Raw genomic sequence first — 230,686 nt, 5'->3', positions numbered from 1 at the left:
TGATGGATGACTCCATTTTAGCAGATAAAATTGCTAAATATGCTATTACTAATGATCACATCTACGACATTAGTGGTGACAAAATACGTGCTAATACAATTGCAGCATCACGTCTAGCCATTGGAGATATGACCAACTTAACACAAATTCAGGCGGATGGAGATGCAGGTGGTTACCAAGTTGTAAGCTGGCGTGTGGGAGATAGACATTTGAACTTTATCCGGTCAGAAGGGCAATATGGACAGATACGTTTATCGAGATCAATAAAAAATGATTTTAGAGTGGGAGATAAGTACCGACTTAACATGATGTCTCGACTAGACAATGGTGCAGAATGGGTCAGACTCTACGTCCGAGCATACTACACTGATGATAGTTGGAACAATTTAGGAGAGGCGCAAGTAAAAGAATTTAAGGATGATTTAACATCAAATGTAGGTTGTGTAATTGAGATTATGAATGAGATTGACTTTAGTAAGACTTTGAGTCATGTTGATGTGCTTTTACAAAAAAATAAAGACCCTGCTGATGGTTGGTATCAAATTAGGGACATACAACTTAGTAGAATGTATGCAGGAGAATTAATTGTAGATGGATCAATCACGACAAACAAAATTGCCGCAAACAGCGTCACTGCTAATCATTTTGAGGCGGATGCTTTGGTGGCAGGGATTGCAGCGATTGACAAAGCTGTAATCGGCGCGGCCCATATAAAACGAGAGATTGTGGACGAATCACACATTAAAGATTTGGCAGTAACCAAGGGTAAAATAGGTGAGTTAGCCGTTGATACTGTAAATATAGCAAAAGGGGCAGTGACTGACGCGAAAATATCAAATCTAGATGCAAGCAAAATCACGTCAGGTTTTATAGACGCTGCTAATATCGCAATAATGGCAAAGGGAAGTAAGGATAACGATAGGCAAGTTATAAAGATGGATAAGGATGGCTTGCATTCATATGATGACAAGGGTAAATTACGAATTTTACTTGGAGTCACTAACTATAAAGATGGAAGTCCTGCCGTAATTCGATTTTTTGACGAGAGACAGAGAAATATGGGATACATTGGTGCTAACGTAGAAAATACGCTGGCATTGACTAGCACTGGTCACATGCATGTAGAGTCGGGTGGGTCAGGTAAAAAAATGCAATTTTATAGTAATGAGTTCACCTTCCAACCGTGGAATGCAGGAACAAAGGATGTCAGTCATTGGGTTATGGGGAGAGATCGACGTGAGACAATTGACGGGATCGGAGGAAATACAACGCCAACTTTGCGCCCTGATAAAAGTGGACAAGCTCAAATTGGATTACAAAACTTTAGAATATGGGTTGTGAATACAAACTATGTTAGGTATCTAAAAAAATTGAACTTTTCATCCCAAGAAACGAAAGAAAACATACAAGTCGCGGATGTGGATGAGTACGCGAGTTTGTTTGACCATATACAGTTAAAAACATTTAACCGAAAAAGAGATGACATCGAAGCAACTTTGATGAAAAAAGAACTTGGTGTAATAGCAGAAGAAATGCCAACTGAATTGACTGAGGAAAACACATATGTCGATGATGGAATGGTTATGTATGCTACGGTTGCAAAAATAAAGTCACAGCAAACGCAAATTGATTATTTAAAAGAAGCACTTGCTGAAATCAAAAGGGAGATGGAGAAGTGACACAGGGAAATGGGCAACTAACAGAGGAAGAACAACTACGCATCGAATTAAACAAGAAAACGCGTATGACAGAGCAACTCGCTGCACGCGTAGGACAACAGGCATTAGAAATATCCGAGTTACAGACGCAGTGCGAGACGTATGCCACAGCTTTTCAGCAACTGCAAAAAGAGCTTGATGAGTTAAAAAATAAGGGAGGTGATACCTCTTGAAATAGCTAAGCAAACAAAAATCAGGTAGTCCACATGAGGAGGTGCAATGATTGACGGACTATAAAGATGATATTGTAGAGATCAAGCGAGACATTAAGGGTTTGCACAAAGATGTTGCAGAGTTAAAAAGCAAGACCACAGTGCATGATGAGCGTATTACAGCGCTCAATAAAACACTCGATGACATCCAAGAAAACACACTGTGGATTAAGCGGACTATTACTAAAAGCATTATTGGAGCGATCTGTACTGGCATTATCGGCGGTGCGATTGCTCTTTTTTATGCCAGTTTAAATTTGTAGTGGAGGTGATTGATATGATGATGGATGCAGGTAGCATTACGCGGTTTGTCGGCTTAATTGTTGCGTTGTTGGCTTATTTTGGCATTAACATGCCGACTGATTTAGTGGAGGGAATCACTAGTCTAGTGGTGGCAGTCCTAGCCGTTTATGTAGCATTTAAGAACAATTATTTAACGCGACATGGGCAGGAACAAAAAGAAGTATTAGAGAAACAAGGACTAACAAAAGGAGGGAAATAATATGGCAAAAGTAGCAATCTGTGCAGGACATGGCGGTAGTGGATCAACACCGGGTAAGCGGTCACCTGACAACGAGTATGAGTGGGATTTTAACAACAAGGTAGTTTGCGCCGCGGAGCATATGCTTAAAGAAAACGGCGTAGAGGTATTGCGCACGGATGACGCAAGCGGCAAAACAGACGTACCGTTACGGGCGCGTACAGATCGTGCCAATGCGTGGGGTGCAGATGTATATGTGTCGGTGCATCACAATGCATTTAACAGCAGATGGGGCGATCACGGCGGTGTTGAGACGTTTACGCAGACAGGGAGTTATCCAAATGCAGAGCGTCTAGCACGAGAGGTACACACACGGATTGTGCGGGCTATGGACTTGCGCGATCGCGGTTTAAAAAAGTCTAATTTGCATATCACTCGTGAGACGCGTATGCCCGCAATTTTGACCGAGGGTGGGTTTATGGACTCCGCATTGGATATTAGAGCGTTGCGAGATGACGCTAAATTAAAAGCGCAAGGTGAAGCAATTGCAGAAGGAATTTTAGCTTATTTTGGCAAGCCATCTACCAGACCAAACAAGTCTAATCCACAGCGAGTGAAAAAAGGTGGGGCAAGTAGCAATAGCATCGGAAAAGTAACGGTCAAGGCATCAAGCCTGTGGACTTATGACCGCCCAGACTGGGGTGCACGACATCAAACAGTTAGTCGTGGCGAGGTGTTTACTGTAACGCGTGAATTAACGGTAAACGGTAGTAAGATGTATCAACTACGTAGCGGTTTGTATATCACAGCTAATACGCAATATGTAGATTTTAGTCGCGCAGGTGGCGGCACAACAACACAAGCAACATCTACAGCACGCACGGCACGAGCAACGAAAGAGTATGTACAATTGCCATCTAATGCTAAGACGTGGCGAACGTATCGTTTAAGTGTAGCACCTATTGCTAAAAACAGTGATTGGTCGCTTACACCGAGTCGGTTTGGTGGACTGACATATGAGGTACTTGCTCGACCGCAAAAAGATGTTGTGACGATCAACACAAGTCGTGGTCGGCGTAATATTTATGTAGCGCCAAGTACGGGAGCGCGCATCACGCGTAAATAGCTTGAGAGTTTAAGAGGGAAATGTTATTGTGTAAGGTGTTTAAAATTTATTTAACAAAAGGAGAGATTTTCATGTTTAAGAAGACGTTTTTAAGTATGGTTGCAGTATTATTTGTATTTATGTCGGGGACAGCTTTTGCGAAAGAGGCAGGGTTACCAGTTATTGAAGGTCCCGATATTGTTTGTGTGCCGATTGGAGCAGATACAATTGAAATTTTAGAGAAGTACTACAAGGCTATTGATATAGATGGAACTGATATTACGGATGAAATGTACGTGTTTATTGATGAATTTGAGACAGACAAACCAGGGATGTATAAGGCAATCCTAGCTGTGGAGTATGGAGATGGCGAAGACGATATTGTACAACGCATGATTGATATTGTAGTAGGATGTCCAGAGTTACCAACACGAAACTGATATAGAGTATGCCCTATCGCCTTTTATGCGGTAGGGTATTATTTTTAAAAATAAGTTGTAGAGGGTATGGAATGAACAAAAGAACAGCAAAGTTACATCCAGTGACATTTAAACATATTGAAGAGGAAGTCAGACGGTTGAAAGACACAAAGAAAGAAATTTTAGATATAAAAGAAAAAATAGACGGCATTACTGATCGAGAGCAATCCACAGTGGTGATGACCAAGAGACTACGCAATTTGGAAGAAATCGTACAAGCGATTGAAAGTGCATATCAAGAACTACCGTGCGACTATCAAAATGTCATTAAAGATCGCTACTGGAGACGCAACAAACTAACGTGGGATGGCGTAGCTCAGAGGAACAATATGCATCGTAACACTGCTCAAAAGTATAAGAATGAGTTTATTAAATCTGTGGCAGAAAAGATTGGATGGCGCTAAATGTTTGTGCAAAGTGTGTGCGTTTCGATTGAATATTCTCTGTAATATTAAAAAAAGGAGGTGTTACTATGTCTAAGCAAGTTAGTGGTAAATTTGATCTTAACAGAACGGTGCACTATACGGTCTATCATTCTCGTTCAAATAACAGCGTGGAGATTTCTGGAAGAGTAGCTTACCGTACTTCAGATAAGGTACGTCATTCTTTTAACATTTATTTGCAGCGCTTGACTAATGGAAAATGGGAGACAGTAGGAACGAGGACAAATGTTCCTGGGGCAGGTTTGGGTGATCCCTATTATGGTGTTACATTCACAAATGTTCGAAAGTCTTCGGCTTCTATGCGTGTTCGTTTGAAAATTGTATCGGAAGGTAAAACGTATTATCAGAACACACGCACATTCCGACATCAATAAGAGTAACGAACCAAATCTAGGGCGGCTTTTGCCGTCCTCTAAACAAAAAAATGAATGAAAGGGGAAATAAGAAAAATGGCTTATGTAAAAACTGATGCAACATATTATGGTCCTAAAGCTACATCTATTGATCTGGAGGTTAATCTTGCGCCTTATAATCCAAAAAATGTTAAAAGTATTAGATTTGAACTTAAAAAACCAGGTGGTACAATAGTTCATCGAGAGACTAATTCCTATTCAAAAGTTACTGGAACATTTCATGCAAGTATAGCAATTACTAGGTTTCTGGTGAACCCAAAGTTGAAGGGGACATATTACGTAAAAGTCACCTTCTTTAATAGTTCAGGAAAAGTTATCACAAGTGTAGAATCTAAGAAAATTTATTTTACCTAAGGTAACGCGAAAAAGCATCTGGAACAAAGTTATTATTTGCCTGATTGATCTAATTATTTTTGATTTGAAAATTCCACTGTGTTATACTGATTTAGCAGGACTAAAAACAGAGGTGGGATCATCGTGAAAAAAGGTATGCTATTAGCTGTGGGATGTGTTGCCACTGTGGCGTTGAGTATTACTGTTGTAGTAAATGCAAACGCTGAGACAAAATCAACTGTGTTAGAACCAAAGTTAACAACGATGTTAGAACATGAATTTGATTCAACGCCTTCTGATGAGAGTGTTGAGGGTAAATACAAAAATGATGCCTATGCTTTTTCTTTGCAGCCAAAGTATGAGAAATACGAATTAGATGTCTTGTTTAAAGATGATCAAAAAGACCAAGCAGTAGAGCTATTAAGCAACGCAACGGAAAAATTGGGTGATTTGACTTCTGAGGGGACAGACTTTTCAGCAGCAAGTACAGCACAAAGTGATAATGATTGGAAATCCATTGTTTTAGACTTGGCTGAACTGAAGAATGTCGTTGAAGAGTCAAATCTTGTGAACGATTTAAATAATGCTGGAGCGCTAGTTTTACAGGTTGAGAGTCATTATGATGAGCCTTCTTTGCAGTTGCTATATAAGTTAATCAGTGATCTCAACGCCGCTGTAAATGGCGAGGATACGGAATACCATTTGACAATGACATTTGATGATAGCGAAAAGATTGTGGAACACGTGAAGTCGAAGATAAAATAAACGTGTTTTGCATAGATGTATGCAATCCACAGTATTGCTTGCATTACAATTATAAATGTAACGTATCAAACCGAATTTATGTGATTCGGTTTTTCTTTTTGCCTATAGAAACGTGTGCAAAGCTTGTGCATTCACGCAGCGATGCCAGGTTAAAATTAAATATAATCATATGAAGGAGGTAATGGAATGGGATGTGGATATGATCGTCTCAGAGATGGATCGGATGCATACTCTTTGGCTGCTTGCATTAAGTCTCAAGGAACGGCTGTGGTAATTACAGCGGAAGGAGAGCGACACGGGGGCGTTAATTTTGGCTTTACAACATATGTGTACCTTGTGGATGCAAACGGGGTAATTGCAAGACGTACGGGATCATTATTGGTAGAGCCAAGCGGTAATAACGTACGAAGAGAAAGTTATAAGATCACAAATGTCCGCAAACGTAGAATGCGTGGGGAAATAATGTTTATGGGAAATAGGGTGACTGGACGTCCGAGTCCAGGGAAATTTATAGTTGTGTACACACCCTGGCATAACCATTAATAAAATCGCAGGTTACTTTTAACATAGAGTAGCCTGCAATTTTTAGTTTGTGGAATTAGAGGGAGAATTTGGTTAGTCTATAAAGTTAGCTTCAATAAAGAGTTCCTCTTCTTCTTCTGTGTACAACCTTAAGGCTTTTCCGGTCTTTTTATCTGCAGAACTGCCTAACCATTCCCAAATGGTATTGTGTACCTCTACGGCATTTGAAAAGTCTCCTTCTCGCCATTGTTCAAGGGAATCAATGATGAAGGACAACCGTTTTTTAATACTGACGTTTAATTCATCCATCTCATCGTCGACCTTTTTTGCTTCTTGGTAAACTCGTTCGAGATGTTCAGGGGTAATCTCCACACTTCTGTGCTTGTCCTCTGAATGCACTTTCTGATGAGTCATCCAGTGTACCTCATTATATATATCTTGGTGTGAATATACTGCATCATCAGAGTGTGTACCAATAAATGGTTCGGTGTTTTCGGAAATGACGACTTCCGCTGTATTATTTTCTTTATATGAACTAGTAGTTTTTTGGTTAGGTTCGGTAGAGGATTGAATATTATTCTCCTCTGTTGTTTTATGGAATGAACTTTCTAGTAAAAAGTATCCCACAGCCCCAAACGTTAAAAATATGAGGGAAACAAAAGATATAATTTTGTATTTGCTCATTTTCGACCTCCTAGAGATGATAAGATCATTTTAAACGAAAGAGAAAGTCATTTCAATTCAAATCGAAAATAAGAGTATATATTTTATAGACATCATAGGCAAAATGTGTGCAAAGCTTGTGCATTTGAATGCTAAACTTAGTTTAAAGTGAAAGTATATTAATTTATAGAGGGGAGTTTTTATTATTATGCTAGACCTAAAGTTTCAAAATGTTGATGGTGAGTATCAGATTTGCTTTTCGGATGAAGAATTTTTTAAGGTAAAAGAAGAAGATTTAAATAAAATGATGTCGATTGTGTATTATAAAGATGGTAAAACTGTCTCTCTGCATGATACTAAAGAAGAACTATCAGAACATATTGATAAAATTTATGAAGAAGATTACGAAAAACAAGAGATCAAACACGCAGTTTCTTTCAATTTATCAGCGAATGACTTTGAAGAAGTCGAAAACTAATTTTTTGTATACAAGCTCACAGGTAGCTGTAAAGAAATAATCTGTGAGTTTTTTGAAATGATTTTAACCAATATTAATTTTGAGGAGGAAATAAAATGGATCGATTGGTGTTAGAAGTACAAAGCTGGCTCAATCAACATTATGCGCGATTTCATCGTGATAAATTTGGTGAAGAGATTCCTATGACTGGTAAAACAGGATGGACAACTGTTTACGCATTAACACGAGCGCTACAAATTGAACTAGGAATATCAAAACCAGTCAATAATTTTGGACCATCTACAGAGGCACGCTACAAAGCGTGGGGAGAAATGGAACTGGGGTCTGTGCCTGACACGGAAAAAGGAAGAATGATAACAAAGATCCTGCAAGGTGCCTGTTGGTGTAAGGGGTACAATCCAGGTGGGTTTGATGGGGATTTCACCGAGAAAACGAAGATAGCGGTACAACGCCTCCAAACAGATGCTAATTTGCCAATAGCAAATGGTAAAGTATATGCATATGTGTTTAAGGCATTTTTGACTATGGATGCTTACCGATTAACACCAGGAGGAGACTCAACAATACGCGAAATTCAGCGTCAATTGAATAACCGTTACTATCGTACATCGGGTGTCTCGCCGTGTGATGGTCATTACCAACGTCAAACCAATAAAGCACTTATATATGGATTGCAAACAGAAATGGGTATCCCAGCATCTCAACAAACTGGTACAGTTGGTCCTGCAACACGGGCTGGACTACCGACGTTACGCCAAGGCGATAGCGGACGTTTTGTGCAACTATTAAAATACGCTGTGACATTTAATAATGAAAATGCAGGCACGCTTAACACAACATATACTAGCCAATTAGCGAGTACAATTTCAGGCTTTCAGCGTTTTGTGATGCTCGATTCCACAGGTGTTGCTGATCGACGCACATGGTTATCCTTGTTGATTAGTACTGGTGATCCTACCCGTAAAGGTACGGCGTGTGACTGTATTACAGAGGTCACGAGGGCGAGAGCGCAAACGTTGGTTAACAATGGTTATACACACGTTGGGCGATACCTTTCGAATGTTCCTGGCGGTCTTAACAAGAAATTACAACCAGGAGAATTCAAAACAATCATAGATGCAGGTATGGCTGTTTATCCTATTTATCAGTTGAATGGTCGAAGCGCATCGAACTTTTCACATGATCAAGGTTTTAATGCTTATCAAGACGCGTATAACCACGCTATAGATTATGGTTTTCCTGAGGGGACAACGATCTACTTTGCTGTGGACTTTGACGTTCTCGGTCATGAGATTACGGGCAGCATCATCCCACACTTTCGTGGTATCAATCGGGCAAAAGAAGTCTTAAAAAATAGGTATAAGATTGGTATATACGGTCCGAGGAGTGCTTGTATCCAGGTCGGGGAGCAAGGACTAGCAACACATAGTTTTGTTGCAGGTATGTCTACAGGATTCAGTGGCAATTTGGGATCACCGTTACCACGTAACTGGTCTTTTGACCAAATCTCTACTATTAGCCTGGGTTCTGGTGCTGGACGTATCGAGATTGATAATAATATTAATTCTGGTCGGGATAAAGGTGCAAAGAGTATTGATAGGAATGCGCGTAAATATTATGCAATCGCTTCTCCGTGGGCTGATTTAGATGAGGTGTATACTCACGAAGAAAAAGAAATAGGTTTGTACAAAGAGTATTCCAAGTCGTATAAGATGCGTATAGGTCCTATTAAAGGCACATTGACCGGGAAATTATTCTTTCAAACTCCAGGTGATCAACATTGGGATTTAGATAAAGCAAATTCTACCCCAGGAAAAGTCTTTCAAGATGAGGTATATACTCAGATCAACAAAATGATCAAAGATGCGTTTCCAGATATGTCTGGTACTGAAAAGGCAGATAATTTAATTGGAGACATAACGGGTGGATTTTTCGGTGAAGTCATTGAGGCAAGAGCTAGTTTGTTAGATGCAAAAGAGGACGCAGTGAAACTGATTACTATTGAAGTTTTACGAAAAGTCGCAGATGGAGTGTATACGTTGGAAAGATTCGAAGTGGATGAAATAAACTTCGGTGATCTTATGAAACCTATACTTGAGACAGCTGTAGTTATAGTAGCTATAATTGCGTTATTAGTAGCGATAGTTGCTTTGGTAGCGTTATTATTGGGAGGTTTCTTTAAAGTCATCATTGGTGGTGCCGCCGCCGCTGTCGCTGCTTTGTTAGCAGTCATTTTCTCGGATAATGAGAGTGGTTAAACAGTAAAAAAAGATAAACTAATGTGTTCTTCTTTTAGTTGTGTTAAAATGAATTTACTTTAACACTTTAATAAGGAGGGGATCTAGTGGGGGAGTATATCCTTCTAGCGTTACTGGTTTTACTTATTTCCTTAATCGTAATTGTTATTGCAGCATTTTTACTAGTGGTTAAAGCACAGAAGTCTAACAAAAGAGCTGTTGAAACCAACGAACGTGCATTTAAGAATGCAGAAAACTTTCGAATCACCCAAACAAAATTGTTAGAGAAATCGTTGGATAACCAAGAAGTGCTAATCAACGAAATCAAATCTTTAAAAGAAGAGATAAAACAATTGAAGAACAACGAATAACCATGTGGAGTAGACCCTCGTTCTTGGGAATGGGGGTTCTTTTTGATTAAACCAATTATTCTTGATCGTGAGAAAGAGAGATTCCCTATTTACATATGAAAATCTACTTATCTCTTGGCACCGCTTTCAACGTGCGCTATAATACAAAAGTAGCGACGTGTTTACCTACCATATATGAAGATAAATCAATGCTTTAGGAGAGGGTGTCATGAGCGGCTATTCTTACAAAATTGAAATGCTTACTATGGACATTGCATCGCTACAAAGTGCGATTGAGCTTGCCAAGGATCAGCGCGCAGATTTACTCGACATCCGAAATGAATTGATGGATGAGAAGCGCGAACTAGAATCGCAAGAGTCTTTCATAAACGAGCCAGAAACCGACAATGAAAGCTCACATGGAACGCACGCGGAAGCACACGAAGATGAACGAGAAACAGCACGACAATTACACGAAAAAGCGGTTGAAAGAGTAGAAGAAATGATTCAAGCGGTTAATGATGAACGAGATGATTTAGCTTCACAAATACAGACGGATCGCGCAAAAGTGTATGACAGAGAAGATCGAATCAGTATGTTAAAACAAAAACAACGCGCTGCACAGGAGGCCGCAAGTAGGTGAGAGTAAATGGAAATTAAAATTAATGTCCAAGAAGTGCTTTATGCGCTCAAAGGTGTAGAACAGTCAGCGGGCGTGTTTGAAATTGAAGCCGTAGATATTCAAGCAGGCGAACTTGATACGATGACGGTTGTAGGCGAAGAAAATGAAGGACTGGATAACCTATTGTCCCAACATGTAAACGCTGTATATGAAATGGAACGCAAGTTGGGCGAAACAGTCAAAGAATATGAAGCGTTAGACCGCGACCTTGGCACAAAACTAAGATCAACATGAGACAACAAACAGGAGGCATAATGGATGAGGTTTCTTGATGTTGAAAGAGTCATGACGGATACGACTGTACTCATAAAAAAATACCAAAATTATCTGGACTTCTACGAGGGAATGGAACGAAAAATCACGTTTGTGGTCGACATGGAAGGATCCATTTCAGGGGAAGGCGCAGACGGACTCGTTGCGAATCATAGAGAATTACAGTTACCTGTCATTCAAGCAATTAGGGCGCACCTGCATCGTTTCATTGAAAAATTAGAGACATTTCAAAGGTATGTATTAGAATTTGAGTCAAATGAAAAAGGGCTTGTATCTTACGACTTCTGGGCGAATTTGGTACCGTATAATATTGATAAATATGAACAATGGATGGAAACAAGCGAAAAAAATATTCAAGCACTGGTAGCACGTGCAAGCGGCATGGTGAACCTTGGAAAATTTGATCTAACGAACGTGTACAACCAAGCGGAAACATCAAAGAAACATGCAGAGAGTGTGGCAGAAGGTTTAAATAAGCTTGATGCGGAAGGTTTTGAGCTATTTCAAGAAATCGTCGCCGGGAGAGCTGAGCTAGAAGCGATCATTAAACAGGCTGTCGAATGGTCAGGAGCAGGACCATTTTTGAAAGGTGTAAACCTTAATGATGTGCGCAATCACTTCAGCGAGTATGAGTTACATAAAGAAGCGCCTAAAGTGAGTTGGAGTGACGACACGTTACTTAACCTCACATCATCATCCGATCCAGACACGAGACGGATGGTATCAGTCTTGTATAACCTCGCAGCAATGGGTGTGAATCCAGCAGTGGTTGCAGCACTTGCAAAAGAACTTGATGCGCATGTCGGACGTCCAGTGTCGCAAGGAATCATCCAAACAGCAGTGACAAACGGTGTGTACCAACCAAGTCCCGGCGCAGAAATGCATGCGGCGTTTCCAATTGATTTTATGTACAATGGCGGACCACGAAGCGTGATGGAAGCGCAAGTCCCAGAATGGTATTATATAGGTGAGGCGATGCCGCTCACGGCGCAATCTATGTATTTGCGGCAGATTCGAGAGGCGATGAAGCTGAAAGATAATGGTGTAGATTTAAGTAACGCGTCTTCCGCGTATGAAGCATCCCACATGGTGAATCAACCAAAGGAGCAAACAAAATATCACTCAGATGATTGGGGCAAATCAACATCACAATTTGAATGGTCCTGGTCGCTTGATGATACGTCAATGGCGGCAGATTTTACCCCAGGCGTGAGCAATCTTAAGTCTGGAGTTGAAGCATTTACGGGATACGATCCAATCACAGGACGGAAATTAGAACCGTGGGAGCGTGGGCTTGCGCTGGCTGGAATTGTGGTTCCGGCTGTTAAAGGCGTTAAAGCTGTTTCCAAAGGTGCGAAGAATGCTGATAAGGTTGCGGATGTGTCTAAAGCAAGCGGACATGTAAAATATGGGGATCATTATACGCGTGTTGGTCGTAAAAAAGCGTTGAAGCCAAATGTGGAATATGTAAATAAAGTAGGGCATCAATATAAGACAGATACACGCGGAAGAATTGCGGAAGTAAATGCTGATTTATCGCTTGGAACCGCGAAGCGTAACCAATACGCACAAAGAAATGTAGGTGGAAAAGACCGTTTGCCTAATGATGATGGTGGACATTTGATTGCGTCGATCTTCAAGGGCTCTGGCGACTTGGATAATCTTGTGCCGATGAATGCGAATGTGAATCGTGGGGCGTATAAAAAGCTGGAAAATGATTGGAAACGCTCCTTGGATAAAGTGCCACCTGATAAAGTTCAAGTGAAGATTAAACCGGTATATAAGGGAGATTCACAGCGACCCGTAAGGTTTATTGTAAAACATAAAGCTGGAGATCGACCATGGAAAACAGATATCTTACCAAATAATTAAGGAGGATGAAAGAAATGGAGACACAAGTAGAATCATACTATCAGAAGTTAGCTGATTTGATTGTGGCTATGATTCCTGAAGAGTGGACAGAATTGAAGTTTTATGCTCAAGAAGATAGCGAAGGTGCTCAAAAATTCTTTTTTTACTATCGCTCACTCGGGACAGGAGAATGGGTATACAATATGGCTATCACGGAGAAGTTTCAATTCCCAGAAGAAGATTTTGATGAATTAATTTGCGAACTTTCCTTCTGCATTAGTGATTTTAAGACCGATTATCAAGAAGAATTTGGGGAAGTCTGGACAAGCTTTCAATTAACATTAACGGACAGCGGAAAATTCAAGTTGAACTTTAACTATGATGAAAATCCTCTAGGACCTGGTAAAACTCAAACTATCTGGGAGTATGAGCATCTGGACTTGGTACCAGAAGATGGGTCAGTCGATAAAGAATTCCTTGACGAATACCTCGAAGAAAAGGCACAAGGCAAGCGCTATCCATTCTTGGAGCCAGTGAAGGAAGAGCAATAATCCACAGTTGATCCCTGTCGTCATTGCATGTTGTTGACGAGGGGGATTTTAGTATGCGTGGAATAAACAATCAATGTTCATGGGTAGTCCACAGAGTTGTTGCATCGGTATCTGACTGTTCACCGAAAAAAACAAAAAACGCCGACAAAAGCCGACGCTATCAAAGTGGGGGTAACCACTATTACAAACATTATACCACACATTTGATAGCGTTTGCGAAAAATAGTTTCACTGTGCTATACTGAACAGGCAATAACATACGGATTTTTAAGGGTGACGGCACTTCCCATAGAAGGGAGGTGTTGCGTGATGACAACATTTGAAGCGCTGATGCTTATGTTTGTTTTTGGCGGTTTGATTGTGTCAATTACATCGCGAGACAAGAAATAACCACCCTTAAGCGCTGCTAACGTAGTAGGGTGGTTGTGTACCTCAAATTAAGCGGCTGTCCCTCTTAGGGAGTCCGGTTATTGCAGACCATGGGTGTTATGAGCACCTGTGGTCATTTTTAGTTTATGCATCTCTTGAGTTCAGTATACATGCAGTGTGTGGGATGCGTCAAGTGTATTTTCGGTGTGCAAAATGCGTATGTCTTGACAGCGCTTACTATATAATTTATCATCATAGTGTAAAAAAGTGTAGGTTTATGTGATATATACAAGCGAAAGGGGTAGTAAAATGGGATTCTTTGATTTAAAAGCTGATTGTGCAATTTGCAGCAAGCAAGTCGGGTTACTCAGGTTCCAAATTGCAAACAAAGAATGGGTATGTCCCGAGTGTTTTAAAAAATGCGGTTTTACAGCGATGACTCCTATTAAAAAAATGACCGCGTCACAGGTACAAGCCGTTTTGCAGGAAAAAGAGAAAAGTTCCAATGCGCTGAAAACCTTTGTTGCGACAAAGAAAATTGGTTCTTATTTAGAGATTGATGAAAATAAAAAGCAATGGCTTATTCCTGATGGTTTTTTTGGTGGCAAAAAAAAGCCTAAGATTTATAATTTCACTGATGTTATAGATTTTGAGCTGTTAGAAGATGGATCATCTATAACTAAAGGAGGGTTGGGAAGAGCAGTGGCTGGTGGGATTCTCTTTGGCGGCGTTGGAGCAGTAGTTGGCGGTGTTACAGGTAGTAAGAAAAGCAAGGCAACTTGTGATAGCCTGAAAATAAGGATTACATTAAACAGCATAGCGACCCCTACTACATACATTAACTTTATTAAAACACCAACCAAAAAAAGCAGCTTTGTATACAAGACAGATTTTACATTAGCACAGGAATGTTTATCAGTACTACAAGTAATGTGTAGCGAATCTTCAGGTCAGGATCATAGTTTACCGGATTCTAAATCAGGTACGAGTGAGGCTGATGAAATACTAAAATTCAAGCAGCTTCTTGATAATGGAGTGATTACACAAGAAGAATTCGAGATGAAGAAAAAACAGATACTTGGGTTGTAAGAAAAATGGTGGATGGAAAATAAAGGACTAATCCACAGTTGAGCTTGCCATGTGCAGGCTCTATTTTTTTGGAGTTGGTTAATTTTCGCATAGTAAATGTCCACTTATGACACAAATAAAACATAAAATTTTACTGGTTGTATTTAACCATGCATTTTGATAAAATATCATTATATAAGAACGTATGATCCTGTTTTTTCCTCCGTGACTTGTCTTGCATTTTTTTACTTATTGTATATGGCATGACTAAAATTGCAGTTGTAACGGTGTTTTATTCGACAAAAAGAGATACTCAGGATCATTGTTTGTCGATAAAAGGCGCACGAATGATCGTATCGCTCGCTTGGCGCACTTTGAATTTTGTGGTAAAATAGACGTATATGAATGGTCATTCAGATTTTATTTTTCGGAGATGATTTATGGTGTTTTGAATAGGGAAAAGGGGGAGAATATGGCAGAGGTTAAAGATATGAAGACAGTTGATCTAGGAGATTTATGTGATGAATGGTATCGCTCTATTTCAACAAAAAATTTCGAGAGGTCTGTATTGTTAGCTCAGGAAGCTCGAGAACTCCTAAAAATCGCACAGAGCGAGGATTTTGATCGTCGTTTCTTTGATCTTGTCAATGATCAGTATGACGGAATGATTAGACAAATTAATTGCTCGTTGGAACAAAGTGGTGTTTATGATGATGACCGGATTACATATTTCCGACGTTATCAACATGCCAAAAATTTGTTTGAACAAAAGCATTATAAAGATGCTTTGGAAATGTATGAAAGAGCAGAAGAAAAGCTGCATTGTATCGAGGAGGCTCATTTGGTCGGGGAGCATTATTTTCGTGTGGGGCAAGTTTTGTATCACATGTCGAAACATAGTAAAGCTCGGACTTATCTAGATAATGCTAAAGGTGTTTTCGAAGATATATCTCTCCTCAATAAAGTGTTTGATTGTTTACTTTTAATCGGTGGGATTGAGTCAGAACGTGGAGAAATAGATGTGGCCAATAGTATCTACGAAGATTTATTAATTAAGTCTGATGCTATCCCTCGATACAAAGGATACATTTATCAAGCAAAAGCTCAAAATTTTGTTAGGTCTCAAAATGAGATTTTAGCGAAAGAAATGTACGAAAAAGCTCTTAATGAAGATGTTTTTATGGGGTCTCCTTTTGCTCATACTGCTATGATCGAATTAGCGGATTTAAAATACGCATCCGAATCAGCTAGTATTGAAGCAGGAAAATTAAAAGATCACGGATGGGAATTAGCGGAAAAGTATAGTGATCGAGAGTATGAATTGAGGGCGCGTGTGTTAAGCTGTTTGCACGAAGAGCACAACGAAGAAGAGGTTAACCGATGCATAGATGAACTGATTGAGCGTGGTTTTAAATTTGCCGCAGCAGAGATAAGTAGCAGGGTTGCCGAGTTTTATGAGAAAAAAGGGCAAGAACAGTTTTCCATGAAGTACAGAGGGATGGCTGAGTCCTTGAAAGAAGGATCTGGGGAGGGGGATATTGCATGAAACGACTAAAATATGCATCGCAACTATTGTTTATGCTATCCGTCGTGGTGTTAACGTCAGATATTGCTATAGAGGTATTAAGCGGACGGGTTAATGTTCCTAGTTAATAAACATAAAAAAACGGGTTTCCTCTCATATAAATGAGAAACCCGTTTTTTTATGTTTTTGAGAATTTTTTCTTGATTTCTCTATACCGTTGTAATTCCGCAAGAATATGTTCTATCTCGTCTTCTGTCAATGCCTCTAATGACTCTGCATGCTTTGATAAAACTTTATGCACACGGTCTTTTGGATCATCGACTCTGCCGAGCAAATAGTCAACTGATACATCATATAAGTCAGCAATCTGCACGAGCATTTCAGGGCTGGGATTGGCTTTGTCGTATTCCCAGTTGGCATAAGTGGACAGAGCGTTTAGGTGGAGTTTCCTCATTGTCAGTGCTTTACTCCATCCTTTGTTTTCTCTCAGCATCTTTAGTTTTTTGGATAAAATCCCCATTTACATTGCCTCCGAGACGTAAATTATTATTACAATATCGCTTATGAATATATAATAACGTTTATAAATATATATTAACACATTTTACTGAAATACGGTAGAATTTTTTCGGAAATCGGTTGACATGCTTAAATTTAGCATGTATACTTACATTAGTTACTTAAATTTAGCATTTTTTGAGGTGGATGATATGAATAAGAAGTTACGAGAGGCGAGGTTAGAGAGAAGGTATAGTATAGTTGAAATGTCAGCGAAGTTAGGTTTTAAATCTCCTAGCGGATATGCTCACCTTGAATATGGATCATCAAGAATGACGGTGGATTACGCGAAAAAGATTGCGGAAATATTAGATGTCGATCCAGCGGAACTTTTTTTTAGCTAAAAGTTACTTAAAAATAGCATATAAATACTTTCCCGAGGTAGGTGGTGCTCTTTGGAAAAGGATGACGTGGGTAATACTTGGGTTGTGATTGGAAGTTTGGTGCTGTGTTTGATGATCGCAGTTCTTTGTAAAACTCCAGAAGATATATCAAGGGTATCTGAGGAAGAAATGCAGGAACGAAGTGAAATGGCAGATGCAATTAAAAAGGTAAGGGAGGCACGGAGAGATGAATAAGCTGCAAATGTATGAGATGAAAGAGCTTCGAGAAGAGAAGGAAAAATTTGAAGTGAACGACCAATCGCAACTGAACTGGGTATTTCGAAAGCTTGCAGTGCTAAATGATGAAAAAAATAACATCAAAGAGATTGCTGAACAAGAAAAAGAGCGCATCACCGCGTGGGAACAGGAAGAATTGGAGCCTATAAATGTTTCTATTGGGAATTTAGAATCTCTAGTGACTGAATATCATATGCGGACGTTGAAAGATGATCCGAGTGCGAAAACCTTGCGTACTCCACACGGTAAGTCCAAGAGCACAACACGCAAGGCGGCACCGGTCGCAAAGGATAAGGACAAGCTGTTGGAGCATGTTAAGGCGGCTGGGATGGATGAATACGTGAAAGTGAAAGAGGAAGTGAAGTGGTCTGATCTTAAAAAATCATTAAACGTGGTTGATATTGACGGGAAGCTAACAGCAATTGACGAAAACGGGCAAGAGGTTGCAGGTGTCATCATCGAGCCAGCAAAAACAACCTATAAAATTGATATGGGGTGAATCAGATGACCGCAAAAGAAAAAATGAATTGGGGCTATGCGATAGATGTGTTGCAAAAAGAACACGGTGCCATGGTTGACTTAGGAAAAGAGGAATATCACGTCTACTTCTCAAACTGTTGTCTCTCAATTTGGAACGAAGACGGGGAAACTAAAGTACATTTTGAGCCTATTGCAAAAAAGGCATGTGTGTATGTACGGCAAGATATTGAAGTTACCGGGTTGTTTGACGACAAGGAGTGATTTACTAATGAAGAAATACGGCGTTGATGTAGAAGTGACGATGAAGCTAAAGACACGTGTTGAAGTGGCAGGGAACTTTGAAAATGAAGATGATTCAATGCTAGACAAGTTGGCTTTACTACAAGTCGAAGGAATGTCACCAGACGAGATGCGTGCTGTATCAGAAGACTATGAGATTACGAATGTGATTGGAGTGGGTTGATGATGTTCAAAGTGCAAAAGGCACGACGGGAAAAACAAAAGGCGGTCATTGGTTTAATTGGTCCGTCTGGTAGTGGTAAGACTGTGGGAGCGCTCATGATTGCGCTAGGACTGATGAAAGAAGCGTATCCTGATGCAGACGAATCCACACTCTGGAGCAAAGTGGGTGTCGTTGATACAGAGCATAAGCGAAGCATGTTATACGCAAATGTTACATTTGGCAAAGAGGATGAGCGTGTTGGTGAGTTCCTTCATATAAATTTCGAACCTCCTTACACGACAGATCGTTACCAGCAAGCAGTACAAGCTCTCAAGGAGGCAGGGACGGAAGTCATCATCATTGATAGTCTATCCCACAATTGGCAGGGCGAAGGCGGGATCGTTGATCAGCATGCAAGTATGACAGGAAATTCATTTCAAAACTGGGGCAAATTATCGTCTGAAACCACTAAACTGGTTAAAACTTTGACACGCAACGATGTGCATATTATCGCAACGTTGCGCACTAAACAAGAATACGTGATGGAGACTACCCCACACGGTAAAGTGCAACCAGTTAAAGTGGGAACCAAACCGATGCAAAAGGATGAGATGGAGTACGAATTCATGCTGAATTTCGCTCTCGGTATGGACAATAAAGCAAAGGCTACAAAAGACAATACCATGTTATTTACACACGAAGAATTGCGGCTCACACCCTCTGTTGGGTCTAAGTTATATAAATGGCTAGAGTTAGGTGCTGACGTGCGAGCCGAGGAGGAATCAGAACGACAAGCGTTGCTACAAAAGATCAAAGTAATTGTTGAGAACGACGATGAACAACGGAAGAAACTTGATCAAATCGAATTCAAAATGAGCAAGAAGATCGATGAATTCGAGTTGAAATATATGAAAGCCGCTCACGAGCGGTTAACAAAAAACTAAAATTGGAGTGATTCTAAATGTTGAAAATGGATTATGACAAGTTGGATGTAGAGATTAAAAATGGCGAGTATGAGGTATTTGTACAAAATTATGAGCAAACGACAACCTCGACGGGTAAAAAAATGATCATTTTAGACTATGAGATTCGTGATGATGTTGACCAAGAATGCAAAGGGTTGAAAGTGCGTTTCGATAACTTTGTCGTATCAGACGAGACAGAATGGCGCTTTCTGCAAGTAGGTAAGGCGGCAAACCTTCCAAAAGATATGCAATTTGAGACGCATGAGGAATGGGCGAAAACAATGCTCAACAAGTGCTTGCGCATCCAAGTTGGAAAACGAGAGTATCAGGGAAGAGAGTATGCAACGGTTGAAAAATACATGAAGTCCGATGTTGCACCATTAGAAACAGAGGTTGTCAAAGTGAGTGACGAAGACCTGCCATTTTGAGACGAGGGGCCTACGGCTCCTCCCATACATAGCGAGAGAGGAGGGAAAGCGTGGCTCAATATAACTTTGAAAATATCCCACAGGAGTTGCGACAGTGCAAGCAATGGATATTGTGGCGTAAAGAGATGCGTGGCGACAGGATAAGTAAAGTGCCATATCAAGTAAATCGCAACAAAGCTGCAACCGATAAGCCCGAGCAATGGTCAAGCTTTGATGATGTTGTCATGGCCTATGATGCTGGTGGATTTGATGGGATAGGGTTTGTTTTTACCAAAAATGATGAGTTTGTTGGCGTTGACATAGACCATTGCATTAAGGATGGTACTTATTCTGATCTTGCAAAAGACGTTATGGATAGATTGAGCAGTTATACAGAGTTGTCTCCATCAGGCGAAGGGTTACACATCATTATTAAAGGAAAGTTACCGTTACGAGGTCACGGGACAGGTAAAAAGAATCCAGCACTAGGGTTGGAGATTTACCGACATGGGCGTTATTTCACAGTAACTGGAAACAAAGTAAATGGTGATGTAGTAGCAAATCGCACAGATGCGATGCGTGAGGTGTTTGGACTTTATATAGATAAAAAGCAACAACCTAAAAAAGTGCATTCTGGTAATCCACATCGAAGTTCGATTGCTGATTTAAGTGATAGAGAGCTTTTAGACCGTATGTTTGCTAGTCGCAAAGGCGAAGTCATTAGAGCGTTGTACAATGGTCACCACATAGATGACGACCATTCTGCAAGCGACATGGCATTTTGCAACCATTTGGCATTTTGGACAGACCGTGATGCAGTGAGAATGGACTCGATTTTTAGATCATCAGCATTGATGAGGGACAAATGGGACTCACAGCGTGGTGACTCCACGTATGGTGCACAACAAATAGATAAAGCAATTAGCGAATGCTCTGTTAGCGTTAGTGAGTACAACGATAGCAGCATTGCTACAGAAAAGAAATCTAGAAAAAAGGAAGAAAACATTCTAGCAGAAGTTGAAGCATCAGACTATCATTTAACAGAACTTGGAAACGCAGAAAGGATGAAGAGTCACATGGGAAAAGCGATCCGCTACTGCAAAGAACTTGGATGGTTGTTATGGGATGGCAAGACATGGTGTGTCGATGAGTGCGAAAAAATAGAGCTATTAGCAGCGGAAACGTTTCGAAAGCTATACGACGAAGGATTTAAGGAGTTAGACGAAGAGAAGCAAAAAGCAATATTGAAATGGGCAAAACGGTGTGAAAGCCGAAATGTCATGCTTAATAGTGTCAAAGATTTAAGACCAATGGTTGCGGTTGCTAAAAGGGAGCTTGATACACACATGATGTTATTTAACTGTCAAAACGGAGTCATTAACTTAGAGACTGGTGAGCTTGTACCACACGATAAGAAATATATGATCACACAAATCAGCCCTGTTGACTATGACAAAAATGCAGACTGTCCACGCTGGAAAGCCTTTTTAGAGGATGTAATTGTAGATGTAGATGGTAATACAGACCATGAAGTTATTAATTATTTGCAGAAGGTGCTGGGCTACTCATTAACCGGATCAACAAAAGAGCAAGCAATGTTTTTCTTGTATGGGACGGGTAAAAACGGTAAAAGCACTTTAATTGATACGGTACAAAAGATCATGGGTGATTATGGTAAGCAGTCCAACACTGATGCATTTATTAAGAAAAAATTTGATTCCGGTATTAATAATGATATTGCTCGTCTGGATGGTGCACGCTTTGTGGCCGCTGTGGAGAGTGAAGAGGGACAACAGTTGTCCGAGTCGCTCGTTAAGCAAATAACGGGTGGAGACAAAGTAACAGCGCGTTTCATGCGGCAAGAGTATTTTGAGTTTACCCCCGAGTTTAAAGTGTTTTTTGCGACAAATCACAAGCCGATCATTCGCAATGATGATGAGGGTATATGGCGTCGCATCCATCTGATCCCGTTTTTAGCGGCAATTCCTAAAGAAAAACAGGACAAAGATTTAGTTAATAAATTGGGTGAAGAATTGCCTGGCATTTTGAAGTGGATGGTTGAAGGCGCCTTGAAGTGGCATTCAGAGGGACTCGATAAACCAGAATCAATTGCCAAAGCAACAAAGGATTACAGAGATTCAATGGACATGCTGGGACCATTTTTGTCAGAGATGTGTGTTGTGCATCCTGGAGCCAAGGTGGAAGCGAAAAAGGGCTATAAAGAATATAAACAATGGTGCTATGAAAATGATGAAACAGAGGTCAGCAACCGTAAGTTTTACCGTTTGATGGAAAGTCGGGGCTTTAAAAAGAAACGGGGAGCTAAAAATAAAGTTTTCGTACATGGGGTTGGACTGAAAACGGAAAATATCAGCTTGGCTTATTCTCAGGAAAGCCTTTTAAAGGATAAAAAAGGGGTAGAAAAAGTAACCCTTGATTCAAAAAGTAACCCAGACATTGAACTTCTGTAACCCAGTAATGACAAAGGGTTTAGAGGATTTTAAGTACAGAGGGGTTACTAAGGTTACTTTTCTTATATGTTCCATCATATGAAATTCTTTTCTAATAAAAGAAAAGCATATTCCTTTCTTTTATTAGATTAGATTCTAATGGTGGGGAATAGGGGAAAAAGTAACTAAAGTAACCCAATTGGGTTCAAACCATTGGTATATCAACGTTTTTTGTGGGTTACTTTTTAAAGCATAAAGTAACCCTGGAAAGGAGAAAAAGCTATGCATCCATCAGAGATTATCAAGTGTCTTGAAAAACAAGGTGGCAATGTAAGTCTTGGCACACAAGGGATTGAACTAAATAATGCTAGCAAAATTGATGACTCAATGAAAGCAATGTTAAAAGAAAATAAAAGGCGGTTGACATTGTTTTTAAAAGGCGAGTACACGGATAAAAAAGCCAAGGTCGATTATATCAATGACAAGCTACTTGATTATATGGTGAAGCACGTGGTGACAAACACGGATGCAATTGATAACTTTTTGCGAAGTGACGAGGAAGCGGTTGAACTCATTATGCAACGCGCGCTCAAACTGTGGAATAACGGTTGGCGCAACTACGCTGAGTATCCAGCTAACTACGAAGACGATACGACCGACGACCTAGCCGATCAAATCTACACACGCGTCATGCAACACACCCAGAAGAAGCAGGAGGAGATGCGTGCATGTTAGCTTACAAGTTTACGAAGTCTGAAATTGACAAGATACTTGATACTCTCATCATCACTGTTGACACCCGAGAGCAAAAGAATCATCACATCCGCGACTACTTTGTTAAACGTGACATCAAGTATGCCAACCGAACAATGTCAACGGGCGATTACGGTTGCTATATCCCTGCAAACCCAGACATGGGCATCATGAGAGATTTACATATAGCAGGGTGCCTAGAGCGCAAAGCGACTGTGGACGAGTTGGTAGGTAATTTTTCCAAGGACAACCGCACACGCTTTGAAAATGAAATGATACGAGCCGCAAAATCACCATTTGTACTGTTGATTGAGGATGAGGACGGGTACAGAAAAATCCTTGAGGGCGATTACTGGAGTGATTATAACCCAAAGTCCTTGTTAGGCAGCTTGAAGAGCTTTGAGGCACGTTATAACTTTTCAACAGTGTTCGTGAATGCGAGATTTAGTGGCAATTATATTTATCATCACTTTTACTATTTGGCGAGGGAGTTGCTAAAAGCGTGATCGCGATAACGAGAAAATCCGCGTGGTATGAGGGTTGTACGACTTGAAGGAATATATATCCAAATCTTAATAGACTGGGAGTTGTGGAATTATGAGCAATGGCAAAGCAAAAGCAACAGGAATTAAGACTTTTATCATCAAAAAAAGCGGCGTGAAAGAAGTGGTGAAGGCTGACTGCTTCGAAACTGCACAGAAAGCAGTTGAGTCACTTTTCATGAACAATGATGGAGGAGACATTTATTTAGAAGGTGACGGACGTGTCGCATCAATCTGGTGGCACGATGATGACGACATTGCTGATTTTTATAACGATGGCATCGAGATTACTCTCATTAAAAAGTTTGCCGGAGGGGCTTATGGAGGTTGGGTGGAGCTGTGATGTATAGGCTCATGCGAGGATGTGCTTTTGCGGTACTAAACATGATGTTGTTTGTTGTGAGGTGTTATGACAGATTTTTATGTTTAAACTTTAGACGGTCAAAACGTTGCGAAAATTGTAAGGCCGTATGTTTGTACTTTTTTAACTACTGTCCGAGGTGTGGTCGGAAGATTAAAGATGGAGAGGGATTGGTTAAATGAGATACGACTACAGCAACGACAGCCACGTGGACAACAACACCCGCCCCAGCTACTACGGCGGCAAGATTGAAACATTTGACTACATGCAAGATAAGATGACCGCGGAAGCATATGAGGGATTTTTAGCAGGCAATGTGATTAAGTATATCAGCCGCTATCCTTATAAAAACGGTGTTGAGGATTTGCGTAAGTGCCGTGTGTATCTTGATAAATTGATTGAGCATAAAGGGGAGATCGGACAATGAAGAATGAAAGCACAAACGCACGAATTAAGCGCTTTGCAGAAACGGTAATTCAAAACAATAAAAAGCATGCCGAAGAACGCGGTGGGGGAAACGGCTACGAATATCACGATGGATACACAAACGGTCGAAACGACATGGCACGAACCATTTTAGAGATTATTGAGGAGGAAGAAAATGCGAAAAGCTGAAATCGTACTAAGAAAACTGTGGGAAGAAATGAATGATTTAGAATACGCATTGTGGGTTGAGATTGATGCACGGGAATATGTAGACGAAGATTGCGACACAGAAAACGTGAAAGCTATTGAACATCTGAAAGGTCAGCAGAAAATCGCAAAAATGGTACTCAAGATCATTGAGGAGGGCGAGCATGATTGACCTGTGGAGAGAAAAGGACTTTCACAAATACTGGAAGGTGGCAAAGAATGCCCTTGACCGAGCGACTTACTTTGAATTAAAAGTGGCTGGTTACTCAGACGAACTGATCCGAGGTATGTATTGTTTAAAGTCACGCGATATGACAATGTTGCGGTGTGCGTGGGGGTTTGATTCGGAGTATACGGGTGCATGGATGAGAAAGATGGAATGCGCTAGAGCGGAGGAAATGCGGACTATAACTAATAAAACGGGGTGATTGGATGATTGACTTGCAAAATATTGATAAGCGTAAGACACAACAAGCTGTGGAGTCACTCTTTGAGAAGTATCGTCTTTATAAGTACGTGGGATTTGATAAACGTTCGGCGCAGATAGTGCAGGTGTTGAGCGACATGCCACGGGGTGGTGGTACGAGTGATCAGACAGCGGAGGTTGCGGTGCATAATGCTTCAGAAGAACAACAACGGAAAAGCTTTTGCGAAGTGATTGAAACAACTGTGGAATATTTATCGGATGTTGAGCAGGATGTCATTAAGTCACGATACATGAATAAAGATTCTGATCACATGACTGACACAAAAGTTTACACAGAGGTATTAGATCCTCCTATAAGTGCTACCCACTATTACAAATTGCGATGGGCAGCGATTTATAAGGTTGCTTCAAGGTTGGGACTCTGTGTAAGCGCTGAACACAAACAAAATTGAGCTTGAATTGCGAATAGGGAGAATCTGACAAGTTGTATAGACATATTTCTTAAATGAGGAGGGGGAAGCATGAATAGCGCTGATTATACGTGTATCAAACTTGACGGTAATAATGGAAGTGTGATTAATTTAATGGTTCCCAATGAAGAACCGTCTCATGATAATATGCAAGAAATTTATCATACTATAGCTAAGGTCATGCTTGAGGAGTACGAGGAAAAGGAATTAAACCTTCATAAAGAACAGAGAGAAGCAAATTCGAAAAGAGCCGCTAACGTTGTGTAGGGCTCCTTTCTTTTGTTGTAATTTTACTATCATCAAGTAATAACTAGTTCTCCTGTGCTAATGGGCGCAAAGGCAACACTACGTAATGGTAAGCCCGTTTTGCTAGGTATTTCAACCAATGATGGGCTCGGTTTAAATGGGGTGAATATTATGCGGTTAATGGCGACAAAAAATATTTACTTTATTCCTTATGGGCAAGATGACCCAGAAAAAAAACCGAATTCACTCGTGGCGCATATGGATCAGCTTATTCCCGCAGTAGAAGCGGCTTTACATGGTAAGCAGTATCAGCCTGTTCTCATAGAAAACAAGTAAAATAGGCTAGGAACAGTTGCACATCCGTGCGAAATCCCGTAAAGTTTAGTAGAATAGAGAAGACAAAAGAAGTGTGCTGAACTTTAAGGGAGGAATCGGAGATCATGGAACAACAGAGGTATCATATGGCCGTTGTCGGTGCAACCGGTGCCGTGGGTGAACAAATTTTACACATATTAGAAGAACGTCAATTCCCGATTGCAACATTGAAATTACTATCATCGAAGCGATCTGCCGGAAAGCGTGTGTTGTTTAAAGGGCAGCCATATATCGTCGAAGAAGCAACACCAAATGCGTTTGACGGCGTTGACATTGCGATCTTTTCTGCTGGTGGGAGCGTATCAAAAGCGCTTGTGCCTGAAGCCGTCCAACGTGGCGTTGTTTGTGTTGACAATACGAGTGCATTTCGGATGACAGAAGGTGTGCCGCTCGTTGTGCCAGAAGTGAATGAAGCTGATTTGGCACAGCATCAAGGGATTATTGCCAACCCAAACTGTTCAACGATCCAAATGGTGGTCGCGTTAGAACCCATTCGCAAGCAATTAGGACTGAAAAAAATCATTGTGTCCACATATCAAGCCGTTTCCGGTGCAGGACTCGCAGCAGTTGAGGAAATGCGTGAACAAACACGGGCATTATTAAATAACGAGCAACCAGAAGCGGCAGTTTTACCTGTCGGCTCAGAAAAAAAGCATTACCCCATTGCGTTTAATGCGATTCCACAAATCGATGTATTCCAAGAGAACGGGTATACATTTGAGGAAATGAAAATGATTCAAGAGACGAAGAAAATTATGCATATGCCGAATTTAGAAGTGGCAGCAACGTGTGTACGTTTACCAATTGAGACAGGGCACTCAGAGTCCATTTATTTCGAGACGGAAACGGGCGGGGCAAGTGTACAGGAGATGAAAGAACTGCTTGCAAGCGCGCCGGGTGTGACTGTACAAGATGAACCAAGTGCACAAGTGTACCCGATGGCGACGACTTCTGTTGGGCAAAAAGATGTATTTGTTGGTCGTATTCGTCGCGATTTAGATAGAGACAATGGTTATCATGCTTGGGTTGTATCAGACAACTTAGTGAAAGGTGCGGCTTGGAATTCTGTGCAAATTGCCGAATCGCTCGCACGTCTTCAGCTTGTCCGGAAGACAGGTGCAGTCCAATGAAGTTAGTTGTACAAAAGTTCGGTGGCACATCAGTACAGACAGATTCGTCTCGCGGGCAAGCAGTCCGTCAAGTACAGAAGGCAATAGACAATGGTTATAAAGTGGTGGTCGTTGTTTCGGCAATGGGGCGAGAGGGGGATCCTTACGCCACAGACACGTTATGTTCTCTCGTAGATACAGCACATATTTCGGCGCGCGAACAAGACTTACTCATGTCATGTGGTGAAGTCATCTCTTCTGTCGTGTTCTCCTCATTGTTAAATCAGCATGGGATCGCATCAACTGCGATGACAGGAGCACGAGCAGGGTTTCGCACAGATGAGACATTTACAAATGCAAAAATTATTGAAATGAAATGCGAGCATGTACGTAAGTCTCTCACAAAATATGATGTTGTTGTTGTGACGGGCTTCCAAGGTCAGTCTAAGAGCGGAGAGACAACGACGCTTGGTCGCGGTGGGAGTGATACATCTGCGACGGCACTTGGCGCAGCGTTGCGAGCAGAATGGGTTGATATTTTTACAGACGTAGAAGGTGTCATGACAGCAGACCCACGTATTGTCGAAGATGCACGCGCACTTGCGACGATGTCTTATAATGAAATTTGTAATATGGCTTACCAAGGCGCGAAAGTCATTCATCCGCGTGCAGTCGAGATTGCGATGCAAGCGAAAGTGCCAATCCGTGTACGGGCGACGAACTCTGATCGTGAAGGGACGCTCATCACGACGATGACAGGCGAACGTGGGATGGATGTCAGTGAGCGTCCAATTACAGGAATTGCCCATGTTCCAAACGTCACACAATTGAAAGTTGCTGCCAAGGAAGGGCAATTTGACTTACAGGAGAATGTTTTCCAGTCGATGGCACGGGCGAAAATTAGTGTTGATTTTATAAATATTAGTCCGAGTGGGGTGACATACACCGTTAGTGATGATGTCGCAGACGAGGCGCTTGAGTTGCTTCACGGGCTCGGTTATCAAACATCGTGCCAACGTGGTTGTGCAAAAGTATCCGCAGTTGGCGCGGGTATGAGTGGTGTGCCTGGAATCACTGCCAAGATTGTGACCGCATTAAGCGCAGAGAATATTCCAATTCTGCAATCAGCAGACTCGCATACAACAATTTGGATGCTTGTGAAAAACGAAGACATGTCACGTGCCGTCAATGCACTTCATCGGATGTTCCAATTAAGTGAAACAAGCGTATAAAATAAATAGGACAAAAAACACCTGCCACGAAACGACAGTTTGTGGCAGGTCGTTGTACGAAAGGAGTTTTTGAGAATGAAACCAACAGGAATGTTTGGTCCAGTGTGGACAGCGATGGTGACACCTTTTCAGCCATCGGGGGAGATTGATTTTACTGCGTGTGGCGAATTGATTGATCATTTGTTAAAGACAGGAACAGATGTATTGGTTGTTGGCGGAACAACAGGGGAATCACCTGTATTATCTAACGAGGAAAAACTGGCGCTTTTTTCTTTTTGTGTCAAGCATGTTGGTGGAAAAGCGCCCGTCATTGCAGGTACCGGATCCAATGACACAAAAGGGACGATTGCGCTCACAAAAGCAGCTGAAAAAACCGGTGTGCAAGGGGCGATGCTTGTGACACCATACTATAACAAGCCTTCGCAAGCAGGTTTGCAGGCCCATTTCACTGCCGTAGCTGAAGCGACAACACTACCAATTATGCTCTACAATGTTCCTGGGAGAACAGGTGTGAATATGGCGGCAGAAACGACCATCGCGCTTTCAGCTGTTCCAAACATTGTCGCGGTGAAAGAGGCGAGTGGTGACCTTGCGCAAATTGAAAGCATTATAAAGCAAGTGCCTGACACATTTGCTGTGTATAGCGGTGATGACGGTTTAACATTGCCTGTGCTTGAGCTTGGTGGTGATGGCATTGTTTCTGTTGTTTCTCATGTGATCGGTGATGAGATGCAAGCTTTGGTTCGCGCTTTTCGCACGGGTAGGGATGAAGAAGCGCAACAATTACAAGACAACATTGTTCCAGTTGTAGAAGCATTGTTTGCCGCACCAAATCCAACATGTGTCAAATACGCGCTCAACAAACAAGGCGTCCATGTAGGAGAAGTGAAATTGCCTTTAGTCCCTGCGAATGAGCAGGAGCAAGCACTCGTGAATCAAGTTTTAGCTCATAGGTAACCATGCTTCGTTAAGGCGCAGTAAATCAGGCGATCCACAACTTTTGTGGGTGGCTTTTTTCTTTTCTAAAGATCCCCTCTTGTTTTCAACTAGAAAAATGGGGTATACTATAAGCACGTGATACGTACGGCAATGGGCAGCAGCGGCAAGCTGTCATTTTTTCATTCATAAGAGCAGTGTATCGGAACGAGATTGTGGAAGGCTGAAATGTTTCTTAGAATTTGAAATGAGCGTACGGGTGATAGGTGGCTTCTTTGAGGAGCCGAATCGCTCAGAAGTACGAAAGTCTGTATTACGATGGATATCGTTATCAACCAGTGATGGATGATCATAAAAAAGAAAATACAACCGTTTACTATGAAAGATGAGGAATCGTAGTTGTAATAGGAGGATGAATCGTTGTCTAAGCAACATACAGAGAAAGTACGTGTCTTTGCACTCGGCGGTGTCGGCGAGATCGGAAAGAACATGTACGTAGTTGAGGTAAATGAAGATATTATTGTCATTGATGCAGGGTTAATGTTCCCTGACGATGATATGTTAGGGGTTGACATCGTCATTCCTGACGTCACGTATTTGGTAGAAAATGCTGAACGTGTACGCGCCATTATTTTGACACATGGACATGAAGACCATATTGGCGGACTGTCGTACGTGTTAAAACAAGTAAATGTCCCAGTGTATGGGACGAAGCTAACCCTTGGCTTAGTCGAGGAGAAATTGAAAGAAGCAGGTATTCATCGCGATACGACATTGCGGCTAATTGATTCAAATTCGCAAATCAAAGTTGGCGAAACGTCTGTCTCATTTTTCCGTACAAGTCATAGTATTCCTGACTGTGTCGGTGTGTGTGTGGAAACAGCACTTGGACCTGTCGTACACACAGGTGACTTCAAATTTGACCAGACACCGGTTGATGGGAAGCATGCAGAAGTCGGAAAAATGGCGATGATCGGTGAGCGTGGGGTGCTTTGCTTATTATCAGACTCTACGAATGCTGAGCGTCCGGGAACGACAAAGTCTGAGGCAGAGGTCGGTCAAGGGATTCAAGACGTATTTGCTCGCACGACCGGTCGATTAATTGTTACAGCGTTCGCGTCGAACGTGCACCGCATGCAACAAGTGATCCAAGCAACGGTACAATCGAAACGGAAATTGGCTGTTGTCGGGCGTAGCATGGTGCGTGTATTAACGATTGCGGCTGATCTTGGTTATTTGGAAGTCCCAGAAGGTTTGCTCATTGAAATTGATGAGGTGAAACGCTACAAGCCAGAGCAAGTGGTGATTTTAACAACTGGAAGTCAAGGAGAACCGATGTCTGCATTAACGCGGATGGCGCGTGGTGCGCACCGTTCGATTACGTTAACGCATGAAGATACGGTCGTCATTGCTGCTTCAGCCATTCCAGGGAATGAAAAAAGTGTATCGGCAGTCATTGATCAATTGCATCGCCTTGGTGCAGATGTCGTTTATGGTAATCAATCGGTTCACGCATCAGGTCATGGCTCTCAAGAAGAATTAAAGCTCATGCTCAATTTAATGCGCCCTAAGTACTTTTTACCGATCCACGGTGAAATTCGTATGCAACATGCACACCGGTCGCTTGCAACGAGTGTTGGGATTGCTGAAAATGATGTTTACATCATTGAAAAAGGTGAGGTTGTTGAGTTTACGCAAAACGGCGCCCGTCTTGCTGGGAAAGTTCCGTCAGGTCATGTATTAATTGACGGGCTTGGTGTAGGTGATGTTGGCAATATCGTTTTACGTGATCGACGCTTATTATCAAAAGATGGGATTCTCGTCGTTGTGGTGACACTTAATAAGAAACAAGGAATCATTGTTTCAGGTCCGAATGTCATCTCACGTGGATTTGTGTATGTACGCGAATCTGAAGAGTTGTTAGAGCAGGCAAACCATTTGGTTACCTCTATTTTACAAAAATGTATGGCAGAGAAAAAACATGATTGGGCTGGTTTAAAGAGCAGCGTTCGGGATGGTTTAAGTCGGTTCTTATTTGAAAAGACGAAGCGCCGTCCAATGATTTTACCAATCATGATGGAAGTATAATGAATGCTCCGTGTTGATCACAAATGTGGTTGACACGGAGCTTTTTAAATGCGCGCGGATATTCTTTTTTTGGCGGATCATACTACATATAGATTGTCGGGATTGTGAGGAACAGAAGTCGACTGCACGAGGAGTCGGAATGATGACAGCGGAATTCCGGATGCTGGAATGGATGGAGTGTGTGAACATGGCGCAAAATGAACAGCCCGCAACAGAACCAAAAACAGAAAAACCTGAAGAGAAAAGTACGTTAGTCGATAAACTGCAACAATTAGGACAAACAAATGTCCCTGATATGGGTTCATCCAACATTCACTGCTTAACCATTATTGGACAAATTGAAGGGCATATGCAGTTGCCGCCACAAAATAAGACGAGTAAATATGAACACATTATCCCGCAACTTGTGGCAGTCGAGCAAAACAAGAAGATGGAAGGTCTTTTAATTATTTTAAATACAGTTGGTGGTGATGTGGAGGCCGGGTTGGCGTTGGCAGAAATGATCGCGTCTTTGTCTAAACCGACAGTCACACTCGTGCTTGGTGGTGGACATTCAATTGGTGTACCGATCGCGACAGCTGCAGATCATTCTTTTATCGCAAACACAGCGACGATGACGATTCATCCTGTCCGACTGACAGGAATGGTCATCGGTGTCCCGCAAACGTTTGAGTATTTGGATAAGATGCAAGAACGAGTGATTCAATTTGTGACGACACACTCGAATATTTCAGAAGAGAAGTTTAAAGAGTTAATGTTTTCAAAAGGGAATTTGACACGTGATATTGGCACAAATGTGATCGGGACAGATGCGGTTCAGTATGGATTAATTAATGAAGTCGGTGGGGTTGGACAAGCGTTGAAAAAATTGAATGCACTGATAGAAGAACAGCGGAGTGAACAGGAGGTGCATGAATGATTTTATATACACATGTACCACTAGAACATATTTTCCCAGAAGATGCCAGCGCATATCAGTCGCAAATGACGATCCCATGTCCGGAAGGTCATCTCATTGTTGAGCAAATCGATGGTGGTGACTGGCGCATTGTTCGGCTTTTATCGAGTGATCCAAATGCTTTTTTGAATCCAGCATATGAGCCGGGGATGGTTTTAAGGGCGGGGCCTAAGCTTGATTGAAGAAAGGTTGGCGAACCGCTATGGCTCGCCAATTTTCTCATTTTATCGGACTTCATTTGTTGCGAAGAAAGGCACAATCGCTTTGTCTGGGACAGCTTCAACGTTTTCATATTGGTACGTTGGCTGCCTAGTTTTATCAATTAATACGGCGCGTACGCCTTCGTAAAAGTCTGGACACGTTAAAAATTGTAGTGCGAGCTGAATGTCATTTGCATACGTCTCTTTTAACGTTGTGTGCACTGACTGTTGTAAATGTGCAAGGGTCACTTTTAATGAAAGTGGTGACAATTGACGAAGTGTGTTTGCTGTTTCCTTTGCAAAGTCGGTGTCGCTTGCTTCTAATGAGTGAATGATGCCTTCAATTGTCTCATGAGAGAAGTGTTGGTCGATTTCTGATTGCCATTTACTTAATTTGCTTTCAGTTGGCGCTGTTTCATGAATAGAAATGAGTTCATCCACATCGTTTTCTGGATTAGGCGTGTGAATCCAATCATAGGCAAGCAAGGTTTCTTTCAGTTTCGAGAGGACATCCGCTTTTACATAATGATCAGCCGCACCTAGAAGCATCGCGTCTTCTCCGCGGACGACGGCGGCAGTTAGCGCAGCGTAGCGTCCTGCATAGCCAGGTGACTGGTTGAGAAAGTGACACGCACCGACGTCAGGGAAGAAGCTAATGTTCATTTCTGGCATCGACCATTTTGTTTGATCGGTGACAATCCGGTGGCTCGCGCCGTAAGAGAGACCAACACCGCCGCCCATGACAATGCCATCTAGTAAAGCAATGATTGGTTTTTCAAATGTCGCGATAAGGAGGTCTAGTTCATACTCCAATGTGAAAAATTGTTTGGCAGCGGCAATGCCATTTTCATGTTCTCGCGCTTGATACAATGTTTTAATATCGCCACCAGCACAAAATGCTTTTTCGCCCGCACCTTCAAGGATGATGATATGAACATCAGGGTCATGGTGCCATGACTTTAATGTCGTCAACATGCTTTCGATCATATCATAAGAAAGTGCGTTTAATGCTTTCTCTCGTGCCAATGTTATGCGACCGACCCCAGTGTTTGTTTTTTCAATGATTACGTTGTTCGTCATCGGTTCACCTCATCTAAAATATAAAAGTAATCGTTTACATCTTTATTGTGCCGTATTGTGAGGGGGGATTGCAACTATCATGACTCATTCTTCCCATTTGATCAGACGAGGGTGGGTGTCAAGGATGCTGTGATATTGTTCAAGCACACCATATGTGCCATCTGGATCGTGTTGCAAATAGCGTTCATATTTTTTGATGCGATCGGCTTCTTTCGCCCAGCCAAAATGTTTCAGTCGCAACGATGATTTGTATATACGCGAGTCGACGATATTTTTAGGAAATCGCCCACAATGGAGTGGTGTTTCATGCCATGTATCATGTCTGCTCGGGTCATATTTGACTAAAAAAGGACGGTAAGTGAGGTGGGCACACCAAAACGGGTCTTCACGATAATGGGTGTCATCCCAAAAATCATACAGTCGAAAACAAATTGTGTCATAGTCATCGGTTTCAATAAGTGCGTGTATGTGGTTTTTGAAACGTGATTCAAACATTTCATCTGCATCGACGTTTAAAATCCAGCCGGGATCAGTTTTAATCGTTTCATGCCACTGTTGTTTCCGTAAGTTGATTTCATTTTCAAACGCCGAGACGTTGTTTTGGACGAGGTAGAGTGGGATACCTTGTAATACGTCTTGGCAAATTGCAACACTGTCATCATCACTTCCGTCATCAATGATGACAGCCGCGTCAATATATTGTTTATGTTCTTCTAGCACTCGTTGTAAATAACGCTCGGCTTCATTTTTCATGACCATTGAGAGGGTCAATTTCTGTTTTCGGTTGTTTGTCTGTATGGTGGGTGCTTGATGCGTTTGTTCAAAAACAGGCTGCGCTTCTTCTTTCAAACCACATGCTTTTTTAAAACGTGTCACACCCGCTAAGTCTGCTTCTCTATAAATGTGGTAAGCCGGGTAATGTGTATCTACAAACAACGGGAAACCAAGCACGACGGCGCGTACACAAAAATGACGATCTTCTCCGAGTAAGGAGAGGTTGTGAATATCGTTGAAATTGACACCGGCAGTGAGTGCTTTTTTACTTATTAAGGTGCAAGCGCCTAAGCCGCCGACTTCATATAGACCGGGTTTTTTCAGTTGTTTCAAAAAGGAGAGGTTTCGCTGCGACGCTTCGCTTGCGGACAGTTCTTCCCCTTCTTCACGACGGAATAAGTCGTATTGGTTGCACATCCATACTTGTGGGAGCGGGATGGATTCCGGCTGCCACTGTGTCCAATACACTTCACAGACGATGTCTTTTTCCGTTTGGACTAAGTGTTCAATGGTGTGAGGATGGATGAGGACGTCGGAGTCAATAAGGAATAAGTAGTCATAATCTTTTTCTATTGCGTATTGGATCATATCGTTTTTAAAGGTGGCAACTTTTTTTACTAAAGAGACGTCCCAACCGTGTGTCATGTCATCTTTATGGTAAGGCATCGTCTTTGGATAAGTTGAAGGACGGACAATACATCGTGCGGTTTTCTTTGCGAATGTTTGTAGTCGTGCACGCGATGTATGATCGTCATTGTCATCAAGAAACAAATAATCAATGCTTATTGTCTCTTGTTCGATGTGGGAAAGCATATCTAAAAAAGGACGTAAAATTTGTGGGGTTTGATTGACTGGACTTCCGATGAGCACACGCATTTGTTTTTTCATCCGTCGATCCTCCTCGTTGAGAGACGCGCTATATTTATCGTATGAGTCGATTTTTGGGAAGATGCGTGAATGTTTCCGTTTGTGCTGGGTGGCTAAATTGGCGCATAGATTAATGATAGATCGATAAGAGGTGATCATATGAAGCGACGATTAAAAGTGATGACCGTTTTCGGGACAAGACCAGAAGCGATTAAAATGGTACCAGTGATTGCTGCGTTGAAGGCGGATACCCAATCGTTTCATACAAAGGTGGTTGTCACTGGTCAACACCGGCACATGCTTGATCAAGTGTTGACAACGTTTCAATTAAAGCCGGATTGTGATTTTGCGGTGATGCAGCCGGGGCAAGACTTGTCCAGTTTGACAGCGCTCATTTTACAAGGAATGCAGCGTACTTTTCAAACAGAAAGACCAGATATTGTGCTCGTTCAAGGAGATACGACAACAACATTTGCAGCAAGTTTAGCGGCATTTTATGAGAAAATCGCTATCGGTCATATTGAAGCTGGCTTACGAACAGATAGGAAGTACGCCCCATTCCCAGAAGAGATGAATCGACAAATGACGAGTGTGCTTGCAGACATTCATTTTGCGCCGACGAAGAGAGCGGCAGCGCACTTAGTGGTTGGAAATAGACGGGATGACTCGATCGTCGTGACGGGAAACACAGCGATTGACACGCTGAAGTTGACGGTGAGAGGAGATTACACGCATCCATTATTGCAAAAAATAGGTGACAATCGATTTTTACTGTTAACGGTTCATCGGAGAGAAAACATCGGGGAGCCATTACAACGTATTTTTCGAGCGATGAAAGAGATTGTCATGATCGATCGACATGTACATGTCGTTTGTCCGCTCCACTTGAATCCACTTGTTCGCAAGCAAGCGGATGCGATGTTAGGAGGGCACGAGCGGATTCATTTAATCGAACCGTTGAGTGTACGTGATTTCCATAATTTCATGGCAAAAGCGTATGCGATCTTGACAGACTCAGGTGGTGTGCAAGAGGAGGCACCGTCACTTGGTGTGCCTGTGCTTGTTTTGCGTGATGTGACGGAAAGAGTAGAAGGGGTGGAAGTGGGCGCGTTGAAATTAGTTGGCACAGAGGAGGCGCGTATTGTCGAAATGGTGAGCGCGCTGCTGAATAAGCACGCAGTTTACGAAAAGATGCGTCAAGTGCGCCACCCCTACGGTGATGGCACAGCAGCGCACCGTATCGCTAAAGCGCTTTTACAGCGCTATGATTGGTGGATTTGAAAAGTATCTTGCAATACTTTTCGTTATCGTGTATAATAGGTTAAATATCATATAGAAAGTAAACTTCTTTTTTCTACTTCGCTTTGGAAGTAGATACCTTCCTTTGATTTAAATCCCCCCTAAATGATGAGTAAGATAAGATTGTAGGAAAAAGACTTTTTGTAACACAATTCACACTGGCACGGCTTCGGAGCCGTAAGGACGATTGAGAGGTAGGGCTTTCGTTGTTTTGTACGCAAGAACTTCCATGACGTTTGCTTTCGTCTCTTCGAAAAAACGGAACTTAGAAGAGTAAATATAAAATAAGCTGCTGGCACAATGCTGGCAGCTTTTTCACTTGCTTTTACAACGGAAGTCATGATATGATGGCAGTACATACACGAACATTGTGTCAATTTTTGTTGAAATGGTTGTGCGTATGTTCGGTGGGAGTAAATTGACAACTTCATACAAAATAACTTCGGGGCAGGGTGAAATTCCCTACCGGCGGTGATGAGGGAGTGTCCCTCTCAGTCCGTGACCCGTGCTTGCTTCAGGTAAGCCGGTGGATCTGGTGTAACTCCAGAGCCGACAGTGAGAGTCTGGATGAGAGAAGTTGTAAGCACGCGCGTTTATTTGGTGTGCTCTGTTTATGAAAAAATGTTTTTCTAAACGTTTATTTGTAGTGCCCTGGAAGGAAAGTTCTTTCAGGGTTTTATTGTGTTTTTAAGTTGTGGCGAGGGGGGATCGCAGTGTTTACAGGCATTATTGAAGAGATTGGCACGGTCAAGCAGTTACAACAGACAGGTCAAGCCCTTCGCTTAGTGATTGGTTGCCAAAAAGTATTAACAGATGTAAATCTAGGCGATAGCATCGCGGTGAATGGGGTTTGTTTAACGGTTACATCCTATGATTCATCTTCGTTTACAGCCGATGTGATGCCGGAGACGGTGCAAGCAACAACACTTTCACATCTCGTTCGCGGATCGGCGGTCAATTTAGAACGGGCAATGCTTGCGTCTAGTCGGTTTGGTGGGCATATCGTTTCTGGGCATGTCGATGGTGTTGGTCAAGTTGTCCGGCGCACGCCTGCTCATAATGCCGTTTACTTCGAGGTGAGCGCAGCACCAGCATTGATTCATTACATCGTCAAAAAAGGGTCGGTTGCAATGGACGGGACGAGTTTAACGGTGTTTGCCGTGTCAGAAACAACGTTTACCGTCTCGATTATCCCACATACATTAACGGAAACGATCATTGGTATGAAACAAGCGGGCGATCCCGTGAATATTGAATGTGATATGATCGGAAAATATGTAGAGAAGATGTTGCAACCAAAGGAAGGCAATCGTTCCACATCTCTTTCGCAGTTGCTTGAAGAGAACGGATTTTATGGAAGTTAATAAGGAGGCGAGCCGATGTTTGATACAATTGAAAAAGCACTCACAGTATTAAAAGCAGGTGGCATGATCATCGTTTGTGATGACGAAGACCGTGAAAATGAAGGTGACCTTTTAGCACTGGCTGAATATACGACAGCTGAAACGATCAATTTTATGGCGACGCACGCCCGGGGTTTAATTTGTGTACCATTGACGGAAGAGCGGGCGGCAGCGCTTGATCTCGGGCCGATGGTGACAAATAATACTGATCCACATGGGACCGCGTTTACGGTGAGCGTGGACCATGCAAGTTCGACGACAGGGATTTCTGCGCATGAGCGAGCAGTCACGGTACGTGCGCTTGTTGATACGCATGTACTCGGTGAAGATTTCAAAAGACCAGGACACATTTTTCCTTTAGTCGCAAAAGCAGGTGGTGTATTGCGTCGGGCTGGGCATACAGAAGCAGCGGTGGACTTAGCAAAACTAGTAGGTGCGAAGCCTGCTGGTGTCATCTGTGAAGTGATGAATGAGGACGGAACGATGGCGCGCGTGCCGGAATTACGCAAATTAGCGGATAAGCACGACTTACCAATGATCACAATTAAAGATTTGATTCATTATCGCCGGCAAAAAGAAACGTTCATTCAGCGCGAAGTCGATATTAGCTTGCCGACAGAATTTGGTGACTTCCGGGCGATTGGTTATACGAATGAATTGGACGGGAAAGAAAGTGTCGCGCTCGTCAAAGGACACATTGGGACTGGCGAACCGGTGCTGGTACGGGTGCATTCTGAATGCTTGACAGGTGATGTCTTTGGCTCGAAGCGCTGTGATTGTGGACCGCAACTCCATGCAGCGCTGGCGCAAATTGACGCGGCTGGGCGTGGCGTCTTGCTTTACATGCGCCAAGAAGGACGCGGGATTGGCTTGATGAATAAGCTTAAAGCCTACAAGCTGCAAGAAGAAGGCTATGATACCGTTGAAGCGAATGAGCGCTTAGGGTTCCCGCCTGACTTGCGCGATTACGGGATTGGGGCGCAAATTCTTCGTGATTTAGGTGTGAAAAAGATGCGCTTACTAACGAATAACCCGCGTAAAATTGCCGGCCTAGAAGGATACGAGTTAGAAGTCGTTGAGCGGGTGCCGTTACAATTTGCGCCGGTGAAGGAAAATGAGCACTATTTAAAAACAAAAACAGAAAAACTTGGGCATATGCTTCAGTTTTAAGAGGAGACGGGACAAATGGGAAACGTATATGAAGGACAGTTAGTCGCAACAGGATTGAAAGTAGGCATCGTCGTTGGACGTTTTAATGAATTTATTACGGGTAAACTATTAGGCGGTGCTGAAGACGCGTTGAACCGCCACGGGGCAGAAAGTGCGGATGTGGCATGGGTACCTGGCGCATTTGAAATTCCATTTGCGGCAAAAAAGATGGCCGAGAGCGGAAAATACGATGCGGTCATTACACTTGGAACAGTGATACGAGGCTCAACGCCGCACTTTGATTATGTTTGTAACGAAGTGGCCAAAGGTGTATCGTCGTTGTCGCTGACTTCAGGTATCCCGGTCATCTTCGGTGTACTTACGACCGATACGATCGAACAAGCTGTAGAGCGCGCAGGAACAAAAGCCGGCAACAAAGGTTGGGAAGCGGCAACAGCAGCAATTGAAATGGCTAACTTGGCAAAATCACTCGCTGAATAAGGGTATACGAAGAGGAGCGCAGTTCACATGGATGCATGTGGATGGCGCTTTTTTTTTGTGAAATTAATGATTGACAACGGCAGTAAAGCTTGATATTATTGCACAAAGGAAATAAAGTTTCCTTAAGGCAATAAAAGGGGATCTAAATAAGCCTAGGTTCTCTTCCTCCTGGTTAAAGGCCGTGCGCTTGCGTGCGGCTTTTTGCACGTAGTCTTCGGACGAAAATTTTAGCTCCTGACCACTCATTTCTGGTATGATATAATGACCGATAGTAAAGAGGAGAATGATGGTGATGGCATGGATACATACCAGGTGAAAGTGGACTCCTTTGAAGGGCCGCTTGATTTGTTGTTGCATTTAATATCGCAAGCGGAAGTTGACATTTATGACATTCCGGTGGCGCGCATTACTGATCAATACTTGCAGTATGTTCATGCGATGCAACGGTTGGAACTCGATGTCGCAAGTGAATATTTAGTGATGGCGGCGACACTGATCCATATGAAAAGCCAACTATTGTTGCCGAAACGAGAAGAAGTGTTGTTTGACGGGGAAGATTGGGTGGAAGAAGATCCGCGTGATGCATTGGTAGAGCAATTACTGGAATATCGTACGTTAAAAGAGGCGGCCAAATCATTGCAACAGACGGCGCAGGAACGAGACATTGTTTATACGCGCCCGCCGGAGTCGCTGGATGAATTTTTAAATGAAGAAGAGAAATGTGCCTTGCAAATTGGCGATGTCGGTGTCGCGGACATGGTCCGTGCATTTCAACAAATGTTGGCGCGACAGCGTGTGCGCGCACCGAAGTTAAAAGTAATTCAGCGTGAAGTCGTGTCGGTAGAAGCGCGTATGGAGGAGATTGCTACGCAGCTCAAGGCATGCTCGGGACGAACTGCCTTTGAAACATTGCTCGCATCAGGTGATCGCGCCGATATCGTCGTGACATTTTTGGCGTTGTTGGAGTTAATGAAAACACGGGTTGTTCGCTGTGTGCAAGAAAGGAATTTTACAGATATGGTGATTTACATAAGGGATGATACAGCTTATGCAGACTGATCTATTGGCGCAGGTGGAAGGGCTCTTATTTGTAAGCGGAGAGGAAGGGCTGTCCGTAAAAGAAATGGTAACGTTGCTTAACTGCCCGGAAGTGGAAATAGATGCCGCATTAACCGTACTTTCTGGAAGGATGGCACAAGACGATCGCGGGATCCGCCTCGCCCGTTTAGGGGACCGGTACCGTCTGACGACAAAAGCACAGCACGCACATCTTTATAAAGACTTGGCTGCTTCGCCTATTCGTAGCCAATTATCGCGGGCGGCATTAGAAGTGTTAGCGATGGTTGCTTACCATGAGCCAATTACTCGCGTTGAAATTGACGAAGTACGTGGGGTCAACTCGGAGAGAGTGATCACTTCACTTGTGACAAAGCAATTAATTGAGACATGCGGCCGTGCGGAAGGGCCAGGACGGGCATTATTGTACCGAACGACGCCGGCGTTTCTCGACCATTTCGGATTGGAAACGCGCGCTGATTTGCCACCGCTCGAGTCGTTTGCATTGTTTGAAGAGGAAGAAGATGACTCGCTATTTCATGAAGGGGAGCTTTTGGAAGAGGAGCGCTCATCATGAGTCGACGGTATCATTTAAGAGAGATTACGGGGGAGAGATTATGACTGTACGTGGGAAAAGTATCAACTTGTTTTTAATGGATGGTCATGCGAATGGGCGGGTGAAATGCACGCTTGCGAATTGGACTGGCGTCGTTTATAAAATTCCGCGCACTGAGCTTGAGAAGTGCAAAGAGCGTGAGCATCTTTCTCAAAGCGGCGTTTATTTTCTATTCGGCACGTCTGATCAAACAGAGGAAAATGTCGTTTACATCGGTCAAGCGGGTGTGCGAAAAAATGGTGACGGCATTCTCAGTCGCTTGCAGGAGCACAAACGCAATCCTGAAAAGGGATACTGGACAGAGGTAGTCGTGTTCACTACATCGAACAATTCCTTCGGCCCAACTGAAATCAGTTATCTTGAAAACCGCTTTTGTTCTATGGCAGTCAAGGCACAACGGTATGAAGTGAAAAATGGGAATGAACCTACTCCTGGTAACATTACCGAGGAGAAGGAAAGTGAACTTGAAGCATTCATTGACTATGCAAAAATTATCATGGGCACATTGGGGCATCAAGTGTTTGAGCCGATGATTGAGAGGGAAACGACTTCGGAACAGGAGCACCCAAAACAGAAAAAAGATGAATTGTTGCTGCGATTAAAAAGGAAGAGCAAAAAAAGTGGCCGCGTAATTGAAGCGATGTGTAAGCAGACGAGTGAGGGATTCGTTGTTTTAAAAGGGAGTTTGATTGAGACGATTGATTCTGAAAGTATTCCAGTGGGCATCAAGCAGCGTCGACAGCATGCTAAAATCAAAAGTGGGATACTGCAAGAGGATGTACTTTTCCGCAGCCCATCTTATGCGGCGGCATTTGTGATCGGTGGCCATACAAATGGATTGACCGACTGGAAGACAGAAGCCGGGAAAACGCTGAAAGACATTGAAAAGGATGGGCAGTGATAGGTCTCGTTACTATTGAGAGACGGATAATTTTTGCTGCTCGAGGAATGGTGGAGATTCTGTAAGGGGAACTTGTTTTTGTGTTGATAGCGTTTTCGCGGTGCGTTACAATGATGTTACAGATTGGACAGGGTATTCCACGCGTGACGAAGGGGGTCTTTCCATAGACGTGAACCAGAAGCAACTGGGTGAACTTGAAGCCAAGGGGCTAGAAATGATTAACACCCTGGGATCACTTAGGGAATCGGTAGCTGGGCATGCACTCGAATATGAATGTCATTCAGGATGCAGCTAAATTGGTTGACATTGAAAGAGTTGATTGAGTCCGATGCTGAATTTAACTCAATTTGATGGAGTACTTGGACGGCTTTTATAAAATAACCCTGCTCGCAAATGAGATAATAAGAGAAGACTTTGACAGAGGAGGTACGCCATGACAAAAATACTTGATGCAAAAGAAGCCATCAGCATTTTAGATGAAGTCATAAAAAGAAGAGAAGACGCAGACAAGACATTCCAAACGATGGAAACGCAAGTGCGGCGTGTGATCATGGTCGGCACATTTAGCGGTGATGGTCCAGAAGCAATTCGAAACCATTTTAAATACGTGCAACTACCAACAATACGTTCGTTCCGAGGTTTTTTCAATGTGTACACAAAAGCAGTCAAACAAATGAAAAAGAACATCTTGAGCTTTGAGTCTTCGGACGCACTCGTCCGGCGAGATTTTTGGTTGATGCAAGTGCCAAAGGGGTTACATCGGTTACAGATGTCAACGGACCAGTCGATTTCCAATGTCAATAAAGTAGCCGCATCAATCCAAGACATCATTAACATTGGAAGTTTGAACGGAACAGCGATGACAATGGATATTAAAGAAGCAACACGACATGCCCAACAAGTGCACCAGAAATTAAGCAGCCTTGACAAAACAAACACGGCACTCATGAAAGCAGTAGAAGCGCACCTGAACTCGCTCGGAAGCACTGTCAAGAAAGCAGAGAGATGGGCAAGCGCTGGTCCTGTCATGCCAAGGAACTACGTGACAGAAGCAAAAGCCCACTTTGAAGAGAATAAGCTCCATGAATTCGCGCCGAAGCCAGAAGGCACAAGCGGTACACGTGGAGAAGTGGGGGAAGATGGAAGAAGCTCTCTCTTAGATCAAGTAGCCAACTTATTTTTCATGGTAAGCAATGCTGCCGATTCATTAAAAGGATTCAAAGGGATGAATGACCGCCTAAATGCGACAATGACAACAGGCACTGTCAGTATGATGTTGGCTTCTAGACTAATGTACGATAAACAAGCAAATAAATTTATTGTAAAAACGGACGCGTCCAACCTCTCGCCAGCGGTACGACAGACGCTGAAGCGTATGGCAAAAAATTATCAAGCCCGCGCGCAAACAGATAGAGTGAGGAATGCGGCAAATGATTTTGTTGGTTCGATCGTGAACATGTTTACAGGGGTTGCTTCTCAAACATCAGGAACCGCGATCACAGCAATTAGTTCTGTTCTAAGATTATTTAGAGGTTCTGTATCAGACGTAAAAGCAAGTCGCCCGGTAGATGTAAGTAAGGCGTCTTCCTCATATGAAGCAGCCCATATTGTTGCCCAGGCAGAGGGAAGAACGAGAACGAAATACTTCCCAGGTAGGAAAGCAAGTGATATGTATGTACAAACATCAGAATTTGAATGGTCATGGTCTCTTGACGATACATCAATGGCGGCAGATTTTACCCCAGTCGTAGGAAATATCAAGTCTGGAATCGAAGCATTTACAGGCAGAGACCCAATTACGGGCAGAAAATTAGAACCGTGGGAGCGTAGTCTTGCGATGGCGGCGATTATTGGTGGTCCGGCTGTGAAAGTGGTTTCTAGAGGGTCTAAAATGGCAAAGGGTGGTTCTAAGGCGGCGGACAGTGTTAACAATATCAAGAAAGCAAGCTTTGGGAGTGAAGAGAAATTAATTAGCCATTTTAATAAACATGGCTCTGAATTTAAAGGAGCATATACGACATCTCATGAATATTTAGCTGGGGCACGGGACGTGATGAAACATGGTGATAAAGTACAGTATAATTATCGTGGTGAAATAAGAGAAGGCTATGTTAGGTTTATGGGGAGTACCACGCGAGGGAAATCTAAGTTTGAATTCGTAGGAACAAATCAATTTGGAGAAATCACTACTTATCATGTTGAAAGTGGTAAGACGTTTTGGCGAATGCTAAACGGGAAGAATATCCAGGAAATTAGTCCTGTGACGAAATAGGGGGAACATAAAATGGGCAATATGGCAACAGTAATCCATTTGAGTGAGGATATAGAGGAAGAAGTAATTATTCGAATTAATGGAGTGGAATTTGTGACATTTGTTTCATTTTCTCCATATGTAATTGAGGTAAATAAAAAGTATCCAGTAGAGGTGAGTTTTTTTATTGATGATACAAATGTCAAAGAAAGTAAGGCAAGTACTAAGGCTATGGTAAGATATGGAGAGTCATTTAGATATAAGATTAACGGATATTTAAATGAGGATGGCGTTCTTGACGTAGGTTTTCTGATTAAAGATGATGTTTTTGATGACTATCAGTACTTGTATGGGAAATATGTTTCTTTAGAAGTAGATCGAATTAACTCCTCATTTGAAGTTGTCCATAGCTAATAAGGAAGGGATAGTTTTTAGAGCTAGTATAGTAGTAACCCACAGCGATCCTGTCTAGACGGTTTATACCTAATGGGCACATTACAGGTTCTCCGAATCAAAGACCATAGAGTTAAGGAGGGGATTATCATGAATATCTCTTTAGATATTTTTGATCAGAATAATATACATTACGACTGGAAGACATTGTATGTGGGATTAAAGCTGGATCTAATAACAGCCAGTGATATCACTAACTATGCAGCTGAATTTTTGAGCAAACATCCAGAGGATACTAATCAAAATATTATCCAGCTTGCTTGGGGTGAGGAAAATCTTGATTATGAAAGTTTATTGGAAATCATAATGCAAGAGTCGTCTCTCAATGATTTAATCTTAAACACTGATTTAAGACAGTTTGAAAAAAGAAAATGGAGATTTGGAGTGTTATCTTGTTTGAAAATAAAACATCAAGATGATTCTGAGGAGTTATTGAACAAGATTGCAGAAGTGTACGCTGACTTCAATTACCCTGAAGACATGGATAACTTTATTAACTATTTGGTTCCTGAAGATGGCTTTAATCCAGCACAATGTTCAAAAGAAAAAAGTGTAGCTAGATTGATTAACTTATTTAATGACTTTCTACAAAAAGAACAGCAATTTCTACAAAAAGACACCCACTGCTAGATTTTTTTCCTGGATTAGTGAGTGCGAGTTATAGTTTACTGCCCCCTCTTATTTCTGATATGTAACCATGGGTGTGGCACTTTGACTCGCTGACAGAGTTTCTTATAAAGAAATACACTATAGTCGCCTAAGAGACGTTGGTTATGAGTAAAAGAAACTAGACTCATGTTAATCAAGAAGAGGGTTTGTCAAATTAAGTGCAACACTTCCTCCTGAAACACTTGGTGTGTAGTTTTCCATTTTAAACATTTTCTTGGTCTATGATTGATTAGCGACAGTGCAAATTCTAGTTCTTCACCAGAAACAGTAGCGAAATCCATTTTCTTAGGGAAAAACTTTCTTAATAGCCCATTCGCATTTTCATTACTGCCACTTTGCCACGAAGAGTAAGGATCAGCAAAGTACAGCTGAATATCTGTATCTTGTTCAATGGAGCTATAACAGGCAAATTCTTTCCCTCTGTCAACCGTTGCGGTTTGAAAAGCGCCAGCAGGCAACTGTTCGTTTAATGTTCGAATCGCTTTTTCCATGGATGAGGAGGTGCGATCCGACATTTTAAAGGCAATGTACCATCTGGTTTTACGTTCAACAAATGTAGCAAGACACGCTTTACTTTTCCCACGACTGGAAACAACACTATCCAGTTCCCAATGACCAAAAGTCTCCCGCTTTCTAATTTCTTTAGGTCGTTGTGAAATAGATGTTCCGATATTAAAGCGCCCTCTTTTTTCTTGTGGTTTTTGCCGTTTTCCCTTGTGGCGAAGAAAGGCAGGCTGATAGAACTTCTCTTCCGAGTTCCGTTTCAGTTCTCTAGAAATGGTAGAAGGTGAGCGGTTAAGTTTTTTAGCAATCGCACTAATAGACTGCCCCTGGTGTCATTACATGTTGATGGTATTTCTATCTTAGATGGATCCGGGGTAACTACACAAGCAAACGTCAGTCCTGAACGCTACTGATAACTGGTTAAACGGTTTGCAGCTAGTTGGGCTTACAACAGGTGGCGCCGGAGCGGTGACAAGAAGTGCGATGTCAGGATCGAGAAGGTCGGGCGGCGCAGTAAAAGATGTGAAGTCGGGCTCAAGCAGCAACGGTTCAGTGAACAGTGTGAAATCAGGGTCAGGAACGAAAAGTTCGGGATCAGTGAACAGCGTGAAATCAGGATCGAAAAGCGCTGGGACAGCGAATAATGTAACAGGAACGAAAAGCTCGGGATCAGTGAATAGCGCGAAATCAGGATCTCAAAGTTCTGGGGCAGTGAAAGACGTAAAGTCGGGTTCAGGAAGCGCTAGCTCCGGGACAGTAAAAGATGTGAAGGGAACAGGGAAACCGACTGATAAAGCTGTCAATGGGATTAGCGTGGCAGATCAGACCAAGCTTGATTCGTGGGATTTTAAGCCTCTAAGTGATGACCATTATTTAACTAATAAAAGCGTTTTTGATGACCCAAAATATTATAACCAAAAGAATGGTGGCGCTGAATGGCCTCAAAATGCTGGTGCGCAAGGTGCTATTACTAGATCAGAATTGCCGCCAGGAACGGTGATTGATCGCTACGGAGGTACAGATGGAACTTATTTCTCTCCTGTAGGAACACCGTATGAACAACGATCTTTAGCATTGCATAGCGATGGTGCTCCTTATCACAAATATAAATGGGATTTTATAGGTGTAGTACAGTATTTACAGAGCTAGTGAAGAAAGAACAGTCGTTTCCAGCGCCCTTGTCGTCACTTGCATTTGGCACAGGGCGTTTTCATACATAGAACGAGCAATAAATTAAGGAACCAGAATCAGTGGTTGAATTGCCAGCTGGTATGCATGATCAATATCATAAGGTGTTGTTCCCCCCTCCCGCCACCATGCAAAATCTGTCGAGAAAAACATTTTGACAGCGCTTTCATACGGTGTTACGCTTGACTCATGTTACACAATTGTGAACGATAAACATAAAAGTGTTATCTTGACGCACACGGATCATTGTGCACCTGCTTTTTAGGATGAAGAGGGAAAGAGGTGGTGGAATGAGCATAGCGAAAGGAACGGTGACAGATGAAGCGCGTCACCAAGCTTTTATTGACAGAATTGATGCTGGAGAAAAGATTGAGGCAGATGATTGGATGCCGGAAGAATACCGGACGACATTAATCAAATTAATTTCGATGCACGCGATTAGTGAGATTATGGGGGCACTGCCGGAAAAAGAGTGGGTGCCACGTGCGCCAACGTTACGGCGCAAACTAGGGATTATGGCCAAAGTGCAGGACGAGATGGGTCATGGACAATTGCTTTTACGTGTGGTCGAAGATTTAATGAAACGTGATGGCCGCGGGCGTGAAGATTTGATGAATGACTTATTTTCAGGAAGACTGAAGTTTCATAATGTCTTTCACATGCCGACAAAGACGTGGGCAGATGCTGGAATCATCGGTTGGTTAGTAGACGGGGCTGCGATTATTACGCAAACGAATATGCTCCACGCTTCATATGGTCCGTACGCACGTGCATTAAAGCGGATTTGTGCTGAGGAAGTTTTCCATGCCCAGCATGGCGAGTCAATTATGCTGGCGCTCGTAGAAGGGAGCAAGCGGCAGCGGGAAATGGTACAAGAAGCGCTCAACCGTTGGTGGGAGCCGCTCTTAATGTTTTTTGGCCCGGCGAGCAAAGCGACGACAGGTTCTTCAAAGCAAGATGTGACGATTAAATATAAGATCCGCACGAACACGAATGAAGAGTTACGGCAACGTTTTTTAACGAAATACATCCCGCGTGTGCAAGCGCTTGGGTTGACGCTGCCGGATCCAACATTGCGGTACGATGAAGCATCGAAAACATGGACATACAAAGAGCCTGACTGGGAGGAATTTAAGAAGATCACGCGAAATGAAGGGCCGCGCTCAAAAGCGCGTCTACAATTACGGCGAACAGCTTACGATGAACATGCCTGGGTGCGACAAGCGTTGCGATAACGAAAGGGGGCACATGAATGTCGGAGCAAGAAAGTTTTTATAAAGAGTACGAAGTGTTTAGTAAGCGGACAGAGACATCGGATTTGACTCATAAGTTCAGTCTCGTCGCCCCAAATGCAGAATTGGCACTTGCAATGGCACAAGAAAATTTCATGCGTCGTGAACCGGTTGCGGATATTTGGGTCGTTGAGCGGAAAAGAATTCGCTCAATGAATGAAACAGAAAAAGCAACGCTCAAGCGCCTTGACAACAAAGACTATCGCAACACGAAAGGGTATGGCTATTTAAAGCAAAAATGGCGCAAGTACGAGCAAAAAGTGTTGGATGAAAAAGAGATTATGTCGTGGTCGGGTGGTGATGCAACATGAGTCAAGTGGCACAAGATGCAATCATCACATTGGCATTGCAATTAGCGGACGATGATTTTCTGTTTGCTTATCGTGGGTCAGAATGGTTAGGCATTGCCCCCCATATTGAAGAAGATGTTGCCTCTGCTTCAATTAGTCAAAATAGTATGGGGCATGCAGCGATGTTTTACGAGCTTGCAAGCGAGCTTGGTGCCGGGACTGTCGATGAACTTGCCCATGGGCGCAAAGCAATTGAGCGGAAAAATAGTATTCTCGTTGAACGCGTCAATGGGCCGGGCAGTTACATGGGGCAACCGGCGTATGACTTCGCTTATGCGGTCGTTCGAAACTATTTTTATACAGAAGCGAAAAAAATTAAGATGGATTCTCTTGAAAACAGCGCGTGTGAAGCATTAAGAGAGATTGCCACAAAGGTGAATATGGAACTTCACTATCATATCTTTCACTGGAAGACGTGGTTTGTTGCGCTCATACAAGCAAACGATGAAGCGAAGGTGAGGATGACAACAGCAATTACGCGGGTGATGGAAGACTTCGGTGACTTGTTTTCATATGGTCATGATGCAGCAAAAATTGAAGCAGCACAGCTGATAGAAACAGAGGAAGTACTTGCCGCACGTTTTACAGACACGGTCGGTCAAGTGCTCGCGTCTGTCGGGTTAAATGAAGACATGCTCGCATATACATGCAAGCAGAATGGGCGCAACCACATTCATACAGACGACTTGACCGCGGCGCTTGCGACGTTATCTGAAGTGTATCGCACCGATGTCACGGCGGCGTGGTGACAAAGGGGGCGCGGGAATGAAAGAAAGTGATGTTTGGCAACAACTAGGACACGTCAAAGATCCGGAAATAGAGACGGTGAGCATTGTTGATCTCGGCATGGTTGAAGAGATCGTCATAGATGAAGCGAATGTCACGGTCACGATTTTGCCGACATTTCTTGGGTGCCCGGCGCTGTCTATCATTCAACAAAACATTGAAAATAGGTTGCGTGCGCTGCCGCACATTGGTGAGGTAAACGTGGCATTTGTTCGTCATCCACCGTGGACATCAGCACGGATTACAGATCGTGGACGGGAAGCCTTAAAAGCGTTTGGCATTGCGCCACCCCCGTCGATGCCGGCTGAAAATGGTGAGTGGCATGTCGCCTGTCCTTATTGTGATTCAACGTATGTCACGCTTGATAATTTGTTTGGACCGACAGCTTGTCGGAGCATTTTGTATTGCAAAACGTGTAAAAATCCGTTTGAAGCGATGAAACCAATCGCTACCTATCATCATAAAAAAAGGAGAGATTGACAATGGCAAAACTAGTCGCAATGTATAAGCATCCAGAGGATAAGGAAGCGTTCGACAAGCATTATTTTGAGGTTCATGCGCCGTTAACAGCGAAGATTCCTGGGTTAAAAGAAATGAAAGTGACGAAATTTACGGGTTCACCAATGGGGGGCGAGACGCCGTATTACCTTATGTGTGAAATGATTTATGACAGCATGGATGATATGAAAAAAGGGATGCGCTCTGAAGAAGGAAAAGCGTCTGGGAAAGATTTAATGGGCTTTGCCGGGAAACTTGTGACGTTAATGATTGGTGAAGAGGCGTAAGTGGCGCATGTACGATTATATTGACACATCGGTGACAGACGGGGTTGCGCGCATTGAGCTGAACCGTCCAAATCAATTTAACGCGCTGAATCGGGCGATGGTAAAAGAGATTGTCTCCGCACTCACAATGTACGACCGTGATGACGAGGTGCGTGTGCTCATGTTAACCGGGAAAGGACGCGCGTTTTCAGCGGGCGCCGACATTGATGAAATGGTGAGTGAGACGCCGGTCTCGCTTGAGTTGCTCAATCAATTTGCGGATTGGGATCAGTTCGCATCGTTAAAAAAACCATTGATCGGTGCGGTACACGGTTATGTGTTCGGTGGGGGCTTCGAACTTGCGCTCTGTTGTGACTTACTCATCGCTGCAGAGGGCACGACCTTCGCCTTTCCGGAAGTGAACCTAGGTGTCATGCCCGGGGCTGGCGGGACGCAACGGTTAACAAAGTTGATTGGACGCACAAGGGCACTCCGCTGGCTATTAACAGGTGAACGGATGGCAGTAGAGGAGGCAAAAGCGTGCGGCATTGTCATAGATGTCGTCCATCCTGAGGCGCTTGAATCAGAAGCACACAAGTACGCGACGACACTCGCAGCAAAGCCGCCGCTGTCTTTACGGATGATCAAAGACGCAGTCAATTATGCGGTCGATGTGCCACTGCGAGAGGGCATGGGCTATGAGCGCAAAAATTTTTATGCATTATTTGCTTCAGAGGACCAAACAGAAGGGATGTGCGCGTTTGTGGACAAGCGCACGCCGCAGTTTAAAGGGAAGTGAATGAAAAAGGAGGAATGTTGAAGTGGCGCACCAAACAGAAGTGACAGCGCAAGCAAAAGAAATGAAACGTGATTTTTACGGATTATTCATCAACGGTGAAATGGTAAGTAGTGAGCGGGGCGAGACAATGACGACTGTCAACCCTGCAACAGGGGAAGTGGTTGCCGAAGTGGCGAAAGCATCGACTGTCGATGTCGACCGTGCGATTGCCGCTGCACGTGACGCGTTTGAAAATGGCAAGTGGAAAAAGTATCCCGTCGGCCGGCGCGCGAAAGTGATGCATAAAATTGCTGATCTCATGCGCGAGCGGTTCGCGCAACTTGTTGAGCTAGAAATGTTAGATACCGGGAAAGCACTATCGGCAGCGCAAGGCCAAGTGCATCAGGCAATTGAAAACTTTGAGTTTTACGCGGGTGCGATCGTTGGCCACCGCGGGACGGTGAACAATGTCCCGGGACAATTCCACAATTACACGGAAAAAGAGCCAATCGGCGTTTGTGCGCAAATCATTCCGTGGAATTACCCACTTATGATGGCGTCGTGGAAAATTGCCCCGGCCATTGCGGCAGGTTGTTCCATTGTCGTGAAGCCGGCAAGTTTGACGCCTTTGACAGCGTTAATTTTAGGAGAAATATGCACAGAAGCTGGTGTGCCTGCAGGGGTCGTGAACATCGTCCCTGGTGCAGGGCGCGAAGTCGGCGAATATATGGTTGCCCATGAAGACGTCAATAAAGTTGCGTTTACCGGCTCAACCGAAGTCGGCAAGCACATTATGGAGATGGCGGCGAAAACATTGAAGCGTGTAACGCTTGAATTAGGCGGCAAATCGCCAAATCTTGTGTTTGAAGATGCCGACATGGAAGCTGCGGTGGATGGTTCATTGTTCGGTATTTTTTATAACACCGGTCAATCGTGTGAAGCGCGGTCACGTTTATACGTGCACGAAGACATTTATGAAGAGTTTATGGCTCGGTTTGTGGAAAAAGCGAAACAGTTAAAGCTCGGCGATCCATTTGATAAAGGGACCCATATCGGTGCGATCATTGACGAAGCACAATGTGAAACGATTGATGCATACGTTCAGTCAGCGATCAAACAAGGTGCGCAAGTGGTCACTGGTGGAAAACGCGCCGTGGTGCCAGGCTTTGAAGGTGGTTGCTGGTATGAGCCGACAATATTAACAGGGGTTTCGCAAGAGATGGATGTTGTGAAAGAAGAAATCTTTGGTCCTGTCGTTGTCGTGTCCACTTTTAAAGATGAAAAAGAAGCAATCAAGCTGGCAAATGACACTGCTTATGGCCTCGGTTCAGCGATTTGGTCGACAAACGACGCACGGACAAAGCGGGTCGCAGACGCGATTGAAGCTGGCATTGTCATGGTGAATTGCCCGTTCTCAGCGTTCCCAGGCACACCATTTGGTGGCTATAAACAGTCTGGATTTGGACGCGAACTTTGTATCGAGACCCTTGATTTGTATACGGAGACAAAAAGCATTTTATCTTACTACGGCAAGCGCCCACTGAATCCGTTTGGCATTTAAATGAAGAGGGGGACACCCCCCCTCTTTTGTCAACTGACTTTGCATGTAAGGAGCGAAAAGAGATGGAACATATTGTCGTTGTCGGTGCAGGTGTGATGGGCAGAGGGATTGCGTATGTCGCAGCAACGCACCACTTTTCTGTTACGTTAGTTGATATTAACGACGCAGCGTTAAAAAGTGCCGAAGAAGAGATGAAACAATTATTTGCGCAAGCGCTCACGCGTCAAAAGCTTACGGAAGAACAAGCTCGCACTGCCAAACAGCGCCTGACGTATGCGCATTCTTTACAGCAAGCAGTGGGGACAGCGGACTTGGTAATTGAAGCGGTGCCTGAGCGGGCGGCCATAAAGAAAGCAGTGTTTGAAACACTGTCGCAATATGCCCCGCCTACATGTTTGTTTGCGACAAATACGTCAACGATGAGTCCGACGGAGATCGCCGCTTACGGTGATCGGCCGGCGCAAACGATGGCGATGCATTTTTTCAATCCGGTTCATAAAATGCCCCTCGTGGAAATGGTGAAAGGACTAGAAACGAGCGAGGAAACGGTTCAGGCGATGACGCGTATCGCCCATGCAATGGGCAAGAAGACCGTGACGATTCAAGACTTCCCCGGGTTTGTGACGAGCCGAATGAGCGCACTTGTCGGCAATGAAGCCTTTCATATGTTGCAAGAAGGCATTGGCACGGCGGAAGAGATCGATCAAGCGATCAAACTGGGATTGCATTACCCGATGGGGCCATTTGAACTCGTTGATCTCGTTGGCTTAGATGTACGCTTAAATAATTTACGGTACTTGCATGAAAAGCTTGGTGAAAAATATCGCCCAGCGCCATTGCTAGAAAAATATGTGCAAGCAGGGCGACTCGGCCGGAAAACGGGGCGCGGTGTTTACGACTATACAACATCAAGTGAGGGCGTGACGAAATGAGAGAGGTCGTCATTGTCGATGCGGTGCGCACCCCAATTGGACGCTATAAAGGCGCATTAAAATACGTGCGCCCAGATGATCTCGCCGCACAAGTTATTGCAGCTTTGATGGAACGCAATGAGAGCGTGCCAGCAGATGAGGTGGAAGAAGTCATTCTTGGGAATGCCAATCAAGCCGGTGAAGACAATCGCAATGTCGCCCGAATGGCAGCACTACTGGCGGGGTTACCGGTGTCAGTCGGTGGGAGTACGATCAATCGTTTATGCGGTTCAGGGTTAGACGCGGTCATCTATGCAGCGCGTGCGCTTGCTTGCGGAGAAGCGGATGTGATGATTGCTGGCGGCGTGGAAAGCATGACGCGCGCGCCGTATGTACTTGGAAAAGCGGAGACGGCCTTTTCTCGTGGAGAAATGACATTGCAAGATACGACCATTGGCTGGCGATTTACGAATGAGCGCTTGGCAGCAATGTATGGTGCGGACTCGATGGCACAAACGGCTGAAAATGTCGCGAACCGTTATAAAATCTCGCGCGCGGAGCAAGACCAATTTGCTGCGCAAAGCCAAGCACGAACGAAACAAGCAATGGCCCAACAGACGTTTGCGCGAGAAATGGTGCCCGTAGTCGCAAAAGACCCGAAAGGAAATGTAGAGACAGTCACAGTCGATGAACACCCACGTCCAGAAACAACCGTTGAGACGTTGGCACGGCTGAAACCACTTTTCTCAGAGGGAACAATCACAGCTGGCAATGCTTCCGGCATTAATGATGGCGCAAGTGCACTACTGTTGATGACAGCAGACAAAGCGGCTGCCCTCGGGATGAAGCCAATTGCGCGATTTGTGGCTAGTGCCGTAGCTGGTGTCGCGCCTCGTTTCATGGGGATTGGACCGATTGAGGCAACACAAAAAGCACTCAAACGCGCCAATTTAACAATTGCGCAGTTGGATGTGGTCGAGTTAAATGAAGCTTTTGCCGCGCAAGCATTGGCATGCATTCGCTCACTCGGTTTGGATGAAGCGCGCGTGAACGTGAACGGTGGTGCGATTGCCCTTGGTCACCCACTCGGTGCAAGTGGGGCGCGAATTTTAACGACGTTGGTGCATGAACTTGAGCGAAGAGACGCGCAATATGGACTCGCAACGATGTGTATCGGTGTTGGGCAAGGCATTGCGGTAATTGTCGAACGGATGAAGTAACTAAGAAGAGAGAGGCGATAAATGGAAACGAACACGCGGGCGTTAATTTTTACGATTTACGGCGATTACATTCGTCATTACGGGAATCAAATTTGGATCGGTAGTCTTATTCGGTTGTTGCAACAATTTGGTCATCATGAGCAAGCGGTACGTGTCGCAATTTCACGGATGGTGAAACAAGGCTGGCTCAAGTCTAACAAAGACGGCACCAAAAGCTATTATTCATTGACCCCTCGTGGTGTGGCGCGCATTGATGAAGCAGCAAAGCGGATTTTCAAATTTGAGCAATATGAGTGGGATGGAAAATGGCGTTTGTTCATGCACCAAATCCCAACGAGCGCGCGACAAGTGCGCGAGACATTAAAACAAGAATTGCTTTGGAGTGGCTTCGGTCAGTTTGCGAGCGGCTGTTTTATTTCTCCGCATTGCTTAGATGAGCAAGTCGATGCACTCATTGAAAAATATGAGATTGCCCATGAGGTCGACTACTTTGAAGCGGTTTACAAAGGTACAAGGACGAATGAAGCGTTGGTAGCGCAAAGCTGGCCCTTGGCGACAATTAATGAAAAGTATATGCAATTTATGGACGGGTATGGTGTATTGTTTCGTCAACACGAGCAAGCGCTCGGTACCGGAAAGCTCGACGCCGCTGCTTGTTTCGTTGCCCGCACGAAGCTTGTCCATGAGTACCGCAAGTTTTTGTTCATTGATCCTGGGTTACCACAACAATTACGTCCCCCGAGGTGGCAAGGACATGAAGCAATGCAGCTATTTCGTCGGTACTATGAATTATTAGCGGTACCCGCGAGTCAATTTTTTGAAAGCATTTTTGCAGAGGACAATGATTTGGCGCGGAAAACAACGACGTATGATGCACGCGATCATCCGCTCATTGCCCGTGAAGCACGTGAATGGAGTGGAAAGGAGGAGAGGAAACAGTGAGGCAGCTTTGTAACATATTAAACATACAGTACCCACTCATCCAAGGAGGAATGGGAAACATTAGTCATCCAGCACTTGTCGCAGCCGTTTCCGAAGCGGGCGGACTCGGTACGATTGGTTGCGGTACACGGTCACCGGAAGAAGTAGCGAAGTTGATTGAAGAGACCCGCACCCGGACAGCACGCCCATTCGCAGTCAATATCGCTCTCAATATGAAACAAGATGTTCCCGCACTCATTGATCTTGTCATTCGTGCGCGAATCCCTGTTGTTTCGTTGTCTGCTGGAAACCCAGCATCGTATATGGCGCGGTTAAAAGCCGCTGGCATAAAGGTCATGTGTGTTGTTGCGACCGTCCGCCATGCACTGCGTGCTGAAGCAAGTGGCGCAGATGTGCTCGTCGCAGAAGGATTCGAGGCGGCAGGCATTAATTCGCCTAAGGAACTGACGACATTTACGTTAATTCCGCAAATCGCAAGCCGTGTCAACATTCCGGTTGTCGCTGCTGGGGGCATTGCTGATGGGCGCGGGCTTGCGGCCGCATTGTCACTTGGTGCGTCTGGTGTGCAAATGGGAACGAGGTTGATCGCGACAAAGGAAGCCCCGTATCATGATCGCTATAAACAACGCATTATCGAGGCGGGAGATGAAGAAACGATTGTGATTGGACGGCATTTCGGTCAAGTGCGTCGCGTGTTAAAAGGGACGTATAGTGAAAATATTCACCGTTTAGAATCCACCCTCTCTATAGAAGAGTATGTGGAAATGACATCAGAAGTGGCTCATGTAAAAGGAACCCTTGAAGGAGATGAGCAACGCGGCTTCATGAACAGTGGACAAGTGGCCGGTTTAATTTCCGAAATGCCGTCAGTTTCAGTGTTATTCACGACAATGATGAACGAGGCCATTGCGCAAATGAGTGAGGCAAAAGCAGTGCTCACTGAAATGTGTGATCAAAAAAGACACCCTCAATAAAAAAAGTTGCAGATTATTGGCGCGGAGTGTGTGATTATGTGGTAATATAGTTACATTTACTCGAATGGGGGAATGGATATGGGACGTCAACAATGGTCTTCGAAACTAGGTTTTATTTTAGCAGCTGCAGGCTCTGCAGTCGGGTTAGGTGCAATTTGGCAGTTCCCATATGTCACTGGGGTAAGTGGTGGTGGCGCTTTTTTTCTCATCTTTATTTTCTTTACTCTTTTAGTTGCATTACCGCTTCTCATTGGCGAGTTTGTGATCGGGCGGAGTACGCAAAAAAATGCGGTTGAGTCGTACCGGGAGATTGCGCCAAGCAAACCATGGTATTTGATTGGGAAACTTGGTATGGTCACATGTTTTCTTTTATTATCTTTTTACAGTGTTGTAGGTGGCTGGATTCTTATTTACATTTGGAAAACCGCAACGGGCGCACTTGTTCATCTCGGAACAGAAGAATATGGTCCGTTATTTGCTAAAACGATTGAAAACCCTGTTGTGATGGTTGGTGCACACTTATTGTTTATGGTCCTTGTCATGTTTGTCATCTCTCGCGGGGTGCAAAAAGGCATTGAACGGGCGAGTGTATGGCTCATGCCAGGATTATTTGTATTATTTTTAGTGATTGTCATTCGCTCGCTCACACTAGAGGGCGCGATGGAGGGCGTCGCATTTTTCTTACAACCTAATTTTTCTTCCATTACACCGGAAGTGATCCTTTTTGCGATGGGGCAATCGTTTTTTATGCTTAGTGTGGGAACATCGGTCATGGTCACCTATAGCTCGTACTTAGATAAAAAGGCAAACCTTGTTCAATCAGGCTTGTCCATTGTTGGAATGAATTTTTTCGTAGCGCTACTTGCGGGATTAGCGATATTTCCAGCCGTATTTTCGGTCGGTATGGATCCGGCACAAGGTGAGACTTTATTATTTGTAACCTTACCAGCTGTATTTGACCAGTTACCATTCGGAATGTTCTTTTTGTTGATTTTCTTGATCTTGTTTTTGTTTGCTGCGTTAACATCGGCGTTCTCTATGTTAGAAATTATTGTTGCTGTACGATCGAATGGAGATGATCGTAAGCGTAGCAAAGTCACATGGACTGTGGGTTTACTCATTTTTCTTGTTGGCGTACCATCGGCACTTTCCTTTGGCGTTTGGAAAGACGTCTTAATTTTTGACAAGAACATCTTTGGGGCGGTGGCTTTTCTAGTAAGCAATATTTTGTTGCCAATTGGTGTACTATTAATCGCCGTGTTTGTACCACTAAAAATGTCTCGTCAAGTTTTAATGGATGAGTTGATCAAAGGAAAGTATTTTGGCAAAAAGCTATTTATCTGTTGGTTGCTATTGCTTAAATATGTCGTGCCAATTGCAATCGTGCTTGTTTTTCTAAGTGTCATTGGTGTGTTCGACTTACTATTTTAATCGCAAAGGATGATGAAGATGGAATTGAGTCCGTCAATGGAAACCGCTTCGTGGGATGTGTTTGCCGAAATGTCAGAGCATGAACAAGTGGTGTTTTGCAATGATCGCGCAAGCGGGTTACGGGCAATCATCGCCATCCATAATACAACGTTAGGGCCTGCTTTAGGAGGGTGTCGGATGTATCCGTACCCTTCTACGGAAGCGGCGCTAGATGATGTGTTGCGCTTGTCGCGCGGGATGACGAAAAAATGTGCTGCTGTCGATGTCGATTTTGGTGGTGGGAAAGCGGTGATTATTGGTGACCCGAAAAAAGACAAGTCACCAGATTTGTTTCGTGCATTTGGTCAATTTGTTGAGTCATTACAAGGCCGCTTTTATACGGGGACGGATATGGGGACAACGCTTGATGACTTCGTTCATTGTTTGAAAGAAACACACTGCATTGCTGGAAAGCCGAAAGAGTACGGTGGGAACGGAGATACGTCTATTCCAACTGCGGCTGGTGTTTTAAATAGTTTGCGGGCGGTCAATCAGTTTATGTATGGCGATGATACGCTGGCTGGTTACACCTATGCGATACAAGGGCTTGGAAAAGTTGGTTTAAAAGTAGCTTATCAGTTGCTTGAAGCAGGATGCGATCTATATGTGTCGGATCCAGAAGAAGCTGCCATCACAGAAGTGAAAGCGTATTCACAGGCGCTAGGAAGAACGGTACATGTCGCCTATGGTGATGATATTTATACGGTTGGTGCGGATGTATTTGTCCCGTGTGCACGGGGTGGTATTTTAAACGACGATTCGATTGCAAAGTTAAAAGTACGTGCAGTCGTGGGAGCGGCCAACAATCAATTAGAGAAAGAACATCATAGCGTCATGCTTGACCAGCGCGGCATTATTTATGCGCCCGATTACATCGTCAATAGCGGCGGTTTAATTCAAGTGGCCGACGAATTGTATGGCGGCAATGCCGACCGTGTCATGATGAAAGTGGCAGACATTTACCATTCAGTATTAGAGGTTTTGCAAACAGCAAAGTCAGAAAAAGTGACGACGCATGTTGCTGCGGACCGGATATGTGAGCGACGGTTGCAAGAGAGAATGAGAAGAAACAGCTTTTTTAGTCCACGTGTGCGTCCCAAGTGGGATTTTTAAAAGGAGTGATAGAAGGATGACAGAGTTTCCGTTATATCAATGCATTGATAAAGAAGGAGAGTGGATTGCCGCACTGGAGCGCCCGTCAGAAAAGTTCACGATGGCATGTTACCGCAATATGGTGCGCATTCGCTCATTTGACCGGAAAGCGGTGATGTTACAACGACAAGGACGACTCGGCACGTATGCGATGTTTGAAGGACAAGAAGCAGCGCAAGTTGGCAGTGCACTTGCGTTAGAGGATACGGACTGGCTGTTTCCAACATACCGAGACCACGGCGCAATGCTGACGTTTGGTGCAGATATGATGCGAACATTTTTATATTGGAATGGCCGCCTGGAAGGGTGTGTACCGCCTGAGGAGAAACACATTTTCCCAGCTGCCGTGCCAATTGCTACACAACTCCCCCATGCAGCAGGTGTGGCGATGTCGTTAAAGCGGAAAAAAAGTAAGCAAGCAGTCATTGCATACTTTGGTGATGGCGCGACATCAGAAGGTGACTTCCATGAAGGATTAAACTTTGCCAGCGTTTTTCAAGTCCCTGCGGTGTTCTTTTGCCAAAATAATCAATTTGCTATTTCCGTTCCGATTGAAAAACAGATGAATTCTGAGACGATTGCGCAAAAATCTGTTGCTTATGGGATACCTGGAGTCCGGGTTGATGGTAACGATGTGTTTGCGGTGCACCATGCGGTGAGAGAAGCGCTTACGCGAGCACGGGCAGGAGACGGCCCGACGCTCATAGAAGCGGTCACCTGGCGGTTTGGCGCTCATACGACGGCGGATGACCCGACGCGTTATCGTGATCAAGAAAAGAGCGAGTTTTATAGAAAAAACAATGATCCGCTCGTGCGGTTAGAGCGGTATATGCGCAAGTCCGGCGTGTTGACAGACGAGAAGAAAACGGAGATTGAAAAATCATCAGCAACAGAAATTAATGAAGCCGTTGCGGCGATGGAAGGCACGCCACCAGCAAATGTCAATGATTTATTTGATCATGTGTTCGCGACACCGGTGTGGCCGATCACAGAACAAAAAGAGAAGTACATGGCTGAGTTGAAAGGAGCGAGTCGATGATTCAAACAGAAAAGGGGGTATCCTCACTCAATCTCGTGCAAGCGGTCACCGAGGCGCTCGCGTATAAACTAGAAACAGATGAGGATGTCATTTTACTAGGCGAAGATATTGGAAAAAATGGCGGTGTGTTTCGCGCGACAGAAGGTTTGCAAGCGACTTTTGGGGAAGACCGTGTCATTGACACGCCTCTCAGTGAATCGGGTATTATCGGCAGCGCAGTCGGCATGGCTGTAAGCGGCACAAAACCGGTCGCAGAAATGCAATTTCTCGGCTTTATTTACCCAGCTTTTGAGCAAATTATGAGCCATGTGACCCGGATTCGGATGCGGACGATGGGGCATTATCACGTGCCGATGGTTATTCGCGCACCATACGGGGCCGGCATTCGTGCACCGGAAATTCATTCTGACAGTACCGAAGCGTTATTTACGCATATGCCGGGGATTAAAGTCATTTGCCCGTCGCACCCAGCAGATGCAAAAGGATTGCTTATTGCCGCGATTGAAGATCAAGATCCGGTATTATTTTTAGAATCAATGCGCTTGTATCGAAGCACAAAAGCGCCCGTCCCAGACGAAGGTTATCGCATTGAAATCGGTAAAGCGAAAACGATCGTAGAAGGAGATGACGTGACATTGCTCGCGTGGGGGGCGATGGTCCCAGTTGCGGAACATGCAGCGAAGGTAGCAGCAAAAGAAGGCGTTTCTTGTGATGTGATTGACTTACGCACGCTGTTTCCGCTGGATCGCGACTGCATCGCCGAATCCGTGCAAAAAACCGGGCGCGTCGTCATTGTTCACGAAGCACATGCGACAGGTGGGTTTGGGAATGATTTGATCTCACTCATCAATGACACGTCATTTTTATATATGAAAGCCCCGATTGAACGCGTGACTGGCTTCGATGTGCCACCACCATTATTTGCACTCGAAGATCATTATTTGCCCACTCCAGAACGGGTGGAGAGAGCCATTGCCCGGGTGATGACATTTTAGGAGGTGAAAGCGATGATCGAAGTGAAGCTACATGATATTGGCGAAGGCATGTCCGAAGGGGAAATTCTACAATATTTTGTCAAAGTTGGTGACGAAGTGGACATGGACCAGCCGCTCGTTGAAGTGCAAACCGATAAAGTCGCCGCAGAAATTGCCGCCCCGCAAGCTGGAACGGTAAAAGCGATTGAAGCCCAGCCCGGAGAGACGATTGCGGTTGGGACAACACTCATTGTGTTAGAAAGCGAAGGGGCGACGCGTCCACCTGAAATTTCTCACTCAGCGGTCGCAGTCGCAGAAGCTCCGCCAAAAGTTGAAACAAAAGCGCCAGCGCGCTCATTACATCGGGTCCAGGCGGCGCCGTATACACGGAAAATTGCCCGAGAACATGGCATAGACATCACCGACGTGGTCGGAACGGGTCCAGGCGGGCGGGTGCTCGATGAAGATGTGTACGCTTTTGTACAGCAGCAATCAGCACCTGAAAAAACGCCAGCGGTAGAGAAAATTGTACCCGCACCTGTGTCACCGCAAACGTCCACAACAACAATGCCGTTCACTGGCCGGCGCAAGCAAATTGCTAAAAAAATGACCGAGTCCATTTACACGATCCCGCATGTGACCCATTTTGAAGAGGCGGATGTCACGGCGCTCATCGCATGGCGTAAGCAATGCAAAGAAGCAGGACGCACTTTTTCACTCAGTGCCTACTTTGTCAAAACGCTCGCCCTCGCATTACGCGATTTCCCGATCTTCAACGCGGAGCTAGATGAAGAACAGGGAGAAATCCGGCTTCATGAGTATTGTCATATTGGGTTAGCGACAGAAGCAAAAGAAGGCTTGATTGTGCCCGTGTTAAAACACGTAGAACAAAAGTCTCTCCTTGAAATTGATCAAGAAATGAAGGTGCTAACGAAAAAAGCGCAAGACAACGAACTTTCAGCAGCACAATTACAAGGAGGTACATTTACAGTGAGCAACGTCGGTCCACTTGGTGGTATCGGCGCAACGCCGATCATTAATGCACCACAAACTGCGCTCATGGCCATCCATAAAACGAAACGACGCCCGATTGTGACCGCAAATGATGAAATTACGATTGGTGACGTGATGACGATGTCACTTTCATTTGATCATCGGGTTGCTGATGGGGCAACGGCCGTCGCGTTCACCAATCGCTGGGTGGCGCTATTAGAAGACCCAACGATACTTGCATTGGAGTTGGTATAAATGGTTGTTGGTGAAATGGTACAAGAGCGTGAACTCATCATCATTGGTGGCGGTCCCGGTGGGTACCATGCCGCGATTCGCGCGGCACAACTTGGCTTAGAGGTGACACTCATCGAAAAAGAACAGCTCGGTGGAGTGTGTTTAAACAAAGGTTGTATCCCATCAAAAATATACGCCCACGCCGCTCATATGTGGCAAAAAGCGCAGCAGCAAACCCATTTAGGTATACCAGCCCCACAAGAGCCGTACCAATTTGCAAATTTGGCTGCACATCGAGAGACCGTGATGACCCGTTTGCGTGAAGGTGTGTCACAGTTATGTCAAGCGCAAAAAATTGAAGTCGTCACCGGAGAAGCAAGCTTTTTAGCAGAAGATCGTGTTGGCGTGACAAACGGGCACCAATTTGACGTGTATCGTTTCAAGCAGGCGATCATTGCGACCGGACAGCGACCAGACAACGTGACAGAAGCACTGGCTGATGTAGCGTTCACCGCCCATACGCTGTTTATGCAAAAAGAGGTTCCATCATCACTCATTGTAATCGGCCAAGATGTGATTGCCCTTGAAGCAGCGTTTAGCTACCAAGCGCTCGGGAGCGAAGTGACGTTGTTTGTGGAAACACCGCTCTCGTTGGAAGATTCTTTGGAAAAAGAACTATGGCGCGCGGCGAAAAAAGCCGGCATGCGTGTCGTGAAGGATGCCACCATTGCCACACTCGATGCCCAGTCTAGTGGGATAACACTGACGTATGAAAAAGGCGGTAAGCACACAACAATTGAAGCAGCGCGGCTATATGAAGCGGACTTGTGGCGGGCAAACACGGACAATTTAGGGCTCGAGCGACTCGGAATCACGATCGATGAACGAGGTTACATTGAAGTCGATCAAGCGTTAAAAACGTCGAGTCCATCCATTTGGGCGATTGGCGACGTTATCCAAGGCGCGGAACATTTGGCGACCAATGCGATTAAGCAGGCGACAGTCGTTGCTGGACAAATCGCGAAACAACCGACGGAATGGGATGAAACGTTTATCCCACGCGTATATAGAACAATCCCACCAATGGCCACCGTCGGATGGACTTCCGCAGAAGCGACGCAAGCAGGAAGAGAAGTGGTCGTCAGTACAACTCCGTTCCGTAGCAACGGCTATGCGACATTATCGAATGCAAATGATGGGCACTGCACGTTAGTGAAGGATGCCGATACAGATGAACTACTTGGGATGCACGTCATTGGGGAAGGCGCGGCTGAACTTATTACAATGGGCACGCTCGGACTGGAAATGGTGGCGCGTGATGAAGACATTCGTTTCCCACTTTACCCGCACCCGTCTTATGCAGAAGTGGTGATGGAAACAGCAGACGGCTGGCTCGATCAAACGATCCATCAACCACCTAAGAAAAAGCGTCCGAAAAAACAAGTGACGACATAGAAAGGAGCAAACAACGTGTCAGCAAATCGCTTAATGGAAGTTGTGTTAGAAGGAAAAGAACCACCCGCGTGTGACGATACATTAGCAATTGAAGTCGTCACCGCAAGCGACGGCTGCGCGCGGGCATTGTGGCAGCCAGATGAACGGTTTGTCAACGGCGTCGGCGTCGTCATGGGCGGCTACGTCTCTTCGGCGGCTGATGTTGCGATGGCGTATGCGATCTCTTCTTTACTTACATCGTCGCAAACATTTGGTTCCATAAACTTAAATGTCACGTTTCATCGCCCGGTGTTTCCAGGAGAAGTAACAGTCGAAGCGAAAGTTGAAAAAGTCGGGAAGACGGTTTGTTACTTGACCGCGACGATGATGCAAAAAGATAAACTTGTTGCGAGTGCGACTTCTTCGGTGATGGTGAGGGAGATGGGATAAGGATATACACAGAAAAGTGACATTATAGCAGGAGGGATTTTTGTCAAATAGGTTGCACCTCGTATTTTCTCCGCGTGAAAAAGATTGGTGCGTTGGGGGATTTGTTAAGAAGGTTTTATTTGAACGTAGTGGGTTATGAAGGCAGTGCGTCTCTCCACATCACAAGTTTTGTTGAACTTAGTGGTTATAACCACAACAATCCATCAAATTGCGACACTTTTCGCCAATCATATTATGTAGGCAGCAGAAAATGTCGCACGAAAAGCCAACCTCTTAGCAGGAATCTCCGCTCATCACGTCGAAAAAGGTTCTTTAAAGCTGTTATTTCGTTCGAAAGGTGGAGGGGATTTTGCAAAAATATCGAGAGCGATGGCGCGAGAACTTTACGCAATACCGCAAAGGGATGGTTCCGAAGCAAATTAGTAAAGATACGAAAATATATTTACAGCAGATGGGATTATGGGAGGAAGAAAGTGCGTGGACAGGCCAAGTGATGCGCGATCTAGCTTTAGCCCGAGATAAAGATGGACAGCCAGTGCTCGCGTTTGAACAAGTCATGTTTGCGGTACGGACATTTGCTTCTGATCGGCTCGTATCACTGATGAATGAATATTCGCTTGCCTTGCAATCATCCGATCACATTCGAGATGCTTTTGAATACGCTGTTCAGTATAGACAAGTTGATTTGTTGGAACAGCTTGTTAAGTGGGGAGAAGACCGCGATTCATTGAAAGAATGGGCACTTGTTTATCGGTTGTTGCTGAATGTTTTGAATGAGCGAATAACACATGAAGAAACGATTGATCAAGCACGTGACTTGGTTGGTCATGTGACGTCTCCACTATTGAAAGTGCGGTTGGAAGCGCTTGAGGTATATGCACATTTGGAGTTAGGTTATCATGCTAAAACAGCATACCTTGGTGAAAGAGTATTGAAGCAGTTAGAAAAAGTGAAAGATGGTTTTTCGAAAAGAGTAGCAGAGAGCCGAGCTGGATTTCAAATTGCTTACGATTTGTTGTACAGTCAGGGAAAACCGGCTGAAGCGGAGAAGCATGTCATACAATCTGTTATTAATGGTGCTACACCAGAGACAATGCTGGCATTTTGTTATCATTTGCTTTCATATGCGACATTGTTGCGACCGGTGAGTCCTGAGTCTACGATGTTAGCGGTAGATCCGCTCAGCATGCAATATATTCAGCGCGCGCTTTTCTATGCCGAAGAAACAGGGTTGAAAGCGTACAGCGAGCGTTTGCAGGCAGAGGATTTACCATTTATATGGAATATGAATGGTGAACGCTTTGACATTGAAGGAGTAGAACCAAGAGAACAAATTCACCAATATATCGTTCGTGGTGACTGTGAAAAAGCGTTGCAGCTCATTGAAGAGCTTGAAGGAGAGGGATTATCTAGTCCGTTTTTAGTTTTTTATAAAGGTAAAGCAATGAAAAGTGCGTCTTTGCTAGCCGAAGCGATGCGTCGGTTTGCACAAGAAGAATGGATGAATATGCTTCCACTTGTTGAGCAAGAAGTGAAGAAATTAGATCAATCTCAATTTAAAGGAGTGATTTGATAATGAAACGATTTTTTTATGCCTTTATGTTGACGGTTTGCTTGACTGTAACAATGGGTTTGCAAAGTGCGGGTGCTGTTGAGTCTTTAGATGGTTCTAAACCGAATCCTCTCAATTTACCTCACCCTCAATCATAGCGAAGCGAAATGAAAGGAACCTACATGCATTTTGAAGTAGGTTCTTTTTTTCATAAAGTTTACGGAATGGGATGGCTTTCATGTTATGTAGTGGGTTACAAAATTGCATTGCAATTCAACGCATGGGGAGTGAGAACTTTGAATAGACGTCATCCATCTTTTCTGTTTGTGCTGGCGCTATTCGTCGTCTCCGTCGCCGGCTGTCAAGTAGAAGAGAACCATAGGATCCCACAAGTCGATAAAGATGGACGGTTTGCTCGTGTTGCGCAGGTTTCTCCGCTGATGGTCGATCATATGGAAGGGCATTCGAATTTCGAACCGATATTTATCGGGGTACAAGCAGAAGATCAGGTCACGCCTTTACTTGTAGATCAACTTGAAATTGGCGATCATATCAAATTATGGACTACAGGCATTTTGATGGAGAGTTACCCTCCACAAATGATCGCTGTGAAAATTGAACGCGTTGAAGAAGGCGAACTGCTTTCTATGAAAGCAACCGTGCTGGAAAAAGCCGATTCGCTATTGATTGTCGATGATAGAGGGGTCTCTGTACACGTTTCTCTTAATAAAGAGCAAAGCTTATTGATGGATGAAATCGAGGTCGATGACCAAATTGATCTGACTTATACAGTTATCGAAGCAGGAGATTATATGAATAGAGAGTATCACCCACCTTTGATTGCTGCGGAGGGAATAGAGATTGTGAGAAAGGAATAAGTGTCGTTGGTATAATATTAATAGATCGTGAGTGCGGGGTACGCTAGTCACATAGAAGAAGGATAACAATATGTTGTCCTTTTTTATTGTCGCATCTCCACAAGAATGGTAAAATATATGTGAAGCATGGGCGATTTTACCAACAAGCACGCTGTTAGGAGAATACAAGATGAACGATTCAGTAAAAATCAGCCAATTGAACAGTGAAATTGACTCGCTAACTAGTGTCGTTTCAGAAACGACACTAGTTAGCGAGGAACTACTCGAGATACGACAGTCATTGAGCAAGAAAAAAGATGATTTAGAAAATGACAACAAGTGGATTCATGAGCCAGAAATTGAAAATGAGATTTCACGCGGCACGATTTCATCCACACATGATGGTGAGCGTAATCTTATTGAACGCACGTACAAAGAAACACCTGAACAAGTACAAGATATGATGGATGCGATCACGGAAGAAAGAAGTCGTCTCCAACGAGAAATCAATCGCAACAATACAATCATCGCCTCAAAGAAAAATAGTATAACAACATTACTCAACTTTCGCACCTCAAATCCGGCATGTAAGCCTTGATATAAGTGGGTAACCCAGCAATCCAATGTGAGAGTTGACTTTTGATCAATCGCTGCGCGCGCTTACCGATCTTATCAAGAGCGTCATGAAAAAGCTCGAGTAACTGTTGCAACGCAACAGCCCAATCAAGCGCCTGCATCTCATCACAGAGATCATAAAATACACCACCCAGTGTCCGATTGTCATTGTGGCAACGATTCTGCCAAGATAACACGATATATCTAGTAAAAACAATGGTTGTGTGGCTAATAAGAGAGTCGTACGAACGCCCTTGAAACTCCTTTTGCAAACGTAGGAGCGACTTCGTCGTCTTGAAGAATACTTCTATATCCCAACGGATCCCGTAAGTCTGGATAATTTCCTGTTCAGAAAGGCTGTGGTCTGTACTCAAAATAGCCAGCCATTCGCGCTTGTTATTTCGATTGCGCACAAAAACAACTTTAACAGCGACACCGTTTGCCATCGTTGTTGTAATGACGCGTAAAACGCCCTTCTTCTCTGGAAGTGGCGTTGCACGGTGATAAAGCTCCTTCAAGGATAGCATTTTACCGTTTACTTGATAACGCTGTTGTGAATTCTTCACCATACCGATGACATCAATTCCTTGATCTACAATTGCTTTGATCAATGGCTGTTGAGTAAACCACGAGTCCATTAAAACATAGGAGGCCTGAATTCCTTTCGATAATGACCGTGCAATCATGCCAGGGAGTTGTTCAGGGGCAGATTGAAGAGCTTCTTTCCGTCGATTATAACCAGCACTACGTTTATCAATATCTTTGTTGATGCCATTGATGATAGATTTTTTTGAACTCAGTAGTGAAAAATCAATAGGTATAAAAGTGTTCCCATCGGACCAACCGAGTGTAAGCATACGAAATCCTTTATAAAAGCGATTTTTAGTGGAAGAATGATCAAAACAACGGGCAAGCAGTTCGACCCTTTTACTGCGATTGCGGTCATATGAAGAATCGTCCACAATCAAGACCTTGGGACGATCATTTGATGTCAATGCGCTGACTTTTTGAATGACAGCTGTACTGAGCGATAAAAGAAACTTTCTCCAAGCAAACTTTGGATAGTTTAAAAAGCGATATATAGCGTCTTTTCCAGGAAAATCTTCACGCTTCTTTGAAGTGAAAAGCGCAAACCAATTTTTTTGGTGGAAAATGAGCGCGAATACAAGGCGAAATAAAACATTACAGCTAAACCCAAAGTTCTTCCGAATACCTGATTGACGCAAATGCTTTGTCATTTCTAGCTCCGATAATACAACATTAATTTCATTTGGGAGTTGCTCATTTACATGCCTTTCAGTTATCATAGAGAAAGCACCTCTTCTTTTTGGTATTGGGTTTAGTCAACTCTATTATACCTAAAAGAAGTGGTGCTTTTCATGTTTCAAGTACTGATGTCAAGGTGCATATTTCATAGGCCGGCAGGCCTTGGTATAACTGAAACTCAAAGCATTTTTTGTCTGCGAAAGTTGAGAACATTAAAAACAAAACAACAAATGTTTCGATAGAAAGGAGGAAAGAAAAAAGTGGAGATCAAAATTAACGTAGAAGAAGCCGCACTCATGTTGAAAGCGGTTGGAGATGTCGCCGGAAGTTTTGAAGTCACAACGGTCGAAAATACAGACGAGCTCGATATGATGACAAAGCTCGATAGTCAGAGAGAAGCATTTAATGAAACGTTAGAAGCATATATGAGCGCATCTCACGCAATGGCACTTGAATTTGAAAATCTTGTCCTCCAATATGAGCGCGTCGATCAAGAACTAGCCACAAAAATAGGCTCAAGTTAAGGAGGGGAAGAAATGGCAAAATTTCTTGATGTCGGAAATTGCTTAAATATTATTGATCAAAATATCACATCCGTTCAAAGAGGGCTTGATCATTGTGATTTTAAAACAGCGGCGATCACAGGCGTTTTAGATATGCAAGGATCCATCTCTGGAGAAGGTGGAGAAGCGATGTTGCGTAACTACGCTGAATTGCAGTTACCAGCCTTGCGGACATGCCGCGCCTTTGGCACCCAACTCATTGAGAAGCTGGAAAAAGTAAAGGAGCGCATTCTCGAGTTTGAACCGTCTGAAGATGGATTAGTCTCTGAAGAATATTGGGGACATGAAGTGCCGATCGGCTATAATCGAGTTGAAGAATTTCTGTATGAAAATAAAACTGAAATCGACGCCCTCGCCGCGCGGGCAAGTGCGATTATGGGCAAAAACATCGGTAAACTTGATGTGACGGATGTGGAAACCAATATTGATTACGCGCGCCAACACGCAAGCGACATAGTAGACGGCTTACATATCCTCGACAATGAATGTATGAGTCTACTAGAAGAAATTGATGGCGATATGGAGGAATTCCAAGCTGTCCTCAAGCAAGCGACAGACTGGACGAATACTGGTGGTTTGTTCATGACAGGTGTGAACATTAACAATGTAAGAACTTATTTTGAAGATAAAAAGTTACATACAGAGGCACCGCCATTAAAATGGGCAAACGATCCGATGTTTAACCAAGCTGTCGCAAACGATCCAACATTACGCCGGCAAGTGTCGATCCTCTATACGATGGTGACGATGGGCGCGCATCCCGAAGTGGTCGCAGAGTTGGCGCTACAACTGGATGACTATTACGGTCATCGGATTTCAAAAGCGATTATCCAAGCGGCCGCAGTATCAGAGCCAATGGACATTGCCCCAGGTGCCGGCATGTATGCATTCTCCTTTCCGATTGACTACCAATTTGGCTATGGACGTAGTATCATGGAGAAGCCAGATATTCAATATATGGGCGACGTAGATGTAAACAAACAACTGGACGCCAACAGTCGTCTACGACAGTCCATTGAACAAGATTACGCAACGACCATTTATCAAACAATGGATCGCCAAGTAGAAGCCCAAACCCTACGCGCCAAAGCCCGCGCCATTATGAAAGACCCAGAAAAAGCCGGAGAGATGGATAAATGGGTACACGCGAACGCCCTCAGTAAAGGCGACCCAGAAAAGATGGAACAACTCATTTACGAAGAGCTCGTAAAAGAGAAGAAAAGAGAAGCCGCATCCAAAGGCTTCTACCAGTCCGAAGAATTTTCGACGATGCTAGACTTCACGTATGGCGCAGGCACGGTGAAATCCGGGGTGGAGGCAGTCACCGGCGTTGACCCGATCACGGGAAGACAACTAGACCCGGTAGAAAGAATCCTTGCGAGTGTAGGTATGGTGTTTCCGGTAGTAAAAGGCGCATCTAAAGCCGGAAAAGCCGTGAAAGGCGCTGGAGGCGCAGCACAAGCAGCAAAAGGCTATATGCGTGTGAAGTATGGAGATCATTATATGCGGACGAATCGGAAGAAAGTGTTGAAGGCGAATGTGGAGTATATCACGCCAGCGGGGCATTTGTATCGCACAGACAAGTATGGGCGGATTCGTCACGTGGAAGGTGATTTGTCAATTGGGGCGGCGAAGAAAAACAAATACGCCCAAAGAGTTGTCGGACGTGGCGACCGCTTGCCTGATGATGACGGTGGTCACTTGATTGCGTCGATGTTTAAAGGATCGGGGCAATTGGATAACCTTGTGCCGATGAATAGGAATTTGAATCAGCAGGGAGCGTATAGGGATTTAGAAAGGCGTTGGGAACAGGCATTAAGAGCAAAACCACCTCAAGATGTGAAAGTGCAGATTATCCCCAAATATAGGGGGGATTCACAACGTCCTGAGATGTTTGAAGTTCGATATAAAATCGGAAATCAAGGATGGCAGAAGAAGGATCTAATTAATGATTAAAGGGGAGGAAAGGTTATGTCAGCACAAGTAGAGTCATATTACCAACAAATGGCTAATTTGATTGTGGATATGATACCGGAGGATTGGCAAGAAGTAAAGCTTTACGCAGAATCAAGAAGAGGATACCAAGGTATTTTTTTCTACTACTTTTCCAACGAAAAGGATGAATGGGTATACTACATGGACATCCCCGAAAAGTGTGATGTTCCTCAAGAAGAATTTGATAATCTGAATACCAACCTTTCTTTCTGTATCAAGGATTTTAAGAATGATTATGAGGCAGAGTTTGAGGAGCCGTGGACTGGTTTCCAGTTAACATTGAGTCACAATGGTAATTTCAATGTTCACTTCAATTACGACGAGAATTCCCTAGACCCCATGTTAACAGAGGTAGCTTGGGCATACGAACAACTAGGCTTAGTACCATCAGAAGACTCGTTTAACAAAACCCTTCTCGACGAATACCTTGAAGAAAAAGAGAAAGGCAAGCGTTACCCATTTTTAGAGCCAGTGAAAGAAGAATAGAAGAGAGTTGCCCCTGTCGCCAAGCTGTTGCTGGCTCAGGGGATTTTAATGACTTCAACTACAGTCGCAAATGATCTAGCAGTCCATCGAACAAGATTACGCAACGACCATTTATCAAACGATGGATCGCCAAGTAGAAGTCCAGACCCTACGCGCCAAAGCCCGCGCCATTATGAAAGACCCAGAAAAAGCCGGAGAGATGGATAAATGGGTACACGCGAACGCCCTCAGTAAAGGCGACCCAGAAAAGATGGAACAACTCATTTACGAAGAGCTCGTAAAAGAGAAGAAAAGAGAAGCTAAAGCCGCAGGTTTCTATGAGTCTGAAGAATTTTCGATGATGCTAGACTTCACGTACGGAGCTGGAACGTTGAAATCCGGGATCGAGGCAGTTACCGGCGTGGATCCAATCACTGGAAGAGAACTAGCTCCAGTAGAAAGAATCCTTGCGAGTGTAGGCATGGTGTTTCCAGTCGTAAAAGGCGCATCTAAAGCGGGAAAAGCCGTGAAAGGCGCTGGAGGTGCAGCACAAGCAGCAAAAGGGTATACGCGCGTCGAATATGGTGATCATTATATGCGGACAAAGCGGAAGAAAGTGTTAAAGCCGAATGTGGAGTATGTGACGCCAGCGGGGCATTTGTATCGCACAGACAAGTATGGGCGGATTCGTCACGTGGAAGGTGATTTGTCTGCAGGTGTTGCCAAGCGTAATGAATATGCGCAAAGAAATGTCGGTGGAAAAGATCGTTTGCCAGATGATGATGGAGGGCACTTAATTGCTTCGATCTTCAAGGGATCGGGTGATTTGGATAATCTTGTGCCGATGAATAAGAATATTAATCGTGGGGCGTATAAGAGACTTGAAAATCGTTGGAAACAAGCATTAGACAAAAATCCACCCGAAAACGTGCAAGTAAAGATTACACCTAAATATAAAGGTGATTCACAACGTCCAGCGAAATTTGATGTTCAATATAAAATTGGTGATCGACCATGGGAAAAGGATGTCTTGAAGAATAGTTAAAGGGGATGAAAGAAGTGAAAGATCGAGTAGAACAATATTATCAAAAGCTAGCCAGCTTAATTGTAGAGATGATCCCAGAAGATTGGACAGAAATAAAATTTTATGCTCAAGAAGATGAAGAAGGCTCCCAAAAATACTTCTTTTATTATCAGTCATCTAAGACACAGGAATGGGTCTATAACATGACTATTACTGAGAATTTTGAGTTTCCGGAAGAGGAATTTGATAAACTAGAGGATGAACTTTCCTTTTGTATTAGTGATTTTAAACAGGATTATCAAGAGGAATTTGGCGAGGTTTGGACAAGTTTTCAAATGACATTGAATTCAAATGGTAAGTTTAATATTCATTTTAGCTATGAAGAAAACCCTTTCGATTCGTTACTAACACATATTGCATGGCAGTATGAGAACTTTGGCACAACATATGAGGAAGACTCATTTTATCAAGATTTACTTGAAGAATATCTTGAAGAAAAATCTCAAGGCAAGCGTTATCCGTTTTTAGAGCCAATTGAAAAAGAGGAATAATTATTACAGTCCCTTGTGTCATATATGTGTTTCTGACGCAGGGGGCTTTTCCATCACGTAGCAGAAAAGATGGAGCAACTTATTTACGAAGAGCTCATAAAAGAGAAGAAAAGAGATGCTAAATCCAAAGGTTTCTATGAGTCTGAAGAATTTTCGATGATACTAGACTTCACATACGGAGCCGGAACGTTGAAATCCGGGATCGAGGCAGTTACCGGCGTGGATCCAATCACTGGAAGAGAACTAGCTCCAGTAGAAAGAATCCTTGCGAGTGTAGGCATGGTGTTTCCGGTAGTAAAGGATTTACTTTCTTGTGGGTGAGCTAACCTCAAGAAAGTTATAACGATTATAGCGAAGTTTTTAAAGAAGATATCTAAAAAAGCAGCCCCTTGGAATGTGGGCTACTCTCTCTTTGATTATCTAAAGCTTTGGGGCCTTTAGAGGGTTCATTCGCGAGACACTCTTTCACTCACTCCATCTGCAACGGCCTTTTATTACTATCCAGTGTAAAGCCTTCGCCGGAAGCTTCAGACACATCTTGAATAGTTAAAAAGGCGTGCGGATCAATGCGGTGGACGATGTTGCGCAATCGCACAATTTCGTTTCGCGCAATGACGCAATACAAAATCTCTTTTTCGTTGTTTGTAAAGGTGCCCCGTCCCTGAAGCGCAGTGGCACCACGACCCATTTCACGTGCAATATCGTCCGAAATTGCTTGAATGTGGTCAGAGATGATGAAGGCGGCTTTTGCTGAGTAGGCACCTTGTTGCATGAAGTCAATCACTTTAGCAGAAATGAAGACGTAGACAACCGTATACATTGCTTCCCGTAAATCGAGGAAAAAGACGACCGATAGAGCGATGACGCACGAGTCAAACACAAACAATGTACGACCAATGCTCCATCCAAAATAACGTAAACAAAGTTTGGCTAAAATATCTGCGCCGCCAGTTGTGCCACCGAAGCGAAACACAATGCCGAGACCAACCCCGATAATTACACCCGCGAATAGGGCGGCGAGCATCAAATCATCATGAAGAACGAAATTGATAGGAATCCGTTGGAACACATCCAAAAAAGCAGATAGACTCACCGTTCCAATGATGGTGTAAATAAACGTTGTGCGCCCAAGTAATCGCCAGCCAATAAATAGAAGGGGAATGTTAATAAGTATATTAGAAATTGCTGGATTGAAGCTGAATAAAAAGAATAACAACAACGTAATACCAGTAATGCCACCGTCCGCTAATTTATGTGTCATGTTAAAATAAACAAGTCCCATTGCAATGAGCGCAGTGCCGAGTAAAATAAAAGCAATGTTTTTAAAGTGTCGTATCATGAGGATACCTCCTTTTCTTGTGCTGTGTTTTTTAAAGAATCATCATTTTAAGCGTTTACAGTGGGCAGTGATTCATTTCCCCTGACCCTTAGTGTACTCAACTTTTCTTGAAAAAGAAATGTTTATCTTGAGTTTTTAATTGTTGCGTTTGGTGAATGTTTTCGGATAGGATATAACTACATGAGGAAACAGTCTTCATAGACCGGAAGCCAGACTGTAGTCCGGAGATAGAATGCGTGCAAACTTTGGCGGGAACAATTGTCTTTTACCAAACGAAGAGGAGGTGCACTTCATGGAACAAAAGAAGTCGATGCAGCAAATGCAAAAAGAAGTCGATGATTATATTGGGCAATTTAAAGAAGGCTATTTCAGTCCACTCGCGATGCTTGCTCGGTTTACTGAGGAACTAGGAGAACTTGCGTGCGAAGTAAACCACTACTATGGTGAGAAACCGAAAAAAGAAACAGAAGCAGAGAATACAATTGAACAAGAAATGGGCGATTTGTTGTTTGTGCTCATTTGCTTAGCAAATTCCCTGCAAATCGACTTAAGCACAGCACATGATGAAGTGCTACATAAATTTAAAACGCGGGATGCACACCGCTGGACGAGAGAGGATAAATGAGAATGAATACATATAAATTAGTTGTTGCTGGACCACGGGGGAAAATGGGACGAGAGGCGGTGGCGCTTTGTTTGCGTGAGCCGCAATTTGAGCTTGTGGCAGTTATTGATACGCAGCATGACGGTGCGCTATTAAAAGACCTTGATGGGTACATAGAAGGGGACGTTCCAGTTTATACGGATATGGAGAGATGTTTTTCTGAACTTCATGTTGACGTCCTCATTGATTTAACGACACCAGCTGTTGCAAAAAAGCATATGGAGAACGCGCTTGCTCACGGCGTGCGTCCGGTAGTGGGTACGACCGGCTTTACAGAGGATGATATTCATTCATTGCGGTCGCAAGCGGAACAAAAAGGCATTGGTGCTGTCATTGCCCCGAATTTTGCGATTGGTGCGATTCTGATGATGAAGTTCGCGAAAATGGCAGCGCAATATATGACGGATGTAGAAATCATTGAGCAGCATCATGATGCAAAGTTAGATGCACCGTCAGGGACAGCATTAAAAACAGCGCAACTCATTAGCGAAGTGCGTGCGCCAAAGACACAGGGGCATTCGGATGAAGAAGAAACACTTGCGCATTGTCGCGGCGGTGATTTTGAAGGCATGCGAATTCATAGTGTCCGTTTGCCAGGTCGGGTCGCACATCAAGAGGTGCTGTTTGGTGGAGAAGGACAGACGCTCTCTATTCGACACGACTCGTTAAATCGCGCGAGCTTTATGCCTGGTGTGAAGCTCGCGGTAGAACAAGTGATGACACTAAAGACGCTTGTGTACGGACTCGAACACTTACTTGACTGAACTTCCTAATGTGAGGCAGATTATTTTTGTCATTGTGACGAATGTGATATAGTGAGAACGAATGGAAAGTAGGGATGCCGTATGACGGAAACAGTCGATATACTCGCGTGCGGCGCCCATCCTGATGATATTGAAATCGGCATGGGTGGGACGATTGCAGCGTATGTAGCAAAGGGGTCGCGGGTCGCCTTTTTAACGTTGACAAAAGCGGAGCTGTCATCGAATGGGACGGTTGCGACACGACAGGAGGAAGCAGCGCGTGCGGCGGCGATTCTCGGCGTTCATGCACGTTATCAGCTTGATTTTCCGGATCGTGGTTTACGTGATATAAAAAATGCACAGCTTTCTCAAATTGTGAAGTTGGTACGCGTGCTGCAACCACAGCTCGTTTTTTACCCACATCATGATCGCCACCCTGACCACGGACATTGTGGGCAAGTAATGAAAGAGGCCGTGTTTAACGCCGCCATTCGTCGTTTTGCAACGGCAGGCATTTCCGCGCATCGTGTAAAGGCAAGTTATGCGTATTTTATAAACGGGATCCCGACGCCGTCTTTTTTAACAGATGTTAGTGCAGTATATGAGCAGAAGAAACAAGCGCTCCAAGCATATGAAAGTCAATTTACACCGGCGGATGGTGTGAGTACACCGCTAACGGATGCGTACATTGATACAGTCATTGGCCGTGACCGATTGTTAGGGAAAGAAGCAGGCGTGCCGTTTGCGGAAGGCTTTTATAGTGACCGTGCGCCAGTTGTCGCGAATTTATTAGAAGGGTGAGAGCGCCCCATGAAAACAAAAAAAATTGGTATTAGTTGTTACCCGACAGTAGGGGGTTCCGGTGTCGTCGCGACAGAGCTAGGAAAACAGCTTGCCTCTCGTGGCCACGAAGTCCACTTTATCACGACCGACATTCCTTTCCGATTAGACGATAAAGTGTATGCAAACATTTATTTTCATGAAGTCGAAGTGAATCAATACGCGGTATTTAAACACCCACCCCATGACTTAACGGTGGCGAGTAAGATGGCGGAAATCATTCGTACGCATGAGCTTGATATTTTACATGTTCATTATGCGGTGCCTCACGCCGTATGTGCGATTTTGGCACGGCAAATGAGTGGGCGAGATGTGAAAATTGTGACGACGTTGCATGGAACGGATATTACTGTACTCGGCTGGGATCCGTCTTTGCGCCAGTTAATTCGTTTTGGGGTGGAAGAGTCAGATGCGGTGACAGCTGTGTCAGCGGATTTAGTGCGCGCGACAAACAAGCTTGTCGGAACCGATAAGCCGATTGAAACGATTTATAATTTTATTGATGAATCAATTTATTACCCAAAGCCGGTCGCAACATTGCGGGGCTGTTATGGCATTGCTGAGGACGAGGATGTGCTCATTCATATTTCCAATTACCGTCCAGTCAAGCGTGTCCTAGACATCGTAAAGACGTTTCATTTCATTAGCGAACGGCGGCGGGCAAAGTTGTTACTCATTGGCAATGGACCGGAAATTCCAATTGCCCGGCAGTATATTATGGAACATGACTTAGAAGAAAATGTGCTCGTCCTCGGGAACCAAAAACATATTGTTGAGTTGCTTTCTATGAGTGATTTGTTGCTATTGTTAAGTGAGAAAGAGAGCTTTGGTCTTGTTGCGTTGGAAGCGATGGCATGCGGGGTGCCGGTGATCGCGACAAACATCGGTGGCATTCCGGAAGTTGTTGAGGACGGGGTGACGGGATTTTTATGCCCGGTAAACGATCCAGAAACAGCGAGTCAACGCGCGCTCACATTGTTGGAAAATGATGCATTGCGCGCGCAATTTAAAGAGGCGGCGCTGGCACGTGTGCGCGATATGTTTTACTCGCAAGATGTGGTTGATCAGTATGAGCAATTGTACGAAAGTTTGTTATTAAAGGATGGATGTTTGTGAGTGTCGAAAAAGCCTATCCAGTGTTGCGGTGCTTGCATGAAGCCGGGTATGAAGCTTACGTGGTGGGGGGCGCCGTAAGAGATACGTTACTTGCGCGCGCTGTCCATGATTTAGATGTAGTAACTTCGGCAGATGCTGCGACAGTGCGGCAATTATTTCCAAAAACAGTCCAGATGAATGAGCGACATGAGACGGTCCTATTGTTTCACAACGGGGTACCCGTCGAAGTGACGACGTTTAAAGGTGAGACGCTGGAAGCGGATTTACAGAAGCGTGATCTTACAATAAATAGCCTGGCGATGACAGCGAAGGGGGAGCTCATTGATGTTGTCGGTGGACAAGCCGACTTACAAACCGGTATTTTGCGTGCGTATGCACCTGAGGATGTGTTTGTCGATGACCCGCTTCGGCTGTTACGGGTGGCCCGCTTCCAGAGCGAGCTCGGGTTTCGTGTCGATGAAATGTTACAGGCTGAAATGACGGCGCGGCGCGCGCAACTGACAAATGTCGCAAACGAGCGCGTTGCCGCTGAGCTTGAACGGTTGTTTGCGGGGGCGTTTGCGCAAGCATCACTATCATTGTTACATCATACCGGGGTTGGGGCACATATCGCGATTTTTCCATTGACAGACGCGCGTTATCAGCAGTTGCGGACGCTACCGGATGAGCACTGGGATGATGGGGTGCGGACATGGCTAGAAGTAGCAGTAAGCCTGCAGGAAACGGGCTTTTTAGCAGCACTTCCGATTGCAAAGAAGCAAAAGCAAGCAGTAAAACAGGCATATGCTAGCTATATAAAACGGCAAATGGCAGCATTAAATGATTGGGAGCTATATGAACTCGGATTGCCGCTCGCCCAGTTAATTGAGGATGTGCGCCGTTCTCGGGGCGAAGATGCGATTGCTCCTGTCGTATTGGTGCAACGGTATGAGGCGCTACCGATCCAGTCACGTCATGCTCTTGCAATAAATGGCCATGATTTACTCGCCGTATCGGGGAAAAAGCCTGGCCCGTGGCTTGCTGCTGCACTAGAAAAAGCGGAATATGCAGTGGTGACAGGGGTAGTGGCAAATGAGCGCGCTGCTTTACAATCGTTTTTGCAAGGAGAGATAGGATGAAAGAAAAAATTTTATCGTTACTAAACGAGAAAACATACGTATCAGGTGAGGAAATTAGCCAACAGCTCGGTGTGTCGCGTACAGCGATATGGAAACAAATGAAAGCGCTCGTTGCTGAAGGATATACGTTTGATGCTGTCACGCGCAAAGGGTACCGCATTGTTTCGCGTCCCGACACATTAAAAAGTTATGACATTTGGCCATATTTAACCACATCATTCCTGGGTCGACACATTCATGATTACGAGGTGGTGTCATCCACACAGTTTGTTGCCCATGAGTACGCGAATAAAGAGGCACCAGAAGGGACACTCATTGTCGCGGATGCGCAACAACAAGGGCGAGGACGGCTGGCGCGTCCGTGGCAGTCAAAGCAAGGTGTCGGTATTTCAATGAGCTTGTTACTGAGGCCGCAAATTGAGCCGCAGCGTGCGCCCCAATTAACGTTATTAGCAGCTGTGGCGGTTGTTCGTGCGATTGAACAAGTAAGTGGACTCTCTTGTGATATTAAGTGGCCGAACGATATTTTGTATAAAGGAAAAAAATTGGTCGGTATTTTAACGGAGATGGCCGCAGACCCAGACTGGGTCAAATATGTCATTGTTGGGATGGGTGTGAATTGTCATCATGAGCGAGAAGATTTTGCAGATGGTTTGGCAGATGTGGCGACATCCATTCAATTAGAAACAGGGAAACGAATTTCGCGTGCTAACCTCGTCGCGGCAACTATGAATGAATTTGAATGGTTGTATGAGGCTTATGTGGAGGAAGGATTTATGGCGATCAAGCCGTTGTGGGAAGCACGGGCGATTAGCTTACATACATATGTGCACGTCCGAACGTCGCGTGAGACGTTACATGGTTATGCGCTTGGGATCACTGATGATGGGCGCTTACGAGTGCGGGATGAGGGTGGCGACATCCATTTGGTTTATTCAGCTGATATTGAGTTAGACACAACACGGTAATCGTATGATATACTAGAAGCGCAAGGGCTGTATCTGTAAGAACGGCACCGATCATAGGGCTTTCTTCACTTGTTTTGGGAAGAATGGCCTGTAGTTAGGGAAAGGATACGTGCATATTGAATGAGCTCTGATTCCATCAGGAACAGAGACTCTCGAGAAAATGTGCGCTGCTTGATAATGAATCAAGCAATCCTGGCCGTTTCATGCAGTTCGATTTGAACACATGAAACTGTAAGGAGAGATTGAATATGAAGACAACGAAGACGTTTTTACAGATGAAGAAAGATGGCGTACCGATCGCCATGTTAACAGCGTATGATGCGCCGTCTGCGCGACTGGCGGAACGGGCGGGTGTCGATATGATTCTCGTCGGTGATTCGCTTGGGATGGTTGTGCTTGGCTATGATTCGACGATACCCGTAACAGTCGATGACATTGTTCTGCACACAAAAGCGGTGAAGCGTGGTGCGCCGAATACGTTTGTTGTTGCTGATTTACCGTTCTTTTCTTATCATACGTCTTTTAGTGAAACTGCCACACATGTACGGAGGCTCATTCAAGAAGCTGGGGCAGATGCAGTTAAGCTTGAAGGTGGTTATGAGCGAGTGGATACGGTACGACAGCTCGTTCAGGCCGGTGTGCCTGTTGTCGGGCATGTCGGTTTAACACCACAATCTGTGGGTGTACTGGGTGGTTACGGCGTGCAAGGAAAGGAAGAAGATGATGCACGTCGCATCGTTGAAGAAGCAAAGGCACTAGCGCAAGCGGGTATTCTCGCGCTTGTAGTCGAATGTGTCCCGCAACAACTAGGCAAACTACTTTCACAAACGTTGACGATTCCTGTCATTGGGATCGGTGCAGGTGAGACGGATGGTCAAGTGCTTGTTTACCATGATGTCATCGGGTATGAATCCGCACATATTCCAAAGTTTGTGAAGCAATATGCGAACGTTTCGGAAGTGATTGAAGCAGGACTTCAAAGCTACGTTGACGATGTGAAGGCGCGTAAGTTTCCCGAGAAAACCCATATGTATATGACGAAACAAGCAGAAAAGCTGTCGTTATACGGGGGCGAACAAAAATGATTGTTGCAAAGACGATTGCTGCGCTCACATCAGCACTCGCCCCCTATCGGGAACAAGGAAAGACCATCGGCTTTGTGCCGACGATGGGCGCACTTCACGAAGGACATGTGTCACTCATTGAAGCAGCGCGACAAAAAAGTGATGTCGTCGTGCTGAGCATATTTGTTAACCGGCTCCAATTTGGTCCAGGGGAAGACTTTGATGCGTACCCACGCAACCTTGCGCGTGATTGTGACATCGCGAAACAAGCGGGGTGTGACGTTGTGTTTGCTCCCGCCGAAGCAGAGTTGTATCCAGAAACGCCCATGCATATCGTGACCGTTCGTGAAGGAGCCGATGTGTTGTGTGGAAAAAGTCGTCCGGGTCATTTTGACGGTGTTGCAACAATTGTGTTAAAATTATTCGGGCTTGTGCAGCCAAGGTATACGTTTTTTGGCGAAAAAGATGTCCAGCAAGTGGCGATTATTTCGCAACTCATTCGCGAGTTTTATTTGCCAATCACACTTGTTGCTTGCCCAACAGTGCGGGAAACTGATGGCTTGGCAAAAAGTTCTCGCAATGCGTATTTAACATCAGAAGAGCGTGCACTTGCACCAATGTTACATGAAGCACTACAGGCGGCAAAGCAGTGCATGCAACAAGGAGAACGTGATGTTGCGACACTCGTTCAAATTATACGCACGAGGTTAGCGCAACTGCCCCTTGGAGAAATTGATTATGTTGAAGCCTATACGTATCCGTCGTTAAAGCGAGTAGTGATTGGAAAAGATAAGATGATTTTAGCACTTGCGTATCGCTTTCCATCCGCGCGTTTAATTGATCATATACAATTGGACTTTGCTAATAGAGAAATGGAGTGACGAAAGATGTATCGTACGATGATGAAAGGCAAACTGCATCGCGCCCGCGTCACAGAGGCAAATTTAAATTATGTTGGTAGTATTACCATTGATGAGGATTTAATGGATGCAGTCGATATATTGGAAAATGAAAAGGTACAAATTGTCAATAATAATAACGGCCAAAGATTTGAAACGTATGTCATTAAAGGTCCACGCGGACAACGCGATATTTGTATAAATGGTGCAGCAGCTCGGTTAGTTCAGCCGGGTGACGTTGTCATTATTTTGTCTTATGCAATGATGTCTACAGATGAGGTGAAAACGCATGTTCCTCGTGTAGCGATCATGAATGAGCACAATGAGATTGATGAAATGTTAGGAACAGAGCCAGCTTCTACCGTTCGATAATCCGCATATTCCCCTTTTTCCTGTTGCACACTTATAAGTAAGATATGCAATAGGGAGGGGATTTTTTTTGCATCAATTTATTTCACAGTGGCAGACATTATACGAGCATGCGCGTACGACACCAATTGCAGGCGATCATCCATATGTGAAAACATTGGAACATATGACGCAGCAATTATTGAACTTATGGGGAACGATGGATGAGCAATTGCAAGCATTAAAGCACGAATTGGCAAACCGGCGCGCATTTTTGGCTTATGAAACAAAAGGGACAGAATTGTTTGCGGCGGACTGTTTTGAAGAATCGCTTGAACAATTACAGACAGAAGAAGCATGTGGTGAAGCAGATTGCGTTCGCCGGCTGTACGTTGGTTATGCGGCGCTCTATACGGAGAAAAACGAGTGTGCGCGCGACCATTTTGCTTACGTATTACAAGTCGCTGTCACACCGCTTTTAACGCATTTTGCTTATTTTGGCTTAGGGTTACTTGCGATGGTCAGACATGATTGGGAACAGGCGATCATTCATTTTGAACGAGCAGAATCACTCACATCCAATACGGATGTCGTATATAATTTAGGTGTATGTTATTATTTACTTGGTGCATATGAGAGCGCGGCGTGCTATTTCCATACGTATGTCAATCGACATGAAGATTGTGATGTCTATGTGTTGTGGGGATTATCATTAATGAAAGCAGGTCGTGTTGAAGAGGGGAAAAAGGTGTGGCTTGCGAGTGCGGCGTTAACGGATTCAGATGCCTTGCTTGCCCGACTTGCGGAATCAGCAGAGTGGTTTGGTGTGCATGATCTTGCTTGTCATTGTTACGAGCAGCTCATGCAGATAAATGGGGAAACGATCCCGTTATTACACGGTTTTGCCTGGAATAAAGCGCTAAGTGGGGACGAGGAAGGGTTGCTTCTCTTAGCAACATTAGGACAAGCAGACGCAGAAGCCCATCGGTCATGGTGCCTTCTTCACGAAGCAACAAAATAACTAAAGAAGAAATCGCGCCAGGGGAGCTGAGATATTCATATGTCAGAGCGATTTGTCATTGTAGATTTAGAAACGACAGGTAATACACCAACACAAGGGGCACGAATTATTCAAATAGGGGCAGTGAAAGTCGAAGGCCGAAAGATCATTGACCGGTTTAATACGTTTGTCGATCCGGCTTGCGACATCCCACCTTTTATTGCGGAATTAACAGGAATTACTGTCGCAGAAGTGAAGGGGGCACCGGCTTTTGCTGAGGTTGCTCCGCAGTTGCTGGCGTTTATGGACGGGTGCGCGTTTGTGGCGCATAACGTTCCTTTTGATCAAGGTTTTTTAACGGCGCAATTAGATATGGAAGGCTATCACTGGTTGCCACAGGTCAGTTTTGACACAGTTGAAATGAGCCGGGTGTTATTCCCGAGCCAGGATAGTTACAAGTTATCGGAACTCAGCGGTTTTTTGGCGCTTAACCATACGCGTCCGCACCAAGCAGACAGTGACGCGCTAATAACTGCTGAGTTATTTCTTTCATTGGTACATAAATTGGAATCACTTCCACTTGCAACATTGCAACAACTGGATAAGGTTACTTTACGCTTATCCAGTGATTGGTCCCAACTTATCCGTCCAGTCATAAAGAAAAAGATGAATATTCATGCGGCATTGGCAGAGACACAATATGACATGTTCGGTCAGCTTGTATTAAAGCGACACGAAGAAAAAAGTGAGAAGCAACCTTCATTATCTCAACCATCTTTCACGGATACGATGACAACTGCTTTTACGCATGCCACTGACCATGTTGAGGATCGCCCAGGTCAGCGTCTCATGATGGAACGAGTATACAAGGCGCTTTCAAGCGAGGCATATTTATTACTTGAAGCAGGCACAGGTACAGGAAAAACATTGGGCTATTTATTACCAAGTGTATATGTCGCAAAGAAAACTGGAAAGCCTGTCGTTGTGTCTACGTATACCGTGGCGCTGCAAGAACAATTATTACAAGAGGATATCCCATTGTTATGTGCACTAGTTGATTTTCCGATTGAAGCAGCGATATTAAAAGGGCGTCATCATTATTTAGACGTAAAAAAGTTTGAGCGTTCACTCGCTTATTGTGAAGAGGATTCATACGATGTGTTGCTTACGAAAGCACAAATATTAGTATGGCTACTAGAAACAGCTAATGGGGACCGAACAGAATTGAATTTAAGCTCCGGTGGCGAAAATTATTGGTTGACCGTACAGAGTGACTATGGGGACGCGTCAGACCCACGTTGTTTTTATCAACGCGCCCAAACGCATGCGACAGAAGCAGATATCATTATTGTCAATCATGCATTATTAATGATCGATACAATACGAGAGGTGCCTGCTCTACCCTCTGTTTCCCATGTCATAGTTGATGAAGCACATCATTTTGCTGATGTCGCCCGGGATCATTTAGGGACATCATTGCGCTATGTGTCTTATGCCTTTGCATGGCAACGATTGGCACGGTTGCTTGAAGAGGCAAGTGGTCTTTCATTGCAACTGCAAGCGCAATTAACGCATATGTCAGTCATTCAAGAGGATGTCGACGATTTGTTCCGAATGCTCCGCGCATTTGTGATGGAGACAGAAGATGGACGAACGGGAAATACAGGGCGGCGTAGTTGTTCGTATGCACCAACTGTCCAAGTTGGTGCGATGTGGCAAGCCATATTTGTTTGTGCGGAGCGGATTTATACACATGGTTTAAAGTTAATAAAAGTGGTAGACAGCGTGCTTACTTCTTTGCAAGAAGCGCAATGTACGCCTGCTACATACGCGAAGATACGTGCGACGAACGAAGCAACCAAAGCAGTTTATCGCCATACGCAAGCACTAAACACGTTACTACTGACCGCTGAAGAAGGATATGTGTATTGGATTGAGGCAGAGCCAAAGGGAGCGAAAAACGCGACGTATTTATATCGAAAACCAATGGATGTCTCAGACTGTTTAGCAGATCAATTTTTTGCGCGGAAGCGGAGTGTCGTATTAACATCAGCGACGTTGACAGTGAATGATTCGTTTTCTTACTATGTTGATCAGTTAGGATTAGCGGATTTTGGTGTGGAAACATTACAGATTCTTTCTCCATTTGCATATGAAACACAAACGAAATTGCTAATCCCATCAGATGTACCGGATGTGCGTGGGAAGAACGACACATTATTTGTGGATGACATTGCCATTAAAATATGGCGTATTGCTGAAGAAACGAATAGAAAGGTGCTTGTGCTGTTCACATCATATGACATGTTGCGCAAAGTATATTATAATGTAAGGAATTTAAACGAAACACGCTGTCTGCCGTTAATTGGGCAAGGGGTCACAAATGGCTCACCAGCGAGGCTATTAAAAATATTTAAACATGAGACAAGCGGCATTTTATTTGGTACAAACAGTTTTTGGGAAGGCATGGACTTACGCCAAGCCGGCGCTTGCCACCTCGTTATCGTTCGCTTGCCGTTTGCTTCTCCAGATGAGCCGTTTGTTCGCGCGCAAATTGAGCAGGCGAAATCGCGTGGCAAAGACCCGTTTAAAACAATATCATTGCCACAAGCGGTGATTCGTTTTAAACAAGGATTCGGTCGACTCATTCGCTCCACAGCCGACAATGGCGCGGTATTTGTGTTTGATCGTCGTATTGTCACAACAAAGTATGGAGCAACGTTTATTCAGTCACTCCCGTCCGTTCCCGTCTTAGAGGGGAAACTTGAAGCACTGCTTGAGATGATTTGTAACGAGGGAGAGGAATAAGAGACATGAAAACAGTTGTAAAAAATGTGACGATCATCACGATGAACCCTACATTCGAGGTCATAAAGCACGGTTACGTCGTTGTAGAGAAAGGGGAATTCACTGAAGTTGCCCATGGAGACCCTCATGATTCATTGTGCGATACAGCCGATCTTGTAGAAAACGGACGTGGAAAATGGTTAATGCCGGGCCTCATTAATACACATGGTCATCCGGCAATGAGTTTGCTCAGAGGCATTAGCGATGACGCCATATTAGGTGACTGGTTAAAGAGGGACATTTGGCCACTTGAAGGACGCTTTTTAGAAACAACAACAGAAGCGGCGCGCAACCTCAGTATGATTGAAATGATCGAGTCAGGGACGACAACGTTTTTAGATATGTATCATTTGCATATGCCGCAATTTGCGGAAGTGATCGCGTCTGTTGGGATGCGTGCAACGCTCATGCGCTCAGTCATAGGGTTATGCGCGGACGCAGAGCGGGAGCAAAAGCTTTTAGAAGCACTCGCCTTTGCAAAAACGTGGCATCAGCAAGCAAATGGTCGGATTCAAACGATGCTTGCACCGCATGCACCGTATACTTGTCCACCGGCGTACATCGAACAAATTGTCGCTGCTGCCCGCGCCGTACATGTACCTGTCCATATGCACGTAGCAGAAACACGACAAGAAGTCGCCAATTTTAAGGAAACATACAGTGTTCATCCACTCGATTTATTAAATGAAAAAGGCCTTTTAGACGATGTCAACTGGCTTTTTGCTCATTGTGTACATGTGGAACCGCATCACATTGACTTGCTTTCACAAAAGAAAATTGCCGTTTCCCATAACCCAAAAAGCAATTTAAAACTTGGCTCAGGCATTGCCCCAGTCGCACAAATGCTCGCTCGCGGTGTGACTGTAGGGCTTGGCACCGATTCGGCAGCGTCTAACAATGCGCTTGATTTATTTGAGGAAATGCGCTTCTCTGTTCTATTACCGCGCGGGATCTCAGAGCAAGCGGATATTGTTAAAACAAAGCACGGTTTGCAAATGGCGACCATTTTTGGGGCACAAGCGTTACGGTATGATAATCTCGGCGCGATTGCCGTCGGAATGGAAGCTGATTTCATTTTACTTGATTGCGACAAGCCTCACTTGCATCCAACAGAACCGGTCGCTTCACACCTCGTATTTGCGGCAAAAGGGTCTGATGTCACGGATGTATATGTACAAGGAAAGCCTTTGATGAAAGACCGGACGTTGTTGACATTAGACAAAGAACGAATCTTGGCAGAAGCGAACACACAGTTAGCGCTGCTTAAAAAGTAAATAAAAACGTTGCGGAGTCTTCCGCAACGTCTGAGGTGTGGGTAGAAGGTTTTAGTCAATATCAGCCGGCGTATCTGCTCCTTGAGCAGAGGGACGAAATACAGCTGGAAAAGCTGTTTGTTTAATTGCAAGTGGCCAAGCCTCTTGAACAGAACGGTTGGCGCGACAAAGTAAAGAAGCTGTGTCTTTATGTTGCTGAAACCATGCGGCTAAATCGTGTTTGTTCAATGACGTGCGCCCCCCTTCAACTGGCGTATCCATAGTATGACCGCCTGTGATGCTGCTATGTTAGCAATGATTGTGACGATCGAACAGATATTGCCTTGAATAGTACAATGCTTTCCTCGAAAATGTAAAGAAAGGAAGTCAAACATGGACACAATCAAAAGGAAAAAGTTGCTCTCATCTGTGACAATACAATATCATGATGACATGTATAAAGTTGTCAGTGAGTTAAACCACACATTGAAAGACCGGGGACTAATTTTTGGTCTTTCACTTAATAAACAAGAGCAGACAAAGGCGACTTTGTCCATTTATGAAGGGTGACAAGAAGCAAATGAAAAAGGTGATCAGCCTTACCGCGACAGCAGTTGTAATCATTCTTGTTGCAGTCAGCATTTACGTATACCAACTCATTCGTGCGCCAATTGTGGAGGCTACTGAGCGGGCCACTGCATATGTGTTGGATGAAAAGATACTTGAAGCCGTCAAAGATGTGGACTTTTATCACGGTAAAGACGTTTATTGGGTTGTGCGTGGCAGTGATAAAAAAGGGCAAGACGTTTATGTATGGTTACAACAAAAGGATGACAAATTAAAGAAAACAACGACACTACCCGTGAAAGAAGGGATCTCTGAGCAGGAAGCAAAGCAAAAAGTTGCTGCTGAAAAAGGGGTCCAACAGATGGATACAATTCGCCTTGGTTACGAAGATGGACAGGCTGTTTATGAAGTAACGTATTCGGAGGAGTCAGGAGCCAAAACGTTTATGTATGTCGCTTTTAGTGATGGCAATGTTTTGAAGAGCTATTCACTTAAATAATAACAGCCATAGGCTTTCCCTGGAACGGTCATTGACTTTCATTTTCAGGAGCAGGTATAATTCAAGAGATATAGATGAATGTAGGTATGGGTCGTTATTCTAAATGAAGACCGGCGATGTGTAGGAGGAGACAAAGATGAAAACAACAATTGCACAAATTGGCGCATCACTCGACCAAGAAGTGACGCTTGGCGCATGGGTGGCAAATAAACGTTCAAGTGGTAAGATTGCTTTTTTACAATTACGCGATGGAACTGGTTTTATTCAAGGCGTCGTTGTGAAAGCAGAAGTGGCAGAGGATGTTTTTCAGATTGCAAAGGGTTTGACGCAAGAAAGCGCGATTTATGTGTCTGGGAGAGTGCAAGCAGATGAGCGTGCGCCTTCAGGATATGAGCTCATTGTTCACAAAATTGAAGTGATCCATGAGGCGACGGACTATCCGATTACACCGAAAGAACACGGAACGGAATTTTTAATGGACCATCGTCATTTATGGTTACGCTCTAAGCGTCAACATGCATTGATGAAAATTAGAAATGAAATTATTCATGCGACGTATCGTTTCTTTGCAGATCATGGCTTTACAAAGCTAGACGCACCGATTTTAACAAGTTCCGCACCAGAAGGCACAACGGAATTGTTCCATACAAAGTATTTTGAGGAAGATGCATATTTGTCGCAAACAGGGCAGCTGTATGCAGAAGCAGGGGCAATGGCGCTTGGGCGTGTGTTCACATTTGGTCCGACTTTTAGAGCTGAGAAGTCCAAAACGCGCCGTCATTTAATTGAGTTCTGGATGATTGAAGCAGAAATGGCTTTTTTAGAGCATGAAGAAAGTTTGCAGCTACAAGAAAATTATGTGGCGTATTTAGCTGATCAAGTTGTTCGTCATTGCCAAACAGAATTGAAATTACTTGATCGAGATGTAAGCAAGTTGGAAGCGATTCGTGCGCCGTTCCCGCGGATTACATATGATGAAGCAGTGGCTTGGCTCCAAGAAAACGGCTTTTCTGAGCTTCAGTGGGGAGAGGACTTTGGTTCCCCGCATGAAACCGCGCTTGCTGAGCGATTCGATCGTCCGGTATTTATTACAAACTACCCTCGTGCGCTTAAGCCGTTTTATATGCAGCCAGCACCTGACCGCGATGATGTCGTCTTATGCGCTGATTTGATTGCCCCAGAAGGATATGGGGAAATTATTGGTGGTTCTGAGCGGATTCATGATTATGATTTATTAACAGAAGAGTTAACGCGGCATAACTTATCATTGGATGAGTATGGCTGGTATTTGGATTTACGTAAATACGGATCTGTGCCACATGCCGGATTTGGACTCGGATTAGAACGCACAGTCGCGTGGTTTGGCGGTGTGGACCACGTTCGTGAAACGATTCCATTTCCACGTTTATTAAATCGAATGTACCCTTAACAGAGGTCGGAAGTCAGAAGCCGGAGGTCATGTGAAGCAGCCTTGACGTGACCTTGGGTTACTGCATGCTGTACTTGGAATGGATGGAGTTGGTAAGGGTGGATAAAAAAGTTTTTATGCAGTGGGTACAACAAAGACATGTCAGTATACCTCAATTGTTACTGGCCCATTACACGGACCTTCGTATGGATGAACAAGAGCTCGTGATGTTATTACACATACAGTCTTCCTTAGATAAAGGAGATGCATTTCCCACGCCGGAACATTTAAGCACACGCATGACGCTGTCACTTGATGAATGTACATCTATCCTCGGGCAATTAATTAAAAAGCGTTTATTGTCACTTGAAAGCCATTTAAATGAGGAAGGGATTGTCTCCGAATCGTATACACTTGAGCCGTTATGGTCGTCACTCATAACCCTTTTGTCGCGCTGGGATGAAAAAGAGGCAAAAGCAGACCAAAAAGCGCAAGAAGGACAGTTGTATCAACGTTTCGAGCAAGAATTCGCAAGACCGTTGTCGCCCATTGAGTCAGAAACATTGTCAATGTGGTATGATCAAGACGGTCATTCAACTGAATTGATTTTTGCGGCATTACGGGAAGCGGTCATTTCCGGAAAACTAAATTTCCGTTATATCGACCGTATTTTATTTGAATGGAAACGAAATGGTGTTCGAACAGTGAATGAAGCCCGTACGCATAGTGAGCGGTTCAGGAAAAAAACAAGTGAGCCTGCCAAGCATCAAGCGAAGCAAGCAGAAAAAAAAGATGTTCCCGGTTTTCACTGGTTGGAGAAACTGTAGGGGCTTTGTAGAGGCGGTGTATGATGCGAACGAAAAAAGAAGCACAAGATGCGATCCGGGTAATGGGCACATTGTTTCCCGAAGCGGAATGTGAATTAAATTTCCGGAATCCGTTTGAGCTATTAATTGCAGTTGTCCTCTCTGCGCAATGTACAGATGCGCTTGTGAATCGGGTGACAAAACATTTATTCGAAAAGTATCGTGATCCAAAAGCGTATATTGCTGTTCCGCTTGAGGAATTGCAACATGATATTCGCTCCATTGGGTTATTTCGTAATAAAGCAAAAAATATTCAGTCATTATGTTATACACTATTAGAGAAACACGGTGGCAACGTCCCGCAAACGCGAGAAGAATTGGAGGCACTTGCTGGCGTAGGTAGGAAAACAGCCAATGTAGTGCTAAGTGTCGCTTTTGACATTCCAGCCATTGCCGTTGATACGCATGTGGAGCGTGTGACGAAACGTTTAGGCATTTGTCGATGGAAGGATACGGTTCGTCAAGTGGAAGATACACTCATGAAGAAGTTAGAAAAAGAGACGTGGGGCGATGCGCATCATCGGTTAATTTTCTTTGGTCGCTATCATTGTAAAGCGCAGTCACCGCGGTGTCCAAATTGCCCATTGCTTGACCGCTGTCGTGAAGGACAGAAACGATTAAAAAAGCAAACCACCGGATGAGAATAGAAAGGGTGTCAGCTGTGGATGAGTTCATAAGCGATGAAATCATATATACAGAAAAAGAACAAGCCAATTGGCGCGCGATCGAGCAAAAGCAGATTGAAAAACAATTTTGTTTCGCTTTTAGCGGGCATTTTTCAGCTGGTAAATCAACGATCATTAATGATTTTATTGGTGCCCCTTTATTGCCGACAAGCCCCATTCCAACGAGTGCCAACCGGATCACCCTTAAAAATGGTCCACTTGGTGTGTTTGTGCAACGAACAGATGGCCAGACGATTCATTTCAAAGATGATATTTCATGGGACGACGTGCGAGGCTTCGGTATGGACGGTGCGACAATCTCGTCTATTTGTATCACTGCACCACTTCCTTTTTTAGGGGCGTTCGGTCAGCTTGTTGATACGCCGGGTGTTGACTCTACAGATCCAACGCATAAAACAATGACGATGGATGCGCTTTACACGACGGATGTGATCGTGTATGTGATGGAATATAACCATGTGCAATCAGAGACGAATTTACATTTCTTAAAACAGCTTTCGACAGAAGGGAAGCCACTCTTTCTCGTAGTGAATCAAATTGACAAACATGACGAATCTGAACTGGCATTTACGACATTCAAACAAGATGTCGCGGAAACACTTCGCAACTGGGGGATCAGTTATCAGGATATTTATTATGTCAGCATGCGAAAAATGAATCATGCTGGGAATGAAAACGAGCGCTTTAAACGAGAAATGAAAGCAATGATGCGTGCGAGTGCTGTTTTATGCGAGCAAAGTCAACAGTGTCTGAAACAAAGTTTTTACTTTGCTGTGAAACGGCGCATCATTGAAGAGCTGGATGAGGCCGTTGCGGCGATTGAAGCAGAAGTTGAAACACTTGGATACACGCTAACAGATGTACAAACGTATACGAAGGAAGCGGAGAAATTGGTAGCATACGAACATGCTTCCCAACAACGAGAGGCACAGTTTATAGCGGAATGGGATTCATTATTTCGCCAAGTATCGTTGTTTAACGCTCATCTGACCGAACTGACGAGAGATTGGTTATTGGCGACACAACCAAATTTTCGAGTCGGGTTGTTGTTTTCGAAAAAGAAAACGGCTGAAGAACGGACACACAGGTTGAAAACATTGCTTAAAGCGTTGCAAGATCAAGTCAATTCCCAACTCGTGTTTCATTTGCAACGCTCGTTTCAAGCGGTGCCACTTGCTGAGTTAACGAATAATGAAGCATTTCAAACCGCAATACAAGCGCTTACATACACGGTGGCGTCAACACTTTTTACCGACAATCAACCAACTGGGACGACTGGACGAGAATATGTGTACGCCTTCACAAAATCACGGACGGATGACATCGTGCGTGAACTACGGCGTCGTGCGAGAGCAGCACTAGATGTGATGCAGGCAGGGTTAAAAGATGCCGATAAACGAAGATATGAAGAAGCAGTGGCATCATATGAAGAAAAAGCCGTGCTTCGTCCCTATGTAGATAGGTATGAAACGCAACAACAAAAGTGCCACGCGCGCGCGAGGAAACTAGAGAAAATCGCCGCCCAATATGAAGGCGCAAATACATTTGCACACGCGCTTGATCAGGCACGAAATGAGTTAGTTACTGCGGATGAAGAGGCAGCGGAAGCACGTGCGCGTGCGCAACTACAAACACTCAATTTTACGGATAAAAGCGTCATTGCTCATACAAATGAGGTGCTATCTGAAGAAAACACGCGTCCTACTGCACAAACAGTATCGCTCGCCGCATTAAATGAATGTTTTCAACAAGAACGAACAGGCGCATGGGGACGAACGTGGCGTATGCGTCTGCAGCATCGATTGCAACAAATTGAACAGGAAACATACACGATTTCATTATTCGGCGCTTTTAGCGCAGGAAAGTCAAGTTTTGCGAACGCACTTTTAGGCGATGATGTACTGCCAACTTCACCACATCCAACTACTGCGACGGTGACAACAGTATCACGCCCAACAACAACCTATGCACACGGCACTGTCATCGTCACGTATAAGAAAAAAGATGACATCGGAGCTGAAGTCGCTTCACTTGCACGCTGGTTGGCCATGGACTTGACGCTTGATTCACTCGCTTCTTGTCGCTTACAAGCAAGCAAAGGCAAGACGAATGCAGAAAAGCAGGCACTTGCTTATTTGCAGACGTTGCAAGCAAGTTTACGAGAAAACAACAATGTACTTGAAACGAGTAGGGAAGTGTCGTTATCAACATTGCAAACATTTGTTGCGGACGAAGCAACCGCTTGTTTAATTGCGACAGTCGATATTTATTACGCCTGTAAATTAACAGAAGCAGGAATGACGCTTGTTGACACACCAGGTGTTCACTCCATTCATGGGCGTCATACGCAGGTTGCTTATCAACAAATTGAACGATCCGACGCGATTTTTTATGTGACGTACTATAACCACGCATTTTCCAAAGCGGATGCCCAGTTTTTAGAGCAATTAGCGAAGATGAATACGCATTTTGCGACGAATAAGTTATACTTCATTTTGAATGCCGTTGACTTGGCGATGAATGAGGACGAACGGCGTGGCGTTGAGCGTTACGTATATCATTCACTTGAGCAAGCCGGTGTCGCAGACATCCGCCTTTACCCAGTGTCTAGTAAACAAGGACTGGCAGCGAAGAAACAAACGGGGCAAGGTTGTGAACTGTTTGCATCGTTTGAAAGATACGTGTATGAAGGTCTGTTGCAGTCGTTAAAAGCGTTTAATATCGAGCTATTACATGTGGAAACAATGCAATATGTCGACTTCCTGGAAGAAAAAATTGCCTACGTCAATGCGGATAAAGAGACACAACAAAAAGAAGCCGCGCGCTTTGAAGCAGAGATGGCTACGTTTTTGCAAGCTTTTACACACGAGCGTGGCGATCTCCTTTTAGATCGCATCATTCGAGAAGCGAGTGAACTTTATTTGTACTTGCGAGAGCGAATTGTGTATGTGTTGCGAGATCGTTTTACGGCACACGTCAATGTAGCCACTGTTCAAGGAACGACACGCACAGCACAACGAAAATCTCTACAAATGTCTTTGTATCAGTGGCATGAGGAGACCTTGTTCTTTTTAGAACAAGAATTGGCAGCAACACAGGCACGATTACAGTTGGCACTAAGTCATGCACGCGACAAATGGTTACAACAATGGGAAGAACGCATGCAAAAATGTGTCCCGACATTTTCGTTTCATGCACAAAAAATCGTTCGTTTTACATTAAAAGTAGATGCAGCATCTCTTTCTGTTGCATTTGAGGCTGCCCCTTATGTCGCTCATTTTCGTTCAGCGCAAGCATTTTTTGAACAAGGTGGACTGAGTCAAATGAAAGAGACAGCGGTTCAGGCGTTAACAAAAGTTTATCGCGCGCACATTGAAACGTATGAAGCAGCAACGAAACAAGCGTTAACGGAACTTGTTGCTGGGATTTATGAGACAGAGAAAAACCGCTTATCTGAAGCGATCGCATCTGAACAAGCACAACTTGTGGAGTGGACGGATCCACAAATTGCTGAAGCGATGACGCAAGAAAGAAAACAATTGATGAAGATCGTTCCTGGGCGCAATGCAGATGCGACAATGGGACCAAATTTATAGTCTGCTCTATGGCAGTCGTCAGCAAGCAAAAAAAGTGTATGGAAACCGAACCGTTTCCATACACTTTTTCAATGAATAGCATGTACGTAACTTAGAGATGGTAGGCACACCCGACTGAAAGGGGGTGCCGCGCATGAACGAGCTACAAGCTTGGATTCTAATCGCCATTGCGTTTGGAACACTTGTTGTCGCCGTCGTGAATGTGTCTAAGACAGATTAAGTCCACCGTCTGAGTTCCGTGCTCACGGTGGACCTATGCTCCATTCAAAAAGCCTGCCCCTTAGGGACGTTGTGCTATACTTGGTGATCACCAGGCAGTCTTTTTTATTATATGTGCTTCTGTTAGTTAAGTATACATGTATGAGGAATAGGGTGCCAATACTAGGCATCAAAAGTTCAGTTAAATCTCATCAGTCAAGAAAAAATAATGATAAATCTGTTTTACACTTGTATACTGTAAAGAAGGTATCAAAAAGAAAAGGAAGTGATTTTTTGGTTCGTCATGTTTACTACTACGCAGTCATGCTAATCACGCTTGTAATGATGATTGGCGGGATGATTGCCGCAGCGGTGAATGTTGTTTCACTTGTAAACCCAACCCCGTATTACATGAGCTTTGAAGATTACAAACAAAACCAGCACTACGAAGACGAAGGTGAGAAGGAAAGAGAACATTTAAGTGAAGAGCAGTTGCTTGCCAATTATGAGCGTTATCAAACAGAGGAAGTCGAACGTGACCGTGTGCATACAGTGAATCAACTACTGTACAGCGGCTTCTGGGTTTTCATCCCACTTCCGTTCTTTGTGTTAGCACGCAGGCAATTGAAACGACAAGAAAAAGATTGAATGCGCTTCCTCCTCCTAGAGTGAAATGATAAAATAGGGAGGAGGCTTTTTTACGCCGAAAAATGGACACCATAGAGAAAACAGAGTGAAGAGGAGAAACTGATGACAACAACGAAACGATCTAGTGAATCTCGCACAGTTTTAACAGACATTGTTTTACCACCAGATACGAATTATCACGGCACAATTTTTGGCGGTAATGTGATGGCTTACGTAGACAAAGTCGCAAGCATTGCTGCGATGCGCCATTCGCGTATGCAAGTCGTCACCGCAGCAAGTGACAGCTTTGACTTTTTAGCACCGATTAAAACGGGGGAAGCCATTTGTATTGAAGGTTACGTGACATCAACACGGAAGACCTCGATGGAAGTGTTTGTGAAAGTAGAGGCAGAAGACTTATTAACAGGGGAACGCCGGCAAGCAGCAACATCTTACTTAACATTTGTAGCGCTAGACGGCAACGGAAAACCGGCCCCGGTGCCGCGCGTCGTCCCGGAAACAGAAGAAGAGAAGTGGCACTATGACGGGGCACAGGAGCGGTATGAAATCCGCAAACGGCGGCGCGAGCAACAACGAAAATAGCGATGTGAAAAGAGCAGGAAAACGCCCATACGCGCAGTAACATGCGCAAGTATGGGCGTTTTTCGCTATTCTTCGTCTGGTGGATCTGGCTCGACCGGTGTCTCTGTGTCGCCTCCGCCACTGTTATCTGGTGGAGAAGTTGTATCGTCGCCGTCACCTGGATTCTCGTTACTTGGTGGCGCTTCTTCTTCTGGTGGTCGCCCGTTAGACGGGGGAGGTGATTCTCCATTGTCGTCATCACCAGGTGGTGTTGGTTCTGGTGGTTCTTCTTCATTTTCCTCCTCGTCCTCGTCGTTTGCAGCACCTGGCGTTACTTTAAGGGTAACAGCTTTACTTTCTTCGTTCGCAGAGACTGCTTTAACTGTGAAAGTATACGTTTCACCTGGCGTGACATTCGTGAAAACTGCTTTCATTTCATTTTGATTCACTTGTAAGGAGCCTTTATCAATCGATGCTTCAAAGTTAACCTCTTCACGTTCGTCTTCCGGATAGTCCCAAGAGAAGGTGAGTGTGTTTGTAGGTTCATCGTAGACATGAGAGAGCTTGCTTGGGTCCGAGATCCCTGTGTCTTCCGGTATCTCTTCTGGTTCCGTACCACGAACAAATAGTTCGCGACTAATTTGATCGCTCGGTGTCTTTACGTTCCTAACAACGACAGAGTCCGGTTTCACAAAATCAGGCGTGTCAACACCTTTGTGAACTTCGGTCATGATGTGTTTAAAGATGGACTGGGCAGTTGTTTTATGCGCGTCTGTTAAATAGTTATTTTCACCGTTCTTGCTAAAGCCCATCCATACCGATGCCGTGTAGTTTGTGCTATAGCCACTAAAGGTGGAGGCAGGGTAGACATTAGGGTCGGTGATGTTATAGTGTGCCCTTACTTTGTCATTAAAGTTCGTTGTTCCAGTCTTTCCGGCAACAGGTATACCAGCGACTTTTGCGGCTTTTCCTGTTCCAATCGGATTGTTTATAACGTCTTTTAACATATCCGTAACCATATATGCGGTGTAGTCTTCCATTACTTTTTCACTTTCTGGTTCCATATTCATTTCGCGCCCATCTGGAAAGACGACTTTGCGAATGATATATGGTTCAGTGAATGTACCGCCATTCCCAAACGCAGCGTAAGCCCCCGCCATTTGTTTTGTGGATACTTGAGTCCCCCCAAGAACGCCCGCTTCAACGCGGTGATGAGTCACTTTTCCGTCCTTATCTTTCGTTGTTTCGGGGATCTTGATCATCGGATCTAAGAAAGCATACGCTTCGTCTTTACTTACTTCTTGCATCGCTTTGACTGCTGGAATATTCCGTGACCTAACTAACGCTTCCCGCATCGTCATCGCCCCTAGGTACGAGTTGTTAGCATTACTAATGCGTGTCCCGTCGGTGTAATTGTGCTTTTCATCGACCAAAACCTTCGCCGTCGACCATTTGTTCATTTCAATACCCGGTGCATACGCAAGTAGTGGCTTCATTGCTGAACCTTGTTGTTTTGGATCTGTTGCATGGTTCCAATCTCGTTGGTTATTTTCTTTTATATCATTTCCAAAGGCGCGAACAGCTCCGCTCTTTGTATCCACTAATGTCACGCCGACTTTAAAGTCTTCATTGTCTTGTGGGAAAACCAATCCTTGGTATTCTCCCGATTTTAAGACACGGTCGACACTCTCTTGTGCTTTAGGATCGAGTGTCGTGTACACTTTCAAGCCAGAATTAAGCAAGTTGTTTGAGGCTAATTCTTCGTTGTCTTGTAGTTCATCTAGTACTTCATCATAAAACGTGGAATACGCATAGCGCTCTTTCGTTGTATAATCCATTTGCTCGGCAATCGGCGTATTTCTCGCTTCATCCGCTTCTTCTTTTGTGATGAATCCTTGTTCTTCCATGAGCCCAATGATCGTATTTCGGCGCCCCTCAGCATTTTCAGGATTTCTATGAGGATCATAAAATGTTGGGCGACGTGGAATCGCTGCGAGTACGGCCGCATCGGCAACCGACAGTTCACCTAATGACTTATTAAAATACGTTTCAGCGGCAATTTGGACACCATAACCAGCGGATGGACCGAGGTTAATTTGGTTTAAATACATCTCTAAAATTTCTTCTTTGGAATATTTCCGTTCAAGTTGAATCGCCAAGTATTGCTCTTGTACTTTCCGTGTTAGTGCTTTTTCATTCGTTAAAAATAAGTTTTTCACAAGCTGTTGTGTAATTGTGGAAGCACCTTCTGCACCAAAACCTCCGGTAACATTGGCCCAGATGGCACCACCGAGACGTTTAAGGTCTATCCCGAAGTGATCATAAAAGCGTTGGTCTTCAACAGCAATAAATGCATTCTTTAAATGGTCGGGCATATCTTGGATGTTGGCACTTACTCGGAATTCGCTCGCGTCTAAGGTAGAGACGAGTTCATCATTCATATCGTAAATTTGCATTGATTGAATGAGCGTCAATTTTTCAGGATCTAAGTCCGGGGCGGTGGCAATCATAATGGCAATCGTCGTCCCGCCACCGACAACACCAATCCCAAAAAGGATCGCCATGGTGAGTAAAATCTTTTTAAAAAGCGAGCGAGGTTTTTTGGACGATGCGCCTTTTTTACGTTGTGCTTGTTTTCTTTCTTGACGTGATTTGAATCGGTCAGACATATCATTCTCCCCTTCTCAATGGAGCCAGTTGTAATGAAGAAAAGCCCCTACGTTCTATGTGTATACACGTATGTTTGTTTGTGATGACTTAAAAATATAATTGTTTTACTGTCTTTAAAAAGTCTATGCGTGGGTGAAGCCCCGTTTTCACTGCATGTCCATATTGTTCAATATCTTTTTTTGGAATCGACTTGCGTTGTTGCTCATCATAATATTTAATCACATGATGCGCTTCAAGTAAATAGACCTCATCAGCGGGTTGAAAACGGATGAGGAAGAAACAAATCCCACTTTGAGTAAGGACTTGGCGCATATGTTCAATTTGGTGCTCATGGACGTTTTTTAATGGAAATGATGTTTTATTTCTCGTTTCTTTCGCCTCAAAATCAATGTATGCACCTTGAAAAACCCCGTTGTAATCGGTGGTCGATGCTTGCTTATAATATGCTTCCCGGATCACGGCCGCACTTCGTTTCGGGTAGTCAACATGGACGACTTGAATGGGGGTTGGTTTTTTATGGATGACGGCAACACCTTGATGTAAATAGTACGTATTTGTCTCATCAATATCTTGCTCAAGCGTCATACCTCTACCACTATAGTTGCTTTTCTTCAAAGGGTTGTGATGACTTGGTAAGGACGACTTGCTGGTATAAGGTTGGCCGTTTGGATAACGGATCGTCATACGTAAGCCCCCTTTCTAGAGATCATCCATACTTGTTCTCTTCGCGTATAAATTGTATACAAATGTAAATAGTAACGGTAAATGTATGACATACTCATCTTTTCATTTTACCATAGTTTTGTTTTTAGAAGTGAGCATATCTGTCCATTTTTAGTTAAAAGTTGTCAAAGAATGAGGGGAAATATGTGATGGAATGGCAATTTTCGTTTCATAATGCTGATAATATTTCGCGTACAAAAATGTATGATGCGTTCGCAAGGAAATTTCCCGAAATTCGCTATGCACGTTTAGCCGGATTGATAAGCCGGAACACTGGCTGGGCAATGACCGATTTACTAACGAAAAAAAAGCGGTGGCTTTCTGAGGCGGAAAAAAAACAACTGGCATGGATATATGAACAAATAAGCCACCTCATTTTTTATGATACATATTACCAGTTATCTTTGTATTCGCGGTCAAAAAGAAAAGGACAATTGCTGCTTGATGCCATGTCAACATATGGGGTATCTATTTTTATGCAACAAGAGTGGCTACGTTTTTGGGAAGGGCGCGATGAAATCCGATTGCTACATGCAGCAATTATTCATGCACAGTTCATGATACAACATCGGCTCCTTGGACAATTGCCCCGTCAATTAATGCGTATCTGGGCAAAGGATGTCAAGGAGAATGGCATTGACCTGCCAACTTCAAGGGGACCATTGTATCATATTCATATGAAACAGGTACATGATCCTACAAAGCGGGTTAAGTATTTAAAACAAACTGCGTCATTATTATATCATCCACACATTGAGTGGGGCGCATATCGGTTTCTATATGGGGTGGAACCAACAGGCTCGCGTCGAGACTACTTGTCTTGCTGTAATCAAGGAAATGCATGGCCACTACGGATAAGTTTTCCGAAGTGTAAGACAAATGTTCCTGTGAAACATACACATTACCGTGACTGGTATGGTCATTGTGATGTTCAAAAGATTGAACGGCTATTTCGACCAGTTTCAGTGGTACCTAAGATGTATATGAATAAAAGTAGGAAACAGTAAGAAACCGGGGCCAGAGGTCCCGGTTTTTGTTCTTCAGAGGATTTGATTTTTAAATAAAGGTCATCATCACGTAATATTTTACACGACGTGCACAGCAAATTTTATAGCTTTGCCCTATGTATAAGCAAGCGCCTTTTTTTGTATAAGCTGGCACCGAATTGACCGGGGGGAATATTTTGTTATGAGCAGGAGAAAGTGTTTTAAGGGTACCACATGATTTAGTTCATTCCACTGTAATGTGAGAGCAATTGATATTTACAGAACATTTTCCCCTGAAAATAATAAAGGAGGTACATGCATATGTCTCAGCCAAATATGCCCAATATTACGCCTAATATTACATTAGGTCGCGATGATGTCGTTAATTTGTTGTTGGCATCTATTGCGATGGAAGAAATGGGTTTGGCACATATCATTAACGCTGAAGGAGAAAAGATTCAATATGCCTTAGGAACACTGAATGGTACAACAGGTCCACCGGCAACGATACAGGAAATTTTAGACATTAACCGTAGTGCTGCTTCAATGTTGGATACGATCTTCAAAAAAGAAATTATCCTCGATTCTAAAATGAAAACGGCGACAAACTTTCCGGAAGAGGTCGTCGGTCCAACAGGTATCACGGGTCCGACCGGACCACCTGGAGGCGTTTTAAGTGTAAATGGTCTGACTGGAGATGTCGTTCTCACCGCAGAAGATGTAGGTGGCTTCCCGTTAACGATGTCTGTTTCTTCTGCCTCTGACTTAGACAGTTTTACAGATCCAGGTGTGTACAGCTCAAATGGTACCGATGGCCCACCACTTTCAGCACCGCCGACTGTGACATCTCCTATATGGACGCTTTACGTGTCTGTCGTATCGCCTGCTACGGTGAACCCATGGATACAGCAGTTGCTTTTCTCAAACCCAACGTTGTATATTCGTAGCTTTAATGGCGATACATCAACATGGAGTAATTGGCAGTCTTTAGAGGCGCCAATAGGCGTGACGGGACCAACCGGTTCAGCTGGACCGACCGGACCGACTGGACCGACCGGACCAACAGGCGTGACGGGACCAACAGGTACTACGGGTGCAACGGGACCAACAGGCGCAACGGGACCAACAGGCGCAACGGGACCAACAGGCGCAACGGGACCAACAGGTGTAACCGGACCAACGGGCGTTACAGGACCAACAGGCGCAACAGGACCAACGGGATCAACGGGACCAACGGGTGTAACCGGACCAACGGGCGTAACCGGACCAACGGGACCAACGGGACCAACGGGCGCTACCGGACCAACGGGTGTGACCGGACCAACAGGTGTAACCGGACCGACGGGACCAACGGGACCAACGGGCGCTACCGGACCGACCGGACCGACCGGACCAACCGGACCGACCGGACCAACAGGGGCAACGGGTGCCACAGGCGCAACGGGCGTGACAGGTGTAACGGGCGTGACGGGTGCTACTGGTGCCACTGGTGCTACCGGACCAACGGGACCAACCGGACCTCCACCACCACTTGTGTTACAAAACTATGCATATATAGATGATGGAGCAGGAGTAGAAAATATCACAGCAGGAGATCCAATCGTCATGGATGATACGACAATCTTCAATGGTGACATTACTGGTACGACAAGTACTGTTGTATTGAACCCCGGTGTTTATTGGGTTTCATTTGGCGGACAATTTTCAGTCGCTGATTTAGCACTCACATTACTTGTTGACGGCACACCTTATGCGGTCACATATCAAGGACCTAGTACTGCTCAAGGGATGATTTCTCATGATGTCATTTTAAATGTGGATCCAGGACCAGCAGTGACACTCACCATTGTATCGAGCGTCGATTCCCAGATGCAATGGGCGTATATAACAGCCTTCAAATTAATCGAGGGATAACTTTAACGGCGTAACGTGGAATAAGTCATAATTTTACTTGTATACTTTCGTTCGTTATTGCGAGATTAGAAACAAGATTAAAATGAAAAGGAGAATGGTATATGTCTCAACCAAGTATGCCTAATTTCACACCGACCATTACACTGACCCGCAGTGATGTGATCAATTTATTGTTAGCCTCCATTGCGATGGAAGAAATGGGTCTGGCGCATATTATTAATGCTGAAGGAGAAAAAATTCAGTATGCTTTAGGCACTTTAAATGGATTAACGGGTCCGCCACTGTCTATTGAAGAAATTTTAGAGATTAATGGTGCTGTAGAAGACATGATGGACACGATATTCAAGAAAGAAATCATTTTAGAGTCTAAAATGAAAGATGCTGCACGTATTCCAAGTGTACTAGGTCCAACGGGTGCAACTGGACCAATTGGTCCAGAGGGAGAAGTGTTTAGTGTTAACGGGCAAGTTGGCGTTGTCGTTCTTGATGCAGAAGATGTGGATGCCTTTCCATTGACGATGCCCGTTTCATCTAGTTCCGACTTAGACAGTTTTACAGATCCAGGTGTGTATAGCTCAAATGGGACCGATGGTCCACCCGTTTCAGCGCCACCAGGGACGCCACAAGTATGGTCACTCTATGTATCTGTCATTACTCCAGCAACGGTCAATCCATGGGTCCAACAATTACTCTTTTCTAATCCAACACTATATATTCGTAATTTTGATGGTGATACGTCGACGTGGAGTGCTTGGGAACAGATTAGTCCACAAGGAGCGACGGGACCAACCGGTCCGACGGGACCACCGGGACCTACAGGACCTATCGGCTTGGCAGGTCTTCAAGGGGCAATAGGTCCAACCGGAACGACAGGTGTCACGGGTGTGACCGGCGTCACCGGTGCAACGGGCGCAATGGGTGCAACGGGCGCAACGGGTGCTACCGGCACAACAGGAGTCACTGGCGCAACAGGTATCACCGGACCAACGGGATCAACCGGACCAACCGGACCGACGGGACCTACAGGACCAACCGGTCCGACGGGACCAACGGGCGTGACCGGTGCCACAGGCGCTACCGGTGCCACAGGCATGACGGGTACTACCGGCGTGATCGGCGTAACAGGAATCACCGGACCGACGGGACCAACCGGTATTGTTATGGGTGCCACGGGTGTCACAGGACCAACAGGACCAACTGGTGCAACAGGGCCAACAGGACCAACGGGTGCAACGGGTGCAACGGGTGTGACGGGTGTCATGGGCGTCACCGGTGTGACCGGACCGACAGGACCAACGGGACCGACGGGACCAACTGCACCGGAAAATTATGCTTATTTAGAACAAGGTGTAACTGCTGTTGCAGTGACAGCCAATACAGCGATTATTTTAAATTCTCGTCAAGTTTTTAATGGTGACGACGTGACAGTCGCCGCTGATTCTGTCACGGTGAACCCCGGCACTTACCTTGTAGCGTTTGGCGCGCGAAATTCAACGAACTCGTTTTTGCGTTTGTTTGTTGATGCAAACATTTATGCAGGCATGCAGCACGGAAATCCAGCTTTAACAGGGATGCTCTCTAAACTAGTTGTTCTTGTAGTCCCTGAACCAGACCCTGTTGTACTCACAATCCAATCATCTGCTAACGCATCGATTGCATTTGCATTTCTAACAGTTGTTAAAATTTCAGATGAAACTTAAATAGCCATGACGATAATGTTACAATTTCTAATTATTACTTTTCTGGTATGTATGACGTTTAGTAAAATAATCCATTTATGTGGGAAGGAGAATGGTATATGTCTCAACCAAACATGCCCAATTTCACGCCCAACATTACACTAGACCGTGAAGATGTTGTGAATTTAATATTGGCCTCCATTGCGATGGAGGAAATGGGCTTGTCGCACATTATCAATGCTGAGGGAGAAAAAATTCAATATGTGCTAGGAACGTTAAATGGCGCTACAGGTCCTGCACCAACGGCCCAAGAAGTGCTTAGTGTGAATGAGAGTACACAAAATATGCTCGATACAATTTTTAAAAAGGAAATTATGCTTGCTTCCAAGATGAAATCCGCATCCAGTATTTCGACAATGCAAGGTCCACCAGGACCAACGGGACCAACCGGTCCGACAGGCGATGTGTTAAGTGTCAACGGGCAGGTTGGAAATGTCGTGCTTGATGCGGAAGATGTCGGTGCATTTCCATTAACGATGCCGGTCTCATCTGGTTCAAATTTGAATGCACCAATGTTTATGGAGCCAGGTGTATATAGCTCTAACGGTACTGATGGTCCCCCTATCGCAGGACCACCTGGGGTGACATCACCAATCTGGACGCTTTATGTATCGGTCGTTTCACCTGCAACAGTCAATCCTTGGGTGCAGCAAATATTTTTTTCTAACCCAACGATTTATATTCGTAGTTTCAATGGTGATACGTCTACGTGGAGTCCGTGGGAACAGTTCGCTGTTCAAGGTCCAACCGGCGTAATTGGCCCGACAGGCATAACAGGTGTAACCGGTGCAACTGGCGTCACGGGTACAACGGGTGCAACGGGTGCAACAGGTGCAACGGGTGCTACCGGCGCCACGGGACCAACGGGTGCCACCGGCGTAACAGGTGCGACCGGAGCAACGGGCGCCACAGGACCCACAGGAGCCACAGGAGCCACAGGTGCAACGGGTGCAACGGGAATCACAGGACCGACGGGTGTCACGGGCGCCACGGGTCCGACGGGCCCGACCGGACCAACAGGACCGACAGGTGCAACGGGACCTACAGGACCTACGGGACCAACGGGACCAACGGGACCAACGGGTGCCACAGGAGCGACAGGAGCGACAGGCGCCCCAGGACCAACAGGACCAACAGGACCGACAGGTGTTGTTGCGGGTGTAACTGGCGCCACGGGCGTGACGGGTGCCACGGGTGCCACGGGTGCCACCGGCGCCACGGGTGCCACCGGTCCTACTGGTCCAACCGGTCCAACAGGTGTAACAGGGGGATTGATCGTTGCAAACAATGCTTTTCTGTATGCGGGAACAGGTCCTACCGGAGTGACAGCAGACATCCCAATTGTGATGGATGACAATGCTTTCTCTCATGGAGATGTAGTGATTACTGCAACGGAAGCAACTGTCCAGCCAGGTGTTTACCTCGTCGGGTTCGGAACGTATATGGATTTTAATGGAGATTCTCAAGTTCACTTGTATGTAGATGGGGCATTTTACGCAGCCGCAGCAGAAAATAACCCTGCCGTTACAAGCACAATGTCAAAAGTTGTTATCATTGAAGTGGATCCTCCTGGCCCTGCTAATTTAACAGTTGTCGTAAACCAGACAGCAACAGTCGAACTCACTTATTTAACCGTTTTAAAATTGGTAGAAGGGTAATCAGACAGTTTCAAGGATGCACGAAAAACAATCGTTGTTAATCGTTATTTTTAGTATAAACACACTGATCACGCAAGACCCGGTCAGTGTGTTTAATTTTGAGGAATTAATGGACGAGAATGTGCATGCAATGTTACTCGTATTGAAGTGTATAAGCAAGCGCCTTTTTTTGTATAAGCTGACACCGAATTGATCGGGGGGAATATTTTGTTATGAGCAGGAGAAAGTGTTTTATGGATAACACATGATTCGGTTCATGTCACTGTAATGTGAAAATATTGACACTTACTAGACATTTTCCCTGAAAATAACAAAGGAGGTACATGCATATGTCTCAGCCAAATATGCCCAATATTACGCCTAATATTACATTAGGTCGCGATGATGTCGTTAATTTGTTGTTGGCATCTATTGCGATGGAAGAAATGGGTTTAGCACATATCATTAACGCTGAAGGAGAAAAGATTCAATATGCCTTAGGAACACTGAATGGTACAACAGGTCCACCGGCAACGATACAGGAAATTTTAGACATTAACCGTAGTGCTGCTTCAATGTTGGATACGATCTTCAAAAAAGAAATTATCCTCGATTCTAAAATGAAAACGGCGACAAACTTTCCTGAGGAGGTCGTCGGTCCAACAGGTATCACGGGTCCGACCGGACCACCTGGAGGCGTTTTAAGTGTAAACGGTCTGACTGGAGATGTCGTTCTCACCGCAGAAGATGTAGGTGGTTTCCCGTTAACGATGTCTGTTTCTTCTGCCTCTGACTTAGACAGTTTTACAGATCCAGGTGTGTACAGCTCAAATGGTACCGATGGCCCACCACTTTCAGCACCGCCGACTGTGACATCTCCTATATGGACGCTTTACGTGTCTGTCGTATCGCCTGCTACGGTGAACCCATGGATACAGCAGTTGCTTTTCTCAAACCCAACGTTGTATATTCGTAGCTTTAATGGCGATACATCAACATGGAGTAATTGGCAGTCTTTAGAAGCGCCAATAGGCGTGACGGGACCAACCGGTTCAGCTGGTCCAACAGGACCGACAGGACCAACGGGACCAACAGGCGTGACGGGACCAACGGGCGCTACGGGCGCTACGGGTGCAACGGGCGCTACGGGTGCAACGGGACCAACAGGGGCAACGGGACCAACAGGCGCTACGGGCGTAACGGGCGCTACCGGACCAACGGGACCAACAGGACCAACGGGACCTACAGGATCAACGGGACCAACGGGTGTAACTGGACCAACGGGCGTGACGGGACCAACGGGTGTAACCGGACCAACGGGCGCTACGGGACCAACCGGTGTAACCGGACCAACGGGCGTAACGGGACCAACCGGACCAACGGGCGCTACAGGCGTAACGGGACCGACCGGACCGACCGGACCAACGGGACCGACCGGACCAACAGGGGCAACGGGTGCCACAGGCGCTACGGGCGTGACAGGTGTAACGGGCGTGACAGGCGTGACGGGTGCCACAGGTGCGACAGGCGCACCCGGACCAACTGGACCTCCGCCACCATTGGTTTTGCAAAATTATGCTTTTTTAGATGATGGAGTAGGAGTAGAACCGGTAACAGCTGGCGTTCCTATCACAATGGATGCAACGACCATAAGTAATGGAGACATTACAATTGCTGCGCCTTTCGATTCAATGACCCTTACGAATGCTGGAACTTATTGGGTATCGTTTGGTGGGCAGTTTAGTTTAGCCAATCAAAACTTGTCCTTAAATGTTGATGGTGTTCCATATGCGGTAACGATCCAAGGGGCTAGCACATCACAAGGAATGTTTTCAAAAGAGGTGATTTTGAATGTGCCTACAGGTCCAGTCGATTTGACAGTAGTACCAAGTAATGGTGGTACAATGCAGTATGCTTATTTAACAGCTGTAAAGTTAATAGAAGGGTGATCATTAAAAATATTTATGTGCAAGTGACACGAATGAATATGCGAAAGAGATTAAAATGAAAAGGAGAATGGTATATGTCTCAACCAAGTATGCCTAATTTCACACCGACCATTACACTGACCCGCAGTGACGTCATCAATTTATTGTTAGCCTCCATTGCGATGGAAGAAATGGGTCTGGCGCATATTATTAATGCTGAAGGAGAAAAAATTCAGTATGCTTTAGGCACTTTAAATGGATTAACGGGTCCGCCACTGTCTATTGAAGAAATTTTAGAGATTAATGGTGCTGTAGAAGACATGATGGACACGATATTCAAGAAAGAAATCATTTTAGAGTCTAAAATGAAAGATGCTGCACGTATTCCAAGTGTACTAGGTCCAACGGGTGCAACTGGACCAATTGGTCCAGAGGGAGAGGTGTTTAGTGTCAACGGGCAAGTCGGCGTTGTCGTTCTTGATGCAGAAGATGTGGATGCCTTTCCATTGACGATGCCCGTTTCATCTAGTTCTGACTTAGATAGTTTTACAGATCCAGGTGTATATAGTTCAAATGGGACCGATGGCCCACCGGTTTCAGCGCCACTAGGTACGCCACAAGTATGGACACTTTATGTATCTGTCATTACACCAGCAACGGTCAATCCATGGGTCCAACAATTACTCTTTTCTAATCCAACACTATATATTCGTAATTTTGATGGTGATACGTCGACGTGGAGTGCTTGGGAACAGATTAGTCCACAAGGAGCGACGGGGCCAACTGGTCCGACGGGACCACCGGGACCTACAGGACCTATCGGCTTGGCAGGTCTTCAAGGGTCAATAGGTCCAACCGGAACGACAGGTGTCACGGGTGTGACCGGCGTCACCGGTGCAACGGGTGCAACGGGCGCAACGGGCGCAACGGGTGTGACCGGCACAACAGGAGTCACTGGCGCAACAGGTATCACCGGACCAACGGGATCAACCGGACCAACAGGACCGACGGGACCAACAGGACCAACAGGATCGACGGGACCAACCGGCGTGACCGGTCCCACAGGCGCTACCGGTGCTACCGGCATGACGGGTACTACCGGCGTGACCGGCGTCACAGGGATCACCGGACCGACGGGACCAACCGGTATTGTTATGGGCACCACGGGCGTAACAGGACCAACGGGCGTCACGGGCGTCACGGGACCAACGGGTGCTACCGGTGCTACAGGTGCAACGGGCGTAACAGGGATCACCGGCGTCACAGGTGCCACAGGCCCAACAGGCCCAACAGGCCCAATAGGTCCAACAGCCCCATTCAATTTTGCTTATTTAGAACAAGGTGTAACCGCTGTAGGGGTCACAGCATCTCTTCCTATAACGTTAACTTCTAGACAATTATTTAGTGGGGATATTACCGTTTCTCCAACTACTGCGACTGTCACTCCAGGCACTTATTTAGTAGGGTTTGGCGCTCGCTATGCAAGTACCGGTATTATAGACTTGAGAGTGGATAACGTCCAATATGCCAGGGCAGAGCATTCTACTGGTGCAGTACAAGGTTGGATGTCTAAAACAGTGATTTTGGAAGTTAGTCCTCCTAATCCAGTTGATTTAACAATCGTTCCGCTTCAGACGACGTCTGCTCAGTTTGCTTATCTCACAGTCGTTAAATTAATATGATGAATGATACGATATGAAGATCATTTTTTGTCCTAAAGATCATCATCAACAAACTTCAATTATCAACTGCTTGCTACAAATTCATTCATTAAAAAGAAAAGGAGAATGATATATGTCACAACCAAACATGCCCAATTTCACGCCCAACATTACGTTAGACCGTGAAGATGTTGTGAATTTAATATTGGCCTCCATTGCGATGGAGGAAATGGGCTTGTCGCACATTATCAATGCTGAGGGAGAAAAAATTCAATATGTGCTAGGAACGTTAAATGGCGCTACAGGTCCTGCACCAACGGCCCAAGAAGTGCTTAGTGTAAATGAGAGTACACAAAATATGCTCGATACAATTTTTAAAAAGGAAATTATGCTTGCTTCAAAAATGAAATCGGCATCCAGTATTTCGACGATGCAAGGTCCACCAGGACCAACGGGACCAACCGGTCCGACAGGAGATGTGTTAAGTGTCAACGGGCAAGTTGGAAATGTCGTGCTTGATGCGGAAGATGTCGGTGCATTTCCATTAACGATGCCGGTCTCATCTGGTTCAAATTTGAATGCACCAATGTTTATGGAGCCGGGTGTATATAGTTCTAACGGTACTGATGGTCCCCCTATCGCAGGACCACCTGGGGTGACATCACCAATCTGGACGCTTTATGTATCGGTCGTTTCACCTGCAACAGTCAATCCTTGGGTGCAGCAAATATTTTTCTCTAATCCAACGATTTACATTCGTAGTTTCAATGGTGATACGTCTACGTGGAGTCCGTGGGAACAGTTCGCGGTTCAAGGTCCAACCGGCGTAATCGGTCCGACAGGGGTAACAGGTGTAGCCGGTGCAACTGGCGTCACGGGTACAACGGGTGCAACGGGTGCAACGGGTGCAACGGGTGCTACCGGCGCAACGGGACCAACGGGTGCCACTGGCGTAACAGGTGCGACCGGTGCAACGGGTGCCACAGGAGCCACAGGAGCCACAGGTGCAACGGGTGCTACCGGCGCAACGGGAATCACAGGACCGACGGGTGTCACAGGTGTAACGGGTGCCACAGGACCGACAGGACCAACAGGACCTACAGGTGCCACGGGTAGCACGGGATCCACGGGCGCCACGGGACCAACGGGACCTACCGGTGCCACAGGACCAACAGGACCTACAGGTGCCACGGGACCTACAGGACCAACAGGACCGACAAGTGTTGTTGCGGGTGTCACCGGCGCCACGGGCGTGACGGGTGCAACAGGTGCCACCGGTGCCACCGGCGCAACGGGTGCCACCGGTCCAACGGGTCCAACCGGTCCTACTGGTGTAACTGGGGGATTGATCGTTGCAAACAATGCTTTTCTAGATGCTGGAACCGGTCCTACCGGTGTGACAGCAGACGTACCTATTGTGATGGATGATAATGCTTTCTTCAATGGTACTGATATTTCCATTACTTCGACGCAAGCAATCCTTGAGCCTGGCGTTTACCTTGTTGGATTTGGAACGTTTAATGATTTTGCTGGCGATGCTCAAGTGCATTTAAATGTAAATGGCACCTTCTATGCCGCAGCAGGAGAAAATGCACCTGCCAGAACAAGTACGATGTCCAAAACAGTCGTTGTGATTGTCGATCCACCTGGTCCTGACACCTTGACAGTGACGGTAAATGAAACCTCAAACGTTGATGTCAGTTATTTAACGGTTCTAAAGTTGGCAGAATCGTAATATTAAGTTTTCCAACGGTAGATGAAAACAATTCTTATGTTCGAAAAAACACACTGGTCATTAGATTTCGACCAGTGTGTTTAGCTTTTAAAGAGGTGAGTATCATTCTTTTTAAGTCAAGCAAAAGACCTTCGTCATTCCGCCGGACGGTTCGGTCCTCCAAGTTTTTTGTCGCCCGTGTAACCATCTTTCTCCTCGTGTGTCTCTGTCTCTTTTGTTGTTTTTCCTTCAACTTCATTCATTCGTTTGCCCTCCTTTTCGAAAATGTGGGTACTTATTCCCGTTTTTTTCTCGATTTACAGACAGTATGAGGCAACACCCTCTATTTTATGTATGTCGGCTGTTGTGATTTCCTCTTTTAAAAAAGGAGATCTTTGCCATCATGCACTTTCTTTGTTGAACGCATTCTAGTTTTGTCGCGCGCATAGGAGTTACAATGCCACGGCACGAACGTGTATAACAGCGACAATATGTCACCGCGCAAAGATCATTTCACGAGGAGGAGAATGGGGATGACGTTATTAAAAACAAAGGATATTTCAGATCGACTTGACGTGAATCCTACGACGGTACAACGGTGGACGAAATTTTTCGGAATTGAGCACAAAACAAATGAACATGGACATTATGTGTATAAGGAACAACAAATCGCAACGTTTGCATACATCCAAAAACAGTTACAGGAAGGGAAGAAAATGAAGGACATTGCATTTAATGGTCAAACGAAACGACGTACTGCTGTGCGCATTCCTTCGGTCCCGAAAGAACAGTACGAAGCGAAATTGGAAAAGGTACTCGTGCAAGTAAATGACCTAGAAGAAAAATTGTCAACAAAAGCAGATGATATCGTGAGCTACCAATTGTTAAAACATCGGAGTGAGCTGGATGAAATGGTGAGCTTGATTGAGCAATTAGAGAAGCGGCTTGAAGCGATGGATGAAAAAATGAGCCAGCATTTGGCAGCCGCCGTCAATGAGCAACCACGAGAGACAACGTTTCCAAATAAAGTACGACGAGGACCGTGGCGAGCAATCATGAAGCTGTTTAGTTTCGCATGACATCGGTTTACGCAGAAAAATCCACCGTGTTACAATAAAGGTGGAGGTGTCGTACTTGAAAGGACAAACATTGAAGGAAGTCACAACAACATTGTTAACATTGACAAAAGAAGCAGAAAGTTATTATATAGAAGTCGTCAAACAAGACCCAAATTACGAGGTGGATTTTTGGGGACGGGTGAAGCCGTTTGCGGATCAAGTACAGCCACTTGCACAAAGATGGCTGCCACTTGCAAGCGCCTTATTGCTTCAAGCAAAGCCGCGTGACTTGCACATTCAACAACTGGAGCAAACGGTTGAAAACCTCGATGTTGTTGCCATTAAGTCATTTTATCCATCATCAGGTATGAAGCGACAGCGCGAAACATTTAAAGCCGTTCGTTATGTATTGGAAGAAATATTGACTATGCTTGCAGATGAAGCACGGCAGCATGTGTAGGCGCGGCTGACAAAATAATGATTCGTTTAACGCCCGACATTCGGGCGTTTTTTTCTTGTTCCTGTTGGTTGGAAGAAGAAATCGATTCGTGCTATACTCTTAAAAAGCATTTCATGTATCGTATGTGCGTGTACTTTCTATGAAAATATAGATACAGCAATGAAGTAGGAGTGGAGCCAATGTCAATTTTGCATAATGATTGGGCAAATATGTTGCATGATGAATTTCAAAAGCCATATTACGTACAGTTGCGCGCGTTTTTGAAAGAGGAGTACAAAACACAAACGGTTTATCCGACGATGCATGACATTTTCAACGCCTTACATTACACGTCGTATGAAGAAACAAAGGTTGTTATTTTAGGACAAGACCCGTATCACGGACCGAATCAAGCGCATGGCTTAAGTTTTTCAGTAAAACCAGGCGTACGGCTGCCGCCATCGTTACAAAATATTTTTAAAGAACTACGTGATGACCTCGGTTACGAAATCCCAAACCATGGTCACTTAACGACATGGGCAAACCAAGGGGTATTGCTGTTAAATACAGGGCTCACTGTACGTAAAGGGCAGGCAGCATCGCATCGTGGTAAAGGGTGGGAGCATTTTACGGATCGCATTATCTCGTGTTTGAATGAGCGAAAGAAGCCAGTCATTTTTGTTTTATGGGGACGCCATGCACAAGAGAAGCAGGCGTTGATTACAAGCAAACAACATCACATCATTACCGCACCACATCCAAGTCCATTTTCTGCGAATCGCGGTTTTTTTGGAAGCAGACCTTTCTCAAAAATGAACGATATACTCGCGCGATTGGGCGAAGCGCCGATTGAATGGCAAGTGCCAAATCTTTAAAGGGAAGTGACAACATGATGGAATCGATACAAGCACGCACAAAACTAGCAAATGGTGTAGAGATGCCTTTTTTCGGGCTAGGTGTATACCAAGCAGATGAAGGAAAAGAAGTTGTTGATGCAGTGAAAGTGGCTTTAAAAGCAGGTTACCGGAGTATCGACACAGCGAGCTTTTATAAAAATGAAGAAGGGGTCGGACAAGCCATTCGTGAAAGTAATGTGCCGCGAGAAGAACTGTTTGTCACAACAAAAGTATGGAATGACGAACAAGGATACGATGAAACACTTGCAGCTTTTGAACGTAGTCGCAAACGGCTTGGGCTGGATGTCATTGATTTATATTTAATTCATTGGCCGATGAAAGGGAAATACTTAGACACGTGGCGTGCATTAGAAACACTTTATAAAGAAGAGAAGGTGCGGGCGATTGGTGTGAGTAATTTCAATGTCCACCATTTAGAAGCCGTGATGGAAATCTCCAATATCAATCCAATGGTTGACCAAGTGGAGTTCCACCCGTTTTTGACGCAAGCGCCATTACGTGAATTTTGCCGGCAACATGAAATTCAAGTGGAGGCATGGCGCCCACTCACGAAAGGCGTCATTTTTACCCATCCGGTCGTCCAATCACTCGCACAGTCATACGGAAAAACACCGGCACAAATTGTGTTGCGTTGGAATTTACAACACCGCGTTGTGACGATTCCAAAGTCAGTGCGAGCAGAACGGATTCGAGAAAACGCCGATATTTTTGACTTCCAGCTATGTGAAGAAGATATGGGAAAACTGGATGCATTAAATGAAAATCGTCGCCTTGGGCAAGACCCAGATTCTTTTAGTCGGTAGCCGTCGTTGCTACTGGCTTTTTTTGGTGTGAGAGAGGAGAGGGTTTTTGTAGGGGAAAGATTCATACATACGACACAATATACCAAAATTCGGATTCATTCTTGTTCGAATCGCAGAAAATGTCGTGAGAAAAGTTGTTTATCCAGCAGGAATGCCGGTTAATCACGTCGAAAAAGTGTTTGGACATATATTCATTTGGAAAGGTGGCGGGCGTATTGCAAACATACCGAGAACGATGGCGAGAAAACTTTGCGCAATACCGTAATGGAATGGTTCCGGAGCAAATGAGCACGGATACAAAAAACTATTTGCGGAAAATAGGATTATGGGAAAAAGAAAGTGCGTGGACAAATCAAGCGATGCGCGACTTGGCATTGTCACGAGACGAACATGGGCAGACCGTATTGGCGTTTGAACAAGTCACATTCGCTGTGAGAACATTTGCCTCTAATCGATTAATATTATTGATGAATGAATATGTGCTTGCCTTGCAAACGACGGAGCATATTCGAGATGCATTTGAATATGCTGTGCAATATAGGCAAATTGACTTATTAGAAGAACTCACCAAATGGGGAGAAGAACGCGACTCATTAAAAGAATGGGGACTTGTCTATCAATTGTTGCTTGATGTGCTTAAGGAGCGTATCACGCACGAAGAGACGATTGATCAAGCACGAGATTTGGTTGGGTCTGTGACGGACCCACTGTTAAAGGTAAGGCTGGAGTTGTTGGAGGTGTTTTCTTACTTAAAGTTAGGTTACTATATGAAGGCAGCCTACCTCGATGAGAAAGTGTCAAAGAAGTTAGCGCAAGTGAAAGAAAGTTTTGCAAAAAGAGTCGTGGAAAGTTGGGTAGAATTTCAAATTGCTTATCATTTGTTGTACAACCGAGGAAAATCGGAAGAGGCGGAAAGGCATGTTGTACAGTCGGTTATAAATGGCGCGACACCTGAAACAATGCTCGCTTATTGTTATCATTTGCTTGCGTATGCGGCGTTCACAATGCCAGCAAGTCGCAAGCATCTCTCTATAGAACCCAGTATCCATCATATACAACAGTCTCTCTATTACGCGGAAAGAACTGGTTTACAAGGCTACAGAGATTGTTTGCAAACAAGGGATCTGCCTTTTCTTTTGAATGCAAACGGGAAAATTTTTGAGTTAGAGAAGAATATAGATCCAGAGGAGCAAGTGCATCAATATGTTATACGTGGAGAGAGAGAAAAAGCTTTATTTTTAGCAAAAGAATTAGAGCAATCTGGGCAAAATAGTGCTCTTTTAACATTTTACCAAGCAAAAGCAGCGCGAGACCTTGATCACTTATGCGGTATGCTATTAGAAACCTCGCAGGAAGATCATGTATTTTTGTTGCCTATGGTAAAACGAGAGATGCTACATATACATAGGATAAAGGATGACGAACTGAAACGTGTACAAATGCAATTCCGTACTTTTAAATGGAAGGTGACACTTTCTCCTAGAGAAATAGAAGTATTAGAATTAATTTATGAAGGAAATACGCAATTAGAAATTGCTAATGAGTTATATTTATCAACTAGCACAGTAAAAAAACATGTCAATAGTGTTTTAAAGAAAACAGGATTGCAAAGTAGTAAAGAAGCAGCGTCTGTGGCGAAGAAGTTATTACTGTTCTAGTTGAAGAGGGTATCTGTCTCAAGCAATGAGATACCCTCTTTTCTGAATAAAATAGACAGATGAATAAAATCTACCTCACTCCTCCTCAGCAGCCAACCCCACAATTTTCCGCGCTTGTTCCAACAATGTCTCATAATCATGTGCCTTCTTGATTTCCGCTAGTTCAGCTTCATCAATGGGTGCGTCTATATCAAACAGCGTCTGCAAAATCTCATATTGCGTCTGTCCGCTTTTTCCTGTCTCGTCTTCAATTTTTCCTTTCCATTCAGGATCAATCTTGTCTAACAACAGCCCAAGGGCAGCACCTGTTTCATAACGCATACTCCGTCCTAAAAAGTGGGCTGACTCTGCTTCACCATCTGAAATAAAGCGAAAGGCATCGCTAAATTGAATGTGATAAGGATCTTCCGTAGTTGCGAGCACAGTCAATGTGTCACCAATTAACTCGCTGTAGCGGTATTCGATGTAGCGCGCGGTACCTTCGATTGCCTCTGCTTTTGTTTCTGCGACGAGTTGCGGCCATTTTTCGTAACGAGATGTACGGACAATCGTCCATTGTCGTAAAGCATCACGCACATCTTCTTGGCGTGTGGCGGTCATCGCGTTGTCTAATAGTTTAAATTCAATGCCCATTAAAGCGTAGTTTTCCTCATCTACAGGATCGTCCAACATGTGGTCACCTTCTGCATCGTAAGTCCACGTTTTTTGCTTATACGTATGGAACGCTTCATGCAACAAAAAGTAATGGAACTGAAAGTACAGTGGTGGATTAGTAAACATTTCTGGATGATACTTAAAATAAAATACGTCCGCATCTGCGACATGTCTCGTTCCAAAGTTCCAAGGAACCCACGGCACAAGACCAAGGTGAAGTTGGTTAATGCGATACACATTTGGGAGGTTGAGGTGTTTGGGTGTATCAATTTTTTGTGCGAATAGGCTGTTTGCAATTTCGGGGACATTGATAGCATAAGCATGTGTTGGGAAAAATCCTTTATCTTTATTGCTGCGAACGAGAATGAGTGGTTCGTTGTCAAAGCGATAATTGGCTGTCCAAAGTTGGTCACTTTCTGTTTGGAAACGTTTGTGTATACGTGACAGTTCTGTGAGCATTTCTTTGTCAGTATCATCAAGTTTGTCAAAGCTTGTGCGCCACATTTTGTTTAACACGATTGTAGATGATAGGATAACAATAATACTGATAAAAATGATGACGAAGCCACGTCTAAAAAGCTTTCTTGTCATTGTTGTCCTGCTCCTTCTATACCAAGTTACGATCAATTATAAGCAAAAAGAGGGAAGAAAATACGTTTGCCTACGTGAATATAAAAAACTGCCCTACTTCGGACAGTTTCATATGTATAAACCGTAATTTATCCTCGATCGGTCACAATCAAATACGCCATGACAGCAAGGGTAGCGACTGATAACACATTCAGCACGATGCGAATAAAGCCATCTGACTCCGCTGCTGGTTCAGTTGTTTCAGCTCCAGCTGCAAGAACAGACGGGTCAGACCCGAGTACGAAGAAAAGAAGTACAATTGCAGCCGCAAAGAGGCTTTTCTTTAACAAATGAATGCCCTCCTTCCAAAGTGATTATAGTACCTTTATTACCGCTTCCTTTATTATAAAGAATGTCACACTTGCTTTCAACTTATAATGTGAAAAGGTTTTCGAAAGTGCCTGCATATGGTAAAATGAAGCCATACTCCTTGCGTACGAGCCTTGTCGTAACTGGTACGCGTATGGAAAGGACGCTATCAAGTGGCTATTAATTTACAACATATTGTGCATGCAAATGAAATGATGAAAGATGTCATCTATCAAACACCGTTGCAAAAAGATCCGGTGCTGTCTGAAAGATATGATTGCACCGTGTATTTAAAGCGCGAAGACCAACAAATTGTCCGGTCCTTCAAGCTGAGGGGCGCGTATTATCAAATTTCTTCTCTCACTGCAGAGGAGTTACAAAGTGGTGTTGTTTGTGCAAGTGCTGGAAACCATGCACAAGGCGTCGCTTATTCGTGTTGCGCTTTAAAAACAAAAGGTGTCATTTTTATGCCCGTCACTACACCGAAACAAAAGGTGGCGCAAGTAAAGTTTTTTGGGCGCGATTATGTGGATGTGCATTTAGTAGGAGACACCTTTGATGATGCGTATGCATTGGCAAAAGATTATTGCATACAACATGAAATGACATTTATTCATCCGTTCGACCAAGAAAAAGTCATTGCTGGGCAAGGCACTGTTGCGTTGGAAGTAATGGACGCAATTGATGTGGCGCCAGACTTCTTGTTTGCCTCGATCGGTGGTGGTGGACTCATTAGTGGCATTGCGACCTACATGAAGCAAGTGAGTCCAGAAACGAAAATCATTGGCTGTGAGCCAAGTGGGGCTGCGTCGATGCAAGCCGCTTTAATGCAAGGGCATGTTGTTGCGTTGGAAGAGATTGATAAGTTTGTGGACGGGGCTGCTGTTAAAAAAGTAGGCAAAAAAACGTTTGCGATTTGCGAAAAGCTCGTTGACGACATTGTCAGTGTACCAGAGGGGAAGATTTGTACAACGATTTTACGGCTTTATAATGAAAATGCGCTCGTTGCGGAACCTGCTGGGGCAATGCCGATTGCGGCGCTCGACTTTTATGCGGAACAAATGAAAGGAAAAGTCGTTGTGTGTATTGTCAGTGGAGGAAATAATGATATTGAACGTATGGAAGAGATTCGCGAACGCTCACTCATTTATGAAGGCCTACAACACTACTTTATCGTTCAATTACCAGAAAGAGCGGGGGCGTTGACGCAATTTGCAAAGGAAGTACTTGGACCAGAAGATAATATTACCCGATTAGTCTATCAAAAACAAAACAATAAACCGACTGGCTCCGTTTTGATCGGAATTGAGTTAAAGTCGTCTAATGACTATGATGGACTCATTTCACGAATGAATGCACACGGTTTTGATTATAGTAAAGTGAATCAACATGCGCATTTGTTTTCTATTAGATGATGCGAAGGGGTTAAATCATGGAGTTACATTTTTTAGGGACTGGAGCAGGGGTCCCTTCGAAACAACGGAATGTGAGTGCGCTTGCGCTTCGTTTTTTAGAAGATGAGGGGGATGTGTGGTTGTTTGATTGTGGAGAAGCGACACAACACCAATTGCTTTACTCACCATTGTCCTTATCAAAGATCACAAAAATATTGATGAGTCACGTGCATGGAGACCACCTATTTGGGTTGCCTGGTCTTTTGAGTACACGCTCATTCCAAGGTGCGGCTTCACCATTAACCATTTATGCACCTCCGGGTGTGGAGGAGTTTGTGCGTGTCTCTCTAAAGGTAACGAAAACAACGCTTCGCTACCCACTTGAGTTTGTGACGTTAAGGGCCGGCTCCTTGTTTGAAACACCGCATCACGAGGTAGAAGTGCTCCCTCTCGCCCATACGGTTCAGAGCTATGCCTTTAAAGTGACGGAAAAAGAAAAGCCGGGTCGTTTGGATATCGCACGTCTACAAGCAGAGGGTGTGCCTGCAGGACCGTTATATGCACAATTAAAACGCGGAGAAACGGTACAATTGACGGATGGGAGAGTCCTTTCGGGGCAAGCATTTGTCGGTGAGCCAATACGTGGGCGCGTCATTGTCATTGCTGGTGACACGAAACCAATACCGGAGATGGTTGATTTTGCATCTGGGGCGGATTTGCTTGTTCATGAAGCGACCTTTGCGTCTGATTGCGAAGCAGACGCGCATCAATTTGGTCATTCGACCGTTGCGGATGCGTGTCGTCTTGCCAAACATGCGCATGTAAAACAGTTGATTTTAACCCATATTTCATCGCGCTATGTGCGTGAACCGAGTGTCTTCCTTGATGAGGTGGAGGCGCATCTCCCAACAGCACTCGTTGCGCGCGATTTGTTCGTTTATTCACTTGCAAAGCGGGGAGGCAGTGTAGGTGATTGAGTTAGGGTTGGCGAAAGGAGCGCCTGTTGTGCTGCCACAAAGCGGCGGGTGGTTGTATGTCTCTTCGCCTTTTTGTCTCGCTTGTACGCACGTAGCAGAAATGCTTTCTGTCATTGAAGAAAGGAAAGTGCTTGCGCCATTTTATCGAATCAATATTCAAACAGCCTCTCACGTAGCGCAAACGTTACAAATTGAACAAGTGCCTGCATTGCTTTATTATAAAGAGGGTGTTTGTTACGGGAAATGGTATACGTTTCACTCGATTTTACAATTATTAACTGAAATGAAGGAGATGGAAGATCATGTCAACGGCATATGAAGCATACATGCGGCAAGTAACCGCACCGATGAGAAAAGAGCTGACAGAGGCAGGGTTTATGGAATTGACAACAGCAGAGGCAGTGGAAGATTACATGGCGACAGTGGAAGGAACGACACTTGTCCTCGTTAACTCCGTATGTGGTTGTGCGGCTGGATTGGCGCGGCCAGCAGCAGTATATTCTCTCCAGCACGACCATAAGCCGGATCATTGCGTGACGGTATTCGCTGGACAAGATAAAGAAGCAACCGCAAAGATGCGTACCTTTTTCGACGCATATCCGCCATCCTCACCATCGATGGTGTTGTTAAAGGGGACAGAGGTCGTCCACTTTATTCCACGTGAAGATATTGAAGGGGCAGCGCCCGAGACACTTGTACGCCGATTAGCACAAGCATACAATGATCACTGCAACGAGAAATAAAAGAAAAGCCTTAGCCTCATAAATTTGAGACTAAGGCTTTTAAACTATTCTGATGGGACAGCATAGTAAATTATGGTGCTCATTTTTTCTATGTTTGGGTAGTCACTTTGTTTATAAATCTCAACAACGTGTTCGCGGTTGTACGGCGTACGATGTATGGCGGCACTGTACCGACCATCAACATACGTCAGCGTGATGTAAGAAGCCAGAGGATGTCCGTCTAGCGGCATGCCGACGCTACCAACATTCATAACGGTTTTTCCATACAGCGTGCGGATAAAAGGTCGTCCAGTATGACCATAAATATACGTATCTGCTTCATCGCGTTGCATGATGGCTTCTTCCATTTTCGCCGTATCGTCAGCGAGTACGGTCATGTGTAGATCTGTTGGTGTTGCGTGAAAGGCGTGAATGATTTGCTCAAACCCTTCGTCAATGATACATTCGGTCGGACGTGCATTTAAATACGCCAAATCTTCTTCCGACAACCGAGCTAACGTCCATTGCCGTTCTTCGTTAAGTGCTGCTAATTTCAAATGAGACAAGTTTTGGTCAGTGATGCCGTTTACAAGCCAATCATCCATGCCCCCTTTTAACACGTGGGCATTTGATGCTTGTAACAATTTCAAAACCCGCTTTGGTTCTGGACCACGAAGGCACAAATTTCCGAGAACATAAATTCGGTCAATCTTTTGTATGTGCAAGTCATTTAACACCGCTTCTAAAGCAGTTGCGTTGCCGTTAATATCAGATAAAAAAGCGAATTTCATCATGATCCGTCCCCTCCTTTTTTTAATCGTAACAGAATTCTCTTAAAAAGGGAATCATTATGGCTCATCCTAGCCAGGAGTGGCGCAATTATGTTAAACTTTGAACGAGAGATGAGATGTTTTACGGAAGGGGTTATGTCATGATGTTTATTCGTTCTATAGAGCCAACACCAAGTCCGAACACAATGAAATGCATATTAAGTGAGGTGCTAAAAGGAGCACGTGCAACCTATCAGGAAAACAACAAAGAAACAGCACCGGAAATCATCCGGCAATTATTTACGATTGAAGGTATTAAAGCCGTATATCATGTAGACGATTTTTTAGCGATTGATCGCTTCCCGAAAGTGGATTGGAAAGAAATCTTACCACAAGTGCGCGCGTTGTTTGGGGAAGAGACGGATCAAGCGCGTGCGCATAACGGAGAAGAAGAAGGGTTTGGCGAAGTACAAGTACATGTGCAAACATTTAAAGGCATTCCCATGCAATTAAAAATCACCGATGGGGAAGAAGAGAAACGGGCAGCGTTGCCACCTCGTTTTGCGGAAGCGATTGCGGCAGCGACAAGTGATGCGGATAATGTCGTATTTGAACGGAAATGGGTTGAACAAGCGCCGCGGTATGGAGAGCTGGCAGACGTTGTCAATGATGTTGTAGATGAAATGACTGCGGCATATCCGCCGTCTCGACTGGACAGCCTTGTGCAACTTGCAAAAGGAGAAAAAGCCGCTGCGGAAGCATTCGCAGCACGGTTCAAAGATGTGACTGTGGAGATGTTGCAAGTCGATGATTGGCGTGAACGGTTTGCGACGCTCGAGCAAATGGATCCAAAGGAAAAAGATTTGCCTGTGTTAGAAGTGGCATTACAGGATGAAAAAGCATCCATTCGCCGTTTAGCCGCGATGTATTTAGGCATGATTGAAACGGAATCTGTTTTACCGTTGCTCGAGAAAGCCTTGAAAGATCCTTCAGTAACCGTACGTCGGACAGCGGGGGACTGTATGTCTGATATTGGTTCGACGGAAGCGATACCAGCCATGATCGACTCGCTAAAAGATGAAAGCAAAATTGTCCGCTGGCGGGCGGCCATGTTTTTGTATGAAGTCGGCGATGAAACTGCTATTTCTGCATTAGAAGCAGCAGCAGACGATCCGGAATTTGAAGTGGCGTTACAAGTAAAAATGGCGCTTGCGCGTATTAAAGACGGCGAAGAAGCAAAAGGGTCCGTTTGGAAGCAAATGACAGAAGCACGCAAAAAATAGCGTAGAGAGGGGGCACGGATATGACAAATGACATTCAAGATATTATTGAAAAACTAAGGGATGTGAACGCAGAGGAACTACTTGATCTGATTGAAGATGCGAAAACGGGAAAAGTGGAAGAAGTAGAGATTGTCCCTTCCATTGGTTTACTTGTTAATTTAAATGATAATAAACGTTTACTTGCTTGGCTAGAAGCACAAGGCGTGCAACTGATATATGTGACAGATGAAGACGACAGAGAGGAGCGAAAAGATGAGAGCTGAACCGTCATTGCGCTTGCCAAAGAAAGTGATTCGCGTATGGCGCCTGCAAAATTTATTAAATACGTTGTTTTGGTTACTCATACCCGTCGTGTATGAGCTTGTACGAAGATTCATCTTTACAAACTTTTATGAGTGGATCACGTGGGTGTTGTTGGCACTCGTTGTGTTAGATTTGATTATCAATGTCATCATTTGGCCGCCAATTCGTTGGCGCAGGTTTCGCTACGAAGTGTATGATGATGAAATTGACATTCGCGAAGGTGTGCTCGTTGTCACTCGGACACTTGTGCCAATGGTGCGAGTGCAGCATGTCGATACAGTACAAGGCCCAATCTTACGCAAACATGATATGTCTGTCGTTTCAATTACGTCTGCAGCGGAGACACATGAGATTCCCGGTTTGGATGTCGCAGATGCAGATCAGGTGCGGGATCAAATTGCAAAATTGGCAGCGGTGACAGAAGATGACTGAGTTAAAACGTCAACACGGGGCGATGGTTCTCATCCAAACCTTTAGTAACGGTGGCGGGATTGGTTGGATTCTTGGTGGTGGGGCATTTGCTACACTCCGCTTCGGATTCATTTGGGCAGTAATAGGGATTGCTGCCATTTATCTGCTTAGCTTACTTACTGCGTGGTTAGATTGGCTGAAATTTCGCTACCGCTTTTCTGAGGGAGAGTTATATGTCGAGCAAGGTGTGTTTGTGAAGAAAAAGCGTTACATCCAACAAAGCCGTGTGCATGCGATCAACGTTACAGCAGGTCTTTTCCACCGGATTTTCCGACTTGTAAAAGTCAACATTGAAACAGCTGGAGGCGCTGGTGAAACAGAAGTTGATATTGTTGCTGTGACAAAGAAAGAGGCAGAAAATATTCGCCACGCATTATTATATCAGCAGGCACGTCCTACGCAGGAGGAAGCGTTAGAGGGCGAGGAAGCAGGAAAAGAAGAAACGACCCCTGCAGAGCCTGCAAAAGAGTCAGCGGCGACATGGAACTTAGGTATGAGACGTTTATTGTACGCTGCACTCACTTCAAGTAGTGTCGGCATTATTTTATCAGCGTTGTTCGGTGGGATTTGGCAATTGGAAAATTATCTCCCCGAACATTGGTACGATCGAACAATGGGGTTTGTATTAGGATTGAATCCGACGTGGATTGCGGTGGCTGTTTTCATCGTTATCCTGATCTCATGGTTGGCATCTATCGCTTTAACGATAATGAAATACGGTCATTTCCAAATCAATGTGTACGAGAAAGAGATCGTCGTTGGACGTGGTTTGATTGAACGCAAACAATTAACCTTAAAGCCACAGCGAATTACAGCTGTGCGTATCGTTCGTGGTCTTTTGCGACAGCCATTGGGTTTCGCCTCGATCTACGTAGAGTCAGCCGGTGGCGGCAGCAAGGAAGAGGAAGGTTCAACGTTACTTGTACCGCTCATTCACGAGCGTGATTTACCGACTTTTTTCGCTCAAGTACTACCTGACTATGCGTTTTTCCGACCAATGGAAGTTGCCCCAAGACGGGCGTTGATTCGCTTCTTATTGCGGAATATACTTATCCCGCTTATTTTAACAGGGGTGGCTGTATATTTCCTTGGTGTGTGGGGGTTACTTGGACTTGTGATCATCATGCTTGCCGCGCTTCTCGGATACTTTCAATACAGAGATGCAGGGGCAGGGTGTAATGACCGCTTTCTGTGGGTTCAGTCACGAACATTGTCGCAAACGTTCGTCATCTCACCAAAAAGAAAAATACAAGCAGTGGAAATGCACGTGTCCTGGTTACAACGTTTTCGAAGGCTTTCTTCCGTCTCATTTTCCGTTCAGTCTAGTATGACAGGGAAAAACTTTTCTGTTGAAGATATTGGGGGAGAAACTGGGGCGCGTTTGTATCAATGGTTTTCTCACGAGAAAAAGAAAAGCCCTTATAGAACTGACTGACGTTGGTTCTGTAAGGGTCTTTTCTGTAATGAACATTATGATGGCGGGTTTTTAAAAATGGCAATTGTCCGTTTGCCTTTGTCAGTCGTAAATTCAAAACGGTCATAAATGGCTTGACGTGAATTTCCTGGTGACAATATACGTTTAAAATGATGTTGTACGAGGACAAATAGTTGGTTTGATTGGTATGTCAAAAAGCTTACACCTTCAAGTAGACGACCTTCTTTATGATAAATGATTTGTTCTAATAAAGAATTATAGCAGTGGATTAAATCGTGATGGGTTAAAGAGAATTTTTGAAGATGATGTTCAAATCCTTGTAGTGCGACAGGATCTAATTCTTTTTGAAAGATTGTATACGGATCGAATTGTTGTTGGTCAATAAGAATGGTGGCGCCGTTGTTTGGTTGATAACGCTGACCGTTTGCTTGTAAGAAAACGCCCTCACCGATATAGCGACCTTCTTTCATCGTGTCTTCCTCATCCAGCCAAGTGTACTCAAAGGAGGAGGGAGACAATTCGAGTAAATCCCCATCTTTGTCACATAAATAAAATCGTTCGCCACTGATTTTAAATGTATATTCAATGTAGAGCGGACCTGTAAGCAAAGGGGGGGAGCGTTTTTCTTTCGTCGTCTTCCTTTTTTGTGTCGTTAAAGTTTTAATGTACACCTCCAATGTTTCCAGTTCGCGAAAGTTCACATGATCTGATGCCGCAAGGTCAATGTAACGCCTTTTTAAAGCTGTCAAAATAGAATCAATAAAAGGCTCGACTGGCTGCTGTTTTGTTCGGTAACGCAAGTGCCTGCTTGAAACAGTGATCACGTTCCCTTCACTCACTGGCAATTTGTGTAACGCAATGCTTTCTTCATGAAAAATAAACAATGGGAGAGCAAGGACGGAGAAAATACGGACTTCCCCTTGCCAAGGTTTCTTTGGTTCAGCTTGCACTTGGAGTAACTCTCCAAGGTAAACACCGTTCTTTCCTAAATCGACGACGAGCAATTGCCCTAGGGCGCGTTTTGCTTCATAGCGATCCATATGATCTTCATCCTTCCGTGCGACTTGCTTACACATGTTCTTTCATGTGTACAATCATTCTCTCTTTTTTCGAGGATGAGGCTGCCCATTAAGACGTTCTTTTTCATCAGAAGCGCCATAACGGAGTTCTTGCAAACGCATGACATGTTCCATGCGCTCGACTTTCATTTGCTCTAAACGATCATGTAACCCAATGAGAGAGAGCTCCATTTTTGACAGCGAAACAAAGACATTGTCGCGTTGTTCTAACTGGTTACGTTTAGATAAAGCTAAGTAAGCACCCATCAAGTTTGGTAAATCATCACGAAGTAACCGCCTGACTGTATGCTTATCTTCGTAGCCAAACAAATGAAAGTCTTTCTCTAGTTTATTGGCGTGAGTCAAAATACGTGTCAAACGATTATCTAACATTGGGTCAATGGTAAAGCTATCCATCGCTTGGAGATAACGTTTTGCTTCCTCAATCAACATTTTAATATCGTGTGCAGGCTGTTTTTTCAATTGTTGCTCGTGTCCTTGTAAACGCTCGAGGGAGACCGTATCAATTTTTTTCCCAACATACGCAAGATCAACCCGGTGAATCGCAAAAAAGATACCTTTTATGGCGGGAACATTTTGTAACGCACGAACATGACGTCGTCCATCTTTTAAATAATGAATCGTTGCTTCTTTCACTTTGCCGTAATCTTTTTCGGACTTGATGTACTTTCTAAAGCAAAGAATGCGCAATCGTTTATGGATAGGCGAGCGCGAATGTTTTGTATCGGAAACAAGGAGGCGAATGTGATTGTACGTCACTTTGACACGAATATCCCAGTCTTTTTGACGTCGTCGAATATGACGCCGCTCGTTTTTTCCAGTTGCATTTTCTGCCATCCGTTGAAGCAAGCGCTCGACATCATTAAACATCCGAATGGTTGTGTCATCGGAAATAATATGATCCTCAACAGGCCGCTTATACGCTGGGGTAAAGAAATCAATGAAGGCATTTGTAGAAAATAGACCCATTTTTTTACGCGCCCCCTAGCGATCAAGCAGTTTTTGTTGCATCTCACGGTTTAATGTATCCATTTCCTCAATAAATTGCTTTCCGCTCGAGACAATACGTTCATTTGATTGTTCTGTTAGTTCAATGGCTTTAAACACGTTATCGTAGGCGCGTTTAAATGCATCCAGGGCAATTGCTGGTTCCTCTAGTGTCTTTAATGTTTGCTCCGTATTTTCTTTTAACATTTCCGCATTGGAAAGCAACATCGATTCTGTTGCCTCGTTGACACTTTGGACAGCATGAATAACTTTTTTCTGATTGTTTAATGCTAACTGGATCGAGGCTGTGACGGTAATAATATTTTTGGTCATGGTGATGGCATTAAAGATGGCTTCCTCAAGTTTCTCGTTATTTTCGGAGATGAGGTCCACAGAGGCAAGCGACTGTTGCAACACCATGACGGCTTGCTGCATGTTTTTCATACGGGTCACAACTTTGACCTGACCTTTTTTCAGTTCATTCGTATTATCAACCCAACGTTCTGATGTCATTTCTTGCTCTAACATCGTGTGTAATTCTTTGCCAAGGTCAATTTGTTTGTTCAAGTTGCCAATCCGTTCATGTGCGACAACTTTAAGTTGTTTCAACATCAAATTATCTTCTTGCAACTTGTCGCGCCCGGAGAGCAATCCTTCAATAATCTGATCGACTTGCGCCTCCACCGTTTGGTACTGCTGCATATATTTCGCAACGGGGTTCTTTCGTAACATTTTATTAAAGAATCTCTTGACGTGTGAATCCTTTAAATAACCAGGTTCCAGTTGACTAACAACTTCTTTTAATTCATGCAATTGGTTTGGCAATGTGTTCGCTTTGTCGCTCATCATTTCTTTGACAGGGCGCTTTAATGCTTCAAGAGATTCTCCTGCTTGTTTTTGTTCTTGTTCTCCAAGAGACTCCAATTTCTCAAGTAACGTATGAATGTTGCCTTCGTTTTTATATGGTGCAAGCAATGCATCATTTGTTTGATTTTGTGTTTCACTCATCATTGTAACCCCCATTGTCTCTTCTTCTTGAACCGTTTCATGGATACATGCGCTATCACGATTTATACGTATGAAAGCGGAAAAATGTTTCATTTTAATGTAACTGCGGACAGTCTTATAAGTTAACTTTATTTCATTTTTGTACAGGGCATTCTTGGAGATCTTCAAATATCATAAAAAAGATTCTTGGTTCTATTATGACGGAAATGTCTGTTCACCGCAACGAATCTGCTATAAATGTCGGCATTTTGCTTGACCAATGTTTCATTTCTCGATAAAATTGACGTTCAAAACTTTTTATGTGTGTTTATATGCATGATGTTTGAAATAGGCAGTGATTTAAGTAATAAAAGAAAATAGCTGCTGGAGTGGAGAGGAAGGATGTGGAGAAGATGATCAATAAAGAGACACGTGGTTTATACGAATCTTCATTTGAACATGATAATTGTGGGATTGGCTTGCTTACTCAGTTGCGTGGAGAAAAGTCTCATCAAATGATTACAGATGCATTAAAGATGTTGTGTCGTTTAGAACATCGAGGTGGCCAAGGTGCAGAGACGAATAGTGGTGATGGTGCTGGCATCCTTGTGCAACTACCAGACTGTTTTTTCCGACAAGTGGTACCGTTTGCACTTCCTACCGCTCAGTCATATGCTGTTGGTATGGTGTTTTTGGCTCAAAATATGGCGGTTCGAGCGAAGCAAGTATCTTTGATTGAAGACGTGCTGCAAACGATGTCTTTGACGCTGCTCGGCTGGCGTGATGTTCCAATTGATCCTAAAATGCTTGGCAATGCAGCACGTATAGCGATGCCGTTTATTTGCCAATTATTTGTCAAAAAATACGATGGATGGGATCAGGATGTATTTGAGCGGAAGTTGTTTGTCGCGCGGAAACAAATCGAACAAAAGTTTCGTACAGCAGAAGGCGAAGTAAGAGAAGGGTATTTTGCGAGTTTTTCAAGCAAGACGATTGTGTACAAAGGCATGCTGACGACGGAACAAGTGGGATCGTTTTACGTTGATTTATGTCATCCGCAATTTAAGTCAGCACTTGCACTTGTTCATTCACGCTTTAGCACAAATACATTCCCAAGTTGGAAGCGCGCACACCCAAATCGTTGTTCGATACACAACGGGGAAATTAACACGATCCAAGGGAATGTCAATTGGATGCGCGCACGAGAGGCGACTTTTCGCCATTCTGTGTTTACAGAGGAGATAGATAAAGTGTTGCCCATCATTGATGAAAGTGGCAGTGATTCGGCCATATTTGATCAAACATTAGAATTTCTAATGTTGTCAGGACGATCGTTGTTTCATGCGGCAATGATGATGGTGCCAGAGCCGTGGGAAAGTGATCTGTCAATGAGTCCGCAGAAACGGGCGTTTTATGCGTACCACCGGACATTGATGGAGCCGTGGGATGGACCGTCGGCACTTGTTTATACAGATGGCACAAAAATTGGCGCGATGCTTGACAGAAATGGATTGCGTCCAGCTCGATATTACCGCACGAGCGACGACTATTTTGTGCTTAGTTCTGAGGCTGGGGTGTTACCTTATGCGCCTGAAGAAGTTGTAGAAAAAGGACGACTAAAGCCGGGGCAATTGCTTGCGATTGACCTTGAGCGTGGCTGTTTACTCGGAGACGATGAGGTAAAAGCGTCTATCATTTGGGAGGAAGCGTATACAGATTGGGTCGATCAACATATCTTGTCTTTGGACGAGGTCAAAGAAGGAGAGGAAATATCAGCAACGAATCCGTCCGAGATGACGCGGACGCAGCGTGCCTTTGGCTACACGTACGAAGAACTAACAAAAATGATTTTTCCACTCATAGAAGACGGAAGCGATCCGGTTGGTTCAATGGGGTACGATTCTCCTTTAGCTGTGCTATCTACGCAGCCGCAGTTACTTTACAACTATTTTAAGCAATCGTTTGCACAGGTGACAAATCCACCGATTGATGCGATTCGGGAAAAAGTGGTGACATCTGTAGAAACAACGATTGGATCACGTGGACATTTGCTGGCGCGATCACTTCACAAGCATCATACGATTCATTTGAACACACCGATTTTAACAAATGAAGACTTGGCAAAAGTGAAATCCCTCAACGATCCGGGGTTAAAGGCAGCGGTGCTGGAGGCATTATATGATGTCTCAGACGAGGGGACTGGTTTAGAGACAGCCATTGAACAACTTTGTGCACAATCTGAGGCAGCAATCAAATCTGGAGCAACATTACTTATTTTAAGTGACCGTAATGGGTCGAAAACACGTGCAGCAATTCCTGCCTTGCTCGCTGTCGGCGCCTTACATCAACATTTGATTTTGCAAGGGTTGCGAATGAACGTGAGCCTCATCGTTGAAACAGGGGACGCGCGTGAAGTGCATCATCATGCGACATTGATTGGCTATGGTGCAGAAGCCATTTGTCCTTATGTTGTGTTTGACATTGTGAAAGAAGCAGTGGCTACAAGTATGATCCAAGTGGCGGATGAGGAAGAAGCTTGTCGCCGTTATGTTGCAGGTGTTACAAGTGGCTTAATGAAAGTCTTATCGAAAATGGGTGTTTCTACGATCCAAAGCTATCGTGGTGCGCAAATTTTTGAAGCAATCGGTCTTCATTCAACAGTCATTAATCGTTACTTCACAGGCACACCCTCACGAATTGGTGGGATTGACCTCTCTCGTATTGCTAAAGACGTGCGTGTGCGTCATGAACAAGCGTGGTTAAGTAAAAAAGTCGGCTTATGCACGTTGGCATCAGGAGATGACTGGCAGTGGCGTCAAGATGGTGAGACACACCAATATAGCCCAGAAACCATTCATTTGTTGCAACGCGCTTGCCGTTCAAATGATGATGCATTATTTAAACGTTATGCTGCTTTGGTCAATGGAGAAGATGGTGATCCGACCTCGCTAAAGGCATTGTTAAAATTTCGTCCGCAGCAACGGGTTTCTATTGAAGAGGTCGAACCGGCTAGTGACATTGTCAAACGTTTTCGTACGGGGGCGATGTCATATGGCTCGATTTCAAAAGAAGCGCACGAAACGTTGGCGATTGCGATGAACCGGCTTGGTGGAAAAAGCAATACGGGTGAAGGCGGTGAAGAAAGCGTCCGTTTTTTCCAAGATGATAACGGCAATAGCCGTCGGAGTGCGATTAAACAAGTGGCATCAGGGCGTTTCGGTGTAACGAGCCATTATTTAGTAAATGCCGATGAAATTCAAATTAAAGTTGCCCAAGGTGCGAAACCGGGAGAAGGTGGACAGTTACCAGGGGATAAAGTGTATCCGTGGGTCGCAGAAGTGCGAGGATCCACACCTGGAGTCGGGCTCATTTCTCCCCCGCCACACCATGACATTTATTCAATTGAGGACTTGGCACAGCTCATTTTTGATTTAAAAAACGCCAACCCATCCGCAAAAATTAGCGTGAAGCTCGTGTCTGGAACAGGCGTTGGCACCATTGCTGCTGGTGTAGTGAAAGCCGGTGCAGAGGGCATCGTTATTAGCGGATACGATGGTGGCACAGGTGCAGCAGCGCGGACAAGCATTAAGCATACCGGGTTACCATGGGAGATTGGGTTAGCTGACACGCAGCAAACACTCATTTTAAATGGTTTGCGTGACCGCGTGACATTAGAAACAGATGGGAAGTTAATGACAGGGCGTGATGTCATCATTGCCGCATTGCTCGGGGCAGAAGAATATGCGTTCTCAACCGCGCCGCTCGTCGTTCTCGGTTGTGTGATGATGCGTGTCTGTCATTTAGACACATGCCCGATTGGCATCGCTACCCAAAATGAAGACTTACGAAAGTTGTATACAGGACAAGCTGACCATGTCGTAAACTTCATGACATTTGTAGCAGAGGAGATGCGTGAATGGATGGCGTCACTCGGTGTGCGCACGGTCGATGAGTTAATTGGTCGTGTAGACTTATTAGAGCAAGCACCAAATGAGCGTGGTATTGATCTATCACGGTTGCTATGGCAACCTTCATCTGCAGGTGTACACCGCTGTATGAGAACATTACCAGCGCCACTAACCGTTTCGCCACTGGCACAATTGTTACGACGGGCAGCAGAACCTGCATTACAAAAGCAAGAGCGGATCACGCACGCTATGCCCGTATCGAACACGGACCGGGCAATTGGCACGGTCGTTGGAAGTGAAATAAGCAAACGATACGGTGTACAGGGATTACCGGCTGATACAGTGACGTTCTCTTTTCATGGCTCGGCTGGACAAAGCTTTGGGGCGTTTATCCCGGAAGGAATGACGTTATATTTGCAGGGGGATGCGAACGACTATGTTGGAAAAGGATTATCTGGTGGGAAGATCGTGCTTTATCCACCCAAACATTCAACTTTCTGTCATCAACCTCATGTCATTGCTGGCAACACCACTTTTTATGGTGCAACGAGTGGAGAAGCATATATTGCCGGACAAGTAGGCGAACGTTTTTGTGTCCGCAATGCCGGTGCGCATGTCGTTGTTGAAGGCATGGGTGATCATGGACTAGAGTATATGACGGGTGGCCAAGTGATTAACATTGGCACGGTCGGCCGCAATTTTGCAGCCGGAATGTCAGGAGGCGTGGCATATATGTATGATCCAGATAGACATTTGCCAGCGCGATGCAATCATGAAATGGTTTTGCTAGAAGGACTCTCTGCTTCAGACGTTAACCATGTGCACACTTGTTTAATGGAACACGTTAATATGACAGGCAGTCCACATGCGCAAGCGCTGTTAAACGACTGGCAAAAAACATCCACTCATTTTATGAAAGTCGTTTCAAAGGATGAGAAACAGATGTTGGCACGCATAGATGAATACGAAAAACAAGGCTATCCATCTGAAGAAGCACGCTTGCTTGCATTTGAAAATAAAAAGCAAGGACGTGTGCCCAATCACTAAAGAGATAGGAGTGAGAAAATCATGACGAAACCAACTGGTTTTTTAACATATGCACGAGCAGATGTTAAAAAAGAAGCACCACATAAGCGGGCAGCTCATTGGAAGGAATTTACGCGTCCGATGTCTACACAAACATTACAGGAACAAGGCGCGCGCTGTATGGATTGCGCTGTACCATTTTGTCATACGGGCACAGAGGAAGTGGGTTGTCCAATTCATAACCTTATCCCTGAGTGGAATGAACTTGTATACCGCAACCAATGGAAAGAAGCGCTCGTCCGATTGCACAAAACGAATAACTTCCCAGAGTTTACAGGGCGTGTTTGTCCGGCGCCATGTGAAGGGTCCTGTGTGGCAGCCCTCCATGGCGATGCCGTCGCAATTAAGTCGATTGAGAATCATATTGTTGAGCGCGGTTTTGCGGAAGGTTGGATCATTGCGCGTCCTCCGAAAGTGCGAACAGAAAAAACGGTTGCCATTGTCGGTTCCGGACCTGCTGGTTTAGCCGCCGCCGATCAATTGAACCAAGCAGGGCACACGGTGACCGTATTTGAGCGCGATGATCGTGTTGGTGGCTTACTCACATACGGCATTCCTGATGTGAAACTTCCTTTTTCGATCATCGAGCGCCGGATCAATCTTTTACGAGAAGAAGGGATTTCCTTTGAAACAGGCGTGGACATTGGCTCGGATATATCCGCTGCGGTCTTACGAGAATCGTTTGATGCGGTCATTTTAGCAACGGGCGCAACAAAACCACGGGATTTGTCATGTGAGGGACGGACACTTGACGGCGTTCATTTTGCAATGGACTTCTTGCGCGCGAATACGAAAAGTTTGCTTGACTCTAACCACCAAGACGAGCAATTTTTATCCGCTGCCGGGAAACATGTCATTGTTATCGGTGGTGGAGATACGGGTGCCGATTGTATCACGACGTCTGTACGCCATGGCGCGCTTTCTGTGACACAATTTGATATTAATGCGCAAAAAGGGTTTACGCGCGCGTCTGAAAATGCATGGCCACTTTTTCCGATTGTCCACACCGTTTCAGATGCGCACGAAGAAGCGATTGCTATATATGGGGAAGATCCACGAGCATACAAGCTACAAACAAAGCGGTTTCTTGGTGCGAATGGACATGTGACGGGTTTAGAAACTATCGAAGTCAACACAACAATCGATGCACAAGGGAGGAAAACACGTACGGAAGTACCGGGAAGCGAGCAAGTGTGGCATGCTGATCTTGTTTTATTAGCACTCGGATTTGAGGGGGCAGACGCGACCCTATGTGAAGCGCTCGGTGTGCAGATGAGCACTTCACAAACAGTGGCTCAAGGCAGACGTCCGTATGAAACTTCTGTCCCAGGTGTATTTGCAGCGGGTGATAACCGCCGCGGGCAAAGCCTTGTTGTTTGGGCAATAGATGAGGGAAGAAAGGCAGCAGCGGTGTGTGATCGGTTTTTGGGGGGTAGATAGAGAGGGAGCGATGAGCCCTTCTTTTCTTGAGCATTTCTGTGAATCGGGATGCTTTTCGTATGTTATACTTCCTTATGTACCCACTAATTAACGGACAAAAGGAGACATCACCATGTGGAGAAAGCACATCATCCAAACAACCCGAGGTCATTTCGAGCTTTTCTGCAAAGGATCCGGTTCTCCCATTTGCATCACCCATCTGTACAGCGCATTTGACGAGCGTGGGACGTATTTCGCAGAACCGTTCTGTGAACACTTTCAAGTTTTCCTTGTGAATTTACGCGCAGCAGGTGCATCGTGCGGTGCGGAATTAGAGGAAGAATTATCAATGAAAGAGGCTGTAAAAGACTTAGAAGCCATTCGAGAAGCGTTAGGAATAAAACAATGGGCTTTCGCTGGGCACTCTACTGGGCATGCTTGGACTTGTGTATGCGCTCACATCAGGTGCTTCACTCGCAAAATTACTCATTAATGGTGCCGCAGCAAGCAATAACTACATGGATCATGAGAAAAGTATGTATTGTGCACGTAACCCAGACAACGCTGCGGTGAAGTCGTACTTACAAACATTAAATGACCCGAATGCAACCCGCTCCGAACGTCAAGAAGCAGCACAAGCATGGACAAAGCTATCATTATTCCGTCCAGAAAAATATGATGATTATTTCGCAAAGCCATCAAGCGGGCGCGTTGTCCCGCGCCGACTCGATTACTTTAGCTATCAAGAATTACCGCATTTTCATTTAACAGACGCACTAAAACATATCACCGTACCGACTGTCGTGTGCTGTGGACGACATGATGCGCAATGTCCGGTCGATTGTTCACAGGAGATTGCCGAAAAAGTTCCTGGTGCAAAGCTCATTATTTTTGAAGAAAGCAATCACAGCCCGTTCCTAGAAGAGGCAGGTGCTTTTGCACAAGTCGTGACAGATTTCGCGACCAAATAACGCATATTAGCCTTCGCCATTTGTTTGGCTTACATGATTTTTCTGCTTTGTTTTGTGTGAGCCACTGAGAGGTTCGGGCATGTGCCCGCTATGCTCTTTCGATGCGTTTCGTCGTTGATCTTTGGCGTTGTGTCGTTCAGTCATCGTTCATCCCTCCTGTAGTCAGTGTGGCATGCAGGAGGGATTTTATGCGTCAAACGACCAAATGTTATCCAATCCTAAAAAAACTATTTAAACTTCACCCCAACTTTGCTATGCTTATGAGTGGGTCTTATCTCGTATGTTGTAAAAGCGCTTTCTAGATGGATGCGTGGAAGCGAAACCAATCTTTAGACAACGCGCGCATAATACGGTATGATAGGATTGATGAAGGAGGGGATCTTTAGATGACAAAAAAACATGATGTATTCAAAGCGCGATCTTCTTTCGATCTAAACGGGAAGACGTATCATTACTATGCACTTGATGCTTTAGAAAAAGCAGGACTTGGCAAAGTAAGTAGGCTACCTTACTCAATTAAAGTCCTACTCGAGTCTGTTCTTAGGCAGTATGATGATTATGTCATTAAAAAGGAACATGTGGAGAATTTAGCGAAGTGGGGCACGGATGAACAAAAAGAAATTGATGTGCCGTTCAAACCATCACGTGTCATTTTACAAGACTTTACAGGTGTACCAGCGGTCGTTGACTTGGCAGCACTGCGGAAAGCGATGGCAGATTTAGGTGGGAATCCAGATGAAATCAACCCTGAAATTCCAGTTGATCTTGTCATTGACCACTCTGTACAAGTAGATAAATTCGGTACAGATGATTCATTACTCTATAATATGAACCGTGAGTTTGAACGTAATGGTGAACGTTACGAGTTTTTAAGCTGGGCAAAAAAAGCATTTGATAATTATAATGCCGTGCCACCAGCAACGGGTATTGTTCACCAAGTGAACTTAGAGTATCTTGCGAGCGTTGTCCATGCTGTTTCTCAAGACGGCGAGCTTGTGGCGTTCCCAGATTCATTAGTTGGGACAGACTCTCATACGACGATGATCAATGGTCTTGGCGTCCTTGGTTGGGGTGTCGGCGGGATCGAAGCAGAGGCAGGTATGCTTGGACAACCGTCTTACTTCCCGGTACCAGAAGTCATCGGTTTGAAATTTACAGGGACGTTGCCAAGCGGAACGACTGCGACAGATGTTGCTTTAAAAGTGACGCAAGTGCTCCGTAAAAAGAATGTGGTTGGTAAATTTGTCGAGTACTTCGGTCCTGGACTTGCGGTCATGCCACTTGCAGACCGAGCAACCATTTCTAATATGGCACCTGAATACGGCGCAACGTGTGGTTTCTTCCCAATTGATGAAGAATCACTCAATTACTTGCGTTTGACTGGACGTTCAGAGGAGCAAATTGATCTTGTTCGTACGTACTGTCAGGCAAACGGTATGTTCTATGTACCAGGTGAAACGCCTGACCCTGCTTATACAGACGTTGTCGAAGTGGATTTGTCACAAATTCATGCGAACTTGTCAGGGCCGAAACGTCCGCAAGATTTAATTGAGCTACCGAACATGCGCCAGTCTTTCCGTGATGCAGTTGTCGCACCAGCCGGAAACCAAGGACTTGGCTTATCAAAAGATGAATTTGCAAAAACAGTTGATGTGACATATAAAGACGGCCGTAAAACAACAATGAAAACAGGCGCAGTCGCGATTGCGGCCATTACAAGCTGTACGAACACATCGAACCCGTATGTGCTTGTCGCAGCAGGACTTGTCGCGAAAAAAGCGAGCGAGCTTGGTTTAATTGTACCAGAATATGTAAAAACTTCTCTTGCGCCAGGTTCTAAAGTCGTCACCGGTTATTTACAAGACTCCGGTTTAATGCCATATTTAGAAAACCTCGGTTTTAATTTGGTCGGTTATGGCTGTACAACATGTATCGGAAACTCGGGACCACTTGAAGATGAAATTGAAGAGGCGATCACAAAGCATGATTTAACAGTATCGTCCGTTCTATCTGGAAACCGGAACTTTGAAGGGCGGATTCATCCACTCATCAAGACAAACTACTTGGCGTCACCACCGCTTGTAGTTGCGTACGCGTTAGCGGGTACGGTTGATATTGATTTACTCAATGACCCAATTGGTCAAGATAAAAATGGTAAAGATGTCTTCTTTAAAGACATTTGGCCAAACAACGAAGAAGTACGCAACATTGTTGACAAAACGGTCACACCAGAACTGTTCCGCCGTGAATATGCGGACGTCTTCACAAGTAATGACCGCTGGAATGCGATTGATACAACGGATGATGCGCTTTACAAGTGGGATGATAGCTCGACGTACATTGCAAACCCGCCGTTCTTTGAAGGACTGTCAAAAGATCCTCAGCCGGTCAAACCATTACAAGCGTTGCGTGTCATTGGGAAGTTCGGTGATTCTGTCACAACAGACCATATTTCACCAGCGGGTGCGATCGGTAAGACGACACCAGCAGGGAAATTCTTAATTGAAAAAGGGGTAAAACCGGTAGACTTTAACTCATATGGATCTCGTCGTGGAAATCATGATGTGATGATGCGCGGGACGTTTGCGAACATCCGCATTCGTAACCAAATCGCACCGGGCACAGAAGGTGGCTTCACAACTTACTGGCCAACCGAAGAAGTGATGTCGATTTATGATGCGGCGATGAAATATAAGGAAGACCAAACAGGCCTTGTTGTCATTGCTGGTCAAGATTACGGTATGGGATCATCTCGTGACTGGGCGGCAAAAGGAACAAACTTGCTCGGTATTAAAACCGTTATTGCCGAAAGCTATGAGCGTATTCACCGCTCAAACCTTGTGTTGATGGGTGTACTCCCGCTTCAATTTAAAGAAGGCGAAAGTGCAGAAACACTTGGTTTGACTGGGAAAGAGGCTATTTCTGTAGCGATTGATGATACGGTAAAACCGCGTGATTATGTAACGGTGACGGCTGTTGATGAGAGCGGAAAGAAAACGGAATTTGAAGCCCTCGTTCGTTTTGATAGTGATGTAGATGTTGATTACTATCGTCATGGCGGGATTTTACAAATGGTGTTGCGTGATAAATTAGCAACCGTATAACGATTGTCGTGAAGAACCTATCTGCATAAGATGTGATAGGTTCTTCTTCACTACTCAAAGCGATGAGACTTTACAAGCATATCTAATAAGTCGTAAAAAAAATTACACACACATTTACACACAAACTCATTATGTGTTATAGTGGAGACACGCCCTCACACCATCCTTGGACATTTTGGCGTAGTGGGTGACAGAGCTTGATGCGACTCTTTCTTTTGCAGGAGAGGAGAAGCCAAGCTCTTTTTTTGTTGTCAACTCTTCGGCAGCTTCCATACATAAATCGTTGCAACAAGACGAACAATATATGCGAAGAAAGATTGTCAGAGGGAGGCAGTCAACATGTTTGATTTTTGGACGGGCACCGAAGATCTCCCGATTTATGGGTTCCTTATCCGAGCGATGATTATTTATAGTTATATTTTTTTCATTGTACGTGTTCTTGGACAACGAACGATGAGTTCTATTGATGCCCTTGATTTTATTTTCGGTGTCGTGATTGGCGACATCTTAGGGGAAACATTGACAGAAGGAAATTCCTCATTAACCGGACCCATGGTTGCTGCGGCTGTTGTCGCATCTTTACACTTGTTATTAAGTTACTCTTCGCTAAAGTCAAGAAGGCTACGTCGCTTTTTTGAAAATGAACCGATTATTCTTATGAGAGATGGAGAAATTTTACCTGATCAATTGAGAAAAACAAAAATTACACTTGATTCTTTTATGATGGATTTACGTTTAAACAATGTAAGTGATTTAAATACAGTTGACTACGCAATTTTAGAGATGAATGGACTCATTAGTATCATTAAAAAAAGCGCCGATACCCCGGTGTCCCGAGCAGATATGAATGTTCCTTCTCCAAAAACCGGTTATCCTACTGTCGTAATTGAAGATGGTGTCATTATTGAACAGAATTTGCATAAAGTCGGAGATATGCAGTGGTTAAAAGCCGAGTTACAAGCACGTGGCTTGCATACAACGCAAGTCTTTATAATGACAGTAGATGAAAATAAAACGATTTATATTTCTTGTAAATGATCCAACTACAATATGTTTATTATTAAGAAAAAAAGGGGATAACTGAATTAAAAATAACTGAGGTGAAACAGGTGAGAAAACATATTTCTTTTAATGAACGTGTGAAACAAAATCGTGAACACTTATTACAGAACGAAAGAGAAATGGAACGCTTGGAAAAGATATTTGAAAAGAAACATATGATGCCTAAAAATAGCCTCATCCCATTTGTATAATCATTTTTATGACGGTTAGGATATGTATGGGAGGGATTGTCATGGGAGAAAAAAACGGATTTGCACAATTCACGCCTGACCATCTAGGCGAACAATCACGCACATCTAACCGCAACAACGGAAAAAAGATGGCAAGTAAGTCCAACCATCAACCTGACTATGTCCCACCTAAAGGATAAAAGCCACCAATCGGTGGCTTTTTGACGTTTTTTCGTCATGTGTCATGAGACAGAGGACACGGACGACGAATTTTGTTAAGATGAATGCACATATCATTTGTTCAAAATGTACATTAGGGGAGAATTGAGCGTGGAAATTATTTTTAACTTGATTGGGTATATCATTGTAGCACTGCTTGTTGGTGTGACTATTTGTCAAATACTTCCGAGCACTCGGGAGATGAACATAGGATCACGAAGCCAGTTCGTAGCTTTGCTCAGTAGCATGCCAGCATTGTTGCTCATCCAAATTTTATTTCTATCGGTGACCTATGCAGAATTTTTTTCAATGCCATATGTCGATGCCGTGCTCATCACATTGCAAGACCATGCGATCGGTCAAAGTTGGTTGTACACCATTGTCATTTGGCTGGGTCTCATTCTCAATGTGTTATTTTTTTATAAAAGAAATTCTGCGGTGATGGCGTGGATCAACCTCGTTGGGATCGTGCTTATGATTGTCGTGCTGAGTAGTGCCAGTCATGGTGCTTCTGTCGCGGGCAGCACTGGTTGGTTGGCAAATAGCTTGCATTTAATTGGTATGGCTTTTTGGATCGGTCCACTATTTGTCGTCAGCCTTTATGGTACACGGTTGAAACATCCACATCAGTTCCAACGGATGTTTTCGGTGCTTGCTTTATTTTCTCTACTATTCCTTATTGCGAGCGGCTTTATTTTAATGGGCGAGATGGCACCTGACTATGTGAATAGCTGGATGTTATCTTATGGTCAATTGTTACTTATTAAGCACTTATTATTTTTGCCATTGCTCGTCTTCGGTTTTCGACATATGATGGCATTAAGCGGAAAAGGCGTACATCTGGATACTGCAGAAAGAATGCGTTCATTTCGAATGGAATCGTTATTTGCGCTTGCAATTTTTGCGGTGACGGCGTGGATGACAGAAACAGAGCCACCACACAATGTATTGCGGACATTGCAATTTGAGCCAATGAATGCCATCACGTCTCTGTTTTTGCGCGAGCCTTTACTAGAGAACCAACTACTCTCATTTACGCCAAGCGGAATCGCTATCGTTTTATTCATTTGTGCAATCGCCTTACTGATGATTGCCATCATAGCGGCATGGCGTATACGAAAGACGTTCATGACGACAAGTTTCCTGCTTGGATTTATTGGTTGTACGTACATTGCGGCGATGCTCAGTTTGACACCAGGTGCGATTCCGGTGAACTTAACATTGCATGAAACGATGGAGGAGGCGATACATGTTGGTTATGAGGAGACAGACGATGTCGTGCTACTCACCGCGTTGCCGCGTACAAAAGAAGATGTGATTGTCTTGTACCGTGTGAATGATCGTGACCTCGTAGCAGAAAGATTAAAAAAGGAAGCAGATGGTTATCGAAAGTACTTAGATGCAACCGTAAAAATATCCGGCGGTTTTTTCACTTATGGTGAGCAGTTTATGGAGACATTCATGTTTTTAACGAATGATTGGTTTGATCAACCGAATGTAAATACGTACGTGTCAATTGGGTTTGTGCCACAAAATATTGCGACGGTGGAAATTGTCTTTCCTGAAAAAACAATGCGCGTAGATGTATCTGATCAAGTATTTTTCTCGGCTATCACAATAAAAGAGCCATTGACTGAAGCGCATCATTATCGGTTGTTAGACGCGCAAGGGAAGGTCGTTGAGGAAGTGAATAAGCGACAGTTATTTCACGAAGGGCATCACCATTAGCTCATACGTGCAAAATGTCGATACGTGCGTTATACTACAAGGAAAGTTCATTGGAGTGAGGTGTTCAGCTTGCCACGAACAGTAGAAATTGTGATTCAACCACAGTATGCAGATACAGATATGATGGGTGTTGTGTATCACGCAAACTATTTGAAGTATTTCGAGCTTGGACGAACAGCTTTCATTGAGGCAGCCGGCTACAGTTATGTCCAGATGGAAGAGAAGGGGTTTTATGCGCCTGTATATGATGCCAGAGTGACTTATAAAAGTCCGTTACGTTATGGGGACAAAGCGACACTTTCTACTTGGTTATCTAACAATGATGGCATTAAGACGACGTATGCATATGAACTAACAAATGAAAACGGCGCACGATGTGTCACAGGTTGCACCACTCATATTATTGTTAAAAAGGATTCATTTAAGCCGGTAGCTTTCAAAAAAGCGTTTCCTGATTGGTTTCACCTATATGAAGAATGGAAGATGTAACAGCTGGTATGAAGCCATTTAATTTCGCTCATGCTAGAAAAGTGAACAAAGAGGAGGATCCATCATGAATGTGAATCAAGAAACGATCCGTGACGCCTTACGTACAGAAGCGCACGTCGATCCAGCATTTGAAATAAAGCGGCGAATTGATTTTTTAAAAGCATATGTAACAAAAGCACGCGCAAAAGGATTTGTCCTTGGGATCTCAGGAGGCCAAGATTCCACGCTTGCTGGAAAATTGGCGCAAATGGCGGTTTCACAATTGAATGAAGACACAGGTGATCATTATACGTTTCATGCTGTTCGTTTGCCCTATGGCATACAACAAGACGAAGCCGATGCGCAAGCAGCACTTGCATTTATTCAGCCTGATCGTTTGCACACGGTCAACATAAAAGCGGCTGTTGATGCTTCTGTACATGCATTTGAAACAGCAACCAAGTCGACACTCTCTTCTTTTTTGAAAGGAAATACGAAAGCACGTGAACGAATGAAAGTCCAGTTCGATTTGGCCGCACATTATGGCTGTCTTGTGCTTGGCACCGACCATGGTGCAGAAGCTATCACCGGTTTTTTCACAAAATTTGGCGATGGTGCTTGTGATCTTGCACCACTGTATGGATTAACGAAACGACAAGGCAGAACACTTTTACAAGTACTCGACGCACCTGAGCGACTTTATACAAAAGTACCGACAGCTGACTTGGAAGATGATCGACCAGGGTTGCCTGACGAAGAAGCACTCCATATGACCTACGAGCAAATTGACGACTATTTAGAAGGAAAAGAAGTACCCGATTCAATTCGAAAACGGATTGAAAAAACATATACAGCAACAGAACATAAGCGGCAAGGGCCCGTGACGATTTATGATACGTGGTGGGTATAGAAGCATACACGATGAAAAAAGAGACATGTTATCGGACGGATGATCATATCTAATGTAAAGACAGAACTAGATGTGATAGGGAGAGACGATCATGAAGAAAAAGTGGTTGCTTTTGTCAGGATTAATTTTGTGTTTATGTTTACTGGTTGGACTGAGTGTGACCTTCTGGAAAACTTGGCCAAGTGATGCAACATCCATCCAAACAGAAACAGCGGCGTCTTCAAATAAGACGCAAGAAATGAGCGGACTTGTGCTCACACTAAATGGGGTTACGACGGAAAAGCAGGAGGATGACACACTTCTCGTTCTCGCAGATGTGACTATTGAAAATACTCGTAAATCAACTGTCAATTTTTCACTTATGAACTTTACGTTAATGGATACGGATCATTATGCTTATGAGCATGTATCTAATGTTGAAACAAAAGGGATCTTAGGTGGTCAAATTCCATCGGGTCGTGCCGTTAGTGGTGAAGTGGCATTTATCGTTCCAAAAGGAGCATCGTTTGAACTACTATATACAGATCATTTCCGGACAGGGCAATTGGTGTTCCCATTTACAGTAGACAACAAATGATATGCTGTCTACTCGTTTTTTTTTCTCCATATCGCACAAACTAACATACAAAGGGGTGGCGATATGCGAACAGGTAAGCGTTCAGAAGCAACATTTTTATTTATCAATGAAGCAAGCGTTTATTACGAGCGTCATGAAAGTCGAATAAAGCCCGCACAAGGTGTGGTTGTCCTCATTCATGGCTTCCTCGCATCAGTCGATAGCTATCGCCGATTGGTCCCCATTTTGCGGAAAAAGTATGATGTTGTTGTCTTTGACTTGCCTGGATTTGGTCGCAGCAGCAAACGACGCGCAAAGGTTTATTCCTTCTCAGAATATGCAGCTGTCGTCCACCAACTTGTCATGCGGTTGCACCTTGGAGCAGTGACGGTCGTAGGACATTCGATGGGAGGGCAAGTGGCATTAAAATTTGCACAGCGCTATCCTGAGGATGTGTCCCGTGTCATTTTATTATGTAGTTCAGGTTATCTAAAATGTGTGAAGCGACCCGTTCGCCTTGCTTCTTATTTGCCTTTCTCTGCACAATTGTTGAAATGGTTGGTTCATAAACAAACAATTAAGCCACTGTTGCAAGAAGTAGTGTATCGAAAATCCTGTCTCACTGTTGAAAAGATGCAGGCATTTGAGCGATCCTTGAATGAAAACGTTTTTTATAAAAGCTTGCTTTATTTGGCACAACAACGTGAAGGTGACATGGCGACAGAGGTGTTGCAAACCATTACACATCCTGTTTTAGTTATCGCTGCTGAACAAGATCGCCTTATTCCTTTAAGTACAGGGAAACGACTACATCAAGATTTACCGGAAAGTACATTTAAGCTCATTCGCAAGTGTGGACATTTGCTTCCAGAAGAACGACCAAAAGAAGTTGCAAAAGCAATTGATCAATTCATTTTAGAAAAGCGCACAGATCAATCGTTATAGTGTGTTATAATCGACGTGTGGTAGGATTTCACATCCATTATTGATCTCGATTAAGGAAAAGAGGGTTTTCTGTGTCATCTGAACGAAAAAACAGAGAGAAAAATGGCATTTGGTCATTGCGTGTCTACTTATTTGCAGCCTATGCTGGAATGACTGTCATCATGAGTTACTTACCTGTGTTCTTCCAACATGTAGGACTTTCAAGCAGCCAAATAGGTTTATTGATGGCTGTTGGTCCGTTGGCATCTATTTTTTCACAACCAGCCTGGGGATTTTTAAGTGATAAATATCAAACGATTAAACGCATGTTATCACTTGCAATCGTTGGCTTGCTATTTTCGGCAGGCTTGTTTATGTTTGTGTCAGGCTTCACGGCATATCTCGTGCTCGTATTTTTGACGTTCCTGTTCATGTCACCAAGCACTGCTTTAGCGGACAGTCTAGCTGCACGTACTGCCAATGCCCATCACATCTCATTTGGCTCCATCCGATTGTGGGGATCTCTTGGGTTTGGCTTTGCTTCTTTAACAGTAGGAGTCTTTTTAGATTCCGTCGGCATTAGCTATCTTTTTGCTGCTTTAGCATTTTTTGCATTTTGGTCGTTAATCTTTTCTCATTTCCTCGTTGACTTACCAATCGCAGGCAAAGTCGTGACATTAAAAAGTGTTTTTACATCTGGAATCATACGGGTACTTGCTTTATTTTTGTTGCTTGTTGCGTTTGTCTCGCTTACACATAGGGCAAATGATATTTATTTAGGTTTGTACATTGTGGAGCTAGGGGGAAGTGAATCCCTTATTGGTACAGCGTGGTTTATTGGTGTTGTGACCGAGGCACTCATGTTAGCACTATCATTTTTATGGTTTCGTCGTTTTCATCCACTCGTTTTTTTAATCATCGCTTGCTTTATTTATGCGATCCGTTGGATGTTCATGGCAAATGCAACAAGTCCCGAAATGCTCCTGCTTATCCAATGTTTGCACGGGGTAAGTTTTGCGATGTTTTACGTGAGTGCAATTCAATTTGTGACTAAAATTATCCCGGATCATTTACAAGCTACCGGTCATATGCTTTATTTAACTACATTCTTTGGTGTATCGGGAATGATTGGTTCGCTCCTAGGTGGGTGGTGGATTGACCAATTTGGTATGGCTTCCTTATATACTGGAATGGCGATAAGTGCCGCCATTGCTGGTCTTGCTATTTTCGTTGCAAAAGGACGCTTACTGCAAACGGAGGCTGAGATGTCTTAAAAAGTGGACAGGAAAGAGAGCGCATCGTCTCTCTTTCTATTTTATAAAGAAGCCACCAACCTTGGCAACGTACGGGGAAACTTGTTGAAATGTTTTCACAAGTTGATCAACAGTGTTTGCGGTGCGACCAATATCAAACTTTCCTTCATGATCAGTGAAAGGTGCTGTGAAAAATTCCTTTGCCTGCATTTTTGGTTTTTGTTGTTGTTGGAAGTTGTCTTGCAACGGGCGTCGTTGTGGTCCTGGGCGAAATGCTTGTTGACGTGGAGCTGGTTGCGGGTGCCACTGCTGTTGCGGATGTGGGGGAGCATATGGGTGACCGTGTGGATGTCCAGGATGGTACGGGTGAGAGTAGCCGTGCATGTGCCCCATTGGTCTTCTTGACAACGGTCCTCGTTGTTTTGCAAACATCGCAACTCCTCCTTTTTACGTAATAAAAATCGTTTTTCTCCTACCAGAGATAAACACAGTTAATTGCGGTGCTTCAAATTGAGCGCGAACATCTTCTTCAGAAAATGGAAACGGCACATTCACAATGCGTTCTCTTGAATGACTTTGACGCTGATAAGAAATGGCTTCTGTTTGATCATCTAGCGTTGTGAACTCATGTTCATCACGTACACGTATTATGAGTGCTTGTGGTGCCACCTCTAAGTCAATTTGTTCTTTCATTACATTTCCTAGCTGAGCCTCGACTACGAAATATCCTGATTCTTCGCTTGTTTGAATAGGAATCGCTTCTTCAAAGGCCATATTTGTAAATTGTTCAAATGCTGACTGAAAAAACTGGTCAATGGACGCTAAGAAGTGAGCCGTTGCCTGATCCCGTTTTGATAAAGATGTGTGGTCTTTGTGCATTTGAATTTGCCTCCTCGTCAAGTAACTACAGTATCGTATGAACAGAGGAAAGGAAAGGTGATTGCGGATGTTTCCAATTGTTGATACACATTGCGACGCACTATGTAAGTTAGCGACAGGGACCGCGCAAAGCTTTGTTAATGATCCCACGCTTGAAACGAACTTAGAAAGGTTGCAGCGAGGACGAGTACGGTGTCAATTGTTTGCTTTATATGTGCCGCCAAGTGTGAAACAAGAAAACATGTTTGCCATGGTGAGAAAACAAATCGCTGCTTTTCATCAAGCGGTACTCACTTGTCCAAACATGGTTCACATTCGTTCTCTCTCGGAGATTGCGACATTAAAAGACGGACAAATTGGGGCAGGTTTAACATTGGAAGGGATGGATGCCATCGGTCGTGACCGTGCACAATTGTCATGGTTGTATGAACAAGGAATTTTGGCCATCGGATTGACGTGGAATGATGCAAATATGTGTGCGGATGGAGTTGGTGAAAAGAGAGGGGCAGGACTGACTTCGTATGGAGAAAGCGTAATTGCTGAGAACAATACGCGGGGCGTGGTAAATGATGTATCGCATTTGAGTGTGCGTGCCTTTTGGGATGTAATGGCACAATCAAAGAAGACAATGGCAAGTCATTCAAATGCATATACGGTTTGTCCACATCGCCGCAATTTACGTGACGATCAACTCGATGCACTGATCAAAACGGACAGTTTCATTGGGCTTGTATTTTATCCGCCGTTTGTGACAAATAAAGATGAAGCATGCTTGGACGATTTATTGCCCCATATCGACCATATTGGCAGCCGGGGAGGCATCAAACATATTGGATTTGGCTCTGACTTTGACGGTATAGACACGTATGTGACAGGGTTATCACATGCAGGTTGTTACGACACACTTATCAATCATTTGCTGAAGTTTTATCGAGAGGAAGAAGTACGTGGGTTTTGTTCTAGAAATTTTATGGAGAAAGTTGTGCGGCACTGACGATATTAAAACTAGGCAAGCACCTACTCATGTGCCTGCTTAGTTTGTTGTTCCATTTTTAACCCATGTATTAAATTGCTCGGTCGTCATAAAACCGCATTTGTGTAAAAAATAAGCGTAACCGTAGCGTCTTTTCTTTTTTGACATATTCCTGCCTCCTTTTGGTCAGTATATTCACCAAGGGAAAGAAAGTTTACTTAGGGAAAGAAAATGAAGGGTCTCGCTTGATTTTAGTAAGGGAGAATTTGTTTTTGAAGGGGGCAGTGCGCTGCAAGACATTCACGGGACCGCATGTGTTGCATTCATATTGGTATTATTTCTCTACAACGATCAAAAATAAGTGTAGCTATATAGGAATTAGACCCGTCTATGTTGAACATTTTACATGGACGGGTCTAATTTTTTAGTTGTGCGCATCGTTTTTGGCAAAAGTAATGAAGCACTCTTCCATTTCATTCAAGCCACATGCTCCGCACTGAATCCGCATGTCGGGTCCATTATACTGCATGTGAAATGCGTCTAACTTTTCATTAGAGAATTGCTCAGCAATCTCTCCAGTATGTGGGTCTAGCTTTACAGAACGAACTTCTTGCACAATTTGATGAAACCTCGTCCGATTTGTTTTACATTTTGGGCATAAATATGGTTGTGACATGCGATCATCCTCCTATTTCGGAATACAGAAATTAGTTATTGGAAGGCAAATGCTTACTACGGTCTTTCGTATTATGGCAAAAAAGTGTCAAAATATGAGCGATGTTACAAAAAAGATGTGACCACTTTAAAAATTTTATTTGTCTATTTTATGAGAGATGTGCAAGATGCAGGCTTACGTAGCGCTTTTTATGAAGATATCTGATAGGATGTATACAATACTAAGGTTCAGAGATTAACTTAGGGACCAACAAGAAAGGTGATTGATGTGCGAACACCGTTTTTTTATGCAAGATGGCTTCCGTTGTTAGCTGTTGTACTACTGTTAAGTGGGTGTGGCAATTTAACTGTACTTGATCCACAAGGACCTGTAGCAAAGCAACAAAGCCATTTAATTATCCTTTCAATTGGATTTATGATTTTTATTGTGTTGGTTGTTTTTATTTTATTTACAATGATGCTCGTGAAATACCGCGACCGTAGTGACCATAAAGGATATGATCCGTCGATTGAAGGCAGTCATAAACTTGAAATCACATGGACGATTATTCCGATCATCATTGTTACACTATTGTCGATACCAACTGTGATGACCATTTATCAATTAGAAGAAGTGCCAGAAGTTACAGCAGACAATGTGGAGACGGAGCCACTTGTCATTCACGCAACGAGTGTCAATTGGAAGTGGATTTTTAGTTACCCAGACGAAGAGATTGAGACGGTGAACTATGTCAATATCCCAACTGACCGTCCCGTGTTATTCAAACTAACGTCCGCGGATTCGATGGCTTCTTTTTGGGTGCCGCAGTTAGGGGGACAAAAATATAGCATGGCTGGGATGGAGACAGAATTATATTTGGCTGCGACTTCACCTGGCACTTACGATGGCCGAAACGCAAACTTTACTGGTGAAGGATTCGCAGAACAGCGCTTTCTAGTAAATGCGTTGACACATGATCAATACGCAGCATGGGTGGAGGAAGTCCAGTCGGAAGCGCCACCCCTATCAGAAGAAGAGTATGCACATTTAATGGTACCAGGACATGCAACGGAGATGACATTCTCTTCGACGCATTTAACATTTGTCGACCATGTACAAGAACCTACGTACGCACTTGATCGGCGAGCGGAGCTTGGATATAAAGCGTTAAGTCCACACTCTCGTGAAGGGAAAAAGTGGGAGATGCCACTTTTATCACAGCCAATTGATATAGAAAAAAGATATTGAACGTTTTTGGAGAGGAGATAGACTGTTGAAATGGGATGAATTCATTGTGACAGGCGATCCGATGATACTTGGGGCACAAATATCAATTGCACTAACGAGTATTGCCATGGTCGTCGCACTCACATATTTTAAAAAGTGGCGCTGGCTATGGACAGAATGGGTCACCACTGTTGATCATAAACGAATTGGGATTATGTATATCCTATGTGCCTTGCTCATGTTATTCCGTGGCGGGGTAGATGCGTTAATGATGCGGGTACAACTCGCTGCACCAGGAATGGAATTTTTAAATGCACAGCATTATAATGAAGTTTTTACGACACACGGCACAATTATGATTATTTTTATGGCAATGCCGTTTTTAATTGGGTTAATGAATGTCGTGATGCCTTTACAAATCGGGGCGCGGGATGTAGCGTTTCCATTTTTAAATAACTTGAGTTTCTGGACATTCTTTTTTGGGATGGCGTTGTTTAATGTGTCCTTCATTATTGGTGGCTCTCCTGAGGCAGGGTGGACGTCTTATTTTCCGCTTGCATCGAATGACTTTAGCCCCGGAGTGGGGCAGAACTTTTATGCGCTTGGCTTGCAACTATCTGGCATAGGGACACTTGCGACCGGAATTAACTTCATTGTGACGATTTTAAAGATGAGAACAAAAGGTATGACGTTAATGAAGATGCCAATGTTTACATGGACTGTACTCATCACGTCACTCATCATTGTACTCGCATTCCCAGTTTTAACGGTTGCACTCGGTATGATGACGTTTGACCGTTTATTTGGGACCGCCTTTTTTACCTTACAAGGGCAAGGGCTCGATATGTTATGGGCCAACTTGTTTTGGATCTGGGGACATCCTGAGGTATATATCGTCATTTTACCAGCGTTTGGGATTTTCTCAGAAATTATCTCAACATTTTCGCGGAAAAAGTTGTTTGGATATGATGCAATGGTTGCGTCCGTTGTCATTATTTCGTGCTTAAGTTTCCTTGTCTGGGTGCACCATTTCTTTACGATGGGGAATAGCGCGATGGTCAACTCGTTTTTCTCAATTACAACGATGGCGATTTCAATTCCAACGGGTGTGAAGATCTTTAACTGGCTCTTTACGTTACACAAAGGAAGGATTCGCTTTACGACACCGATGCTCTGGTCATTAGGGTTTATTCCTAACTTTGTCGTTGGTGGGGTTACTGGCGTCATGCTCGCAATGGCGGCGGCTGATTACCAGTATCACAATACGTATTTTCTTGTTTCACATTTTCACTACGTATTAATTGCAGGAACTGTATTTGCTTGTTTTGCCGGATTAATCTTTTGGTACCCGAAAATGTTCGGACATCGCTTGAATGAGCGCATCGGTAAATGGGTGTTTTGGTTCTTCATGCTCGGCTTTAACGTCTGCTTCTTCCCGCAATATTTCTTAGGATTAGACGGGATGCCGCGCCGCATTTATACGTACTTTGAATCTGATGGTTGGCTGACGCTCAATTTCATTTCAACTATCGGTGCAGTAATGATGGCGATTGGCTTTGCGTTGTTTGTTTACAACATTTATTACAGTTTCCGCTATGCGCAGCGGGATACAACGGGCGACCCGTGGGATGGGCGTACACTTGAATGGGCAACCTCTTCAGCGGTACCGCCTTTCTATAACTTTGCAAAACTACCGGAAGTGAAAAGTCGCGATGCGTTTTGGGATTGGAAAGAAAACGGCATTGATCCGAACAATATTTCTTCCTACGAGAAAATCCACATGCCAAACAACACGTGGATCTCACCTGTCATGTGCTTGATGATGTTCATTGCTTCATTTGCCCTCGTCTTTAGCTGGTTCTGGCTCGCAAGTTTAGGGGCGCTCGGGATTATCGTTTGTATGATTTTACGCTCGTTTGAGGAAGATGATGGCTATTATGTAAGTGCCGAGCAGGTGGCAGCGATTGAGAAGCAACAGAGGGAGGAGCGATAACGATGGGAACAGAAGAACAGATGAACCCGCACATGCCGTTAGAGTACCAATCAGCTGCGGGAAGAAACAACATTCTTGGGTTTTGGGTTTTTATCGGTGCTGAATTTGCCTTGTTTTCAACGTTGTTCGCTTCTTACTTTGCGCTTGTCGATCGCACCGCCGGAGCGGCGGCAACAAGTCAAGAGTTATTTGCCCTTGACCTTGTACTGCTCATGACCTTTACACTATTAACAAGTTCTTTCACGTGTGGGATCGCAATCTACGAAATGCGAGCAGGACGACTGAAGCGTATGCTCATCTGGATTGGGATTACCGTTGCTCTAGGTCTTGGTTTCCTCGGCTTAGAAATTTACGAATTTGTTCATTACGCGCACGAAGGGGCAACCTTATCAACGAGTGCATTTTGGTCCGCTTTCTTTGTTTTACTTGGCACACACGGATTGCACGTAACAATTGGGATTGGTTGGATGATCATTTTGGCGATTCAACTAAAGCAACGTGGCTTGACACCAAAAACGACATCTAAATTTTTCATTGCAAGTCTGTATTGGCATTTTCTAGACGTCATTTGGGTGCTTATTTTCACAGGTGTTTACTTGCTTGGAATGGAGTGGATATAATATGAATGCAGAAAAAGAATCGACCGCACACGATACATTTCCGTGGTCACATGTTGTCGGCTTCTTGCTTTCAATTGTGCTCACCCTATTTGCCGTCTGGGTCATGTCGCAAACGGCACTTTCTCTTCGAGTGCGGGTAATCATCATCTTTGTGTTTGCCTTCGTACAAATGGGGGTACAACTGTTTATGTTCATGCACATCGGTGAAGGAAAAGAAGGAAAGTGGCAAATTGGTCATACCGTGTTTGCCTTGTTTATTGCTGTTATCATTGTCGTCGGAACATACTTTGTATTGATGACGGGGCATTTGTAAAGGAAAAGGTGACGATGCATGAGGCATTGTCACCTTTTATTTTGCTCGAATCGTCGTTCGTATTTTGCGTTTTTGCAAGTAAGGGTACGTATACAAAAGGAAAGCTGCAACGTGGGCAATCAGTACATTTAATAGAAATGCTACAACAAAAGTGGCTTGCGGGGTGAATTCCATGAGGAAGGAAGCGAACAAGCCCCACATCACTAAAATAAAAGGAACACTCATTAATGCGATCTTTCGGTGCTCGAGCCATAAAAATAACGGCGTTGCTGATGCAACGAGCATGTAAGCAAAAAATAAATCCATATTTTTTCCCTCCTTGTACGTTAGTATAGCCAATGCAGGTTGTGACTTTTCTGTGACAACTACATTGTAACATGATTGTCACAAATATGAAAGCGCTTTTTTATCTGAGTGAGGGATGATTCTATAAAAGGATCGCTCATTTAAAAGGGCATAAAGCTTCTGTCACTATCTTTCTTTAAACAAATGTGACAAAAAAGTGGTAATCATTTTTTTGAACATTGTAAATCGGAAGCAGGAGAGGGGAGATTTTTACTGTACTAGACAATATGATTTACAGGATAATGAATGGGTGCTTTTTCGCAAAATTCTAGTCTAGGCATTGAGCGATGTCATTTTCATTGGTCTATATGCGATTTTTCACAAATCGAATAAGCGTGGGAAGAATACGAACACAAGTATGTGAACAATACCAACGGAGAGAACCAAGAACGTGAGATGAGTTAACACCGTTGTTGTGCGCAGTATTAGTTTACATAATATACATTACAGGAACCAATTCGGGCAAACGCAGCTCTATCTCATATGAAATAGTAAACTTATATATTGAGACGAAAGCTGATTTTAATCTGTTTAGACATGCATTTTCGCACGACACCAAAAAAATAATGTCTTAATTTATACCATTTAGCAGGAATGCCATCCTTGCTTCACGAATAGATTCATTGTGACCCCCGTGCCAACTTCCCCCACCTCACCTCGAAAGGAGCTTTTTATATGTCCCCGCAACATCCCTCTCACGACCAAAATTTTCGGCAACTACTCGACTATTTTTTCGCTAATTTTATGGAAGCGTTTTTCCCCGACATCGTTCTTGATATTGATTTACAGTCTCTTGAACCTATTTCGACTGATGCGTGGTTTTCTGGTGAACAAAGTCCTCCCCAACGTCCGGACTTTGTTGTGAAAACAAGGTTGAAGTCTGAAGACGTCGTCATCCTTATTCATGTCGAAGCACAGGCGAGCTATCATCCACATTTCGCCCAACGCATGAGCGGCTATTATGCGCGCCTGCTTGACCGTTATCAATGTCCCATTCTACCAATTGCGATCTTTAGTTATAAAACCCCAAACAAGGAACCTAAAACGGAAATCATGCATACAATTAATGGAAAAACGTATTTCTCTTTTACGTATGAAAGTTTGTTTTTAAAGAAGCTTTCTTGGCGGAAGTTTATGAAGATGAAAAACCCTGCTGCAGCTGCATTGATGTCGCTTATGGGGTATACTGAAGAGGAGAAAGTCGCTTGCAAGAAAGCCTTCTTGCGACTCATGTTAAAATTGGAATTAAAAGAAGAACACCGTGATCATGTCGTAAAGTTTTTTGACACATATCTCAGGTTAAGTGAAAAGGAGGAGTTCACGTTGCGAGAGGAAATTAAGCAGTTGAGCCACGAGGAAAGCTGTGCCATTCATGATTTCATGAATTCGTATGAACGGTTTGGTTGGCAGAAAGGACGCGCGGAAGGAATTCAAGAAGGTATCGAGAAAGGCATTGAAAAAGGCATTGAGAAAGGTGTCATTGAAACAGCAAAGCGTTTGCTTAGAAAAGAGATGGGTATATCCTTTGTCGCAGAAGCTACCGGCTTATCCGAGAAAAAGGTCAGCGAACTTCAAGTGGAACAACAGAGAGAAAAGTAAATATAATGAGGAGCCGGAAGCCTTTCACGAACTTCCGGCTCCTCGCTAGCGACTTGCCTTTCGTTCCATCATATTCAACCCAATACTCATGAATAGCACCCCCATCAACATAAGAATACTTGCTGGGAACAACAATTCACTCATAGGTGCCTCGTTGACTGTCACTCCTTTCAGCAACGATATTCCGTACGTGATGGGTATAAATTTGGATATGAAAAGAACAATATTTGACCCTACCACTTCCAATGGCCAAAATGCCCCTCCCACCATCGCCATACTCGTAGAGACAAGTGGGATAAGGACATCAAGCTGCCTTGCATTTGAGACAAAGCCACTGATCATAACGCCAAGCGAGACCGTAGCGAAAACATAAGGAATGAGCGCTACGAGTGACACCCAAAATCCCCCGTAAAAATCAACACCAAACCCATACTTAAAAAGAATGAACATCAAGATGAGTTGCCCATAACCAAGCAAAAAACTGAATGTCATGTGCCCGAGGTAAGCTTGTGTTTTGCGAAGCGGCGACATCATTAAGCGGTCCCATAAACCAGACTGTTTTTCATAAACAATGGTGCTCAGTGTAAAAGAAATGGTCATAATCGTGAAGTAAAGGCTGAAACCAAATAGTGACTGCAATGCTTGATCATATTTAAAATCGCTCTCTCCCCCTGTCTGGGTTTTCTTCAGCGTATAAACAGGGTTTTCGAGGCGCTGTTCAATGAGGTTCCGCACCGCTGTTGGCGTGTGCGACATTTGCTCAGCCATTTCATTCATCATTTGTTCTTCCTCATAAAAAGTGGTCAAGTACATGTAAATCGCACGAGACTCTCCCGTCTCAACTGACGACAAAAAGCGAAAATGATTTGCTTCTAATGCGACCGCAAAGTTAAGATCGTGATCACGTAGCCCTTGCTCAATGTCTTGTTTCTCTTTCAACTCGAAATGAAACACCTCATGTTCATTTAAACGATGAATCACCGCATCTGTTTCTTCTATTGTCATGTCCTCTGTATAAACGGGGACTTGTTGTTTAGAGACGGTTGTCTGCCCCATTGCATAAGAGAAGATAACCGCTAATCCAAAGAAACCTAGTATATACCATGGCCGATACAGAAGGTGACGCCAATAATTCCATAAAATTATTCTCATTGTGCGCCCCTCCTTCTCGGGAATATGATCCATGCAGCGCAGAAGAAAATGACGATCATCAATAGTAAGCGATAAAAGGTGTGATAAAGTGCTGACATTTCCCCGCCCCCTAATAGATGTAAATAGGATCGTAGCGCGACGCCATTAGGCATCCATCCGCCAATGTCAGAAAGCGTACGCGATATTTGTTCGATGTCGAAAAAGCTTCCGCCGACAAATGCCATGAGTGCAACCATTCCCCCTGAAAAAAGGTCTGTTAAGCTCCCTGTTTTTAACCGAAAACTAAGTGCTGTGAGTAAAACCGCTAAAGAACCAACTGTTGCTGCGAACAACATTGTCACGACTAAAAAGGGTACTAAATCAGGAAACGTTGTTTGGTAAAAGATTGCCGACAAACTAAAAACGACGACCAATTGTCCAAACGCTAAAAGTGTACCCGATGCCCATTTGCTCATCATATACATCCACGGATTCACGTTAGCCAGCATCATACGCCAGAAAACATGGTTGACCATCTCTAATCGCGCATGATTTGCCACAAAAGATATCATATATAAAGCAAACATTACACTCATGCCGACTGTATAGTAGGAAAAAGCAGACACAGATTCACGTTGATCAATAGATTCCCAACTGCCCACAGGTGCTGACGTCAACACATTTTCCTCCCCCACAGTGAATCCATCCTCACCGAAACCAATATGAAGATTCCAGTAACGATACAGCTGGTCAATGATTTGTTCAACGATAGACGCTTTTAATGATGATTGTCCGTTTAAATATACGTTAGCAGGTGGAACCTCCTGTTCCCCAAAGAAAAGTTGTTCCCATGTTGCTTGTCGATAGCCTGACGGAAAATGAATCACCCCATCAAAATCTTTTGTCTCAATGAGACTAATATCATTCACTTTTGTTAGTTGAATAAAATTAAGGTGCTCGTTTTCTTCAATTTGTGTCGTGAGTAGATCCGGCAATGACACATCAGTCAACATCTCGGTTTGTTGATGGGACAATCCTTGTGCCTGTAATTTTGCTAGAAACTGACTTTCTTCCACGCCATGATTTCCTTCGTCGACGATTGCCATTGTCACGGAAAAGTCTTCATCATCACCACTCATGATATTTTTCAAAGAAAATCCCATGATCGTAATTAATAGAAACGGTAAAAACAGGAGCATGAGTAGCTCTTTCCGATCTCTTATAAAATGAAGCAGATCCTTTTTTACTAATGTTCGAAACATCTTCCTCCCTCCTTTCTAGTCACGTAATGTACGCCCAGTTAAATGTAAAAAAACGTCCTCCAGAGTGGGCGTCTGAATGTTAATGGCTGAGACCACTACCTTTGCTTCACGAGCAAGAGTAAATAAGTCTTCTAAAATATTGTCTTGTTTAGCTACAATCATGGTGAGTGTACGTCCCTCCATTTTGACTGATAAAATGTTAGGATGACGTTGTAATGCTGCTAAAAAATGAGGCGACTCGTGCGCGACAGATATGGCAATCGTTTCATTTGAAGAAAGAATTCCTTTTACTTCTTCTTTTGAGCCTGAGGCAATCATATGCCCTTGATCCATAATGTAGAGTCGTTCGCAAAGATACTCTACTTCTTCCATGTAATGAGAAGTATAGATGACCGTCATCCCATATTCACGATTTAATGATTTGATCGTTTCTAGAATGTGACTGCGCGATTGAGGATCAATGCCAACAGTTGGTTCATCCATAATGATAATCTCTGGCTGATGGAGTAATGCGACAGCAATATTTAAACGCCTCTTCATCCCACCAGAAAATGTGTGGACGCGATCGTTTTGGCGTTCTTCTAACCCCACGAGCTGTAACGTTTTTGTGATTTGGTCCTGTAACTGGGTATGTTTTAACCCATAAATACGACCAAAGAAAATGAGATTTTCTCGGGCGGTTAGATCAGGATAAATTGCGATTTCTTGTGGAACGATGCCGAGTATTTCGCGAATTGCCTGTGGCTTCTTTCTAATACTTTTCCCTTTTATCAAAATGTCCCCTTCAGTTGGTTGAATGAGAGAAGCGATCATGGAAATCGTTGTTGATTTTCCTGCCCCATTCGGTCCGACTAATCCAATCATCTCTCCTTTTTCAATAAACATATTAATGCCCTTTACAACTTGTTGCTTGCGGTAAGATTTCGATAGGTCCACTACTTCAAGCATGTTTGTTCCTCCTCCATTTCTCTTTCTCACAGTGTACTAAACGAGAAAGCATGTGCACACTGCACTTTGTCACATGTTCATACAATAAAACCATGACCAAAGTCACAATTTTAAAATCATCGTGCCATTTTGCAGGAATACAAGTTACTCTTAGCGAAGTCTATATAGAGAGAGGTGACATAAATTGACACAAGTAGACATAAAGGTTGTTGTCGGTGCCGGACCGTACAACAATAATCCGGGTTGGATTCACACAAACGAGACTGAACTTAACTTGCTCGCCAGACATACATGGGAAAAGCGCTTCTCACCTCAGTCAATTTCCGCAATTTTAGCCGAACACGTGTGGGAGCACTTAACACTAGAGGAAGGAATGCGCGCAGCGAAGCTCTGTTATGATTTCCTGAAACCTTTAGGTTATATTCGCTGTGCCGTTCCTGATGGATTTTTCCCAGACGAAGCATACCAACACGTTGTTCAAATTGGGGGTCCAGGTCCAATCGATCATCCAGCCGCAACCCATAAAGTTGTTCATACATACCGTACATTGACGAACATGTTTGAAGCTGCGGGGTTTATCGTGGATTGTCTTGAGTATTGTGATGAGACTGGCACTTTCCATTATGTAGATTGGGATGGCGAAGGTGGGGTCATCTTTCGATCGAAGAAATATGATCCCCGAAATCAAGGGGACAAAATCGCTTTCCCGTCCTTAATTGTTGACGCAAAGAAACCACGCTAACCAGATGCTTCTGTCGCGTGGTTTTATTTAGCATAATTGCTGCCTTATAGCATAAATCGCTAGCTGCGTTCGGTCACGCAAATCCAGTTTATCTAGCACTTGACTAATATGATTTTTCACCGTTCCAACGCTTAAAAACAGCGTATCCGCAATCTCTTGATTGTTCTTCCCGTTGCCAACCAGTTTGACAATGGAGAGCTCTCTCTTTGTCAATAATGCTATTTTTTCTCCAGCTCCTTTTGACGGTTGCGCATGTAACAAGTGTGGCATCACTTTTGCTGCGACACTGTCGTCTAAGTGCATGCCACCATTTAAAACACTTTTAATTGCTCGAATTAAATAGTCTGCATCAGCATCTTTTAATAAATAACCGCATGCCCCGTATTTCAACGCTTCAAGTGCATATGCGTCATCATCAAACGTCGTAAGTATGAGCACTTTTGCGACTGGATGACGGGCACGAATCTCTTTTGTCGCTTCTAAGCCGTTTTTTACTGGCATTCTTATATCCATAAGCACAAGATCGACCATGTGTCGTTCATATGCTTCCACCGCCTCTTGACCATTACCCGCTTCAGCAATGACACGGAGCGTTTCATCTTGTTCAATCATCATCTTCAATCCTTGCCTTACAAGATGTTGGTCTTCTACTAACAGTAAATGATTCATTACTTCACGATCGCTCCTTTCAATGGGAACACACCAGTAAGGCAAAAGTGTGTGGCTGATCTCGAAATGTCTAAGCGGCCATCAAGTGACTCTAAGCGTTCCGTTAAACCGATTAAACCAAACCCTTTTTCAAATGGTGTTAATGAATGAATCCGGTTTTCAACACGCATTTGATAGCTGCTGGATCCAATCACTTCAAGTATGATCGTCACCTCACGGGAAAATCCGTGTCTCATCGCATTTGTAATCCCTTCTTGTACGAACCGATAAACTGTCACGTATTGTTCATTTGTTAAAGATGCTGATAATGCACCTTCTTTTGTCGTTAGTTGGACACGAATGTGGCTTTCTGACTCAAGTTTGCGAATCAATTGCAGCACAGAAGAAATGCCATATGTTTGATCACTTAAAGCTCGTACAGCTTGTCTTGTCTCATTTAAACTATCACGTGCCATTTGCTTAGCTTGCGCGACTAGGGAGTTTACTTCTTTTTCCCCAGTTTTACGTTCTGTCATCTCAAGTTGCATCATCAATGCCGTCAGCTGGTGACCGACTGAGTCATGCATGTCTCGGGCAATGCGGGTTCGTTCCTCTGCTCTAGCGTTTTGTTCAGAATGATAGGCATGTCTTTTTAATGCACGATATTCAATAGAAGAAGATGTCCACTTATCTTTAAGCGCCTCATTTTCTTGTTTAAAGTGTCTTAAGTAAATGATCGCACAAAAGATCACGATGAGGATGCACAAATGAAAAAAGATTGGATATGTAACAGTATCAAGTATAAACGGTATAAAGGAGACACCACTAATTATCATACCTAGCGCTATAAAAATTGGTGTTTTGTTCGTCCCCTTCTCATTCATTGCAACATCAACGAGAAAAAAATAATACATCAGCCATGGATATAGCGACTCGGGTGACAGCAAACATAAATGAATGACTGTATAGGAGATAATCAGCAGCAATTGCCACGCCTTCCACACAGGAATGAGTGGACGGAGAAAATAGAGTATGAGCCATCCTGTAATGATAAAAATGAACGTCGCTTGTTCGTCTATAGTGGTCAGTTCATTGGTGAAGATCAGGCCCCAAATAAACAACATTAAACTGACCATGAACATAAAAGAAGTCATTTGTTTTTCTCCTTGCCTTTATACTCACTTCATCGTCATACCATTTTACAACGCTGGCAAGTGATCCGCAACAACACACGACAGCAGAAAGGTGCCGCCAGCAACGGAAGCACCCCTTTTCCAAGGTTCATCCTACAAGTTCTTTTAATGTCTGATCTAAATCCGTGTATGAAAAAGAAAATCCTTCATCAATCAGTCGTTGTGGGTAACAGCGCCGCCCTGTCAAAGCGAGGCTTGGCTCTGTTCTCATAAACGTGTACGCTCCTAGTATGACCGCAAATTTCGGAGCCGGCGGGGCCCATCCTTTGCCAATGGACGTTCTTAACGATTTCATAAATTCACTATTTTGGATCGGCTCAGTTGACGTTGCATTATAAACCCCCGTCATCCCCTCATTTTCGATCGCGCGAAGGATCATCCGGTTTAAATCATCGACATGAAGCCAGCTAATATATTGTCCGCCATTACCGACGGTACCGCCTAACCCCATTTTAGCAAGTTTTAAGAGCGGCCCTAACGCCCCACCGCCTTTTCCTAACGCAAAGCCAATGCGGAATAACACTTTTCTCACACCGGTAATGTCTTCCTTAAAAAAGGCTTCTTCCCATTGTTTACATATGGAAGACGGAAAGTCATCGCCATGTGGGCTATCTTCATGACATCGTTCTGTCGTATTACCGAAGATAGCCAATGAACCGGCTTGAATGACGACTGACGGACGGTTTGTTGTTTGCTTTAAGGCTTCATCAATGACTTTCACAGAATCCAGACGTGACCGTATCAGTTCTTCTTTATTCTTTTTTGTATAGATACAATTGACACTTTTGCCAGTGAAATTAACGACCGCCGTAGCCCCTTCCAATTCTGACTGCCAATGCCCAACTGTTTGCCCATCCCACTGTACGTATTTAATCCCATTGCGATCTGCTTGTTGTGATCGTGTCAAAATGATTGGCTCGTATCCTACTGTTACCAAATAATTCGCAAATGACGTCCCAAGAAATCCAGAACCTCCAGGTAAAAGGACTTTTTTATTTGCCATTGTCTCACACCCCTATCTTTGTCTCTGAAATGCATTGTGAAGCTTTGAGCATTGTAATTCATTTCAATACAACCTTCAATATTAATATTCGACATCGTGCAGGTGTATTCCTGCACAAAATCGTTTTTATCGTGTTATTATATGAAAGAACGATCCACTTTTGCGAAAGAAGGGATATGAATGGTAGTTGAAATCCTGCAAATAACGTCACCGGCCGTTGCTACAGACATACACAAACTACAGATGGAAGCCTACACACGTGAAGCAAGACTCATTGAATATCCAGACATCCCACCATTACGTGAGACGATACAAGAGATAAAGGGTTTTCCTGGCATTGTTTATGGGATTTATGGCGAGCAACATCAAAAACTTTTAGGTGTCATCTTTATTGAACGCTTTGAAGATGGAAATGAACACGCAGCAACCATTGTAAAGTTGATTGTTGATGGAAAATATAGTCGAAAAGGGATCGGGCGCGCACTTGTAAAATATGTACAAACGAAATATAACACTTTGTATGTATCTACAGCTAGACGTAATACACCTGCCATTCGCTTATATGAGAACGGAGGATTTATCATCCAGTCACAAAAGGTCATTGATAAACAGCTTACTTTATGTATGTTTAAATGGGAGAATTTCTTTTAAACTAACAGTCTTCTTCCACAACGATGATTGCTAAACCTAAAAGAGAACTAGCCTACAAAGGTTAGTTCTCTTTACCACTTTCGTTACCACGTACCGAATAGCGTCGATTCTCGGCTTCATTTTTTGTTGACCAACTCCCCAGTAATAATGATCCGATCAGAACCATCCTCACTGTAACAACTGACAAGTGTAATAATCGGGGTGTCTCCACGATCTTCAATGACGTCCACTCGGGTCGGATCGACGATTTCCTTTGAAATCATTTCATATTCATACGTGTAACGGTCGTCACGAATGTAGATCGTGTCCCCTTCCTCCATATTGCGCAATGGCGCAAACAGCAACGCTTGATTGCGAGAATTATGACTCGCTAGTGCATAATTACCCGCACCCATTTTTTGCTCAGGCTTCATCGTCCCTGCCCCAACTTTCAATGTTTCATTGGTCGTTCCGTATAAAATAGGTAGATGGATATGAACACTTGGAATCGAGATTTCTCCAAGCACACGGGACGTATCTACAGTAAAAAAAGGGTCCAATACACTGACCTGGTCAATATCCTCGAATCGAAACGCATCATCAAAAGAGATCGTTTGATTTTCCCTCAATTGTTCATTTGAAAGTTGCAACATATTTGCTTGCGCACGTTTTAAGAAATAGGGGCTAATCACATGATTCATGATTGGTTGATAAGTAATGATTAAAATGCCAATTAGCAATAGCACCAGGCCAAGTTTTTTTCGCATGTTGTGATCCACCCTTTATTTACAAAAGAAGGTTAACCAAAAGCACGGTTAACCTTCTCATGTTTTAATACTTAATCGTTCAAGACCTTCTTTTTCTTTTTGAACAACAGATAACCACCTGCCGCCGCAAAGATTAGACCAATCACCATCAAGTACCAGAGAAACGCTTCGCCTGTTTGTGGCAACAATACACTGCCAGGCTTTTCTGATCCAGCTTTTGGTGGCTCAGGATCTTTCCCTGGGTCTTTTGGAGGATCTTTTTCCTCTCCTGGCTCTTTCGGTTGTTCTTTTGTTTGCGACGTCACCGTCACGACCGGTGAATCGGCTTTCCCTTCTTCACCTGAACCGTTTTTAAAACTAACGGTCGCCATATTTGGAATCTTTTCATCCTCATATTGGCGCAAATCTGTATCTGCGTCGATCATCGCTGGGATGAACAGCGTGATTTCTTTCTTCCCTTCTAAGCCAGCAAAGTCTGTCACTGCAACGGTGATGAGATTACCTTCCACTGCAAGCTTCAAACCTTCATATTCCTCGCCATCAACCTCCACTTTTACAGCACCTTCATTCACTTTTAAACCAGCATCAACATTGTCGGTAATCGTGAATGACTCATATGTGGCAATGTCTTCTGGAATCGTTGTGACAACTGTATAAAGAAACTCTAGCTCGCGATCAATTAATAGATGATCGGTGTCGTTGATATGTTTTGTAATTGTTGGTGGATCTGGTGTCACTGGCGGTGGAGGCACATCCCAACATGATGCATCATTTGCGTCATGGGTCACGATTGGAAACGCCATTTCTTTCCCCTCAATGAACAGCGTGCCGGTACTTGCGACATGTGATTCTTTGATCAACGACTTTTGCGTGATCTTATAAGTGATCTCATATTGGCCAACCGGTACATCCGCGAGATCAAAGGTGATCTCATTGCCGTTTATTTCCGGTGTGATCGTCGTGCCGTCATTTGCCATCAGCTTCACGCTATCCTCATCAATGTCATAGCGTTCATCAACGGTAAAAGTCGCGTGCATTTGTTGCTTTGTCGCAATCAGTTTTTTCAACTTGTCGGTGAAATCGCTAATGCGGTCACCATCTTTTGTGCTCGCCTCAATAAAATCAGTTGGTGTAGAAGCCATATTTTGTAACGCAGCCATCACATATGGCCGTGCCGGATAATCTTCGCTGTCACGCTCCGGATTGACAAGCTCACCATTGTAGCGATCTTCCATTTGACCTGGCTGGTTAAAAAGTTCAAAATCCTCCCAGTAAGCGGTGATCATCCCATAGCCTTTTTCTTTAATTTTATTCGCTTGAGTGACGACCTCCGCGGTTGCAGCTTTATAATCTTGATTGTATTCGACACTCATTTGCCCTTTCGGTGTGCGCATCGAAAAGCTGTTGTCACGTTGATGCAGGTAGCCATCGAGCCGCGTATTGGCAACCCCGTCTGTAATAAGGACAAACACCGTTTGACGATCTTGAATGTCACCTTTATTACTTTCATAGCTTTCCAATGCTTCTTTTAGACCAGAAGCAGTTGGTGTAGCTGAGCCAATCTCAAACGCATTGACCACAGCTTTTGCTTGCGCGAAATCGCTCGTCAGTGGTTGAGCGCTATGAACATTGTAAGACCAGTCGATCTCTTGCACGTTTCCATCAGCGGTTTTGTTTCCTTTGGCGCCGCGGAATGTCGTTAATTGTACACGGCTTTCAGGATATAAGAGGTCAATGACTTCATTCAATGTCGATTTAACCGTGTCGATCGTATGACGGAAACTACCACTCGCATCTTGTACAAATACGAGGTCAATTGGCACGCGCTCTTTTTCTTTTGTAAAAGAAGCAGTCAGTTCATACGCTTTTACACAAGGATCGTCGGTGTTCAGTTCTGTAGAAGTGTGTGTAAGACCGTTATTTGTGTTGATCGCAAATGTTTGCCCTGGCTGAAAAAACAGTTGAAAAGATAGAAGAAAAAGTAACACAAATGGCAACAAATTTCCTAACTTTAGCTTCATTCCAATAACCCCTCTCGGTCGGTTCTGTTGGTGATGAATCCGTTTTATCGCTTTCCAGACTTGCAACACAAATCCCTTTCTTACCAGCTCCTTTCATATCGGCGAGCAACATATGTATCGCACGATCATATGAAAACAAATTTCTACGAAAAGGTGTAACGTATTTCTTAATTAGTAGTTTACAAGAAAATTCCCGCAAAATAAAGGATAACTTTTATGCATTTTTCGACATTTATAATCATAGTGGTTCACAATGGGTGGTGCGTCGGGAAAAGGTTTGTTTCATTGTGGGGTATCTTGTTGGGGATTGATACATGAAAGACGTCAAAAATGACTTGAAGCCCCCGCGAGAGATCAAGTCATTTTTCGTTTGTGGGATGCGCAGTAAAATCCACCTTTACTCCTTTTAACCCGTTTAAGAAAATATCCTTTCTGTATAACTCCTTAACAAGTAAAACGCCAAAGAAGAAATCGCGCCAATTCCTGAAAAGAAAAGGAGGGTATTAATTAGGGAAATGCTCCACCTATAGTCGCCAGTAAAAATCATTCCCACTATATGAACTAGCCATAGGACTACAGCACCAAGGAATAAAAACATGAGTGCTTTCAAAAAGGAAAAGTTTTTGTTTGGCAAGAGATGATAAATTAACTCTCCGATTAATGTACCGATCAAGCAAATAGGAATACTGGCTATGGCATATGAAATCAGAAATACTTCGGGAGATTGAAAGTTAAACAAGAATGCTATGAATAAAATTGTAGCAAATGATACTAAAATTGTTCCAACTGAACTAAGCAACCATTTCATTGCTTTCCCTCCTGCAACTTCTCACTTTGTCTAAATTCCCCAGCTCATACACACCCTCACTCTTCCTCTTCCTCTTCTTCTCCCTCATCCTCATCCAACCCCTCCAATTGCTCAAACAACCATGACGTTACAAACGATGTCCCTGCAAAACAGAAGGCAATGAGTGTTGCGCCGAGTACGGTGGCTTGTAGTTTCTCAGAAAACCATACAAATAGATTCATATAAACCGCTAATACAAGGATACACATCACATATTCCGCCAATGTGTTTGGTAATAGCCCCCTGAGGCTATCAACTTCTTTACGTTTGCTAAATATGACGATGCCTTTTGCAAGTGCCAGAACAAGACAGCCAAGTAAGGTAAAGACACCAAAATATAAGACATTATCCCAAAAATCTGGTGCATAGTCCATCGTCACAAGGGGCGTTTTTGCCCATAAATGGATGGTTATCCATGAGACTGCGACAGGTACAGCCGAAAAAAAGAGAACAGCAACTACGGCGAGTGTGATCGCACTCATCATGCCAAAGATGTGACTCGGATCGAAGCGGTTAAAAGCGAGATTGCTTTTGTCATCATCTATATCGTCATCTTCTTGTTCTTCTCTCTTCGCAAGAATCAGAAAGCCGATGATTGCACCGACGATGATGACAAAGACACATACCGCAAAAATCGTTCCACCAACGATGGTTGTTTGTAAACGATCGGATAGCAAATGGAATATATGAATATATGCAGTGAATCCGATAAAGACACTCACCCATTCTCGCCATGTTTTCGGGCATAGCGCTGAGATGTGCACAATGTCGCGGTTGTGCAGCCGTGTATGTAAAACAACAATGGCCAAAGCAACACAGACTGTTAATACAAAGAAGCCTGTAAAATAAAGCAAATTCAACCCTATACTTGTGAAGAACTGAAAATGAAAGAATGGCAATAGATGAAGTCCATACATCACGCCCCATAGAATGATACTTGGAACGGAAAATAACAATAACACGCAAAGGATCGACCCAATAACGGCATTAAATATTCGTAAACAATCAATTCCGTGTCGGACGATGCGACCTATATACATGTGGGATCACCTCTCAAAATAAAAATAAGCACGTATACACTGTGAATAGTATACGTGCAAACAGTCATGAATTCAACGATATTTACTTCGAATCTATGTTTCCTTCTGTGAACAGCTTCTCCCACGTCTTGCCACCATCTGTGTTGCGGTAACCGTCAAGTTCCATGGTCGTGATGACGATGGTGTTTGGATCTTTCGGGTTCACCGCAATGTAGCTAATTGCATCGTCTGCTTTGATGGAAGGCAACGTTAGTTCATGTTGCGCGCCGTCGGCAGTGAGGTGTACCAGTTTTGCGACTTGGTCATACGTCGCAACGTAAAGGTCGTCCTCTTGATAAGTGAGTGCTGTGACTTGTGCCGTGATGTCCGCTTGTGTAAATGTATCACCAGCATCCTTCGATACAAATAAACCTTCGGCCGTTCCGACAGCGAGTGTCGCTTCATCACGTGGGTGGACAGCAATTGCGCCCATGACGTGGCCTTGCTCATTTTCTAAGCTCGGCAAGCCTTTTGACGCTGCCTTTGTCCATGTGTTTGCATCGTCATTTGTCATGTAAAGCCCTGTTTCTGACAGGCGATCAGTCGGGGCCGGGTTGTAGGCGTAAACGGTGTTTGTGTAATAGCCAACACCCTTCACATGAAAATCAGTGACCCCGAGCAAGTCGAGTGATTCTAGTGTTTTCCCGCCATCCGTACTTTTCACAAGTCCAATTGGATCGACTTCAAAAGATGATTCCATACCAGGGTGTCCACTTGTGTAAAAACCGCTTTCGACCGCATTAAACCCCATATAGTCATTGCGTTCTTTTGCGGTTTCATACCAATCGTCTTCAACTAATATTGCAACGCCGTTATGTGTCGCAAAATAGACCGCGTCGTCATTCCCAGCATATCCTAACCCGTGGATATGCGTCATGACAAGGGAATCTGTTTTAAGGTAAAAATCGTCTCCAGCAAACGGTCCGCTTTCTGAAACTTCACCGCTTTCTTCCGTCTTATTCCCACAACCAACGATAACCACACTTGCTAGTGCACCGATCATAAATAGTGATATTTTCTTCTTCATACCCTCTACCCCCTGTACGTATATAACCCCATTTTAGCGGTTGGGCCTACGGGAAGCAATTGAAGAAAGTGTGACAGAATGTGGGCAAAAAAGGACACCCGACTGCAATCGCACGCGCAGTCGGGTGTATCCTCGTTACATCGTCGTTGTTTTTGCTTTGAGTATGCCTGTTTTGTAGAAATGGGCAATCGTTTTTGCGATCATATCAGCGGTGAGGATTGGGAAATCAACGCCATATTGGTCGAGTTTGACAACCGTTTTGTCATTCGAAAAAGCGGTGCGCGCTTCCGAGAAGCCGCCTTCTTTCAACAAATGAATGAGCGGGGCCATTGCATTTGTTTCATGCTGGCGCGCATCTTGTTCAAGCGCTGCTAACCACGCCTCGGTTGACACTTCCGCAAACGTTTCGTGAAATGCTTTCATCGCTTCGACGATCGTGGCAAATTTGATTTTGTGTCGGTTAAATAGATGGTACGTCCCACCGACAGTCTCTTTTTGCGACAAGCAGACGATGGCTTGACTCATTTTATCGACCGGGGTCATTTCAATTTTTTCGTCCATCCGTGGTGCCATGCCTAACTCTAGACAACCACGGACGAGGCGCCATAAAAAGTCACTTTCATTGACAATCCCAGTGACACTATCGCCTGACACCCTACCTGGGCGGTAAATAGAAATCGGTACTCCTTGTGCACGGGCATGCGCGACGACATGTTCAGCGACCCATTTGCTTTGCGTGTAGCCGATGTGCAAGCCATCAGGTGAGCCGAGGTCACTCGTTTCGGTGAAAAGCGTCTCATCGTTACTTGGCTCAGAGAAGACAGACAACGTTGACACATAATGAAGTGGTTTCACTTTGTTACTGACGGCAAGGCGAATGATCTCCTTTGTCCCATATACATTCGGGTAACGCGATTGCTCGTAAGGCATCATGAAGTTCACATCAGCCCCATTGTGATAAATGACATCGACTTGGGCTGCCAACTCGGCCCATTCTGTATCGTTTAAACCAAGGCGCGATTTCGCCAAATCACTAACAACAGGTTTAATACGTGTGGCAAAAGCTGGTTGCCATAAGTCATAACGGCGCAAATTTTTCTCGATGCGCTCAAGTGGCGCAGCACCCTCTTTATGGCGGACAACACAGTGGATCACCGCTTGCGTTGTTTGCAGCAAGTCTCGCAACATATAAGCGCCTAAGAAACCTGTCGCACCGGTTAAAAGAATCGTTTCGACTTGTTCGCTTGGCGGCGCAGCGTCTTGCAATGGTGCGGTAATGTCTGGCTCAAGCACACAATCTTGTTCAAACTGCGCTTGAAGCGTTTCTCCTTCTGCATCGAAGCGCGACGGTTCTTCCAAGATGTGCGCCATGCCGGCAATCGTTGGGTGATCGAACAAATGACGCAACGTAAGATCAATGCCTAGCTCTTCACTCATGATGAAGACAAGCTTCGTCGCAAGCAGGGAGTGTCCACCTAATTCAAAGAAGTTGTCATGAATACCGATCTGTTCGCGCCTTAATATACGTTGCCAAATTTCCAGTAACTGGTGTTCTGTATCGCTTTGTGGGCGCGCGATTTCTTCTCGTTCCTCCTGACAAAGGGTTGGCAATGCTTTCCGATCGACTTTGCCACTTGTCGTGAGCGGGAATGCTTCCAGCGTGAAAATATGTGTTGGCACCATATAATGTGGCAAATGCGCCTTGGCATGGGCACGAACCGTTGTCGCATCCATCCCCTTTTCTGCCGCTACATACGCGGTCAACGTTTTATCGCCGACGGTATTTTCAGAGACGATGACGATCGCGCCGTCAATGTCCTCATGCTGTTGTAACACGGCTTCAATCTCTCCGAGCTCAATTCGGAAGCCGCGAATTTTGACTTGATGGTCGGTTCGTCCAATGAACAGTAATTTGCCATCAGGTAAATAGCGGACAAGGTCACCCGTACGGTACAACTTTTCGCTTGATCCTTGTTTAAACGGATGCGGGATAAAACGCTCCGCCGTTAAGTCAGGTCGGTTCAAATAACCGAGGGATACCCCATCACCACCAACGTATAGTTCACCGACGACACCGATTGGTGCGAGCTGCTCATTTTGATCGAGCACATACGCCGTCGTGTTAGCAATCGGACGACCGATCGGAATCGACGGGCGCGTCATATCTTCTGCCTCAATCCAGTGACAAGCCGTGCATGCTGTATTTTCAGACGGGCCATAGCCATTGATAATTTGTGTGTCATGTAAAGCAGCATGTGCTTTTTCGATATGCGGAACAGAGAGTGCTTCCCCACCAACGAGCAAATATTTCACGCCTTGAAGGGCCTCAATATGGTGATCGACAATGACATTGAACAACCCAGCTGTTAGCCACAACGTACTGACATTGTACGTTTGAATCATATGGGCGTAATCTTGCAAACGAGGATTGCTCGCTGTCATGAGGACGAGGCGCGCCCCGTTAAGCAAGCTACTCCAAATTTCAAATGTCGATGCATCAAAAGAAATGCTTGATGCATATAAAAACACATCATTGGACGAGATCGGCACCCACGTTTTTCCTTTCACAAGCCGCGCAATTCCGCGGTGCGCAATTAACACCCCTTTTGGCTTGCCAGTTGAACCGGACGTATAAATGACATTCGCCAAAGCGGTTGCTTCATTTGGCACCGTGACGTTTGTCTCGACCGTTGGCATCTCTTGCTCGTTCAAGCAAACGATCGAAACATGCGCGACGCCCACCGGCTGATCGGTTAGAAGCAGCGGCATGGCGGTCTCATCGACAATGAATTGCAAGCGCTCAACAGGATGTTCTGGGTCTAATCCGACATAAGCGCCTCCTGCTTTCAACACGGCGAGCATGCTCGCGACTTGGTCGAAGGAACGGTTCATACAAATGCCAACACAGTCACCCGGGTGTACCCCTTGTGCGAGGAGGAAATGGGCGATGCGATTTGCCCGCGCATTTAATGCCCGATACGTCATCGTCTCATCTACCGATTGCAGTGCAATCGCTTCCGGTGAGGCTGCGACTTGTTCTTCAAACAATGTGTGGACACAGTGGTTTCGTGGATACGGATGGGCCGTGTCATTCCACTCAACTAGTAACTGCTCTTGTTCTGCTGCTGGAAGGAGCGACAACGTCCCCACTTCCTTGTCTGGTTGCGCGACAATCGCGGCCAACAATGTTTCGAAGTGGGCGATCATCCGAGCGACTCGTTCTTCTGTAAATAACGCTGTGTTGTAGACAAAACCGCCTGTCAGTTCGTCATCATGGGCAGTCATGACGAGTGACAGATCAAATAACGCGGTCTTGTTGTCAAGCGGGACAGACTGGAGCGCGACGTCGCCCATCTTGACACGGTCTGTTGGATCGTTTTGCAACGTAAACAACACTTGGAATAACGGGGTAAAGCTCGTATCTCGGCTTGTGCACAACGTTTCTACTAACTTTTCAAATGGCACATCTTGATGTGCATAGGCCGCAAGTGTCGTTTCTTTTACTTGTTGCAACAACGTCTGGAACGTACGTTCACTCTTGACTTGCGTTCGCATGACGAGCGTGTTGACGAAAAAGCCAATGACCCCTTCAATTTCGCCGTGATTGCGATTGGCTACTGGTGTGCCAACGGCGATGTCATCCTGCTGGCTATAGCGATGCAAGAACGTGTAAAAAGCGGCTAACAACGTCATGTACATTGTTGTACCTGTTTCGCGACTAAGCTGTCTCAAGGCTGCTGTTAATTCTGGTGATAACGTGAACATTTTTGTCTCACCATGAAACGTTTGCACGGCTGGGCGAGGAAAATCAGTCGGCAATTGTAGCTCAGAAACGCCGTTTAATTGTTGTTGCCAATACGCCAATTGCTCACGCATGACTGCCCCTTCTAACCAGTCTCGTTGCCACACAGCAAAATCTGCATACTGGACTGGCAACGGCAAAAGTGGCGATGATTGCCCCGCTGAAAAGGCCTCATACAAGCTACATAGCTCGCGGATGAAAATTCCCATCGACCAACCGTCTGAAATAATATGGTGCATGTTGACCAACAGTTCGTGACGGTCAGGCGCACATTTAATTAACATCGCACGCATGAGCGGTCCAGTGCCGATATGAAACGGCTGCGTACGCTCACGGTCAATGATCGCCGCGACGTCTTCTTCGCAACTTGCTTCAATCACTTGCAATGAAAATGGTTCCGGTGCATGAATAAGTTGGACAGCTTCTCCGTCCGCGGATACAAATGTTGTCCGCAGTGATTCGTGACGACGAATCATTTCTGTAAAGCATTGTTCAAGAATTGCCGTGTTCACTGTGCCTGTTAGCCGCCATTGTGATGGCATATGGTAGTGACAGCTATGTTGATACATTTGTTCAAAGAACCATAACCGCTGTTGTGCGAACGATAACGGCAGTTTTTCATCGCGGCGGACAGACAAGAAGGTTTTCTCAGCTACCGTTGTGCCCATCTGCGCTTGAATCTCGCGCGCCATATCCGCAAGTCGCGGCACTTGGAATAAACGCGATAAAGGGAAGTCAACGTGAAGCAGTTGACGAATCCGCGAGACGACTTGCGTAGCAAGAAGTGAATGTCCTCCGAGCTCAAAGAAGTGGTCATTTTTACGAATCGACGTGACCCCTAAAACATCGCCCCAAATCGTCGCCAATATTTCTTCTACCGGCGTTTGTGGGCTCACATCATCTTGCGCGTCAAGACGCGCGTCCCAATAGGGTTGCGGCAATGCTTTCCGGTCAACTTTGCCACTTGCCGATAATGGCAATGCAGACAAGATGACGATTGCTGTTGGTACCATAAATGACGGCAGCTTTGCCTTTAAATCTTCTTGTAATGTTGTCACGTTAAACGCGGCTGGATTCTTTGGTACAACATACGCAACGAGCTGCTTGCCCCGCGACGCATCTTCATGTACGTGCGCCACCGCTGTTTGGACATCGGCATGATCGAGCAGTGCGCCTGTCACTTCCCCAAGTTCAATGCGGAAACCACGGATTTTTACTTGATCATCGGTCCGACCGACAAATAACAGCGTGCCGTCTGGCAAATAGCGGACAAGGTCACCGGTTCGATATACTTTTTCATGCGCACCTTCCTTAAATGGATGCGGAATGAACCGTTCTTTTGTTAACTCGGGGCGGTTTAAATAGCCGGCTGCGAGGCGAATCCCGCCAACATACAATTCACCGACGACACCGGCTGCCACTGGTCGCTTCTCTTCATCTAACACATACACATCCGTATGCGGAACAGGTCGACCAATTGGAATGGACGGACGTGCCATATCGGCTGCCTCGACCCAGTGAATGGTCGTACATACGGTGTTTTCTGATGGGCCATACCCATTAAGCACGCGTGTGCCCGGCAGTGCTTCAAGTGCTTTCTTAATGTGTGGAACAGAGACCGCTTCCCCTCCAGTGACTAAATGCTTCACACCTTCAAGCGCTTTGACGTTGTGATCGACCATGACATTGAACAAACCGGCCGTTAGCCATAGCGTGCTGATGCGATCCGTTTGGATGACACGCTCATAGTCATGTAAACTCGCTTTCGCTTCGCTCATCAATACGAGGCGCGCACCGTTAAGTAGACTTCCCCACACTTCAAACGTCGTTACATCAAATGATGGGCTAGATGCGTAGAGAAGTACGTCGGACGAAGTGATCGGAATATACGTATCGCCCGTCAGCAAGGCGACAATTCCGCGGTGTGTAATACAGACGCCTTTTGGTTTCCCGGTTGATCCCGAAGTGTAAATGACGTTCGCTAAAGATGTATTGTGCGACAGCACTGTTGCGATGTTTGTCATTTCCGGTTCGATTGTCAGTTTATCTAAGCAAACGAGTTGCACATGGCGTAAGCGCCGTTTGGCGACGACATCACTTTCCGTAAGCAAAAGCGGCATATGTGTATCGTCAATCATATATTGCAAGCGCTCTTCCGGATATTCACGATCGAGCCCAATGTATACCGCGCCTGCTTTTAAAACAGCAAGCATGCTTGCGACTTGATCGAACGAGCGGCTCATACAAATGCCGACTTTGTCACCTACTTTCACCCCTTGCTCCTGTAATAACATCGCGATTCCGTTGGCGCGGCCATTTAAGGCAGCGTAGGTCATCGTGTCATTTTCTCGTTGCAATGCAATTGCTTCTGGCGTTGTCGCAGCGCGTTTTTCAAAGACCGTATGGACAAAATCAGCACTTGAAACGGGCTCGTCTTTAGTGGCCTCGTTCCATGTGACGAGCAGTTCGTGCTGCTCTGCCGCACATGTAAGGGCGATATCGGCAACCGATGTCTCATTGTTTTCAACAACCGCGGCAAGTAATGCTTGAAAATGAGCGATCATGCGGTCGATCCGGGCTTCTTCAAATAAAGCGGTATTGTATACAAATAAACCGTCCAACGCTTCTCCTGTTTCTTCTAACACAAGTGAGAGATCAAACAATGCCGTCTCATTCTCAAGCGTAATCGCGTCCATGTCAACATCGCCAAGTTGACTCATTTCATTTGGTGTGTTTTGTAACGCAAACAACACTTGGAACAGCGGCGTATGACCCGCATCACGGTCGACGACGAGCGCTTGCACGAGTTGATCGAATGGGACATCTTGATGCGCATATGCTGCGAGTGTCGTTTCTTTCACACGGGTTAGTAAGTCACTAAAACGAAGTGATGGTGCCACGTGTGTCCGCATGACCAAGGTATTGACGAAGAAACCAATTAATCCTTCGACTTCGGTACGGTTACGTCCAGCCACCGGTGTGCCAACAGCAATATCTTCCTGGCCGCTATAGCGATGCAGTAGCGCTTGAAAAGCGGCAAGCAATGTCATATAGAGTGTCGTCCCCGTTTCGTTGCTAAGCTGCCGTAATGATGTCGTGAGTGCAAGCGGCAGTTGAAACCTTTTTGTTTTCCCGGTAAATGTTTGCGCCGGCGGACGAGCATAATCGGTCGGTAATTGTAAGACGCTGACACCATCTAACTGTTCTTTCCAATAAGCCATTTGCGCTTCGAGCACACCTTGTGCCAACCATTCTCGTTGTCGGACAGCAAAATCAGCATATTGAACCGGTAATGCCGGGAGTGGTGATGGTTTGTCAGCAACGAATGCCGCGTATAGCTCGCTTAATTCACGCACGAAAAGCTGGAGCGACCAACCATCAGAAATGATGTGATGCATATTCACATATAGTCGATAGTCGTCTTCCCCAAGTTTTAATAAACTTGCGCGCACAAGTGGACCCGTCGCCAGGTTGAACGGCGCGCTCAAATCATCCGCAACAAATGCTTCGACTCCATGTTCACTGTTTACTTCCATCACTGGTAGTGTAAAAGTAGTTGGCATGATGTGTTGGTTCACTGTATCTTGTCCATCGACAGCGACAAAACATGTCCGTAATGACTCATGGCGTTCAATCAGCGCTTGAAAACTTTTTTCGAGACACGCAACGTCAATGGCACCACGAAGTCGCCAGAGCGAAGGCATGTGATAATGACAAGTACCTTCATGCATTTGGTCAAAAAACCACATCCGTTGTTGCGCAAAAGACAATGGTAATGCCGCCGCGTCTCGTGACACCGGGGTAAACGCCTCGTCGCGCACGGTCGTTCCGCCGGATCGCTCAATTTCCCGCGCCATCTCTGAAAGTACTGGCACACGGAACAGCTCCGCTAATGGAAAGTCGATCGCTAACATTTTCCGAATACGAGATACGACTTGTGTCGCTAGGAGAGAGTGCCCGCCGCGCGCGAAGAAGTCGTCATGTCGACTGACGTGCGGCACCCGTAACACGTCTTTCCAAATATCCACCAACACGTGTTCAGTATGCGTGATCGGCGCACCGGTGCCTTCCTCATTGGCTGCTGTTTCCCAATTAGGTGCTGGCAAGGCCTTGCGATTGACTTTGCCATTGTTTGTGAGCGGCAATAATTGCAACACGACAATCGCTGCTGGCACCATAAACGGTGGCAATTGTTGTTTTAAATCGGTACGCAATTGGTGTCGATCAAGGTCGGCATTTTCTGGCACGACGTGCGCGACGAGTTGCTTCCCGTGCCCTTCTTGCTCGTGCACGCTAACTACAGCTGCTTGAATGCGCGCGTCATTTAGTAAAATTGCTTCGACCTCACCCAGTTCAATCCGAAAGCCGCGGATTTTTACTTGGTCGTCACGACGTCCAACAAAAGTGAGTGTCCCATCTGGCAAATAACGGACAAGATCGCCGGTACGGTACAATTTTTCATTCGTTCCCTCTTTAAACGGATGCGGAACAAATCGGTCTGCCGTTAACTCAGGTTGATTTAAATAACCTGCCGCAAGTCCGGCGCCGCCTGTATACAGCTCACCAACGACACCAATTGGCACCGGGTTTTGCTGTTCATCAAGCACATACACATCCGTACCAGCAATCGGTCGACCAATCGGAATGGCCGGGCGCGCCAAATCTACCGCTTTAATTTGGTGACACGTTGTAAACACCGTATTTTCAGTCGGACCATAACCATTGATGATTTGCGTCCCGCGTAGTGTGTGCAATGCTTTTTTCACATGAGCTATCGACAATGCTTCTCCACCGATCAATAGATACTTCACACCTTGGAGTGCTTCCGCATCATCATCGACAATGACATTAAACAATCCAGCTGTGAGCCAGAGCACGCTTACTCGTTCCGTTTGGATCAGGTGCGCATAATCTTGCAAGCTTGGTCGTGCCGTTGACATGATGACTAGGCGCGCACCATTTAGTAAGCTCCGCCAAATTTCAAATGTGGCCGCGTCAAATGACATGCTCGACGCATACAAATATACATCCTCAGACGAACGCGGCACGACCGTTTCATCTTTTACCAAGCGGACAATCCCTTGATGTGTTACTTGCACACCTTTTGGTGCCCCGGTTGAACCAGACGTATAAATGATGTTGGCAGTCGCTTTTGATTGCACCTGTATTGTAAGGTCGTTTGTATCTTCAGCAGGCTGCACCCGCGTTGCGACACAAACCGTCTCGACGTTGCGGAAATGAGGCTGCTCGTCCCCGTTCACAAGAACCATCTTCATTGCTGTTTCGTCAATCATATATTGCAAACGCTCTTGCGGATAGGCCGGGTCTAAACACACATACGCGCCGCCCGCTTTTAAAATTCCGAGCATACCTACAATCTGTTCAATCGAACGCCCCATGCAGATGCCGACAGCATCTCCTACTTGTACCCCTTCCGCGACTAACCGATGCGCAATCACATTGGCGCGGGCATTTAACGCTCCGTACGTAAGTGAGGTTCCTTCATCAACTAAAGCAATCGCATCCGGCGTGCGCGCAGCTTGCGCTTCAAATAGTGTGTGCACACAACCATTTACATCACTTGGCGTGACGGTTTCGTGCCACTCGGTTAGTAATTGTTCGCGCTCTTGTGCGGACACGAGTGTCAATGTCCCAATTGCTGCTGTTGGCTGTTGCACAATTTCCATTAACAACACTTGAAAATGGCGGGCCATGAGTGCAATCCGTTCGCTTGAGAACAAATCTATGTTGTATACAAGTTCACCCACAACGCCATTTTCTGTTTCTGTCATCATTAATGACAGATCAAATAGCGCGGTTTCTTCTGTTTCATTCACCTGCTCCACGGTCACGTCTGGCAAAGTCAACGTATCTACTTGCATATTTTGCAACGCAAACAACACTTGAAACAGCGGTGAATAACTTGGATCGCGCGCCGCATCTAACTCGCTCACTAATTTTTCAAACGGCACGTCTTGGTGTACATACGCTTGTAGCGCCGTTTCTTTTACTTGCTGTAACAATGACAAGAAGCTGGAAGAGCCATCGACGCGCGCCCGAATGACAAGCGTGTTGACAAAAAAGCCAATGACATTTTCTACTTCTGCTTCGTTGCGACCGGCAACAGGCGTTCCTACAGTGATGTCTTCTTGTCCACTATATCGTTGCAAAAGGATATGAAACGCCGCGAGCAACGTCATATATAACGTGGCCCCCGCTTGATCACTGACACGTTGTAATGAAGCAGTCATTTTTTGATCCAGTGTAAAGATGTGCGTCTTCCCAGTAAAAGTTTGCGTCGCTGGGCGCGGATAATCAGACGCTAGTTGTAAGACCTCTACCCCATCCAGTTGTTCACGCCAGTAATCCATTTGCTTTTCTAATACGCCACTTTCCAGCCATTCACGTTGCCACACTGCATAATCAGTATATTGAATTGGCAGCACTGGTAATGGAGATGGCTTCCCAGTTACAAACGCTTCGTACAATGCCTGAAGTTCTCGAATGAAAATCCCCATCGACCAGCCGTCAGAATTGATGTGATGCATGTTTATGAAAAGCTCATAATCATCGGTCGCGCGTTGCACGAGTTGCGCTCGGAAAAGTGGGCCTGTCGTGAATGAAAAAGGTTGTTTACGTTCTGCCTGCAGGTGCACTTCCTTGTCTGGCTCATTGCGAACGTCAATGACAGCCAACGAGAAGGACGACGGTACGACTTGTTGTACGACCTCTTCATCATCTTGCTTTGTAAAAACAGTTCGGAACGATGCATGACGGTCAACAAGTGCTTTTAAACTTTGTTCCAACACGGATACATTGAGTGACCCGCGAATACGCCACGACATTGGCATGTGATAATGACGGTTCCCTGGGTACATTTGCTCGGAAAACCACATGCGCGTTTGTGAAAACGAAAGCGGCATTCGTTCTTGATAAGGTTGGCGTGTCAATGGTTTTTTCTCTACTTCCATCCCGAACGATCGCTCAATTTCACGGGCTAGATCGGCAAAAATCGGCGTTTTGAACAGTTGGGGTACAGGTAAGTCGACATTGAACAATTTCCTGACCCGAGCAACAACTTTCGTCGCTAACAGCGAGTGTCCGCCGCAAGTAAAAAAATGATCGTTACGCGCCACCCGTTTGACACCAAGCACTTCTGTCCAAATACGGGCCAATATTTCTTCCACTGGTGTTTGCGGACCATTGTCATGCTTGTTGTCATGAGACGTACCCCATGTCGGTGCTGGTAATGCTTTGCGGTCAACTTTTCCGTTTGGTGACAACGGCAAGGCATGTAGCATGACGATGTGAGACGGTACCATGAAAGACGGTAATGATTTTTGTAAATGTGTGCGTAATGTTGTTTCTTGAAGGTGGTCCTGATCGGTTGGGACGACATATGCAATGAGTTGTTTACCACGCACTGGATCTTCATGTACATGAGCAATCGCAGCTTGGACGTCTGGATGCTGTCCGAGAAGCGCACTCACCTCATCTAATTCAATTCGAAAACCACGGATTTTCACTTGGTGATCCGCTCGTCCAATAAAGGAAAGGGAACCATCAGGTAAATAGCGAACGAGATCGCCTGTACGATACAATTTTTCATCGGATCCTTTTTTGAATGGATGAGGAATGAAACGCTCCTTCGTTAAATCCGGTCGCTTCAAATAACCAGACGCGACACCGTCACCGCCTGTATAAAGCTCGCCAACGACGCCGATCGGCACCGGCTGTTGCTCGCTATCAAGTACATACACATTTGTATTGGCAATGGGGCTACCGATTGGAATCGACACACGGTCTAAGTCGCGCGCTTCCACCCAGTGACATGCTGTACATGCGGTATTTTCAGCTGGCCCATACCCATTAATGACTTGCGTTCCTTCCAATACGTTCATTGCTTTTTTCACATGCGGCACCGATAATGCCTCACCACCTGCAAGTAAATACTTCACGCCTCGTAGTGCTTCTACTTGTTCGTCTACAATCGCGTTAAATAGTCCTGCGGTCAACCACAAGGTACTAATGCGGTGCTGCTTGATCACATCAGCGTAGTCTTGTACACCCGCCCGCTCTGCTTCTAAAAGTACGAGTTTTGCGCCGTTTAATAAACTACTCCAAATCTCAAACGTCGCTGCATCAAAAGCGATACTTGCGCCTTGTAAATAAACATCTTCAGGTGTAATCGGTACCCACGTTTCTCCTTTCACAAGTCGTACGATGCCGCGATGAGGGATCAACACGCCTTTTGGTGTGCCAGTGGAACCGGACGTGTAAATAACGTTAGCAATGGTTGTCGGTGTACACGTAAGTTCCGGCAAATTTTTTGCTTCTTCAGGTAACACAACTTGATCAAGCAACACCGCCTTCGTCGTTGATGCACAGCCAGTCGTGTCGAAATGACGGTCGACGAAAAGAAGCGGCATCTCACTCTCTTCCATCATATAGCGCAAGCGCTCTGGCGGGTACGCCGGGTCTAAGCCAATGTATGCGCCGCCAACTTTTAAAATGGCCAGGATGCTTGCGATTTGATCAAATGAACGATGCATACAAACGCCGACAAAGTCTCCTGGCTCGACGCCTTCGTTTGTTAAAAAGCGAGCAATTCGGTTCGCACGGGCATTCAACTCGCGATACGTCATCACCTCGTTGCTTTTGCTCGCAATGAGTGCAATCGCTTCCGGTCTCGTTGCTGCTTGTTCTTCGAATAAAGCCGGGACCGTTTTCTCGGCTGGATATGGGCACGCCGTGTCGTTCCACTGAACAAGCAACATCTCTCGCTCTTGTTCAGACATGAGCGGCAACGCTTTCACCGCTTCAGACGGGCGCTGCACAATGCTTGCAAGCAATACTTGTAACTGCTGCCCCATCCGGTCAATCGTCTCTTCATTAAACAAGTCGACATTATACACAAGCCCGGCAACAAGATGATCGCCGTGGTCTTCCATCATTAACGACAAATCAAATAAACTCGTTTTCCATGAAACATCAATCATGTCAATGTCAACATCTAATGCTGCTAGTGGAGTCGTTTTGGTTTCCAACGCAAAAGCAACTTGAAACAACGGTGTATGCTCGGCATTTCTCTCCGGTTGTACTGCTTGTACGACTTGCTCGAACGGCACATCTTGGTGGGCCTGCGCGGCGAGTGTCACTTCTTTGACGTGTTGTAACAGCGAATCGAAGCTCATATCCGCATCCATTTTGGCGCGTAAAACAACCATGTTGACGAAAGCCCCGATGATGCCTTCTAATTCTTCCCGGTTCCGGTTGGCTACAGCCGTCCCTACTGCGATGTCTTCTTGTCCACTATAACGGGCAAGCAACACATAATACGCGGCAAGCAACGTCATGTAAAGTGTCGTTCCTTCTTTCCGACTCAATGCTTTTAAATCACTGACGAGCGCTTTTGGTAATGGGAACTTTTTCGTCCGACCGTTGTACGTTTGCACCGGTGGTCGCGGTCGATCGGTCGGTAATTGCAATACGGGCACATCAGCTAATTGTTGCTGCCAATAATCAAGTTGCGCTTCAAAATCGCCACGCTGACACAGATTTTTTTGCGTTAAAACAAAGTCTGTATATTGTTGCGGGAGCGCTTGCAAATCTGGTGCTTGTCCAGCCGAAAATGCCTCGTAAAGACGCGCAAATTCTGCTTGTAATACATCAATGGACCAACCATCCGCAATGATATGATGCATGTTAACAAGAATAAAATGGTCTTCCTCGTCAAGCGTAAGCATCGTTACACGAAAAAGTGGGCCTTTTTCTAAATCGAAAAGGCGGTGCGCTTCCGTTTGCACGTATGCATACGCTTGTTGTTCCCGGTTTTGTGTATGTGCGAGATCTATTCGTTTGATGGCCACTTTCGCGTTTGGCTCGATTACTTGTAATACTTGTCCATCGCGCGCTTGAAATGTCGTTCGTAACATCGCATGGCGAGAAACAAGCGTTTGGAAACATTTTTCGATCACCTTTACGCTAACTGCCCCGCGCATGCGCCAGTTGAGCGAAATATGATCGACAGCATTCGTCTCGTCCATCTTTGAACTCAACCAGAACCGTTGTTGCGTGTAAGAAAGCGGGTGCACTTTTTTCTCACCTTGTTTTTTCAACAAAGCCTTCAACAAAGCTTTTTTATCACTCATGACGAGCGCCCTCCTCTAACAGCATATTTAACATCGCTTCAATCTCCTCTTCACTCATTGTATCTACCAAGTCAGTCGTGTGCTCGTCCGTTGCTGTGTCTACGTGCGCCGCTTGTTTTTCTGTAATAAAGCGCGCGAGTTCGTATACACTTGGGTGAGCAAAAATGTCTTGCAACGTCACCGAGATGTTGTATTTCTTTTCAATTCGCGACGACAACTGCGTCATTTTTAACGAGTGTCCACCAATATCAAGGAAATTTTCATGTAACCCAATATGACTTGATGACAATAACGTCGCAAGTGCCTGAGAAAGGAATGTTTCTACTGGTGTTGATGGCGCTTGTGATGGCTTTTCGCTATGCGCACCATCCATATTTGGCGCAGGCAACGCTTTTCGGTCCACCTTACCGTTTGGCGTCAGTGGCATTTCCTCCAACTTAACCCACAACGTCGGAATCATGTACGTAGGAAGCTTCTTTTGCATAAATGTGCGCACCTCTTGGATCGAGACGTCCGTTCCTGGTGTAGGCACAATATAACCAACGAGCTGCTTCTCTAATGTCGCATCTTCGCGCGCGACGACAGCTGCAGACTGGACCGCACTGTGCGCACGCAACACATGTTCCACTTCATATAATTCAATACGGAAGCCACGAATTTTTACTTGGGCGTCCTTTCTTCCTAAAAATTGTAACGTGCCATCCTCTAGGTAACGTACGACATCACCCGTTTTGTATAGACGCCGCCCTTGTTTAAAAGGGTGAGGGATGAATGCTTGCTTCGTTAAGGCTGGCTTGTTGACGTAACCTTGTGCCAGTCCGAGCCCACCGATATACAATTCACCGGCAAAACCAGTTGGCACCGGTGATAACGATGCATCGAGCACATACATTTCTGTATTGGCAAACGGTTGACCTAAATCAATCGGTGCCGTAGGATCAAGCAATGTTCCAGATGACCAAATTGTTGCCTCGGTCGGACCGTATAGGTGATAGATGTCGCCTGTAAATGATTGGCCCACCTTGTCTAGCAACGCCCGAGATAACGGCTCTGCCCCAACGAGCATCCCTTTCAATTGTGTGAAAGCAGACCCATCACCCCACATCATCTGTAAACGAGACGGGGTAAATTGCAGCCAGTCAATCTCGTTTCTGCTAATAAATTGATGAAAGTGTGCTGGATTTGTTTGTTCAATTGTGTCGGCAATCGCCACTTGCATTCCGACTGTTAACGGCACAATCGTTTCCAATAAAGATAGGTCAAATGACATCGTTGCGACCGAAGCAATCCGCTCTCCCGGTTGAAAAGGAAGAAAGTCTGTGATTCCATAAACAAAATTTGTCACCGCACGATGAGAGATCATGACACCTTTTGGTTGCCCAGTCGAACCAGATGTATAGATGATGTACGCGTTGTCATTTTCATCGTGTGTGTACGTCCACGTTTCCTTATGTCCAGCAGCATGAGCATGACAGGACAGTTCATCAACATTAATGCGTTTCAACCCATCTACCAAGGGCACATCCATTTGTGACGTGCTTAAGACAAACGTGACGCCGCTGTCGCGTAACACGTAAGAGATTCTTTCTGTTGGATGATCTGGGTCAATCGGTACATACGTCCCGCCGGCTTTTGACACACCAAGAAGCGCCACGACCATATGAATCGATCGAGGTAAAAGTAAACCAACAACGGTGCCTCTTTTCACTTCGTTCGCCCGTAAATATGCTGCAAGTTGCGTGATTCTTGCATCTAACGCTTCATAAGAAAGGCAAGTATCACCAAATGTAACAGCAATCTCTTTAGGTGTTTTTTCCACCTGTGCGCTAAATAGTTCGGGTAACGTCATATCAAAACGAAACGCTTGATTCGTTTCATTCTTCTCAACAAGTAAATGATGGCGCTCAGCGTCTGTAAGCAATGGCAATGCCGCAATGCGTTTTGTTGGTTCATCGACGATGGCTTGTAACAATGTTAAAAAATGCTGCTCCATCCGTGTGATAGCTTTGGCTGTGAACAAGCGTTTATTGTACGCCAGACGACCAAAAAAATGTGTTCCTTCTTCTTGGAATGTGAATGAAAGATCCGTCGATCGCGCGACCCGAGCAACATCGTTTTGTAGTGCAAAAAATACTTGATATGATGATGCCGCATCGGCTTCAACCGGCATCTCTTGATGGGCATCAGCAGCAACCAACCCGTGTAATAGATCAAGAAAACGCCTATCACCTTTGACACTAGCACGAATGATGCGTATATTGGCGCCTGGTTGATCCATGGCGGGTGTTGCAATTGCAATGTCTTCGTGGCTCGTATAACGGTATAATAAAGTATAAAAAGCAGCGAGTAATGCCGTATACAATGTGACATTTTCTTGCTTTGTGAAGCGACCTAGCGCAGCAGTTAACGCGGACGGGATCGTAAAAGAATGATGCCCGTAACCTTCCTTGATATCATCTTGTGTTAAAAAAGGAATGGCCGTTATACCCGCAAAGTATTCCTGATCTCGCCCTAACTGAGCGTACGTTCGTTCTTGTTGCATGCGTTGCCCTAGCAGATCACTCGGCGCGTGCCGATTGTCTACAATGTTATTCATTTTCATCGTTCTCTCCCCTTAACAAGATCACGTATGTGATTTTTTCTACCTTACTCTTTGAACGCGTCTCGATAAGCTCATTTGCACTTCGTTGCGTGATTGCAAAGCGCCCTATCCACCTCCAATTTTTCCGCATAGTAGTTAATTCGACGAAAATAGCAATGTTCCTGCTGAAAAAGGAGATATTTTATTAATTTCTTGTAAAGATTTGTAGCAAAAATGTTTGTAGAATATTAAGGCACCTTCTAGGCTGTGAATTGACATATTCCAAACTGCACTCTACAATGAAGTCCATAGTAATCGTTTTTCGTCGCTTAAAAGAGAGGAAGTCGATCATGTCAAAAAATATCATATGGATGACTGTGCGTACGGCAGTCGTTATACTCTTTTGTATTATTTTTATGTGGTTATTTGCGCGTGTCTTTTCTCTCACGTATCCTTTTTGGATTGCCGCTTTGTTTGCTTGGATGTTGCAACCACTTGTTCGTTTTTTGCAAGAAAAATTGCGTTTTAATTCAGGTTCAGCAAGTTTATTTGGTTTGCTTGGTGGGATCCTTACAATTAGTGCTTTTTTGAGTGGTCTAGCGTTTCTTATTTATTACAATTTAAGTCAATTTTTTAGACAAGTCCCCACTTGGATTGAAGAAGGAACAACAAAGGCACAATTATTTTTTAATGAAACGATTTGGCCGCATTGGCGCGAAGTTCTCGGTTTATTTGATACGTTTGATGAAAACTCTCAACACGTCGTTATTCAAGGAATCGATCAGTTAGGAACTGTCATTGTGAAAACATTAGGCGATATCGGACAAGCAGCACTTGATTCTGTCACCCATTTGTTGCTCGGGGTTCCAAGCTTTCTTGTGGCATTTTTCTTTATTATGCTAAGTATTTATTTCATGGGAAAGAGTTGGGGATTTTATGAATCGATATATGAACGTCATACGCCCCATACCGTTCGAGTCAAGTCAAAAGCCTTTGTCCAGGCGATGCGGCTACGTTTATTCGGTTTCATACGTGCACAAATTGTCGTCATGATTGTGACTGCAACCATTGTTTTTCTTGCCTTACTCATCTTACGAGTTGAGAATGCATGGATGCTTGCCATCGTTGTCGGAATTGCCGAGCTCCTGCCATACGTAGGGACAGGAACGATTTTGATTCCGTGGTTTCTTTATTTATTTATTACAGGCGATGTCTCAGGTGGGGTCGGTTTGCTCATCCTCTATACGATTGTCGTCATTGTGCGGCAGTTGCTTGAACCAAAACTACTGTCCGCACACATGAATTTAAACCCGATTGCTTTGCTCATTTCGCTGTTTGTTGGTTTACAACTATTTGGTGCCACCGGTTTATTTATCGGTCCGATTATACTGGTGCTCATCGTCATTTTGTATGACATTGGCATCATTCAAAGTGTATTTACCTTTGTTCGTGAAGGGTTTACCCCTGAAAAAAAATGATGCTGTAAAGGAGATGAATGAGATGTCCCAATTACAAACCCTCGCACACGCCCAAGCACTTGACGAAAAAGATCCACTCCGTTCTTATGCAACTGAGTTTTATAAAAACAACGGCATCACATATGTCGATGGAAATTCGCTTGGCCTATGTAGCAAGCGGGCCGAGCAAGCTGTCTTATCGGTGTTTGCCATGTGGAAACAGCACGGCATTGATGGTTGGGGGGAAGGCACGTATCCTTGGTTTACTTTATCAGAACGGATTGGGCAAGCACTCGCATCACTCGTTGGCGCACATCCTGATGAAGTGATCGCAACCGGTTCCACAACATCAAACTTGCACCAACTATTAGCCACATTTTACCGTCCCGAAGGAAAACGGACCAAAATCGTCACGGATGCACTGAATTTCCCGACTGATTTTTATGCAATCAAGTCTCATCTCCGTTTGCACCATGACGATGAACAAACACATTTGCGGGTCGTTGAGAGCCTTGATGGGCACACGTTATGTGAAGACGACATTATTGCTGCGATGGATGAAGAAGTCGCTGTCGTCCTTTTGTCGTCCGTTCTTTACCGGAGTGCGCAACGTTTATCGTTGAAAAAGCTCACCGACGCTGCCCATTCTCGCGGGATCATCATTGGTTTTGACTTATGCCACTCCATTGGTTCCATCCCGCATACGTTAAGTGCGGATGGCGTTGACTTTGCGGTCTGGTGCACATATAAACATCTTAATGGTGGCCCTGGTAGTGTCGCTGGTCTCTACGTTCATCGTCGCCACCACGACCGGATGCCTGGATTAGCGGGTTGGTTCGGTTCTAACAAAGAAAAGCAATTTGATATGTCACCGACATTCACCCAAGGAGACGGAGCGGGTGCGTTCCAAATGGGCACGCCCCACCTCCTCTCGCTCGCACCACTTATCGGCGCACTTGAACTTTTTGCAGAAGTCGGCCTTGAAGCAGTCCGGGAGAAATCACTGAAACTGACAGATTACTTTCTCGCACTACTCGCTGCATTTCCAGAAACGCAAGTGTTCACTGTTCGCACACCGATCGCCCACGAACAACGGGGCGGGCACATTTATTTGGAGCATAAAGAAGCCGCGCGCATTTGTAAGGCGCTCAAACAAGCAGGTGTAATCCCTGATTACCGCGCCCCGAGCGGGATTCGCATCGCACCTGTTGCATTGTATAATTCATTTACAGATGTATACACTGTCGCCATTACACTACGACAAATTATGAAAGATAAAACGTATGAGCGATTTAGTAACACGCGCGAGGTGATTGCGTAGTGACTTGGATTGATATTAGCCAACCGCTGTCCGCAAGTATTGCCCATTGGCCAGGAGATACACCTTTTTCCTATCGCCTCGTTGCCACAAAAGAAATGACTGGCTCTGTTAATGTCGGTTCAATTCACATGAGCGCACATACCGGCACACACGTCGATGCGCCTTTCCATTTTGATGATAACGGGGATCGCATTGACGAGCTGCCGTTATCGACATATATCGGCGACGCCTATGTCATTGAAGCGATCGGGGTCAAAGAAATTTCACAATCGTTGCTTGAGGGAATCGTGCCGAAAAACACGAAACGACTATTAGTGAAAACGAAGACACAAACAAATGAACATATTTTCCCAGACACGCTCCCTGCCGTTACGCCGGAAGCTGCCGCTTATTTACAAACCATGGGTGTCATTTTACTCGGTGTCGACGTCCCTAGTGTCGATGAGCCGACAAGTAAAGAACTCGCCGGCCACCATGCCTTAGCAAAAGCAGGCATCGCCATTTTGGAAAATATTCAGTTGGCGCACGTCACTTCTGGGTATTATGAGCTCATCGCTTTACCGCTTCGTCTTGTCGGTGCAGATGGTAGCCCTGTCCGCGCTGTGCTTCGACCTATTCAATCAAAGGAGTGAGATCAATGTCTGAAAACATGCATACCGACTTCAAAAAAGATATGAGCTACAGTGATTATTTAGGGCTCGATACACTGCTCGCAAGTCAAAAACGGTTATCAAATCAGCATGATGAAATGCTCTTTATTATCATCCATCAAGTCAGCGAGCTATGGATGAAACTCATGTTACATGAAATAGACGGCGCGACAAAAGCCATTCAGCAAGATCATTATCAACCGGCTTTCAAACAACTCGCACGCGTCTCCAAAATTCAATCGCAAATTATTCAAGCATGGGACGTGCTGGCGACGATGACACCAGCGGAATATAAACAATTTCGCGATTCCCTTGGACATGCGTCTGGCTTTCAATCATTCCAACATCGCCAGCTCGAATTTGCGCTTGGGAAAAAGACAGACCATATTTTAAAGATTTATGCACATGACGAAGCACTCGTAAAAACATTGCGCACTGCTTACGAAGCACCGAGCTTGTATGATGAAGCGATTCGCGCCCTCTCTCGTGCGGGACTCGCAATCGATGAAGCAGTGCTAACGCGCGACGTTCGGAACACGCATGAAGAAAACGAATCGGTATTGCATGCTTGGCAACAAGTATACGAAGACATCGATCGTTATTGGGATCTATACCAACTCGCTGAGAAATTGATTGACTTAGAAGACTGGCACCAACAATGGCGCTTCCGCCACATGAAAACAGTTGAGCGCATTATCGGCATGAAAAAAGGCACCGGCGGCTCGAGCGGTGTTGGTTATTTGAAAGCTGTATTGGATGAGCAATTTTTCCCTGAGCTTTGGAAAGTACGGACAACGTTGTGAAAAATTAGACCGTAGACACCAGAGCACTTGGGAGTGCTTTTCTATGAATAGATATGTAAGAAGATCATTGCCCCTTCGGAATAAATTTACTCAACAGAGACCCATTTTTTATTCATAGCTGACACATCGGACCTCGGTGCTGCATAATGTATCCTAGAAGAATGAGACACTCATTCCTTCGCTGCTTTCATTTTTGATTCAAGAAAGGTTTCTTTCTTGAAAATGGTATCAAGCATACCGGCACTTTCGTTCAAAGCTAAGATTTCTTGTACGGAAACCCCCAAAGTGTTCATTCAACACTTTGGGGGTTTCTGTTGATCCATTAAAAAGAATGGCTAATGTTTATTAACACTAGCATGTCACATATTAAAAACGCTGTCTGTTTTCATACCCACTAGCACAAATAATGCTGCGAAGTGTAATTTATACTAAACGCCCACATACCTCACATCATGAACAGGAATCCACCACTCCACTGTGGAAAAATAAATAGCCGATACTACCGCAAGTATACACCCTCCGACAAATATAATATCTTCGCGTTGAAAATGCAGTTTATAAAAATACGTCCGCTTTTGTTTTAAGAAAAATTGTTTCGCCGTCATCGCCACCGACAAACGCTGGGCTCGTCTAATCGCTTGAGCGAGTAAAGGTACACTATAAAAGTGCAGCATGTCATACATTCCGCGCACCCCGCGCCGGGTCGAGACCCCTCTAATTTGATACGCGTGGCGCAATGTTTGAAACTCCGTCACCATCATCGGGATCATCCGAATCGAAGCCATAAAGCCGTACGCAAAATGGGGTGGCAAGCGTAACTGCTGCATTAATGAATAAAATAAATAGACTGGTTTTGTTGTTAACGCAAATAATAACCCAAACGTTGCAAATGTGAGTGCACGTAAACCTAAATGAATTCCGCGATAGAAACTCTCCTCAGTAATATGGACAATGCCCATATGAAACCACGTCGTCTCACCTTTACCAAAGAAAACCATCGCCGTCGATGCTGACACAAACACAAGTATAAATGGCAAACAGTACAACAATACAAACAAGCGCGGATGGCCAGAGAAAGTAAATAAAGTAAATAACGCTATGGCTACAACAAGTATTAATACATTTGGATTATGGATGAAAATAACGCCAACTAGCATTACCATCGTCACGATAAGTTTTAAGCTCGGATTAATCCGACTTAGCCACGTTTCTTCCCATTTATATTCAGTCATGAGCGCCCTCCTTAGTCATCCGCCGCTCATTTGGATACTGCTTGGCCACTTTCCCATTAGAAATCTCCCATACGTGCGTTGCATAATGGGTCACAATCTCCTCATCATGCGTGACCATCACAACCGTTCCCCCATTCGCACGAAATGACTCGAGTTGGGTAAGTAACGCAAAGGTATGATAGGCATCTTGACCAAATGTCGGTTCATCAAGTAGCAATATGTCACGCGTATGCATGAGTGCCGTTGCGACACTTAAGCGCCGCTTTTGACCAATTGATAACCGATAGGGGTGAGACGCTTTGAATGCTGTCAAACCAAATGTGTCAAGCAGCGCTGTCGCACGTTCTTTATATTTCTCGTCACTTTTTCCAGGTGTACCTGCATATAGCTCTTGTTCCACTTCATCAGTAATAAATTGAAATTCTGGGTTTTGAAATACAAAGCCAATCTCTCGTGCGAGGATACGCTTTTTGTCCACTTGCTTCCCATTTACTTCATACGTCCCACTCGTTTTGAGCAAGTTCATGAGCGCATACAACAGCGTTGTTTTCCCAGCCCCATTTCCTCCAGTAATGACGAGCCATTGTCCTGCCTTTGCATCGGCACACGCGACACGGCTGACCACTTTTTTCCGACGATAAGCATGGAACTCGTGCACATACAAACGTTGTGGTCCCTTCTCCACTGCTACTCGTGGCAAATGCGTCGCTACCAAATGATGCTTCCACGAATGCGGGTGCCAAATACCGTATTCGTCAAACGCCTCTTCATACGTTTGCCAAATACGGTCCGGCGCACCATCAGCAATGATCTCTCCGGCTGCGTTAAATAAAATGATGCGTGTAATGAAGTTGAGGATATGCGTAATTTTATGTTCCACAATCACGATCGTTTGCGCTTCCGTGCATTGCTTAACCGTTTCCCATACAGCAACGGTCCCTTCAGGATCAAACAATGCCGTTGGTTCATCTAAAAATAGGACATCAGCTTCCAATGCAAGTGCTGACGCAATCGCGAGTCGTTGTTTCATGCCTTGTGACAACGTGGAAATCGCTGTATGTGGCGCCACATCTAACCCAACTCGCTTCAATAAGGACGCAATGTAAGCAGGCATGTCTTCGCGAGCGACTTGACGGTTCTCTAACACAAACGCTAACTCTTCATCCACATAGGGCATACAAAATTGGCTGTCAGGATCTTGAAACACAATTCCTGCTTCTGCAGGAATTGTGGCCACATCACTTTTAAAAGGCACTTCAACTGCCCGCGGAATCAACCCCGCCATCACTTGGAGAAGCGTCGATTTTCCGCACCCGCTTGGGCCGAGCAAGAGCACTTTCTCCCCTTTTTGCACGGTTACACTCAGTTCATCAAACAACAAGTTATCACTTTGAGGATAAGTCAAGACGATATTTTCTAACTGAATCACAGGATCAGCCACAATCATTGTTTCCTTTTCGCCTCTAATCGTGCGTAATCTGCTTGTGAAACGGGCCGAATGAGCTGGACAACACCGGTCTTTTCAAGCGCGCGAACAAGTGCTGTCGCAAACACACCGGCAATAAGAATGGCGCTGATCGTACGGAGGATCACTCGAATTGATAAGTTCCATGTCGTATAATCCAGTAAATAATCATTAAAATAGTCAACAGAAAATGATGCAATTGAAGCACCGATTGCGCCTAAAATGGCCACACCCATGTGATACAAACGGTAGCGGAACATCGCAAAAGCCAATTCTGCCCCAAGTCCTTGGAAGAAACCATATAAGAGTAGGGAGAGCGGTCCATATGGAGACCCCGCCAAAAATGACCCGACCGACGCTGCTGTTTGAGCTAAAATGGCTATCCCCGGCTTGCGAATGATTAACATGGCAAGTGGTCCAGCAATAAACCACATTCCATAAATCAATTGGTGAAGTTGTAACCCCGTTACCGAAACAATATCATAGAGCGGTGTCCATAAACGATAGACGATCGCAAAAACAACGGCAATCATAATTGTGACAATAATATCAGTTAATGTTAATTGCTTTTTCTTCATTGATAAGACTCTCTCCTTTCAAATGACAAAAAACCCTTGCTGATGACATCAAGGGGTACTAAAAATTCTTGTGACATTGCGGTGTTATGTATGCATGAACAGAAAGAAAAACGTCACAATTTCATTCTTATGAACGGTTCCACTTCCTTGCGCTAGCATTACCTAGATCAAGTCACAAGGGTCAAGATGCGATAGACATCTTTCTCAGCCAAAAAGCCCCCCTAGCGGATACATATTTTATTAATTAATTATCGCATATCCATCATACCATAGGTATGTACAAATCTAAAGTGCATATCTCCTTTACTTCTAGATTATACTGATGAAGTCAAAATAAAAAAAGTTTCCCCTATGCAAAATTATTCTGCCTATGCCATATTCATGTAAGTGGAAAAACATGTTTCTATAGACCCACTCGATTTTCGTCTGATACGATACATATATGACAAGAATGAAACGAGGTCTTCTTCCATGAAAAGATATGAGGAGTTACGTCAAGGTGAGTCGGGCGCATGGTTAAGCATCATTGCCTACATCTTTTTGTCGGCATTAAAGCTTGTCATCGGTTATTTATTCTTTTCCCAAGCGCTCGTTGCCGACGGTTTTAATAACGCATCTGATATCATTATTTCTATTGCAGTTTTAATTGGTTTACGTATTTCACAAAAACCACCTGATCACGACCACCCATACGGTCATTTTCGCGCCGAGCATATTGCCGCATTATTCGCAGCAGTGCTCATGGCGGCCATTGGCATACAAGTATTAATAGAAGCCAGTTCTAGCTTACTAAATCCCGAAGCGATTGTTGCTCCAAGCTTAGTTGCCGCATGGGTCGCCATCTTCAGTAGCATCATTATGCTACTCGTCTACCGATACAACCAAAAGCTCGCGACACGGATCAATAGCCAAGCTCTAATGGCTGCCGCAAAGGACAACAAAGCCGATGCACTCGTCAGTTTGGGTGCTTGTATCGGTATCATCGCTGCCCACTTTCGGCTAGGGTGGATTGATTCTATTACTGCTTTTGTGATTGGTTTACTTATTTGTTATACCGCTTGGACAATTTTCCGTGATGCCACGCATGCACTCACTGATGGATTTGACGACAGCTCTTTATCAGCATACAAAAAAACAATTGCAGATTTGGAGCATGTACAATCATTAAAGACGATGAAAGCACGCCAAGTGGGTAGCGCGATTCACGCTGATGTAACCATTGAAGTGAAATCAACGTTGACTGTAAAAGATAGCCATGAAATTGCGGACGAAATTGAATCACTCCTCTCTCAAAAGCACGGCATTGATCATACGAGTGTGCATATTGAACCGGAAGATGAATAAGAGCGCTAGGAGAAATTCCTAGCGCTTCGGCTCTGCTGTAATCATGCAGACTACGCCCGACTGTTGTTTTCATCTGGCAAGCTGAGAATGTCTGGATTGGGAGGTCCCAGAGGTTTGACAACATCCGAGTCTTGCATGATTAAGCAAGCGAATATGATTCCAACACCTAACAATCTCTTCATCATCTTAAACCTCTCCTTTTACTGTAGGTGAACTAACTTTCACAAGTTCTCTTTCAACAAGCGGAAGTAAATGAATTCTATTTTCTTCCGCAAAACACCGCATCGCTTCTGCTAACAAGGTTACATCTCCTGATGCTATCCCTTTATAAAATATTAAACATGTACTTCCCTTCTCATCTCGCTCAAGCTCTTCTGCTAATTGCAACGCCTTCTCGTTATTTCCGCGAACAATATGCTGATATACTTGTTCCTCTGGATCTACATCAGCTAAATCAAAGCGTTCTCCATGTACATTGCAAACGAAAGGATATCCCTGTGAGCTCAAAACTTGCACCTGTTCTTTCAGCCCCGCTCTCTCCGCGTAAGCAATGGATCGTTGCATATAGCCAAGACAAACATAGCTCGGACGTAACAGTGCCGTATATGACAGCAAGTGATAACAGGCAGAGCACATAGCATCAACCATCACTTCGTCGAGTACACAATCTAATAAGTATTGCTCTGCTTCTTTTGCTTTTCCTTGATTGTACAAGAGGTCATAAGCAATTTGAAAACCCGCTCGACTCATCGTGACGCTTTTTGCAAAACTTGGCTTTATATGCTTCAACTGTTTGTTCATTCTTTCTCGAAGGGAAGCTGTTTTAGGATAGTAACCTAGTCGCAAGTAAGACCGGATTTCCAGTGATTCTAAACGCATCTTTAAAAGAGATTCTGTCACGTAACCAGTGAGATCGCGGGCTTTGTCAATCGTTTCTTCATCGCTTATATTCTCTTGGAGTACCTCTAGCAACAGCTGATATACCTGACGCCACTCAGTTAATGATTTGTTTTCTTTATGCCATTCAATAAGCTGCGTTAGCAACTCCGCCTGTCGGTATTGAATAGCATATTCAAATGCATCTTTAATGTGGCCAATTGCTTGTACCGCAAGCGCGTATTCGTTCATAAGCGGCACGATTCTTTCTGGGGCAAATGACTTTACCGCAAAAAAGACTTGCTCAAACGATAAACAAGGAATCGTCCCCGCCTCTTCTCTTGACAGCGCAAGATGACGCATTGTGTCTGTTGTCCATAAACTTGGCTTATCCCACAAGCCCGTGCGATGTAAATAATCTTTTGTATCCGCTGTTATTTTACGTGCCGGATTTTCAATCACAATTTTCTCATACCAGCTTTCTTGTTTTTGCATAGAGCACCACCTATACTTAAGAAATTGTTCCTTCCTTGTTTCACTATTCGACGCGATGTGTATGTATCCCTGCAGGAAATCCGCTTTTTCGTGCGACAAATTCCGCAAAGGTGAATTATCCTTTAGTCTGGTGATCTTTTTGTCTAAAAAAGCAGGAACCCCTTCTCTATTTGACAAATTAGTTCATGCAACATCCCCTCTAACCTCAGAACAACGAGCATTGCAGATGAAGTTTTTGGCTTCATATATGCCACTAACGAAGGAGGAGGAAAAAACAATGCGTGAAGAAGTGCAAAAGCTCGTCCATAAGGAGCAAATGGACATTGATAATATTATAACGTTTTTTGAACGTGATGCTTGGGAGAAAGGAATCGAGGAAGGAATCGTAAAAGAACGGACCCAAACAGCCAAACGCATGCTCATTGAAGGTACTGAAGTCGCTTTTATTGCGAAAATCACACAGTTATCTTTGGAAAAGTGCAAGAATTAAAGGAACAATTTAAAGAAGAGTGATTCTCCTGCACCCTTATCGCGATCTAAGGCGTCATTCACCTTGAATAGGCGCAAGAAAGCGATTGAACCGAAGGCATCTCCAAAACAGCAGCCAAAAGCCAGCGTCCCGTATATCTGACGCTGGCTTTTTGTATCTATTATTCCAACACTGTCACATTCACCGTTCGTCTCCCAAAGGCATATGCTTCATCTTTTGTTTGCATATATAAATCAATTTTGTGACCTTTAATTGCTCCGCCTGTATCGCCTGCAATCGCTTCCCCGTATCCTTCCACATATACACGACTCCCAAGTGGAATCACATTCGGATCAACAGCCACAACTTTTTGGTTTGGATTTGCCCGCAAATCAATACCCGTACTCGTCACACCAGAACATCCATTGCAATACGCTGTGTAGGCAGTCGCTTCCATCTGAATAGATGTTGTCTCCTCGGTTGGCTCGCTCTCCCTCGTTTCTTCTACAGCCGTGTTCGTAGCGGGTTCAATGGTCTCACTTGCCTCTGCCGCCTTTGATGGTGAGTGATCATTGCGCTGTTGTTCCGTAACAACAGAAGCTGGTGCCGCCGCGATGACTTGCGGTCCGTATAAATGACGATACGTTTCTGGTCCTGCAACCCCATCCACTTGAATTTGTTCCGCCTGCTGGAAAGAGGACACTGCCGATTTGGTTAGTGGACCATATATACCATCGAGCATACCCTGGTAATAATTCAACATGCTTAATTTCTCTTGAAGCATGTAAACAAGTTCTCCTTCACTTCCTTCACGTAAAACCGTCATGGCACCAAGTGTTTGTGGGCCGACAATCCCATCCACCATTAACCCGTGGTCCTCTTGATAAGCAATGACTGCTTCTTCCATTGTTTCTGTAAATAAACGAGACGTCTCTTCTCCGTCTAAATACCCTTGCGCAATTAATTCTTCCTGTAACGCCTCTACTCGTTCATCTTCTTCTCCTTGAGTGAGCGGTATAGCAGCGTGCACTTCTTGCATTACAATCATCACTACGAAAGCCACAACAGCAATGAAACCACTTACCAGCCATTTCACAAAAAAGGCGTCAAACCTTTTTAATATCAATTTCCCCAAAGACCTTCACTCCTTTTAAAAAAATTGTTCGCGCACCCCACTGCGCAAACGTATTTAAAGAGCTCCCTGTTGTTCAAATGATCTCTCAAATGAACAGATGCCATGTTGCTAATCTGTTAGGAGTTGCTATGATACCTACTCGCTTTCGTGAAATAATAAAACACATTACGACGTTCTTAATCTTATTGTCATCTGTTTGTAATAAGACGATGTTGAAAAATAGGCAGAAACCACAAAAAAAGGTACGCCACGAGGGCATACCTGTCGTTATTTGATATCGTTGTCGGTTCTTATAATACATCTCTTTTCTTGAAAATGAGGTGAGAGATGAGTAAAAGAATCAAGATATGAGCGCCGATATACGCGGCCGAATGCCAGACGGAATCAAAAAGTTCCGATGAAAAAATTAGGTCAACAGGTTTTTCATAAGAGTTATATAGCTCAAAATGCATAAATACAATCCATTTTGACCAGTCATACTGCATAAGCAACAACATCAATATCCCTTTAAAGAACATCGGAATAAACGCGACAACGATAGTTAGTGCGGTACTACGCATCCAGACACCGATCAGCGTCGCCAGCGCGATATAAAAGAGCAAGGTTGGAGTATGATGCAGCACCATGCTCCACATCGTCTTAAAACCGATCATCCATGTTGTATTCTCTGTAAAAAAGAGCATCTCTACGAGGAATAAAATAAACCCTGCCCCCAATAAAAGGAGAAACGACAACAACATGATGGAAATCCATTTGGATAGCAATATGCGCGTGCGCGACACAGGGCGAATAAATAATTGTTTAATCGTTCCTGAAGAGAACTCTTTTGCGAGCGCTCCACTGACTAAGATCACCGCATAAAGAGAAACGAACCCTGCAAATATAGGAAACACCGTTTCAAAGAAAAGAAGGTCTATATAAGCGTCGGCATAGTTTTTCATCATCACACCTACAACTGTGCCTAAAATCGTACACGCAGCAAGCACAATAAGAAAAACCCATACTTTTCGTCCATACCATGCCTTAATCCATTCATTCTTCATTAAATCAATCATGTCGCGTTACCTCTTTTCTCTTCTGTTAGTGAGAAGTAGGCATCTTCTAGTCGTTTTTGATAAGAGATGGCATAAATAGAGACATCATTTTCAGTGAGTGTCCTTACAAGTTGCGGGATCGCATCATACAATTGTCCCTCAATTTCAAGTCCACGCTCCGTTTGTTTCGTTGCACCTAACGGTTGTAGTAACGTAGCTGCTTTCTCGACCGGCTCTGCTTCAATTGTAATCGTCATCTGTTCATGACTCTGTTTATTCGTACCCATATGAAGTTCATCCACAACTGTACCATCATTGATAACGATCGCACGATCACATAAGACTTCAATTTCATTCAACTGGTGACTAGACACAAGCAATGTCACGCCTTCATCACGGGCTAGCTTACGCAAATAATCACGCAAATCACGAATCCCTTTCGGATCAAGACCGTTTGTTGGCTCGTCCAAAATTAGTACACTTGGACGATGCAAAATGGACACCGCGATGCCTAGCCGTTGCTTCATGCCCAGGGAGTACTTCTTCACCTTCTTATGAATCGCATGCTCAAGCTCGACAAGACGAATGACTTCCTCAAATCGCTCTTCGGAAATTCGTTCTGCACTCATTTGTGCGAACTGACGCAAGTTTTGCATCCCTGTTAAGTACAAATACAAGTCAGGGTTTTCAACAATCGCCCCAATATGTTTCAATGCTTTCTCACGTTCAGTTTTAATACTACTGCCTTCAATATACACTTCCCCACTGTTTGGCGCGATTAAAGACACGATCATGCGAATTGTCGTCGTTTTACCGGAACCGTTTGGACCGAGAAAACCATAAATCATGCCTCGCTCTAGGGAAAAAGACATATCTTTAATGACATGCGTTGACCCGAGATGCTTGTTCACTTTTTCAACTACTAAAGGGAACGTTTCAGTTGCCATATACTCATCTCCTCTCTATATTTGCGAATCTTTTTAAGTATAACAGCCTTGTTTTTATTGCGCAAAACATTTTACTAATCGACTGTAGGGACAACGCGTTTTAAAGTTTGTGCGACGCCTTTTTCTTGATCATCATATACATATGAACCATTCGTGTGACGGTCTGTACGCCGGTACGCGGCAGGGTAAACCTCAACGAATTCCCCTCGCTCTGTTTCAATGACAAATACGTCATCACTCGCCATGACTCGTTTACAACCAATCACACGGTGAGGGTTATGTTTTAATGTGCGTAACATTGGCGTTCCTCGCCCCGCACGGCTCATCTTTTTAAATTCGGTAATTGCCATCCGCTTCACCGCACCACGATGTGTCGCCAAAAAGAATTCCACTTTGTCATCAAGACTAAACGTAGATGCATCCACAACCACATCATCACCCTGCAAATTAATTGCTTTCACACCTGCGGCCCGCTGACCAACCGGGGAAACGTCTTGTTCAGAAAACCATAGACCATAACCATTTTTTGTCGCGATGAATAACTCTTCTTTCCCAGTCGTTTCAAGCACAGCAATAACCTCATCATCTTCTTTCAAGTTTAAAGCAATCCGTGGCTTTGTGTAGCGTTGCGATTCATACAATGCCAAGGCAGATCGTTTAATCATCCCACCACGTGTGACAAATATTAAGAAAGTCTCTTTTTCAAAATCATCTACCGCCCAAGCATCAATCACTTCATCCTCTGATTCAAGTGGTACCAAATTAGCAATATGTTGCCCGTCTTCCTTCCAACGAATATCTGGGAGTTGATGAATAGGCACATACAGGTAAAACCCTTTTTTTGTAAATAACAGCAATGTGTCGGTCGTATTTGCCTCCCTACAGAAAAGGACGCGGTCGCCCTCTTTCATCCCCGGTGCATCTTTACTACCAGCCGAGTAAGAACGTAGTCCTGTTCGCTTCACATATCCTGCTTCTGTCACAGTAACCCGCACGTTTTCAGATGCAATGAGCATGTCCATATTTACTTGGAGCGTTTCCACCTCGGCTTTAATTTCTGTCCGGCGTGGTGTGACGAATTTTTTCTTTAGTGCTTTCATTTCTTTTGTAATGAGGGCAATCAATTGTTGCTCACTCGCTAAAATTGCTTCAAGCTCGGCAATTTGTGCTGACAACTGTGCCGCTTCCTCTTGTAAAGTGGCAATATCTGTGTTCGTTAAGCGATAAAGTTGCAAATTGACAATCGCTTCTGCTTGCATATCGGTAAAGCCAAATGCCATCATCAAGTTGTCTTTGGCATCTTTCTTATCGCGAGAAGCACGGATCGTGCGGATCACATCATCTAACACGGAAACCGCTTTTATGAGCCCCTCCACAATATGTGCGCGTTTTTTTGCTTTTTCTAGCTCAAACTGGGACCGGCGTGTGAACACTTCTTTTTGATGGGCAATATACACACGCATTAGTGGCAGTAAGCCCATTAACTGTGGTTTCTGGTTATAAATGGCGACCATATTAAAATGGTACGTCATTTGCAAATCTGTATGTTTGAGTAAGTAATGCAAAATCGCTTCACTGTCAGCGTCTCTTTTCAATTCGACCACGATCCGCAAACCGGCGCGGTCCGTTTCATCACGTACTTCGGCGATGCCATCGACCTTTTTGTCAAAACGAATTTCATCCATTTTTTTTACGAGTGACGCTTTGACAATTTCATATGGCAGCTCGGTGATGACAATTTGCTCGCGCCCGCCGCGAACGGTCTCAATCGCTGTTTTCGCTCGGACAACTACTTTTCCTTTGCCTGTCTCATACGCTTGTTTAATACCGTCAGCGCCTTGAACGATACCGCCTGTTGGAAAGTCAGGTCCTTTTACGATCGTTAACATGTCATCCAGTGTCGCGTTCGGCTTCTTCATCAAGAATATGATTCCGTCAATGATTTCGCCTAAATGGTGGGGTGGGATGTCTGTCGCATAACCGGCTGAAATGCCTGTTGCCCCATTGACGAGTAAATTAGGGAACATCGCCGGCAACACCACAGGTTCAGACGTCGAGTCATCAAAATTCGGTATGTAATCAACGGTTTCTTTCTCTAAATCTCGCATCAACTCCGCGCTAATCGCAGATAAACGTGCTTCCGTATAACGCATCGCGGCCGGGGGGTCTCCATCAATTGAACCGTTGTTGCCGTGCATATCAATGAGTAGTTGCCGCACTTTCCAATCTTGGCTCATCCGTACCATTGCTTCATACACCGGGCTATCACCGTGTGGATGATAATTACCGATCACATTTCCGACTGTTTTTGCGGATTTACGGTACGGCTTATCCGCCGTATTTCCTTCATGGTACATCGCATACAAAATACGACGCTGTACCGGTTTTAAGCCGTCCCGTGCATCTGGCAAAGCGCGCTCTTGAATAATGTATTTGCTATAGCGACTAAAACGATCGCCCATTACATCTTCAAGCGGTAAGTCAAGATACCGATCTGCTTGACCCATCTATTCTTCCTCCCTTACGTGCAAATTCTCGTTTTCTAAAATGTTCATATCGTCAGCTAAGTCAAAAGCAACATGTGATTCAATCCATTTTCGGCGTGGTTCTACTTTGTCACCCATCAATGTTGTCACGTGTTTTTCCGCGCGTGCGATATCTTCTATACGGACGCGAATTAACGTTCTTTCACTCGGATCCATCGTTGTTTCCCATAGTTGGGTCGCATCCATTTCACCAAGTCCTTTGTAGCGTTGCACCGTTGCCCCTTTGCCGACCTTTTTTAATGCTTGTTGCAACTCTTGCTCATCCCACGCATACAACAGTTGCGCCTTTTTGCCGCTGCCTTTACTTACTTTATATAAAGGGGGTAAGGCAATGTACACTTTACCTGCTTCAAACAACGGCTTCATATAACGATAGAAAAATGTGAGTAACAACACTTGAATGTGCGCACCATCTGTATCCGCATCCGTCATAATGACGATTTTGTCATAATTGCAGTCGGCAATATCAAAGTCGGCGCCAACACCGGCACCAATCGTATGAATCATCGTCCGAATTTCTTCGTTCTTCATGATGTCATCAAGTTTCGCCCGCTCCGTATTAATGACTTTTCCTCTAAGCGGCAACACCGCCTGGAACGTCCGGTCACGCCCTTGCTTCGCCGAGCCTCCCGCAGAATCCCCCTCCACAAGGTACAACTCATTTCGCGCGGGGTTACGCGACTGTGCCGGCGTCAGTTTGCCGCTCAATAACACGTCGCGGCGCTTATTTTTTTTGCCATTACGGGCATCTTCGCGGGCTTTTCGCGCTGCTTCACGTGCCCCAGCTGCTTTGACTGCTTTTTTAATTAATGTTTGTGCGACTGCTGGGTTTTCTTCGAGAAAATAAGACATTTTCTCAGACACAAGCGTCTCTGCCGCTGATCGTGCCTCTGGGGTGCCAAGCTTGCTTTTCGTTTGACCTTCGAATTGCAGCTTCGATTCAGGCACACGAATGGATAAAATGGCCGTCAGCCCTTCGCGAATGTCTGCACCGTCTAAATTTTTATCCTTTTCCTTCAATAATTTAAGCTTTCGCGCATGTTCATTGATGGCGCGTGTCATCGCCGATTTTGTACCAAGCTCATGCGTGCCGCCATCTTTTGTCCGAACATTATTCACAAAGGATAAAACGTTCTCTGTATAAGCATCATGAAACTGAAACGATAAGGACAATTCAATTTCATTGACCACCCCTTCAAATGATACAACTGGATGCAGCGCTTCTTTCCCTTCATTTAAATATTGCACAAACGCTTCTAAGCCCGTTTCATACTGATACGTTTCTTCATATGTTTTACCGACCCGTTCATCTCGTAACGTAATAATGACGCCTTTTAATAAGAAAGCAGCCTCCCTTAAACGTTCCGATAAAGTTTCTATGTTAAAATGAGCGCCTTTAAACATCGCAGTGTCAGGTTTAAAATGGACCGTCGTCCCCGTTTGTCGCGTCGGTCCTTTTTTCTCCAGCGTTGTCACTGGTTTTCCACCTGATTCAAATCGCTGCACATATCGGTGGCCATCACGCTTAATTTCGACTTCTAGCCATTCCGAAAGTGCGTTCACAACAGATGCCCCGACCCCATGAAGACCGCCACTCGTTGCATACCCACCTTGACCAAACTTTCCACCAGCATGCAAAACAGTAAAAATGACTTCTGGTGTTGGTTTGCCAAGTCGATGCATCCCAACAGGCACCCCGCGCCCTTCGTCTTGAACAGACACACTTTCATCTTTATGAATGGTCACTTTAATGGTCGATCCGTAGCCCCCAAGCGCTTCATCGACCGCATTATCCACAATTTCGTAAACAAGATGATGCAACCCGCGTGCATCGGTAGAACCTATGTACATACCCGGTCGTTTTCTGACGGCTTCCAGACCTTCTAACACTTGAATCGCGTCTTCATTATACGCGATATTCGTTTTTGTCATCTTCATGCCTCCTCCACTCTTTCATAGTGTAACATACTTTGAACGATTAAAAGTCTGTAAAACGCAAGACAGAAAGGAAGACTTCCTACGGTGAGAAAGCCTTCAACTGCTCATTTAAATTTTGCATGCTCCACTTTGATGCAGCGATCCATAATGACTTCAACGCCGTTTTCTTGCAAATAACGATACGCTTCTTCATTTGCGACGCCAAGTTGTGCCCAAAATGTGTCAATACCCGCTTCGACCGTTTCTTTGGCAATCTCAGGCAAAAACTCGCTTCTTCGAAAAACATTTACCATGTCAACTGGCACATCAATCGCTGTTAAAGACGGGTACGCACGCGCCCCTAACACTTCATCCACTCTGGGATTAACAGGAATAATCGTATACCCGTTCTTTTGCATTGCTTCTGAAACCATATAAGACGTACGTTCAGGATTATCGGAAAGACCGACAACCGCAATTCGTTTTTTCGTCGCTAAAATCTCTTTGATTCGTGTATCTGACGGATTTTGTATCATGATACGTGCCCCTCTCTACCATCTTTTTCTTGTGTTTCAGTGTAGCGAATACACGTAGGCGCTGTCAAGAAGGAGATTTATAAAGCAAATTCTGCGCTTATTTTTTTGTTACGTGTTTAAAATATTCCTCCAACGTATAGTCATATTTAATCAAGTCATTCGCGACCTTTTCACCAACGTAGCGCAAATGCCATGGCTCATACCGGTAACCTGTAATCTCTTCTTTTCCTTCTGGATAACGAATGACAAAACCGTAGTGATGTGCGTTTTCTGCCACCCATATCCCTTCTGGACTACTGCCGAATCCTGCGGTTGGACCGTTTGTGGCAATATCAATTGCCAAACCTGTCTGATGTTCACTATGCCCTGGTACCGCAGCAAGATCCTGATCTTTCCCTTGTTTTTCTACCTCTCGATCATACAACTCTTTTTGACTAGCAAAAGTACGAAATCCAGAAACGGCATACAACTGGTGGTGCTCTCCTTCAGCCGCAGCAAACAATTGTTCTAGCGCCCGAGCTGCTTCCTCACGCAATAAATGACCCTCTTCTTCTTCATATATAGATGGGACATCCACTTTAACGAGATCGTCCGGTTGATAATCTTTAGGTAATCGTGCTTCTTGATTCACTTTGACAACCATGTTTTCTGGGTTTTCAATCACAAGCTCTCCATCTACTTCCGTCACTTTTGTAAAAAAAGCTGCCTCAAGCATCAGGTCCTCTCCATCATTCCCTTTAGGAGCCTCACTTCTTACTTCTTGTCGCTTCTTTGGTATTTCCCCATTTGGCTGCGGTGCAGGTGCTGCTCCTGACCCACAAGCTGATAAAAGGACGACAGTCAACATACTTGTACATATCAATTTGTTCATAATATCAATCACCTAACTTTCCCATATAAAATGATGTAATAAATACGAAGCCTTTACTAAAATTCCCCTTTTACGGTGTTACAAATTCTCTTTCAGATGATGAACATCGTCAATAATTTTTTTGCATTTGTTAATCCCCCTCATCTATTTCCTGTGAAAGTCACCATAGAAACACAACTGTATTGTGCGCTTCATACACCGATTGTATCATACGCTTAATACATTTCAAGCGGAAAATTGTATAAAAGTGTTTAGAAATGTGGTGAACCATATCTTATCTGCAGATATTCACCGTCAAGCACTTGTTGATATGCTGATTTTTCCTGCAAAGTATGCACATTACACACTACCTTGCATAATATAGAACTATGCGTTATAATAATCCATAGCAAGGTATCATACAATAAACAGTAGTTACCTTCCGTATGAAAGGAGTGTTTTAAACCGTGAATGTACAATTCAAAAAAGGCGTGTTAGAACTATGCGTCCTCGTTTTATTAAACAAACAAGATCATTACGGATACGAACTTGTGCAAAAAATCTCTGCTCAAATTCACATTTCGGAAGGGTCTGTGTATCCATTGTTAAGACGACTCACAAAGGACGGTTACTTTACAACGTACTTGAAAGAGTCATCAGAAGGACCTTCCCGTAAATACTATGCACTAACCGATAGCGGGAAAGACCAGTTGCATAAACTCCTATGTGAATGGGAAGCATTCACGACGGGTGTGAATCAATTACTCATGAATGAAGGTGATCAAATTGACTAAGAAGGAATTTCTCCAACAACTAAATATCTCTTTAAAACGACTGCCTGCAGACGAACGTGAAGACATGTTACAAGACTTTGAAGAACATTTTGCGATTGGCTTAGCCGAAGGAAAAAAAGAAGCGGAAATTGCAGCAGCACTCGGCTCACCAAGACAAATCGCCAAAGACGCGATGGCCTCCTATCATTTAGAACAAGCAGGAACAAAAGCGACACCCGGAAACGTGTTTCGTGCGATGTGGGCAATTATTGGTTTAGGCTTTTTTAACCTTGTCATCGTCCTTGGTCCTTTTATTGGCCTAGTCTCGATGATATTCGCTGGTTGGGTTGTTGCTGTATCCTTTATCGCTTCACCGTTCCTTTGGCTCATACAAACCATCCTTTATGCACCTTCTTTTACGATGTTTGAACTGTTCGCTTCCATTGCCCTTTGTGGGCTCGGCATCTTTATCGCACTTGGCATGTTTTATGTGACACGAATATTGAGCAAGTGGTTCGTTCGTTACTTAAAATTTAATGCACGGCTTGTAAAAGGAGGGCTTATCCATGACAATCATTAAAAAGCTAACACTTATCGCTAGTCTTCTGCTCGTTATCGGGCTTATCGGCGGTGTAGTCACTTTTAGCAAAGTCAACAATGCTTGGACAACAGAAGAAACCGTTATTGATGATACATCTTTTCACGCAATTGATCTGACAACGGACAACGCCAAAATTGATGTCCTGCCGACCACAGAGGAGCAAGCGAAGATTGTGATATCAGGTAACGAGCAAAACTATACGCTTTCCTCTCAAGTCCGTCATGACATTTTAGAAATGAAAGTAACCGATCAAAACCGCAAGTGGTTCAACTTATTTTCGACTTCTTATGCCATCACCATCTATTTGCCCGAAAAGCAATATGAATCAATAAAAGTCAACAGCAACAATGGCACCGTTCATGTTCAAGACCTCGATGCCAACGTTTTTAGTGCGCAAACAAAAAACGGAGATGTTGTCGTCACAAACATGAAGAGCGCGTCGATTGCCGCTACATCTACAAACGGGGACATTATCATAGAAAACATTCATGATGCGACCGAAAACATTACAGGCAAAACAACGAATGGAGACCTTCTTCTTACAGCGAGTCATTTAGATCGCAACGTTGATCTCTCCACCGTCAATGGGGATATTACTGTGGCGGTAGATACAGAACCAACCAATGCAAATATCACCACTTCTGTCACACATGGGGACGTGACACTTTTTAATCTTGATACGTCAGCGAAAATATTTGGTGATGGAGAACACACAATTCAACTAGACACCGTCAATGGTGACATTTTGGTAGGACAATAATCTCCACCTTCAACAAAAAAGATGACTGCTTATCCCCTTTGCAGTCATCTTTTTTTGTTTCTATATTTTGGAAAGGTTTTTTGCTTGAACTGTATTATGAGCATGATACAATAGGGATCTCTACAATGACGTTTAAAGAGCGATATACGTATTGTAGAAAAAGAGATTCATATCCGAGGGGGAACCAAAAAGATGAGGAAGAAAAATTTATTCATCGTACTAACAATCATGATCACCTTGTTTGCAACAAGTGTGTGGGCCCTGAAGCTTTTTGCAGGCGATACGACGGCGAGTAATATGATAGACAATATCACTCACTCAACTAAGCCCGATTCAGATGAAAAATATATCGCACTAACATTTGATGACGGTCCGCATCCACAATTGACGCCATCCGTCCTTGACACATTAGCCGAATTTAATATTCCAGCGACGTTTTATATGCTCGGAGATAACGTGTCAAAACACCCTGATCTAGCGAAAGCCGTTGCTGATGCTGGACATGAAGTCGGCAACCACTCCGCAAGCCACACAGATATGACCAAAATAGAACTGAAAGAAACGAAAAAAGAGATTGAACAAACAAATGATGCAATAATAGAAGCCACAGGAAAACAACCTGAAACGATTCGTCCACCTTATGGTGCATATAACGACGAGATGTTAAATGTCTTTCAAGGTATGAACATGCCCTCAATCCTATGGTCTGTCGATTCATATGATTGGAAAGGTGATGCTAAAACTGTGAAAAAAGAAGTGTTAAAACAAGTCCATGACGGCGCCATTGTTCTCATGCATGACATTCAATCGGCAACCGCGGAAGCGTTGCCTGACTTACTCGTAGCATTGAAAGAAAAAGGATATAAATTTGTGACGGTATCTGAGCTGCTATCTTTAGAAACAGGTGCTGATGTGGGACCATATTATATGAAGAAATCATAAGTAAAAATAACTGTAAATATGTAATATTTATTTTTTTGTGGGAGATTGTCTTCTTATTTGAAAAAATATATAAAGATGATGAGAAATTACGGGAACTTTTAAAGGAGAGAAATGACTACGCACAGTCATTTCTCTCCTTGTTTTATTACCAACCAATTGTATCATTGCAAGGCTCTACCTACATATCAGGAGAATAAACCCTCCCTTCCTCAAGGGGCGGCGAATAAATATGGAACGTCGTCACCGGTGACATCGTCACATTTTGCATCATATGAATCATGTCGTTGTGCACGGGAACCATCTCTCCTTGCCTAAAATCTTCTGTCCGATCATACATCAGGGATGCATCGCAACAATCAGAGCGGTACAACACATTTTGCAACTGCCCTTCAACAATATAAACACACCCACTCGATCGTCCATGATCATGAACAGGCGTCTTTGTTAACGGGGGAAAATGCAGGACGAGCACTTCTAGCTCATCCGTCTTGTAAATGACATTTCTACCATATTCCATTTCATCTGGACTTTTCCTATAATGCGCGATCTTTTCGACTGACAAATCGAGTGTCTTTATAATACGAATGAGATCTTGGTGAGACGACACTTGTAAAGATTGAAGCGTTTGCAAAAGAGCCATCATCAAACATCCTTTCATGAATCGATAATTGGAAAGACGTGTTTGCTTGCCGACAGTTGCACTTCCTCTAACTTTACACGCTCATGCTTTCCAGCAATATCTTCTAGTGTAAACGCTCTTTCATTCACCGTCAATGAAAACGCTTCCAAATTATGAACTGGACCCTCAAACAGCTTCTGAAATGACGTTCGATACCTGTAAACCACTGCTTGCAAACAAATTCATTATAACAAAAAACTGATGAGCCCATGAAAGGCTCATCAGACACAATGTTACAGCGCTTCTTTTATCACTTTCTTACAGTACATCACTGCTAAAATTGCAAAGATTGAATAAAGGGTGGCGTAAATACCCATAACAACAATCATTGGTGTCCATAGCTCTGTCCCAAATAAGAACCATCCAGATTTCACCGCAAAATAGCTATGGCTTAGCCCTAAAAGTAAAGGAATACCGAAACAGAACGCCTGCTTCACTTTAATCCCTTTAAGCAAATCACCTTGCGTAAATCCTAGTTTACGTAAAATCGTGTAACTTCCTTTTTCATCCTCACTTTCATCCATTTGTTTAAAGTAAAGGATACAGCCTGATGTCATGAGGAAGGTGAGACCGAGGAAACCGACGACAAACAATATAAGCCCAGATGATTGTTTTCTCATCTTCTCTACTTCCACTTGGACGTCAGGAGGATAAGTGTCAGCATCACTTTCACTCATAAAAGGCATCTCATGGAGTAAAACGGTTGCTTCTTCTAACTGTTTTTCATCTTTTATATCAATCCCTACATAAGTGGACGATTCAGACTGTAATTCAGGATCAATGTCGTGCATTAATTTCTCAAATATCGTATCGTCGACAATGACCGTCGGACTATTTCTTGTGAAATAAGCAGAAATGATATACTCTTTTCGCAACCCGGTATAATTTAAAGCAAACGTCTCTTCTTTTCCGTGCAATTTAATTGAACCTTTGTCTTGAAGTGGTAGCGCCAACTGAACCATGTCATCATAACCTGTCAAAATTGCTTCTTCTGCACCTATGTCCATATCATCTATCACTGCATCACTGACCACGGACAAAAATTGGGTGTCTGAAACGTCTCCCAAACTTGGGGCAGACCCATCGAGAATATCGGCTACATTCACTTCTAACCGAACAATATCATAGTTTACATCATCATAGCCAATCGCATGAGCGTTTAATGTCTCTTTAAACTGATCTGCATCCGCCACGTCCACAAACGAAAAATCATTCGGGACAAATTTCTGAGCATCTTTTTCTGCTGAATAATAAGAGATATAGCTTAGCGACAGCAACCCGATGGCAAGGCCTGAAATCGTCGTAATAATTGTGAGCATGAGTGCATTTGACTTCATCCGGAACATAATAGATGATAACGACATCACGTCCTGAATTCCTAGATGACCATTTTTCTTTTTACGAACGAGGTTAAAAAGAAACGTCACAGACCCTTTATAAAACAAGTATGTTCCAGTAATAACCGATCCAAGAATGAAGAGCATCACGGGAAATAATAGCTCCATTAATGTATCATCAAACATGATTGATGATACAGCGTACCCAACAAGAATGGAAATAATCCCAAGAATACCGATGATGATTTCAATCCACGAGACTCTTTTTACGCGCGCTTCTGATGATGAAATAACGCGGAAGAGCGACAAAATCGTTTGTCGTTTCACAAAGAGATAGTTTACAAACAATATGAGTACATAAATGAATGAAAAGACAAAGATCGTCTGAATAAGCGCTGGAAATGAAAACGAGAGTGTAGCAACGGCGTCTATCGCTGTCACTTTAAACAAGATCATCATCATCAGTTTAGAAATCGCAAAACCGAGGAAGACGCCGATCGCAAGTGATCCAAAATAAAGTATACAGTTTTCCGCGCTCAATATCCGGAACACTTTCCCCTTCGTCATCCCAATTAACTGGAATAAACCAATTTCTTTACTACGACGCTTAATGAAAATATTGTTTGCGTACATTAGGAACGTTGCGACAATAACGATGAGCAATACAGAGGCAGCTTTCATTCCAGCTGAACCTTTCGCCCCTTCTTGAAGTGATTCCATCGCCGGGTCATATTGCAAGGTCACAAAAGAGAAATAAAGCGCAACACTAAACATGAGGGTAAAAACGTACAAATAATAGTTCTTCAAGTTTTTCTTGAAATTCTGTATGATTAGCTCGTTAACGGTCATGAGACACCCCGCCTAACACCGCTTGCGTCTTCATAATATCTTTGAAAAACGTTTGTCTTGTTTCCTCTCCCTTATGAATCTGTGTGTATATTTGTCCATCTTGGATAAAGACGATACGACTGCAATAGCTGGCAGCAACTGGATCGTGTGTCACCATGACGATGGTTGATGCCAATTTCTCATTTAGTTGCTCTAGTTTCCCTAATAAGTCTGAAGCAGATTTTGAATCGAGCGCGCCTGTAGGCTCATCGGCAAAAATAATGCTTGGCTCATGGATGAACGCGCGTGCAGCCGAGGAGCGCTGCTTTTGTCCACCGGAAATTTCGTTTGGGTATTTGTCTTTGATGTCATAAATGCCAAGCTCCTTTGCCACTTGTTCAAACCTTTCCGCGGCAACTTTTCTTGGTAACTTTGTAATGGACAGCGGAAGCAGAATATTCTCTTTCACTGTTAATGTATCAAGCAAGTTATAGTCTTGAAAGATAAATCCTAGATGTTTTTTCCGGAAAGTTGCTAATTCCTTTTCTTTCAGCTCCGTCATTTCCTGGCCTTCAATTTTAATTGAACCACTGCTGAGTGTGTCAATGGAGGACAACACGTTTAATAATGTCGTCTTTCCTGAGCCAGACGCCCCCATAATACTGACGAATTCGCCCTTTTCCACTCGAATGTCAATACCTTTCAATACGTCTTGCTTGTTTAATTTTGTTCCATAACTTTTGAGAATGTTCGTTGCTTCTAATATTGCCATGTTGTTTCACTCCTTTTATTAACTTACCTTTATGATAAAGTGATTTCACTCCTTTTTCCTGCGAATCAACGAACAAACAGACAAAAACATGTGACATTGTTGTCACATGCCGAGCATACGGACAAATTCGTTCTCTTTTGGAAAGGTTAATGTCACAGTCGTGCCTTGATCGACTTGTGACGTCACATCCATGTGAATCAACAATGGTTTTGCGACACGCTCAGCTAAATATAGCCCCATTCCTGTCGCCGCATGCTCTTGGTGATTTTTTGTCGAAGTAAAACCTTTCTCAAAAATACGTGGGAGGTCTTTTGAATCAATCCCTCTGCCACAATCTATGATTTGAATGACCACCTTCTCAGCCACGATGTCACTTTTAATCATAATATCAGCACCATCACTATACTTGACTGCATTAGACAACAGCTGCCTTAAAATAAATGATAACCACTTTGCGTCCGTTACAACGTTTTTTACATGCAACTGTAAGTCAAAACCAACCTGCTTTTGAATACACCAAGACTGCAATGTTTTAATCTCTTGGTAAAGCACATCTTCTACATCGACTGACTCTACGTAAAGGTCGTTTTCAATAAAAGGAATCCGCTTTTGGTGTAGCTGTTGATCCAATAACAAGTGGATACGTAGCCATTCATAGGTAAGCTGACTTTTGATGGTTTCGTCTTCAACGCGGTCAATGATTAAGTGCATTGCAGTTAAAGGTGTTTTCATCTCATGTATCCACGCCAGAAGATCATCTTTTTCTTGTGTCAACAGTTCTCGATGATGACGCGCTTCGTCTTGGAGCAGGCCGGTTTGTTTGACAATCGTCTCTTCAATCACTTTTTCAAATGGACTCTCCGCCGCAGCAAGGCTTGTCACATCTAACCCTTTGTCCCATTCCGCTATTTCCCGATAAAAACGCGTTTCTTTTTTGTAGCGTAGCACTAAAAAAATGAGGAAAATGACTGTTGCTAAAAAAACACTATAGAAAATGGGTGCCAATGGAATGGCTTGATCTAAATAAGCAATAAAAACCGTAAAAAACTGCAAAAAGAAGATGGTGAGAATCCAACTACGTCGTTCTTTTAAATAGGTTTTAATCACCGCTATTTCCTTCTTCCTTCGCCATATACCCTTGACCTACCTTCGTCTCAATGTATGACCCTAAATTAAGCTCGTCCAACCGTTTCCTTAGACGATTGACATTGACCGTCAATGTATTATCGCTAATAAAACGCTCGTCCTCCCATAAACTTTTAATCAATTGTTCACGGGAGACAATTTTATTTTTCCGTTCAATCAACCGTTTTAATATAAAAAATTCGTTTTTAGACAACGCAATCATGCCGTGCTCATTACTGACCGTGTTATTCTCGTAATCAATGGTTGCACCGCACCACGTTTTTAATTGCGTTTGTTCAGTACTGTAATTATAGACACGGCGAAGGATTGCTTGAATCTTAGCAATGAGGACATCAAAATAAAACGGTTTCTGGACAAAGTCGTCCGCCCCAAGTTGCATCGACATAACCATATCTGTCGGATGGTCACGAGAAGAGAGAAAAATGATTGGTACATTTGAGTGTTGACGAATCATGCGGCACCAATGGAAACCATCAAACTTTGGCAACTGAATATCAATAATGACTAAGTCTGGTCGAATCGCTGTATATTCCTCAATCACTTTTTCAAAATCGGTTACGCCATACACTTCATAAGACCATTGCAAAAGGCGTTCTTTTATTTCACTAAACAACGTCACGTCATCTTCAACTAGAAAAATTTTAAACATTTGCTTTCCCCTACCCTTACGTTCCACAAAATGTTCGATACGGTGATGCCGTAGCCAGCGGTGGTGCAATATATGCAGTTTTTTCACACGTGTACGCAAAAGGCGTAGCAAGTACGGCTAGTAACTGCGTCATTACTTCCATATGACCGTCTTCAACCGCTGCCGTGAGCGCTGCTTCAACTTGGTGATTACGTGGAATGATCGCGGGGTTGCTTCGCTTCATTAAGCGTTGAATATTAGCGGCCGGCGCTTGCTCTCTCTCTAACCGTGCTTGCCAACGCACGTGCCATTCTTTGAATGCCGGCTGGTTATCCAAGTTTGCTTCGTTTACGTCGTCTAATGTTAACGCACGAAATGTATTTGTAAAGTCGGCTTTATGTTTTTGCATAAGGGTAAGCAACTCGTTGATCAGTGCCCGGTCTTCTTTTTCTTCACGTAATAAACCAAGCTTCGCCCTCATTCCAGTGAGCCACTGCGCTTCAAACGCTTCGGCATAACGGGAAATCTCAGCTTCAGCGCGCTTGACTGCTTCATCCTGATCTTCATGTAACAATGGCAACAGCGTCTCCGCAAAACGAGCGAGGTTCCACGCGCCAATTTGCGGTTGGTTCCCGTACGCATAACGCCCATGCACATCAATCGAACTAAACACCATCGCTGAGTCATACGTGTCCATGAACGCGCACGGTCCATAGTCAATGGTCTCGCCACTAATTGTCATGTTATCAGTGTTCATGACACCATGAATAAAGCCTACAAGCTGCCATTTCGCAATAAGCGCTGCTTGGCGCTTGCACACCGCTTGTAATAAAGCGAGATAGCGTTGTTCATCCGCTGCTTCAATTTCTGGGAAATGCCGCGTCAATGCATAATCTGCAAGTGTGCGTAAGTCATCGATTGTGCCAACTTGTGCGACAAACTGAAACGTTCCGACCCGTAAATGACTTTGCGCCACCCGGGTAAGCACCGCCCCCGGTAACATCGCTTCCCGCATGACATCTTCACCCGTTGTTACGACAGCCAAACTCCGCGTCGTCGGAATGCCCAGCGCGTGCATCGCTTCACTAATAATATATTCGCGTAACATCGGCCCAAGCGTTGCCCGACCATCTCCTCGTCGCGAATAAGGTGTTCGCCCTGCTCCTTTTAGTTGAACATCCACCCGTTCTCCTGCCGGCGTCATTTGCTCACCAAGTAAGATTGCGCGCCCATCACCTAGCATCGTCAAATGGCCAAATTGATGCCCGGCGTACGCTTGTGCAAGTGGCACGGCACCTTGCGGAAGCGTATTGCCCGCAAAAATTTCGGCACCAGCCTGATGCTGTAAGGCTTCCTTGTTCAATCCAAGTGATGTCGCCAACGATTCATTGAACGCGACAAGTTTTGGCGCCTTTACAGGGGTCGGATCAACTTTTTCAAACAACAAATGTGGTAATCGTGCATAACTATTATCAAAATTCCAGCCTGCTTCCGTCATCTTCCTTCTTTCTGTCATATCAGTCTCCTTTTTCTGAGGAAATCCGTTTTCATGTATCGTTAGTATACCACTTGCACCCCACAAAATAACAGAAAACTGCCAAGAAGGATCTTATCCTGCTTGGCTCTCTTCAACTAGTATAGACTTGACGCACTTCACACACTGCATGTATACTTAAATTACATATAGCGTATGATGATAAAGACCGCAGGTGCTCGTAACACACCCACGGTCGCGAGTAACTGGATTCCCTTTAAGAGGGACAGCCAATGTAAGCAGATGCAAACCACCCTACCAAGCATGGCAGCGCTTAAGGGTGGTTATTTGTCTTTTGACAAATGGATGATCGATACAATCAAACCCGTGAATGCGATGAGTAGCATTAGCGCTTGAAATGTCGTCATCATGCAACACCTCCCTTCTACAGGAAGTGCTGTCCACCCTTAAAAATCCAATTACTGCATGACAATCATAACACACTGAAACATTTTTTGACAATACATAACAAGCAACCGCTTTCTCTCCTCTGTCACTTTCCTACACCGACTATGTAGACAAAAAGTCCGCAATCACTCGCAAAGATTCATCTTCATGCACCATCACTTGAAAATGCTCGTCTACATCCGCACGCGCAACAATACATACGCCCTTTTCTTGCAGGGCACGAATTGTCAATCCTTGCTCTAAGATGCTCCATTCTTCTCGTTTCACGTGTATAAGACCTTTTACTTCACTTGAAGGTGTGATACCCTCCAAGTCAGCGTCGGCTAAATAAAGCACATAATGCGTATATGCCCCACATGGCAACCCTTCCCGATACGGTTTGTGTGGATGCTTATTTTTTCTAAACTGCACAAGAAATGGCGCAAGCTCATCCTCGCACTGTACTTGCATAAAATTATTCGTATCTAAATCATGCAAATATGTCGTTGATGAATGTTTCAGTCGAACAGCCACACCGACTTCCTCTAAAGCCTCGCGCATCGCACATTGGACGACCGTTTCTCCGACTTCTTGCCCACCGCCAACGCCACCAATCCGGTAATAACCTGCTCGATTTGTTGTGTTGATGGTAGCGATCAGGCGGTGCTCCGAGTCTTGGAGAATCACCCCTGCACAAAATGGTTGCTCATCTGTAAGACTTGCGACATTGATTGTTTTCATTGCTCGCCCCCTATCAATACTCACTTAAATTCCTCCCGCAAAATCGCATAGAAATATTCATCCCACCAACCGCCTTCATGAGGAATACATTTCTTAAAAAAACCTTCCCGTCGCATCCCGATTTTCTCCATTATTTTATATGAAGGGTGATTTTCTGGTTGACAAGTTGCAATAATCCGGTGAGCTTCTAAATAGGTAAATCCATAGTTAACAAATGCTCGTGCTGCTTCGGTCGCAAAACCTTGCCCGTAAAATTCCGGATGAAACACCCAACCGATTTCATAAGTGTGTTCCCCGAAACATTTGAAAAAATCAATATGACCTATTAAACGCGGCTGTCCTTTTAAAAACACCGCAAATTTTGTTGCTTGTTTGGGACAATTTTGCTTTTCAACAAATTCTTTCGCCATTTCTTTTGTGAAAACCCCTTCTGGAATGTATGTCATGACTTCAGACAAAGAGGTGTACTCGTATAATTGCACTAAATCATTGTAAGTAAAAATTACGTATGGACAATCTATCTGTTTGTAAATCTATTTTCATCCGTTTTTCTTCCCCAATCTACGCGTCTCGAAGATCCCTTACATAAACGTCCAGCACCGTCACCTTGCCGTTTTCCTCTTCACTTACCTCGCGTTCATAAACAAAGTTCAACTTTTGTAACGCTTTGATTGAATTGATATTTTCTCGTTCCACTTTTGCTTCCACCTGTTTGACATGCAAATGATCACGGGCATAGGTCATTAGTGCATCAATTGCCTCAGGTGCATACCCGTGTCCCCAATGTTCTTTTGCGAATTCATAACCAATTTCCACTTTCCCCTGCGCCACGTCGATCTCGTTGTACCCACAAGAACCAATCACTTCCTTTGTTGGAGCTTTCCATACCGTATAGCGCAAAGCTCGTTTTTGCTCCGACAAGCTCCTTAAAAAAGCAATCATTTCTTCGGCTTGAGACACATCAGCAAATGCATCCACATTCATAAACCTACATTATTCATAGAGTGACTTGCACAATGGAAGTATTCAAAGATACCCCAACCAACTCCTGAAAATTAGCAATAAGCTAAAAGGAAGACGTATCAACCTGCCAGAAACCAAATAAACTAAATGAATATAAACTCATTGATCAAAATTTTCACGTGCAACACCTAAAAAAGGACAGACTGCTCCCTTGTCATTAAACAATACGTAAAGATATTTATGAAATGCACATCAAACCATGCGATGCCTTCGTCCCCATGACTGGATGTTTCTCATCATCTCAAAAAATGCTTTTTGATGGACAAAGGACGCAGACAACTTCAGATGGAGATAACGCCCAGACTTTGTGATCTTTGCGCCAACCTTGATAAACAAAGAGCGAAAGGAACTCATACGATAACGTTTGACAGAGTCAGGCGCAAATAACACTTTGGCAGTGATATGCAGGTTATAAGCGATGAGAGAGATCATCATACGTGCGCAGTTTGGAATGAAATAATGGCTGTGCATAAATTTACAGCCGAAGTCGTTCTTCGCTTCTTTGATGAAAAGCTCCATTTCCCCACGTTGTTTATAGATAGAGAACACATCTTCCGGATTTACTTCGAGATTTGTCACGAGGAAAGTATGTTGGAAGAGCAATTCTCCAGGGACACGTTCATAACGAATCATCACGCGACGAGCACGAGACCAAGAACCTGCTTTATACACACTCTCTTTATAGTGAACCTCATGATTTTTGTTCATGTCATAATCTGGTCTAAGCGCCTCTGCTTGATCATGCAGAACGCTGTTCGCTTTTAAGCGAATGACGTAGTCGACGCTTCGCGCCTCACAAAAATCATACAGATCAGGCATGGCAAACCCGCTGTCTCCACGTACAAGCATATTCACACGTGGAAGTTTCTTTCTTGCTTGATCAATAATATTTGCACACATGGCTGATGCACCATTTGAAGTGTATTCTTGTCCAGGACGATTGATCGCTCCGAGACACAATCCTGTTTCTCCATCGAACGCAAGGAGTGGATGGTATCCTGTTGTTTTGTAATGTCCACTGTAACCGCGATTTTCTTGTTTCCCATGCGTTTGAAAGTATGTAGAGTCAAGATCGATAGTGATCTGTTCCTGATTTAGAGATTTGATGGTTTTTAAACTTGAGTGGAGAAGGGATGCATCCATTTCCTTGATATTTTCTGGCGCGATCGCTTGATAAAATCTTGTGAGCGTCGATTGGCTCGCTAACGCCTCTTTGTTTAATACTTGCGTCATGGTTGGATCATGAACAAGCTGTTTTGCGGCAGATTCTGTGTGATACCCACCAAATCGTTGGAAAATGAGTTGTTCCATCACAGATTCATGTGTATGATCGGGCTCGCTTCGATGATCAGGAATGTGTACAGTTTCGTGTAGATCAATGAAATAATCAAGTTGATGCGCGACTTCTTTATACATCAACACACCAGCATCCGAAGTGATGCGTTCGTTTGATGCACTTATTTTTAAATTTGGATTGAATGTTGGTCTAATTTCGTTTAAGATGGCCATAAGGGATTCCTCCTACGTGAGTTTTTGTGGCAACTTAAACATACCAGAGGAATCCCTTTCGTGTACACTTTTTAGCTCATAGATTTTCACCCATTGGGTGAAAATCTATGAGCTAAAAAACACTTGGACGATAATGGATTGAACCTTGTTTAGACCGAGAATGTGAATAATGTAGGATAAATTTGGTCACATCTGGATCTGACCAAATTTCAAATAACGCCGGCGCATCTTCAAGTTGCATTTCTCTTAACTGTAATCGTTTTGTTTGGATATCTTGGTTCAATGGTCATACCTCCTCAAGTGCTTTCATTGCAATCATATCATAATACAACACCGAAACAAGCCCCCTTAACTTCCCTTTATTTTCATCACAAAAAAACCACCGACAATCATGGCCATACCGACCGCTGTTCGCCAATTTGGGACTTCCTTTAAAAAGATCCATCCTAATAAAACGCACACGGAGATTTCAATCGCTTTGGATAATGTTAAAGACAAAGTCAGTTGCTGCAACACATCATACGCTTTCTTTACGCCAAAGCCAATCATTAAGTTCGCCGCTAACATGAGCGGAACAAGTTTTACTTGGTACCATAATGTTGTTAGGAAAACCGGCTCGATATGCTTTGCTTGATAGGCAAAAATAGCATTGATGATGAAAAGCCCTCCAAACAATAACCTGATTGCAGCGAACATCATTGCTTTATCCCCCTCATATCTGTCTCACTGTTATTTTTCCATCAGGAAACTTTTTTATCCTAGGGAAAAAATGTGTACCCTTTGCGATATGAAAGGACTTAGGGTATGATAAAGAAAATCATTGGCGAGGAGCGTTGTGATGAAGTTTCGCGCACTTACCCTTTTACTGTTAGGAAGCCTTATCGTTACAAGTTGCAACACGGATCATGAACAGTCCACACAACCTGAAGAGACTAAAGAAGTGAAGCATACAACGACTACAGAAAAAATAGAACACTTATTTTTACGCGCAGAAGATATTGACCTCACGCCTTTTAACGATGAACCAAGCGAATGGGGCGAAACCGTCACAGGTGTGAAAACCAAGCTTGCCACTACAAACCAAGTCATTGCGCTGACATTTGATGCATGTGGCGGGGAGTACGGGAGCGATGTAGACGAAGCACTCCTTGATTTTTTACTGGATGAACAAATCCCAGCTACTTTATTTGTGAATGAACGATGGATCGAACACAATTATGAACGTTTTTTGGCGCTTGCTGCGGACCCACTGTTTCAAATCGAAAACCACGGCACCGCCCACAAACCGCTATCTGTCACTGGACAATCAGCATGGGGCATCACTGGGACGGCTTCTATTACGGAAGCTTTTTTCGAAGTAGCACAAAACCATAATCGGATTGTATCAGAAACCGGTCGCGCGCCAACTGCCTTTCGCTCAGGTACCGCTTATTATGATGACGTTTCTGTCGAGATGGTGACTTCACTCGGATTAAACGTCGTCAACTACAATGTGCTCGGTGACGCTGGTGCCACTTATTCGGCAGCGCAAGTACAAGAAGCACTGCTCGAGGCTACACCCGGTTCCATCGCACTTCTTCACATGAACCAGCCCGAAAGCGGCACGGCTGATGGTGTAAAAGCCGCTGTTCTGTTATTGAAAGAACGCGGATTTTCTTTCGTCTTATTAGCAGACTACCCGTTGGAATGAAATACAGCTGTACATCCAGACGGGCGTCTTTATTTACTCACACAAAATGAATGATGACTCATTCATATCATGCTCACTTTTTCAATCGGAGGTGCTCACGTTGTTTTTACATAAAAAGATGGTTCAAGGTCAAATTGGCGATGTACAATACGCTAACGGCATCATTCAGTTCCAAGCAGTCAAGCTCAACGTCCATGCTTTCGTCATAGACGGAATTGCGATTGATACAGGTGCCCACTCACTCGTTAAGCAGTTCCTACAGTTTTTCTCCACACAATCAATGGACGCCGTTTATTGTACGCATGTGCACGAAGACCATACCGGTTGTGCCGCAGCGCTGCAAAAGCAATATGAGCTGCCCATTTATTTAAACGATTTGTCCGTCGGTGAAGCGCGTAAAAAAGGGAAATATCCTTTATACCGACAACTTTTTTGGGGCAGGAGAAAAGCTTTTATTGCTAGTCCATTACCTGAAACATTCCAGTCACGCACATACGAGTGGAGAAGTATCTTCACACCCGGCCATGCGGCTGACCATACTGCATTTTTAAATACATCAACGGGGCAACTCTTTTCCGGTGACTTGTTTATTCAAGCACGCACAAAAGTCATCATGGACACAGAATCCATCCCGCAAATTATTCGCTCACTAGAACATGTCCTAAGTTATGATTTTGAAGAAGTATTTTGTAGTCACGCGGGATATCTCTCAAATGGGAAAGAACAACTACGTGCTAAGCGAGATTATTTGTGTAGTTTGACGGAAGAAGTGACGAATTTACATGAAAAAGGGCTAACAAACAAAGAAATCGCGCAAAAACTGTTCCCCCGTGTATACCCGATTACACGTTTCTCTTCCGGTCAATGGCATACAAAGCATATCATTACGTCGATTTTAGGGGAGAAATAACAGCGTGAACACCGGCACGCGGTGTTCACGCTCCTTTTCACTCGTGTACCCATTCAATCCCAATTACAACAAATGTCTCTTTTGTCTCTCGTAATGCGTCTATTCCTTCATCTGTATACCATTCTGAGTGCAGACCCTCATATGCAGACCACAAAAACAATGGTGATTTTTCCGCATCCGCATCCAGCCCTCCCGCAGTTGCATAAGTGACAAATATCTCATTACTATAAGGAAGTGTTTCAAGAGATTCAAAGCCAGCTGTGCCATCATTATCTACTGTATGCGTAAAAAAAGAAAAAGAAAGATCTTCGCCCTCAGGCACTTTTGCAAACTTATACGCAAAATGACGCTCTGTTGCTGGATCTACACTTTCATATAACCTTCTTGATTCATTTTCGTTTAATTCACCATTCTCATATACATCTAAATACACATTTATACCCTTCACTGTTTCTTTCAAATGAGCTGTCTTAAAAGCAACTGCGCCATCTAAACCGATCATCAACAAACGTTGTTCTTTCTCATTCCAGTTAATCGGCTCAAACACTGACTTGCTTTGTAAACACCCACTAACGAACAAAAGACTTGCGACAAACATTGAATATACTGCGATCCGTTTCATATAAACCCCTTTAATATTCAGTTTTGCATGTATTTTACCATAGTAGACCTATAAGAGTATAAAAGTAAGAGGGGCTTTTAGATGACCGAAGTGCTAGGGGAGGAAAATAAAACGCTTCTTCCGACGCAGCGCTAAACCTCGATGTACTCGAGTAAATACAACTTTGCAGCAGATCGGTAGCTTATCAAACCACGACCTACTGCAAATTGTATTTTACTTAGCTCGTAAAAGCAGCTGCACCTGTTTGGAAGCCCGATTGACCAATGGACTGTCCACCATCAATTGTAATACATGTACCATTAATATAAGATCCTTGCTCGGACATTAAGTAAGAGGTTAAATTAGCTACTTCCTCACCTTTTCCGAAACGGTGCATTGGGATGCTTTTTAACGCCATTTTGTGTGCTTTCTCGCTTTGGATAAGTTTTTCTACGCCACCCGTCTCTTCAATTGGACCGGGTGCAATCGCGTTAAAACGAATACCATAGCGGCTCCCCCATTCAACAGCAAGCGTTTTTGTCATTGCAAGTACACCTGCTTTTGCGCTAGCAGAGTGGACAACACCAGGTCCGCCTGTCCATGCATACGTCGCGACAATGTTGACGATAGAGCCTGGTTGTTTTGTTTCAATCCAATGTTGTCCAACCGCTTGTGTCATGTGCCATGTCCCGTTCAAGACGATGTCGACAACCGCATTCCAACCGTTGAGGCTTAGATCTTCAGCTGGGCAAAGGAAGTTGCCCGCCGCATTATTGACGACACCTGTAATGCCACCAAATTTACTGACAACGTCGGAAATCATGTTTTTGACACCTTCGTCATCACGTACATCGACAGAATATGTCGCAATTTGCCCCTCAAATGTTTCTAGTTCCTGTTTGGTTTTTAGTAATTTCTCCTCGTCACGCGCACAAACAATGACGTAAGCGCCTTCATTTGCAAATTGCTTGACCATCGCTTTCCCCATACCACTGCTGCCACCAGTAACAATTATGACTTTTTTATCCATGATATATATCCACCCTTCTCCAATGTTTCCTCTCGCATATGACTCCTCCTCCCCATTATGCATAATTTTTGCCATAAATGAAAGGGGTTTCATTTATTTTGTTTAGAAAACTTTTTTCTGGTCACTTTTTTGTACTTACTACTCAACTTTCGCACCTCAAATCAGGCATGTAAGCCTTGATATAAGTGGGTAATCCAGCAATCCAATGTGAGAGTTGACTTTTGATCAAGCGCTGTGCGCGCTTATCAATCTTGTCAAAAGCATCATGAAGAAGCTCGAGTAACTGTTGCAACGCAACAGTCCAATCAAGCGCCTGCATCTCATCACAGAGATCATAAAATACACCACCCAGTGTCCGATGATCATTGTGGCAACGATTTTGCCAGGATAACACGATATATCTAGTAAAAACAATGGTTGTGTGGCTAATAAGTGAGTCGTACGAACGCCCTTGAAACTCCTTTTGCAAACGGAGGAGCGACTTCGTCGTCTTGAAAAACACTTCTATATCCCAGCGGATCCCGTAAGTTCGGATAATCTCCTGTTCAGAAAGGGTGCAGTCTGTACTCAAAACAGCAAGCCATTCTCGCTTTTTATTCCGATTACGCACAAAAACAACTTTAACAGTGACACCATTTGCCATCGTTGTCGTGATGGAGCGGAGAACACCTTTTTTCTCAGGAAGAGGCGTTGCACGGTGATAAAGCTCCTTCAAAGATAGCATTTTACCGTTTACTTGATAACGCTGTTTTGAATTCTTCACCATACCGATAACATCAATTCCTTGATCTACAATGGCTTTGATCAATGGCTGTTGAGTAAACCACGAGTCCATTAAGACATAGGAAGCCTGAACGCCTTTCGATAATGCTCGCGCGATCATACCAGGGAGTTGTTCAGGAGCGGATTGAAGACCCTCTTTACGTCGCTTATAACCAGCACTACGCTTATCGAGATCTTCGTTGATGCCATTGATGATAGATTTTTTGGAACTCAGTAGTGAAAAATCAATAGGTATAAAAGTGTTCCCATCGGACCAACCGAGTGTAAGCATACGAAATCCTTTATAAAAGCGATTTTTAGTGGAAGAATGATCAAAACAACGGGCAAGCAGTTCGACCCTTTTACTGCGATTGCGGTCATATGAAGAATCGTCCACAATCAAGACCTTGGGACGATCATTTGATGTCAATGCGCTGACTTTTTGAATGACAGCTGTACTGAGCGATAAAAGAAACTTTCTCCAAGCAAACTTTGGATAGTTTAAAAAGCGATATATAGCGTCTTTTCCAGGAAAATCTTCACGCTTCTTTGAAGTGAAAAGCGCAAACCAATTTTTTTGGTGGAAAATGAGCGCGAATACAAGGCGAAATAAAACATTACAGCTAAACCCAAAGTTCTTCCGAATACCTGATTGACGCAAATGCTTTGTCATTTCTAGCTCCGATAATACAACATTAATTTCATTTGGGAGTTGCTCATTTACATGCCTTTCAGTTATCATAGAGAAAGCACCTCTTCTTTTTGGTATTGGGTTTAGTCAACTCTATTATACCTAAAAGAAGTGGTGCTTTTCATGTTTCAAGTACTGATGTCAAGGAGCATATTTCATAGGCCGACAGGCCTTGTTATAACTGAAACTCGAAGCATTTTTTGCCTGCGAAAGTTGAGTTACTACATTGAAACGATGTGACTATTAGAAACTTTTCTTGGGATTTTTTATGCATATTTACTACATGACTGGTCAAACTACCTGTGAGCGCTAGAGAGATTAGCCCTGAAATTCACCTTAAGAATAATGAGAAGGAGCGATCGTCACATGGTGTCGTTTTTTATTCACGCCTTCGTTTCTATCTTTGCAATTATGAATCCAATTGGGAACATTCCTGTTTTTCTTGGCTTAGCAGGAGATCAGACTAATATGGAACGACGGAAAACGGTTCTGAAAGCGGTCCTCGTTGCTTTTGTCATTTTGACTATTTTTTTGTTGCTTGGACAATTCGTTTTTAAACTATTTGGTATTACAATTGATGCGCTAAGAATAGCCGGTGGCATCATCTTATTTGGCATTGGCTATCATCTCGTTTTAGCAAAGAGGACATCAAGTCACTCATTGCACGACAAGGAGCAATCTGAAGGAGAAGACAAAGGTGATATTTCCATTTCTCCACTTGGTACCCCATTGATCGCTGGACCTGGCACAATTGCAGCGGTCATGAGCTTGACATCTAGTCAGAATAACCGTTGGATGCATGTCGGTGTAACATTCTTTGCGTTTACTGCTGTCTTATTTATCACGTTTATCGTTCTCATGTTGGCCAATTGGATTCAAGGGAAAATCGGGCATACTGGACTGGCAGTCATCACACGCCTCATGGGACTCATTTTAACAGCCATTGCCATCGAAATGATTGTCCTTGGCGTTGTTGAAGCCTTCCCGATTGTACATCGACGGATGGCTGCTTAATCTCCCGCAAAAAATGGTTGCCTATTGCCTTCCTTTCATTTAGAATATATCCATCGTATGAGCGATACCTTTCATTCATACGATGGCATCCAAAACATCATTGAAAGAAGGCATGTAATGATGGGAAAATTTCTACGGAAATCTCTTTCTAAAGAAAAGACACTTCATTTTAATCCGCCCCAAATCCTCGCACTGAGCTTTTTTGCTTTTATCGTTATTGGAACGTTCTTATTAAAACTACCGTTTGCCGCTACAACACACATCTCATGGATAGATGCTTTTTTCACCGCAACCTCTGCCATTACGGTAACGGGACTTGCTGTTGTTGATACTGGACTTGATTATACTGTATTTGGACAAGTTGTCATCATGATTTTAATCCAACTTGGCGGATTAGGGCTGATGACTTTTGCTGTATTAATCGTCATGATGTTAGGAAAAAAAGTTGGCTTACATCAGCGCCTTCTCATTCAAGAGGCAATGAATCAAACGTCGCTTGGAGGATTGATCCGACTTGTTCGGGTTTTACTCATTTTTACAATTGCAATGGAAACAATCTCAGTTCTTTTATTATCCATTCGATGGGTACCTGAATTTGGCTGGCGGGAAGGTATGTACCAAAGTTTATTTCATACAATCTCTGCGTTTAACAATGCCGGGTTTTCCCTTTGGTCTGACGGACTCTCTGCTTATGTCGGTGATCCCATTGTCAATCTTGTTATTACCATTCTTTTTATCACCGGTGGGATTGGGTTTACTGTTTTGGCCGATCTTTGGTATAAACGAACGTTTCACGCACTCTCTTTACATACAAAGATCATGCTCATCGGGACGTTTGCCCTCAATGTGATTGCATTCCTTGTTATTTTCATACTGGAATATACAAACCCAAATACACTTGGACATTTGTCAAGTGTAGAAAAAGTTTGGGGCGCTTATTTTCAAGCGGTCACCCCTCGAACAGCGGGGTTCAATACATTGGACATCGCAAGTATGACAACACCATCTATTCTATTCATTTTGCTGCTCATGTTTATTGGTGCCGGTAGCGCGTCGACAGCAAGTGGCGTGAAATTAACTACTTTCTTCGTAATCATCTTAGCAGCATGGTCTTTCCTAAGAAGAAGAGCTGAGCCCGTTATTTTTTCACGAACGATTAAACTGAACACCATTTTAAGAGCATTTGCGATCATCGTCATTAGTATGATCGTTATTGTTGTCACACTGTTTATTCTCACCATTACTGAAGATGCACCGTTTATGATGATTGTCTTTGAAGTCTTCTCTGCCTTTGGCACAGTCGGTTTGTCCATGGGGCTTACAGACCAACTTTCAATTATAGGTAAGTGTGTCATCATTGTCGTCATGTTTATTGGTAGAATCGGACCACTGACAATCGCCTTTACGCTAGCAACACCTAAAAGATCTAATGTGCGTTACCCTGAAGAAGACGTTTTTACTGGGTAACCGATTGCTTTTATAAAAAGTGTTCGACCCTCTTCGAGAGAGGTCGAACACTTCAAGGAGTTTACATAATAATAATATCGTTAACTTGATTGCCAAATATGGTGCTTTCACAACCTTAATCACCGCGGCGGGCGCGGTCCAAAGAACTGGTAATAATCGGTTTTAATATTACCATTATACAATTTCCGTTTTTTACTTGCCTGCTTACCATATAACGCTTCAAAACCTTCGTGTGAAGTAAGAATATACACCGACCATGTGTCGTGGTGCCGCATGGCTTCCCCCATGTCTTGATACATCTTCTCAACCGTTGCGCGTTCACCAATTCTTTCACCATACGGAGGGTTACCGATGACTACACCGTAGGAACCTTTATTGTGAAAGTCTTTCACTTGCATTTGTTTAAATTTAATCACATCGCCTAGCCCTGCCTCGCGTGCATTTCCCTTGGCTAATTCAACAGAGCGATGGTCGATATCAGAACCAACGATGTCAAGCGATTGGTCGTAATTCGCTAAATCTTCGACTTCTTGTCGTGCCTCATCCCAACGATCTTTCCCAATCCAATGCCATTGTTCAGAAGCGAAATCCCGGTTAAAACCGGGTGCAATATTTTGACCAATCATCGCTGCTTCAATGGCAATCGTACCTGACCCACAAAATGGATCAGCAAAAGGACGCTCAGGATGCCATGTCGTCAATTGAATCATCGCTGCCGCAAGTGTTTCCTTTAACGGTGCTGCATTATGTAAAGCACGATAACCACGCTTATGTAGTCCTTCTCCACTCGTATCAATAGTCAATGTCGCCATGTCCTTTAATAAAGCAACCTCAATCCGATAAAGTGGCCCGTCCTCTACAAACCATTCTTTCTTATAACGTATTTTTAAACTTTCTACGACTGCTTTTTTAACAATTGCTTGACAATCAGAAACACTAAATAACGTTGACTTCACCGATCGTCCAAGCACAGGAAACTCTGCATCGGGCGGTAATAAATCTGCCCACGGAAGTGCTTTTGTCTTTTCAAATAGCTCATCAAACGTTGTTGCTTTAAATGACCCGACTTGAATTTTTACCCGATCAGCTGTGCGAAGCCATAAATTTGCACGCGGAATGGCTGATACGTCAGCCGTAAAGACAACACGTCCATTTTCCACCTTTACATCTTCAAAACCTAGATTCCGAACTTCTCGTGCAACAACTGCTTCTAATCCCATCGTTGCTGTTGCAATTAATGTGACTTTCTCCATCCCATACACCTCTCCTAACTGCCGAAACTACAGCCACTGTCCATCATTTAAATAAACGATCACAGAAAATAAAATGGCACCTACACCTATAGTAGAACTCAGCAAAATGACAGCAATACGCAATTGTGCTGACGCATAGTACAAATAAATCATCGTAATATAAGCGATCAGCGCAAATATAAGCAACAAACCCCCATCAAATAAAGCGCCTTGCACTGCAAATGCAACGACATTCAATAAAAAAAGAACGACCCCCACCCAGTATAGCATAAATGAACGTTTCATTTGCTTCGCCTCCTATGTTTATCATTAGCGGGATGCGCATATCTTAAACAAATTAAAGGCTTAACAAAATAAAAAACCCTCATGAAAGGGTTTTTCGTCGCTTGTAACGCCATCTTGCATCCAATCGATAAGCCATGTTCTGTTCCTTTGTACTGCAAACGGGGATGAGCCTCGTACTCAGGTGGTAACCATCTATCTACAATGAAACATAGTTGTTTCATCATTCATCTTGCTCTGTTCATTTCCAGGCAAGACAATGCCCCTACCATTGTTTGGGTTGCTCGCTCGAGGGGTTTACCGCGTTCCACTCTACTCGTTTCCAAGCAGACTACGTCACTGTGGCACTTTCAAAGCGTGTATGCCGTATCTTAAAAGACTTAGGCAAAACGCTTGCCGTTAGCCAGACATGCTGACTACTCTAGCTTATGAATTCGCTAGACACGAACACTACAAGCATCGCAGCTTGTGCGAGTATGGACTTTCCTCTACGCTTTTGGCGCAGCGATTACCTGAAAGGATGACTCGTTAAAGCGATCTTGTAATTATAACATAAAATTTCGCCTCCAGCAAGATGCGAGAAGCATCTTTGAGTGCTTATACGCCTTCCTCGTTAAATCGCCTCAATGGCTCGCGTAAAGCCAGTTTTGCCAGCGCATCTGCTTTTTTATTCTGCTTACTTGGAATCCACTTAATAAAAAAAAGCTCACACTGATCGACTTGCTTCAAAATCACTTGCAAGTGTGTGCTGAAATGTTTATTTTTCACATAACGCTTTTCAACACTATCACAAACCAATTTAGCATCTGTACAAACACTTACTTGACGCCAGCCGTGATGGAGACAAGTTAACAACCCAATACGTAGTGCCATAAACTCTGCTTCATGGTTACTTGCGCTACCAATAAAATATCGGTCTTCCTTTGTTGTACCGTCCGCAAGCACATAAACAATACCAACACCAGAAGGACCAGGATCACCGCTACTTGCCCCGTCCGTATACAAACGAATCATTTTATTAATCCAACTCACTCATTTTGCTTCCGAATACTTGTTTCTCCAAGTTAGATAACCGCTGTAAAATGTCATAATTTGTGTTACCTGTTGGAGAAGGACTCACTGATTGTGTCACGCGCGCGGATGAAGAACGCTCTGATCGCTTTCTTAAGTGTTCATTTTCTTGTTCTAATTGCGTAATTCTTTTTTGAAAAGCCTCATAGTCCTGAATAATTGCATCTAAAAACTTATCAACCTCATCCTGGTTATAACCGCGCATACCTACTTTAAAGTCTTGATCTAAAATGTCTTTTGCGCTAAGTCGTGTATCCAAGCTACCCATGATATCACCTCTTGTCTCCAATTTCATGTACATCTATTTTTTCAAAAATTGGTGGCAAAGTCAATCATAATCACTCGACAAGTCGACTTATACCTACACGCTTGTCCAAACACGGAACAGATCGATAGGACGAAAAAACTCGCCCTACCGATCATATGCTATCCCCAATATGGACGTTTAGCAGCTGGCTTAGTAGCCGGCTTTGCGGCTGGTTGCACATTTGCTGGCATGTTTGCCGCTGGTTTTGCTGCTGGTTTTGTCGCTGGTTGCACATTTGCCGGGGCATTGGCTGTTGGCATGACATTCGAAGGTGCAGGAACATTGGCAGCTGGCATCACATTCGAAGGTGCATACGCTGACGGTGCCACTGGATAGCTTGGAGCTCCATACGATGGTGCTGGCTGCTCACAATATTGTTCACTTGTTACGTTTTCCTCCACGCTTTGTGTTTGTGGATATTGATGGATGTGTTTATAAACATGGTTTTTTATGTGCGTTGTATGCGTAGGATGGACTTCTGGTACGATATATTCTTGTGTACTTTCAACGACTTGATGCTTTGTCGGATGTACAACAGCCGGCATTTGCTTTGATTGAACGGGAGACGCTGGCCCCTTCCCACATTGCATAGGCGCAACAGGTGCCGAACATACAGGTTTACATACAGGTCTAGGTGGCGGACAACAATGCTGCGGTTTCTTGCAAAACATAGTGTATTTCCTCCTTTTTAGTTGTGATTCACTAATACCTTATGTCAGCACTAGCCAACGTGTACTAATGAAATAACCCAATTTTGCCATAACATTAAAGATAAACATCTATCCACACTTTCACCAGGCAACGATATCTCCATGCAATCATGTGAAATGTTATGTATAATAAAAGGGATTCGTAAAATGTAATGGTCAGGGGGAAAATCATGAATTTAACGCAACGCACAAACGTCCCACTCGAACAAACATGGGACTTAAGCGATCTTTTCAAAGATGATCACAAGTGGGAACAGGCATTGCAATCTTTAGCACAAGATGTACACCAGTTATCCATCAATCAAGGAACATTAGATCAAGGAGCAGAGACGCTGCTCAGTGTCTTACAAACAGCAGAAACGATTCTTGAGAAATATGTGCTTGTTTCTCACTATTCCTCTTTACGTCTATCTGAAGACGGTACAAATGAACAAGCGCAAGCAAACGAAACCCGTACAGATCATGTAGGTGCGTCATTAAAGTCTCAATTGGCAAAAATTGAAGCAGATATTTCCGCGCTTCCAAACAAGAAGATCAATGAATTTCGTAAACAAGAACCTGGTTTAGCGCGCTTTGACGTTTATTTAGATCAGCTTCTTC

At 44.2% G+C, this 230,686-nt stretch carries 224 protein-coding genes, 1 other RNA gene, 3 pseudogenes and 2 riboswitches (2 of these 230 running past the window's edge); of the genes and pseudogenes, 160 read left to right on the top strand and 68 right to left on the bottom strand.

Going from position 1 to position 230,686, the window contains the following annotated elements:
- The 11 genes from NSQ26_RS06040 to NSQ26_RS05990 form a co-directional block, all read left to right on the top strand.
- On the top strand, positions 1 to 1,679 hold the 3' portion of the coding sequence (locus NSQ26_RS06040) for a phage tail spike protein (RefSeq protein ID WP_499719726.1). The gene continues 1,633 nt to the left of window position 1, outside the view; 1,679 of the gene's 3,312 nt are visible here — the last part of the coding sequence; its start codon lies beyond the left edge, outside the window; the stop codon is at positions 1,677 to 1,679.
- Complete coding sequence (locus NSQ26_RS06035; RefSeq protein WP_499719725.1) at positions 1,676 to 1,891, top strand: hypothetical protein; 216 nt, start codon at positions 1,676 to 1,678, stop codon at positions 1,889 to 1,891. The genes NSQ26_RS06040 and NSQ26_RS06035 overlap by 4 nt, the downstream gene beginning before the upstream one ends.
- Before the next feature lie 50 nt (positions 1,892 to 1,941).
- Positions 1,942 to 2,193, top strand: a complete 252-nt coding sequence (locus NSQ26_RS06030; protein ID WP_499719724.1) for a hemolysin XhlA family protein — start codon at positions 1,942 to 1,944, stop codon at positions 2,191 to 2,193.
- A 14-nt stretch (positions 2,194 to 2,207) separates the two neighbouring features.
- The gene (locus NSQ26_RS06025; RefSeq protein WP_499719723.1) at positions 2,208 to 2,432 is read left to right on the top strand and encodes a phage holin; all 225 of its coding nucleotides are present in this window, start codon (positions 2,208 to 2,210) and stop codon (positions 2,430 to 2,432) included.
- 1 nt (position 2,433) lies between these two features.
- Positions 2,434 to 3,537 carry an N-acetylmuramoyl-L-alanine amidase gene (locus NSQ26_RS06020; protein WP_499719721.1) on the top strand — a complete coding sequence of 368 codons (1,104 nt, stop codon included), beginning with the start codon at positions 2,434 to 2,436 and terminating at the stop codon, positions 3,535 to 3,537.
- Between the two features lie 71 nt (positions 3,538 to 3,608).
- Positions 3,609 to 3,956 carry a hypothetical protein gene (locus NSQ26_RS06015; RefSeq protein WP_499719720.1) on the top strand — a complete coding sequence of 116 codons (348 nt, stop codon included), beginning with the start codon at positions 3,609 to 3,611 and terminating at the stop codon, positions 3,954 to 3,956.
- A 71-nt stretch (positions 3,957 to 4,027) separates the two neighbouring features.
- Positions 4,028 to 4,399 carry a DUF722 domain-containing protein gene (locus tag NSQ26_RS06010; protein WP_499719719.1) on the top strand — a complete coding sequence of 124 codons (372 nt, stop codon included), beginning with the start codon at positions 4,028 to 4,030 and terminating at the stop codon, positions 4,397 to 4,399.
- 68 nt (positions 4,400 to 4,467) lie between these two features.
- Positions 4,468 to 4,812: a hypothetical protein gene (locus NSQ26_RS06005; protein WP_499719718.1), complete on the top strand. Its 345-nt coding sequence runs from the start codon at positions 4,468 to 4,470 to the stop codon at positions 4,810 to 4,812.
- 75 nt (positions 4,813 to 4,887) lie between these two features.
- On the top strand, positions 4,888 to 5,205 hold the full coding sequence (yqgA, locus tag NSQ26_RS06000) for a cell wall-binding protein YqgA (RefSeq protein WP_499719716.1): 318 nt from the start codon (positions 4,888 to 4,890) through the stop codon (positions 5,203 to 5,205).
- Positions 5,206 to 5,328: 123 nt separating this feature from the next.
- Entirely contained in the window at positions 5,329 to 5,949 is a 621-nt protein-coding gene (locus tag NSQ26_RS05995) for a hypothetical protein (protein ID WP_499719715.1), read from the top strand.
- Positions 5,950 to 6,135: 186 nt separating this feature from the next.
- Positions 6,136 to 6,492: a hypothetical protein gene (locus NSQ26_RS05990; RefSeq protein ID WP_499719713.1), complete on the top strand. Its 357-nt coding sequence runs from the start codon at positions 6,136 to 6,138 to the stop codon at positions 6,490 to 6,492.
- Between the two features lie 72 nt (positions 6,493 to 6,564).
- Here the strand turns inward: NSQ26_RS05990 and NSQ26_RS05985 are convergent, their stop codons facing one another.
- The gene (locus NSQ26_RS05985; protein WP_499719712.1) at positions 6,565 to 7,155 is read right to left on the bottom strand and encodes a DUF6241 domain-containing protein; all 591 of its coding nucleotides are present in this window, start codon (positions 7,153 to 7,155) and stop codon (positions 6,565 to 6,567) included.
- 187 nt (positions 7,156 to 7,342) lie between these two features.
- Here NSQ26_RS05985 and NSQ26_RS05980 point away from each other — a divergent pair, with 187 nt between their 5' ends.
- From NSQ26_RS05980 to NSQ26_RS05935, 10 genes are all read left to right on the top strand, one after another.
- Complete coding sequence (locus NSQ26_RS05980) at positions 7,343 to 7,612, top strand: hypothetical protein (protein WP_499719710.1); 270 nt, start codon at positions 7,343 to 7,345, stop codon at positions 7,610 to 7,612.
- 95 nt (positions 7,613 to 7,707) lie between these two features.
- Entirely contained in the window at positions 7,708 to 9,870 is a 2,163-nt protein-coding gene (locus NSQ26_RS05975) for a glycoside hydrolase domain-containing protein (RefSeq protein WP_499719709.1), read from the top strand.
- Between the two features lie 86 nt (positions 9,871 to 9,956).
- Complete coding sequence (locus NSQ26_RS05970; RefSeq protein WP_499719708.1) at positions 9,957 to 10,220, top strand: hypothetical protein; 264 nt, start codon at positions 9,957 to 9,959, stop codon at positions 10,218 to 10,220.
- Between the two features lie 208 nt (positions 10,221 to 10,428).
- Positions 10,429 to 10,842: a YwqH-like family protein gene (locus NSQ26_RS05965; RefSeq protein ID WP_499719707.1), complete on the top strand. Its 414-nt coding sequence runs from the start codon at positions 10,429 to 10,431 to the stop codon at positions 10,840 to 10,842.
- Positions 10,843 to 10,848: 6 nt separating this feature from the next.
- Entirely contained in the window at positions 10,849 to 11,115 is a 267-nt protein-coding gene (locus NSQ26_RS05960; RefSeq protein ID WP_499719706.1) for a DUF5344 family protein, read from the top strand.
- 24 nt (positions 11,116 to 11,139) lie between these two features.
- Positions 11,140 to 13,026 (top strand): DNA/RNA non-specific endonuclease, encoded by a 1,887-nt coding sequence (locus NSQ26_RS05955; protein WP_499719705.1) that lies wholly within the window; start codon positions 11,140 to 11,142, stop codon positions 13,024 to 13,026.
- Positions 13,027 to 13,040: 14 nt separating this feature from the next.
- On the top strand, positions 13,041 to 13,556 hold the full coding sequence (locus NSQ26_RS05950; RefSeq protein WP_499719704.1) for an immunity protein YezG family protein: 516 nt from the start codon (positions 13,041 to 13,043) through the stop codon (positions 13,554 to 13,556).
- A 309-nt stretch (positions 13,557 to 13,865) separates the two neighbouring features.
- Positions 13,866 to 13,946 carry a putative holin-like toxin gene (locus tag NSQ26_RS05945; protein ID WP_367576287.1) on the top strand — a complete coding sequence of 27 codons (81 nt, stop codon included), beginning with the start codon at positions 13,866 to 13,868 and terminating at the stop codon, positions 13,944 to 13,946.
- A gap of 288 nt (positions 13,947 to 14,234) precedes the next feature.
- Positions 14,235 to 15,014: a DUF4428 domain-containing protein gene (locus NSQ26_RS05940; RefSeq protein WP_499719703.1), complete on the top strand. Its 780-nt coding sequence runs from the start codon at positions 14,235 to 14,237 to the stop codon at positions 15,012 to 15,014.
- A 301-nt stretch (positions 15,015 to 15,315) separates the two neighbouring features.
- A complete protein-coding gene (locus NSQ26_RS05935; protein ID WP_499719702.1) occupies positions 15,316 to 16,539 on the top strand; it encodes a tetratricopeptide repeat protein in 1,224 nt (407 codons plus the stop codon).
- A 157-nt stretch (positions 16,540 to 16,696) separates the two neighbouring features.
- On the opposite strand, the gene NSQ26_RS05930 is transcribed toward NSQ26_RS05935, so the two are convergent.
- Positions 16,697 to 17,038, bottom strand: coding sequence for a helix-turn-helix domain-containing protein (locus tag NSQ26_RS05930; protein ID WP_499719701.1), 342 nt, complete (start codon positions 17,036 to 17,038; stop codon positions 16,697 to 16,699).
- A 190-nt stretch (positions 17,039 to 17,228) separates the two neighbouring features.
- On the opposite strand from NSQ26_RS05930, the gene NSQ26_RS05925 reads away from it, so the two are divergent.
- The 24 genes and pseudogenes from NSQ26_RS05925 (at position 17,229) to NSQ26_RS05810 (ending at position 32,752) form a co-directional block, all read left to right on the top strand.
- Positions 17,229 to 17,420: a helix-turn-helix domain-containing protein gene (locus tag NSQ26_RS05925; protein ID WP_499719700.1), complete on the top strand. Its 192-nt coding sequence runs from the start codon at positions 17,229 to 17,231 to the stop codon at positions 17,418 to 17,420.
- 51 nt (positions 17,421 to 17,471) lie between these two features.
- Positions 17,472 to 17,654 carry a hypothetical protein gene (locus NSQ26_RS05920; protein ID WP_499719698.1) on the top strand — a complete coding sequence of 61 codons (183 nt, stop codon included), beginning with the start codon at positions 17,472 to 17,474 and terminating at the stop codon, positions 17,652 to 17,654.
- Complete coding sequence (locus tag NSQ26_RS05915) at positions 17,647 to 18,195, top strand: host-nuclease inhibitor Gam family protein (protein ID WP_499719697.1); 549 nt, start codon at positions 17,647 to 17,649, stop codon at positions 18,193 to 18,195. The genes NSQ26_RS05920 and NSQ26_RS05915 overlap by 8 nt, the downstream gene beginning before the upstream one ends.
- A 5-nt stretch (positions 18,196 to 18,200) precedes the next feature.
- Positions 18,201 to 18,437 carry a hypothetical protein gene (locus NSQ26_RS05910; protein ID WP_499719695.1) on the top strand — a complete coding sequence of 79 codons (237 nt, stop codon included), beginning with the start codon at positions 18,201 to 18,203 and terminating at the stop codon, positions 18,435 to 18,437.
- A 7-nt stretch (positions 18,438 to 18,444) separates the two neighbouring features.
- Positions 18,445 to 18,639, top strand: coding sequence for a hypothetical protein (locus NSQ26_RS05905; protein WP_499719693.1), 195 nt, complete (start codon positions 18,445 to 18,447; stop codon positions 18,637 to 18,639).
- Between the two features lie 2 nt (positions 18,640 to 18,641).
- Entirely contained in the window at positions 18,642 to 19,562 is a 921-nt protein-coding gene (locus tag NSQ26_RS05900) for an AAA family ATPase (protein ID WP_499719998.1), read from the top strand.
- Positions 19,563 to 19,579: 17 nt separating this feature from the next.
- A complete protein-coding gene (locus tag NSQ26_RS05895; RefSeq protein WP_499719691.1) occupies positions 19,580 to 20,011 on the top strand; it encodes a DUF669 domain-containing protein in 432 nt (143 codons plus the stop codon).
- A gap of 50 nt (positions 20,012 to 20,061) precedes the next feature.
- Positions 20,062 to 22,461 (top strand): phage/plasmid primase, P4 family, encoded by a 2,400-nt coding sequence (locus tag NSQ26_RS05890; RefSeq protein WP_499719689.1) that lies wholly within the window; start codon positions 20,062 to 20,064, stop codon positions 22,459 to 22,461.
- Between the two features lie 261 nt (positions 22,462 to 22,722).
- Entirely contained in the window at positions 22,723 to 23,175 is a 453-nt protein-coding gene (locus NSQ26_RS05885; RefSeq protein ID WP_499719688.1) for a hypothetical protein, read from the top strand.
- Complete coding sequence (locus tag NSQ26_RS05880) at positions 23,169 to 23,699, top strand: ERCC4 domain-containing protein (protein WP_499719687.1); 531 nt, start codon at positions 23,169 to 23,171, stop codon at positions 23,697 to 23,699. Before NSQ26_RS05885 ends, NSQ26_RS05880 begins: the two co-directional genes overlap by 7 nt.
- Positions 23,700 to 23,790: 91 nt before the next feature.
- Positions 23,791 to 24,078 (top strand): RNA-binding protein, encoded by a 288-nt coding sequence (locus NSQ26_RS05875; protein ID WP_499719686.1) that lies wholly within the window; start codon positions 23,791 to 23,793, stop codon positions 24,076 to 24,078.
- A 196-nt stretch (positions 24,079 to 24,274) separates the two neighbouring features.
- Entirely contained in the window at positions 24,275 to 24,523 is a 249-nt protein-coding gene (locus NSQ26_RS05870; RefSeq protein WP_499719684.1) for a DUF3310 domain-containing protein, read from the top strand.
- Positions 24,520 to 24,711 carry a hypothetical protein gene (locus NSQ26_RS05865; RefSeq protein ID WP_499719683.1) on the top strand — a complete coding sequence of 64 codons (192 nt, stop codon included), beginning with the start codon at positions 24,520 to 24,522 and terminating at the stop codon, positions 24,709 to 24,711. The genes NSQ26_RS05870 and NSQ26_RS05865 overlap by 4 nt, the downstream gene beginning before the upstream one ends.
- Complete coding sequence (locus NSQ26_RS05860) at positions 24,698 to 24,901, top strand: hypothetical protein (protein WP_499719682.1); 204 nt, start codon at positions 24,698 to 24,700, stop codon at positions 24,899 to 24,901. Before NSQ26_RS05865 ends, NSQ26_RS05860 begins: the two co-directional genes overlap by 14 nt.
- Positions 24,894 to 25,157, top strand: coding sequence for a hypothetical protein (locus NSQ26_RS05855; RefSeq protein ID WP_499719680.1), 264 nt, complete (start codon positions 24,894 to 24,896; stop codon positions 25,155 to 25,157). The genes NSQ26_RS05860 and NSQ26_RS05855 overlap by 8 nt, the downstream gene beginning before the upstream one ends.
- A 4-nt stretch (positions 25,158 to 25,161) precedes the next feature.
- On the top strand, positions 25,162 to 25,608 hold the full coding sequence (locus tag NSQ26_RS05850) for an ArpU family phage packaging/lysis transcriptional regulator (RefSeq protein ID WP_499719679.1): 447 nt from the start codon (positions 25,162 to 25,164) through the stop codon (positions 25,606 to 25,608).
- Positions 25,609 to 25,677: 69 nt separating this feature from the next.
- Complete coding sequence (locus NSQ26_RS05845; RefSeq protein WP_499719678.1) at positions 25,678 to 25,893, top strand: hypothetical protein; 216 nt, start codon at positions 25,678 to 25,680, stop codon at positions 25,891 to 25,893.
- 42 nt (positions 25,894 to 25,935) lie between these two features.
- Positions 25,936 to 26,208 (top strand): annotated as a pseudogene (spoVFB, locus tag NSQ26_RS05840) (dipicolinate synthase subunit B); the annotation flags it as partial.
- Between the two features lie 104 nt (positions 26,209 to 26,312).
- A complete protein-coding gene (locus NSQ26_RS05835; protein ID WP_499719676.1) occupies positions 26,313 to 27,377 on the top strand; it encodes an aspartate-semialdehyde dehydrogenase in 1,065 nt (354 codons plus the stop codon).
- Positions 27,374 to 28,588, top strand: a complete 1,215-nt coding sequence (gene dapG / locus NSQ26_RS05830) for an aspartate kinase (RefSeq protein ID WP_499719674.1) — start codon at positions 27,374 to 27,376, stop codon at positions 28,586 to 28,588. Before NSQ26_RS05835 ends, dapG begins: the two co-directional genes overlap by 4 nt.
- A 75-nt stretch (positions 28,589 to 28,663) precedes the next feature.
- The gene (gene dapA, locus NSQ26_RS05825; RefSeq protein ID WP_499719672.1) at positions 28,664 to 29,545 is read left to right on the top strand and encodes a 4-hydroxy-tetrahydrodipicolinate synthase; all 882 of its coding nucleotides are present in this window, start codon (positions 28,664 to 28,666) and stop codon (positions 29,543 to 29,545) included.
- 399 nt (positions 29,546 to 29,944) lie between these two features.
- Entirely contained in the window at positions 29,945 to 31,612 is a 1,668-nt protein-coding gene (locus NSQ26_RS05820; RefSeq protein WP_090774927.1) for a ribonuclease J, read from the top strand.
- 187 nt (positions 31,613 to 31,799) lie between these two features.
- On the top strand, positions 31,800 to 32,531 hold the full coding sequence (locus NSQ26_RS05815; protein ID WP_499719996.1) for a ClpP family protease: 732 nt from the start codon (positions 31,800 to 31,802) through the stop codon (positions 32,529 to 32,531).
- Complete coding sequence (locus tag NSQ26_RS05810) at positions 32,528 to 32,752, top strand: YlzJ-like family protein (RefSeq protein WP_499719670.1); 225 nt, start codon at positions 32,528 to 32,530, stop codon at positions 32,750 to 32,752. Before NSQ26_RS05815 ends, NSQ26_RS05810 begins: the two co-directional genes overlap by 4 nt.
- Before the next feature lie 42 nt (positions 32,753 to 32,794).
- Here the strand turns inward: NSQ26_RS05810 and NSQ26_RS05805 are convergent, their stop codons facing one another.
- Positions 32,795 to 33,850 carry an enoyl-CoA hydratase/isomerase family protein gene (locus tag NSQ26_RS05805; protein WP_499719669.1) on the bottom strand — a complete coding sequence of 352 codons (1,056 nt, stop codon included), beginning with the start codon at positions 33,848 to 33,850 and terminating at the stop codon, positions 32,795 to 32,797.
- An 84-nt stretch (positions 33,851 to 33,934) separates the two neighbouring features.
- Positions 33,935 to 35,512, bottom strand: coding sequence for a glycosyltransferase (locus NSQ26_RS05800; protein ID WP_499719667.1), 1,578 nt, complete (start codon positions 35,510 to 35,512; stop codon positions 33,935 to 33,937).
- 138 nt (positions 35,513 to 35,650) lie between these two features.
- Here NSQ26_RS05800 and wecB point away from each other — a divergent pair, with 138 nt between their 5' ends.
- From wecB to NSQ26_RS05750, 10 genes are all read left to right on the top strand, one after another.
- Entirely contained in the window at positions 35,651 to 36,772 is a 1,122-nt protein-coding gene (wecB, locus tag NSQ26_RS05795) for a non-hydrolyzing UDP-N-acetylglucosamine 2-epimerase (RefSeq protein WP_499719665.1), read from the top strand.
- Between the two features lie 452 nt (positions 36,773 to 37,224).
- A riboswitch (FMN riboswitch) is annotated at positions 37,225 to 37,373 on the top strand.
- A 130-nt stretch (positions 37,374 to 37,503) separates the two neighbouring features.
- Complete coding sequence (gene ribE / locus NSQ26_RS05790) at positions 37,504 to 38,154, top strand: riboflavin synthase (RefSeq protein ID WP_499719664.1); 651 nt, start codon at positions 37,504 to 37,506, stop codon at positions 38,152 to 38,154.
- Positions 38,155 to 38,169: 15 nt separating this feature from the next.
- Positions 38,170 to 39,363, top strand: coding sequence for a bifunctional 3,4-dihydroxy-2-butanone-4-phosphate synthase/GTP cyclohydrolase II (locus NSQ26_RS05785; RefSeq protein WP_499719662.1), 1,194 nt, complete (start codon positions 38,170 to 38,172; stop codon positions 39,361 to 39,363).
- Between the two features lie 15 nt (positions 39,364 to 39,378).
- Complete coding sequence (gene ribH / locus NSQ26_RS05780; protein ID WP_499719660.1) at positions 39,379 to 39,843, top strand: 6,7-dimethyl-8-ribityllumazine synthase; 465 nt, start codon at positions 39,379 to 39,381, stop codon at positions 39,841 to 39,843.
- Positions 39,844 to 40,140: 297 nt separating this feature from the next.
- A complete protein-coding gene (locus tag NSQ26_RS05775) occupies positions 40,141 to 40,902 on the top strand; it encodes a segregation/condensation protein A (RefSeq protein WP_499719658.1) in 762 nt (253 codons plus the stop codon).
- Positions 40,892 to 41,476, top strand: coding sequence for an SMC-Scp complex subunit ScpB (gene scpB / locus NSQ26_RS05770; protein ID WP_499719656.1), 585 nt, complete (start codon positions 40,892 to 40,894; stop codon positions 41,474 to 41,476). The genes NSQ26_RS05775 and scpB overlap by 11 nt, the downstream gene beginning before the upstream one ends.
- Positions 41,477 to 41,516: 40 nt before the next feature.
- Positions 41,517 to 42,416 (top strand): GIY-YIG nuclease family protein, encoded by a 900-nt coding sequence (locus NSQ26_RS05765; protein ID WP_499719654.1) that lies wholly within the window; start codon positions 41,517 to 41,519, stop codon positions 42,414 to 42,416.
- Positions 42,417 to 42,849: 433 nt separating this feature from the next.
- Complete coding sequence (locus tag NSQ26_RS05760; protein ID WP_499719653.1) at positions 42,850 to 44,688, top strand: T7SS effector LXG polymorphic toxin; 1,839 nt, start codon at positions 42,850 to 42,852, stop codon at positions 44,686 to 44,688.
- A gap of 12 nt (positions 44,689 to 44,700) precedes the next feature.
- Positions 44,701 to 45,081, top strand: a complete 381-nt coding sequence (locus NSQ26_RS05755) for a UCP019853 family protein (RefSeq protein WP_499719651.1) — start codon at positions 44,701 to 44,703, stop codon at positions 45,079 to 45,081.
- Positions 45,082 to 45,210: 129 nt separating this feature from the next.
- On the top strand, positions 45,211 to 45,750 hold the full coding sequence (locus NSQ26_RS05750) for a DUF2247 family protein (RefSeq protein ID WP_499719649.1): 540 nt from the start codon (positions 45,211 to 45,213) through the stop codon (positions 45,748 to 45,750).
- Between the two features lie 188 nt (positions 45,751 to 45,938).
- Here NSQ26_RS05750 and NSQ26_RS05745 read toward each other — a convergent pair.
- A pseudogene (locus tag NSQ26_RS05745) lies at positions 45,939 to 46,613 on the bottom strand (IS30 family transposase); the annotation flags it as partial.
- 148 nt (positions 46,614 to 46,761) lie between these two features.
- On the opposite strand from NSQ26_RS05745, the gene NSQ26_RS05740 reads away from it, so the two are divergent.
- From NSQ26_RS05740 to NSQ26_RS05635, 22 genes are all read left to right on the top strand, one after another.
- Complete coding sequence (locus NSQ26_RS05740) at positions 46,762 to 47,442, top strand: TNT domain-containing protein (protein ID WP_499719648.1); 681 nt, start codon at positions 46,762 to 46,764, stop codon at positions 47,440 to 47,442.
- A 329-nt stretch (positions 47,443 to 47,771) separates the two neighbouring features.
- On the top strand, positions 47,772 to 48,716 hold the full coding sequence (paaA, locus tag NSQ26_RS05735; RefSeq protein WP_499719647.1) for a 1,2-phenylacetyl-CoA epoxidase subunit PaaA: 945 nt from the start codon (positions 47,772 to 47,774) through the stop codon (positions 48,714 to 48,716).
- A 17-nt stretch (positions 48,717 to 48,733) separates the two neighbouring features.
- Positions 48,734 to 49,084, top strand: coding sequence for a 1,2-phenylacetyl-CoA epoxidase subunit PaaB (paaB, locus tag NSQ26_RS05730; protein ID WP_499719646.1), 351 nt, complete (start codon positions 48,734 to 48,736; stop codon positions 49,082 to 49,084).
- On the top strand, positions 49,081 to 49,872 hold the full coding sequence (gene paaC / locus NSQ26_RS05725; RefSeq protein ID WP_499719644.1) for a 1,2-phenylacetyl-CoA epoxidase subunit PaaC: 792 nt from the start codon (positions 49,081 to 49,083) through the stop codon (positions 49,870 to 49,872). Before paaB ends, paaC begins: the two co-directional genes overlap by 4 nt.
- A 16-nt stretch (positions 49,873 to 49,888) precedes the next feature.
- Complete coding sequence (gene paaD / locus NSQ26_RS05720; RefSeq protein ID WP_499719642.1) at positions 49,889 to 50,389, top strand: 1,2-phenylacetyl-CoA epoxidase subunit PaaD; 501 nt, start codon at positions 49,889 to 49,891, stop codon at positions 50,387 to 50,389.
- Positions 50,390 to 50,391: 2 nt separating this feature from the next.
- A complete protein-coding gene (locus NSQ26_RS05715; RefSeq protein WP_090774943.1) occupies positions 50,392 to 50,694 on the top strand; it encodes an EthD family reductase in 303 nt (100 codons plus the stop codon).
- 7 nt (positions 50,695 to 50,701) lie between these two features.
- Complete coding sequence (locus NSQ26_RS05710; RefSeq protein WP_499719640.1) at positions 50,702 to 51,472, top strand: enoyl-CoA hydratase/isomerase family protein; 771 nt, start codon at positions 50,702 to 50,704, stop codon at positions 51,470 to 51,472.
- Between the two features lie 61 nt (positions 51,473 to 51,533).
- A complete protein-coding gene (locus tag NSQ26_RS05705) occupies positions 51,534 to 53,012 on the top strand; it encodes an aldehyde dehydrogenase family protein (RefSeq protein ID WP_499719994.1) in 1,479 nt (492 codons plus the stop codon).
- A gap of 62 nt (positions 53,013 to 53,074) precedes the next feature.
- Positions 53,075 to 53,944: a 3-hydroxyacyl-CoA dehydrogenase gene (locus NSQ26_RS05700; protein ID WP_499719639.1), complete on the top strand. Its 870-nt coding sequence runs from the start codon at positions 53,075 to 53,077 to the stop codon at positions 53,942 to 53,944.
- Positions 53,941 to 55,143, top strand: a complete 1,203-nt coding sequence (locus tag NSQ26_RS05695; RefSeq protein ID WP_499719637.1) for an acetyl-CoA C-acyltransferase — start codon at positions 53,941 to 53,943, stop codon at positions 55,141 to 55,143. The genes NSQ26_RS05700 and NSQ26_RS05695 overlap by 4 nt, the downstream gene beginning before the upstream one ends.
- Before the next feature lie 21 nt (positions 55,144 to 55,164).
- Entirely contained in the window at positions 55,165 to 56,085 is a 921-nt protein-coding gene (gene paaX, locus NSQ26_RS05690) for a phenylacetic acid degradation operon negative regulatory protein PaaX (RefSeq protein WP_499719636.1), read from the top strand.
- On the top strand, positions 56,082 to 57,059 hold the full coding sequence (locus tag NSQ26_RS05685; protein ID WP_090774948.1) for an NAD(P)H-dependent flavin oxidoreductase: 978 nt from the start codon (positions 56,082 to 56,084) through the stop codon (positions 57,057 to 57,059). Before paaX ends, NSQ26_RS05685 begins: the two co-directional genes overlap by 4 nt.
- Before the next feature lie 78 nt (positions 57,060 to 57,137).
- Positions 57,138 to 58,490 carry a sodium-dependent transporter gene (locus tag NSQ26_RS05680; RefSeq protein ID WP_090774949.1) on the top strand — a complete coding sequence of 451 codons (1,353 nt, stop codon included), beginning with the start codon at positions 57,138 to 57,140 and terminating at the stop codon, positions 58,488 to 58,490.
- A 12-nt stretch (positions 58,491 to 58,502) separates the two neighbouring features.
- Complete coding sequence (locus NSQ26_RS05675) at positions 58,503 to 59,642, top strand: Leu/Phe/Val dehydrogenase (protein WP_499719634.1); 1,140 nt, start codon at positions 58,503 to 58,505, stop codon at positions 59,640 to 59,642.
- Between the two features lie 16 nt (positions 59,643 to 59,658).
- Positions 59,659 to 60,720 (top strand): pyruvate dehydrogenase (acetyl-transferring) E1 component subunit alpha, encoded by a 1,062-nt coding sequence (gene pdhA / locus NSQ26_RS05670; protein ID WP_499719633.1) that lies wholly within the window; start codon positions 59,659 to 59,661, stop codon positions 60,718 to 60,720.
- Positions 60,720 to 61,715, top strand: coding sequence for an alpha-ketoacid dehydrogenase subunit beta (locus NSQ26_RS05665; RefSeq protein WP_499719992.1), 996 nt, complete (start codon positions 60,720 to 60,722; stop codon positions 61,713 to 61,715). The genes pdhA and NSQ26_RS05665 overlap by 1 nt, the downstream gene beginning before the upstream one ends.
- Before the next feature lie 12 nt (positions 61,716 to 61,727).
- Positions 61,728 to 62,942: a dihydrolipoamide acetyltransferase family protein gene (locus NSQ26_RS05660; RefSeq protein ID WP_499719632.1), complete on the top strand. Its 1,215-nt coding sequence runs from the start codon at positions 61,728 to 61,730 to the stop codon at positions 62,940 to 62,942.
- Entirely contained in the window at positions 62,943 to 64,376 is a 1,434-nt protein-coding gene (locus tag NSQ26_RS05655) for a dihydrolipoyl dehydrogenase family protein (RefSeq protein WP_499719631.1), read from the top strand.
- A 33-nt stretch (positions 64,377 to 64,409) separates the two neighbouring features.
- Positions 64,410 to 64,805, top strand: coding sequence for a PaaI family thioesterase (locus tag NSQ26_RS05650; protein ID WP_499719991.1), 396 nt, complete (start codon positions 64,410 to 64,412; stop codon positions 64,803 to 64,805).
- A 349-nt stretch (positions 64,806 to 65,154) separates the two neighbouring features.
- Complete coding sequence (locus NSQ26_RS05645; RefSeq protein ID WP_499719630.1) at positions 65,155 to 66,378, top strand: AimR family lysis-lysogeny pheromone receptor; 1,224 nt, start codon at positions 65,155 to 65,157, stop codon at positions 66,376 to 66,378.
- 275 nt (positions 66,379 to 66,653) lie between these two features.
- Positions 66,654 to 67,235 (top strand): hypothetical protein, encoded by a 582-nt coding sequence (locus NSQ26_RS05640; protein WP_499719628.1) that lies wholly within the window; start codon positions 66,654 to 66,656, stop codon positions 67,233 to 67,235.
- A gap of 169 nt (positions 67,236 to 67,404) precedes the next feature.
- Positions 67,405 to 67,812, top strand: a complete 408-nt coding sequence (locus NSQ26_RS05635) for a YwqH-like family protein (protein ID WP_499719627.1) — start codon at positions 67,405 to 67,407, stop codon at positions 67,810 to 67,812.
- Here NSQ26_RS05635 and NSQ26_RS05630 read toward each other — a convergent pair.
- Positions 67,775 to 69,136 (bottom strand): IS4 family transposase, encoded by a 1,362-nt coding sequence (locus NSQ26_RS05630; protein ID WP_499717808.1) that lies wholly within the window; start codon positions 69,134 to 69,136, stop codon positions 67,775 to 67,777. The genes NSQ26_RS05635 and NSQ26_RS05630 overlap by 38 nt on opposite strands.
- 219 nt (positions 69,137 to 69,355) lie before the next feature.
- On the opposite strand from NSQ26_RS05630, the gene NSQ26_RS05625 reads away from it, so the two are divergent.
- The 6 genes from NSQ26_RS05625 (at position 69,356) to NSQ26_RS05600 (ending at position 74,014) form a co-directional block, all read left to right on the top strand.
- Positions 69,356 to 69,619: a DUF5344 family protein gene (locus tag NSQ26_RS05625; protein ID WP_499719625.1), complete on the top strand. Its 264-nt coding sequence runs from the start codon at positions 69,356 to 69,358 to the stop codon at positions 69,617 to 69,619.
- A 12-nt stretch (positions 69,620 to 69,631) separates the two neighbouring features.
- On the top strand, positions 69,632 to 71,614 hold the full coding sequence (locus tag NSQ26_RS05620) for a DNA/RNA non-specific endonuclease (RefSeq protein ID WP_499719623.1): 1,983 nt from the start codon (positions 69,632 to 69,634) through the stop codon (positions 71,612 to 71,614).
- Positions 71,615 to 71,629: 15 nt separating this feature from the next.
- The gene (locus NSQ26_RS05615) at positions 71,630 to 72,139 is read left to right on the top strand and encodes an immunity protein YezG family protein (RefSeq protein ID WP_090774959.1); all 510 of its coding nucleotides are present in this window, start codon (positions 71,630 to 71,632) and stop codon (positions 72,137 to 72,139) included.
- Positions 72,140 to 72,260: 121 nt separating this feature from the next.
- The gene (locus NSQ26_RS05610; RefSeq protein ID WP_090774960.1) at positions 72,261 to 73,163 is read left to right on the top strand and encodes a DNA/RNA non-specific endonuclease; all 903 of its coding nucleotides are present in this window, start codon (positions 72,261 to 72,263) and stop codon (positions 73,161 to 73,163) included.
- Positions 73,164 to 73,177: 14 nt separating this feature from the next.
- Positions 73,178 to 73,693, top strand: coding sequence for an immunity protein YezG family protein (locus tag NSQ26_RS05605; protein WP_176763782.1), 516 nt, complete (start codon positions 73,178 to 73,180; stop codon positions 73,691 to 73,693).
- A 69-nt stretch (positions 73,694 to 73,762) separates the two neighbouring features.
- Positions 73,763 to 74,014 carry a pre-toxin TG domain-containing protein gene (locus NSQ26_RS05600; RefSeq protein ID WP_090774962.1) on the top strand — a complete coding sequence of 84 codons (252 nt, stop codon included), beginning with the start codon at positions 73,763 to 73,765 and terminating at the stop codon, positions 74,012 to 74,014.
- Between the two features lie 148 nt (positions 74,015 to 74,162).
- Here the strand turns inward: NSQ26_RS05600 and NSQ26_RS05595 are convergent, their stop codons facing one another.
- On the bottom strand, positions 74,163 to 75,032 hold the full coding sequence (locus NSQ26_RS05595; protein ID WP_499719621.1) for a YitT family protein: 870 nt from the start codon (positions 75,030 to 75,032) through the stop codon (positions 74,163 to 74,165).
- Positions 75,033 to 75,324: 292 nt separating this feature from the next.
- Between NSQ26_RS05595 and NSQ26_RS05590 the strand changes: the two genes are divergently transcribed.
- The 12 genes from NSQ26_RS05590 to NSQ26_RS05535 all read left to right on the top strand — a co-directional run bounded on the left by NSQ26_RS05590 (position 75,325) and on the right by NSQ26_RS05535 (position 87,913).
- A complete protein-coding gene (locus tag NSQ26_RS05590) occupies positions 75,325 to 75,657 on the top strand; it encodes a nucleotide pyrophosphohydrolase (protein ID WP_499719619.1) in 333 nt (110 codons plus the stop codon).
- 2 nt (positions 75,658 to 75,659) lie between these two features.
- Entirely contained in the window at positions 75,660 to 76,460 is an 801-nt protein-coding gene (dapB, locus tag NSQ26_RS05585) for a 4-hydroxy-tetrahydrodipicolinate reductase (RefSeq protein ID WP_499719618.1), read from the top strand.
- An 81-nt stretch (positions 76,461 to 76,541) separates the two neighbouring features.
- Positions 76,542 to 77,240, top strand: coding sequence for a bacillithiol biosynthesis deacetylase BshB1 (gene bshB1, locus NSQ26_RS05580; protein WP_499719616.1), 699 nt, complete (start codon positions 76,542 to 76,544; stop codon positions 77,238 to 77,240).
- A gap of 9 nt (positions 77,241 to 77,249) precedes the next feature.
- Positions 77,250 to 78,395 carry an N-acetyl-alpha-D-glucosaminyl L-malate synthase BshA gene (bshA, locus tag NSQ26_RS05575; RefSeq protein WP_499719614.1) on the top strand — a complete coding sequence of 382 codons (1,146 nt, stop codon included), beginning with the start codon at positions 77,250 to 77,252 and terminating at the stop codon, positions 78,393 to 78,395.
- Positions 78,392 to 79,513, top strand: a complete 1,122-nt coding sequence (locus NSQ26_RS05570; protein ID WP_499719612.1) for a CCA tRNA nucleotidyltransferase — start codon at positions 78,392 to 78,394, stop codon at positions 79,511 to 79,513. The genes bshA and NSQ26_RS05570 overlap by 4 nt, the downstream gene beginning before the upstream one ends.
- Positions 79,510 to 80,481, top strand: coding sequence for a biotin--[acetyl-CoA-carboxylase] ligase (locus NSQ26_RS05565; protein ID WP_499719611.1), 972 nt, complete (start codon positions 79,510 to 79,512; stop codon positions 80,479 to 80,481). The genes NSQ26_RS05570 and NSQ26_RS05565 overlap by 4 nt, the downstream gene beginning before the upstream one ends.
- Before the next feature lie 248 nt (positions 80,482 to 80,729).
- Entirely contained in the window at positions 80,730 to 81,566 is an 837-nt protein-coding gene (gene panB / locus NSQ26_RS05560; RefSeq protein ID WP_499719610.1) for a 3-methyl-2-oxobutanoate hydroxymethyltransferase, read from the top strand.
- Positions 81,563 to 82,426 carry a pantoate--beta-alanine ligase gene (panC, locus tag NSQ26_RS05555; RefSeq protein ID WP_499719608.1) on the top strand — a complete coding sequence of 288 codons (864 nt, stop codon included), beginning with the start codon at positions 81,563 to 81,565 and terminating at the stop codon, positions 82,424 to 82,426. The genes panB and panC overlap by 4 nt, the downstream gene beginning before the upstream one ends.
- A gap of 6 nt (positions 82,427 to 82,432) precedes the next feature.
- Positions 82,433 to 82,816 (top strand): aspartate 1-decarboxylase, encoded by a 384-nt coding sequence (panD, locus tag NSQ26_RS05550; protein ID WP_090774972.1) that lies wholly within the window; start codon positions 82,433 to 82,435, stop codon positions 82,814 to 82,816.
- A 67-nt stretch (positions 82,817 to 82,883) separates the two neighbouring features.
- Complete coding sequence (locus NSQ26_RS05545; RefSeq protein WP_499719606.1) at positions 82,884 to 83,813, top strand: CDC27 family protein; 930 nt, start codon at positions 82,884 to 82,886, stop codon at positions 83,811 to 83,813.
- A gap of 39 nt (positions 83,814 to 83,852) precedes the next feature.
- Positions 83,853 to 86,600 carry an ATP-dependent DNA helicase DinG gene (gene dinG / locus NSQ26_RS05540; RefSeq protein ID WP_499719604.1) on the top strand — a complete coding sequence of 916 codons (2,748 nt, stop codon included), beginning with the start codon at positions 83,853 to 83,855 and terminating at the stop codon, positions 86,598 to 86,600.
- Positions 86,601 to 86,605: 5 nt separating this feature from the next.
- The gene (locus NSQ26_RS05535) at positions 86,606 to 87,913 is read left to right on the top strand and encodes an amidohydrolase (protein WP_499719603.1); all 1,308 of its coding nucleotides are present in this window, start codon (positions 86,606 to 86,608) and stop codon (positions 87,911 to 87,913) included.
- Between the two features lie 51 nt (positions 87,914 to 87,964).
- On the opposite strand, the gene NSQ26_RS05530 is transcribed toward NSQ26_RS05535, so the two are convergent.
- Entirely contained in the window at positions 87,965 to 88,174 is a 210-nt protein-coding gene (locus tag NSQ26_RS05530) for a hypothetical protein (protein ID WP_090774976.1), read from the bottom strand.
- Between the two features lie 111 nt (positions 88,175 to 88,285).
- Here NSQ26_RS05530 and NSQ26_RS05525 point away from each other — a divergent pair, with 111 nt between their 5' ends.
- The 8 genes from NSQ26_RS05525 (at position 88,286) to NSQ26_RS05490 (ending at position 96,942) form a co-directional block, all read left to right on the top strand.
- Positions 88,286 to 88,462, top strand: coding sequence for a YpmA family protein (locus NSQ26_RS05525; RefSeq protein WP_090774977.1), 177 nt, complete (start codon positions 88,286 to 88,288; stop codon positions 88,460 to 88,462).
- Positions 88,463 to 88,472: 10 nt separating this feature from the next.
- Positions 88,473 to 88,958: a cell wall elongation regulator TseB-like domain-containing protein gene (locus NSQ26_RS05520; protein ID WP_499719601.1), complete on the top strand. Its 486-nt coding sequence runs from the start codon at positions 88,473 to 88,475 to the stop codon at positions 88,956 to 88,958.
- Positions 88,959 to 89,094: 136 nt separating this feature from the next.
- Positions 89,095 to 90,387 carry an asparagine--tRNA ligase gene (gene asnS, locus NSQ26_RS05515; protein ID WP_090774979.1) on the top strand — a complete coding sequence of 431 codons (1,293 nt, stop codon included), beginning with the start codon at positions 89,095 to 89,097 and terminating at the stop codon, positions 90,385 to 90,387.
- Positions 90,388 to 90,485: 98 nt separating this feature from the next.
- Entirely contained in the window at positions 90,486 to 91,193 is a 708-nt protein-coding gene (locus tag NSQ26_RS05510; protein ID WP_090774980.1) for a DnaD domain-containing protein, read from the top strand.
- 23 nt (positions 91,194 to 91,216) lie between these two features.
- Complete coding sequence (gene nth / locus NSQ26_RS05505; protein WP_499719990.1) at positions 91,217 to 91,873, top strand: endonuclease III; 657 nt, start codon at positions 91,217 to 91,219, stop codon at positions 91,871 to 91,873.
- 20 nt (positions 91,874 to 91,893) lie between these two features.
- On the top strand, positions 91,894 to 95,514 hold the full coding sequence (locus tag NSQ26_RS05500) for a dynamin family protein (RefSeq protein ID WP_499719599.1): 3,621 nt from the start codon (positions 91,894 to 91,896) through the stop codon (positions 95,512 to 95,514).
- A 492-nt stretch (positions 95,515 to 96,006) separates the two neighbouring features.
- Positions 96,007 to 96,360, top strand: a complete 354-nt coding sequence (locus NSQ26_RS05495) for a hypothetical protein (protein WP_499719598.1) — start codon at positions 96,007 to 96,009, stop codon at positions 96,358 to 96,360.
- Between the two features lie 102 nt (positions 96,361 to 96,462).
- Complete coding sequence (locus NSQ26_RS05490) at positions 96,463 to 96,942, top strand: acyl-CoA thioesterase (RefSeq protein ID WP_499719597.1); 480 nt, start codon at positions 96,463 to 96,465, stop codon at positions 96,940 to 96,942.
- Positions 96,943 to 97,007: 65 nt separating this feature from the next.
- On the opposite strand, the gene NSQ26_RS05485 is transcribed toward NSQ26_RS05490, so the two are convergent.
- Together NSQ26_RS05485 and recU are read right to left on the bottom strand one after the other, a co-directional pair.
- Complete coding sequence (locus tag NSQ26_RS05485) at positions 97,008 to 99,590, bottom strand: PBP1A family penicillin-binding protein (RefSeq protein ID WP_499719596.1); 2,583 nt, start codon at positions 99,588 to 99,590, stop codon at positions 97,008 to 97,010.
- 88 nt (positions 99,591 to 99,678) lie between these two features.
- Complete coding sequence (gene recU / locus NSQ26_RS05480) at positions 99,679 to 100,275, bottom strand: Holliday junction resolvase RecU (protein WP_499719595.1); 597 nt, start codon at positions 100,273 to 100,275, stop codon at positions 99,679 to 99,681.
- A 188-nt stretch (positions 100,276 to 100,463) separates the two neighbouring features.
- Here recU and NSQ26_RS05475 point away from each other — a divergent pair, with 188 nt between their 5' ends.
- The 12 genes from NSQ26_RS05475 to NSQ26_RS05420 all read left to right on the top strand — a co-directional run bounded on the left by NSQ26_RS05475 (position 100,464) and on the right by NSQ26_RS05420 (position 116,768).
- Positions 100,464 to 101,321, top strand: a complete 858-nt coding sequence (locus tag NSQ26_RS05475) for a DUF2515 family protein (RefSeq protein WP_499719594.1) — start codon at positions 100,464 to 100,466, stop codon at positions 101,319 to 101,321.
- Positions 101,322 to 101,621: 300 nt separating this feature from the next.
- Positions 101,622 to 103,214 (top strand): pyocin knob domain-containing protein, encoded by a 1,593-nt coding sequence (locus tag NSQ26_RS05470; protein ID WP_499719592.1) that lies wholly within the window; start codon positions 101,622 to 101,624, stop codon positions 103,212 to 103,214.
- A gap of 101 nt (positions 103,215 to 103,315) precedes the next feature.
- Positions 103,316 to 104,914 carry a pyocin knob domain-containing protein gene (locus NSQ26_RS05465; RefSeq protein WP_499719590.1) on the top strand — a complete coding sequence of 533 codons (1,599 nt, stop codon included), beginning with the start codon at positions 103,316 to 103,318 and terminating at the stop codon, positions 104,912 to 104,914.
- Positions 104,915 to 105,012: 98 nt separating this feature from the next.
- On the top strand, positions 105,013 to 106,611 hold the full coding sequence (locus NSQ26_RS05460; protein ID WP_499719589.1) for a pyocin knob domain-containing protein: 1,599 nt from the start codon (positions 105,013 to 105,015) through the stop codon (positions 106,609 to 106,611).
- Positions 106,612 to 106,940: 329 nt separating this feature from the next.
- The gene (locus NSQ26_RS05455) at positions 106,941 to 108,539 is read left to right on the top strand and encodes a collagen-like protein (RefSeq protein ID WP_499719588.1); all 1,599 of its coding nucleotides are present in this window, start codon (positions 106,941 to 106,943) and stop codon (positions 108,537 to 108,539) included.
- Between the two features lie 74 nt (positions 108,540 to 108,613).
- On the top strand, positions 108,614 to 110,200 hold the full coding sequence (locus NSQ26_RS05450) for a pyocin knob domain-containing protein (RefSeq protein ID WP_499719587.1): 1,587 nt from the start codon (positions 108,614 to 108,616) through the stop codon (positions 110,198 to 110,200).
- 112 nt (positions 110,201 to 110,312) lie between these two features.
- Positions 110,313 to 111,914 (top strand): pyocin knob domain-containing protein, encoded by a 1,602-nt coding sequence (locus NSQ26_RS05445; RefSeq protein WP_499719585.1) that lies wholly within the window; start codon positions 110,313 to 110,315, stop codon positions 111,912 to 111,914.
- Positions 111,915 to 112,426: 512 nt separating this feature from the next.
- The gene (gene racA / locus NSQ26_RS05440; protein ID WP_499719583.1) at positions 112,427 to 112,972 is read left to right on the top strand and encodes a chromosome-anchoring protein RacA; all 546 of its coding nucleotides are present in this window, start codon (positions 112,427 to 112,429) and stop codon (positions 112,970 to 112,972) included.
- Between the two features lie 55 nt (positions 112,973 to 113,027).
- Positions 113,028 to 113,411 carry a YppE family protein gene (locus NSQ26_RS05435; protein WP_499719582.1) on the top strand — a complete coding sequence of 128 codons (384 nt, stop codon included), beginning with the start codon at positions 113,028 to 113,030 and terminating at the stop codon, positions 113,409 to 113,411.
- A gap of 179 nt (positions 113,412 to 113,590) precedes the next feature.
- Positions 113,591 to 114,265, top strand: coding sequence for a uracil-DNA glycosylase (locus tag NSQ26_RS05430; RefSeq protein ID WP_499719580.1), 675 nt, complete (start codon positions 113,591 to 113,593; stop codon positions 114,263 to 114,265).
- Positions 114,266 to 114,279: 14 nt separating this feature from the next.
- On the top strand, positions 114,280 to 115,110 hold the full coding sequence (locus tag NSQ26_RS05425; protein WP_176763788.1) for an aldo/keto reductase: 831 nt from the start codon (positions 114,280 to 114,282) through the stop codon (positions 115,108 to 115,110).
- Positions 115,111 to 115,325: 215 nt separating this feature from the next.
- Positions 115,326 to 116,768 carry an AimR family lysis-lysogeny pheromone receptor gene (locus tag NSQ26_RS05420; protein WP_499719579.1) on the top strand — a complete coding sequence of 481 codons (1,443 nt, stop codon included), beginning with the start codon at positions 115,326 to 115,328 and terminating at the stop codon, positions 116,766 to 116,768.
- A 75-nt stretch (positions 116,769 to 116,843) separates the two neighbouring features.
- On the opposite strand, the gene NSQ26_RS05415 is transcribed toward NSQ26_RS05420, so the two are convergent.
- Both NSQ26_RS05415 and NSQ26_RS05410 read right to left on the bottom strand, forming a co-directional pair.
- Positions 116,844 to 118,013, bottom strand: coding sequence for a hypothetical protein (locus NSQ26_RS05415; RefSeq protein ID WP_499719578.1), 1,170 nt, complete (start codon positions 118,011 to 118,013; stop codon positions 116,844 to 116,846).
- A gap of 128 nt (positions 118,014 to 118,141) precedes the next feature.
- Positions 118,142 to 118,342 (bottom strand): hypothetical protein, encoded by a 201-nt coding sequence (locus NSQ26_RS05410; RefSeq protein ID WP_499719576.1) that lies wholly within the window; start codon positions 118,340 to 118,342, stop codon positions 118,142 to 118,144.
- 192 nt (positions 118,343 to 118,534) lie between these two features.
- Between NSQ26_RS05410 and ilvA the strand changes: the two genes are divergently transcribed.
- From ilvA to NSQ26_RS05390, 4 genes are read left to right on the top strand one after another with little or no spacing between them, the layout of a single operon-like run.
- Positions 118,535 to 119,776: a threonine ammonia-lyase IlvA gene (gene ilvA, locus NSQ26_RS05405; protein ID WP_499719575.1), complete on the top strand. Its 1,242-nt coding sequence runs from the start codon at positions 118,535 to 118,537 to the stop codon at positions 119,774 to 119,776.
- A 17-nt stretch (positions 119,777 to 119,793) separates the two neighbouring features.
- Complete coding sequence (gene rnz / locus NSQ26_RS05400) at positions 119,794 to 120,732, top strand: ribonuclease Z (protein WP_499719573.1); 939 nt, start codon at positions 119,794 to 119,796, stop codon at positions 120,730 to 120,732.
- Entirely contained in the window at positions 120,725 to 121,051 is a 327-nt protein-coding gene (locus NSQ26_RS05395) for a thioredoxin family protein (protein WP_499719571.1), read from the top strand. Before rnz ends, NSQ26_RS05395 begins: the two co-directional genes overlap by 8 nt.
- Entirely contained in the window at positions 121,035 to 121,475 is a 441-nt protein-coding gene (locus NSQ26_RS05390) for a BrxA/BrxB family bacilliredoxin (protein WP_499719570.1), read from the top strand. Before NSQ26_RS05395 ends, NSQ26_RS05390 begins: the two co-directional genes overlap by 17 nt.
- Positions 121,476 to 121,519: 44 nt before the next feature.
- Here the strand turns inward: NSQ26_RS05390 and NSQ26_RS05385 are convergent, their stop codons facing one another.
- Entirely contained in the window at positions 121,520 to 122,248 is a 729-nt protein-coding gene (locus tag NSQ26_RS05385) for a metallophosphoesterase family protein (protein WP_499719569.1), read from the bottom strand.
- Positions 122,249 to 122,388: 140 nt separating this feature from the next.
- Here NSQ26_RS05385 and NSQ26_RS05380 point away from each other — a divergent pair, with 140 nt between their 5' ends.
- The 4 genes from NSQ26_RS05380 to NSQ26_RS05365 are packed head-to-tail and all read left to right on the top strand — an operon-like array spanning position 122,389 to position 125,716.
- Entirely contained in the window at positions 122,389 to 123,507 is a 1,119-nt protein-coding gene (locus NSQ26_RS05380) for a conserved virulence factor C family protein (protein WP_499719988.1), read from the top strand.
- Between the two features lie 20 nt (positions 123,508 to 123,527).
- Complete coding sequence (locus tag NSQ26_RS05375; RefSeq protein WP_499719567.1) at positions 123,528 to 123,770, top strand: hypothetical protein; 243 nt, start codon at positions 123,528 to 123,530, stop codon at positions 123,768 to 123,770.
- A complete protein-coding gene (locus NSQ26_RS05370; protein WP_499719566.1) occupies positions 123,760 to 124,242 on the top strand; it encodes a PH domain-containing protein in 483 nt (160 codons plus the stop codon). Before NSQ26_RS05375 ends, NSQ26_RS05370 begins: the two co-directional genes overlap by 11 nt.
- Positions 124,235 to 125,716, top strand: coding sequence for a PH domain-containing protein (locus NSQ26_RS05365; protein ID WP_499719564.1), 1,482 nt, complete (start codon positions 124,235 to 124,237; stop codon positions 125,714 to 125,716). The genes NSQ26_RS05370 and NSQ26_RS05365 overlap by 8 nt, the downstream gene beginning before the upstream one ends.
- A gap of 35 nt (positions 125,717 to 125,751) precedes the next feature.
- Here the strand turns inward: NSQ26_RS05365 and NSQ26_RS05360 are convergent, their stop codons facing one another.
- Genes NSQ26_RS05360 through NSQ26_RS05350 form a run of 3 tightly spaced genes read right to left on the bottom strand, consistent with a single transcriptional unit; the run spans position 125,752 to position 128,790 of the window.
- The gene (locus NSQ26_RS05360; protein ID WP_499719563.1) at positions 125,752 to 126,756 is read right to left on the bottom strand and encodes a DUF2777 family protein; all 1,005 of its coding nucleotides are present in this window, start codon (positions 126,754 to 126,756) and stop codon (positions 125,752 to 125,754) included.
- 54 nt (positions 126,757 to 126,810) lie between these two features.
- Positions 126,811 to 127,764, bottom strand: a complete 954-nt coding sequence (locus NSQ26_RS05355; RefSeq protein ID WP_499719561.1) for a hypothetical protein — start codon at positions 127,762 to 127,764, stop codon at positions 126,811 to 126,813.
- A gap of 15 nt (positions 127,765 to 127,779) precedes the next feature.
- On the bottom strand, positions 127,780 to 128,790 hold the full coding sequence (locus tag NSQ26_RS05350; protein WP_499719560.1) for a toxic anion resistance protein: 1,011 nt from the start codon (positions 128,788 to 128,790) through the stop codon (positions 127,780 to 127,782).
- 392 nt (positions 128,791 to 129,182) lie between these two features.
- On the opposite strand from NSQ26_RS05350, the gene gltB reads away from it, so the two are divergent.
- The 4 genes from gltB (at position 129,183) to NSQ26_RS05330 (ending at position 136,153) form a co-directional block, all read left to right on the top strand.
- Entirely contained in the window at positions 129,183 to 133,724 is a 4,542-nt protein-coding gene (gene gltB, locus NSQ26_RS05345; protein WP_499719558.1) for a glutamate synthase large subunit, read from the top strand.
- Positions 133,725 to 133,745: 21 nt separating this feature from the next.
- On the top strand, positions 133,746 to 135,203 hold the full coding sequence (locus tag NSQ26_RS05340; RefSeq protein WP_499719557.1) for a glutamate synthase subunit beta: 1,458 nt from the start codon (positions 133,746 to 133,748) through the stop codon (positions 135,201 to 135,203).
- 112 nt (positions 135,204 to 135,315) lie between these two features.
- Complete coding sequence (locus NSQ26_RS05335) at positions 135,316 to 135,675, top strand: alpha/beta fold hydrolase (RefSeq protein ID WP_499719556.1); 360 nt, start codon at positions 135,316 to 135,318, stop codon at positions 135,673 to 135,675.
- A complete protein-coding gene (locus NSQ26_RS05330) occupies positions 135,617 to 136,153 on the top strand; it encodes an alpha/beta fold hydrolase (protein ID WP_499719554.1) in 537 nt (178 codons plus the stop codon). Before NSQ26_RS05335 ends, NSQ26_RS05330 begins: the two co-directional genes overlap by 59 nt.
- Positions 136,154 to 136,159: 6 nt before the next feature.
- Here the strand turns inward: NSQ26_RS05330 and NSQ26_RS05325 are convergent, their stop codons facing one another.
- Positions 136,160 to 136,297 carry a small acid-soluble spore protein P gene (locus tag NSQ26_RS05325; protein WP_499719553.1) on the bottom strand — a complete coding sequence of 46 codons (138 nt, stop codon included), beginning with the start codon at positions 136,295 to 136,297 and terminating at the stop codon, positions 136,160 to 136,162.
- 242 nt (positions 136,298 to 136,539) lie between these two features.
- Between NSQ26_RS05325 and acnA the strand changes: the two genes are divergently transcribed.
- From acnA to NSQ26_RS05275, 10 genes are all read left to right on the top strand, one after another.
- On the top strand, positions 136,540 to 139,257 hold the full coding sequence (gene acnA / locus NSQ26_RS05320; RefSeq protein ID WP_499719551.1) for an aconitate hydratase AcnA: 2,718 nt from the start codon (positions 136,540 to 136,542) through the stop codon (positions 139,255 to 139,257).
- A 339-nt stretch (positions 139,258 to 139,596) separates the two neighbouring features.
- Complete coding sequence (locus NSQ26_RS05315; RefSeq protein ID WP_499719550.1) at positions 139,597 to 140,295, top strand: DUF421 domain-containing protein; 699 nt, start codon at positions 139,597 to 139,599, stop codon at positions 140,293 to 140,295.
- A gap of 71 nt (positions 140,296 to 140,366) precedes the next feature.
- Positions 140,367 to 140,510 carry an FbpB family small basic protein gene (locus NSQ26_RS05310; RefSeq protein WP_499719549.1) on the top strand — a complete coding sequence of 48 codons (144 nt, stop codon included), beginning with the start codon at positions 140,367 to 140,369 and terminating at the stop codon, positions 140,508 to 140,510.
- A gap of 41 nt (positions 140,511 to 140,551) precedes the next feature.
- Entirely contained in the window at positions 140,552 to 140,689 is a 138-nt protein-coding gene (gene sspN / locus NSQ26_RS05305) for a small acid-soluble spore protein N (RefSeq protein WP_090775008.1), read from the top strand.
- Between the two features lie 130 nt (positions 140,690 to 140,819).
- Complete coding sequence (locus tag NSQ26_RS05300; protein ID WP_499719548.1) at positions 140,820 to 142,436, top strand: CopD family protein; 1,617 nt, start codon at positions 140,820 to 140,822, stop codon at positions 142,434 to 142,436.
- A 69-nt stretch (positions 142,437 to 142,505) separates the two neighbouring features.
- Positions 142,506 to 142,925 (top strand): acyl-CoA thioesterase, encoded by a 420-nt coding sequence (locus tag NSQ26_RS05295; protein WP_281241400.1) that lies wholly within the window; start codon positions 142,506 to 142,508, stop codon positions 142,923 to 142,925.
- A gap of 64 nt (positions 142,926 to 142,989) precedes the next feature.
- Positions 142,990 to 143,814 (top strand): NAD(+) synthase, encoded by an 825-nt coding sequence (nadE, locus tag NSQ26_RS05290; RefSeq protein ID WP_499719546.1) that lies wholly within the window; start codon positions 142,990 to 142,992, stop codon positions 143,812 to 143,814.
- A gap of 91 nt (positions 143,815 to 143,905) precedes the next feature.
- Positions 143,906 to 144,391 (top strand): DUF4352 domain-containing protein, encoded by a 486-nt coding sequence (locus NSQ26_RS05285; RefSeq protein WP_090775011.1) that lies wholly within the window; start codon positions 143,906 to 143,908, stop codon positions 144,389 to 144,391.
- Between the two features lie 63 nt (positions 144,392 to 144,454).
- Positions 144,455 to 145,315: an alpha/beta fold hydrolase gene (locus NSQ26_RS05280; RefSeq protein WP_499719544.1), complete on the top strand. Its 861-nt coding sequence runs from the start codon at positions 144,455 to 144,457 to the stop codon at positions 145,313 to 145,315.
- Positions 145,316 to 145,386: 71 nt separating this feature from the next.
- Positions 145,387 to 146,568 carry an MFS transporter gene (locus NSQ26_RS05275; protein WP_499719543.1) on the top strand — a complete coding sequence of 394 codons (1,182 nt, stop codon included), beginning with the start codon at positions 145,387 to 145,389 and terminating at the stop codon, positions 146,566 to 146,568.
- Between the two features lie 36 nt (positions 146,569 to 146,604).
- Here NSQ26_RS05275 and NSQ26_RS05270 read toward each other — a convergent pair whose 3' ends face one another.
- Positions 146,605 to 146,979: a YppG family protein gene (locus NSQ26_RS05270; RefSeq protein ID WP_090775013.1), complete on the bottom strand. Its 375-nt coding sequence runs from the start codon at positions 146,977 to 146,979 to the stop codon at positions 146,605 to 146,607.
- A gap of 15 nt (positions 146,980 to 146,994) precedes the next feature.
- Positions 146,995 to 147,426, bottom strand: coding sequence for an Hsp20/alpha crystallin family protein (locus NSQ26_RS05265; RefSeq protein WP_090775014.1), 432 nt, complete (start codon positions 147,424 to 147,426; stop codon positions 146,995 to 146,997).
- Between the two features lie 67 nt (positions 147,427 to 147,493).
- Here NSQ26_RS05265 and NSQ26_RS05260 point away from each other — a divergent pair, with 67 nt between their 5' ends.
- Entirely contained in the window at positions 147,494 to 148,420 is a 927-nt protein-coding gene (locus tag NSQ26_RS05260; RefSeq protein WP_499719542.1) for a dipeptidase, read from the top strand.
- Positions 148,421 to 148,823: 403 nt separating this feature from the next.
- Here NSQ26_RS05260 and NSQ26_RS05255 read toward each other — a convergent pair whose 3' ends face one another.
- On the bottom strand, positions 148,824 to 149,075 hold the full coding sequence (locus NSQ26_RS05255) for a DNA alkylation repair protein (RefSeq protein WP_499719541.1): 252 nt from the start codon (positions 149,073 to 149,075) through the stop codon (positions 148,824 to 148,826).
- 267 nt (positions 149,076 to 149,342) lie between these two features.
- On the opposite strand from NSQ26_RS05255, the gene qoxA reads away from it, so the two are divergent.
- From qoxA to qoxD, 4 genes are read left to right on the top strand one after another with little or no spacing between them, the layout of a single operon-like run.
- Positions 149,343 to 150,302: a cytochrome aa3 quinol oxidase subunit II gene (gene qoxA, locus NSQ26_RS05250; RefSeq protein WP_090775017.1), complete on the top strand. Its 960-nt coding sequence runs from the start codon at positions 149,343 to 149,345 to the stop codon at positions 150,300 to 150,302.
- Positions 150,303 to 150,327: 25 nt separating this feature from the next.
- A complete protein-coding gene (gene qoxB, locus NSQ26_RS05245; RefSeq protein ID WP_499719539.1) occupies positions 150,328 to 152,274 on the top strand; it encodes a cytochrome aa3 quinol oxidase subunit I in 1,947 nt (648 codons plus the stop codon).
- A gap of 2 nt (positions 152,275 to 152,276) precedes the next feature.
- Positions 152,277 to 152,894 (top strand): cytochrome aa3 quinol oxidase subunit III, encoded by a 618-nt coding sequence (gene qoxC / locus NSQ26_RS05240; protein WP_090775019.1) that lies wholly within the window; start codon positions 152,277 to 152,279, stop codon positions 152,892 to 152,894.
- A 1-nt stretch (position 152,895) separates the two neighbouring features.
- A complete protein-coding gene (gene qoxD, locus NSQ26_RS05235) occupies positions 152,896 to 153,207 on the top strand; it encodes a cytochrome aa3 quinol oxidase subunit IV (RefSeq protein ID WP_090775020.1) in 312 nt (103 codons plus the stop codon).
- Between the two features lie 36 nt (positions 153,208 to 153,243).
- Here qoxD and NSQ26_RS05230 read toward each other — a convergent pair whose 3' ends face one another.
- Positions 153,244 to 153,513 (bottom strand): spore morphogenesis/germination protein YwcE, encoded by a 270-nt coding sequence (locus tag NSQ26_RS05230; RefSeq protein ID WP_499719537.1) that lies wholly within the window; start codon positions 153,511 to 153,513, stop codon positions 153,244 to 153,246.
- A 714-nt stretch (positions 153,514 to 154,227) separates the two neighbouring features.
- Here NSQ26_RS05230 and NSQ26_RS05225 point away from each other — a divergent pair.
- The gene (locus tag NSQ26_RS05225; RefSeq protein WP_499719535.1) at positions 154,228 to 155,151 is read left to right on the top strand and encodes an Rpn family recombination-promoting nuclease/putative transposase; all 924 of its coding nucleotides are present in this window, start codon (positions 154,228 to 154,230) and stop codon (positions 155,149 to 155,151) included.
- Between the two features lie 45 nt (positions 155,152 to 155,196).
- Here the strand turns inward: NSQ26_RS05225 and NSQ26_RS05220 are convergent, their stop codons facing one another.
- Genes NSQ26_RS05220 through NSQ26_RS05210 form a run of 3 tightly spaced genes read right to left on the bottom strand, consistent with a single transcriptional unit; the run spans position 155,197 to position 158,492 of the window.
- Positions 155,197 to 156,303: an ABC transporter permease gene (locus tag NSQ26_RS05220; protein WP_499719533.1), complete on the bottom strand. Its 1,107-nt coding sequence runs from the start codon at positions 156,301 to 156,303 to the stop codon at positions 155,197 to 155,199.
- Positions 156,300 to 157,544, bottom strand: coding sequence for an ABC transporter permease (locus NSQ26_RS05215; protein ID WP_499719532.1), 1,245 nt, complete (start codon positions 157,542 to 157,544; stop codon positions 156,300 to 156,302). The genes NSQ26_RS05220 and NSQ26_RS05215 overlap by 4 nt, the downstream gene beginning before the upstream one ends.
- 15 nt (positions 157,545 to 157,559) lie before the next feature.
- Complete coding sequence (locus NSQ26_RS05210) at positions 157,560 to 158,492, bottom strand: ABC transporter ATP-binding protein (RefSeq protein WP_499719531.1); 933 nt, start codon at positions 158,490 to 158,492, stop codon at positions 157,560 to 157,562.
- A 184-nt stretch (positions 158,493 to 158,676) separates the two neighbouring features.
- Here NSQ26_RS05210 and NSQ26_RS05205 point away from each other — a divergent pair, with 184 nt between their 5' ends.
- Positions 158,677 to 159,234: a class I SAM-dependent methyltransferase gene (locus tag NSQ26_RS05205; protein WP_499719530.1), complete on the top strand. Its 558-nt coding sequence runs from the start codon at positions 158,677 to 158,679 to the stop codon at positions 159,232 to 159,234.
- A gap of 27 nt (positions 159,235 to 159,261) precedes the next feature.
- On the opposite strand, the gene NSQ26_RS05200 is transcribed toward NSQ26_RS05205, so the two are convergent.
- From NSQ26_RS05200 to NSQ26_RS05190, 3 genes are all read right to left on the bottom strand, one after another.
- Complete coding sequence (locus tag NSQ26_RS05200) at positions 159,262 to 159,903, bottom strand: response regulator transcription factor (protein ID WP_499719529.1); 642 nt, start codon at positions 159,901 to 159,903, stop codon at positions 159,262 to 159,264.
- Positions 159,903 to 161,036, bottom strand: a complete 1,134-nt coding sequence (locus NSQ26_RS05195; protein WP_499719528.1) for a sensor histidine kinase — start codon at positions 161,034 to 161,036, stop codon at positions 159,903 to 159,905. Before NSQ26_RS05195 ends, NSQ26_RS05200 begins: the two co-directional genes overlap by 1 nt.
- Before the next feature lie 127 nt (positions 161,037 to 161,163).
- Positions 161,164 to 162,078: a TIGR01777 family oxidoreductase gene (locus NSQ26_RS05190; RefSeq protein WP_499719526.1), complete on the bottom strand. Its 915-nt coding sequence runs from the start codon at positions 162,076 to 162,078 to the stop codon at positions 161,164 to 161,166.
- 180 nt (positions 162,079 to 162,258) lie between these two features.
- On the opposite strand from NSQ26_RS05190, the gene NSQ26_RS05185 reads away from it, so the two are divergent.
- Positions 162,259 to 162,729 carry a GNAT family N-acetyltransferase gene (locus tag NSQ26_RS05185; protein WP_499719524.1) on the top strand — a complete coding sequence of 157 codons (471 nt, stop codon included), beginning with the start codon at positions 162,259 to 162,261 and terminating at the stop codon, positions 162,727 to 162,729.
- Between the two features lie 116 nt (positions 162,730 to 162,845).
- On the opposite strand, the gene NSQ26_RS05180 is transcribed toward NSQ26_RS05185, so the two are convergent.
- From NSQ26_RS05180 to NSQ26_RS05150, 7 genes are all read right to left on the bottom strand, one after another.
- A complete protein-coding gene (locus NSQ26_RS05180; RefSeq protein ID WP_499719523.1) occupies positions 162,846 to 163,475 on the bottom strand; it encodes a class A sortase in 630 nt (209 codons plus the stop codon).
- A gap of 71 nt (positions 163,476 to 163,546) precedes the next feature.
- Positions 163,547 to 165,496, bottom strand: coding sequence for an isopeptide-forming domain-containing fimbrial protein (locus NSQ26_RS05175; protein ID WP_499719522.1), 1,950 nt, complete (start codon positions 165,494 to 165,496; stop codon positions 163,547 to 163,549).
- A 415-nt stretch (positions 165,497 to 165,911) separates the two neighbouring features.
- Positions 165,912 to 166,304: a hypothetical protein gene (locus NSQ26_RS05170; protein ID WP_499719521.1), complete on the bottom strand. Its 393-nt coding sequence runs from the start codon at positions 166,302 to 166,304 to the stop codon at positions 165,912 to 165,914.
- 56 nt (positions 166,305 to 166,360) lie between these two features.
- Complete coding sequence (locus NSQ26_RS05165; RefSeq protein ID WP_499719519.1) at positions 166,361 to 167,383, bottom strand: hypothetical protein; 1,023 nt, start codon at positions 167,381 to 167,383, stop codon at positions 166,361 to 166,363.
- Positions 167,384 to 167,465: 82 nt separating this feature from the next.
- Positions 167,466 to 168,449 (bottom strand): F510_1955 family glycosylhydrolase, encoded by a 984-nt coding sequence (locus NSQ26_RS05160; protein WP_499719517.1) that lies wholly within the window; start codon positions 168,447 to 168,449, stop codon positions 167,466 to 167,468.
- A 135-nt stretch (positions 168,450 to 168,584) separates the two neighbouring features.
- Positions 168,585 to 182,402 (bottom strand): non-ribosomal peptide synthetase, encoded by a 13,818-nt coding sequence (locus tag NSQ26_RS05155; protein ID WP_499719516.1) that lies wholly within the window; start codon positions 182,400 to 182,402, stop codon positions 168,585 to 168,587.
- Complete coding sequence (locus NSQ26_RS05150; protein ID WP_499719514.1) at positions 182,395 to 185,004, bottom strand: non-ribosomal peptide synthetase; 2,610 nt, start codon at positions 185,002 to 185,004, stop codon at positions 182,395 to 182,397. Before NSQ26_RS05150 ends, NSQ26_RS05155 begins: the two co-directional genes overlap by 8 nt.
- 329 nt (positions 185,005 to 185,333) lie before the next feature.
- On the opposite strand from NSQ26_RS05150, the gene ytvI reads away from it, so the two are divergent.
- From ytvI to kynA, 4 genes are read left to right on the top strand one after another with little or no spacing between them, the layout of a single operon-like run.
- Positions 185,334 to 186,461: a sporulation integral membrane protein YtvI gene (gene ytvI / locus NSQ26_RS05145; RefSeq protein WP_499719512.1), complete on the top strand. Its 1,128-nt coding sequence runs from the start codon at positions 185,334 to 185,336 to the stop codon at positions 186,459 to 186,461.
- Between the two features lie 13 nt (positions 186,462 to 186,474).
- A complete protein-coding gene (gene kynU / locus NSQ26_RS05140) occupies positions 186,475 to 187,761 on the top strand; it encodes a kynureninase (protein WP_499719511.1) in 1,287 nt (428 codons plus the stop codon).
- On the top strand, positions 187,761 to 188,393 hold the full coding sequence (gene kynB / locus NSQ26_RS05135) for an arylformamidase (RefSeq protein WP_499719509.1): 633 nt from the start codon (positions 187,761 to 187,763) through the stop codon (positions 188,391 to 188,393). The genes kynU and kynB overlap by 1 nt, the downstream gene beginning before the upstream one ends.
- Before the next feature lie 5 nt (positions 188,394 to 188,398).
- Positions 188,399 to 189,214, top strand: a complete 816-nt coding sequence (gene kynA, locus NSQ26_RS05130) for a tryptophan 2,3-dioxygenase (RefSeq protein ID WP_499719507.1) — start codon at positions 188,399 to 188,401, stop codon at positions 189,212 to 189,214.
- A gap of 428 nt (positions 189,215 to 189,642) precedes the next feature.
- On the opposite strand, the gene NSQ26_RS05125 is transcribed toward kynA, so the two are convergent.
- Genes NSQ26_RS05125 through NSQ26_RS05115 form a run of 3 tightly spaced genes read right to left on the bottom strand, consistent with a single transcriptional unit; the run spans position 189,643 to position 192,489 of the window.
- Entirely contained in the window at positions 189,643 to 190,446 is an 804-nt protein-coding gene (locus NSQ26_RS05125) for an energy-coupling factor transporter transmembrane component T family protein (RefSeq protein WP_499719505.1), read from the bottom strand.
- Positions 190,439 to 191,893, bottom strand: coding sequence for an ABC transporter ATP-binding protein (locus NSQ26_RS05120; RefSeq protein ID WP_499719504.1), 1,455 nt, complete (start codon positions 191,891 to 191,893; stop codon positions 190,439 to 190,441). The genes NSQ26_RS05125 and NSQ26_RS05120 overlap by 8 nt, the downstream gene beginning before the upstream one ends.
- Positions 191,890 to 192,489, bottom strand: a complete 600-nt coding sequence (locus NSQ26_RS05115; protein WP_499719503.1) for an ECF transporter S component — start codon at positions 192,487 to 192,489, stop codon at positions 191,890 to 191,892. The genes NSQ26_RS05120 and NSQ26_RS05115 overlap by 4 nt, the downstream gene beginning before the upstream one ends.
- Positions 192,490 to 192,616: 127 nt before the next feature.
- A riboswitch (TPP riboswitch) is annotated at positions 192,617 to 192,722 on the bottom strand.
- Positions 192,723 to 192,960: 238 nt separating this feature from the next.
- Here NSQ26_RS05115 and NSQ26_RS05110 point away from each other — a divergent pair.
- A complete protein-coding gene (locus NSQ26_RS05110) occupies positions 192,961 to 193,833 on the top strand; it encodes a cation diffusion facilitator family transporter (protein ID WP_499719502.1) in 873 nt (290 codons plus the stop codon).
- Positions 193,834 to 193,883: 50 nt separating this feature from the next.
- Here the strand turns inward: NSQ26_RS05110 and NSQ26_RS05105 are convergent, their stop codons facing one another.
- Both NSQ26_RS05105 and NSQ26_RS05100 read right to left on the bottom strand, forming a co-directional pair.
- Entirely contained in the window at positions 193,884 to 194,018 is a 135-nt protein-coding gene (locus NSQ26_RS05105) for a hypothetical protein (RefSeq protein WP_499719501.1), read from the bottom strand.
- A gap of 1 nt (position 194,019) precedes the next feature.
- Positions 194,020 to 195,204: an AimR family lysis-lysogeny pheromone receptor gene (locus tag NSQ26_RS05100; RefSeq protein ID WP_499719499.1), complete on the bottom strand. Its 1,185-nt coding sequence runs from the start codon at positions 195,202 to 195,204 to the stop codon at positions 194,020 to 194,022.
- A 277-nt stretch (positions 195,205 to 195,481) separates the two neighbouring features.
- On the opposite strand from NSQ26_RS05100, the gene NSQ26_RS05095 reads away from it, so the two are divergent.
- On the top strand, positions 195,482 to 195,694 hold the full coding sequence (locus NSQ26_RS05095) for a hypothetical protein (protein ID WP_499719497.1): 213 nt from the start codon (positions 195,482 to 195,484) through the stop codon (positions 195,692 to 195,694).
- Between the two features lie 160 nt (positions 195,695 to 195,854).
- Here NSQ26_RS05095 and NSQ26_RS05090 read toward each other — a convergent pair whose 3' ends face one another.
- The 7 genes from NSQ26_RS05090 to NSQ26_RS05060 form a co-directional block, all read right to left on the bottom strand.
- Entirely contained in the window at positions 195,855 to 196,808 is a 954-nt protein-coding gene (locus NSQ26_RS05090) for a peptidoglycan-binding protein (protein WP_499719496.1), read from the bottom strand.
- A gap of 290 nt (positions 196,809 to 197,098) precedes the next feature.
- A complete protein-coding gene (locus tag NSQ26_RS05085; protein WP_499719494.1) occupies positions 197,099 to 197,863 on the bottom strand; it encodes an ABC transporter permease in 765 nt (254 codons plus the stop codon).
- The gene (locus NSQ26_RS05080) at positions 197,860 to 198,789 is read right to left on the bottom strand and encodes an ABC transporter ATP-binding protein (RefSeq protein ID WP_499719493.1); all 930 of its coding nucleotides are present in this window, start codon (positions 198,787 to 198,789) and stop codon (positions 197,860 to 197,862) included. The genes NSQ26_RS05085 and NSQ26_RS05080 overlap by 4 nt, the downstream gene beginning before the upstream one ends.
- A 74-nt stretch (positions 198,790 to 198,863) precedes the next feature.
- Positions 198,864 to 201,296 (bottom strand): DNA topoisomerase IV subunit A, encoded by a 2,433-nt coding sequence (gene parC / locus NSQ26_RS05075; RefSeq protein ID WP_090775050.1) that lies wholly within the window; start codon positions 201,294 to 201,296, stop codon positions 198,864 to 198,866.
- Positions 201,297 to 203,267: a DNA topoisomerase IV subunit B gene (gene parE, locus NSQ26_RS05070; RefSeq protein ID WP_090775051.1), complete on the bottom strand. Its 1,971-nt coding sequence runs from the start codon at positions 203,265 to 203,267 to the stop codon at positions 201,297 to 201,299.
- A 110-nt stretch (positions 203,268 to 203,377) separates the two neighbouring features.
- Positions 203,378 to 203,791 carry a CoA-binding protein gene (locus NSQ26_RS05065; RefSeq protein ID WP_499719986.1) on the bottom strand — a complete coding sequence of 138 codons (414 nt, stop codon included), beginning with the start codon at positions 203,789 to 203,791 and terminating at the stop codon, positions 203,378 to 203,380.
- 94 nt (positions 203,792 to 203,885) lie between these two features.
- Positions 203,886 to 204,659, bottom strand: a complete 774-nt coding sequence (locus tag NSQ26_RS05060) for a M15 family metallopeptidase (protein WP_499719491.1) — start codon at positions 204,657 to 204,659, stop codon at positions 203,886 to 203,888.
- 446 nt (positions 204,660 to 205,105) lie between these two features.
- Between NSQ26_RS05060 and NSQ26_RS05055 the strand changes: the two genes are divergently transcribed.
- From NSQ26_RS05055 to NSQ26_RS05040, 4 genes are all read left to right on the top strand, one after another.
- Positions 205,106 to 205,432, top strand: a complete 327-nt coding sequence (locus NSQ26_RS05055) for a PadR family transcriptional regulator (RefSeq protein WP_090775054.1) — start codon at positions 205,106 to 205,108, stop codon at positions 205,430 to 205,432.
- Positions 205,425 to 205,991, top strand: a complete 567-nt coding sequence (locus NSQ26_RS05050; RefSeq protein ID WP_499719489.1) for a DUF1700 domain-containing protein — start codon at positions 205,425 to 205,427, stop codon at positions 205,989 to 205,991. Before NSQ26_RS05055 ends, NSQ26_RS05050 begins: the two co-directional genes overlap by 8 nt.
- On the top strand, positions 205,978 to 206,772 hold the full coding sequence (locus NSQ26_RS05045; protein WP_499719487.1) for a DUF4097 family beta strand repeat-containing protein: 795 nt from the start codon (positions 205,978 to 205,980) through the stop codon (positions 206,770 to 206,772). The genes NSQ26_RS05050 and NSQ26_RS05045 overlap by 14 nt, the downstream gene beginning before the upstream one ends.
- Before the next feature lie 192 nt (positions 206,773 to 206,964).
- On the top strand, positions 206,965 to 207,714 hold the full coding sequence (locus NSQ26_RS05040) for a polysaccharide deacetylase family protein (protein ID WP_499719486.1): 750 nt from the start codon (positions 206,965 to 206,967) through the stop codon (positions 207,712 to 207,714).
- Between the two features lie 178 nt (positions 207,715 to 207,892).
- Here NSQ26_RS05040 and NSQ26_RS05035 read toward each other — a convergent pair whose 3' ends face one another.
- From NSQ26_RS05035 to NSQ26_RS04975, 13 genes and pseudogenes are all read right to left on the bottom strand, one after another.
- The gene (locus NSQ26_RS05035) at positions 207,893 to 208,354 is read right to left on the bottom strand and encodes a cysteine dioxygenase (RefSeq protein ID WP_176763793.1); all 462 of its coding nucleotides are present in this window, start codon (positions 208,352 to 208,354) and stop codon (positions 207,893 to 207,895) included.
- 272 nt (positions 208,355 to 208,626) lie between these two features.
- A complete protein-coding gene (locus tag NSQ26_RS05030; protein ID WP_499719484.1) occupies positions 208,627 to 210,579 on the bottom strand; it encodes an FtsX-like permease family protein in 1,953 nt (650 codons plus the stop codon).
- A complete protein-coding gene (locus tag NSQ26_RS05025) occupies positions 210,569 to 211,330 on the bottom strand; it encodes an ABC transporter ATP-binding protein (protein WP_499719482.1) in 762 nt (253 codons plus the stop codon). Before NSQ26_RS05025 ends, NSQ26_RS05030 begins: the two co-directional genes overlap by 11 nt.
- Before the next feature lie 102 nt (positions 211,331 to 211,432).
- The gene (locus NSQ26_RS05020) at positions 211,433 to 212,437 is read right to left on the bottom strand and encodes a sensor histidine kinase (protein ID WP_499719480.1); all 1,005 of its coding nucleotides are present in this window, start codon (positions 212,435 to 212,437) and stop codon (positions 211,433 to 211,435) included.
- Entirely contained in the window at positions 212,430 to 213,125 is a 696-nt protein-coding gene (locus tag NSQ26_RS05015) for a response regulator transcription factor (protein WP_499719478.1), read from the bottom strand. The genes NSQ26_RS05020 and NSQ26_RS05015 overlap by 8 nt, the downstream gene beginning before the upstream one ends.
- A 16-nt stretch (positions 213,126 to 213,141) precedes the next feature.
- Positions 213,142 to 214,620, bottom strand: a complete 1,479-nt coding sequence (locus NSQ26_RS05010) for a protein adenylyltransferase SelO (RefSeq protein ID WP_499719477.1) — start codon at positions 214,618 to 214,620, stop codon at positions 213,142 to 213,144.
- 302 nt (positions 214,621 to 214,922) lie between these two features.
- Positions 214,923 to 215,006 carry a putative holin-like toxin gene (locus NSQ26_RS05005; RefSeq protein ID WP_499719984.1) on the bottom strand — a complete coding sequence of 28 codons (84 nt, stop codon included), beginning with the start codon at positions 215,004 to 215,006 and terminating at the stop codon, positions 214,923 to 214,925.
- A 142-nt stretch (positions 215,007 to 215,148) separates the two neighbouring features.
- Positions 215,149 to 215,790, bottom strand: coding sequence for an NUDIX domain-containing protein (locus tag NSQ26_RS05000; protein WP_499719475.1), 642 nt, complete (start codon positions 215,788 to 215,790; stop codon positions 215,149 to 215,151).
- Positions 215,787 to 216,303, bottom strand: a pseudogene (locus tag NSQ26_RS04995) (GNAT family N-acetyltransferase). Before NSQ26_RS04995 ends, NSQ26_RS05000 begins: the two are co-directional and overlap by 4 nt.
- Positions 216,304 to 216,327: 24 nt before the next feature.
- A complete protein-coding gene (locus NSQ26_RS04990; RefSeq protein ID WP_499719474.1) occupies positions 216,328 to 216,750 on the bottom strand; it encodes a GNAT family N-acetyltransferase in 423 nt (140 codons plus the stop codon).
- A 231-nt stretch (positions 216,751 to 216,981) separates the two neighbouring features.
- A complete protein-coding gene (locus NSQ26_RS04985; RefSeq protein WP_499717685.1) occupies positions 216,982 to 218,298 on the bottom strand; it encodes an IS1380 family transposase in 1,317 nt (438 codons plus the stop codon).
- Positions 218,299 to 218,410: 112 nt separating this feature from the next.
- The gene (locus tag NSQ26_RS04980; protein ID WP_499719472.1) at positions 218,411 to 218,581 is read right to left on the bottom strand and encodes a GNAT family N-acetyltransferase; all 171 of its coding nucleotides are present in this window, start codon (positions 218,579 to 218,581) and stop codon (positions 218,411 to 218,413) included.
- A 65-nt stretch (positions 218,582 to 218,646) separates the two neighbouring features.
- A complete protein-coding gene (locus tag NSQ26_RS04975; RefSeq protein ID WP_499719470.1) occupies positions 218,647 to 218,997 on the bottom strand; it encodes a hypothetical protein in 351 nt (116 codons plus the stop codon).
- A 139-nt stretch (positions 218,998 to 219,136) separates the two neighbouring features.
- Between NSQ26_RS04975 and NSQ26_RS04970 the strand changes: the two genes are divergently transcribed.
- Together NSQ26_RS04970 and NSQ26_RS04965 are read left to right on the top strand one after the other, a co-directional pair.
- The gene (locus NSQ26_RS04970) at positions 219,137 to 219,988 is read left to right on the top strand and encodes a polysaccharide deacetylase family protein (protein ID WP_499719469.1); all 852 of its coding nucleotides are present in this window, start codon (positions 219,137 to 219,139) and stop codon (positions 219,986 to 219,988) included.
- Positions 219,989 to 220,079: 91 nt separating this feature from the next.
- Positions 220,080 to 220,898, top strand: a complete 819-nt coding sequence (locus NSQ26_RS04965) for an MBL fold metallo-hydrolase (RefSeq protein WP_499719468.1) — start codon at positions 220,080 to 220,082, stop codon at positions 220,896 to 220,898.
- A gap of 37 nt (positions 220,899 to 220,935) precedes the next feature.
- Here the strand turns inward: NSQ26_RS04965 and NSQ26_RS04960 are convergent, their stop codons facing one another.
- The 3 genes from NSQ26_RS04960 to NSQ26_RS04950 all read right to left on the bottom strand — a co-directional run bounded on the left by NSQ26_RS04960 (position 220,936) and on the right by NSQ26_RS04950 (position 224,033).
- Positions 220,936 to 221,520 carry a hypothetical protein gene (locus NSQ26_RS04960; protein ID WP_499719466.1) on the bottom strand — a complete coding sequence of 195 codons (585 nt, stop codon included), beginning with the start codon at positions 221,518 to 221,520 and terminating at the stop codon, positions 220,936 to 220,938.
- A 217-nt stretch (positions 221,521 to 221,737) separates the two neighbouring features.
- Positions 221,738 to 222,529, bottom strand: a complete 792-nt coding sequence (gene fadH / locus NSQ26_RS04955) for a 2,4-dienoyl-CoA reductase (RefSeq protein ID WP_499719464.1) — start codon at positions 222,527 to 222,529, stop codon at positions 221,738 to 221,740.
- A 142-nt stretch (positions 222,530 to 222,671) separates the two neighbouring features.
- Positions 222,672 to 224,033: an IS4 family transposase gene (locus tag NSQ26_RS04950; RefSeq protein ID WP_499718298.1), complete on the bottom strand. Its 1,362-nt coding sequence runs from the start codon at positions 224,031 to 224,033 to the stop codon at positions 222,672 to 222,674.
- A 315-nt stretch (positions 224,034 to 224,348) separates the two neighbouring features.
- Here NSQ26_RS04950 and NSQ26_RS04945 point away from each other — a divergent pair, with 315 nt between their 5' ends.
- Positions 224,349 to 224,996: a MarC family protein gene (locus NSQ26_RS04945; protein WP_176763794.1), complete on the top strand. Its 648-nt coding sequence runs from the start codon at positions 224,349 to 224,351 to the stop codon at positions 224,994 to 224,996.
- Positions 224,997 to 225,116: 120 nt separating this feature from the next.
- The gene (locus NSQ26_RS04940) at positions 225,117 to 226,463 is read left to right on the top strand and encodes a TrkH family potassium uptake protein (protein ID WP_499719463.1); all 1,347 of its coding nucleotides are present in this window, start codon (positions 225,117 to 225,119) and stop codon (positions 226,461 to 226,463) included.
- A 119-nt stretch (positions 226,464 to 226,582) separates the two neighbouring features.
- On the opposite strand, the gene NSQ26_RS04935 is transcribed toward NSQ26_RS04940, so the two are convergent.
- The 6 genes from NSQ26_RS04935 to NSQ26_RS04910 all read right to left on the bottom strand — a co-directional run bounded on the left by NSQ26_RS04935 (position 226,583) and on the right by NSQ26_RS04910 (position 230,047).
- A complete protein-coding gene (locus NSQ26_RS04935) occupies positions 226,583 to 227,716 on the bottom strand; it encodes a THUMP domain-containing class I SAM-dependent RNA methyltransferase (RefSeq protein WP_499719462.1) in 1,134 nt (377 codons plus the stop codon).
- Positions 227,717 to 227,743: 27 nt separating this feature from the next.
- Positions 227,744 to 228,001, bottom strand: coding sequence for a hypothetical protein (locus NSQ26_RS04930; RefSeq protein ID WP_090775073.1), 258 nt, complete (start codon positions 227,999 to 228,001; stop codon positions 227,744 to 227,746).
- A 123-nt stretch (positions 228,002 to 228,124) separates the two neighbouring features.
- An RNA gene (gene rnpB / locus NSQ26_RS04925) (RNase P RNA component class B) lies at positions 228,125 to 228,518 on the bottom strand.
- A gap of 77 nt (positions 228,519 to 228,595) precedes the next feature.
- The gene (locus NSQ26_RS04920; protein WP_245701059.1) at positions 228,596 to 229,030 is read right to left on the bottom strand and encodes a ribonuclease HI family protein; all 435 of its coding nucleotides are present in this window, start codon (positions 229,028 to 229,030) and stop codon (positions 228,596 to 228,598) included.
- On the bottom strand, positions 229,017 to 229,337 hold the full coding sequence (gene gpsB, locus NSQ26_RS04915) for a cell division regulator GpsB (RefSeq protein WP_499719460.1): 321 nt from the start codon (positions 229,335 to 229,337) through the stop codon (positions 229,017 to 229,019). Before gpsB ends, NSQ26_RS04920 begins: the two co-directional genes overlap by 14 nt.
- Before the next feature lie 158 nt (positions 229,338 to 229,495).
- Positions 229,496 to 230,047 carry a spore coat protein gene (locus NSQ26_RS04910; protein WP_499719458.1) on the bottom strand — a complete coding sequence of 184 codons (552 nt, stop codon included), beginning with the start codon at positions 230,045 to 230,047 and terminating at the stop codon, positions 229,496 to 229,498.
- Between the two features lie 209 nt (positions 230,048 to 230,256).
- Between NSQ26_RS04910 and pepF the strand changes: the two genes are divergently transcribed.
- Positions 230,257 to 230,686: the beginning of an oligoendopeptidase F gene (pepF, locus tag NSQ26_RS04905; RefSeq protein ID WP_499719456.1), read on the top strand. Its footprint extends 1,370 nt past the window's final position; only the first 430 of its 1,800 coding nucleotides appear in the window; its start codon is at positions 230,257 to 230,259; the stop codon falls past the right edge of the window.

Source organism: Bacillus sp. FSL W7-1360, assembly GCF_038592975.1.
In the GTDB taxonomy this organism is placed as follows: domain Bacteria; phylum Bacillota; class Bacilli; order Bacillales; family Bacillaceae_D; genus Shouchella; species Shouchella lonarensis.
The sequence above is the reverse complement of the archived record's forward strand: the minus strand, read 5'-3'. Positions and strand labels throughout refer to the sequence as shown.

Coding starts and splice junctions, on each gene's coding strand:
- gltB (WP_499719558.1), top strand. CDS start 129,183: ATGATCAATAAAGAGACACGTGGTTTATACGAATCTTCATTTGAACAT.
- NSQ26_RS05475 (WP_499719594.1), top strand. CDS start 100,464: ATGGAATGGCAATTTTCGTTTCATAATGCTGATAATATTTCGCGTACA.
- NSQ26_RS04950 (WP_499718298.1), bottom strand. CDS start 224,033: ATGATAACTGAAAGGCATGTAAATGAGCAACTCCCAAATGAAATTAAT.
- NSQ26_RS05655 (WP_499719631.1), top strand. CDS start 62,943: ATGGTTGTTGGTGAAATGGTACAAGAGCGTGAACTCATCATCATTGGT.
- NSQ26_RS04910 (WP_499719458.1), bottom strand. CDS start 230,047: ATGTTTTGCAAGAAACCGCAGCATTGTTGTCCGCCACCTAGACCTGTA.
- NSQ26_RS05375 (WP_499719567.1), top strand. CDS start 123,528: ATGACAAATGACATTCAAGATATTATTGAAAAACTAAGGGATGTGAAC.
- NSQ26_RS05025 (WP_499719482.1), bottom strand. CDS start 211,330: ATGGCAATATTAGAAGCAACGAACATTCTCAAAAGTTATGGAACAAAA.
- NSQ26_RS05870 (WP_499719684.1), top strand. CDS start 24,275: ATGAGATACGACTACAGCAACGACAGCCACGTGGACAACAACACCCGC.
- NSQ26_RS04930 (WP_090775073.1), bottom strand. CDS start 228,001: ATGAAACGTTCATTTATGCTATACTGGGTGGGGGTCGTTCTTTTTTTA.
- NSQ26_RS05445 (WP_499719585.1), top strand. CDS start 110,313: ATGTCACAACCAAACATGCCCAATTTCACGCCCAACATTACGTTAGAC.
- NSQ26_RS05335 (WP_499719556.1), top strand. CDS start 135,316: ATGTGGAGAAAGCACATCATCCAAACAACCCGAGGTCATTTCGAGCTT.
- NSQ26_RS05370 (WP_499719566.1), top strand. CDS start 123,760: ATGAGAGCTGAACCGTCATTGCGCTTGCCAAAGAAAGTGATTCGCGTA.
- NSQ26_RS05460 (WP_499719589.1), top strand. CDS start 105,013: ATGTCTCAACCAAACATGCCCAATTTCACGCCCAACATTACACTAGAC.
- recU (WP_499719595.1), bottom strand. CDS start 100,275: ATGACGATCCGTTATCCAAACGGCCAACCTTATACCAGCAAGTCGTCC.
- NSQ26_RS05675 (WP_499719634.1), top strand. CDS start 58,503: ATGAAGATGGAATTGAGTCCGTCAATGGAAACCGCTTCGTGGGATGTG.
- NSQ26_RS05380 (WP_499719988.1), top strand. CDS start 122,389: ATGTTTATTCGTTCTATAGAGCCAACACCAAGTCCGAACACAATGAAA.
- dapB (WP_499719618.1), top strand. CDS start 75,660: ATGAATACATATAAATTAGTTGTTGCTGGACCACGGGGGAAAATGGGA.
- NSQ26_RS05850 (WP_499719679.1), top strand. CDS start 25,162: ATGATTGACTTGCAAAATATTGATAAGCGTAAGACACAACAAGCTGTG.
- NSQ26_RS05610 (WP_090774960.1), top strand. CDS start 72,261: ATGGATCGCCAAGTAGAAGTCCAGACCCTACGCGCCAAAGCCCGCGCC.
- NSQ26_RS05590 (WP_499719619.1), top strand. CDS start 75,325: ATGGAACAAAAGAAGTCGATGCAGCAAATGCAAAAAGAAGTCGATGAT.
- NSQ26_RS05785 (WP_499719662.1), top strand. CDS start 38,170: ATGTTTGATACAATTGAAAAAGCACTCACAGTATTAAAAGCAGGTGGC.
- NSQ26_RS05015 (WP_499719478.1), bottom strand. CDS start 213,125: ATGTTTAAAATTTTTCTAGTTGAAGATGACGTGACGTTGTTTAGTGAA.
- NSQ26_RS05600 (WP_090774962.1), top strand. CDS start 73,763: ATGGAGCAACTTATTTACGAAGAGCTCATAAAAGAGAAGAAAAGAGAT.
- NSQ26_RS05180 (WP_499719523.1), bottom strand. CDS start 163,475: ATGCGAAAAAAACTTGGCCTGGTGCTATTGCTAATTGGCATTTTAATC.
- NSQ26_RS05390 (WP_499719570.1), top strand. CDS start 121,035: ATGTCAACGGCATATGAAGCATACATGCGGCAAGTAACCGCACCGATG.
- NSQ26_RS05185 (WP_499719524.1), top strand. CDS start 162,259: ATGGTAGTTGAAATCCTGCAAATAACGTCACCGGCCGTTGCTACAGAC.
- NSQ26_RS06015 (WP_499719720.1), top strand. CDS start 3,609: ATGTTTAAGAAGACGTTTTTAAGTATGGTTGCAGTATTATTTGTATTT.
- dinG (WP_499719604.1), top strand. CDS start 83,853: ATGTCAGAGCGATTTGTCATTGTAGATTTAGAAACGACAGGTAATACA.
- NSQ26_RS05630 (WP_499717808.1), bottom strand. CDS start 69,136: ATGATAACTGAAAGGCATGTAAATGAGCAACTCCCAAATGAAATTAAT.
- dapA (WP_499719672.1), top strand. CDS start 28,664: ATGAAACCAACAGGAATGTTTGGTCCAGTGTGGACAGCGATGGTGACA.
- NSQ26_RS05875 (WP_499719686.1), top strand. CDS start 23,791: ATGAGCAATGGCAAAGCAAAAGCAACAGGAATTAAGACTTTTATCATC.
- NSQ26_RS05955 (WP_499719705.1), top strand. CDS start 11,140: ATGAGGTTTCTTGATGTTGAAAGAGTCATGACGGATACGACTGTACTC.
- NSQ26_RS05040 (WP_499719486.1), top strand. CDS start 206,965: ATGAGGAAGAAAAATTTATTCATCGTACTAACAATCATGATCACCTTG.
- NSQ26_RS05930 (WP_499719701.1), bottom strand. CDS start 17,038: ATGGGGATTTTATCCAAAAAACTAAAGATGCTGAGAGAAAACAAAGGA.
- NSQ26_RS05530 (WP_090774976.1), bottom strand. CDS start 88,174: ATGGATACGCCAGTTGAAGGGGGGCGCACGTCATTGAACAAACACGAT.
- NSQ26_RS06025 (WP_499719723.1), top strand. CDS start 2,208: ATGATGATGGATGCAGGTAGCATTACGCGGTTTGTCGGCTTAATTGTT.
- NSQ26_RS05005 (WP_499719984.1), bottom strand. CDS start 215,006: ATGACGACATTTCAAGCGCTAATGCTACTCATCGCATTCACGGGTTTG.
- NSQ26_RS05125 (WP_499719505.1), bottom strand. CDS start 190,446: ATGACTGAATATAAATGGGAAGAAACGTGGCTAAGTCGGATTAATCCG.
- NSQ26_RS05210 (WP_499719531.1), bottom strand. CDS start 158,492: ATGCTTGAAGTAGTGGACCTATCGAAATCTTACCGCAAGCAACAAGTT.
- NSQ26_RS05220 (WP_499719533.1), bottom strand. CDS start 156,303: ATGAGAATAATTTTATGGAATTATTGGCGTCACCTTCTGTATCGGCCA.
- NSQ26_RS05470 (WP_499719592.1), top strand. CDS start 101,622: ATGTCTCAGCCAAATATGCCCAATATTACGCCTAATATTACATTAGGT.
- NSQ26_RS05355 (WP_499719561.1), bottom strand. CDS start 127,764: ATGGGTCTATTTTCTACAAATGCCTTCATTGATTTCTTTACCCCAGCG.
- parC (WP_090775050.1), bottom strand. CDS start 201,296: ATGGGTCAAGCAGATCGGTATCTTGACTTACCGCTTGAAGATGTAATG.
- NSQ26_RS05535 (WP_499719603.1), top strand. CDS start 86,606: ATGAAAACAGTTGTAAAAAATGTGACGATCATCACGATGAACCCTACA.
- NSQ26_RS05815 (WP_499719996.1), top strand. CDS start 31,800: ATGGCGCAAAATGAACAGCCCGCAACAGAACCAAAAACAGAAAAACCT.
- NSQ26_RS05255 (WP_499719541.1), bottom strand. CDS start 149,075: ATGTCACAACCATATTTATGCCCAAAATGTAAAACAAATCGGACGAGG.
- NSQ26_RS05365 (WP_499719564.1), top strand. CDS start 124,235: ATGACTGAGTTAAAACGTCAACACGGGGCGATGGTTCTCATCCAAACC.
- ribH (WP_499719660.1), top strand. CDS start 39,379: ATGGGAAACGTATATGAAGGACAGTTAGTCGCAACAGGATTGAAAGTA.
- kynU (WP_499719511.1), top strand. CDS start 186,475: ATGAATGAGATGTCCCAATTACAAACCCTCGCACACGCCCAAGCACTT.
- NSQ26_RS05060 (WP_499719491.1), bottom strand. CDS start 204,659: ATGAACAAATTGATATGTACAAGTATGTTGACTGTCGTCCTTTTATCA.
- NSQ26_RS05680 (WP_090774949.1), top strand. CDS start 57,138: ATGGGACGTCAACAATGGTCTTCGAAACTAGGTTTTATTTTAGCAGCT.
- NSQ26_RS05485 (WP_499719596.1), bottom strand. CDS start 99,590: ATGTCTGACCGATTCAAATCACGTCAAGAAAGAAAACAAGCACAACGT.
- fadH (WP_499719464.1), bottom strand. CDS start 222,529: ATGGATAAAAAAGTCATAATTGTTACTGGTGGCAGCAGTGGTATGGGG.
- NSQ26_RS05705 (WP_499719994.1), top strand. CDS start 51,534: ATGAAACGTGATTTTTACGGATTATTCATCAACGGTGAAATGGTAAGT.
- NSQ26_RS05085 (WP_499719494.1), bottom strand. CDS start 197,863: ATGATTGATTTAATGAAGAATGAATGGATTAAGGCATGGTATGGACGA.
- NSQ26_RS05595 (WP_499719621.1), bottom strand. CDS start 75,032: ATGATACGACACTTTAAAAACATTGCTTTTATTTTACTCGGCACTGCG.
- panB (WP_499719610.1), top strand. CDS start 80,730: ATGAAGACAACGAAGACGTTTTTACAGATGAAGAAAGATGGCGTACCG.
- NSQ26_RS04935 (WP_499719462.1), bottom strand. CDS start 227,716: ATGGAGAAAGTCACATTAATTGCAACAGCAACGATGGGATTAGAAGCA.
- NSQ26_RS05095 (WP_499719497.1), top strand. CDS start 195,482: ATGCGTGAAGAAGTGCAAAAGCTCGTCCATAAGGAGCAAATGGACATT.
- panD (WP_090774972.1), top strand. CDS start 82,433: ATGTATCGTACGATGATGAAAGGCAAACTGCATCGCGCCCGCGTCACA.
- paaC (WP_499719644.1), top strand. CDS start 49,081: ATGAGTCAAGTGGCACAAGATGCAATCATCACATTGGCATTGCAATTA.
- NSQ26_RS05265 (WP_090775014.1), bottom strand. CDS start 147,426: ATGCACAAAGACCACACATCTTTATCAAAACGGGATCAGGCAACGGCT.
- NSQ26_RS05330 (WP_499719554.1), top strand. CDS start 135,617: ATGCTTGGACTTGTGTATGCGCTCACATCAGGTGCTTCACTCGCAAAA.
- NSQ26_RS06010 (WP_499719719.1), top strand. CDS start 4,028: ATGAACAAAAGAACAGCAAAGTTACATCCAGTGACATTTAAACATATT.
- NSQ26_RS05650 (WP_499719991.1), top strand. CDS start 64,410: ATGGAAGTTGTGTTAGAAGGAAAAGAACCACCCGCGTGTGACGATACA.
- NSQ26_RS05260 (WP_499719542.1), top strand. CDS start 147,494: ATGTTTCCAATTGTTGATACACATTGCGACGCACTATGTAAGTTAGCG.
- NSQ26_RS05620 (WP_499719623.1), top strand. CDS start 69,632: ATGGCAAAATTTCTTGATGTCGGAAATTGCTTAAATATTATTGATCAA.
- NSQ26_RS05855 (WP_499719680.1), top strand. CDS start 24,894: ATGATTGACCTGTGGAGAGAAAAGGACTTTCACAAATACTGGAAGGTG.
- NSQ26_RS04960 (WP_499719466.1), bottom strand. CDS start 221,520: ATGAAACGGATCGCAGTATATTCAATGTTTGTCGCAAGTCTTTTGTTC.
- NSQ26_RS05965 (WP_499719707.1), top strand. CDS start 10,429: ATGAGCGGCTATTCTTACAAAATTGAAATGCTTACTATGGACATTGCA.
- NSQ26_RS05885 (WP_499719688.1), top strand. CDS start 22,723: ATGCATCCATCAGAGATTATCAAGTGTCTTGAAAAACAAGGTGGCAAT.
- nth (WP_499719990.1), top strand. CDS start 91,217: ATGCGAACGAAAAAAGAAGCACAAGATGCGATCCGGGTAATGGGCACA.
- NSQ26_RS05565 (WP_499719611.1), top strand. CDS start 79,510: ATGAAAGAAAAAATTTTATCGTTACTAAACGAGAAAACATACGTATCA.
- NSQ26_RS05990 (WP_499719713.1), top strand. CDS start 6,136: ATGGGATGTGGATATGATCGTCTCAGAGATGGATCGGATGCATACTCT.
- kynA (WP_499719507.1), top strand. CDS start 188,399: ATGTCTGAAAACATGCATACCGACTTCAAAAAAGATATGAGCTACAGT.
- ytvI (WP_499719512.1), top strand. CDS start 185,334: ATGTCAAAAAATATCATATGGATGACTGTGCGTACGGCAGTCGTTATA.
- NSQ26_RS05775 (WP_499719658.1), top strand. CDS start 40,141: ATGGATACATACCAGGTGAAAGTGGACTCCTTTGAAGGGCCGCTTGAT.
- NSQ26_RS05865 (WP_499719683.1), top strand. CDS start 24,520: ATGAAGAATGAAAGCACAAACGCACGAATTAAGCGCTTTGCAGAAACG.
- NSQ26_RS04945 (WP_176763794.1), top strand. CDS start 224,349: ATGGTGTCGTTTTTTATTCACGCCTTCGTTTCTATCTTTGCAATTATG.
- NSQ26_RS05805 (WP_499719669.1), bottom strand. CDS start 33,850: ATGACGAACAACGTAATCATTGAAAAAACAAACACTGGGGTCGGTCGC.
- NSQ26_RS04975 (WP_499719470.1), bottom strand. CDS start 218,997: ATGATGTTCGCTGCAATCAGGTTATTGTTTGGAGGGCTTTTCATCATC.
- NSQ26_RS05415 (WP_499719578.1), bottom strand. CDS start 118,013: ATGACAAGAAAGCTTTTTAGACGTGGCTTCGTCATCATTTTTATCAGT.
- NSQ26_RS05960 (WP_499719706.1), top strand. CDS start 10,849: ATGGAAATTAAAATTAATGTCCAAGAAGTGCTTTATGCGCTCAAAGGT.
- NSQ26_RS05895 (WP_499719691.1), top strand. CDS start 19,580: ATGTTGAAAATGGATTATGACAAGTTGGATGTAGAGATTAAAAATGGC.
- NSQ26_RS05945 (WP_367576287.1), top strand. CDS start 13,866: ATGACAACATTTGAAGCGCTGATGCTTATGTTTGTTTTTGGCGGTTTG.
- NSQ26_RS04990 (WP_499719474.1), bottom strand. CDS start 216,750: ATGAATGTGGATGCATTTGCTGATGTGTCTCAAGCCGAAGAAATGATT.
- panC (WP_499719608.1), top strand. CDS start 81,563: ATGATTGTTGCAAAGACGATTGCTGCGCTCACATCAGCACTCGCCCCC.
- NSQ26_RS05385 (WP_499719569.1), bottom strand. CDS start 122,248: ATGATGAAATTCGCTTTTTTATCTGATATTAACGGCAACGCAACTGCT.
- acnA (WP_499719551.1), top strand. CDS start 136,540: ATGACAAAAAAACATGATGTATTCAAAGCGCGATCTTCTTTCGATCTA.
- NSQ26_RS05350 (WP_499719560.1), bottom strand. CDS start 128,790: ATGAGTGAAACACAAAATCAAACAAATGATGCATTGCTTGCACCATAT.
- NSQ26_RS05080 (WP_499719493.1), bottom strand. CDS start 198,789: ATGGCAACTGAAACGTTCCCTTTAGTAGTTGAAAAAGTGAACAAGCAT.
- NSQ26_RS05800 (WP_499719667.1), bottom strand. CDS start 35,512: ATGAAAAAACAAATGCGTGTGCTCATCGGAAGTCCAGTCAATCAAACC.
- NSQ26_RS05975 (WP_499719709.1), top strand. CDS start 7,708: ATGGATCGATTGGTGTTAGAAGTACAAAGCTGGCTCAATCAACATTAT.
- NSQ26_RS05170 (WP_499719521.1), bottom strand. CDS start 166,304: ATGAAATGGTTGCTTAGTTCAGTTGGAACAATTTTAGTATCATTTGCT.
- NSQ26_RS06005 (WP_499719718.1), top strand. CDS start 4,468: ATGTCTAAGCAAGTTAGTGGTAAATTTGATCTTAACAGAACGGTGCAC.
- pdhA (WP_499719633.1), top strand. CDS start 59,659: ATGACAGAGTTTCCGTTATATCAATGCATTGATAAAGAAGGAGAGTGG.
- NSQ26_RS05150 (WP_499719514.1), bottom strand. CDS start 185,004: ATGAAAATGAATAACATTGTAGACAATCGGCACGCGCCGAGTGATCTG.
- NSQ26_RS05765 (WP_499719654.1), top strand. CDS start 41,517: ATGACTGTACGTGGGAAAAGTATCAACTTGTTTTTAATGGATGGTCAT.
- NSQ26_RS05660 (WP_499719632.1), top strand. CDS start 61,728: ATGATCGAAGTGAAGCTACATGATATTGGCGAAGGCATGTCCGAAGGG.
- bshB1 (WP_499719616.1), top strand. CDS start 76,542: ATGACGGAAACAGTCGATATACTCGCGTGCGGCGCCCATCCTGATGAT.
- NSQ26_RS05340 (WP_499719557.1), top strand. CDS start 133,746: ATGACGAAACCAACTGGTTTTTTAACATATGCACGAGCAGATGTTAAA.
- NSQ26_RS05520 (WP_499719601.1), top strand. CDS start 88,473: ATGAAAAAGGTGATCAGCCTTACCGCGACAGCAGTTGTAATCATTCTT.
- NSQ26_RS05325 (WP_499719553.1), bottom strand. CDS start 136,297: ATGACTGAACGACACAACGCCAAAGATCAACGACGAAACGCATCGAAA.
- NSQ26_RS05010 (WP_499719477.1), bottom strand. CDS start 214,620: ATGACAGAAAGAAGGAAGATGACGGAAGCAGGCTGGAATTTTGATAAT.
- NSQ26_RS05490 (WP_499719597.1), top strand. CDS start 96,463: ATGACAACAACGAAACGATCTAGTGAATCTCGCACAGTTTTAACAGAC.
- NSQ26_RS05860 (WP_499719682.1), top strand. CDS start 24,698: ATGCGAAAAGCTGAAATCGTACTAAGAAAACTGTGGGAAGAAATGAAT.
- NSQ26_RS05465 (WP_499719590.1), top strand. CDS start 103,316: ATGTCTCAACCAAGTATGCCTAATTTCACACCGACCATTACACTGACC.
- NSQ26_RS05910 (WP_499719695.1), top strand. CDS start 18,201: ATGACCGCAAAAGAAAAAATGAATTGGGGCTATGCGATAGATGTGTTG.
- NSQ26_RS05635 (WP_499719627.1), top strand. CDS start 67,405: ATGAACGATTCAGTAAAAATCAGCCAATTGAACAGTGAAATTGACTCG.
- NSQ26_RS05425 (WP_176763788.1), top strand. CDS start 114,280: ATGATGGAATCGATACAAGCACGCACAAAACTAGCAAATGGTGTAGAG.
- NSQ26_RS05195 (WP_499719528.1), bottom strand. CDS start 161,036: ATGACTTCTTTTATGTTCATGGTCAGTTTAATGTTGTTTATTTGGGGC.
- paaX (WP_499719636.1), top strand. CDS start 55,165: ATGGAAACGAACACGCGGGCGTTAATTTTTACGATTTACGGCGATTAC.
- NSQ26_RS05165 (WP_499719519.1), bottom strand. CDS start 167,383: ATGTATATAGGTCGCATCGTCCGACACGGAATTGATTGTTTACGAATA.
- asnS (WP_090774979.1), top strand. CDS start 89,095: ATGAAAACAACAATTGCACAAATTGGCGCATCACTCGACCAAGAAGTG.
- NSQ26_RS05100 (WP_499719499.1), bottom strand. CDS start 195,204: ATGCAAAAACAAGAAAGCTGGTATGAGAAAATTGTGATTGAAAATCCG.
- NSQ26_RS05155 (WP_499719516.1), bottom strand. CDS start 182,402: ATGAGTGATAAAAAAGCTTTGTTGAAGGCTTTGTTGAAAAAACAAGGT.
- NSQ26_RS05285 (WP_090775011.1), top strand. CDS start 143,906: ATGAAGAAAAAGTGGTTGCTTTTGTCAGGATTAATTTTGTGTTTATGT.
- qoxD (WP_090775020.1), top strand. CDS start 152,896: ATGAATGCAGAAAAAGAATCGACCGCACACGATACATTTCCGTGGTCA.
- sspN (WP_090775008.1), top strand. CDS start 140,552: ATGGGAGAAAAAAACGGATTTGCACAATTCACGCCTGACCATCTAGGC.
- NSQ26_RS05525 (WP_090774977.1), top strand. CDS start 88,286: ATGGACACAATCAAAAGGAAAAAGTTGCTCTCATCTGTGACAATACAA.
- NSQ26_RS05905 (WP_499719693.1), top strand. CDS start 18,445: ATGAAGAAATACGGCGTTGATGTAGAAGTGACGATGAAGCTAAAGACA.
- NSQ26_RS05110 (WP_499719502.1), top strand. CDS start 192,961: ATGAAAAGATATGAGGAGTTACGTCAAGGTGAGTCGGGCGCATGGTTA.
- NSQ26_RS05280 (WP_499719544.1), top strand. CDS start 144,455: ATGCGAACAGGTAAGCGTTCAGAAGCAACATTTTTATTTATCAATGAA.
- NSQ26_RS05045 (WP_499719487.1), top strand. CDS start 205,978: ATGACAATCATTAAAAAGCTAACACTTATCGCTAGTCTTCTGCTCGTT.
- wecB (WP_499719665.1), top strand. CDS start 35,651: ATGAAGCGACGATTAAAAGTGATGACCGTTTTCGGGACAAGACCAGAA.
- NSQ26_RS05940 (WP_499719703.1), top strand. CDS start 14,235: ATGGGATTCTTTGATTTAAAAGCTGATTGTGCAATTTGCAGCAAGCAA.
- NSQ26_RS04985 (WP_499717685.1), bottom strand. CDS start 218,298: ATGGCCATCTTAAACGAAATTAGACCAACATTCAATCCAAATTTAAAA.
- NSQ26_RS05215 (WP_499719532.1), bottom strand. CDS start 157,544: ATGTTTCGAACATTAGTAAAAAAGGATCTGCTTCATTTTATAAGAGAT.
- NSQ26_RS05880 (WP_499719687.1), top strand. CDS start 23,169: ATGTTAGCTTACAAGTTTACGAAGTCTGAAATTGACAAGATACTTGAT.
- NSQ26_RS05695 (WP_499719637.1), top strand. CDS start 53,941: ATGAGAGAGGTCGTCATTGTCGATGCGGTGCGCACCCCAATTGGACGC.
- NSQ26_RS05750 (WP_499719649.1), top strand. CDS start 45,211: ATGAATATCTCTTTAGATATTTTTGATCAGAATAATATACATTACGAC.
- qoxC (WP_090775019.1), top strand. CDS start 152,277: ATGGGAACAGAAGAACAGATGAACCCGCACATGCCGTTAGAGTACCAA.
- NSQ26_RS05030 (WP_499719484.1), bottom strand. CDS start 210,579: ATGACCGTTAACGAGCTAATCATACAGAATTTCAAGAAAAACTTGAAG.
- NSQ26_RS05715 (WP_090774943.1), top strand. CDS start 50,392: ATGGCAAAACTAGTCGCAATGTATAAGCATCCAGAGGATAAGGAAGCG.
- NSQ26_RS05760 (WP_499719653.1), top strand. CDS start 42,850: ATGACAAAAATACTTGATGCAAAAGAAGCCATCAGCATTTTAGATGAA.
- NSQ26_RS05035 (WP_176763793.1), bottom strand. CDS start 208,354: ATGGCTCTTTTGCAAACGCTTCAATCTTTACAAGTGTCGTCTCACCAA.
- NSQ26_RS05700 (WP_499719639.1), top strand. CDS start 53,075: ATGGAACATATTGTCGTTGTCGGTGCAGGTGTGATGGGCAGAGGGATT.
- bshA (WP_499719614.1), top strand. CDS start 77,250: ATGAAAACAAAAAAAATTGGTATTAGTTGTTACCCGACAGTAGGGGGT.
- NSQ26_RS05430 (WP_499719580.1), top strand. CDS start 113,591: ATGTCAATTTTGCATAATGATTGGGCAAATATGTTGCATGATGAATTT.
- NSQ26_RS05915 (WP_499719697.1), top strand. CDS start 17,647: ATGAATAAGCTGCAAATGTATGAGATGAAAGAGCTTCGAGAAGAGAAG.
- scpB (WP_499719656.1), top strand. CDS start 40,892: ATGCAGACTGATCTATTGGCGCAGGTGGAAGGGCTCTTATTTGTAAGC.
- NSQ26_RS04970 (WP_499719469.1), top strand. CDS start 219,137: ATGAAGTTTCGCGCACTTACCCTTTTACTGTTAGGAAGCCTTATCGTT.
- NSQ26_RS05270 (WP_090775013.1), bottom strand. CDS start 146,979: ATGTTTGCAAAACAACGAGGACCGTTGTCAAGAAGACCAATGGGGCAC.
- NSQ26_RS05985 (WP_499719712.1), bottom strand. CDS start 7,155: ATGAGCAAATACAAAATTATATCTTTTGTTTCCCTCATATTTTTAACG.
- NSQ26_RS05455 (WP_499719588.1), top strand. CDS start 106,941: ATGTCTCAGCCAAATATGCCCAATATTACGCCTAATATTACATTAGGT.
- NSQ26_RS05160 (WP_499719517.1), bottom strand. CDS start 168,449: ATGAAGAAGAAAATATCACTATTTATGATCGGTGCACTAGCAAGTGTG.
- rnz (WP_499719573.1), top strand. CDS start 119,794: ATGGAGTTACATTTTTTAGGGACTGGAGCAGGGGTCCCTTCGAAACAA.
- gpsB (WP_499719460.1), bottom strand. CDS start 229,337: ATGGGTAGCTTGGATACACGACTTAGCGCAAAAGACATTTTAGATCAA.
- paaA (WP_499719647.1), top strand. CDS start 47,772: ATGAGCATAGCGAAAGGAACGGTGACAGATGAAGCGCGTCACCAAGCT.
- parE (WP_090775051.1), bottom strand. CDS start 203,267: ATGACAAAAACGAATATCGCGTATAATGAAGACGCGATTCAAGTGTTA.
- NSQ26_RS05115 (WP_499719503.1), bottom strand. CDS start 192,489: ATGAAGAAAAAGCAATTAACATTAACTGATATTATTGTCACAATTATG.
- racA (WP_499719583.1), top strand. CDS start 112,427: ATGACGTTATTAAAAACAAAGGATATTTCAGATCGACTTGACGTGAAT.
- NSQ26_RS05190 (WP_499719526.1), bottom strand. CDS start 162,078: ATGGCAAATAAAAAAGTCCTTTTACCTGGAGGTTCTGGATTTCTTGGG.
- NSQ26_RS05200 (WP_499719529.1), bottom strand. CDS start 159,903: ATGAATCATTTACTGTTAGTAGAAGACCAACATCTTGTAAGGCAAGGA.
- NSQ26_RS05810 (WP_499719670.1), top strand. CDS start 32,528: ATGATTTTATATACACATGTACCACTAGAACATATTTTCCCAGAAGAT.
- NSQ26_RS05230 (WP_499719537.1), bottom strand. CDS start 153,513: ATGGATTTATTTTTTGCTTACATGCTCGTTGCATCAGCAACGCCGTTA.
- NSQ26_RS05835 (WP_499719676.1), top strand. CDS start 26,313: ATGGAACAACAGAGGTATCATATGGCCGTTGTCGGTGCAACCGGTGCC.
- NSQ26_RS05950 (WP_499719704.1), top strand. CDS start 13,041: ATGGAGACACAAGTAGAATCATACTATCAGAAGTTAGCTGATTTGATT.
- paaD (WP_499719642.1), top strand. CDS start 49,889: ATGAAAGAAAGTGATGTTTGGCAACAACTAGGACACGTCAAAGATCCG.
- NSQ26_RS05105 (WP_499719501.1), bottom strand. CDS start 194,018: ATGATGAAGAGATTGTTAGGTGTTGGAATCATATTCGCTTGCTTAATC.
- NSQ26_RS05175 (WP_499719522.1), bottom strand. CDS start 165,496: ATGAAGCTAAAGTTAGGAAATTTGTTGCCATTTGTGTTACTTTTTCTT.
- yqgA (WP_499719716.1), top strand. CDS start 4,888: ATGGCTTATGTAAAAACTGATGCAACATATTATGGTCCTAAAGCTACA.
- NSQ26_RS04940 (WP_499719463.1), top strand. CDS start 225,117: ATGGGAAAATTTCTACGGAAATCTCTTTCTAAAGAAAAGACACTTCAT.
- NSQ26_RS06020 (WP_499719721.1), top strand. CDS start 2,434: ATGGCAAAAGTAGCAATCTGTGCAGGACATGGCGGTAGTGGATCAACA.
- NSQ26_RS05900 (WP_499719998.1), top strand. CDS start 18,642: ATGTTCAAAGTGCAAAAGGCACGACGGGAAAAACAAAAGGCGGTCATT.
- dapG (WP_499719674.1), top strand. CDS start 27,374: ATGAAGTTAGTTGTACAAAAGTTCGGTGGCACATCAGTACAGACAGAT.
- NSQ26_RS05710 (WP_499719640.1), top strand. CDS start 50,702: ATGTACGATTATATTGACACATCGGTGACAGACGGGGTTGCGCGCATT.
- NSQ26_RS05845 (WP_499719678.1), top strand. CDS start 25,678: ATGAATAGCGCTGATTATACGTGTATCAAACTTGACGGTAATAATGGA.
- NSQ26_RS05980 (WP_499719710.1), top strand. CDS start 7,343: ATGCTAGACCTAAAGTTTCAAAATGTTGATGGTGAGTATCAGATTTGC.
- nadE (WP_499719546.1), top strand. CDS start 142,990: ATGAATGTGAATCAAGAAACGATCCGTGACGCCTTACGTACAGAAGCG.
- NSQ26_RS05755 (WP_499719651.1), top strand. CDS start 44,701: ATGGGCAATATGGCAACAGTAATCCATTTGAGTGAGGATATAGAGGAA.
- NSQ26_RS05360 (WP_499719563.1), bottom strand. CDS start 126,756: ATGGATCGCTATGAAGCAAAACGCGCCCTAGGGCAATTGCTCGTCGTC.
- NSQ26_RS05925 (WP_499719700.1), top strand. CDS start 17,229: ATGAATAAGAAGTTACGAGAGGCGAGGTTAGAGAGAAGGTATAGTATA.
- NSQ26_RS05450 (WP_499719587.1), top strand. CDS start 108,614: ATGTCTCAACCAAGTATGCCTAATTTCACACCGACCATTACACTGACC.
- NSQ26_RS05120 (WP_499719504.1), bottom strand. CDS start 191,893: ATGATTGTGGCTGATCCTGTGATTCAGTTAGAAAATATCGTCTTGACT.
- NSQ26_RS05615 (WP_090774959.1), top strand. CDS start 71,630: ATGTCAGCACAAGTAGAGTCATATTACCAACAAATGGCTAATTTGATT.
- NSQ26_RS05315 (WP_499719550.1), top strand. CDS start 139,597: ATGTTTGATTTTTGGACGGGCACCGAAGATCTCCCGATTTATGGGTTC.
- paaB (WP_499719646.1), top strand. CDS start 48,734: ATGTCGGAGCAAGAAAGTTTTTATAAAGAGTACGAAGTGTTTAGTAAG.
- NSQ26_RS05225 (WP_499719535.1), top strand. CDS start 154,228: ATGTCCCCGCAACATCCCTCTCACGACCAAAATTTTCGGCAACTACTC.